A 227,345-nucleotide genomic window follows, 5' to 3' on the forward strand; every position below is an offset into this window, starting at 1 on the left:
GCGGCATCTCCTCGGATACCGCCCTCCGGCCGAAAAATAGAGCTGTAAGTCGTCACCTCGAGTAAGCTAGCTTACGCTACGTTCAGCACGCTTTCCGGCGCGAAGGCCTCGTAGCCAAGTGCTTCGGCGACCGGTTTGCTGGTGATGCGGCCCTTGTGGACGTTGAGGCCGTTCCTCAGATGCTTGTCTTCGGCGATGGCGCGCAGACCGCGATCGGCAAGCGCCAGGCCATGCACCAATGTGGCATTGTTCAGCGCGTGCGCCGAAGTGACCGGTACGGCGCCCGGCATGTTGGCAACGCAATAATGCACGACGCCGTCGACTTCATAGGTCGGATCGGAATGGGTGGTCGCATGCGAGGTCTCGAAGCAGCCGCCCTGGTCGATGGCGACGTCGACGATGACAGAGCCCTTCTTCATGCCGGACAGCATCTCGCGGGTAACGAGCTTCGGAGCAGCAGCGCCCGGGATCAGCACGGCGCCGATAATGAGATCGGCCGAGAAGACTTCCTCCTCCAACGCCTGGATGCTGGAATAACGGGTGTGGATGCGGCCTGCGAAGATATCGTCAAGCTGGCGCAGGCGCGGCAGCGACTTGTCGAGGATGCTGACATCGGCGCCAAGGCCGACGGCCATCCTGGCCGCATGCAGGCCGACGACGCCGCCGCCGATGACCGCGACCTTGGCCGGCAACACGCCGGGTACACCGCCGAGCAGGACGCCGAGGCCACCATTGGCCTTCTGCAGCGCGGTCGCTCCCGCCTGGATCGACAGGCGTCCGGCGACCTCCGACATCGGCGCCAGCAGCGGCAGGCCGCCGCGCTCGTCGGTCACCGTCTCATAGGCGATCGCGGTGACGCCCGAGGCGATGAGACCCTTGGTCTGTTCGGGATCCGGCGCCAGATGCAGATAGGTGTAGAGAAGCTGACCGTCGCGGAGCTGCGCCCATTCGGCGGGCTGAGGCTCCTTCACCTTGACGATCATGTCGCACTTTTCGAAGATATCCTTGGCGGAGGCGGCGATCTTGGCGCCAGCCGCGGCATAGGCGGCATCATCAGCGCCGATACCGACGCCCGCTTTGGTCTCCACCCAGACCTCGTGGCCGTGGGCAACATATTCGCGCACCGAAGCCGGCGTCAGGCCGACGCGATATTCATGATTCTTGATTTCCTTCGGGCAACCGACACGCATGCGCGTTCCTCTCATTTTATCTCCGCGGCCGCGGATTTTTTCAGATGAGGAATCCAACCATCAAGGCCGCGAAATGTCCTTGCAAAGACGATTTGCGAAGACGCGATTTTTCGGTGATTATTGCGCCTCGCCTATCTTTCTTCGAAAGTTCTTCGAATGGCCGATCTTGATACCATCGATCTTGCGATTCTCCGGGCATTGCAGGCAAACGCCCGCATCACCAATGCCGAGCTTGCCGAAAGGATCGGATTGTCGCCTTCGGCCTGTTCGCGCCGGCTCGACATCCTGGAAAGAAGCGGCGTCATCGGCGGCTACCATGCGCGGCTTTCACACAAGGCGCTCGACTACAAGATGATCGCCATCGTGCATATCTCGCTCTCCGGCCAGTTCGCCAAGACGCTGGCGGAATTCGAGGCAGCGGTGAAGCTCTGCCCGAACGTGCTCGTCTGCTACCTGATGTCGGGCGAATACGACTATATCCTCAGGGTCGCCGCCCGCGACCTCGAGGACTATGAGCGCATCCACCGCGACTGGCTGTCGGCCCTGCCCCACGTCGTCAAGATCAATTCGAGCTTCGCGCTCAGAGAAATCATCGACAAGCCGAATGTCGGCCTTTGAGGCCTTGCATCTTTGCCGAAAGCCTGCCCAGACTTTCGATGCGCGCAGGCGTTCCCCACTACAGCGCCGCGCGTCTTTTCAGACGCGCCGAGGACGCTGTAACACTTTGGACTTCTGCATAATTTCACCCTTAAATCGCAATCGATTTAAGGGTGAAATTATGCAGTAATGGCAAATCATGACATCGAAGACCCAAGGCTATATTTTCGCGCTGCTGGCGATCACCATCTTCTCCCTGCAGGATGCCATCTCGAAACATCTGGCGACGGCCTATCCGCCAATCTTCGTGACGATGATCCGCTACTGGGCCTTTGCGCTTTTCACGATCATCCTCGCCTCGAAGATGCGCGGCGGCATCAAGGCGACGGCCCGCACAAAACGCCCTCTCCTGCAGGTGACCCGCGGCGTGCTGCTTGCCGTCCAGGTGGTACTGGCCATCACCTGCTTTGCGATGATCGGCCTTGCCCGTTCACAGGCGATCTTTTCCGCGACGCCGATCCTGATCGCACTGCTGGCGATGCCGATCCTCGGCGAGCGGGTCGGCTGGCGGCGGTGGGCAGCGATCGGCGCCGGACTTTTCGGGGTGCTGCTGATCCTGAAGCCGGAAGGCGAATTTTTCGACCTGAAGCTGCTTCTCGCCGTCATTTCCTGCTTCAATTTCGCCTTCTACGTCATCGCCACCCGTCTGGTCAGCCGCGACGATTCGTCGATGACCAGCTTTTTCTATACCGGCGTCGTCGGCGGCGTCACGATGACGCTCATCGGACCGTTCTACTGGAGCTGGATGTCGCCGGGTGACTGGGGTTGGATGGCGCTTGTCTGCGTCACCAGCATTTCCAGCCATTATTTCCTGATCCGCGCCTATGATATTCTCGATGCCGCCGCCGTGCAGCCGCTGACCTATCTGTCACTTGTCTACGCCTCGGTCATCGGCATGGCGGTTTATGACGAAACGCTCAGTCTCAACACGATCATCGGCTCGATCATCGTGGTTGCCGCCGGGATCTTCACGGTCTGGCGCGAGCATGTGGTCGGAAGCAGGGCCACTGCCGCCAATTGATGTTTCACTGCAATTTTAGCCAAGCCCCTAAAACCATTTCAATTTTCCGGCGCTATGCTCCCTCGCTATACCAAGGGAGACAGTATGACCCGCAACTTGAAAATCACGGCCCGGAAGACTGATCGGAAAAACTGCCGCGTTTTCGGCCATGTCAAATATCTGAACAGCCAGGTGGATGCCCGCATCCTCGATCTATCGCCGACTGGTGCCGCCCTGGAGATGAAGGGGCCGCTCCATGCCGCCTCAGGCAGCAAGGTGCGCATCGAGGCCGAAAACCTCGGGCTGCTCGAAGGCATCATCCGCTGGAAGCATAATGGCCGCGTCGGCATCCAGTTCGACGTGAATTCGAATGCGCGGGCGCAGATCTCCTCCTATTTCCGCTTTTTCCATAAGGAGGTGCGGCCGGTGCTGGCGGTACGCCAGCTGGCCAAAGCCAGCGCCAATAGCGACCAGATGCCTCATTTGCCAACGTCGACGCTGAAATCGTAAGGCTGCACGGCCTTGGCGCCGAATGACCGGCTGAGATCGTTCCAGTAGCTGCGGTTGACATTGACGTCGAGGGTGACCGAGCCTTGTGTCTGCGGCAGGCGAGCGCCGAGGTTTCTGACATCGATGGCAGCGCTATTGGCGTTGGCGCCAGACAGCAGGATCGTCTCCGTGCCGAGGGGAACGTTGACCGCACCGGGTGCTGGGCTCGCCGAAAGCGGCTCGCTTGATATGATCTGGCCATCGCCGCCGAGGAACTTGATATCGCAGGTCTGGCATTCGCCCTGCGTCCAGCCTGGATTGACCTTCAGTTCGACACGGGGCGGCAGCGAGCGATCGCCATCCTGGGCATAAGCGACGCCGACGATGGAAAACAGGCTGGCTGACGGCCTGACCTCGATCGGCTTCGGGCTGCCCGAACTGCCTTGCGCGGCGGCCATGATCAGAGCCGGGGCGCCGATGCCGAGAAGAAGCGCCTTCTGCAACTGCTGCTCCCGGTAGATCAGGGCGATCGCGGCGCCGATGACGAAGAAAACCACGATGGCGGCAATCGCGCAGGCAACGGAGATCCACGGATTTGCCGTCGTCGTCAGCCATTTCTCCACGTCGCCGCTGTAAAGCGCCTGCGCCTTGTCGACCAAGCTCGGTGCAGTGCCTCCGAAACCTCCCACGATAGCGATAACGACCCTGCTCATGATCCTGTCCCCCGATGGATTTCAGCCGGATGACTGTACCATAAATTGCATTTCGGAGCCATGACGCTTTTCCGGCGGATTGTTTTGACGTGCTGTCATTTTCGCAGTGTACTGCTCGTCAAATCGTCCTAATTCTGACGGGCCGGACGATGCATGATCTTTGAAGGAGAGTTTCCATGTCTTCCATTTTCGATGTTGGTGTAATGAGCCGCCGTTCCCTGCTCGGCGGCCTCGCCGCCACTTCCGCCCTGGTGCTGCTGCACCCTTTCAGCGCCCGCGCCAGCGCCAACCAGGCGCATTTGAGGCTGATGGAAACGACCGACATTCATGTCAATGTCTTCCCCTATGACTATTATGCCGACAAGCCGAACGACACGATGGGCCTGTCGCGTACCGGGACGATCATCGACGCGATCCGCGCCGAGGCTATCAACTCACTGCTGATCGACAATGGTGACGTGCTGCAGGGCAATCCGATGGGCGATTACATGGCCTATCAGCACGGCATGAAGGACGGCGACGTCCATCCGGTGATCAAGGCGATGAACACGCTCGGCTATACGGTCGGCACGCTCGGCAATCACGAGTTCAACTACGGCCTCGACTTCATGTTCAAGGTCCTGTCAGGCGCGAACTTCCCCTTCGTCTGCGCCAACCTGACCAAGGGCCAGCTCGCCTCGGACCCGAAGCAGGACGATCTCTTCTTCAAGCCCTACATCATCGTCGAAAAGCAGATCAAGGATGGCGCCGGCAATGAGAGCCCCGTCAAGATCGGCTTCATCGGCTTCGTACCGCCGCAGATCATGCTCTGGGACATCAAGAACCTCGAAGGCAAGGCGCAGACGCGCGACATCGTCGAGGCCGCCAAGGCCTGGGTTCCCGCCATGAAGGAAGCCGGCGCCGATATCGTCATTGCGCTCTCGCATTCCGGCATCGACGGCAGCGCACCGTCCGAAAAGATGGAGAACGCCTCGCTGCATCTCGCCGCCGTCGACGGGATCGACGCGATCTTCACCGGCCACCAGCACCTCGTCTTCCCCGGCCCGAAGAGCTGGGACGGTGTGGCCAATGCCGACCCCGTCAAGGGCACGCTGCACGGCAAGCCCGCCGTGATGGCCGGCTTCTGGGGCTCGCATCTCGGCCTTATCGACCTGCTGCTCGAAAAGGACGGCAATAGCTGGAAGATCGTCGATTTCACCTCGGAAGCACGGCCGATCTTCCATCGCGACGACAAGAAGAAGGTGGTTGCCGACTACGCCGACAAGAAGGACGTGGTCGAGGCCGCCAAAGCCGAGCATGAGGCAACGCTTGCCTATGTCCGCACCCCGGTCGGCAAGACCTCCGCACCGCTCTATTCCTACTTCGCACTGGTCGCCGACGATCCCTCCGTTCAGGTCGTCAGCCAAGCTCAGACCTGGTACATCAAGCAGATGCTCGCCGACACCGAGTTCAAGGACCTGCCGGTTCTTTCGGCGGCGGCCCCCTTCAAGGCCGGCGGTCGCGGCGGCGCCGATTACTACACCGATGTTCCGGCCGGCGATATCGCCATCAAGAACGTCGCCGACCTCTATCTCTATCCGAACACGGTGCAGGCTGTGGCTATCACCGGCGCCCAGGTGAAGAATTGGCTCGAAATGTCAGCCGGCATGTTCAATCACATCGAGGCCGGCTCGAAGGATGCAGCGTTGCTCAACAACGACTTCCCGTCCTACAATTTCGACGTCATCGACGGTGTCACCTACCAGATCGACCTGTCGCAGCCGCCGAAATATGATTCGTCCGGCAAGCCGGTCAATCCGGACGCCAACCGCATCCAGAACCTCGCCTTCAACGGCAAGCCGATCGATCCGGCTCAAAAGTTCGTCGTCGTCTCGAACAACTACCGCGCCGGCGGCGGCGGCAATTTCCCTGAGATCACTGCGGACAAGGTGATCTTCCAGGCGCCGGATACCAACCGTGACGTCATCGTGCGCTATATCCATGATCAGGGTACGATCAATCCGTCGGCCGACGCAAACTGGAGCTTCAAGCCGCTCCCGGGCACGACCGCGACCTTCGAAAGCGGCCCGAAGGCGAAACAGTTCCTCGCCGAGGTCAAGAGCGTCAAGATCGAGGATGCCGGCGAAGGGGCCGACGGTTTCTCGAAATTCAGGCTGGTTCTTTAGGCGGAAGACAATACCAGCGAAGGCGCGGCACCCGCGCCTTCGTCATTCGGCTGCGAGCGGTGTACCAGCTTCTTGGAGTTCCGCTATCTGAGCATGGAAATCGGCTTGGCTCGGGCAGGCGGAAAGCCGCGAGCGGAACGCGTCGATCATCCAGGTGGCGGCAGGTCCGGGCGGGTTGGCGAGCTGACGCACCGAATATATCGGATACTCCCCCTGTTCGTAGGCATCCAGATCGAGATGAACGAGCCTGCCGCTCGTCAGATCGTCATGAATCACGGAAGCCGGGAGGCCGCCCCAGCCAAGGCCGGCCTTGAGGAGCTGGTGCTTCGTCGCAATATCGCTGACACGCCATGTCTTGTAGGAGAGAACGTTGAAATCGCGCCCCTTCGTTCGTCCCGACGCATCGGTGACGACGAGTTGCACTTCCTCGCGCACGTCGCCGAGCGTCAGCGGCCGGCCGATTCCGGCAAGCGGGTGGTTATGCGCGGCAACCGGCAACATGAAGGAATGACCGATACGCTCCGTGACAATCGAATCGTCCTGCTTGACGACTGCGCCGCCAATCCCGATCGTCGCCTTGCCGCTGAGGACGAGATCCATGACCATTCCGAGCTCACCGACATTGAGGCTTAACGAAACGGATGGAAACATCTCCCGGAATTCGCGGAGGACGTCCACCAGGGCTCGCGAAGGCACCATGACACTGATGGCGACGGAAACCTCCGCTTCGAGCCCTTCCCTCAGGCTCTTGACGCGCGCCCGCATGACTTGCAGATCGCCCAGAATGCGCCGCGCATCCTCCAGCATCGCCTTGCCCGCCTCCGTCAGCTTCGGCTGACGTGCGCCGGAACGCTCGAAAAGCGGCACTTCGAGCTGCGCCTCCAGATTGGCGATCGTATAGCTGACGACCGACTGTGCACGGTTCAACACCCGCGAAGCGGCCGAAAAGCTGCCGGTCTCGGCAACGGTCAGAAACACCTGCAATTGGTCCAGAGTCGGGTTCGGCAGCATCTTCTATCCATTCCATCGATAGTTTCGATCGACATTATCACCGTTTTTTCGATAGCAGGCCAGACCTATTTTCCTCATCGAGACTGCGGCTCACCTCCCAGCAACGGGCCGTCAATTCCCATTCGAAAGGAAATGCACCATGTCGTCCATCCTTCTTCTGACGTCCAGCCCGCGTGCCGAATCGCTGTCGACGCCGATCGCCGTCGATCTCGCCGAAAAGCTGAAGAGCCAGAACCCGGGCAGCGTCATCGTTCGCCGCGACCTTGCCGCCAAGCCGCTGCCGCATATCGATGACCTCTTCACCGGCGCGATCCGCAAGCCGGCCGAGGCCCGCACCGCTGAGGAAGCCGCAGCTGTCGAGACTTCCGACGAACTCGTCAACGAACTGCTCGCTGCCGATACGATCGTCATCAGCACCGGCCTCATCAACTTCAATATCTATTCGTCGCTGAAGACCTGGATCGACAACGTTGCCCGTGCCGGCCTGACCTTCAAGTACACGGAAAGCGGCCCGGTCGGCCTCGCAACCGGCAAGAAGGTCTACGTGGTGCTCGCCTCGGGTGGCGTCTACTCGCAGGGCCCGGCCGCCCCCTTGAACCATGCCGTGCCGTACCTGAAGTCGGTTCTCGGCTTCCTCGGCATCAGCGACATCGAGACCATCTATGTCGAAGGCCTGGCCTTCGGTCCGGAAGCTGCCGAAAAGGCGATCGACGCCGCCAAGTCGCGCGTCCAGGAAATCGCACTGGCCGCCTGATCGGCTCTTCAACGCTCCCATGGAACGGTCGGCCTTTGCCGGCCGTTTTTCATTTGTCGATATCGGCGACAAAATCCCGGACCGTCGCCAGGATTTCAGCCGAGAGCTTTTCATCGGACGAAATCCGGGCAAGGCCGACGCCACCGGCCATCATCGCGAAGGCCATGATTGCCTTGCGCCGTCTTTCTCCTTCGTCCGCTCCCGCAGCCTTGCTCGCCAGTGACGCGAAATTCCGCCTGAGCCCGTCCGTCGCAATCCCCCGCGCCTTCTCGCCGCTGCGTGATATATCGGAGATCAGCGCGGCAAAAGGGCAGCCCTCACCGGGATTGTCGCGATGATAGGCGCTCACATAACGATCGGCGACATCGGCGGCCGTCATCTCCGCCGGGTTCACCCCCTCGGCCTCCAGCTTGCGTCCCCATGAATCGAAAGCGGACTGGATCGCCTCGGCGACCAGATCGTCGCGGGAGGCGAAATGCTTGTAGAAGCCGCCGACGGTCAATCCGGCTTCCTTCATCAGGTCGGCGACGCCAATACCTTCGAGCCCCTCCTCGCGCAGCCGCTTCGACGCGGTCTCGACAATCTTCTCGTGCGTCTTCTGTTTTTCCATCTGCGAACGGCCCATCGGAAATCTCCCCGGCACTGCCTCTTGACTCATGTAGATTATAATCATAATCCTTATAGATAACGATCATAATCTAGATCGTTGCCAATTCCAAGAGGAGCATGAATCATGCGTCTAAGAAACAAGGTCGCCCTGATTACGGGCGGAAACAGCGGCATCGGTCTTGCGACCGCCAGGGTCTTCATCGACGAAGGTGCCAAGGTGGTGATCACCGGCCGCAACCCGGAAACGCTAGCGGCTGCCGAAAAGGCGCTTGGCGCCGGCGTGCTGGCGCTGAAGGTCGATGTCACCGATGCCGCTGCCACCGAGAGGGCGTTTGCGGAAGCCGCCGGAAAGGTCGGCAAGTTCGACATCGTCTTCGCCAATGCCGGCATCGGCGGCGCGACGCCGCTCGGCGAGACATCACCGGCGCAGTTCAACCAGATCATCAGCACCAATCTCACGGCGGTTTTCTTCACGGTGCAATCAGCCCTGCCGCATCTCAATGACGGCGCTTCGGTGATCCTCAACGGTTCGGTGCATGCCGTGCTCGGCGCTCCCGGCTGGTCGGCCTATGCGGCGACCAAGGCGGCAGTCCGGGCAATGACGCGCAATATGGCATCCGAACTCGCGCCGCGCGGCATCCGCGTCAATCAGGTAACGCCCGGCGGCACCAGGACGCCGATCTGGTCGCCGATGGCCCAGACGGAAGACGCCATGTCGGCGCTTGAGGCCCGCATCGGCGGGATGAGCCCGCTCGGCCGCATGAGCGAAGCCGACGAAATCGCCAAGGCGGCGCTCTATCTGGCCTCGGATGATTCGGCCAATGTCACCGGCATCGAGATCACCGTCGACGGCGGCATGACGAGCGCGCCATCCGGCGCCAAGATCTTCCGCGCTGCCTGAATGAGTTTCAGCTGAGCTTGACCACGCCGGAGCGGCCGACGACGCAGTTGCGGCCGCTCTTCTTTGCCGCGTAGAGCCTGCCGTCGGCAGCCGTCAGCACGGCAGTGAAATCGACGCCGTCCTCATCGGCAGTCGCAACGCCGATGCTGACCGTGATCGGCCTGTCATCCGGCGTCTTGACGCTGGTTGCGATCGTCCAGCGCAGGCGCTCGGCAAGCAGCAGACCTTCCTCGTGGTCGGTGCCCGGACAGACGGCAACGAATTCCTCGCCGCCGAAGCGGAAGACGCGGTCGCTGGAACGCAGCGTTGTACCGAGCCGAGCGGCGATCGCTTTCAGCACCTCGTCGCCCTGGAGATGACCGTAGCCGTCATTGACATCCTTGAAGTGATCGGCGTCGATAATGAGGACGGTGGCGAATGACCCCTGCTTCATTGCCTCGAGCAGCATCAGCGGCGCTTCCATTTCCATGCGCGTCCGATCGTAGACACCGGTGAGCATGTCGCGGCCGGTGCGCTCCAGCAGATCGTTGTAGCGCTCGCGGAACGTCAGGTCACCGAATACGTCGCTGATCGAACGTGCGGACCCGGCTGCGCCGATACGGCGAATACGATATTCATAGAATGCGAACATCGCCGCGTAGAGGCAGACGGCAAGCATTTTCGCCTTCCATCCACCCCAGAATGCGGCGATCGGCACATCCAGGAAGTAATGCAGCGCGGCGAAGAAGCCGATCTGGTCGAAGGTCAGCAGCACGAAGCCCGAAATCAGGAAACGCAGGACGACGCGGCGGCGGAAGAAATCGCCGAGTTTTTCATAAAGCAGGATGATGCCGAGCGAATCGACATAGAGCAGCGCCGTGCCCCAGACCATCAGCCAGCCCATCTCCTTGAGGAAATCAACGTCGGGTGTGTGGTTGGTCGATATCTGCAGTGGCTGGTGCAACTGCAGGACCCAGGCAATACCGACGGTGAGCAGGTTGCCGAGGAAGAGGCCATAGATCGGCTGGCGAACCGTAGCGGCATCTTCCTGCAGGTAAAGCATCAGGATCATCATCAGCTTGCCGGAGAAGAAGACGGATGAGCCCGGCGACACATCCCCGAACGGCAGCGAGACATAGAAGACCGCCGCCAGATAGGTCTCCATGAAATGCATGACGCCGAGCGCCGTCAGGAAAACCCCGAGACCGAGCCGGTGACGGAAATGCAGAAGCGTCACCATCAGCACGAAATAGGCGATGGCTTCGACGACGAAGAGAGCGAGGTTGAGTGTCTCCATCATGAGACCTCAGCTCCGGACGTTCGACCTCCTGCTAGCGCGGCGATCGCGACAGCGAATCCTTTGATCAATCGTCCGAAACAGTCAAACACGAGGGTTTCCTGCAAATCCTGCAGGCGATACCTTTCACCGCAATCCTTTAAGATTGCGTGAGTGAGATTGCGCCCGTCGGAGGGCAACCGGGTCACACACAGGAATGGTTGCAGCCGGCATCAAGGACCTATGCCCGGATCCCGATTCAAACCTGACGGAGCTTCTCGCCGTCGCCAAAGAGCGACGAACCATGCTGATCGATGATCTGCTGCGCCTTGCGTACCGTGCATTCGAGCGCGTCATCGGAGGAGGAAAACAGATCGGCGCGGATGAAATTGCGCACCAGCACCTCGTCGCCGACCTTCTTTTCGATGCGGCCGGCAAGGCGATACTGACCGCCTTCCTTGCGTGGCTCGGCATAGATCGTGCAATCGCCGTAAAGCTGCGGCTCGCCGGAAGGGCCTGCCGCCTCCGAAGCCGGTTTGCCGCCGCCGGAGAACATCGAAAAGATATTTGAAATGAACGAAGCCATGCTCCGCCTTTAGCACGACCGTATCGCTGTCGCCAAGTCAAATGATCAGATTGGCGAGGATCTCGTTTTCGGTGATATCCTCGTAACCCATGCCGGCTGCTTCGAAATTTCCGATCAGCCGGGCGAAATTCTCCGGCGCCTTGGTTTCGATGCCAATCAGGATCGAGCCGAAGTTGCGCGCCGATTTCTTCAGATATTCGAAGCGGGCGATATCGTCGTCAGGGCCGAGCAGATTGAGGAAATCCCGGAGCGCACCGGGGCGCTGGGCGAGCCGCAGGATGAAGTATTTCTTCAGCCCTGCGTAACGCATGGCTCTTTCCTTTACGTCAGGCAGACGCTCGAAATCGAAATTTCCGCCGGAGACGACGGCGACGATGGTCTTGCCGCGGATCGCCTGGCGATCCATCGCGGCGATCGCCGTCAGCGACAATGCGCCGGCCGGCTCCAGCACGACGCCCTCGACATTCAGCATCTCCTGAATGGTGACGCAGATGGCGTTCTCCGGCATCAATTGCACTTGGCTTGCCGGGAACTCACGAAGAGCGGCGAAATTGAGGTCGCCGATCCGGGCGACTGCAGCGCCATCGACGAAATTGTCGACCTTGGGAAGCGTCGTCACCTTGCCCGCCTCGATGCTGCGCTTAAGGCTCGGCGCGCCGGCTGGCTCAGTGAAGACGAAAGCCGATTTCGGCACGGTGCCGTTGAGATAACCGGTGATGCCGGCGGCAAGTCCGCCGCCGCCAACCGGCAGGACGACCATGTCCGGCACTGTTCCTTCCGGCAGTTGTTGCATGATTTCGGCGGCGACGGTTGCCTGGCCTTCGATGATGTCGGCATGGTCGAAGGGCGGCACCATGACGCCGCCGACCGCCTCCACATGTTCGCGCGCGGCCTGGTAGCACTGGTCGAAGAAGTCGCCGAACAGCCGGATGGTGATGAATTCAGCGCCGAACATGCGGGTCTTGTCGATCTTCTGCTGCGGTGTCGTTACCGGCATGAAGACGACGCCCGGCACGCCGAAATGACGGCAGACGAAGGCAAAGCCCTGGGCGTGATTACCGGCCGAGGCGCAGACGAAGGTCTTGCCGGCAGCACCCTGCCCGATCGCCTTGCGGAAGAAATTGAAGGCGCCGCGGATCTTGTAGGAGCGCACCGGCGACAGATCCTCGCGCTTCAGCCAGATATCGGCACCGTAGCGGGCCGACAAATGATCGTTGAGCTGCAACGGCGTTGCCGGAAACAGGCTGCGCATTGCCTCTTCGGCGCTTTCGACATCAAGTCTCGTCACGGGCGTGGTCCATTCTCACGTTAGCCACCGCCGCTATGGCATAGGCCGACCGGCAAAAGAAAGCCCGTTTCGGCCATTTCCAGTTCGCTCCCGCATCGGTTTCACTCCGCGGGGGCCGGGTTCGCCGCTGGGGACCGGTTTTGCTCCCGGGGAAGGCCTTTCTTAAGCCAATCGCCAAATTGGCGGCACATGAACTGATTTTAACTGTCAATAAAAAGGACGGCCACTAATATGAAGCTATGATGACATTCAAATTCGCAAGACCGCTCGCCTGGCTACTGCTGGCCTTCATCATCTTCGTCACCGTTTCGCCGATCGGAGAGAGGCCGAATACGGTCACGATGGTCGATGTCGACCGCGCGGTCGCCTATCTTCTCCTTGGCTTCGCCTTTGCGCTGGCCTATCCGAAACAGTGGAAGATGGTCGCCATGCTGCTGATCGTCGGCGCATTCGCCATCGAATGGCTGCAATACTTCTCACCGACCCGCCATCCGCGCCTCCATGACGCAGGCGTCAAGGCAATAGGCACCGCCCTCGGGCTGCTGGCCGGCTGGGTGATCAACAGGTGGCGCGAGACCAAGGCGCCAAACCCGATTCCTTTCACAGAACGCTGATTATCCCCGATTAGAAGCCGCGCAACTGCACTGCCCAAATGAACAGTGGTATCGCAGCTATCGCAGTTCCCAGAACAAGCGCGACACTGGTCTTGAAGACTCGGATGCGCCGAGTCCTTGCCCCACTCCAATCGTAAACCATCGTCTTACTCCCACAAGACAACACTTACTCAACCGCCGCGGCGCAATCCTTGCACCGAAAAAGCCCTATGCAAGCAATAGCGCGCTTTTATCCACAATATACAGGCATAATACAAGCATATTCGAACGAGATTATGAAGGTGGTGCAGGCGACGGGGATCGAACCCGTATAGCCAAAGCCGAGGCATTGCCGATGAGACCCGGTACACTTGACCGGCACCGGAACGGCTATGATCACGGTCAATGCAACGCCTGCTCGACGGCGAGCAGGTCAGCTCCCCACTCGCCGTCGTCGCGCAACAGCATCAAAATTATCCGCGTTTAGCCATCATAATGGCCCGAGAGCGCCGCCTCCACAGACTTAACTGTCACAGCCAAATTCACGCCCTTCGTCACCGTCGAGCCGGTCGCTCGAAGATCGGTCACCACTTTCAGCCCGCCCGACTTGGGAAGCGGGAGCGGCACTACAGTGCCGGCGGTCAGATCAGCAACCCAGAGTCCATCTTCACCTTCAACACTAATAATAACAACTGTAGCCATGTCTTCTTTCCCTCTTCTAATGATTGGTGTTTAAAATCCAGCTTTCTTCAGGCCCTCACGATAAAGGTCTTTATGCCATTGCTCTTTACTTGGAACCGCGGACAACCATTTGTCCACGTCGAAGTCGGGGTTGCCTTCGCGAAATCTCCGTACGAAGACCCGCGCCTTGTCCTGACGATCCAGCATCGCCCAGCTCGCGGCTGATAACCTGTCCGCCAGACTAGGGTCGGCCATCTGCCCAATGCAGTCCAGCGAAGCCTCGAATTCGCCGAGGGCATAGTTTGCTCCCGCGGCGGTCCAAAAATAGGTATCAGGACCGAGCGGATTCAACTCGATAGCCCGCTCGATCTTTCGCAAGGCCATGGCGGGGAGCGAACAATGAACCAACGTGTCCGCGTAGTCGGCAATCACGTCGGCGTAGTGCGGAGCAAGGCTCTCCGCCACTTCCATTGCCTCGGCGCTTTCGTCAAACGCCCCCTGCAACAGTTTGGCGACTCCGAACTCGCGATACCCATCGGCGAAGTCCGGACGCGTCTCGGTGGCCTGCTTTGCTAAGGTCTCCGCCGTTTGCAAAAGCTCGATATCACCTCGGGCTGTTAGCAACCATTCCTTCGAGTAGGTCCGCGCCATCGAACTCTGCGCCGGTGCGAAATCGGGGCTTACGCTGAGGGCGGCTTTCATTTCCTTGCGCGCACGCCGCAGGTTCGGAAGCGTCAACCGCGCCAGGTGCCGCCTGCCGACAAGATATCGATGGTAAGCGACCGGGTTCAGATCTTCGCGCAACGCCTCGTGGCGCTCGATTTCACCGGATACGGACAGCGCGATCCGTCGGGCGACGGTTCTCCGGTCTTTGACGAGATCCATATGATCAAGGCTGAATCTTTCGGCCCAAACAATTTGATTTTGGTCGAAAAAGATCAGTTGGGCGAACAGGGTGACTTCATCGCCCGTATTGCTGATCCGGGTATCGAGGATGTAATTGACGCGATGCCGTTCAAAGAAGGCCTTCTGCGTCTCCGTGTGATGGCCGATCTGAACCGCTGAATACGGGGCTATGACCTCCAGGCTGTTGAAAGCACAAAATCCGATCGTGATATCTTCGACCAAAGATGCGGCGAGAAAACCGGCTTGAGGGCGGACGGATTGGTTCTTGGGCGGAAGCAGCACCAGGCGGGGAATTGCAATGCGGATATCCTGGGGCTCAAGGGGAAGAGCGGTCTCGAGTTTCGCCTGTGAAGGCGCTGATGTCGGACGGAGGGATATGGCGTCACTGTCGGATCTGGTGTGCGCTGCGATCCCTCGCAAAATCGCATTCCGCCGCTGTTCAAAATGGTTGCGAAGGGACGCAACCTCTTCTTCCGCCTGGAATATCTCTATGAGCATTTGCAGCGTATCGGGATCCTTCGGCTCCGCGCGAAAGAGGATAACTGCAGCCTTCCTCAGGAGTTCGGATTCTTTCGGCGACTGCGCCAGTCGGGACGCCGTTCTCAATGTATTTCCGAGAAGCGCGATATGGCAAATTTCGCGCTCGGCGAGCCACCGTTGAAACGGACGGCTATGACTGTGAACCGACCCCAGAAAAGGCTGGTCCATCAGCTTCACGAGCTGCTTAAGCCGGGAGAACGGTTCAAGCTCTTCCTCCGTCTCTGATAGCAGGATGTCGGAAGACAGAGAGTCGCGGTCGAGAGTGACCATGTTGCCGCGGGACGAAAGCATGTTTATCCCGAGTTCAATTTGACGGGCCTTCATTCTCGAAATCAACTTACGCAAGGTCGCAAGCGAATCGTCCCTGTCGGCGTCGCCCCAGAGAAAGCTCGCCAACGTCGTTCGATCCGCGGAACCCCGATCGGCCGTAAACAAATATGCGAGAAGCAGCAGGCCCTTCTCGGGAAACGCGACAAGGCTCCCATCCCCATCAATGAGCTGCAACCTACCAAAGGTCTTCAGAACAAAAGCCATTTGCCCTTTAGCCACCAGACGTCCCGGCGTTCACAATGAAAAGTGACGTGCGCGTATTGCAACAGTATAAGTCGCAAACTCTCCCCTACCGGCACTTTGTCCCAATGTCCGGCGAAATTCAATAAGCTTTCTGTCGCAAGAGTTGTGTTATGTATCCTATGCCAACTGGCATGATTTTTCGCAATCGACTGTCCCCAACCTTGCAGCAATCAGCATGCCGGATTGCCGCTTTGAATTCAGCTGGACGTTCGAAGCGACCCTTTGGAACGCCATGTTCCCGACGCCTGATATCCGGCACTGGGCTCTCCAGCCGATATCAGATTGTTGTGGAGGGTGATAGGCTTCCAAACTTCGAAACGGAATCGTTTCCCAGCCATTGAATATCGGTTGAGAATACCGCCTCTCTTTGTTAGCAGGGAGAACCACGCGGACGTGGTGGAATCGGTAGACACAAGGGACTTAAGGTAAAATTGAGTGCACTGGCGGAAACGCCGGCTGTAGAACTGCTCAAAGTCGGGGAAACCTGTCAGATGGCAATCCCGAGCCAAGCCCCGCCAGGGGAAGGTGTAGAGACTAGACGGGCAGCACCTAAGGCAAAGCTAGGGTGAAGGTATAGTCCAGACCACAAACGCCGAAAGGCGGCGGTGAAAGCCGTAGCGGTAAGAAAATCCCTCGGCCTAGGCTATGCGGGTTCGACCCCCGCCGTCCGCACCAGCCTTCGCTCTGTGAGCTTCGGCTCGGCGAGCCAAAGCTCACAGAGCGAAGGCTGTCGCGCCGTAGTTCCGTCAGGAACGAAGGCGGACTGGCTCGACAATGTTCGGGTTAGCTGCACCGTTTTTCGAATGTACTAAAAGGCGCGGCGAGCCTCACGCCCGCCGCACCTCTTCATTCCGGCGTCAAAGATCAGGCGAGCTTGGCAGCAAGCTTGGCGACATAAGCGCCCTGGTATTTTGCGCCTTCCAGCTCGATCTCGGAAGGCTGGCGCGAGCCGTCGCCGTTGGTGATGGTGGAAGCGCCGTAAGGCGAGCCGCCCTTGACTTCCTCGGTGCCCATCTGGCCCTGGAAGGCATAAGGCAGGCCGGCCACGACCATGCCCTGGTGCAGGAAGGTCGGGATGAAGCCAAGGATGGTCGATTCCTGGCCGCCGTGCTGGGTGGCCGAAGAGGTGAAGACCGAACCGAGCTTGCCGACGAGCTTGCCGGCGAACCAGAGGCCGCCCGTCTGATCCCAGAAATTGCGCATCTGCGAGGCGACCGTGCCGAAGCGGGTGCCGGCGCCGACGATGATCGCGTCATAGTCCGCCAGTTCGTCGACGGTGGCGATCGGAGCCGCCTGATCGACCTTGTAATAGGAAGCCTTGGCGACGTCTTCGGGAACCAGTTCCGGAACGCGCTTGACGGTGACCTCGGCACCGGCCGACTTCGCGCCTTCGGCGACGGCATAGGCCATGGTTTCGATATGGCCGTAAGCCGAATAATAAAGGACGAGAACCTTCGCCATCTTCTATCTTCCTTGAAACATCGGGTTGAATTTCGTGCCCGACGCGATTTCTATCAGCGCGCATAGTTGAACAAAGCCCCGCTATGAAGAACTCAGTGTTCACCACCCGGAGACGAAAATTCGCTTGCGGTTTTCATTTCGGCAAAAATGACGCATCGCCCGAATTAAAGAGTTAGCGCATGATGTCGTCCGAAAACCGCCTGCACTTTTCGGCATCATGCTCTGGGTTTGCAAAGCGACCGAACGGCGCTACCTATTTCCCAGCCTCACATCACGGAACATCCCATGAGCCAAGACATCGTCGTCACCGCCGCCATGCTCGCCATTGGCGACGAACTTCTCTCCGGCCGTACCAAGGATAAAAATATCGGCCATCTCGCCGATTTGCTGACACTTTCCGGCATCGACCTCAAGGAAGTGCGCATCGTCGCCGACGACGAGGAGGCGATCGTCGAGGCGCTCAACGCGCTTCGCGGCAAATATGATTATGTCTTCACCTCGGGCGGCATCGGGCCGACGCATGACGACATCACCGCCGATGCCATCTCCAAGGCTTTCGGCGTGCCCTGCGAATACGACGAAACAGCAATGACACTGCTTGCCGAGATGTACCGGCGCCGAGAGATGGAATTCACCGAGGCGCGCCAGCGCATGGCGCGCATGCCGCGCGGGGCTGTGCATATCGCCAATCCGGTCTCGACGGCGCCCGGCTTCATCATCGGCAACGTCCATGTCATGGCCGGCGTGCCGCAGGTCTTTCAGGCGATGGTCGACAATGTGCTGCCGACGCTTCGAACCGGCACGCCGGTGCTCTCGCTCGCCATCGCCTGCCCTTACGGCGAAGGCGAGATCGGCACACCCTTGACCGCGATCCAGAAAGCACATCCGGAAACCAGCATCGGTTCCTACCCGCGTTATATCGGCCAGAAATTTTCGACCGAGATTGTCGTGCGTGGCCGCTCGCAGACGGCAATCGATGCGGCCGGCGCCGAGGTGCGTGCGATGATCGACGCCATCCGCCAAAGGAAGGACATCGCCGAAAACCATTCCGCCGAGGCTTGAGGGCAAAGCCGGACCTGGAGGCCATCCTTGATCCCTATCAAGGAACAGGAGAACGGTCCGAAGCATTCCTTCCCTCGCGCAAGCCATTTCAGCGCAAGGAGAATTGATATGTCTTACAAAACCATTCTCGCCATTCTCGATACATCAGACAATAGTACCGCGGTTGCCGATTTCGCCTTTGCCATCGCTGCTGAAAGCGGCGCCCATGTGATCGGCCTGCATGCCGAAATCATCTCTGCCGTGCCGCTGGTGGCGCCGATGGAAATCCCCGATCCCGTTGCCGTGCAGGCGCTGCAGGATATGGCGCATAGCGAAACGATTGCCGTCGAGCGCATTTTTCGCGCGAAGGCGGAGGCATCAGGCGCCTCCTCCGAATGGCGCAGCTTTGCCACATCCACTGGCTATGGCTCCGCACCGCTGATCGAAAGTGCCCGCAGCGCCGACCTCCTGATCGCATCGCAGGCTGACCCGGCCAGACCTTCCGACAGCCACGTCGACGTCGACAGTTTCCTTTTCGAAACCGGTCGGCCGGTACTGATGATCCCCTATATCATTCGCCAGCCGAAGCCGATCAAGCGCGTGCTGATCGCCTGGAACGGCTCGAAGGAGGCGGCGCGCGCGACCTTCGACGCGCTGCCGATCCTCAAAGCCGCCGACGAGGTGGAGATCTTTTCGGTCGATCCGGCCGACACGGCGCTGCAATCGCCGCTGACCGCTGGTGCCGACATCGCCGCGACGCTTGCACGTCATGGCGTGAAGACGACGCTTTCGACGGCGCAAAGTGTGGACAAGAGCGCATCGCATGTCATCGAAAACCGGCTTTCGGACAGCAGCATCGATCTTCTCGTCATGGGCGCCTATACGCATTCCTGGCTCTGGCAGATGATCTTCGGCGGCACGACGAAGACCTTGCTGCAATCGATGACGGCGCTGACCCTGTTATCGCGTTGATTGGCTGCTCTTGCCTTTTGCCGGCAAATCCCGCTAATTGCGGCGACCGATGACAGCTTCGAGCCTCGGCCCCATCTCGCGCAGTTCCGGCTGCGCGATTTGCGTTTTGCCAGTCGCCGCTTCAAGCCCGTCCGGTCGCCGGCAAACGGCGTGTCGTTTTTTATGCCGCGGAGCAGCCCTATGTCCCTTCCCGATAAAGCCTTTCCCGTTTCCTGGGATCAGTTCCACCGCGACGCACGCGCCCTTGCCTGGCGGCTTGCCGGCCTTGATCAGACGTTCAAGGCGATCGTCTGCATCACCCGCGGCGGCCTCGTTCCGGCTGCGATCATTTCGCGCGAACTGAACATCCGGCTGATCGAGACCGTCTGCGTCGCTTCCTATCATGACTATGTGAACCAGGGCGACATGGTGCTGCTCAAGGGAATAGCGCCCGAACTTCAAGAAAATGGCGGCGAAGGCGTGCTCGTCGTCGACGATCTGACGGATACCGGCAAGACCGCCGCACAGGTGCGCACCATGCTGCCGAAGGCACATTTCGCCTGCGTCTATGCCAAGCCGAAGGGTGTGCCGACCGTCGACACTTTCATCACCGAGGTGAGCCAGGATACCTGGATCTACTTCCCCTGGGACATGGGCTTCACCTATCAGGAGCCGATCGCCAAGGGCGCGCGTTGATCGCCACCGATCTCAACGCGCAACCACCGTATTTACCACTTGAAATTGTTCCAGATTTTGTCAGCGAGGCTTCCTGAATCCGCTATCGGGATCTGCACATCTATTTTATCTTTCGCTCATAAACTCGACAGATGCGAATCGTGTCAGGTTGCGCCTAAAGCGTGCAGCGAACAATGCGGGTATAGGGAACAAGATGGCGCGGTGGGGGCATATAGGAGCGGTTGTGACCGTCGGGCTGGCAACCTTTCTGTTTCCGCTGATGCCCGTCCACGCTGAGCCTGCCTATATTCCCCTCGTGCGCGACTACGTCGAGAAACAGGTCCGGCCAATCGTGGAAACGCGATTGGTGCTGAACGCCATTGCCGAACAGAACGCGAAATTCGGCAACGTCAGCGAAATGGATATGCGGGTGCTCGACGAGACCTACCGGTCGGAACTTGATCAGCACCACCTGCATATGGTCAAGCTGCTGCTCGACAAATCCGTGTCGCACTACCTGAAAGCCAGGCAGGACGCCTCGCAAGGGGTCATCCTCGAATTTTTCGTCACCGACAGCCACGGGCTGAATGTCGGGCAGAGCACCATCACCGCCGACTATTGGCAGGGCGACGAGGAGAAATATCTCAGAACCTTCGCCAACAGCTCCCGGGAGATCTTCATCGACCGGGCCGAACGCAACGAATCCACCCAGAATCTCGAAACGCAGGCCAGCTTCGTCGTCATGGACGAAGAGAACAGACCGATTGGCGTCGCCATCGTCACCATCGCCATCGATGCGCTCTGACAGGCACTTGCACCCGTGCGAATCGCCATGCCCATTTGCGCCGGAAATGCCATCACAAGATTTGCCATAGGACGCTTTTTTGCCGTTCCGACGTTTTCCTTAGCCGGCAACACCTGCAAGCCATTGTAATTTCAGCGCTCCCCGGCTTTCCCCAATCTCCACAGGCGCATCCACAACATGTTGTGGTTAGCAATCAATTAAAAGCCAGCCCTTGACGGAATCAGCTGTTTCAAACTTTACTACTTCTGATGTTGCGGCGGCGACAGGACCGGAGGTAACGAGCCCGGTTCCCTTTTGAAAATTAGGACGCGGAATCAGGGCAATGGACCGGGAACGGGTCAAGCCTGAGGGTTTTTGCGCGGTTTTCAGCCTCCAAAAAAAGTGACATTGGGACTGGCGATAATAAGCTGTTAATACTATATTTAGTGTTTGCAGCCACCATCACCACAAGATACAGGAAGGTCATCTCCGGATGACACCCCTGTCACGATACGGAAACGAGACTGGCTGCACGACGACAAAGTGCCGCCGGATAGGAATTTTGCGCCTCGGTCGCGGGGACCGGGCGCCAACACGAGGTCAAGACCATGCGCATCGAACGTCGTTTCACAAAGGCCGGCCAAGGCGCCTATGCGGATATCGAATTCCGCAAGGCGACGAGCGAGATCAAGAACCCCGATGGTTCGGTCGTGTTCCGCCTTGAGAACATCGACGTTCCCGCGCAGTTCTCCCAGGTCGCGACCGACGTTCTGGCGCAGAAGTATTTCCGTAAGGCCGGCGTTCCCACCCGGTTGAAGAAGGTCGAGGAAAACGACGTTCCTTCCTTCCTGTGGCGCTCCGTTCCCGACGATGCTGCGCTGAAGACCCTGTCCAAGGACGAGCAGACCGGCTCCGAAATCGATGCGCGCCAGGTCTTCGACCGTCTTGCCGGCACCTGGACCTATTGGGGCTGGAAGGGCGGCTATTTCTCCTCCGAGGAAGATGCCTCGGCCTTCAAGGACGAGCTTGCCTATATGCTCGCCACCCAGCGCGTCGCCCCGAACTCGCCGCAGTGGTTCAACACCGGGCTGCATTGGGCCTACGGCATCGACGGCCCCGGCCAGGGCCATTTCTATGTCGATCCCTTCACCGGCAAGCTGACCAAGTCCAAGTCGGCCTATGAACACCCGCAGCCGCATGCCTGCTTCATTCAGTCTGTCGAGGACGATCTCGTCAACGAAGGCGGCATCATGGACCTCTGGGTGCGTGAGGCGCGCCTGTTCAAATACGGCTCCGGTACCGGCTCGAACTTCTCGATGCTGCGCGGCGAAGGCGAAAAGCTTTCCGGCGGCGGCCGCTCCTCCGGCTTGATGAGCTTCCTGAAGATCGGCGACCGCGCCGCCGGCGCCATCAAATCGGGCGGCACGACGCGCCGCGCCGCCAAGATGGTGGTCGTCGACATCGACCATCCGGATATCGAGGAATACATCAACTGGAAGGTCAAGGAAGAGCAGAAGGTCGCAGCTCTTGTGACCGGGTCGAAGGTCGTCGCCAAGCATCTGAAGGCGATCATGAAGGCCTGCTTCAACTGCGAAGGCGGTGACAACGGCGACTGCTACGATCCCAACAAGAACCCTGCCCTGAAGCGCGAAATCCGCGCCGCCAAGAAGGACCAGGTTCCTGAGAACTACGTCCAGCGCGTCATCCAGTTCGCCCGCCAGGGCTATAAGGATCTCCAATTCAAGACCTACGACACGGATTGGGACTCGGAAGCCTACCTCACGGTATCCGGCCAGAACTCCAACAACTCCGTCTCGATCAAGGACGACTTCCTGCGTGCCGTCGAGAATGATGGCGACTGGAACCTGACCGCCCGCAAGGATGGCCGGGTGATGAAGACGCTGAAGGCCCGCGATCTCTGGGAAACCATTTCCTACGCTGCCTGGGCCTCGGCCGATCCGGGCATCCACTTCAATACGACGATGAACGACTGGCACACCTCGCCGGCCGGCGGCCCGATCCGCGGCTCGAACCCGTGCTCGGAATACATGTTCCTCGACGACACGGCCTGCAACCTTGCCTCGCTGAACCTGCTGCAGTTCAAGGACAAGGCCACCAAGCGCATCAACATCGCCGATTACGAACACGCGGTTCGCCTGTGGACCGTCGTGCTCGAAGTTTCGGTGATGATGGCGCAGTTCCCGTCGAAGCGCATTGCCGAACTCTCCTACGAATACCGCACGCTCGGCCTTGGATACGCCAATATCGGCGGCCTGCTGATGTCGTCGGGCATTCCCTATGACTCCACTGAGGCCCGCGCCATCGCTGGCTCGCTGACCGCGATCATGACTGGCATCTGCTATGCGACCTCGGCCGAAATGGCCGCCGAGCTCGGCCCGTTCCCGAATTTTGCGCCAAACCGCGAGAGCATGCTCAAGGTCATTCGCAACCATCGCCGTGCCGCCCATGGCGAGAGCTCCGGCTATGAAGCCCTGTCGATCAACCCGGTCGCGCTGATCCATTCGGAAAACCCGGATCAGGATCTCGTCGCCCACGCCAAATCGGCCTGGGACAAGGCGCTCGAGCTCGGTGAACAGCATGGCTACCGCAATGCCCAGGTCTCGGTCATTGCCCCCACAGGCACGATCGGTCTCGTCATGGATTGCGATACCACCGGCATCGAGCCCGACTTTGCCCTCGTCAAGTTCAAGAAGCTCGCCGGCGGCGGCTACTTCAAGATCATCAACCGCGCCGTTCCCGACGCACTGCGCACGCTCGGCTATTCGGAAAGCCAGATCGCCGAGATCGAGGCCTATGCCGTCGGCCACGGCAACCTGAACCAGGCGCCGGCGGTCAATCCGTCGACGCTGAAGACCAAGGGTTTCACCGACGAGAAGGTGGAAGCCGTCAACGCCGCGCTGAAGAGCGCCTTCGACATCAAGTTCGTCTTCAACCAGTGGACGCTCGGCGCCGACTTCCTGAAGGACACGCTGAAGGTTTCCGACGAACAGCTCGCCGACATGAGCTTCAGCCTGCTCGACCATATCGGCTTCTCGAAGAAGGACATCGAAGCCGCCAACATCCATGTCTGCGGTGCGATGACGCTGGAAGGCGCGCCCTTCCTCAAGAATGAACATCTGCCGGTCTTCGATTGCGCCAATCCCTGCGGCAAGATCGGCAAGCGTTACCTCTCGGTGGAAAGCCATATCCGCATGATGGCGGCTGCCCAGCCGTTCATCTCGGGCGCGATTTCCAAGACGATCAACATGCCGAACGAGGCGACCGTCGAGGATTGCAAGAACGCCTACATGCTCTCCTGGAAGCTTGGCCTCAAGGCCAACGCGCTCTATCGCGACGGCTCGAAGCTGTCGCAGCCGCTCAACTCCTCGCTGATCGAGGACGAGGACGACGAGGATGCGCTGGAGGAACTGCTGCAGTCGCCCCTCGCCGCCCAGGCCGTCACCGTCACCGAGAAGATCATCGAGCGGGTGGTCGAACGAGTTTCGCGCGAACGCGAGAAGCTTCCGAACCGCCGCCAGGGCTATACCCAGAAGGCCGCCGTCGGCGGACATAAGGTCTATCTCCGGACCGGCGAATTCGGCGACGGCCGCATCGGCGAGATCTTCATCGACATGCACAAGGAAGGTGCTGCCTTCCGTGCGATGATGAACAATTTCGCCATCGCCATCTCGCTCGGCCTGCAATATGGCGTGCCGCTCGAGGAATATGTCGAGGCCTTCACCTTCACCAAGTTCGAGCCGGCCGGCATGGTCATCGGCAATGATGCGATCAAGAACGCCACCTCGATCCTCGACTATGTCTTCCGTGAGCTTGCCGTCTCCTATCTCGGCCGCCACGACCTGGCCCATGTCGATACCTCGGACTTCTCGAACACGGCACTCGGCAAGGGCATCCAGGAAGGCAAGACCAACCTGCTCTCCACCGGCTGGACCCGCGGCTACAAGCCGACGCTGGTGTCCGGCACCGGCGGCGAACGCCAGGCAGGCGAACCCAAGGGTGCGGCCACCGCCGCCCCTGCCCGCGCCACTTCCACCGGCACAGTGACCGCCTTTGCCGGCGCCGCTGCCCGCAAGCTGGAGACGACGATTGCCGTCTCCACCTCCGAAATCGTTGCCTTCAAGCGCGACTACGAGGAGCGCGCCAAGGAGTTGGCGGAAGAGATCGCCGAAGAGGTGACCGAGGAAATCACCAGCGACGCGACAGCCCTCTTCTCCGACAAGGCGGCGGCCGACGCGGCAACGGCGAAATCCGAAGCCAAGAAGCGGGAAGCAGAACGCCGCCAGCGCTCGATCATGCAGGGCTATACCGGCAACATGTGCTCGGAGTGCCAGAATTTTACGATGGTGCGGAATGGCACCTGCGAGAAGTGCGATACGTGTGGTGCTACGAGCGGGTGCAGCTGAGTAGGCTCTTCCTACTCTTCGCTTCGGTTCTAAAAATATCGTGGGAGGTCCGGGCAACCGGGCCTCTCATACTTTCATAAACAATATTGAAGTTGGAACTCTGAGGCCCCTTCAAATTTGCGGCCGAAGGGAGCCAGAAACAACCGATCATCGTACCGGTCGATACGTTCGTTCTTCCTCAGGCTTAATGTAGGGGCAATCTCGCCGGATCCCGCTGGCCCCGCTTTAACCGGCCCCCGGCTTTCGTTTAAAAGGGATGAAGTCGAACAGCCGCTTGCTGGCCCTCGCCGCCAAAGCCGGCTTCACGGTTCCGGCAACCAATGGCGGGCCGGACGATGGAGCCAAGGGCGATTGATAGAACCGGTTGAGCATCGCGTCGCACACGTAGTGCCCCCAGTTCGTCAGATACTCCGTCTCCTTCGCGCCCAGAAAATGGAGATAGGTGCCGACCTCCGAGGGAACGACCGACGACGGCGGCAGCGTGTAGGACGCGTAGGGCTTGAGCTCGACGTCCTTGCTGTCGATCGACCAATAGACGCCGCGGGTTCTCGCGCGCAGAGCCGATTTCGCGAGATCGTCGAGGCCAAGCCTATCAGCCTGTTTTGCGGCCTTGAAGCCACCGATCAGGTCTCGGCGCCTCAACGACCGCACCTGATTGTCGGTCGTATCGAGAACGCGCTTGAGCTGGGAGAGATAGTTCCAGTATCCGCGGGTAGAGGATCGCCAAGGCGCTCCGGCATCGCTGACAAACAAGCAATCGCAGCGTTTCAGCGCCGGCTCGATGCCGTGATTGTCATAGATGCCACCGTCGCTCAATATTGCCCTGCCCGGAGCAACCGGTTCACCAACACTGTCGTCGAGCTTTTCCCTTTTCCAGGAAAACTGGGACAGGTCCAATCGCAGCGGCGACAGCACGGGCGGGAATGCCGCCGAAGCGGCAACCGCGGTGGCGAGCGAAAGTGTCGGATGGAACGATACCCCGATCCTGTAATCCGCGAGATAGCGGTTCGACATCCGGAAGAGTGAACCGGTGCTGAGATTGCTGGAGCAAAATACGAACCAGGGCGATTTCGGAAGATCGCACAGGCTTTGTGATTTTCCGTCGAAGAGATGCCGCTCGTAGAGTTTCGCGGCTTCCTCCGCCGCACTCGAGAAGGGGTTGAACACGCCCTTCAAGAAGCTCGGCCCATCCGCGAACACCTGACTGAAGGCCAGAATGCGATTGAGGTATTCAGTCTTGAAGTTGACGGCGACCTCGTTCTCGAAGATCAGCCGTGGCCACACATAGGCCAGCAGGCCGGATGCGATAGATCCGCCCGAGACCGACGAGATCATATCGAGTTTCGCCAGAAGACCGGCCCCGTTGAGTCTCGCAAGCGATCCCGCATGGAAAAGCATGGCCCGATAGCCGCCGCCCGAAAGGCAAAGTCCGAGTTGATAGCGCTCCGCAGGCTTCTCGGGTTCGCCGGGTCCCGACAAGACCGTGTTTTCGACGGGTTGATCGTCTTCTGACATGCTCGGCCTCACTCATAAATATGAATTTCCCACCGATCCCTTCCTTCAGACTGCCGCATCTCGCCGGTGGATCGGCGATGCTTAATCTCCATACCTACGGGAATTGGCATCGCATTTGTGCCATTGCATATCCATTCCGGCTTCATCCTCATGGCCATAGCACCAGTCGACGCGATTGAGCAGTGGACCGATCTGATCGCGCCGTTTGCAGGCCCGCTCCGTCTCGATGCCGTAGCGATCGGTGCTGCCGCGGCAGATGTCGTCCAGTCCTATCCACTGATGGATCAACCGATCCGGCGCTTTGGCTCCTTTGTCCGTGGCGATCACCTTTCCGATCTCGGACTCGATCTGCAGGGAGGCCGTGTTCCAGACGAAAGAGAATTCCGCCATCCCGGAGGAAGTCCTACCCGTATCCCGGCTTTGGGCAAACCACTCGACAATTCCTGACATTTCGCATTTTCCGGCGCAGCCGGCAGTCAGGGAGCCGGGTTTGACGCTGTATATGCGCTCCGGCCAGCGTTGGGCGAAGGCCGCCTTGTCCTTCAAGATGACGTCTTTGTCGACCAAAGTCCCGAAGAAGGAGACCTGGTCGGCATAGACGCTTTTCATGAAGGCCAGCGCCGAGGCGCTGTCTTTCGACCATTCGTCATTGTATCGGTTGGCGAAATCAAGCGCCTCCGTGGTCAGGTCGCCCGGTGCGGATGCGGTGGCCTCCTCTGAAGCGTTTGGGTCTGATGGCATGACGGCAGGTGTTGCGCTCAGTTCTGGCGCGGCCTCCGGCGGTGGCGGCGCGCTTGCCGGTGGCGAGGGCATGTTCTCGGGCGTGATGATGTTCCAGTCTCGCATTTCCGCAGAGGTCAGATACCTTATATCGTCGCTGTCGATCGACAGGCTGAGCTGCAGCAGATTGGGGCTTACCCCCATGTCGGTGAGATATCCGATAATCTCGCCGGTCAGCGATTGAACCGACGAGACTGCCGTTTTGTTGTCCATGCCGGCATCGTCGGATAGGGAAACCCGATGCACGCCGATGGACCCCGGCTCGGCAAACCTATGAACGCCACCGGCGAAGGCGAAGGCGCAAGCCGACGCGCATTCCATGGCTCTGATCTGGATCGTTCTTGCATTCAGCGCGCGAATGGTGCGGCCGAACTCGATCGCGACGATCACGTTTCCGCCGGGCGAGTCAAACGTAATATAGGCCGGCTGGAACTGCGTGTATTCGTCGACAAGCATCTTCGGATCGTCGGAGATTTCGAACGCACCCTTTATCGCAAGGCCGCGCTTCCCCGGCGCGCCGTCCAGACGTTGGTAGGAAATTGCCGCATGCACCTCTCCGGCCAGGGCGACGAACGGCAACAGCATCGATATGAACGAGACGGATTTCCGCATTCTTCTCCAGCCTTCGAGCACGTGTACTTCTCCTGTCGTCACTCTCAGCATATCTTGCGCACCTATTGCCGGGCGATCATCGAATCCTGGCGATGAGACCGTCAGCTTTCAATGCGACCAAGCCCGTGGCAATCACGGGTGCGACGATCGACAGCTTTGACGAGAACATTTCACCCGTACCCCGGCAGCATCCAATCAATGCACAAGGGACAATCTTCTGACAAGCGGCACAATCAGAAGTGTTGATACAAGGTAAACGCGGGTTCCTCACCGCGATCGGGAGATCCCAGTCCACGCGATCCGGTGTGTGCCGGCCATTGATGCGAGAGCCGCAGGAAGAAGGGGGCGCTTCTTCGAATTTCGTCCCGGGCCTCGCTCTGCCGTTACGGTTTCACACGGTCGGGATGCGCCGCCTGGAAGGCCGGCAGGGCTGCGCATCTGGCGTCGATGGCGACGATGCGCTTGAAAGCGGTCATATCCACGCCCCAGCGGCTGGCGTTGTAGACCTGGGGAACGAGACAGAGGTCCGCCATCGTCGGCGCATCCCCAACGCTGAACGCGCCATCGCCTTCGCCGATCATCGCTTCCAGTTTGCCCAGCCCGTCGCTGATGAAATGCTTCATCCATTCCTCGCGGCCATCGGGCTTATCCGTCATGGTCATCAGATGCGACACGACATGCAAGTTGCAGATCGGATGGATGTCCATGGCGACCGCATAGGCAAGGGCGCGGACTTTCTGGCGATCGGCAATGTCCGATGGCAGTAATCCGCATTCCGGCCGAAGCTCAGCCAGATATTCGATGATTGCCAGCGACTGGGTCAGCGTTTTCCCGTTGATCACCAATGTCGGCACCAGTCCCTGCGGGTTGAGGGCCAGATATTCCGGGGTCTTGTGCGCTCCTTCCAACAGGTTGATGGACACTGTCTGATAATCGACGCCCAAGAGATTGAGCGCGATGCGGACGCGATAGCTCGCCGATGATCTCCAGTAGTCGTAGAGAACGACCTCGTTCATCGCGGGTCGGCCCGTTGGTATTTTTCGACCGTCTGCTCGATCGCACCGAAGATCGAATGGCCAGCCCGATCCTTCATCTCGATGCGGACCTGATCGCCGAACTGCATGAAGGGGGTCTTCGGCGATCCGGTCTCGATCGTCTCGATCATTCTGATTTCGGCGATGCAGGAGTAACCGCTTCCGCCGCCTTCCACTGGTCTGCCCGGGCCGCCGTCCAGCTTGTTGGACACCGTGCCCGAGCCGATGATCGTTCCGGCCAGGAGGTTACGAGTCTTGGCGGCATGGGCGATCAGTTGGCCAAAATCGAAGGTCATGTCGATACCGGCGTTGGCTTTGCCGAATGGCTTGCCGTTCAAGCTCACCAGCAGCGGAAGATGCAGCTTGCCGCCGTCCCAGGCATCTCCGAGCTCGTCCGGCGTCACCGCGACCGGAGAAAATGCCGATGCCGGCTTCGACTGGAAGAAACCGAAACCCTTTGCCAGTTCGCCCGGGATCAGACCGCGCAGCGACACATCGTTGACGAGCATCAGCAGACGGATGGCGCCGCGTGCGGCCTCCGGGCTGGAACCCATGGCAACGTCGCCGGTGATGACGGCGACCTCGCCTTCCATGTCGATCCCGTAGGCCTCGTCGGCCATCACGATCGGATCGCGCGGTGCGAGGAACGCGTCCGAACCGCCTTGATAGATCAGCGGATCGGCCCAGAAGCTTGCCGGCATCTCGGCGCCGCGCGCCTTGCGCACCAGTTCGACATGGTTGACGTAAGCGGAACCGTCGGCCCATTGGTAGGCTCGCGGCAAAGGTGACGTAGCGTCATGTTCGTGAAACCGGATCGTCGGCTGGGCGCCAGTCTCGACGCCTTCAGCAATGAGCGCGAGCCTCGGAGCCACATGCTCCCAGTCATCGAGTGCTGCCTGCAATGTGCGGGCGATGTGACCGACTTCGGAACAGCGGGTCAGGTCGCGGGAAACAACGACCAGCCGGCCGTCCCGCGTGGAGTCTTTTAACGTCGCAAGTTTCATGTCCGAATTCCGTGCAGGAGGATGACTTCACTTGATGCATCACTTGATGCATCATTTGATACCAGGGGTTCCGTCGAACTTGCGTTCCAGGCCATCCCAGCATTCCAGGTAATTATCCTGCAGCGTTTCAAGCTCGGCTGCGTATTTCGTCAGTTGCTGCGGGTACCGGGTCTCGAACATGAAGGCCATGGTATGATCGAGCTTCACCGGTTTGAGCTCGGTATTGGATGCCTTTTCGAAGGCGACCGCGTCCGGCCCGTGGGGAAGCATCATATTGTGCAGGCTCATGCCGCCCGGCACGAAGCCCTCCTCCTTGGCGTCATACTGGCCATGGATCAGCCCCATGAACTCGCTCATGATGTTGCGGTGGTACCAGGGCGGTCGGAACGTGTGTTCGGCGACCAGCCAGCGCGGCGGAAAGATCACGAAATCGACATTCGCGGTGCCCGCATCTTCGGTGGGCGCGGTCAGCACCGAAAAGATCGACGGATCGGGATGATCGAAGCGGATCGCACCGACCGGAGAAAACGTCCGCAGATCGTATTTGAACGGGGCGTAATTGCCGTGCCAGGCCACCACATCCAGCGGCGAATGGCCGATGTCGGTGACATAGAATTTTCCGCACCACTTCACATGGACGCGGCACGGTGTTTCCTTGTCCTCGAAAGCGGCCACCGGCGTTTTGAAGTCGCGCGGATTTGCCAGGCAGTTGGCCCCGATCGGTCCGCGGTCCGGCAGGGTGAATTTCGCGCCGTAGTTCTCGCAGATATATCCACGCCAGACGGTCTGCTCACCGCCCCTGAGAACCTTGAACATCATGCCGCGCGGGATGAGGCATATTTCCAGGGGCTCGACATCCATGATGCCCATTTCGGTGAACACTCTGATGGCGCCGAGCTGCGGCACGATCAGCAATTCACCATCGGCATTGAAGAAGTAGTCGTCGACCATGTCCTCATTGAAGACGTAGGCATGGGCTGACATCCCCACCTGGGTGGTGGCATCGCCCGCCGTGGTGATGGTCCGCACCCCTTCAAGGAATGTCAGCCTCTCCGCGGGCGCGGGGATGGGGTCCCAGCGAAGCTGGCCGAGAGGAAGCGAATGTTCGTCGAGGCACGGCGCGGTTTTCCAGAGCGGATAGGACGCGTTGGAGAAGCGGCGGGTGTGGCGCACGCTCGGGCGGATGCGGTAAAGCCAGGACCTTTCGTTGGTCCCGCGCGGCGCGGTGAACGGCGAGCCGGAAAGCTGCTCCGCATAGAGACCATAGTTGCACTTCTGCGGGCTGTTCTGGCCCTGCGGCAAGGCACCGGGGAGCGACTCGGTTTCGAAGTCATTGCCGAACCCCGGCATATATTTCAGCGTGTTTGCCGTCGCGGCTTCACCATCCGACGTCTGGATCGATGTCTGGTCCATGCTCACTCCTCCCCGAACACTCCAGCGCCGCGCGTCTGGAAGATGCGCGGCGCTATAGAGTTTACTCCGCTGCAGTCCCGATGACACCACGCTTGATCTGATCGGCCTCGATCGACTCGAAAAGAGCCCGGAAGTTGCCTTCGCCGAAGCCTTCGTCGCCCTTGCGCTGGATGAATTCGAAGAAGATCGGGCCGATGACGGTTTTGGAGAAGATCTGCAGCAGGATTTTCGTCATGCCGCCATTCACCACTCCTTCGCCATCGATGAGGATGCCGTGCTTCTTCATGCGCTCGATCGGTTCGCTATGGCCGTTCACGCGTTCATAGGACATGTCGTAATAGGTCTCCGGCGGACCCGGCATGAAGCGCAGGCCGTTGTCGGCCAACCTGTCGGTGGCGTCGTAAATATCCTCCGTTCCAACGGCGATGTGCTGAATGCCCTCGCCCTTGTACTTCTTCAGATATTCCTCGATCTGGCTGGTGTCGTCCTTCGATTCATTCAGCGGTATGCGGATTTTGCCGCAGGGCGAGGTGATGGCGCGGCTCACCAGACCGGTGATGCGCCCATCGATATCGAAGAAGTGGATCTGCTTGAAATTGAACAGGTTGCGGTAAAAATCCCACCATTTGTCCATGCTGCCTCGAAAGACGTTGTGGGTGAGATGGTCGAGATAATAGAAGCCGATCCCCTGGGGATGCGGGTCGCGCTCGCCGAGCCAGTCGAACTCGGCTTCGTAGGCCGATCCCTTTGCCCCATAGGTCTCGACGAAATAGAGCAGCGAGCCACCGATGCCGACAATCGCCGGGACATCGAGCATCTTGTCGTTCCCTTCATAGGGAACAGCGCCTTTCGACACCGCGTGGTCAAAGGCGTGCCTGGCGTCGACGACGCGCCATGCCATCGATGGCGCACAGGGGCCATGGTTTGCGACGAAACGCGCGGCATGGCTGCCGGGCTCGGCGTTGAGCACATAGTTGATGTCACCCTGGCGCCAGACGGTGATGTCTTTCGTCTTGTGCCTGGCGACCGCAACATAGCCCATGCGTGTGAAGAGCTCGCGCAGCGTCTCGGGCTCAGGGTGGGCGAATTCGACGAATTCGAAGCCGTCGGTGCCGGCCGGATTGTCGGCGGTGATTTCCGAGGGCGGCGCGTCATGTGGGAAGGGACCCATTTTCTTTCCTCCAGAGGAGACTGCATTTGATATGCAAAGTGTGGCCCAAAACACGCGCAAAGTTCTTGCATTCTTTATGCTCCAGGAAGAGAATATGCACGATCCGTGAGTGTTTTGGAGATTTCGCGCAATGGATGAACCCCTCGACAAATTGGATCTGCGCCTGCTTCAGGAACTTCAAAAGGACGGCAGGTTGACGAACAACGAGTTGGGGGAGCGGATCGCGCTTTCACCGTCGCAATGCTCTCGCCGGCGGACGAGACTGGAGGCTGAAGGATATATCCGCAGCTACCGCGCGTACCTCGATCGGCAGAAGCTGGGTCTGGATATGCTGGTGGTCATTTCCGTGACGCTTGCCACGCACAACAGAGACAATGCCCGGCGATTTTCGCAACTGATCAACGGGTTGCCGGAAGTTCTCGAGGCCTATGCCTTGACCGGTGAAATGGACTACCACCTGACGGTCGCGACCCGCGGACTCGCCGACCTTTCGAAATTCGTCAACGACGTTCTGCTGCCCCACGAGTCGGTGCAGCACGTGAAGACATCAATTGTCCTCGACACGCTGAAGACATTCGAGGGCTTTCCGGTGCTCATGCCTGGCCATTGACATGGCGACAGCACGACAATGATGCCGACGGCATCGCCCTGCGCAGATATCTTAATCAGATCGGCAGTTCGGTCGAGAATTTCAGCTCGCGCAGCACAAAGCTCGAGACCACCGTGCGCACATGTGGGTTGCGCATGAGATAGCGGGTCATGAAGGCCTCGTAGCTTTCCACGTCGCTTGCCCTTATCTTCAGCATGTAGTCGAAGGCGCCTGACAGGGCGTAGCACTCCATGATCTCAGGCCGCTCCAGCACCATCGAAGCGAACGACGCGACCGCCTCTTCGTGGTGATCTTCCAGTGTCACATGCGCGATGACGCAGAGCTTGAGATCGAGTTTTCCAGGATCGAGCAATGTCACACGCTTGCGGATGACGCCATCGGCTTCCAACTCCTGGATCTTCCGCCAGGCCGAACTCTGCGACATGCCGGCCTTTTCCGCCAGATCTGCCAGCGAAAGGCTGCCGTCGGCCTGGACGAGTTGCAGAAGCTTGCGGCGAAAATTCCCAGGTTCTTTCATTTCTCGCATCACATTCGGGAATATTTGCCACCATTATGGCAATAGCCAGCATGAAAGAAAAGAAAATCCTCCAAACCCGGATCATAATGGCAGGAATAGCGCCGTGCCTGGGAGGATCAGCCTATGACCAAGGAAAGCAGCTACACCGCCAAACTGCCCGGCCCGGACGGTTTGTATGACTACGCCCCTGACGAAGATGCGATATGGGGTGAACTCTACCGGCGTCAGATGAAGCTGCTCGCCGATACGGCCTGCCGCGAATATCTGGACGGCGTCAAAATGCTGGGGCTGAAGCCCGATAAGGTGCCTCAGCTTCTCGACGTCAACAGGCGCCTGAACGAGACCACCGGCTTCGGCGTCGAAGGCGTGCCGGCGCTCATTCCGCCGTCGCGCTTTTATGAACTTCTGTCGCAAGGCAAATTCCCGCTCGCAACCTTCCTGCGCCGTCGCGAGCATATCGACTACATCGAGGAACCGGATCTGTTCCACGAGGTGTTCGGCCACTGCCCCATGCTCACCAACCAGAGCTATGCCAATTTCGTCCGGCATTTCGGCGAAACGGCTGTCCGCCTCGGCAAAGGCTATTCATGGCACCTGTTTCGTATCTTCTGGTTCACCGTGGAATTCGGCCTGATCAATACGCCGCAGGGACGCCGCTGCTTCGGCGCGGGCATCGTCTCATCGCCAAGCGAAGCGAAGGCGGCAATGGAAGGCAAGGCGTGCGAATTCCGGCCGTTCGATTTACTGAGCGTGCTCCGGACACCCTACCGGATCGATATCCTTCAGCCGATCTACTATGTCATCGACAGCTTCGCCGATCTTGAAGCGATCGTGGAGCAGGATATCGAGGCCACGATCCTCAAGGCAAAATCACTGGGTGATTTCGCCCCCGCTTTCGAAGCCAAGGCTTCGTGAATCGCGGATGACAGGGCGGCTTGCCTCGCCGCGGTGCGGCGAGGCAACAGTCTTACGAACACTACTGCATGACCGCCGCGAACCGCATCCACTTGGCGATCGAGTCGATCGGCGAGTTGTCCGGCATCTTGAGAGGGCTCTGATTGGGCGTGAACCCACGCGAAAGAGCCGAGTCCGGATCCGCAAGCAGCACGCCCACGAAGGTCGACGCCACGAGACAGCTCCCGACTTCGCCCAATCGATTTCCGCCTGCCGCCTCGGCTTCAGCCAGAACGTAGAACCAGAGCGGTGTACGTTCGTGGAAACGCGATGCGGTGCCGGCGAGGAAGTTCTTCAGATCGGGCTTCGCGGCGAACAATGCTGAGACATCCTGGATCGGCGAGGACTGCACCGCGCCGATTTGCTTGAGATGCTTGTGTAGAGCCTGCCCCGTCGGGAGCCTGAGATTGTAGCCCCGACGAAGGTTCCTTCTTGCCAGGTTCTTGAACAACGCCTTGAGCTGTTGGTCGGCCTGGTCTTCACCCTCCTTGAACAGCGTATGCAAGGGCGGAGCAAGTTCCGTATCGATCCTCCTGGCAAGACGGGCGGGCTCTCCATCGAGCGCATCATGGGGATCGGCTCCCGTAAAGCGTGTCCAGTCGATTATCCAGTTCTTGGGCAGCTTCTTGTCGTCATCCAGCCTGCCGCCGCCGCCGGTGAATTCGAAAAGCAACTGCAAGGTGGCGCGCGGTAGAAAACCAGTGCCCGGCCGCCCAAAGTTCTTGTTGTAGTCATAGAAGGCTCTGACCATGGAATGACCGAACCGATAAGCCGCCGTGGAGAACTCCAACGGCAGAGCATTGCCGAGCCGGGTATTCTGTCTCCGGGCATCGAACTCGGCTCTGAATTTGAAGAAATGAGATGCCCGATCGTTGACGACGCGGTCCACCACAACCGGATCACAAACGCCCTTGAGATATCCTTCGACAATCAACCACTGGTAATGAAGTCTTGTCAGAGCCTGCGCTGAGCTGAAATCGGCGATCCAGCCCGTGTCATGCGATGCAAGATAGTCGACTGCCTTGTTATGAAACCGGAGAAAGCTCAGATGGAACTGCGCGACGACGAGATTTTCATCGTTGCGATTATCCCCGATTATCGCGCGCTGGGGCAAGGTATCGGAGAATTTCTGAAAGGCCTCGGGAGTCATCGCGGCCTGAGCCAGACGTAAAGCCGCCTCGCGGACAGAAGACTGGACCTGGCCATAGCGAGGAAGGTCACGATGTTCGTCGAGGTTATCTGGAAGTGGTCCTGGATCGACGGCTGTCCCGACACGCATTTTGTTTGTCAGTGTGGGGTGACGGAGGCCGGAGATCACTTTGACAACATCTGCATCGATCCCCTCGCCGACGGCAGATCCGCCGTAGACACTATCCAGATCGAAACGGGGCGAGCGAGCATTCCTGAACTGGCTCTCCACTGTCGACGAGGCGACAGGTGGGTGGGCGTTGACCATGCTCGAGATCGCCCCTTCGCGATCGGTTCTGGCCGTCAGCTCGTGATCCAGGAATTGTCCCCAATATGTGAACACAGGCGGGAGCGTGGAATCTTCCGTCGGATCCTCGCTCGTCGGCGTCGCGACAACATCGATCATCATTTCGCCGAGCTCATCGAGCTCCCCAAGCGTTTCCGCCGTGTTGGGAAGGTAATTCTCTGGCGCATCTAATGGCGGTACGAAATAACCGAAGTCAGCTTCTTCATCGACCGCGACGTCGCCCGTCGCTGGCCGCCCGGCCCGAACGCTCGGGCCTGGAACTGCGCGCTCTTTCTCCGCACCCCCGTGCGATTGAAAAACGATTGCCATTGGCAACACCCTCCGTTTTCCAGCCCGCGGGATAATTCATACACCTAGAACGCGAAGTCAACTAATCATATTGGGCTATTATTCATCTTAAAGTTGGTAAATTACCGGTAAAGCTCAGTCGATGTCTGTGCGGATTTAGCGCACTCGTTTTGTGCGCATCGTACCGCCTGCCCCGCGGTTGGCCCCTCGCTGTAAGCAGTGCCACAGCCGGCATCGCTGGCGCTTTTCGCGGCAAGTCCGTTATTGCACGGCAGTATGGATAATCGGAGAGAGCCTCCTCAGGCACAAAAATAACGAGGAAATCCAATGGGAAGGAGATGTTGAAGTATAGGTTACCTGAAAAGCAATGAAACGCCGGCGAACGACCGCTAGAATTTTCATTTGCCAACTCAACAATAAGATGTATATTTGCCGCCGAGATTTCGGCCAGGGGAAGTACATCCCGAAATCGACCTACAAGGTACAATTTATTATGCTTGCTTGCCGAACGCTCCAATTTTCGGTTGGCGAAGCTTTGTGTTCTCGCGGCAAGTCAGCGGAAAAAACATCCAATCAATCCGCGTCGATCTACCTTCAGGTCCGCCGCTGTCCCGAACGCGAGGTTCGGCTCGATTAACGGGTATGCCGCGCCTAGCTTGCGGCTTCTGTATTGCTTTGAAACCGTGAAAGATGGGGGAGTTGGTATCATGGCGAAATCAACACGAGGCAGGGTCAACGCACCGGGCGACGGCACATCGGGTCTTGGCATGGTGGTGCGATTTACACCCAAAGCAAGGAGCGAGGGTGTACAGCAACTCGAAAAAGGCGGCTTCCGTGTCGCGTCGTCCAAAGATTTTCGCAGCGCCGTGGCGGTGCCAAATGATTTCGATGGCGCTGATGTTCAGTACTTCGAACGTTTCGGAATCGCAATTGTGCGCCGGGATGGCGAGAGACTGAAACCCATGTTGCAAAATGCCATGCAGCGGAAGGTCATCAGCGCGGCGCGGCCGGAGCGATCCTATCGTGCTCTCGGCGGCCCGCTGACGAAGCGGCTCGACCTCGCACAGGGAACGGTGGGCGGCGTTGCAACCTCTTTGGACCGTGACTACCTGCTCGGCTATCGTGACGCTGTGAACGAACTGGTCGATCGCTTATTGGGCAAAAAAGGGCCAGAGGGGCTTGTGGCCCGGGCTGCCTTTGACGAGACCAGCAACACTTGGGGACTGCAGGCTATCAGGGCAATCGAAGGTGACCTGACCGGGGTCGGCATCAAGGTAGCAATACTGGATACCGGATTTGACGAAACTCATCAGGATTTTGTCGGCCGTTCCGTCACCAAGAAGCTCTTTGCAACACGCAGTTCCGAAGGCGATGTTCACGGTCACGGAACGCATTGCATCGGTACGGCATGCGGTCCATTGCGACCGACCAGCGGCCCACGTTACGGCATCGCCTATGAGGCGGAAATCTATGCTGGAAAGGTGCTGGGCGACGATGGCTTCGGCACCGACCGGTCGATCATTGCCGGCATGGAATGGGCGCTGGATGAAGGTTGTCATGTTATTTCGATGTCGCTAGGCGCTGCAACGCAAATTGGAGATGCGCCGAGTGACGACTACGAACAAATTGGGCAGGTATGTTTAGACGCGGGAACTTTAGTTGTTGCCGCCGCCGGGAACGAAAGTTCTCGGCCTCAACAGATTGCGCCAGTTGGTTCTCCGGCGAATGCGTCCACGATCCTGGGAGTTGGCGCCGTGGATCGCTCCTTCGTGCCGGCGTCGTTCTCATGCGGCGGTTTGAATCCTGGTCAGGAAGTGGACATTGCCGCTCCTGGCGTCGACATATTTTCGAGCTTGCCCGATGACAAGTATGACCGGTGGGATGGCACCAGCATGGCGACCCCACATGTTGCGGGCGTTGCGGCTCTTATTGCTCAGTCTGATCCGAAGTTTCGCGGATGGGCGCTATGGGCGCGCTTGATTCAGCTTACAAAGCCTCTATCTTCCTCTGCTAGGGATGTTGGCAAGGGCCTGCTCCAAGCCAGAGGAAGCGGCGAGGTATGACGACCGATAAGATTGAAGTTACCATTCGGATCGACAAAAACGAGGCCCGCAGTTTGGCAGAGGTCGTCGGCGACCTGAAATCGCAAGGCCTCGAACAGGTGCAAAGCCACGAGCGCCTCATGATTGTCAACGGTAGTGTCAATCCTGACGCGCTCGATGCGCTTCGCGCGGTAAAGGGCGTCGCTTCGGTTCGGAAAGATGTCGAATACAAGACTCAATCGAACTGATCATGCGGGCGGCACGGCGCAGGCGCTGAGCCGGAGGACGTCAGTGACAAGCCGAGAAGCTTGGGATTTTCAATATACTCCCCTCACTTCCGCGTGGCGGAACTGCCTTTGACGAAGTCCACCACGACCCCTGGTTTGACCATGGCCGCCAACTCTTCGGCATCCCAGTTCGTCAGCCGCACGCAGCCATGCGATCCCACCTTGTCGATGAGCTTCGGTTCCGGTGTCCCATGTATCCCATAGGTCGGCTCGGTCAGGTCGATCCAGACCGTACCAACAGGACCGTTCGGCCCCTTCGGGATTGTCAGGACCTTGTCGTTCTTTCCCTGCTTGAAGTTGCGCTTCGGGTCATATCTGTAGACCGGCATCCTCGCGACGCCCTTGACCTTGTGTTTTCCTGATGGCGCTGGATTGTCTTCGCTTCCGATCGTTGCGGGATAGACTGCAAGCAGCGATCCATCCGCCGCATAGGCGAGCACCTGCCCCGTCTTCCTGTCAGCCTCGATCCTCTTGACCTTTCCTTCCCTTGGAGGACCCGGGTTCACGACCCACACCGTATCGCCAGCAGCAAACTGCGAAGCCGGGTTGAGCGCATGCACGAGATCGATACCCATGTGGAACCGCTCGGACAGTTTCTCGGCAACGCTCGTATATCCCAAGCTCTGCATCTTTGCCTTCTCGCCATAGTCTTCAGGGATCTTGTCAACGAGACCCACGGCATCCTCTGCCGAGACGACATAACTCTCGACGAGAGGGGCATTGCTTTCCAGGCGGGAGGCGACTTCTGGATCCAGCCTCCCATCGACAGGTAAATTGTTCATCGCCTCGAAGCCGGCCACGGCCTTGTCGACGTTTTCGCCGGAGAGGCCATCGATCACGCCTGGAGATGAGCCTGCACGGTCGAGCAGGACCTGAAGGCGGACGATCGCCGGGTCTGGATCTCCCGGCGCCGGCTTGTCAGTCCCAATGGACGCAATCGACGCAGTATTGATTTCTTCAGGTCGGAGTTCCCGCGCGGCGGCGCCGCCAACGGAGAAGGCCAGAGCGAGCAGCGACATCGGCAGGGCTGTTTTCATAAACGACAAATGGCCAGCGCCGCAACTTGTTCCAGTGCGAACCCCGCCAGGCAGGTGTTCACGATGATTTCAATGTCCAGTCTCTGCAAATTCAGTACAACCGCCATTTGATCCGATGGAGGTCGTGAATGCCGCGCGAGAGCGTCAATGACCTGAAGGCCTTTCTGGCGGTTGCCCGAGAGAAGAGTTTTACGCGGGCGGCTGCGAAGCTGGGCGTGTCTCAATCGGCGCTCAGCCACATTGTCCGCCAACTCGAGATGCGGCTTGGCATCCGGCTTCTGACCCGTACCACGCGGGCCGTTTCGCTCACCGACGCTGGAGAGCGGTTGTTGCGAGGCGTGGGACCTCATTTCGACGAGATCGACGCGCAACTCGAGGTCCTCACCGCGTTCAGGGAAAAACCGGCCGGGAACATCCGCATCACAGCATCCGACCATGCGATCAACTGGATCATCTGGCCGAAGCTCCAGCACTTCCTGCCCAACAACCCTGACATCAAGGTGGAGCTGATACGCGAAAACGGGCTGTCTGACATCGTGACCGAGCGCTTCGACGGCGGCGTCCGGATGGGTGAGCAGGTGGCGAAAGACATGATCTCGACACGCATCGGGCCTGATTTCCCTTTTGCCGTCGTGGGAGCGCCGTCATATTTCGACGGCAAGGGGGTTCCCGAGCATCCGCAGGACCTCGTTCGCCACAACTGCATCAACGAGCGCCTGCCCACATATGGCGGCTTCTGGGCATGGGAATTCGAAGACAACGGGAAAGAGATCAGGATGAGGGTCGAGGGACAGCTTGCCTTCAATAACTCCTATCAGAGTGTGGAAGCGGCGCTGGAAGGGCTTGGCCTGGCATACGTACCGGAAGATGTCGCTCTTCCTCATATCGCGGAGGGCCGTCTGAGACGCGTACTGGAGGCCTTTTCGCCACACTGGGATGGCTACCATCTCTACTATCCCAGCAGAAGGCAGTCCTCTCCGGCTTTCGTGGCGCTCGTCGACGCCCTGCGCCATCGAGCCTGACGATAGTCATCCTCTTTTTTACGCCGCCCTTTGAATGGCTGCATATTCGATTTGACGCATCATGGAAGGAAAACGCTGATGCGCAGGGATCGCTTCCCGTGAGGCGCTAATTTGGCCGCCCGCAGGTGACCCTCTCAGTGAATTGTCTTCGACCGCTTCTGGGCATGCGAAATGTCATCGAGCGTCGCCATAAGCTTTTCGAATTCGTTCAAGACGCGATTGAACTCGGCGTCCTGCATGTTGGCGATTTCGGATATCGTCGAGGACACGGACGCGATCAGCTTGTCGATCCAAACGCAGCGCTCGGCCGGCACATCTCCGAGAACCTCCCGCCGATGCGTCTTCAGTTCGCGGAGGATGCGAACGATAAGGGCTCCCCGGTCCGCCCGGCTCAAGAGCGGAAGCCTTGTCTGTGCCTGCTGGATTTCCGTTATCAGCGTCGTCGCCATCCCCGATCTCCAACCCTCATGCAACCAGGTATCACAACCGTAGCGTTTGCAACACGGACTTTAGTCCGGTTGGCCAGGCCGTGCAATCGGGTACGCACCGCGCGACCACGTCAGTTGCTCGCCGCTACGAGATCCGACACGTCGCAGCTGCGCCGCGGTCCGTCCCATGGTTGATAGGTATTGTCCTGCGGTCGATACGACTTGTAGCGAGCGGCGCACCGGGCTGCCGCCTGCGCAGTTACTTTCGTGCCAACGCCTTCATCGGCCTCGGCGACGATCCGCTGGAACGGCGAAGCGCACTCGCGGGTCTCGCCGCTATAGGATCGATAGCTGTTGGTCGCGGGATCGAAAGAGCGGTAGCGGTCCGCACACCAGGCAAGATGCTCGACCGAAAATTCTGGCTGGGGTGTCTGACGTTCGGCCGTCGGGCGAGCGGAATCCTGCCTCGCCCTTGCGGTGATGACGGCCGATGCCTCGGTGACATAGCTGGAATAGAGAGGCGGAATTCGTTCATAGCGCTGCTGCCGAGGATCGACTTTCACCGGCGTCGTCGTCCAGAGATCGCGCGCTGCAAGGTCATTGAATGTGTGGGGCTCGGAATCCGCCACGACGTGGGACGCAACAGATGCAGCAGCCATGCAAGCCCCGACCGAGCTTAAGATTCCAAAGGCAACGGATGCGATGGCTTTCATTGCCCGGCCCCCCGCTGGTGGGCCTGTGGAACCCAGACACGGCCGGTGGTGCTGCTATCTCGGCCGCCGGTGGCGACAAGCACGGCGAGAATACCGGCCATTGCCAGCAGGATGACGATCAGCGGCAAGGCAAGACCACCAGATTTCTCTTCGGAATAGATCATGTTCCTCTCCTCGCTGGCGCTCCGGCGGCGGAGGTCGCCGCCGGAGGCATGGGCTGTTTTTAGCCGCACTACGACGCTTCCGTCGGTCGTGTGGCGGTCCCGGACTTTGAGCGATGATTTCCGGATAGAGGACACGGCGGAGGCCGCGTGTAGGATCAGATCACTTGATAACCTGGATCACCTTGCGGGACGACGGCTCGACGATGACACGTTCATCGTTGACCACTGCATAAGCATAGGTCGGGTCATCCGGAATAGGCGTCACCACGACCGTCTCCGGCAGGGGCTGGCCGACGACGACCTTCTCCTTGACGACTACGCGCGCCGATGGTGCCGGAGCCTCTTGGACATAGGTGATGACCTTTTGCGGCGGCGGATCGATCGCCGTGCCGACAACTGCACCGGCAACGCCGCCGACGGCAGCGCCGACGGGGCCGCCGACGATCGCGCCGGTGACGGCGCCACCGGCGGCACCGTTGACGGTCGAGGACTGGGCGAATGCGACGCCCGACATGAGGGTCGCGGCAGTTGCCGCACCGACGATAAGCCTGGAGAGCATTTTCTCCTCCTTCTGTTCGAGGCGGCCTTCGTGACCGCTGGCAGACAAACTAGTTGGAGGCAGGGTCGTTCCACGGCCCGGACCTCAGTCCGGTAGACCCCGGCCTTTGGTCCTAAAACCCATTTCAATATCAGCCGCCGGCGCTAATTGCGGATCGGAAGGCCCTGCTGTGGCGGGCCTGCAGGAGACTGAAGGAGATGGCACGATCCAACCGCCGGGAAGCGGGACGCAGGCGCCTGGCGATGCGTTTGCCGCAGATGCGCAAGCTGATCATGGCAGCCTGCGACCCGTTGCAGCTCGAGCTCTTCGAAGCCTACCAGATGGCTGTCGAAGCCCGCGACGCAGTGCAACGGCAACGGTGCAATCCGAATCTGGTGCGGGAATACGACGAGACCTGCTTCGAGATCGAGCAGCACGTCATCCGCGCAATACGAGAACCTGCCTTCGCGTAGCGCACTCGCTGAGGTCCGGTGAGCCGTCATAGTCGATGTACAACTTTTGGGAATCGGATCGTTAGGGAGCCCGGCCGGCGACGATGAGCGCGCTCATGCCGCCGCAAGATCTCCGTTGCCGGATCAAGCGTCGCCCGCAGAGCGCGGGTCAAGGCGCCGGTCCCCGCAGCGACCTCGAGAACGCTGCCTGGTTTCGACCGGTCGGCGACGACTGCCATCTCCGAGGCATAGGGTTCGAAAAGGATCGGCACGAGAAGGGTCTCGTAAAGGTCGGCGACGCCTTCCTCGAAAGGCGCGATAGAAGAGGCCGATGCGGCGCGGGTGCCGCCTTCGATATCCATGGAAATCGCCACTCACAAGCCTCCGAACCTCAGCTTCGTCAGTCAGGAAATATGCTTGAATACGCTGATGTCTACGGGGTCAGACCTTAGTCCCAACCCTGTCGGACCGAAGTCCCTGGGGTGGAACGCGCGTCGGACTCGCGCCGTTTCGAACGATACTGAAGGAGATCCGAACATGAACCAGAGTCATAGATCCCGAGTGAATGACGCCTGTAACGCGTCCGTCTTCGCACTTGTTATCGTTCTGGCCGCCCTTCTCTACATCTTCGGTGCAGCCATGTCCGGCGATACCGCAGCGTTGACCCAGAGCGTAACGGGCGCCGAGGTGTTCGATACCAGGAATGTGCCCTGATGCTGTTTGGAAAACTCTAAAGACGCGTTAGGTTAATCGGGCAGTCTCTTACCGGTATCAAAATGAATTGGCTTCGCCGCTGGAATGCCCGCTCACTCGCCTCCCAGTTCTTCATCGCGGGTGGGCTCATCTCGATCGCCGCCATGTTCGTGGTGGGCTTTTTTGTGAGCCACCTGATAGAGGAGACCGTCATCCACAATTCGGGGGCGGCGACGGCGCTCTATGTGGACAGCGTGATCGCGCCGCTACTTCCCAATATGCAAACAGAGTCGCTGCTGGACGACGTAAGTGCTCAGGCTCTGGACGAAACACTCGGTCAAGGTGCCCTCGGCAAGCGTCTTGTTTCTTTCAAGTTGTGGCGAAGCGACGGCACCATCCTCTATTCCAACGAGAAGGAGCTGGTGGGCAAAACGTTTGCGGTCAGCGACAAGCTGCAGAGGGCATTCGCAGGATCTCTTGTCGCCCGCTACGAAATCGCCAGCGATCCGGAAAGCGACAAGGAGCGCGCGCTCGGCAAGCCGCTGATGGAAATCTATAACCCGGTGCTCCAGCCATGGTCCGGACAGGCGGTCGCCGTCCTTGAGTTCTACGAGACAGCAGAAGGACTGGGCGATAGTCTGGCGCATGCCAGGCTCCGGAGCTGGGGTGCCGTCGCCGCCCTCACGGCGACCTTTTTCCTTGTTCTCTCCGTTCTCGTGTTCCGGGGTAGCCGCACGATAGAGGCGCAACGCAAGGATCTCAAAGAACGAGTCACCGAACTGTCTGCGCTGCTGGCGGAAAACCGCGGACTCCAGCGGCGCTTGCAGCGCGCCTCCCAGCGGGCGGCGGCGCTGAACGAAACATATTTGCGCGGCATCGGTGCCGATCTGCACGACGGTCCGGCCCAGCACATTGCCTATGCCTCATTGCGCCTGGACAGCGACGTGTTGATCAATGCGTCCACCCAGCCAGAAGCGCGCGAAAAGGAACTTGCCTGGATACGCTCGAGCCTTGCAGAAGCGATGACAGAGATCCGCAGTATCTGCAGCGGACTGGTGCTTCCGCAGATCGAGAAATCCTCAATCACCGAGATCGTCACGCGGGTCATCGACGCGCATCAACACAAGACCGAAAGCCATGTCGAAACGATTGTCGACGAGGATGGGCCGGAACTTCCCCCCGCCGTGAAGATCTGTATCTATCGCTTCGTTCAAGAAGCCTTGAACAACGCCTATCGCCACGGCGGCGGCGTTCAGCAGACGGTCAGGGCCGTCTCGCATAAGGGTCATGTCCGTGTCGAGGTCAGCGATCGCGGCGACGGCTTCGATCCGACCGAGGTGAGGCCAACGAGCCTCGGCCTCGTGGGGTTGCGGGAGCGCATCGACAGTCTGGGAGGATCTTTCGACATCAGGACAGGCGAAGGAGGAACGACCGTGACCATGATCTTCGAGCCAATGGAAGTGGGAGAGTAAGGATGACAGCAATCACCATCGGCGTCGTGGACGATCATCCGCTTTTTCGCGAGGGTGTAACGCGTAGCCTCTCTGAGATCAGCGGCTTTATCGTCGTTGGCGAGGGGGCCAGCAGCGATGACGCCGCGATGATCGCTTCGGACAACCACCCCGACATCATGCTCCTTGACGTCTCGATGCCCGGCGGCGGACTGTCGGCGATCAGTGACGTCCTGGCGCGGAGCCCGACAACGAAAGTGCTGATGTTGACGGTATCCGAGGAGGTGGACACTTTACTAGGAGCTCTGCAACGGGGCGCGATGGGTTATGTTCTGAAAGGTGTCGGTTCGCGTGGCCTCGCCGAAGCAATCCAAACCGTCCTGCGTGGCTCGCGATATATCTCGCCGACGATGTCGGCGAAAGTCATGGAAAATTCCTTGAATGGCGGAGCCTCCGACAAAAGCAGCCTGACGCCACGGGAACGCGAGGTGATGGATCTTGTCGCTCAAGGCCTGTCAAACAAGCATATCGGCTTGCGTCTCAGCCTGCAGGAAAAGACTGTGAAGCACCATATGACCCAGATTCTGAGCAAGCTCGGCGCCTCAAACAGGACTGAAGCGGCTCTACAATGGCGCGAACGCCGCTGAAAAGGACATCGCCCGATTATCACGCTTCAGCGAAGAAAGCGGCTCAGCCGGCGGGCATCGTTGGCCGTTGCCTGTCTATTTATGATCGTCCGGCCCTTCGAGTCCTTCATAATGTAGCGGCCGCGCTGCAGGACTTCCGTGATGCCATTCGAATGACGGACGTCGATCGAGCCATCGGACGCTGCCGTCGCTTTCGCTTCCGATCCTGCTGACGATCCCGTGCTAGAGGTAGAAGATCCCCTACCGGAGGAATTTCCGCCGGAAGAATTGCCACCATTGCCATTCCCGGAACCGCTGTTGCCATTCCCTCCCCCGTTGCCATTGCCGTTACCGCCGCCGTTGCCATTCCCTCCACCATTGCCGTTGCCATTCCCGTTGTTGCCGTCCTTTGCCTGCGCAAAGTCCACCGCCAGAACAGGAAGGGAACCGCCGAAATTCAAACTGGCTGGTGATGCGGCAGCGACGAGGGCGACCGCGGCGCCGCCGCCCAATCTTAGAAAATCGCGTTTCCGGATATTCATGCCATAGCCTCGTTCGTCCGTTCCTCGCGGTTTCCCATAAAATATATGACGTATGCTTTCTCGCTGTTCCGAATAAATAATGCAACCGACCTAGGTAGTAGCGTCGGCAAGACTTTGGTCCGGCTTGCCCCCCGATTGCAATGCTCGTCATCGGAAAAGGGCCGTGCGATGTCATCGTAAGCGCGAGTTTGCTGACCTCTGTTCAATCCTTTCGGTGTTAAACGCGGAAGCATTTCTATGGAACTTCTTTCCCTGTCGTCGCTTTGATTATCGAAGTGCAACAGAGGAAAAATCCCAATGGCAAATCCGAACGACTCCCCGGCAGTGCAGTCGATGCAAAAAGAGCAGGCAGAGCAGCGGAAGCTGGCGCGAAAAGGCGAACTCGACAAAGCAATCGAGGATACCTTTCCGGCGTCCGACCCGGTGTCAGCCACCCACACCTCCATTCCCGCCGGCCGCAGCGACGTCGAGGCGGCTGAGCGTGTGAAGCGGGAGCCAGATCCCACCAGGCTGGACGAGGAGTTTCCACTCGTGGATCAAGCCCTACGTTCAAGCGGTGAAACCGCCCGCTCCTCCGAAGGATCTCATGTGGATCGCGAAGAAATGCGCGCGCTTCAGAAGGAAGCCGGTCGGATGGCGGAATCTGCTTCGGAGCTGGCTTCTGGAACAGCCCGCCTGGCAAAGGCGGAAGCACGCACATTCGTCCATGACCTCGAGGATCGCATACGCCGGCAGCCGCTGACAGCCGCAGCGATCGTCGCCGGCATCGCCTTCGTCTTCGGCGCGACGCGTTGAGGAGCCAAGTGACAGTCGGCTCGCTCGATCACCCCGAGGGGAATCGACCCGCGGGACATTACGGTGTGGAGAGCCGCCACCATTAGGACGATTGCGGGCGGTCTCCTGAGGACGAAACTCAGGAGCTCTTCTAGAGTCCCGTGCGTGCTTCGACTTCCGAGGGCATCGTGAAAATCGCAACCTACAATGTCAACGGGATCAATGGGCGGCTAGACATCCTGCTTCGCTGGCTCAAGGAGGACGCCCCTGATGTGGTTTGCCTCCAGGAACTGAAGACAGACGATGCCAGGTTTCCGCGAAAGGAGATCGAACGAGCCGGGTACGGCGCCATCTGGCATGGGCAGAGATCCTGGAACGGGGTTGCGATCCTGGCAAAAGGCAAGATACCGATCCTGACGCGGCGCGGTCTCCCCGGTGATCCTGACGACACTCACAGCCGGTATATCGAAGCTGCCGTCGACGGCATGCTGATCGGATGCCTGTATCTTCCCAACGGCAATCCGTTTCCAGGAGTAAAATTCGATTACAAGCTGCGCTGGTTCCGCCGCCTACAGGTGTACGCCGCCGAACTCCTCGAGCTCGAGGTGCCTTCGATCCTGGCCGGTGATTTCAACGTCATGCCGACGGAGATCGACGTCTACAAGCCGGAACGCTGGCTGGACGACGCCCTCTTCAGGCCGGAAGTGCGCAGGGTCTATGCTGATCTTGTCGCTGAGGGCTGGACCGATGCCGTCAGACATCTGCATCCAGAGGAGCGCATCTACACCTTCTGGAAATACTGGCGGAACAGCTTCGAACGTGATGCAGGGCTCCGGATCGACCACTTCCTGCTCAGTCCGGCAGTCGCCCCGCTGCTTCGATCGGCAACAGTCAGGAGAAAGCCGCGCAGCTGGGAGCATACGAGCGACCACGCGCCCGTCATGATCGAGCTCGACGTTTCCGAAGCTGGAGCCGATCTATAAGCCGCGATGTCGATCGCGAGCGAGGGAACCTGTGACGCCGCCGAGAGTTAGCCCAAAGCGCGGGATGGCATTCCTGCCCCGCATTTTCCAACCGGAAGTAACCGCTATGGACGAAAGCAAGAACTACCTGAACACCGACGAGATCCAGGCCGACGACCAATTGTCGCCGAAGCCGGTCGAAGGCAAGGATCCACCAAGGCGGGTGCGCAGAAGCGAGGAAGCTATCGCCGAAGGCTCTGACGACACCGAGCGCGTCCGGGTTCCGCCCCCCGTTCCGAATCCCGATTGATCTGTCGCAGGGCTCCATCTCGAAGTGGCTCCGATTACCGGCATAACCTCATTTGTCGGCACCAAGATCATAGATGCGGCCTGTCAGCCAGGCTGGCCAGTCTCGCTCGAAGAAGGACCTGGCGCTTTCATCGAATGTGCGGTTCGCACGCGTTGAAAGCCTGATCTCATCCCCATCAAGACGAACAATAATCTGCTCTTTGCGATGCGCTTCGCGTTCCTTCCGGAAGCGATAATCCTGCAACGGCCCTGAGCGCGCCAGCGGAAGCGATTCGCCCTCCGCATCGCATATCGCCCGCGCACCACGGCTGCCGCCTCCATTGCGAATGAAGAAATCAAGCGCGCTGAGCACGGCTTCCGACGCAAGTGCCATATGCCGCCATTGCACGCATCGAACCGCCTCCGCTGCGCGACCGTAGGCAATGCCGTCGGCGCGAATTTCAGCGTTCAGTTTCCGCGCTTCGACCAAGGCTCTGCCTACGCTCTCCTGATCGCAGATGATGCCAGCCTTCTCGCTCATTCGTGCCTGCACTGCCAAGCGGATTGATTTGACGGTGAGCGGGCTGTCCTTGCGAAGGCCGGCAAGGAGGTCGGCGATGCCCGCCTCTGCGATATCGGTTATATCCCCCGTGGGGTGCCGCTTTGCCCTGCCGCTGGCGCTGATGTGCTCTGCCGCGCGCGTACCGAAGACTTGCCCGGCATTGAGCGCTGCTCCACCCGGCCTCGTCACGCCGTGTGTGCCCGCTGCTTCTCCGACAGCGTAACAGCCGCCGAGACTGCTGCGGCCCCAGGTATCGACCATGATGCCGCCGTTCATGTGCTGATTGTTGACCGCAAATTCCAGCGGCTCCTCGGCGATATCGATCTTGTAGCGGCGGTAGAGCTCGATCGCGAGCGGGTTCATATGCTTCAAGCGATCGATCGGCATGTCCTGGTCGGCGCCGGCCTTGCCGAGATAGTCGCGGACGTCTTCGTCCAGTCTTTCCAGGCTGAACGGCAGGTCGCCCGGCATGGATAGGGGATTGCGATTGAAATCCATAAAGACGCGCCGCCCTGCGGCGGTTTCTCGGGAGATGGCAAGGTCTACCAGGCTCGAGCCGAAATCGAGCATGCGCGTCGCGTGAAATGGCCACTGATAGCCCTTGCGAAAGACGTTCGAAGCCAGCTCCTGCGTGCTGCGGTAGTATTCTGCCAGGAAATGGTGTTCGGCGCCGTCTGAATCGAGCGAGTAGATATGCGGGATCGCCTGGACGTAGGTGCCCGACAGATTCCACGGGAATCCTTCCCTGCGCGTTCCGATGCCGAACTGGCTTTCGGTCAGGTTGACGAATTCGGCGCCTGCCTCGAGCGCCAATCCGAAAGAGCCGAAGCAGCCGTTGGGATAAACGCTGTCGCGATAGAGTTCGCCCGGCCCGCCGGCGGCGAGCACGATCAAGCCACTGACGAACAGCGCTATGCCCAGCGGGTTCTCCTCCCTGCGGTCGCTGGCGCGCATGGCGACTATCCCGACCACATGGCGGTCATCGCCATCGCCCCCGATGAGGATCCTTACCGCGGTGGTCTGGTTATAGAACGGCACTCCGAGCCGGAGCGCCTCCTCGGCCAGCACCTTGACCATCAGGCGCGAGGTGCGTGGACCGCAACTGGTAGCGCGGCCGACTTCGTCATGGTCGGTCTGATATCTGAGCGTTCCGCCCAGCGGATCCTGCGGCAGCGGCAGGCCTAAGAACTGGAGCGATGCCATCATTCTGGACGAGCCCACAGCCTCGACATAGGCCGTGTCCTCGTCCATTGCGCCGCCGCTGCGGATGGCGCGGGCCATCGCCTTGTAATTGTCGCCTTGATCCGCCGTATTTGCAGTGTGAAGGGTCTGCTTGTCGGATCCCGAACAAGCCGAGGTTCCCCCCCATGCGCTTTGGCTGATAATGACGACGTCATCGCCGCGCCGCTTCATTTCCATCGCGGCTCGCAGACCTGCCGCGCCGGATCCGACGACGACGCAACCGGCCCGATAGATCGGCACCTCGAGGCCGGCGAGCCGGATCACTTCCGAAGGGGCGGGCTCGGTTGGGAGCCGCGGCATGTCGACATCGGTCAGTGCGTCAAGAATGTCCTGCGGAACGTCTATGGTCATCCGCGTTCAGCCAACGGGATGTCGACCCAGCGCCTCTCGCGGGAGGACTCCATGCATGCGTCGACGATCTGGCAGATGTGATGGCCGGTATCGAATGTCGGCCACATCGGCCGGTTTGCAACGATCGAGCGGATCACCTCGGCCACCTCGATGATCTTGCTTTCATTGTAGCCTAGGCCGAAATTGGGCAGAGGAAGGAAAGCCCTGAAGGTGGGGTTCTCCGGACCCACGTCGATCTCCCTGAAGCCGCGCCGTCCCGTCCGGTCGTCGTTGGAATAGAAGCGCAGCCGGTTTATCTCGTCGTAGCTATAGGCGATGCTGCCCTTCGTTCCATAGATTTCGTAGGTCTGCATGAACTTGCGGCCGGTCGCGACTCGGCTGAAATCGACGATCCCGCCGGCGCCGTTCTCGAACCGACACAGCAGGTTCGTTGCATCGGGATTGGTGATATCAGCCCAGGATTCGTTACCTGACAGTTTCACCTCTTCGCCATAGGCAAGGCCCTCGACGACAGGCCGGCGCGTCGTCACGATGAGATTGTCGGCAATCAGCGAACTGACGCGGCCGACCAGGAAATCCATGAAGCTGAAGATGTGCGAACCGGTATCACCGACGATCCCGGTCGGCGCAAGCTTTCCATCGGCGCGCCACATGAAGGGCGCGCTCGGATCGCCATACATGTCGACGTGCTGGCAGCCGCGGAACAGCTTGATCTCGCCGATTTCGCCGGATTGAATAATGTCTTTCGCCAGATCATGGACGGGATTGCGAGGAAAAGCATGTCCAACGCGGGTAATGACGCCCTTCGCCCGGGCGATGTCGGCCAGTTCCCGCGCTTCAGCGGCGGTGTTTGCCAACGGCTTCTCGCAATAGACATGTTTGCCGGCCAGCAAGGCCGCCTTGGCCACCGGGTAGTGAAGGTGGTCGGGCAGGCAGATATCGATCAGATCGACATCAGGATCAGCGACCGCGAGATTCCAATCCTGAAGAATTCTTGCACCCGGCGCCCTGTGGGAGAGATCCCCGGCTGCCTTCGAGGGACCTTCGACGAGAGCCACGATCCGTGCCGTTCCCTCCGACACTCCGAAGAAATGCGGAAAGGTCTGATAGGCCATCGTATGGACCTTTCCCATCCAGCCCGAGGCGCCAAGCACTGCAACTCTGACTTCAGACATTGTCGTCTCTCCTCTCGAGATGGCTTTAACGGATTTCGGCACGGGACCGAGGCCGCGCATCGTTGCGTTCGTAGGCGAAGATGGTGGGGGAAAGTGCCGGCAAGCCCCGGATGAGGTCCGATCCCTTTTCGCCGACCATGATCGTCGGCGCGTTGGTATTGCATGACGGCACGCGCGGCATGACGGATGAATCGCAGACCCTGAGGCCTTCCAGGCCATGGACCTTGAGATCAAGCCCGACAACCGCTTCAGGCCCTGTCCCCATCTTGCAGGTACCGACCGGATGATGGTCGGTCTTTGCGTTGGCGCAGCCGTAGTCGAAAAGCTGCTCGTCGGTCATCACCTTCGGCCCAGGAAGCCTTTCGGCCATGACATAGGGCTTCAGCGCCGCCTGTTGCATGATCTCGCGCGCGATCTTGAGCCCCTCCAGGGACATCGTCCTGTCGTGGGAATCGGACCAGTAGTTGGGATCGATCAATGGAGAGGCGGCCGGGTCGGATGATGACAGACGCACCGTCCCCCGCGAGCGCGGATGCAGATAGGCGGAATTAAGTGTCACGCCCGCATTCTTGAGCCGCTCGACACCGGCTTCGATGCCCGAACCCAGGCCGAGATGGAACTGGATATCAGGAGAACGGGCTTGCGGATCGGCATACCAGAAGCCGCCGGTCTCGAAGAGCGACGAGGCGACCGGACCGGTGCGGAACAGGACGTATTGAATACCGGCCCAAAGTGTCCGGTGGAGTTTTGCAACGCCATCATAGGTGTGATCGCCCGTGCATTCAGCAATGACGAAAAGATCCAGGTGATCCTGCAGGTTTTCGCCGACACCCGGCAGATCGTGGAGCACCTTGACGCCCACCGACCGCAGGTGGTCGGCCGGTCCTATGCCAGACTGCAAAAGCAGCTTCGGCGATCCGATCGCGCCCGATGACACCAGCACTTCGCGTTCGGCGCGCACGATCTCCAAGCCGCGCGAGGTCACGATCTCGACGCCCGTCGCGCGACCTCCCTCCACGATAATACGCGCGACACGCGCGCCCGTCCGGACCGTCAGGTTCTTCCGATCCTTGATCGGGGAGAGATAAGCGAGCGAAGCCGACGACCGGCGGCGGTTGCGCTGCGTGAGCTGATAAAATCCCACTCCCGCCTGCTGGCGTCCGTTGAAGTCGTGATTATAGGGAATGCCGAGCTCCTGGCCTGCACGGATATAGGCGTCGCAGATCGGCAACGGCGCAGCCGGCATCGAGACGCCCAGCGGACCGCCATAGGAGTGATAATCGTCAGCGAAGCGCTGATTGTCCTCCGCGCGTTTGAAATAGGGAAGGATCGAGCGGTAGTCCCAGCCCTCGCAACCGTCTTCACGAGCCCAGAGATCATAATCCGCCGCGTTTCCGCGTGTATAGAGCTGGGCGTTGATGGACGAGCCGCCGCCGATGACTTTCGCCTGCGTATAGCGAAGCACCCGGCCTTTCATGTGCTTCTGGGGAACGGTTTCCCATCCCCAGCTTGCGACACCTTTGGTCATCTTGGCGAAGCCCGCCGGCATGTGAAAGAGCGGATTCCAGTCGCCTCCGCCCGCTTCGAGCAGGAGGACGCTGACATCGGGATCTTCGCTCAGCCGGCTTGCAAGAACGCATCCTGCCGGACCGGCGCCAGTGATGATGTAATCGAATCCCATTTTACTGTCCTGTTGCATCCGGCCTGGTGACCGCCAGCGCCTGTGTCATGCCTGCAAAGTCCTTCGACGCGATGTGATCTGCCACTCTCAGCGCCTGAGCGGCGATGGTGAGCGCGGGATTCACCGCAGCCGATGTGGGGAGGAAACTGGCGTCGACGACGAAGAGATTTTCGTGATCATACGAACGGCAATAGGTGTTCAGCGGCGCAGTCGCGGGATCGTTTCCGATGCGGATCGTTCCGCACTGATGGGAGGGCGTGCGCTTGTCGAAGGGTCTCGACAGGACAATCGGAAATCCGATCGATTTCAGGATCGTTTTCAACTTGGCGACAAGGGCAAGGTGAGCGTCCCAGTTGGTTCGCTGCCATTGGAGAATAATCCGATCTCCATCCACCATCACGCGGCTTTCGGGATTGGGAACGTCCTCGCTCATCGCATAGAAGTCGATGGCATGGCCTGTTATGAAGCGCAGAAGCCATTCCGGTGCCTGCGGCAGAGAGCCCTTGAGAACCTTTTCAGAGATGCGACCGAGGAGCTGCACGTTGCCGAGGGGCGGCCCTCCCTCCCCGTCGGAAAGATAGAAGTCGTTGAAGGCAAATGTCTTCTGGTAGATGGAGGTATTCCTAAACCGCGGCGAGACCCCGATGACGGCGGACGCGTTGTGATTCATGAAGTTGCGGCCGACCTGGTCGGAAGAGTTCGCCAGACCCTTTGGGAAGCGGTCGTTTTTCGAACGCAGCAAAAGCACTGATGATTGGACCGCCCCGGCGGAGAGGATCACGATCTTCGCCGAAACCGTTACCGTCTGCCTGTTCTTGACATACGTCACCCGGTCGATCCGGCTCCCCGCTTCCGTGTCGAGCCGCGTCACACGCGCATTGGTTTCGAGCCGCACGTTCTCGTGTCTCAGCGCCACTGTGAGGGCTGCGGTCTCGGCATCCATCTTGCCGTCGCGTGCGTTTGGATGCGCATCCCATGGCGTGCGTGCTTTGGAGAGCCAGGCGTCAAGATCCAGGCCGAGCGGTAGGGAAAACGGATGCAAGCCTTTCTGCTTGAGGCGCGCCCTGATATCGGCGATCGGCGCCTCGTCCGGGACGGGCGAGTACTCGTAGGCCGTCGAGTGGTGCGGTTCTGTGGGATCTTCGCCCAGACTGCCGCGGACCTGGTACATGCGTTCGGCCTGGCAATACCACGGCTCCAGCGCTTCATACGGAAACGGCCAGGCCGGCGACACACCCTCGCGGTGCTCGATGACGTCGAAATCTTGCTCGCGATAGCGCGACAGCACGGCGCCGTAGAACTTCGAATTCCCGCCGACATTGTAATAATTGCCGGGATTGAAACCCTTGCCGTTCGCCTCGTACCAGGTTTCCTTCGGTCGAAAATGTCCCCGCTGGAAGATCGCGCGTTGGTCGCGGTTAACAGGAAGGTCGGCGATATGATCGCCGGCTTCGAGGATCAATATCTGCGCGCCGGTCGCGGCCAGGCCGGCCGCGACCGTGGCGCCGCCGACGCCTGAACCGATGATGACGATATCAGGTGAACTGCTCATGTTAACACCTGGCCATCACCCGATCCGCGCCTGTGTTTCCGGATCGAAGAACACGGCCTTGTCGAGATTGAATGCCAGGCGGGTGTTTTGTCCTGGAGCGATGCCGGTATCGGCGCGCAGGCGGGCGACGACGGATTTGCCGCCGAGCTTGGTGACGGCGAAGGTGTCGGAGCCGGCCGGTTCGACCACCTCGATCAGGCAATCACCCTCGGTCAGCGAGCGCGCCTTGCGGTCGGCGCCATCGGGATCGGTCAAGGCCTCCGGCCGGATGCCGAAGATCACCTGTCTGCCGGTATAGGCGGTCAGGCCATTGTTGCCTGCGATGACGGGGAGCTTCAGCGGGGCGGCATTCGGCCGCTCCAGCGAGACTTCGAGCCCGCCGGCGCCGTTCTCGACGGTGGCGTTGAGCAGGTTCATCGCCGGCGAGCCCATGAAGTCGGCGACGAAGATATTGGACGGGCTGTTATAGATCTCGGCCGGTGTGCCGAACTGCTGCAGCACGCCGTCCTTCAGCACGGCGATCTTGGTCGCCAGCGTCATCGCCTCGATCTGGTCATGGGTGACATAGACGAAGGTGGTGCCCATGCGCTGATGCAGCCGCTTGATCTCGGTGCGCATGTCGACCCGCAGCTTGGCGTCGAGATTGGACAGCGGCTCGTCGAACAGGAAGACCTGCGGATTGCGCACCAGTGCCCGCCCCATGGCGACACGCTGGCGCTGGCCGCCGGAGAGCTGGCTCGGCTTGCGGTCGAGCAGATGGCCGATCTGCAGCATGTCGGAGACTTGGGCGATCGCCTTGACACGCTCCTCCTTCGGCACGCCGCGGATCTCCATGCCGAAGGCGATGTTGCCCGCCACCGTCATGTTCGGATAGAGCGCATAGGACTGGAACACCATGGCGATGTCGCGCTTGGAGGGATGCAGGCCGCTGATGTCGCGCCCGTCGATCTTGATATCGCCAGAGGTGATCGTCTCCAGCCCGGCAATGGTGTTGAGCAGCGTCGACTTGCCGCAGCCGGACGGGCCGACCAGCACGAGAAAGCCGCCCTTTTCGAGTTCGAGGTCGATCCCCTTGAGAATGTCGACGGCGCCGAAGCGTTTTCTGAGACCGGAGATTTCGAGGAAGGCCATGGATTACCCTTTGACAGCGCCCGCCATCAGACCGCGCACGAAGTAGCGGCCGGCGAGGATATAGACGATGAGCGTCGGCACGGCGGCGATCATCGCCGCCGCCATGTTGACATTGTATTCGACGACGCCCGTCGAGGTGTTGACGACATTGTTCAGCGCCACCGTCATCGGCATGGATTCACCAGTGCCGGCATAGGCAGACGCAAACAGGAAGTCGTTCCAGATATTGGTGAACTGGTAGATCACCGTGACGACGATGATCGGCAGCGAGTTCGGCAGCATGATGCGGCGGAAGATCTGGAAGAAGCTGGCGCCATCGACCTGGGCGGCCCGCACCAGTTCGGTCGGAAAGGCCTCATAGAAATTGCGGAAGAACAGCGTCGTGAAGCCGAGGCCATAGACGACATGCACGAAGACCAGATTGACGGTCGGATTGCCGAAGCCGAAGTTCCAGCCCGTGGTATTCTGCAGCGTCATGCCGAAGCGGCCGAGCGAGCCGAGGATCGTTGCCATCGGCAACAGCACCGACTGGAACGGGATGAAGCAGGCAAACAGCATCAGCCCGAACACCAGCGTGTGGCCGGGGAAACGCCATTTGGTGAGCACATAGCCGTTCAGCGCCCCCATGATGGTGGAGATTGCCACAGCCGGCACGACCATCTTGATCGAGTTCCAGAAGTAGCCCTTGATGCCGGCGCAGGTGAGCCCGACGCAGGTCTCGCCCCAGGCCTTGACCCAGGGGTCGAAGGTCGGCGATTGCGGCAGCGCCAGCATGTTGCCGTTCTGGATCTCGTCCATGGTCTTGAATGAGGTGGTCAGCATGACGAAGAGCGGCATCAGATAGAGGACGGCAAAGATCAGCAGCAGGCCGTAGATGACAGTGCGGCCGATCCAGCGGGTGTTGTTGCTGTTCTTGCTGTCGTTCCTGTGATCGCTGCCCTGCGGCAGCGTTGCGGTCGAGGTTGCTATCGGAGAGGTCACGCTGCTCATCGCGCCTTCTCCTTCAGTTCGGAATAGAGATAGGGCACGATGATTGCCGAGATGGTCATCAGCATGATGATGGCGCTGGCCGAGCCGACGGCCATCTCGTTGCGCTTGAAGGTGTATTCATACATGAAGTTCGACGGCAGCCAGGCCGAGCCGCCGGGGCCGCCCGAGGTCAGCGCCACCACCAGGTCGTAGGACTTGATCGCCATATGGGCGAGCACGATGAAGGCCGACAGGAAGATCGGCCGCAGCAGCGGAATGACGATGCGCCGATAGAGCTGGAAGGCGGAAGCGCCATCGATCTGCGCTGCCTTCATGATCTCGCCGTCGATGCCGCGCAAGCCGGCCAGGAACATCGCCATGACGAAGCCCGACGCCTGCCAGACGCCGGCGATGACGACGGTGTAGATGACGAAGTCCTTGTTCTTGATCCAGTCGAAGTGGAAGCTCGTCCAGCCAAAATGGTGCAGCGTCTGTTCCAGCCCGAGGCCGGGATCGAGGAACCATTTCCAGGCAACGCCTGTCACAATGAAGGAGAGCGCCATCGGATAGAGGAAGATCGGCCGCAACACGCTCTCGCCGCGGATCTTCTGGTCGAGCAGGATGGCGAGGAAGAGACCGAGCGCCAGGCAGATGCCGACATAGAGGAAGCCGAAGATCGCCATGTTGGTGATCGAGGTGTACCAGGAGGACGGCGGATCGCTCTCGAAGGTCCAGCGCCACAGCCGCTGATAGGCGCGTGGCCCCGTCAGCGCATAGGAGGGGAATGTCTTGGAATTGGTAAAGGACAGATAGGCCGTCCAGACGATGAAGCCATAGACGAAGATGATGGTGATGACGAAGCTCGGCGCCAGCACGATCTTCGGCAGCGCATCCTGCAGCCGGCCCCTCAACGAGATCCCCGTCGATTGCCTCGGCGTCAAAACCGGATCGGTGGTCGCAACGGTGCTCATGGAATGTCATCTCCTGCCTGCATGATCGTCCGGGCAATCGGCCCCGCATGATCATCCCGTATGATCGGCGCGGAGCCTGAAGCTTCCCCGCCAGCAGGCGGGGAAGCATTTGTCATCACACGTGGCCTCAGCGGGCGTCGTCGATCGCCTGGACGAGCTGCTTGACGGCTTCGTCGGAGGTCTTGATCTGGCCGTGGACGAACTTCGAGACGACATCCTTATAGGCATTGGCGATCGCCGGCGGAGCGCCGTAGCCTTGCGCCAGCGAGCCGAACAGCGTGCCGCCTTCGTTGGCTGCCTTCAGGTCGGCGATGCCCTTCTTGCCGCAAGCGTCGAAGTCGGTATCGGGAACGTCGGTACGAGCCGGCACCGAACCCTTGACGACGTTGAAGGCCGACTGGAAGCTCTTCGACAGCGTTGCCGTTGCCAGCGCCACCTGGGCCGCCTTGCGGTCGTCTGGAACGTTGAACATGCCGAACATGTCGGAGTTGTAGACCACGCTGCCGTCGGTGCCGGGGAAGCGGTAGCACAGGAAGTCGGTATCCGGCGTCTTCTTGGCGGCAACGAATTCGCCCTTGGCCCAGTCGCCCATCACCTGCACCAGCGCGTCACCCTTGATGACCATGGCGGTCGCCAGGTTCCAGTCGCGGCCCGAGAAGTTCGGGTCGACATATTTGATGATCGTCGCCAGATTGTCGAAGGACTTCTTCATCGTGTCGGACTTCAGCGATTCCTCGTCGAGGTCGTTGAAGGCCTTCTTGTAGAATTCCGGCCCACCGGTCGACAGCACGATGGAATCGAACATCGTCGCTTCCTGCCAGTTCTGACCGCCAAGGGCGAGCGGGATGACACCTGCGGCCTTGGCCTTGTCGAGCAGCGCGATCAGCTCGTCGAAGGTCTTCGGCTGGGTGCCGCCGATCTTGTCCATCACAGCCTTGTTGATCCACAGCCAGTTGACCGAGTGGACGTTAACAGGGGCAGCAACCCACTTGCCGTCATAGACCGAGAACTTCTGCAGTGCGGCCGGAACCGACTTGTCCCAGCCTTCCTTCTTCGCCGTCTCCGTCAGGTCGCCCATGACGCCGGCCTCGGCATAATCGAGCACGGTATAACCCAGCATCTGCGAGGCTGTCGGATAGGTGCCGGCCGCCACCATCGCCTTCAGCGCCGTCATCGCCGCATCGCCGCCACCGCCGGCAACCGGAACGTCCTTCCAGGCAAAACCTTCCTTCGAAAGATCCTGCTTCAATACGTTCAGTGCCGCCGCCTCGCCGCCAGACGTCCACCAGTGCAGCATCTGCACTTCCTTGACGTCGGCGGCGCGTACGGACACGCTAGCGCTGGCCAGAGCCAATGCGATCATTGCGGTCGTGGTCAAAAACCTGTTCATCGAAGAACCTCCCAGTTCCAGTTTGGAAGATGCGGGACCCATTCCCGCACCAATCACCCGCCCTCCCCGGGCGTAGTTTGGCCGCCGGCTAAGCCAGCTTTTCCGTCTGCGGCATCCACCAGCTGGTGCGTTTGCCGATATGCATGTTGAGCGTCTTGGTCTCGGTGTAATCTTCGACCGCATGGCGGCCGAGCTCACGGCCGAGGCCGCTTTGCTTGTAACCGCCGAAGGGAAGTTCCGAGGCGCCGTCCATGAAGGTGTTCATCCAGATCGTCCCTGCCCGCACCGACCGGCCGATCGTCAGGCACGTGTCGAAATCGCGGCTCCAGACACCGGCCGACAGGCCGTAGTCGATGGAATTCGCAATCCTGATGGCTTCGGCGGATGTCTCGAATGTCAGGACCGAAAGCACCGGACCAAAGACTTCCTCGCGCGCCACGGCCATATCGGGGGTGACCTCTTCGAGGATCGTTGGCGACATGAACTGCCCCATGCCGAGATCAAGTGTCTCGCCGCCATGCGCGACCCGGGCACCGCTGCTCCTCGCGCCGGCGACGTATCCTGATATCTTCTCCAGATGCTCAGGCGTGATGATGGCGCCGACCTGCGTCGAAGGATCGAGCGGGTCGCCGACCTTCACCGCCTTCGACAGCTCGGCGATCCGCTTGACGACATCGGAAGCGATTGATTTGTGAAGGATCAGCCGCGAGCCGGCATTGCAGCACTCGCCGGCATTGAAGTAGGCGCCGAAGACCGCGGCATCGATGAAGGCATCGAGATCGGCATCCGGAGAGACGATCTGCGGGTTCTTCCCGCCCAGTTCCAACGAGACCTTCTTCAACGTCTGCGCGGCATTCGACATGGTCAGCTTTCCGACGCCGGTCGAGCCGGTGAAGGACACCATGTCGACGTCTGGATGGGACGTCATGACCGCTCCGACCTCGGGTCCCGTACCGGTGACAATGTTCACCACGCCATCCGGAACGCCTGCCTCCTGCAGGATTTCTCCCAGCACCAGCGTCGATCCTGAGGTCAATTCCGAGGGCTTGACGACGGTCGTGCAGCCAGCGGCCAAGGCGAACGGCAGCTTCTGGCCGACGATCAGGAACGGAAAGTTCCAAGGCGTGATGATCGACACCACGCCGATCGCTTCGCGCAAGACGACGCCGAGCGTGCCGTCGCCGAGCGTGTTGTAGCTCTCTCCATGGAGGTCGCGGGCAAGCGCCGCCGCGTAGCGCCATATGTCAACGGAGCCTGCAATTTCTCCACGCACCTGGCTGATCGGCTTTCCTGCCTCGATAGCATCGAGAAATGCCAGCTCCTCCGCACGCGCGGCGATCAGATCGGCAGCCTTGAGCAGGATGGCGGAACGTTCGGAAGCGGTCATCCGAGGCCACGGTCCGAGGTCGAAGGCCTTGCGTGCCGCGGCGATAGCACGTTCGGCGTCCTTCCTGCTGCCGGTCGGAAACCGGCTGACCACGACGCCATGGCTCGGCGCGACACGCTCGATCGGATCGAAGGCACCAGCCTCCCATTTGCCATCGATGAGCATCTTGAAATCACGCGCTTTGTGGTCGCTGAGCGCGGTGGGGTTGACGAGAACCGTCATTACCATTCTCCCTTGAACGTTGCCGGGCGCTTCTCGCTGAATGATGCGACGCCCTCCTTCAGATCGCCGGTCTTCGCAGCGAGGATCGAGCCCAGGGCTTCGACCGCGGTTCCGTTGTCTTCGCCGTTTGCCGATGCGATCATCAACTTCGCGATCTCGGTCGCAGCCGGCCCCCTTGCGGCGATCCGCTGCGCATATTCCCGGGCGGCCGCGAGCGCGTTTCCTGTGGGAACAACCGCGTCTACGATCCCGAGCAGGCGTGCCTCCTCGGCGGTGAATATCTCGCCGCCCAAGGCCATACGCCGGACGGCCTGCGCCCCGAACCGGCGCACCAGACGCTGGGTCCCGGACCAGCCCGGCACCATGCCAAGGCCGGTCTCGGGCAGGCCGATCTTGATCTGTTCCTCGGCGAGGCGAATGTCGGCAACCCCTGCAAGTTCAAGCCCTCCCCCGAGGGCGTGGCCATTTAGAGCCGCGACCAGCGGTATCCTGAGCGTCGCCAGTCTTTCGAAGATGCGATGGCCGTGCCGAACCCAGAGATGACCGAACTCCTGAGGCAACATTCCGCCCCAGGCCTTGATATCGCCTCCGGCGGAAAAGCCCTTTCCTTCGCCCGTGAGAATGGCAGCGCGCACATTGGCGTTAGCCTCCACCTCGTCGGCCGCATCCGCCAACGCCTTGAGCATGTCGAGGTCGAGCGCGTTCAGCTTCTCCGGACGAGAAATCGTCAGTGTCGCAACATGTCCATCGACATCAATTCTGACTGTTCCGCTAGCCATGGAAGCTGCCCTTCAGCGTCCGTGCCCCTTTGACCGGAAGCGACAGGCCGATGTTCGCTTCCCTAAAGAGCTCGGCATCCATCACTTTCAGGTCGGGCGCGACGATCAGCGGAAATTCCGACTGATCGAGGATCTGAGACTGGAGATCGACGCCGGGCGCAATCTCGGTGAGGACGATACCACCAGGCGTCAGCTTCATCACGCACCGCTCGGTGACATAGGTGATATCCTGCCCCTGCTCGATCGCGCGCCTGCCGCTGAAAGTGACATGTTCGACCTCGTTCACGAGCTTCTTCAACTTGCCTTCCTTCTCGATGAGAAGAGCCCCATCGGCGATCGAAAGTTTCGCTCCGGCATTGAACATGCCGGAGAAGACGATCTTCTTTGCCCGCGCGGTAATGTCGACGAAGCCTCCGGCGCCAGCCGTCACATGCGGCCGGAACGAGAGCTTCGAGACGTTGACCGAACCGTCTTTGCCGATCTCGAGGAAGGACAGCAGCGAGGCATCGAAGCCTGCGCCCTGGAAATAGGTGAACTGATAGGGAGACGGCATGTAGGCGTCGGCATTGGAGGCGCAGCCAAAGGCAAAGTCGAGCAACGGCACCCCACCGACCGCGCCTTGCTCGATGACCCAGGTGACGGCGCCGTGGAGCCCTTCCTCCAGCAGGATGCGCGGCACGTTGGCCGAGATGCCGAAGCCGAGATTGACGCAGCTCCCCGCCTGAAGTTCCTGCGCGACGCGACGCGCGATGACTTTCTGAACATTGAACTCCGGAACGCTGAAGCTATCGAGCGGGCGGAAGATCTCCCCGGAAATTGCCGGATCGTATTGCGTCTGCGTCGTCTGCTTCTGCTCCGGATCGACGATCACATAGTCGACCAGCATTCCAGGCACCCGAACGTCATGGGGTTTCAGCGAGCCTTCCTTGGTGATCCGCTTGACCTGCGCGATGACGATGCCGCCGTTGTTGCGTGCGGCAAGCGCCTGATCGAGGCCGCCGAGATAGGCGCCTTCATGTTCATATGTCAGGTTGCCGCGCTCGTCGGCGGTGGTGGCGCGGATGATCGCGACCTCAGGGACGATCGAGGGAAAGAACAACCAGTCGTCGCCCTCGAAGCGCACACGCTTGACCACCGGATGCTCCGAAGCCAGGCCGTTCATCGCGCAACCCTGCCGCTCTGGATCGACGAATGTATCGATGCCGATCTTGGTCAGGACACCCGGCCGCTTCGCGGCGGCCTCGCGATGGATGTCGAAGAGGATACCCGAGGGAATGTTGTAGGCGGGGATTTCGTTGTTGGTGATCATTTGCCAGATCAGCGGCGGCTCGGATGACGACGGGCCGGACGGATAGGAGCCACCGATGATGCGCTTGAGCAGCCCCTTCTTGGCGATATGGTCGACGCCCTTGATGCCGCTCATGTCGCCGGCAGCGATGGGGTGAATGGTCGTGATATCACGGGGATGACCGGTCGCATCGAAACGTTCGCCAATCGCCTTCAGCATGAGGTCCGGGCAACCGAGACCGCTTGAGGAAGACACCGTTACAACAGCGCCATCCGGGATAAGCGCGGCCGCTTCGGTCGGGGTGAGATACTTCTTCATGGGCGTTACTCAGAGTCCTGTTTCGATTTTTACGCTCTTGCGGGCTCCGCAGCTCTCGCGAACAACCAGCCGAACCGCTGTTGTCACCGTCTCCGCCTCGGCCTTGCCCGCATTGATCTGCTTGAGAAGCAGTTGCGCGCCGCGGCGCCCAATGCCCTGCGGATGGACCGAGACCGTCGTGAGCGCGGGAACTGCCGCCTGAGCCTCGATGACGTCGTCGAAACCCACGACCGCGAAGTCGGAGCCGGGCTCCAGACGGCGCGCACGCAATCCGTCGCAAACACCGAAGGCTACGGCATCGTTGAAGCAGACGGCTGCTGTGGGTTTGTCGGCAAGAACGATTGCTTTTCCGATCGCCTCCACCCCGCCAGCTCGCGAAGGCGCCGACGAGATGACAAGGTCTTGGTGATAGTCGAGCCCGGCGGCTTCCATGCCGCTTCGGTAACCGGCAAGGCGGTCGTCGAAGACAGCGGTGTCGGTAAAGCCGCCGAGAAAAGCGATGCGCTTGTGACCAAGCTCTGCCAAGTGCTTGACCGCAGACACCATGCCAGCCCGGTTGTCGGAGACGACGGACGAGACCTTGGCACCAGGCAGGTTTCTGACGACGACCACCACCGGAATCCCTGCGGCGACGAGCGGCTTGAAGTCTGCGGCATCGGTGGCGCGAGCCGGCGACACGATGAGCCCCGAAATGCCATGTTCCCGCATCGATGCGACAACCTCACGCTGCCTGTCGATGCTCTCGCTGGTGTTCGACAGGAATTGCACAAACCCGGCCGACTGAACGACCATATCGACGCCGACCGCCAGCTCAGCGAAGAAGCTGTTCGTCAGGTCGTTCACGACGACCCCGATGATCCTCGATTTGGCGCCGGCCTGCCGAAGATTGGCTGCGCCGCGATTGTAGACGTAGCCCAGCTCGCGCATCACCGCATTGACCTTGGCACGCGTCCCCTCGTTGACCAGGGAGGAGCCCTGAAGCACCAGCGAAACCGTCGATTTCGAGACGCCTGCGGCTTTCGCAATGTCGATGACGGTTACCCGCGCCTTTGTCACATTTTCCTCCCGGCGCCAACGTCAACCGATCGCCTTAAATATTTGGAACGTTCCAATTCTGTCAAGTAAAATTTATACCCGCCGTTATCCATGGAGAGCATATGCGGCAAATTTCCGGCTCCTCGATTGCCGGAATCTCATCCAAAAAATTGGAACGATCTAATAGATGACCATGACTGAGAGGCATATGTCGATATTTTTCGACCTGCAAAATCGTACGTGGCGCACTACCGCCCGATGCGTTGGCGGCAAAAATGTGGAAGATTCAGGCTCGCCCGGTATTTCCGTCGAAGCGATCAATGCGGCGCAATCGGCGGACCTTCCGGTAAAAGCAGGAAGGGCTTCCATTAGCGAAACTTTATCGTTTCTGACCAATGCTACGGATACGTGCAACGCGCCAGATCTGAAGCAGGGCCGGATGATGTCACACTCGTTTGAATCCATTCTGGAGAGCCTGCCTCAGGGCATTGTTCTGCTTGATCCTGCCGGTATGGTGACGGCTTTCAATTCACGCACGCTTGATATTCTCGGCCTTCCGCAAGGAGCCATTCGCAAAGGTATGAATATCGACGGATTGCCGGGCACTGCAGACTGCCGTGCGGTGGCATCCCGGCGATCGATGGCCGGTGGACCGCCGACGTCTCAGTTTGCCCTTTCCGACGGAGGGATGGTCTCATTGACCTGCGCCCCATCGCGGGATGGAGGTTGGATCCTCAGTTACGAAGACATCTCGACTCTCATTCGCGTCGAAGACAGCCTGACCGAACAACATCGCCGTTTCGACGCAGCCCTCAGCAACATGCCGCATGGGCTGTGCATGTTCGATTCGACCAAGAATCTGATATTGTGCAACGCCTCCTACGCACGGATGTACAATCTACCGGACCTGCTGACGAAACCGGGGACGCCACTTGTGGATATCCTGGCCTATCGCAGCCGGGAGGGAAATGGCCCGGCCGATACCACGACCTATTTCGACGTGGTCTTTGAAGCAACAGCCCGCGGTGCGCCGGCCAGCCAGAACATCGTCCTGGCCGATGGGCGCATTATCAAGATCACCCATAATCCGATGCAAAGCGGTGGATACGTGGCCACCCATGAGGACGTCACCAAGACCGTTCGACTTGCGGAAGAACTGCGCCGGCATCACGATCAACTCGAAGCGACAGTGCAGAGCCGCACGGCGGAAGTCGAGCGGCAGGCGCGGGAACTCGAGCGCATGCTGGCGCAGGAGCGGAACATCAACGAATTGCAGCGGCAGTTCGTGGCGATGGCATCCCATGAATTCAGGACCCCGCTGGCCATCATCGACGCTGCTGCCCAGCGGCTGCTGCGAAAAAGGGGGACGGTCGAGCCCGAATTTCTCAGCGACAAGGTCGATCAAATCCGCGCATCGGTGACCCGGATTGTCGATCTCATGGAGAGCATCCTGTCAGCCGGACGCCTTGATACCGGCAAGATCGATATCAATTACGACGCCTGCGCATTGAAATCATTGATAAAAACCTGTTGCGAGCGGCAGTCGACGATCGCAAAGTCGCACAGCTTCGTGCTGGATATCGATGGGCTGCCGGAGTTCATAGATGCCGATCCCCGCACTTTGGCACAGGTCTTTACCAACCTGCTTTCCAATGCCGTCAAATACGCGCCTGGAACCTCCGAAATTCGCGTCACCGCATGGGCGGAGACAGGAAACATCAAAGTTTCGGTTAGCGATGACGGGGTGGGCATCGACCCGGAAGACGTGCCCCGGCTGTTCCAGCGCTATTTTCGGGCCCGGACGTCGACCGGGATTGCCGGAACCGGTATCGGCCTCAATCTGGTGAAGCAGATCATCGAACTGCACAACGGCTCGATAGAGGTTCGAAGCGCAAGAGGATGCGGATCGACATTCACCGTAACTCTTCCCATCAAGAGAAACGGCAAAGCTTCCGCGGCCAATAACGCTGCCTGACAGGATTGCTGTCCTGCATATCTACCCTATCCTTCTCACAATAGAGGAGGATCATGCCATGGCTTTCATTCACACCCCCAATGCATCCGCCAGCGAGAAGACGACGTCGATGTATGCGTCGGCCGAGGCGAATTATGGTTATCTGCCGAACATGTATCGGGCCTTCGGCCATCGGCCGGAGGTGATGGAGAGCTGGGCGGCGCTGCTTTCGAGCATTCGCGGCCATATGAGCTTGCGGCGCTACGAACTGGTGACGCTGGCGGCGGCCAAGGAGCTCAAATCCTCGTATTGCATGCTGGCGCACGGCTCGGTGCTGCTGCGCGAGGGTTTCACCAGCGACGGGCTGACGGCTGTTGTCAACGAGACGGAGAAGGCGCCGATCGATGCCGGCGAACGCGCGATCATGGCCTTTGCCGCCAAGGTGGCACGCGATGCAACGTCGGTGACGCAGCAGGACATCGACGGGCTGAAGAAACACGGGCTGAGCGATGCCGATGTCTTCGACGTCACGGCTGCGGCAGCGGCCCGGTGTTTCTTCTCGAAAATGTTGGATGCGCTGGGCGCTGCACCCGACCATGCCTATATCGAGCGGCTGGAGCCGAATGTGCGAAAGACGCTCAGCGTCGGCCGAGAGGTCGAGCGGCCTCTGGCGCCGTCACCGTCTCGCGCGCAATGATGCGAGGACGGAGGTGCCAGGACGCCTGGTCCTGCGGCCCCTACTCCTGCGGCTTGTCCGCAAAATGCCGGATCGCGAACTCGGCGATATTCTGGCTCGACCGATCGGCATCGTCGAGCAGCGAGGGAAACAGCTGCCACTGATGCGGCATGCCGGGCCAGACCTCGGTGGTGACGTCCACTCCCGCCTGGCGCGCCTTGTCGGCGAGCCGCAGCGTATCGTCCAGCAGAACTTCGCCGGAGCCGACCTGCAGCAGTAGCGGTGGAAAGCCGGTCATGTCGGCGTAAAGCGGCGATGCCTGGGGATCGGTCGGAGACCGGCTGCGGAGATAGGTCTTGCGCAAGGTCTCGATCCAGTCCTTGCCGACCAGCGGATCGCTTCCGGCATTTGATGTCATAGATCCGCCCGTCGCGGCAAGATCGGTGATGGGGCTGAGCGCAATCACAGCCGCCGGCAACGGCTTTGCCGCCTGCATCTGCCTCAGCACCGTCTCGATCGCGATATTGCCGCCGGCGCCGTCTCCGGCGACGATGACATTCTCGCTCCGATAGCCGTTGTCGAGAAGCCAGCGATAGGCGGTCAGCGCGTCGTTGATCTGCGCGGGATAGGCATATTCGGGCATCAGCCGATAATCAATGAGAAGGATGTCGCTGGATGCGGCTTTGGCGAGCGAGCCGGCAAGCAGGCTATGCGTGCGAATGGAGCCGCTGGAAAAGCCGCCGCCGTGAACATAGAGGATCACCCTTTGGCCGATCGGGTGATGAAGACGGGCAGGCCACATCAGCTCGGCGTCGACGCCGTCGGCATCGACCTGCCGAACCTGGATGCGCGTCGGCCCCGGCGTCGTCTCCATCAGCGTCCTGAAGGCTGTCCGCCGCTGCTGCAGGCTATCGGCGCCGGCAAAGTGATCTTTCCAGAGGCCGACGAGCTTTTCGACCTGTTCGCGCGAGGCCGGGCTTTGCGGCCCAATGTCCCGCCCGACCGCCGCCGAGGCGAGCAGCATCAGCGCAGCCAAAGTGGGGAACAGACATTTGAGCCGCTTGGGGGCTCTTCGAATACCAGCTGGCAAAATCCGACCGTTCATCAACCTCTCCTGACGATGCTGGCCATGGCGGCATCTTTGGCCGGTTCGTCCACCGGAGTCAAAAGGGTGACAGGCGCGAACCCCAAGCTTTTTCATTCCGCCTGCATCGCCTCGCCGCCTGAAGCCCGCCGGTATCAGGCGGCGACTCGATGATGGAGATAGGGCGGCTCCTCCGGACGTCGCTCCGCTGTGTCGGGAATGAAGTCGACCGTTGCCCGTCCACTGCCGGCGAATCAGGCTGCTAGTAAAATAAATTGGACAATGCCTGCCGGCATGGCTTGCCATTTGCCGCGCTTCCGTCGGAAAAAGACGACGTGCTTGGCAGTCCCCTAACCCCGGCGCCTCATCCTGCGTGTGCGTGAAGGATACCGATGACCACCATTTACCTTGCCGGCCCGGAAGTCTTTCTTCTGGATGCCATGCCCATCATGGCCGAAAAGCGCCGAATGGCGCGCCAGTTCGGCTTCGAGCCGACCGGTCCCGGCAGCGACGAAAACCAGACGCCGGTGAAGCGGACGGCCGCAGAGATCTACGCACGCAACGACGATGCCATGCGTCGAGCCGAGATCTGCCTTGCCAACATCACTCCCTTTCGAGGCGTCAGCGCCGATCCGGGTACGGTCTACGAGATCGGCTTTATGATTGCGCTGGGAAAAGCGGTCTTCGCCTATACCAATCACCCCGACGACTACGGTCTGCGTGTTCGCTCGATCTGGTATGCGGGACTCGATATCGATGAGACGAGCGGGCGCCCACGCGGACCGGATGGCATTGCGATCGAAAATCACGGCATGGCCGACAACCTGATGATCGACGGAGGGGTCGAGGCGACGGGAGGCAAGGTGTTTCGTGCGGCGGCGCTCCCGGCGGATCCTGCCCGCGACCTTACGGTTTACTTCGAGGCGCTTCAGACCATCGCCGGCATTCTGGCCTCTTCTACTCCGCCTTCATCGCGTCGATGAGCGCCCTGAAGCCCGCCGACATGTGGCGGCGGCTCGGATAGTAGAGATAGAGCGGTTCCTCCGGCTGGCACCAATCGTCCAGCACCTGGATCAACTCGCCGCTGGCGATCGCCTTCTCCACGCGCGGCTCCCAGACATAGGCAAGGCCGACGCCGCCGAGCGCTGCCTGCATCATCAACTCGTGATCGTCGAGCGACAGCGGTCCGGTCGGCTGAAAGCTCACCGCCTGGCCGTCCTTCTCGAATTCCCAGGCGTAACGCGCGCCTGAAGGAAACATGTTCTGGATGCAGAGATGGCGCTTGAGTTCGTGCGGCGTCGCCGGTTTCGGCCGAGTCTCGAAATAGGCGGGCGAGCCGACGACGACCAAGCGGATGCGCGGCTTGATACGCAACGCGATCATGCCCTCGGTGACGCGTTCGCCGAAGCGGATGCCGGCATCGAAGCCCTCTTCGACGATATCGACCAGCCTGTCCGTGGCGTTGATCTCCAGCTGCAAATTGGGATTCTTTCTGAGCAACGGGCCGATGACACGACCGATGACGAAGGGGCCGATCGAGTTCGGAACGTTGATCCGCACCTTGCCGAATGGCGTGTCGCGGTAGCGGTTCAGCGCATCCAGCGCTGCAGCCATTTCGCCGAAGGCCGGGTCGAGATGCGAGATCAACAGTTCGCCGGCCTCGGTCAGCGAAACGCTGCGCGTCGTGCGGTTGAGCAGGCGGATGCCGATCCGATCTTCGAGATTGAGCACGGCGTGGCTGACCGCGGAGGCGGTGACACCCCTCTCTTCGCCCGCCTTGCGGAAGCTTTTGTGCCGGGCGACGGCCGCGAAGGCTGCGAGTTCGGAAAGTTCAGTGGCGCGCATTCCTGAATGTCACTCATCATAGTTTCAAGAATAACAAATCTTATACAGCAACGGATTTTCGGTCAAATTCAACCGGTCAGCACAGAGATGCGACGCCAACCGAATAGCTCTCGAAAGGAATTCGTCATGAAAGTATGGTTCATCACTGGTGCATCCCGCGGCTTCGGCGCGCTGATGACCAAGGAAGCCCTTGCGTCAGGCGATGCCGTTATCGCCACTGCCCGCAACCCGAAGACCATCACCGAGCAGTTCGGCGAGCATCCGAACCTGCTGGCCGTTGCCCTCGACGTCACCAACGAGGCGCAGGCCAAGGAGGCAGCGGCTGCCGGCATCGCCCGCTTCGGCCGCATCGACGTCCTCGCCAACAATGCCGGCTACGGCTTGCTCGGCGCTGTCGAGGAAGCCACGGCCGAAGAGGTCGAAAAGCTCTATGCCACGAACGTCTTCGGCCTCTTGAAAGTGACGCGCGCCGTGCTGCCCTATATGCGCCGCCAGCGCTCCGGCCACATCCTGAACTTCTCGTCGATCGGCGGTTATTTCGGCTATCCCGGCTGGGGCGTCTACGGCTCGACGAAGTTCGCCGTCGAGGGCCTGTCCGAATCGATGGCCGCCGAACTCGAACCTTTCGGCATCAAGGTGACGATCGTCGAGCCGGGCTTCTTCCGCACCGACTTCCTCGCTGACACGTCGCTAGCGATCAGCCCGGCCTCCATCGCGGACTACGAGGGTACGCCGGCCGGCAAGATGCGCAGTTTCGCCGCCGACGCAAACCATGCCCAGCCCGGCAATCCCGCCAAGCTTGCCGCCGGCATCATGACGATGGTCAACTCGGCCAATCCGCCGCTGCGCATGCCGTTCGGCAGCGACACGGTGGCCGTGATCGAGGAGCAGCATGCCAGCGTCGAACAGGAACTTGCCGTCTGGCGCCCGCTCGCGCTGTCCACGGATTTTCCAAGCGATGCAACGGCCTTGGCCTGAAGGGCACTGCCAGCAGGAAAACGCATGATGCGGCAAATTAGCATTCGCCTCACTTCTGGAATGACCTAGATCTAGGTTCGATCACCACCATGAAGAGGCGAGCATGTCCATCAAGTCCATCTGCATCTATGGCGCCGGCGCACTCGGCGGCGCTATCGCCGTCAAGCTTGCAAGCCAAGCCGGAAACGACGCCATCATCTCCGTCGTCGCGCGTGGGGCCCATCTCGACGCCATCCGCGACAACGGTCTCAGCCTGCACGAAGCCGATGCGGAAAGGCCGCTCAATATCCGGCTTGCCGCGACCGACGATCCCGGGACATTGCCGCCGCAGGATCTCGTCGTCACCGGCCTGAAGGGGCATCAGCTGGCACCCGCTGCCGAAGGCATTGCCGGCCTCCTCAAGGAGGGCACCCGCGTCGTCATGATCCTCAACGGCATCCCGTGGTGGTATTTTCACCGCGATACCCAGAGCGGGCATGCCGAGCTGCAGTTCGACGAACTCGATCCCGGCGGCAGGCTGTGGCGGCTGATCGGACCGGAACGCGTCATCGGCTGCGTCGCTTATCAAGGTGCCGAGGTGATCAACCCCGGCGAGATCCAGCTCTCCCACAACGGCCGCTTCGTGCTCGGCGAGCCCTCCGGCGACATCTCGCCCAATCTCGAAGCGATCGCCGCCGTACTGACCGGCGCCGGCCTCAACATTACGACGACACCTGATATCCGCGGCGAGATCTGGAGCAAGTTGATGGGCAACGCCGCCTTCAACCCGATCAGCGCGCTGACCAAGGCGCTGATGACCGACATCATGGCGGATCCCGCCCTTTCGGCTACGGTCGGCAAGGTGATGAGTGAGGTCCGCGCCGTCGGCGAGGCCCTGGGTGCGCGGTTCAGCATGACCGTCGAGCAGCGGCTGGAACAATCGCGCCATATAGGCGGCGTGCGCACATCGATGCTGCAGGATCTGATCGGCGGCAAGGCGCTCGAAATAACGCCGCTGGTCGGCATGGTGGTGGCGCTCGGACGCCTGAGCGCCGTGCCGACGCCGGTATCGGAAACGATCCTGGCGCTGGTGACCCAATTGGATCGGGAAAACCAGCGCGGCGGCTGATTGCGGAGGAAGGGCGGCGGCGAAAATCCGGCCGTCTTCGCTTACTTTCCAACCTGCTCGGCCCAGTTCGGCGCCTTGCCGCCGCCATCGAGAAAGGTCATCGCCATATTCGCCATGAGGGGCGAGGCGAAGGTCTCGTAGTGGGTGAGATCGGGCAGGATCGCCAGCCGGTTCTTCGACATGTTTTCCCGCATCCAGCCCGCATCGCGCAGACCGCCGCCGAGCTTGTGGTAGAAGTCGATCATATGCTCGGGCCGGATCATGTCGGCATCGCCATAGATCAGCATAACCGGCATGGTGAGCTTGGCGACGGCATCACTATAGTCGATGGGTTCGCGCATCAGCGCGCCCATGGCGTCGAGCAGCTTCGGAAATTCTGAAACGTCAGGCGCCACCGCCTTGTAGGAGAGGAACATCGGCGTGTCCTTCATCATATCAGCCATACCGGCGCCGACGGCCGCCTGCTGCGGCAGCATCTCCGGGAAGAAGCCGTTCTGCGCATAGGGTGCCGAGAGGATCACCAGCCGGCGCACTTGGTCGGGCGCGTTCGCCGCCATGTTCAACGCCACCCCGCCGCCGAAGGAATAGCCGAAGACATCGAGCTTGTCGTAACCGAGCTGCTTCATCAGCATTGCGAGATCGGCGCCGATGGCCGGAAGCTCGATCGGCCGCTTGCCGAGGGGCGTGCGGCCATGGCCCTGCAGATCGACGGCGATCACCTGCCGGTGGTCGGTGAAAACAGGCATGACCGGCGCGAACATCTCGATCTGCCCGAGGCCGCCGTGAAGCAGCAGCAGCGGCTCGCCCTCGCCGCGGATCTCGTAATAATAATCGATGCCGTTGACCGGCAGACTTCCCTTCCTGACGATCGGCGCTGCAGCCTTCTTCTCCTCGATAACAGGCGCGGCACTTTCGGCGCTAGCCATGTTGGGCGCAGCAACGAATGCAGCAGCCGTTGCGATCATCGAAATCACCGTCATTTTCGACATTTCCATGCTCCTTTTCGGTATCGATACCGCAAGGACGGTGGCGGTTATCCCTTTCCGACACCACGCGCCGAAATTTCTCGCATCGGCCTTTATGTCATTCCTATATTTTCGCCCCTCGGCTCGAATGGATTTCCTATCGCAGGCGGCAGTAGGTTTTCGCCATCACTGCAAAGGTCAAATGCCATGCGAGATGTCATGTCCTCCGATTTCCGGCCCCTTCGCCCGCACAGGATCACGCGCGGCAGCCGGCAGATGCGCGAGAAGCGCACCGCCCGGGCGCTGATGGTTTTTGGCGTCGTGCTCGCCTGCGTCGAACTCTATGTCGTTCTCGGCGTGCTCTGAGGTCACTATGGAAACGGCGAGAATGCCGCGCCTTGCCGGCGCGATCACCGCCCTCGTGACGCCGTTCTTGAATGGCGACCCCGACAGGGCGGCGCTTCGGGCGCTTGTGGAATGGCAGATCCTCAGTGGCGTCGAGGGGCTTGCCATCTGCTCGACGACGGGGGAAGGCCCGACGCTTTCGCCGCAGGAGCGCGCCGAGGTGATCGACCTCAGCATCCGGTCTGCGGCGGGCCGCGTGCCCGTCATCGCCGCCACCGGCACCAATTCCACCGAAAGCACGATCGTGCTCACCCGAGAGGCGCAAGCGCTCGGCGCCGCCGCCGCACTCGTGACCGTGCCCTATTATTCCAAGCCCGGGCAGAAGGGCATCATCCACCACTTCGAGGAGTTGGCGGCGGCAAGCGGCCTGCCTCTTATCATCGACAACGCGCCGGCGCAGACGGCGAGTGATCTTTCGACCGAAACGCTCGGCAGGCTGGCGGCCATACCAGGGATTTTTGGCATCCGCGACGCCACGGGCGATATCGCCCGCTTTGCCGGCCTCTCGCCGTCCCTGCGGCAGCGCTTCCGCTTCTTTTCCGGGCATGATCCTTCTGCACTCGCTTTCACCATCGCCGGTGGCGACGGCATGATCTCGTCGGGCGCCAATGTGCTGCCGCGGCTCTTCACTTCGATGCAGCAGGCGGCTCGGGCCGGAAACCTTTCAGCGGCACTCTCGTTGCAGGATCGGCTGCTGCCACTGATTACAGCGCTTGGGCCGGAAGGCGATCCCGCTAAGATCAAGCACGCGCTCCGGCTGATCCGCGGGCTGGAGACCGAGCTTCGCCTTCCGCTTGTCGTCGCCGAGCCGGAGATGCGTTTCGCAATCGGCAAGGCGCTTGCGCCCTTCCTCGACGAAATCAGCCCCAGGTTGGCGCTATCCCTATGAGATTTTTATATTTTTGTCTCCGGCGCCAAATGGAAAGCCTATCCACCCGAGCCTATCTTTGAAGCGTGACACCGCCGCACCATCAAGCGGCGGTTGAGTGAGACTTCGAAAGGACAAACCGATGTCACGCCTGACTGAACCGAGTGCCGAAATCGACCCGCTGCAACGCAGCCACATCAGAGCACTCGCCGCCGACCCTTTCCATCCGATGCTCTCCGGTCTTGCCGCCATTGCACCCCGCCTTTTAGTGGCGATGGCCTCTGCCGGACTGGTGCAGATGACCTTCAACCTCATCTCCCGCTGAAGCATCAGGACCGAAGGATCACCAAAATGGCAAACGCACAGCAACGCCGCATTCTTCCCACTGCAACGCCCTCGCCTTCCGCCCGCTTCACCGTCGGCCGCGACAGAAGCGGCCGCTGGATCGTCCACGACCGCGAGGGCCTCGTCGGCGGGCTCTTCATCAATGAGGCGGCCGCCCTTCACTTCGCCGCAGGGGAATGCAACTGCCCCTCCGCCGACATCCACAGGGCCGCCGCGGGCATGGTGCTCGAATTCGCGCCCTTTGCGCGCGGCAATGCAAACATCCACTAAATGCAGCCGTGCTCTCGCCGCTTTCACGCGGCGGGAGCACGAAGACATGGGTTGAAGGCCAATTTCCAACTTTTCCTTAACCGGCATGCTGGTAAAATCCTGGCGCACAGACTTCAGACGCCGCGAGACCGATGCCGAAACCGAATTTCCGCTTCACCCATTACGATCTTAGGGAACAACGCGCCGGAACGATCATCGAGGTGTCGTTGAATGCGGTGAACAATGTCCGCCTGATGACGGCCCCGAATTTCCAGCGATTCACCGAGGTTCTCGATTTCAAATATATCGGTGGCGTGGCGCGCAAATCGCCGATCAAGATCGCCGTTCCGGAAAGCGGTCACTGGCATGTCATCGTCGATATGGAAGGTCATCACGGTCTTGCGGAATCGTCCGTCAAGGTGATCGCCGCGCCGGCAAAACAGAAGACGCCGCGCGCCTCCTGACGTTCGACAGGTTTCAGCGCGGATTGCGCTCCTTGCGAAGCTTCGCCCACCATTCCAGCCGCTTGCGGATATCGCGCTCGAAGCCGCGTTCCGGCGGATCGTAGAAGATCTGGCGGCCCATCTTCTCCGGGAAATAATCCTGGCCGGAAAAGGCATCCGGCTCGTCGTGGTCGTAGCGATAGCCGTCGCCGTAACCCTCGCCCTTCATCAGCTTGGTCGGCGCATTGAGGATATGCTTCGGCGGCAGCAACGAGCCGTTCTGCTTTGCCGCCTGGCTTGCCGCCTTGAAGGCGGTGTAGACGGCATTCGATTTCGGGGCGGTGGCGAGATAGACGCAGGCCTGTGCCAGCGCCAGTTCGCCTTCCGGCGAGCCGAGATACTCATAGGCATCCTTGGCCGCGTTGCAGATCACCAGCGCCTGCGGATCGGCAAGACCGATATCCTCCACCGCCATGCGCACCAGCCGCCGGCCGAGATAAAGCGGATCCTCGCCGGCATCGAACATGCGGGCGAGATAGTAGAGCGCGGCATCGGGATCCGAACCCCTTACGGATTTATGCAGCGCCGAGATCAGATTGTAGTGGCCATCCTGCGCCTTATCGTAGACCGGGGCACGGCGCTGGACGATGCGCGTCAGGCCTTCCGTGTCGAAGCTCTCGCCTTCGCGCGCCGCGCGCCAGACTTCTTCGGCGAGCGTCAGCACCGCGCGGCCGTCGCCGTCGGCCATGCGGATCAGGCTGACGCGGGCATCCTCCGTCAACGGCAGCGGCTTCTGCTCGATCGCCTCGGCGCGCTTCAGCAGCTCCTCGAGGCTCTCCTCGTCATGCGACTTGAAGGTGAGCACACGGGCCCGCGACAGCAGAGCGGCGTTGAGCTCGAAGGATGGGTTTTCGGTGGTGGCGCCGACGAGGATGACGGTGCCATCCTCCATGACGGGCAGGAAACTGTCCTGCTGGGCGCGGTTGAAACGATGGATCTCATCGACGAAGAGCAGCGTCTGACGGCCGTCCATACGCCGCAAACGAGCTGTTTCGAACACCTTCTTCAGGTCGGCCACGCCGGAGAAGATCGCCGATATCTGCTCGAAGGCCAGGCCCGCCTCGCCCGAAAGCAGCCGTGCCACAGTCGTCTTGCCGGTGCCGGGCGGACCCCAGAAGATCATCGAGCCGAGCGAGCCGCTTTCGATCATCCTTTTCAGCACGCCATCCTCACCGGTCAGGTGTTCCTGACCGGTGACATCGGCAAGCGTCTTCGGCCGCAGCCGGTCGGCAAGCGGCCGCCTGGCGGCGACCTCCTCCGGAACGCGCGGCGCGAAGAGATCGTTGCTCATCGGAAAAATTGCCGGATGCGCTGGCCGTCGCGCTCGATCTCGACCCGCCAGAGGCCGGGGTCGCTATCGGCGATCTCGGACAGTTCGCTGGTCGACTTCACATCCGTGCCGTTGATCGAGACGATGATATCCTTCGGTTCGAAACCGAGACGGGCAGCAGGCGAATCCTCTTTCACCTCGGAGACGACGACGCCTGCCGATTCCGGCGGCATGCGCAACTCGTCGGCGACCCGCGGCGACAGGTTCTCGACGACGGCACCGGTAAATGGCGTGTGTCCGCCGATGGTGCGCTGGTCGCGCGGCGAGGTTTCCGGGGCGCGGGCAAGCGTCAGCGGCAGTTGCTCCTCGCGGCCGTTCTCGATGACGGTGAGCTTGACCGAATTACCGAGACCCGCCGTCGTCAGCCGGTAGAGCAGCGCATCCGGATGCTCGACGGAAATTCCGTCGACGGCGGTGACGATTTCGCCGGCCTTCAGCCCGGCCTTGGCGGCTGGCCCACCTTCCGAAACCTTGACGACGAGCGCGCCGCGGGCCTTGTTAAGCCCCAGCGCCTCGGCCACTTCCGAGGTTACGGCATCGAAGCTTGCGCCGACATAGGGCCGCTCGAAGGATTTGACGCCGGCATCGGCCGACGCGAGGAAGACCTTGACTAGGTTGGCGGGAATGGCAAAGCCAATGCCGTTCGAGCCGCCGCCGCGCGAGAAGATCGCCGTGTTGATGCCGATCAGTTCGCCCTTCATGTTCATCAAGGCGCCGCCGGAATTGCCGGGATTGATCGAGGCATCGGTCTGGATGAAGAAGCCGAACTCGTTCTTGATCACCTGGTTGCGGGCAAGGGCCGAGACGATACCGCTCGTCACCGTCTGGCCGACACCGAAGGGATTGCCGATCGCCAGGACGAGATCACCGACCTCGACCGTATCGGAATTGGCGATCGGCAATGTCGGAAAGCTTTCCTTAGTCTCGATCTTCAGCACGGCAAGATCGACACGGTCGTCGCGCAGCACCACCTTGCAGGGAAATTCGCGGCCGTCCGAGAGCGCCACCTTTATATCGTCGGCGCCCTCGATGACGTGATTGTTGGTCACGACAGTGCCGTTCGCCTCGACGATGACGCCGGAGCCGAGCGAAGACTGCTTCTCCGAACGGTTCGGCATCTGCTGGCCGAAAAATTGCTCGAAGAAAGGGTCGCCGGCAAAAGGCGACTGCCGCTGGACGGTCTTTTCCGCGTAAACGTTGACGACGGCGCCTGACGTCTGTTTGACGAGCGGCGCGAAGGAGAGCTGCATCTGCATCTGGCTCTCGGGTACGGTCTTTGCCGTCTGCGCATGGGCTGCGGCCGGCAGAACGAGCATGAGAGCGAATAGTGAGACGGAGGCGCGCTTGAACATGCCTTGCATGGGTATCCCTTGTGAATCCTCTTGAGGAACGTTTTAGAGCATGACGCCGAAAAGTGTGAGCGGTTTTCGGACGACATCATGCTCTAACTATCTAATGGCGAACAGGATTCAGATTTTAGGCCGACCCGGCCTAAAATCATCCTGTTCTGCTGCCCGACGCTAGAAAGGAAAGAGGGCGGAAGCATGGAGGAATAAGCCAAGAGGGCATCTTGGAAACCGGTTGAAGCCTATGCGAATTTGATTCAGAAAGATCGGCCATGCAACTGATATCAAAAGCCAAAATCTGGGCGAAGTCACTGAAGCGTGACATCGTGGCCCTATGGCTTGCCGCCCGTGACGCCCGCGTGCCTTGGCATGCCAAAGCGGTGGCCGGCGCCGTTGCCGCCTATGCGCTTTCGCCCATCGACCTGATCCCCGATTTCATCCCCATCCTGGGCTATCTCGACGATCTCCTGATCGTGCCGCTCGGTATCATGCTGGCGATCCGGCTCGTGCCGGTGGAGGTGATGAACGAGCTTCGTACGGAGGCGACAAGGCGCATCGAGCGTCCCTCCAGTCGGGCCGGACTGATCTTCATCCTTGCCGTCTGGCTCATCTGCATCATCTTCCTGGCTCTGGCACTGCGGAAGCTAGCCTGATCGGCAGCAATAGGAACATATGAATGATCACGACAAGAACGACGACAGCGGCCCTCGGCTTTGCGATCCTGCTCCTTGCATCGAACCTGGCACAGGCAGCAAGCTTCGATTGCGATGCGAAAGAATTGAAGGCGGATGAAAAAGCGATCTGCGACAACCGCGCGCTCAACGACGCCGACGTGAAGATGGCAACCACGTTCGAACTGCTCTCCGGCCTGCTGGCGATGGGCTCGCGCGGAACATTGCAGGACGAGCAGACGGCCTGGCTGAAGAAACGGCAGGAATGCGGGGCGGATGTGGCCTGTATCAAGGCTGTCTATGACGAGCGGCTGAAGCAGCTCGGCGAGACCTATAAAAACATCAACCGGCCGCTTTGAAAGCGACCGGTCGGTAGCGCAGCTGACTCTTAGTCAGCGGGTCTTAGGTGCGATGACCTACCGCGCGTTCAGATCCCGCACGGCGCCGCGGTCCGCACTCGTTGCGAAGGCGGCGTAGGCCTTCAGCGCGGTCGTGACGTTGCGCTTGCGCACTTCTGTGGGATACCAGCCCTTGGCGTCCTGCTCGGTGCGGCGGGCGGCTAGTTCGGCTTCGCTGACACGCAGGCTGATCGTGCGGTTCGGGATGTCGATGTCGATCATGTCACCTTCGCACACCAGGCCGATCGTGCCGCCATTTGCCGCTTCCGGCGAGGCATGGCCGATCGAGAGGCCGGAGGTGCCACCGGAGAAGCGGCCGTCGGTGATCAGCGCGCAGGCCTTGCCGAGGCCCTTCGACTTCAGATAGCTCGTCGGATAGAGCATTTCCTGCATGCCCGGGCCGCCCTTCGGGCCTTCGTAGCGGATGACGACGACGTCGCCGGCCTTGACCTCGTTGGCAAGGATCGCCTTGACGGAGGCATCCTGGCTTTCGAAGACGCGGGCGGGGCCGGAGAATTTCAGGATCGATTCATCGACGCCGGCGGTCTTGACGATGCAGCCGTCGACCGCGAGGTTGCCCTTGAGCACGGCAAGGCCACCATCCTTGGAGAAGGGATGTTCGACCGAGCGGATGACGCCGTTTTCGCGGTCGGTGTCGAGTTCGTCCCAGCGGGCCTCCTGGCTGAAGGCGACCTGGGTGGGAATGCCACCCGGAGCGGCACGATAGAATTTACGGACAGTTTCGCTGTTGGTGCGGGTGATATCCCAACGATCAATCGCGTCGCCCAGCGTCTCGGCATGCACGGTCGGGCAATCGCGGTTCAAGAGACCGCCCTTGTCGAGTTCGCCGAGGATCGACATGATGCCGCCGGCGCGGTGGACATCCTCCATGTGAACATCGCTCTTGGCGGGGGCGACCTTCGACAGGCACGGCACCCGGCGCGACAGCGCATCGATATCGGCCATGGTGAAATCGACCTCGCCTTCATGGGCGGCAGCAAGGATGTGCAGCACCGTATTGGTCGAGCCGCCCATGGCGATATCGAGCGTCATGGCATTCTCAAACGCCTGTTTGGAAGCGATGATGCGCGGCAGCGCCTTGACGTCGTCCTGCTCGTAATAGCGGCGGGCGAGATCGACGATCAGGTGGCCGGCCTCGACGAAGAGGCGCTTGCGGTCGGCGTGGGTGGCAAGCGTCGAGCCATTGCCGGGCAGCGACAGGCCGAGCGCTTCGGTCAGGCAGTTCATCGAATTGGCGGTGAACATGCCGGAGCACGAGCCGCAGGTCGGACAGGCCGAGCGTTCGATGGTCTGGACGTCCTCGTCGCTGATCTTGTCATCGGCTGCGGCGACCATGGCATCGACGAGGTCGAGCGCATGCGTCTTGCCGTGCAGCACGACCTTGCCGGCTTCCATTGGACCGCCCGAGACGAAGACGGTCGGGATATTGAGCCGCAGCGACGCCATCAGCATGCCGGGGGTGATCTTGTCGCAGTTGGAAATGCAGACCATGGCGTCAGCGCAATGGGCATTGACCATGTATTCGACGCTGTCGGCGATGAGTTCGCGTGAGGGCAGCGAATAGAGCATGCCGTCATGGCCCATGGCGATGCCGTCATCGACGGCGATCGTGTTGAATTCCTTGGCGACACCGCCAGCCGCCTCGATCTCGCGGGCAACGAGCTGGCCAAGGTCCTTCAGGTGTACGTGGCCGGGCACGAACTGGGTGAAGGAATTCACCACCGCGATGATCGGCTTGCCGAAATCCGAATCCTTCATGCCCGTGGCGCGCCAAAGGCCGCGGGCGCCCGCCATGTTGCGGCCATGGGTCGTGGTTCTGGAACGGTAAACTGGCATCGGTGTCTTCCTCAACGTGGCGGAATTATCAGGCGAAGCTGGGCGGCATGGAGCCTGCGGGCCGGGCAAACGCTGCTTTTTGGAATTGTCCTAATCCAATCGACGGGGGCTGTCACTACCGTCAAGGCCAAATCCGGTACGCCATGGGCCGAGCGCCATAAGGCCCATCGATCATATACGGTACGGCGCGACGTTTCGTTACAGCCTATTCCATCACGGCCGAACACAAAAAATTGGCTTCCCGTCGGTAATATTCAAGGCTTAGACACTCATCCGAATATGCGGGCGGTTCGTTTAAGGACTATATTGCAGAAATCCGCCAAGGAGATTTCGACATGCCAACCTATCGCCCGCCGAAGATCGCGTCATCGGAGATCACGCCGCGTCAGGTCTATGTGCGCCGCCGCGAATTCCTCGGCGCGGCAGCGCTTGGCGCCATGGCGCTCTACAGCGGCGGCAAGGCGAGTGCTGCGGCCCTCTCCGCCGTCGAGAGCAAGTACAAGGTCGACGAGAAACCGACGCCGATCAAGGATGTCACGACCTACAATAATTTCTATGAGTTCGGCCTCGATAAGGGCGATCCTGCAGCTCTTTCCGGCGATTTCAAGCCGCTGCCCTGGACGATCAAGGTCGACGGCATGGTCAACAAGCCAGGCACCTTCGACCTCGAGGCGCTGATGAAGGAATTCCCGATCGAGGAGCGCACCTATCGGATGCGCTGCGTCGAGGCCTGGTCGATGGTCATCCCCTGGGACGGCTTTCCGCTGGCTTCGCTGCTCGACAAGGTGGAGCCGCTCGGCAGCGCCAAATACGTCGCCTTCGAAACCGTCGTGCGGCCAGAGGAGATGCCTGGGCAGAAGGGTTTCTTCCAGTCGCTCGACTGGCCCTATGTCGAGGGTCTGCGCCTGGATGAGGCGCGCCATCCGCTGACGCTGCTGGCCGTCGGGCTCTATGGCGAAACGCTACCGAACCAGAACGGTGCGCCGATCCGCCTCGTCGTGCCGTGGAAATACGGCTTCAAGGGCATCAAGTCGATCGTCAGGATCACGCTCACCGACCAGCAACCTAAGAACACCTGGCAGGTCACCAACTCGCAGGAGTATGGCTTCTACGCCAACGTCAATCCAGCGGTCGACCATCCGCGCTGGAGCCAGGCCAGCGAACGGCGCATCGGTGAGAGCGGCTTCTTCGGCGCGAGCCGCCATCCCACCCTGCCCTTCAACGGCTATGCCGACGAAGTGGCAAGCCTTTATGCCGGCATGGACCTGAAGGCGAATTTCTGATGGCGGAACTGTCGCTCGCCATCCCGAAGCGCTGGCAGCCCGCCTCCGTCTGGCTGCTTTATGTCGTCGGGCTCGTGCCTGCGGCCTGGACTTTCTATCTCGGCGCGACCGATCAGCTCGGCGCCGATCCGGTCAAGACCTTCGAGCTTTTCCTCGGCATCTGGACGATCCGTTTTCTGATCCTGACCCTTGCCGTTTCCCCTGCCCGCGAGCTCTTCGGCTGGAACTATCTGCGCTATCGCCGCGCCCTCGGCCTGTTGACCTTCTATTACGCGCTGATGCATTTCACCGTCTACATGGTGCTCGACCAGGCGATGGATATTGCCGCCGTCATCAACGACGTGCTGAAGCGCCCCTTCATCATGTTCGGCATGGCCGGGCTTGCGATGCTCATTCCGCTGGCGCTGACATCCAACAATCTCTCGATCCGCCGCCTCGGCAAGAACTGGATCTGGCTGCATCGCCTCGTCTATATCATCGCCGCCTGCGGGGCGTTGCACTTCGCGCTCTCGACCAAGATCCTCGACCTCGAGCAATATATCTATGTCGGGCTGATCATCGCGCTGATCCTCTACCGCTCCTACCGGCCGATCGCACGCAACAGGCAGAAGGGCAAAGGGCGGACGCGCAATCGCGCCGTGGCGTCTGTTTCGTGAGACGGCAGGTTTAGCGGCGAGGACGCAACTCAGTCCGGTGTGCCGGATCGAGGGCGCAGGCCGCGGCTATGCCGATTGCATAAGCCAGCATGTTCCAAAGCGAAAATACGCGGCCAAGCAGCAGCGCGCCTGTCGTGGTCAGCCGAAACGCGTCGAGCCAAGGCGTGTGATAGAGCCGGAACAATTCCACTGAGATCGCTATGAACAGCGCTGTGACAGCAATTGCTGCCGGCCGTGACCTTGCGACAAAGAGCGCCACGAGGAGATAGACCATCGCTCCCCAGAGTGCCGATCCACCATATTTGACGACGGTGAAAGGCGGATCGGCCGCATAACCAAACCGTCTGAGCGTCAGCCCGAGCGCAATAACCGCAAGCAGGGCTGCGAGACGGAGGAACTGCGCTCGAGAGCGAGTTTCAAAGATTTCACGCAAATGACCCTGCCCTATCTGCACCTCAGCCAGTTGAACGGCTGATCTGAAACGACGCGCGGCGCTGTCGTGTACAAACAAAAACAGCCGGGCTTCGCAGCCCGGCTGTTCTGTTTCCGCCGGAGCGGAAGACCTAAGCGGCGACGGCCTGCTCTTCGGCAGCGACGCGGGCCTTGTCGGCTGCACCCTTTGCATAGGCATCGCGATCCACAAATTCGATCACAGCCATGGCGGCATTGTCGCCCTGGCGGAAGCCGGCCTTCATGATGCGCAGGTAGCCGCCGTTGCGGGTGGCGTAGCGCGTTGCGATCGTGTCGAACAGCTTCGAGACGACAGCCGCATCGCGGATCTGCGAGATCGCCTGACGGCGAGCATGCAGGTCGCCGCGCTTGCCGAGCGTGACGAGCTTCTCGACGATCGGACGGATTTCCTTGGCCTTCGGCAGGGTCGTGACGATCTGCTCGTGGGTAATCAGCGAAGCCGCCATGTTGGCGAACATCGCCTTGCGGTGGCTTGCAGTTCTATTCAGCTTGCGGCCGGCTTTACCATGGCGCATTGCTATTCTCCTTTAATGCAGGTGCCCTTACGCTAAGTGGGCCTGCCGTTTCCTGGCACATGCAGGCGATCGGCCTGCTGTTTGACGGGGAAAGGCAGCCGAAAGAGCCTGCCTTTTGTTTTTTCAGTATTGGTCTTCGTAACGCTTGGCGAGATCTTCGATGTTCTCGGGCGGCCATGCCGGCACTTCCATGCCGAGGTGCAGGCCCATGGAAGCGAGAACTTCCTTGATTTCGTTCAGCGACTTGCGACCAAAATTCGGTGTGCGGAGCATTTCTGCTTCGGTCTTCTGAATGAGGTCGCCGATGTAGACGATGTTGTCGTTCTTCAGGCAGTTTGCCGAACGGACCGACAGTTCGAGTTCGTCCACCTTCTTCAGGAGAGCCGGGTTGAAAGCGAGTTCGGTGACTGCTTCCTCTTCGGTTTCCTTCTGCGGCTCGTCGAAGTTGACGAAGACGCCAAGCTGATCCTGGAGGATGCGCGCCGCAAAAGCGACGGCGTCTTCGCCGGTGATCGAGCCATCGGTTTCGATGGTCATGTTCAGCTTGTCGTAGTCGAGAACCTGTCCTTCGCGGGTATTTTCAACCTTGTAGGACACCTTCTTGACCGGCGAATAGAGGCTGTCGACCGGGATAAGACCGATCGGAGCATCTTCCGCACGATTGCGTTCGGCCGGAACGTACCCCTTGCCGTTGTTGACGGTGAATTCCATGCGGATCTCGGCGCCCTCGTCGAGCGTGCAGATGACATGCTCGGGGTTGAGGATTTCGATATCGCCGACCGTCTGAATGTCGCCAGCCGTGACAACGCCCGGGCCCTGCTTACGCACGACCATGCGCTTTGCATCATCGCCATCCATCTTGATGGCGATTTCCTTGATATTGAGCACGATGTCCGTCACGTCTTCGCGGACGCCCGGAATCGAGGAGAATTCATGCAGCACGCCATCGATCTGCACCGCCGTGACGGCAGCACCGCGCAGCGAGGAGAGCAGAACGCGGCGAAGCGCGTTGCCGAGGGTGAGGCCGAAGCCGCGCTCCAGCGGTTCGGCAACAAGCGTCGCCCTGGTGCGCGAGCTCGAAGAGAACTCCACCTTGTTCGGCTTGATCAGTTCCTGCCAGTTCTTCTGAATCATGAGTTTGCCTTCCGTTCGTTGCCACCATCCAATCGTGGCAACCGAGCTTGAAAACCACCGGGAGCGCGCAGGCGCTCACCGGTGACGAGAGCGATGATCAGACGCGGCGCTTCTTGCGCGGACGGCAGCCATTGTGCGGGATCGGGGTCACGTCGCGGATGGACGTGATCATGAAACCTGCAGCCTGGAGCGCGCGCAGAGCCGATTCACGACCCGAACCCGGACCGCAAACTTCGACTTCCAGCGACTTCATGCCGTGCTCCTGGGCCTTCTTGGCGCAGTCTTCGGCAGCGATCTGGGCAGCGAACGGGGTCGACTTGCGCGAGCCCTTGAAGCCCTTGGCGCCAGCCGACGACCAGGCGATCGCATTGCCCTGCGCATCGGTGATGGTGATCATCGTGTTGTTGAAGGTCGAGTTGACGTGAGCGACACCCGACGAGATGTTCTTGCGCTCGCGACGGCGAACGCGGACGGCTTCCTTAGCCATGGTATTCCTTTCGTTGATCTCTTCACCGCCGTAATGCCAGCGGCTACACCGGAACGGCGCCTATATGGTCCCGCTCCAAACTCAAAAGAGGCCGGCGCAGACCGCCAGCCTCCCCACCCCGGTTTCCCGGAAATTACTTCTTCTTGCCAGCGATTGCCTTTGCCGGACCCTTGCGGGTGCGGGCATTGGTGTGCGTGCGCTGACCGCGAACCGGAAGGCCGCGGCGATGACGCAGGCCGCGGTAGCAGCCGAGGTCCATCAGCCGCTTGATGTTCATCGCGGTATCGCGACGAAGATCGCCTTCGACCTGATAGTCACGGTCGATGGCTTCGCGGATCTGAAGGACTTCTGCGTCCGTCAGCTGATGCACACGACGTTCGGCCGGGATACCGACCTTTTCGACGATTTCCCGTGCGAATTTCGGACCGATCCCGTGAATGTAGGTCAACGCGATAACAACGCGCTTCGCAGTCGGGATGTTGACGCCAGCGATACGTGCCACGCCTGTTCTCCTTGCATTCCAGTTGCCATCCGGCAAGTGGGCTTCGTTATGCGGCTCTTGAGAACCGCCCGTTCAGATTTACGTCCGTAACATGTCAAAACGACCGCACCCGGACTTCCCTGGGAAATCCGCGCCGATCGCATGGAATGTCGCGAGTTGGCGCGGTGTTTAGCGGAATCACTGCTGAAAAGCAACCGTTCCGCCAAGTTTATTTTCAAAGCCTTAAAGCTTGGAAAGAATGCTTTCGACCTCGGCCGTCACCTGATCGATTTCTGCCATGCCGTCCACGGACTTGAGTTTGCCCTTGGCATGGTAATAGCCGATCAGCGGCGAGGTTTCCTTGTAGTAGACCTGCAGCCGAGCCGTCATGGTCTCCGGGGTGTCATCGGGCCGGCGCTTGAAGTGCGTCGAACCGCACTTGTCGCACACGCCCTCTGCAGCCGGAACCTTGTCGGTATCGTGATAGACGCTGCCACACTGTGCACAGGAGTAGCGACCGGCAACACGTCGGATCAATTCGTCATCATCGACACGGAATTCAATGACGACGGAGAGGCCGAGACCCTTTGCCTTGAGCATTGCCTCGGTGGCATCAGCCTGGACGAGCGTCCTGGGGAAGCCGTCGAGAATGAAGCCATTGGCGCAATCGGGTTGATCGATGCGCTCGGAAACGATGGCGATAACGATCTCATCCGAGACGAGCTTGCCGGCGTCCATGACCGCCTTCGCGCGCTTGCCGACATCGGTGCCGGCGTTAACCGCTGCACGCAGCATGTCCCCCGTGGAAAGCTGCGGAATGCCGTGCTTTTCCACGATCCGCTGGGCCTGGGTTCCCTTACCCGCGCCCGGCGGCCCCAAAAGGATAAGTCTCATCGCCCCCTCTTTCCTCCACGCAACTTCGATTTCTTGATCAGGCCTTCGTATTGCTGCGCGATCAGGTGACCCTGGATCTGTGCAACCGTATCAAGAGTTACGCTAACCACGATCAAAAGCGAAGTCCCACCAAGGGCTAATGGAATGCCGGTTTGCGACACCAATATCTCCGGAAGGATGCAGACGAAGACGAGATAGAGCGCGCCGATCACCGTGATTCGGGTCAGCACGTAGTCGATATATTCGGCGGTGCGCTCGCCCGGACGGATGCCGGGAATGAAGCCGCCATGCTTCTTCAGATTGTCGGCCGTGTCCTTCGGATTGAAGACGATGGCCGTATAGAAGAAGGCGAAGAAGGCGATCAGCGCGCCGTACAGCACCATGTAGAGCGGCTGGCCATGGCCGAGGGCCGCGACGATCGATGTCGCCCAGGAAGGCATTGCCGTGGTGTTGGCGAAACCCGCGACCGTTGCCGGCAGCAGCAGCAGCGACGACGCGAAGATTGCCGGAATGACACCTGAAGTGTTGAGCTTCAGCGGCAGGTGCGAGGTATCGCCCTGGAACATCCGATTACCAACCTGACGCTTCGGATACTGAATCAGCAGCCGGCGCTGGGCTCGCTCGACGAAGACGATGATGCCGATGACGGCGATCGCGACGATGATGACGAGCAGGATGAGGAAGGTCGACAGCGCACCGGTGCGGCCGAGTTCGAGCGTGCCGGCAAGAGCTGTAGGAAGGCCGGCGGCGATGCCGGCGAAAATGATCAGCGAGATGCCGTTGCCGATGCCGCGCGAGGTAATCTGCTCGCCGAGCCACATCAGGAACATCGTGCCGCCCAGCAGCGTCAGAACGGTGGAAACACGGAAGAACCAGCCTGGCTCGACGACGAGGCCTTGGCCGCTTTCAAGGCCGGCGGCAATGCCATAGGCCTGAAGAGCACCGAGGATGACGGTACCATAGCGGGTATACTGATTGATAATCTTACGGCCCTGCTCGCCTTCCTTCTTGAGGTTTTCGAGCGCCGGCACGACCGAGGTCATCAGCTGCACGATGATCGAGGCGGAGATATAGGGCATGATGCCGAGCGCGAAGATCGCCATGCGCTGAACAGCGCCGCCCGAGAACATGTTGAAAAGGCCGAGAATGCCGCCTGACTGGCCGCGGAAAGCCTGGGCATAGGCTTCGGGATTGAGACCCGGAAGCGGAATATGCGTGCCGAGTCGGTAGACGAGGAGAGCTGCCAGTGTGAACCACAAGCGCTTCTTCAAATCCTCGGCTTTGGCGAAGGTCGAAAAATTGAGGTTGGATGCCAATTGTTCCGCTGCAGAAGCCATGCGTTTCTCCGCGCTACCAATTCCGGCGTCTCTGGGGGACAGACCGGACCCGGAATCAGTATGAAATTATTCAAAACCGGGCTCAGGACGGATTGCAACGCAACCCCATGCCTCACCCTTGTTTTCGAGTCTTACCGGCCTGACGCGGGCGCGCCAGCCAAGTTTTTGTGAGGCCCACATATGGGAGCAAAATCGCCCGGTGTGAAGCACCCCGGGCGATATATCATCAGATTATTATTCGGCTGCAGCAGGAGCCGAAAGCAGCGTCACGGTGCCGCCGGCCTTTTCGATCTTCTCGACGGCAGGCTTGGAGGCGCCAGCAACGACGATGGTGATCTTGGCCTTGATCTCGCCGTCGGCGAGAACGCGAACGCCGTCCTTGACGCGGCGGATGACACCAGCAGCCTTGAGGGCAGCTGCATCAACGGTCGTCTTGGCGTCGAGCTTGCCGGCGTCGATCGCCGTCTGGATACGGGCCAGCGACACGACAACAAAATCGGAAGCGAAAATGTTGTTGAAGCCGCGCTTCGGCAAGCGACGATAGATCGGCATCTGGCCGCCTTCGAAGCCGTTGATGGCGACGCCCGAACGGGACTTCTGACCCTTTACGCCGCGACCACCTGTCTTGCCCGAGCCCGAACCGATACCGCGGCCGAGGCGCTTGCGGCTGTGGGTCGAGCCTTCGTTGTCCTTAATTTCATTGAGTTTCATGAGCGTTTCCTCCGTCTCACTTCTCGTCGACGACGCGAACGAGATGCTGGACAGCACGGATCATGCCACGAACCGAAGGAGTATCCTCCAGCGTGCGGCGACGGTGCATCTTGTTCAGTCCGAGACCGATCAGCGTGCGCTGCTGGACGTCCGGACGGCGGATCGGGCTGCCGATCTGTTCGATCGTGACAGTCTTCGCTTCAGCCTTCTTGGTAGCCTTGGCCATCTGTCAAACTCCTCTTATTCTTCAGAGGCGTTGCCGGAGGCGCCACGACGAGCCTGCAGCGTTGCATACTTGATGCCGCGCTGAGCTGCGATGTCCTTCGGGTGAACCTGGTGCTTCAGAGCGTCGAAGGTGGCGCGAACCATGTTGTAGGGGTTCGACGAACCGGTCGACTTGGCGACGACGTCGTGCATGCCGAGTGTTTCGAATACGGCGCGCATCGGACCACCGGCGATGATGCCGGTACCGACCTTGGCCGAGCGCAGCAGAACCTTGCCGGCGCCATGGCGGCCATGAACGTCGTGATGCAGCGTACGGCCGTCACGCAGCGGTACGAAGATCAGCTCGCGCTTGGCGGCTTCGGTTGCCTTGCGGATGGCTTCCGGCACTTCACGTGCCTTGCCATGGCCGAAGCCGACGCGGCCCTTCTGGTCGCCGACGACGACGAGTGCTGCGAAACCGAAACGACGGCCGCCCTTGACGACCTTGGCGACGCGGTTGATCGCGACAAGCTTGTCGACGAATTCGCTATCGCGCTCTTCACGGCTCTGGCGGTCGTCCCGCTGCGGCCTTCTTTCCTGTGCCATTGTCCTCTTCCTTTTTCTTTTCCGGGTGCAATCGGCAAACAAATGTGGACCGCATCAGCCTCCCCTTTCGGAGAGTGCCTGCGGTCCGGCGAAAATCCGGCCGGCGCTTGAGGCGTCCGGCCGGAAACTGATCAGAAGGTGAGACCGCCTTCGCGGGCCGCTTCGGCGAGAGCCTTGATGCGGCCGTGATAGATGAAGGCGCCACGGTCGAACACGACTTCCGTAACACCAGCCTTGGAGGCGCGCTCTGCGAGGAGCTTGCCCACAACGGTTGCGGCGGCGGTATCGGCACCGGTCTTCAGAGAACCGCGCAGATCCTTCTCGAGGGTGGAGGCAGACGCAAGCGTCTTGCCGGCCACGTCATCGATGACCTGGGCGTAGATGTTCTTCGAGGAGCGATGAACCGACAGGCGCGGACGGCCANATGACGGCGCACGCGGTTGGCACGACGTGCAAGTGCTTCTTTCCTGCTAGCCATTTCGCGTGATCCTTACTTCTTCTTGCCTTCTTTGCGGACGATCCGCTCGTCAGCGTACTTGACGCCCTTGCCCTTGTAGGGCTCGGGACCGCGATATTCGCGGATTTCGGCGGCAACCTGACCGACCTGCTGCTTGTTAATGCCGCTGACGACGATTTCCGTCGGCTTCGGAACAACGATCGAGATACCGACCGGCGGCTCGTAGATCACGTCATGGCTGAAACCGAGGGCCAGCTGCAGGTTCTTGCCCTGCATGGCGGCGCGGTAACCAACGCCGTTGATTTCAAGCTTGCGCTCGAAACCGTCCTTGACGCCCTTGAAGATGCCTTCGATCATCGTGCGGGACATGCCCCACTTTGCGCGCGCATCCTTGGTCTGGTTCACCGGCGTCACGACGACGGCGTTATTTTCAAGCTTGAGGCTGATTTCGTCGTTAGCAACGAAAAACAGCTCGCCCTTCGGGCCCTTTGCAGTCACCTTCTGGCCATCGACCGTAGCCGTGATCCCAGCAGGCACCTGAACGGGCTTTTTACCGATACGAGACATGTTTCAATCCTGTCTGTTCGCTATGGAGATCCCTGCCCGATCTTAGAAGACCGAGCAAAGAACCTCGCCACCAACGTTCTGTTCGCGAGCCTGGTGATCGGCCATCACACCCTTCGGAGTCGAAAGGATGGTGATGCCGAGACCGTTCGCGACCTGCGGAATGGACTTGACCGAGACATAGACCCGGCGGCCCGGCTTGGACACACGGCCGATCTCACGGATCACCGACGCGCCTTCATAATATTTCAGCTCGATGCTGAGTTCCGACTTGCCATTGCCGAAATCGACAACGGAATAGCCACGGATGTAGCCTTCGGACTGCAGAACATCGAGAACACGTGCACGGAGCTTCGAAGCAGGCGTCGAGACCGACGACTTGCGGCGGGAAGCGCCGTTACGGATGCGAGTGAGCATATCGCCCAACGGATCAGTCATTGTCATGTAACCTGCTCCTTACCAGCTCGACTTGACGATACCCGGCACCTTGCCGAGATTGCCGAGTTCACGCAGCGCAATACGCGACATGCGCAGTTTGCGGTAATATGCGCGCGGACGCCCCGAAACTTCGCAACGGTTGCGAATACGGGTCTTGGATCCATCACGCGGCAGGGATGCCAGCTTGATCGAGGCCTTGAACCGCTCTTCGATCGGAAGAGCCTGGTTCATGATGATCGCCTTCAACCCAGCCCGCTTAGCGGCCTGGTTAGCGACCGTAGTACGGCGGCGCTTGTTCTTTTCAACTGCGCTTGTCTTCGCCATGTCAGGTTCCTTTTCTACGCTCGTCGTTACGGTTATTGACGGAACGGGAAGCTGAACTCTTTCAGAAGAGCCCGTGCTTCATCGTCGGTCGTCGCCGTCGTGCAAACGATGATGTCCATGCCCCACATCTGATCAACCTTGTCGTAGTTGATCTCAGGGAACACAATGTGCTCCTTGATGCCCATGGCGAAGTTGCCACGGCCGTCAAAGCTTTTCGGGTTCAGGCCGCGGAAGTCACGAACGCGCGGGAGCGCGATGTTCACGAGACGGTCCATGAACTCGTACATGCGGGCGCCGCGCAGGGTGACCTTCGCGCCGATCGGCATCTGTTCGCGGACCTTGAAGCCTGCGATAGAGTTACGTGCGCGGGTGATGACCGGCTTCTGGCCGGCAATCGCTGCGAGGTCGGCGGCAGCTACCGTCGGCTTCTTCGAGTCAGCGGTCGCTTCGCCGACACCCATGTTGATCACGATCTTGTCGAGCTTCGGGATCATCATCTCGTTGGCGTAGGAGAACTGCTCCTGCAACGCCTTGCGGATGCGCTCGACATATTCCTTCTTGAGCCGCGGCTCATATTTTGCCTCAGCCATCGATCACTTCTCCAGAACGCTTGGCCACACGGACCTTCTTGCCGTCAACAACCTTGAAACCGACGCGGGTCGGCTTGCCGTCCTTGTCGATGATTGCAACGTTGGACAGGTGAACCGGGGCTTCCTTGTTGATGATGCCGGCTTCCTGGGTCTGCGTCTGGCGCTGGTGGCGCTTGACGACGTTGACGCCACGAACAACGGCACGATCTTCCTTCGGCATGACCTGGACAACTTCGCCGGTACGGCCCTTGTCCTTGCCAGCGAGCATGACGACCTTGTCGCCCTTACGAATCTTCTGCATCGCTTCGCTCCTTACAGTACTTCGGGAGCCAGCGAGATGATCTTCATGTGGTTCTTGGCGCGAAGTTCGCGCGGAACCGGTCCGAAGATACGGGTGCCGATCGGCTCTTTCTTGTTGTCGATGAGGACTGCTGCGTTGGTGTCGAAGCGGATGACGGAGCCATCCGGACGACGGATGTCCTTGGCGGTGCGAACGACTACCGCCTTCATCACGTCACCCTTCTTCACACGGCCGCGCGGGATCGCTTCCTTGATCGAAACGACGATGACGTCGCCGATCGAGGCATACTTGCGCTTCGAGCCGCCCAGCACCTTGATGCACATGACACGACGTGCGCCGGAATTATCCGCGACGTCGAGGTTTGTTTGCATCTGAATCATATCAGGTCGCCTTCTTGGTTTACCGGAATGGTTGGGCTAGCCCCCTACTCCGGCTTATGAAAATTTTCGCCGGCCGAGCTGCCATGACGGCAGCACAGACGCGGCAATAGCTGAATAGCGCGGGATCGATCGTGCCAGGGTGGTTTCCCGAACGGGACCTTCCGTGCGCTCAAAGCAAAAGAACGCCCGGCATTCGAGCGTTCTGACGCTGCTTCATACAGATATTTCGGCGAGACGCAAGGCCTCGCGCAAAAATCTGTTACTTGCCCTGGGCGGAAATCACCGTCCAGCGCTTGTCCTTGGAGATCGGCGCGCATTCCTCGATGGATACGGTATCGCCAATCTTGTACTGGTTGTTCTCGTCGTGGGCCTTGTACTTCTTGGAACGACGAACGGTCTTCTGGAGCAGCGGGTGAGCGAAACGACGCTCGACACGAACCACTACCGTCTTCTCGTTCTTGTCGCCAACGACGACGCCCTGCAGGATGCGCTTCGGCATATTTTTCTTCCTTTAGGCCTTAACTTCTGCCGCCTTCTGGCGGGCAATGGTTTTCACGCGGGCGATGTCCTTGCGGACTTCGTTGATGCGCGAGGACTTTTCGAGCTGGCCGGTCGCCTTCTGAAAGCGCAGGTTGAACTGCTCCTTCTTCAGCTTGGCAAGCTCGTCCTTGAGTTGGTCGGCGGTAAACGCGCGAACGTCTGAGGCTTTCATGAGCTCAATCCCTTACTCTGCAATGCGCTGAACGAAGCGCGTCTTGACCGAGAGCTTGGCAGAGCCGAGGCGAAGCGCCTCACGGGCGATTTCTTCGCTGACACCGTCGATCTCGAACATCATACGGCCGGGCTTGACCTTGCATGCCCAGTATTCAACGGAGCCCTTACCCTTACCCATACGGACTTCGGTCGGCTTTTTGGTTACCGGAACATCCGGGAACACACGGATCCATACACGGCCGGCGCGCTTCATATAACGCGTGATCGCGCGGCGGGCCGCTTCGATCTCGCGCGCGTTGACGCGATTGGGTTCCTGTGCCTTCAGGCCGAATTCGCCGAATGCCAGGTCAGAACCGCCCTTGGCGACGCCCTTGATGCGGCCCTTGAACTGCTTGCGGTACTTGGTACGCTTTGGCTGCAACATTTTCTTATTCTCCGAACTTCTCTGCCACGCGCGCTATCAAGCGTTGTCGCGGCGACGGTCTCTGTCGCGGTCACGATCACGGCTTGCCGGACCCTGGGCGTCACCTTCCATCGCGCGGCGCTCGGAAGCCATCGGATCATGCTCAAGGATTTCGCCCTTGAAGATCCAGACCTTGATGCCGCAGATGCCGAACGCGGTTTCTGCTTCAGCCGTGCCGTAGTCGATGTCGGCGCGCAGCGTGTGCAACGGCACACGACCTTCGCGGTACCATTCCGTACGGGCGATTTCAGCGCCGCCGAGACGGCCAGCGCAGGTGATCTTGATGCCTTCGGCGCCAAGACGCATCGCGGACTGAACGGCGCGCTTCATTGCGCGGCGGAAAGCCACGCGACGCTCGAGCTGCTGGGCGATCGACTGAGCGACCAGCGTCGCATCTACTTCGGGCTTGCGCACTTCGACGATGTTGAGGTGCGTTTCCGAATTGGTCATCTCCGACAGCTTCTTGCGGAGCTTGTCGATGTCTGCGCCCTTGCGGCCGATGATCAGGCCCGGACGTGCCGAGTGGATCGTGACGCGGCACTTCTTGTGCGGACGCTCGATGACCACCTTGGAGATCCCGGCCTGCTTCAGTTCGCTCATGACGAACTTGCGCATCTTCAGGTCTTCGTGCAGCAGCTGGCCGTACTCGGCATTGTCCGCAAACCAGCGGCTATCCCAGGTACGGTTGATGCCGAGGCGGAAACCGATTGGATTGATTTTCTGACCCATTATGCGGCCTCCTCTGCTGCCTGCACTTCACGAACGACGATCGTCAGGTGCGCGAAGGGCTTTTCAATGCGCGACGCGCGACCGCGGCCACGAGCGTGAAAACGCTTCATGACGATCGACTTGCCGACATAGGCCTCGGCGACGACCAGCGAGTCGACGTCGAGATCGTGGTTGTTCTCAGCGTTGGCGATCGCAGATTCGAGCGTCTTCTTGACGGCGCCTGCGATGCGCTTGCGGGAGAACTCCAGCTCAGCGAGTGCGCGCTCGACCTTCTTGCCGCGGATAGCCGCAGCAACCAGGTTGAGTTTCTGGGGGCTGACGCGGAGCGTGCGGGCGACTGCTTGCGCCTCGTTGTCCTTCAGCCGGCGTTCGGCTTTTGCCTTGCCCATTGTTACTTCCTCTTCGCCTTCTTGTCCGCGCCGTGACCGTAGTAGGTGCGGGTCGGAGAGAATTCACCGAATTTGTGACCGACCATGTCTTCATTGACGCTGACCGGGATATGCTTGCTGCCGTTGTAGACGCCGAAGGTGAGACCGACGAACTGCGGCAGGATCGTGGAGCGACGGCTCCAGATCTTGATCACTTCACTGCGACCGCCTTCACGAACCTTCTCAGCCTTCTTGAGAAGATAGCCGTCAACGAACGGACCTTTCCATACTGAACGAGCCATTGGAGACTTCCTCTCTTACTTCTTACGCTGATGACGCGAGCGCATGATCATCTTGTCGGTCGACTTGTTCGACCGGGTGCGCTTGCCCTTGGTCGGCTTGCCCCACGGTGTCACCGGATGGCGACCACCGGAGGTGCGGCCTTCACCACCGCCGTGCGGATGGTCGACCGGGTTCATGACAACACCGCGGTTATGCGGACGCTTGCCGCGCCAAACGGTACGACCGGCTTTGCCGTCATTGATGTTGGCGTGGTCAGGGTTGGAGACGGCGCCGATCGAAGCAAGGCAGGAGCCATGAACGAGACGCTGTTCACCGGAGTTCAGGCGAAGGATCGCCATGCCCTGGTCGCGGCCGACGAGCTGTGCGTAGCCACCGGCGGAGCGAGCGATCTGGCCACCCTTGCCCGGCTTCATTTCCACGTTGTGGATGATGGAGCCGACCGGGATGAACTGCAGCGGCATGGTGTTGCCGGGCTTGACGTCGACAGCCTTCTCGGAAGCGATAACCTTGTCACCGGCAGCGAGGCGCTGAGGAGCGAGGATATAAGCCTTTTCGCCGTCGGCATAGTTCACCAGCGCGATGAAAGCCGTGCGGTTCGGATCGTATTCGATACGCTCGACAGTGCCTTCGACGTCGAACTTGCGACGCTTGAAGTCGATCAGACGATAGGTGCGCTTGTGACCACCGCCGATGAAGCGGGCAGTGATGCGACCGAGGTTGTTACGACCGCCGCTCTTGGTCAGACCTTCCGTCAGCGCCTTGACCGGCTTGCCCTTGTAGAGGGCCGAACGGTCGACGATGACCAGCTGGCGCTGGCTCGGGGTGATCGGATTGAATGTTTTCAATGCCATTTTCTTATACCTCAGAGACCGGTGGAGACGTCGATCGTCTGGCCTTCAGCCAGCGTCACAACAGCCTTCTTCACGTCCTTCTGCTTGCCGACGAAACCGCGGAACCGCTTGGTCTTGCCCTTGCGCAGCAGAGTGTTGACAGCCGTGACCTTGACGCCGAACAGCGCCTCGACCGCAGCCTTGATTTCCGGCTTAGTCGCCTGCTTGGCGACATTGAAAACAACCTGGTTGTTTTCGGATACCAGCGTGGACTTTTCGGTGATCGCCGGAGAGACGATCACATCGTAGTGGCGAAGATCGGTCACTTGAATCGCTCCTCTAGCGCTTCAACCGCAGCCTTGGAAAGCACGAGCTTGCCGCGGCGCACGATGTCGTAAACGTTGATGCCCTGGATCGGCAGAACATCGATGTTGGGGATGTTCTGAGCTGCGAGCTTGAAGTTGCCGTCAAGCTCTGCGCCGCCGATGAAGAGGGCGTTGGTCAGGCCGAGCGTCTCGAAAACGGACGCGAGCGACTTAGTCTTTGCTTCAGCGGCAACCAGGTTGTCGATGACGATGACGTCATCGGCCTTGATCTTGGCCGAAAGGGCGTGGCGAAGGCCGAGCGCGCGAACCTTCTTGGGAAGGTCATGCTCATGGCTGCGCACGACCGGGCCGTGAGCCTTGCCGCCGCCGCGGAACTGCGGAGCGCGAGCCGAATGGTGGCGGGCGCGGCCCGTACCCTTCTGCTTGTACATCTTGGCGCCGGTGCGCGAAACTTCAGCGCGGCCTTTTGCCTTGTGAGTGCCCTGCTGCTTCTTGGCAAGCTGCCAGCGGATGACGCGGGCGAGAATGTCTTCGCGGGGCTCGAGGCCGAAAATCGCGTCCGAAAGGGAAACCTTCCCGGCGTCTTTTCCCTCGAGGGTCTTGACGTTGAATTCCATTGATCTGGCTCCCTTACTTCGCGGCCGACTTGACGGCGTCGCGCACGATGATCCAGGCACCCTTGGAACCAGGGACAGCACCCTTGATCAGGATCAGACCGCGATCTTCATCGGTCGAAACCACTTCCAGGTTCTGCGTCGTGACGCGCGTCTGGCCCATGTGACCAGCCATCTTCTTGTTCTTGAAAACCTTGCCCGGATCCTGGCGCGAGCCAGTCGAACCGTGCGAGCGGTGCGAAACCGACACACCGTGCGTAGCGCGCAAACCGCCGAAGCCGTGACGCTTCATGGCGCCGGCAAAACCCTTGCCGATCGTCGTACCCGTCACGTCGACCAACTGGCCAGCTGCGAAGTGACCCGCCTTGATCTCCGTGCCGATCTCCAGCAGGTTGTCTTCCGAAACGCGGAATTCCGTGACCTTGGCCTTCGGCTCGACGTTGGCAATGGCAAAGTTGCCGCGCATCGCCTTCGACGTGTTCTTTACCTTCGCCTGGCCGGCACCGAGCTGAACTGCGGTATAGCCATTCTTTTCGACAGTGCGCGTGGCAACGACCTGGACGGCCTCCATACGCAGTACCGTTACCGGGACATGCTCGCCGGCGTCGTTATAGACGCGGGTCATTCCCACCTTCTGTGCAATCACACCTGAACGCATCGGTTCAATCCTTCTCACTCAGCCCGAAGACCCGAGGTCTCAGAGCTTGATCTCAACATCGACACCGGCGGCGAGATCGAGCTTCATCAGCGCGTCTACCGTCTGCGGGGTCGGGTCAACGATATCGAGAAGGCGCTTATGCGTGCGCATCTCGAACTGTTCGCGGCTCTTCTTGTCGATATGCGGGGACCGGTTGACCGTAAACTTCTCGATGCGGGTCGGAAGCGGAACGGGGCCCCGGACGCTTGCACCGGTGCGCTTAGCCGTCGATACGATCTCACGCGTGGAGGCGTCGAGAATCCGGTGATCGAACGCCTTCAGGCGGATGCGGATATTCTGGCCGTTCATTCGACTTTATCCTTGTGTCTGTTATCCGCGTGTCACCATTCAGGGACACGGCTTACCTTCAGTTACGTTAGCGGGCCACCGGTTTCAAAGATCGAGAGGGACACCGAGATCGATGTCCCTATCCTTTCCTTGGGCCTGGTGGCCCAGCCGCTAATTACTCGACGATCGACGCGACGATACCGGCACCGACGGTGCGGCCGCCTTCGCGGATCGCGAAGCGCAGCTTTTCTTCCATCGCGATCGGAACGATCAGCTCGACCGATACCGTGACGTTGTCGCCCGGCATGACCATCTCGGTGCCCTCAGGCAGCGTTACGATGCCGGTCACGTCGGTCGTGCGGAAGTAGAACTGCGGACGGTAGTTTGTGAAGAACGGCGTATGACGGCCACCCTCTTCCTTCGTCAGGATGTAGGCTTCTGCCATGAACTTCTTGTGCGGCTTGACCGAACCCGGCTTGCACAGAATCTGGCCACGCTCAACGCCGTCACGGGTGACGCCGCGGATCAGCGCGCCGATGTTGTCGCCAGCCTGGCCCTGATCGAGCAGCTTGCGGAACATTTCAACGCCGGTCACCGTCGTCTTCGTCGTCGGGCGGATGCCGACGATCTCGACTTCTTCGCCAACCTTGACAATGCCACGCTCGACACGGCCGGTCACAACCGTGCCGCGGCCCGAGATCGAGAACACGTCTTCGATCGGCAGCAAGAACGGCAGGTTGATCGGACGCTCAGGCGTCGGGATGTAGGCGTCGACAGCAGCCATCAGCTCGCGGATCGAATCCTCGCCGATCTTCTTGTCCGAATCTTCAAGGGCAGCAAGTGCGGAACCCTTGATGATCGGGATATCGTCGCCCGGGAAGTCGTAGGACGACAGCAGTTCACGTACTTCGAGCTCGACCAGTTCGAGAAGCTCGGCGTCGTCAACCTGGTCGACCTTGTTCAGGAACACCACGATTGCCGGAACGCCAACCTGGCGGGCCAGCAGGATGTGTTCGCGCGTCTGCGGCATCGGGCCGTCAGCGGCCGAGCACACCAGGATCGCGCCGTCCATCTGGGCAGCACCGGTGATCATGTTCTTGACGTAGTCGGCGTGGCCGGGGCAGTCGACGTGGGCATAGTGGCGGGCCGGCGTCTCATACTCAACGTGGGCCGTCGAAATCGTGATGCCACGCGCCTTTTCTTCCGGAGCCGCGTCGATCTGATCGTACGCCTTGTACTCACCGAAGTACTTCGTGATCGCTGCCGTCAGAGACGTCTTACCGTGGTCAACGTGGCCAATCGTGCCAATGTTGACGTGCGGCTTGTTGCGCTCAAACTTACTCTTTCCCATTTTCGGGTCTCCGTTTTGCTAGTCCCCGAAGGGATCTAATTCTTGTTATCGGTCAATTGGTATTCCGGTCACTTCTGACCGGAATACTTTGCCTGGATTTCAGTTGCGACGTTCGACGGGACCGGCGAATAGTGATCGAAGGTCATCGTGTACTGGGCGCGGCCCTGGGACATAGAGCGCAGGTTGTCGACGTACTTGAACATGTTCGCGAGCGGGACGTTCGCGTTGATGACGACGGCGATACCACGGCTTTCCTGGCCCTGGATCTGACCGCGACGGGAGTTCAGGTCGCCGATAACGTCGCCGACGTAATCTTCCGGGGTGACGACTTCGACCTTCATCATCGGCTCGAGCAGCTGAGCGCCGGCCTTCTTGGCTGCTTCACGGAAGCAGGCACGCGATGCGATTTCGAAGGCGAGAACCGAAGAGTCGACGTCGTGGAAAGCGCCGTCGATGAGGGTCGCCTTGACGCCGAGCATCGGGAAGCCTGCGAGCGGACCCGAAGACAGAACGCTTTCGATGCCCTTCTGGACGCCGGGGATGTATTCCTTCGGAACGGAACCGCCGACGATCTTCGATTCGAACTTGAATTCGTCGCCTTCCGGGTTCGGTTCGAAGACGATCTTGACGCGCGCGAACTGGCCGGTACCACCGGACTGCTTCTTGTGCGTGTAGTCTTCTTCATGCGTCCGGGTGATGGTTTCGCGGTAGGCAACCTGCGGCGCGCCGACGGTTGCTTCAACCTTGAACTCACGACGCATGCGGTCGACGATGATGTCAAGATGCAGTTCGCCCATGCCGGCGATGATGGTCTGGCCGGATTCCTGGTCGGTCTTGACGCGGAAGGACGGATCTTCAGCAGCCAGGCGGTTAAGCGCGAGGCCCATCTTTTCCTGGTCGCCCTTGGTCTTCGGCTCGATGGCGATCTGGATGACCGGCTCCGGGAATTCCATGCGCTCGAGGATAACCGGCTTCAGCGGATCGCAGAGCGTGTCGCCCGTCGTGGTTTCCTTGAGGCCGGCGAGAGCGACGATGTCACCTGCGAAGGCTTCTTCGATGTCTTCACGCGAGTTGGAGTGCATCTGCAGCATACGGCCGACGCGTTCGCGCTTGTCCTTGACCGTGTTGATGACCGACGCGCCCTTTTCGAGCTTGCCGGAGTAGATGCGGGCGAAGGTCAGCGAACCGACGAAGGGGTCGTTCATGATCTTGAAGGCGAGCATGGAAAGCGGCTCGCTGTCATCGGCATGACGCTCGATTTCGGCTTCCGTCTTGAAGTCGATGCCCTTGATCGCCGGGATGTCCATCGGCGACGGGAGGTAGTCGACAACGGCGTCGAGCAGCGGCTGCACGCCCTTGTTCTTGAAGGCGGTGCCGCAGAACATCGGGTGGAACTTGACGTCGATCGTGCCGCGGCGAACCAGTGCACGGATCTGCTCGTTGTCGGGCAGAATGCCTTCGAGGTAAGCTTCGGTGGCGGCTTCGTCGATGTCGACGACCGTCTCGATCAGCTTTTCGCGATATTCTTCAGCCTTGGCCTTCATGTCCTCGGGGATCTCGACGACATCCCACTGGGCGCCGAGCGACTCGTCGCGCCAGATGAGTGCGTTCATCTCGACCAGGTCGATGACGCCCTTGAATTCTGTTTCCGCACCGATCGGCAGCTGCATGACGACAGCCGTTGCACCGAGACGGGTCTTGATCATCTCGACGGAGCGGTAGAAGTCGGCACCGGTCTTGTCCATCTTGTTGCAGAAGATCATCCGCGGGACATTGTACTTCTCAGCCTGACGCCAGACGGTTTCCGTCTGCGGCTCAACACCGGCGTTGGCGTCGAGCAGCGCGATGGCGCCGTCGAGAACGCGCAGCGAACGCTCGACTTCGATGGTGAAGTCGACGTGGCCGGGGGTGTCGATGATGTTGAAGCGGCGCATTTTGCCGTCACGGCCCTTCCAGAAGGTCGTGGTGGCAGCGGAGGTGATCGTGATGCCACGCTCCTGCTCCTGCTCCATCCAGTCCATCGTGGCTGCGCCGTCGTGGACTTCGCCGATCTTGTGCGACTTGCCGGTGTAATAAAGAATACGCTCGGTGGTCGTGGTCTTGCCGGCGTCGATATGCGCCATGATACCGAAATTGCGGTAGTCTTCGATCTTATATTCGCGAGCCATTGTGGACTGCCTTTCGATACCGTTCGGAATTACCAGCGATAGTGCGAGAACGCGCGGTTGGCATCAGCCATCTTGTGCGTGTCTTCGCGCTTCTTGACGGCGGAGCCGCGGTTGTTGGACGCATCGAGCAGTTCGCCGGAAAGGCGGTCAACCATTGTCGTTTCATTGCGCTTGCGGGCAGCAGCGATCAGCCAGCGAATAGCAAGAGCCTGGCGGCGCTCCGGACGAACATCGACGGGAACCTGATAGGTCGCACCACCGACACGACGCGAGCGGACTTCAACGTGCGGGGCAATGTTCTCAAGCGCAGAATGGAAAACCGTGAGCGGCTCCTGCTTGGACTTGCCGTGAACTACGTCGAACGCACCGTAGACGATGTTTTCAGCAACGGACTTCTTGCCGTCGAGCATGATGGCATTCATGAACTTGGTGACAACGAGATCGCCGAACTTCGGGTCCGGATTGATCTCGCGCTTTTCTGCTTTATGACGTCTGGACATACTTTTGTCTCTTCAACCGTTAAGGCGCTTCATGACGCGGAGGACCTCGCGCAGCGCCGGATTATTCAAAACCCGAATTACTTCGGACGCTTCGCGCCGTACTTGGAGCGGCGCTGCTTGCGGTTCTTGACACCCTGGGTATCGAGAACGCCGCGGATGATGTGATAACGGACACCCGGAAGGTCCTTGACGCGGCCGCCACGGATCATGACGACGGAGTGTTCCTGAAGGTTGTGACCTTCGCCGGGGATGTAACCAATGACTTCGAAGCCGTTGGTCAGGCGGATCTTTGCGACCTTACGCAGCGCCGAGTTCGGCTTCTTCGGCGTCGTCGTGTAGACGCGCGTGCAAACGCCGCGCTTCTGCGGGTTCTCCTGGAGTGCAGGAACCTTGTTACGCTTTACGTTCGCCTGGCGAGGCTTGCGGATCAGCTGGTTTACGGTAGGCATTCAACCATCCCTTACGTTTTATCTCAGTACCCTTGCGGGCTTGAACTCGCGCCGTCTCCGGCAGTGACGTACGCTTTCCGTCAATGCGCAAAATATGGCCCGATCCGCTTCCGCAGATGGACCACAAGGAGCAGAGGACGCATAAAACATGCGTCGTGCGTGCAGCATCATGACTTCAACGTGCGTTTAGAACCTTGTTTGAGGTGAACTTCAGGGCGCGTCGCCCCGAACAGCCAAGCCTCACATGGGATCTGATGGCCGGGGTACTACTGGTTTCCACCCGACTCGTCAAGGCCGGTTAAGAAATAAACTCGCCGTATCGCCTTGATATGCCGGCCGAACGCCCTGTTTCATTCTTCTAGACGAATTCACGGCTGTGCACCAAGATAAAAACTTGGGCATTGCAGCAAAAGCAGTTAAGGAATCAGCAATTGCGGCGTTCGGCCCTCACAGCAGGATTCGAGCGACCGAATCGTCAAAGAGCCGAAGGACAGGCGATGATCACGACACCTGATAACGACAATAATTTCGACGGCCCGATGATCTTCATCATCATCGGCAAGGGCTACGAGTCCGACGCCAGCGAAGGCATCGACCTGCACATCATGCTGAAGGCACCTGACGACGATACTGCCGTACGCGAGGCCTTGAACGCCCTTGCCGAGGAAGGCTTCATCGAGGCAGATCTCGACCAGATCGGCATGCTGACCGAGGTCCCGGCTGACGAGCCACACGCATCTGCCTACCAGGGCGCCGTCGAAGGCGAAGTCGCGATCATCCGGTTCAACTGAAGGGAGCTGCCGTTCACGCTGCCAACGCAGCATAAGCGGAAGCAGCCTCCCTCCCCGCCCGCCCAATCAGAGCAACCTAAATATGAAAAACCGCCCGGATCGCTCCGGGCGGTTTTTCAATTCGTCGACTTCAACCGCGGATTATTCCGCAGCCGGAGCCTTTTCGGCCATGTCCTGCAGCATCGGTGTGGCGACGGCAGCACCCGTGCCCTTGCGGCGCTCTTCGAGGATCATCTCGTCGCGCGACGTGGCGATGCGGCGGATCTGGGTCATGGTGCCGCCGGTACCGGCCGGGATGAGGCGGCCGACGATGACGTTTTCCTTCAGACCCTGCAGGCCGTCGGTCTTGCCGGCGATCGCAGCTTCCGTCAGCACCTTGGTCGTTTCCTGGAAGGACGCGGCCGAGATGAAGGACGGGGTCTGCAGCGACGCCTTGGTGATGCCGAGAAGAACCGGATCGCCGTAGGCTGGCTTCTTGCCCTGCTCGATCAGGTGATCGTTGACGTCTTCGAGCTCGATCCGGTCGACATTGTCGCCGACGATATAGGTCGAGTCGCCCGCATCGGTGATTTCCACCTTCTGCAGCATCTGACGGACAATCACCTCGATGTGCTTGTCGTTGATAACGACGCCCTGCAGGCGGTAGACTTCCTGGATCTCGTTGACGAGGTAGGAGGCCAGAGCCTCCACGCCCTTGATTGCCAGGATGTCGTGCGGAGCCGGGTTACCGTCGAGGATGTAGTCACCCTTTTCGATATAGTCGCCTTCCTGAAGGTGGAAGGGCTTGCCCTTCGGGATCAGGTATTCGACAGGCTCGACACCGTCTTCCGCCGGCTCGATGATGACGCGACGCTTGTTCTTGTAGTCGCGGCCGAGGCGGATCGTACCATCGATCTCTGCGATGATGGCGTGGTCCTTCGGACGGCGGGCTTCGAACAGCTCGGCAACACGCGGCAGACCGCCGGTGATGTCCTTGGTCTTGGCGCTTTCGAGCGGCGAACGGGCGAGAACGTCACCCTGGGAGACCTTCGTGCCCGGCTCGACCGACAGGATCGCATCGACCGAGAGGAAGAAACGGGCGTCACCACCACGGGAGAGCTTCGCGATATTGCCGCTGGCATCCTTGATGACGATCGCCGGCTTGAGGTCCGAGCCGCGCGGGGTCGAACGCCAGTCGATAACCTGACGCTTGGTGATGCCAGTCGATTCGTCGGTCGCTTCCAGAACGGAGAGACCGTCGACCAGATCTTCAAACTGAACGGTACCGGCCACTTCCGTCATCATCGGACGGGTGTAGGGGTCCCACTCTGCCAGGCGCTGGCCGCGCTTGACCTTGTCGCCTTCGTCGACATGCAGCTTCGAACCGTAGGCCACACGCTGCGACGACCGCTCGACACCACGTTCGTCCAGGATCTGGACGGTCATGTTGCGGCCCATGGCAACGAGGTTGCCATCGGAGTTGCGCAGGATGTTGCGGTTCTTGATCTGCACCGTACCTTCGTACGAGGCTTCGAGGAACGACTGGTCGACCACGGTTGCCGTACCGCCAAGGTGGAAGGTACGCATGGTGAGCTGGGTGCCCGGCTCGCCGATCGACTGAGCAGCGATGACGCCGACGGCTTCGCCCATATTGACCGGCGTACCGCGCGCGAGGTCGCGGCCGTAGCAGACCGAGCAGACGCCCGTCTGGATTTCGCAGGTCAGTGCCGAGCGGATGCGGATCGACTGGATGCCGGCCTTCTCGATTTCGACGACGTCGGGCTCGAGAATCATCTTGCCGGCATCGACGATGCGCTCACCCGTGACCGGATGATCGATGTCGTCGAGCGCCGTGCGGCCGAGGATACGGGCGCCGATCGAAGCAACCACCTGACCGGCATCGACGATGGCGGTCATGGTGAGGCCCGTCTGCGTTCCGCAATCGACATGCGTGACGATGCAATCCTGCGCGACGTCGACGAGACGGCGGGTCAGGTAGCCGGAGTTGGCGGTCTTCAGGGCGGTGTCTGCCAGACCCTTACGGGCGCCGTGCGTCGAGTTGAAGTACTCGTTGACGGTCAGGCCTTCCTTGAAGTTCGAGATGATCGGGGTCTCGATGATTTCGCCCGACGGCTTGGCCATGAGGCCACGCATGCCGCCCAGCTGGCGCATCTGGTTCGGAGAACCGCGGGCACCGGAGTGGCTCATCATGTAGATCGAGTTCATCGGCTTCTGGCGACCGGTCTTCTCGTCGAATTCGACCGCCTTAATGCGGGCCATCATCTCTTCGGCGACCTTTTCGGTCGCCTTGCCCCAGGCGTCGACAACCTTGTTGTACTTCTCGCCCTGGGTGATGAGGCCGTCATTGTACTGCTGCTCGTATTCCTTCACCAGGTTTTCGGTGTCGGCAACGATCTTGGCCTTGGCATCCGGAATGACCATGTCGTCCTTGCCGAACGAAATGCCGGCGCGGCAGGCGTGGGCGAAGCCGAGCTGCATGATGCGGTCGCAGAAAATGACCGTGTCCTTCTGGCCGCAATGGCGATAGACCGTGTCGATCATCTTCGAGATGTTCTTCTTGGTCATTTCCTGGTTGCAGATATCGAAGGGCACCTTGCCGTTCTTCGGCAGCAGTTCGCCGATGAGCAGACGGCCAGGCGTCGTCTCATAGATCTTCGAGTAAGGCTTGCCATCCTCGTCGACCGACTTGAAGCGGCCGCGGATCTTGGTGTGCAGCGTCACGACCTTGCTTTCGAGGGCGTGATGCAGCTCGCCGAGATCGGAGAAGGCCATGCCTTCGCCCGGCTCGTTCTGGTTGAGGATCGACAGATAGTAGAGGCCGAGAACCATGTCCTGCGAGGGAACGATGATCGGCGCGCCGTTGGCCGGATGCAGGATGTTGTTGGTCGACATCATCAGCACGCGGGCTTCGAGCTGAGCTTCGAGCGACAGCGGCACGTGAACGGCCATCTGGTCACCGTCGAAGTCGGCGTTGAAGGCCGTGCAGACGAGCGGATGCAGCTGGATCGCCTTGCCTTCGACCAGGATAGGTTCAAAGGCCTGGATGCCCAGGCGGTGCAACGTCGGTGCGCGGTTCAAGAGAACCGGGTGCTCGCGGATGACCTCGTCGAGGATATCCCAGACTTCCGGCTTTTCCTTCTCGACCAGCTTCTTGGCCTGCTTGACGGTCGAGGAGTAACCCTTGGCGTCGAGGCGAGCATAGATGAACGGCTTGAAGAGCTCGAGCGCCATCTTCTTCGGCAGGCCGCACTGGTGCAGCTTCAGTTCCGGACCGGTGACGATGACCGAACGGCCGGAATAGTCGACGCGCTTGCCGAGCAGGTTCTGGCGGAAGCGGCCCTGCTTGCCCTTCAGCATGTCGGAGAGCGACTTCAGCGGACGCTTGTTGGCGCCGGTGATGACGCGGCCGCGACGGCCGTTGTCGAACAACGCGTCAACAGATTCCTGCAGCATGCGCTTTTCGTTGCGAATGATGATGCCAGGCGCACGAAGCTCGATCAGGCGCTTCAGACGGTTGTTACGGTTGATGACGCGGCGGTAGAGATCGTTCAGATCCGACGTCGCGAAACGGCCGCCGTCGAGCGGAACCAGTGGACGCAGATCCGGCGGAATGACCGGAACGACCTTCATGATCATCCATTCCGGACGGTTGCCCGACTCCATGAAGTTCTCGACGATCTTCAGGCGCTTCATCAGCTTCTTCTGCTTGAGATCCGACGTGGTGTCGGCAAGCTCTGCGCGCAGGTCGCCAGCGATCTTTTCGAGGTTCATCGAGGCCAGCATCTCGTAGATCGCCTCGGCGCCGATCATCGCGGTAAACTGGTCTTCGCCGTATTCGTCGACGGCGAGCATGTACTCTTCTTCCGAGAGGAGCTGGTGCTCCTTCAGGGCAGTCAGGCCCGGCTCGGTGACGATATAGTTTTCAAAGTAGAGGACGCGCTCGACATCCTTCAGCGTCATGTCGAGCAGCGTCGAAATGCGTGATGGCAGCGACTTCAGGAACCAGATGTGGGCAACGGGAGCGGCGAGCTCGATATGGCCCATGCGCTCACGGCGAACGCGCGACAGCGTGACTTCGACGCCGCACTTTTCGCAGATGATGCCCTTGTACTTCATGCGCTTGTACTTGCCGCACAGGCATTCGTAGTCCTTGATCGGCCCGAAGATGCGCGCGCAGAACAGACCGTCACGTTCCGGCTTGAACGTACGGTAGTTGATGGTTTCCGGCTTCTTGATCTCACCGTAAGACCAGGAGAGGATCTTCTCCGGAGACGCGATCGAAATCCGAATGGAATCGAAATTCTGTGCAGGCACCTGCGGATTGAAAAGATTCATGACCTCTTGGTTCATGCCTGTCTCCTTCATGGGCTAAAGCGCCCTCAAAATGCGATGGTCGGCGGCAAATTCCCGGGAGCCGCCTCCCTCGCTTAAACGAGAATAACCGCTGGATGCGGCGAAACTTCCCTTCCGGGCCGACACGGATACGGCGCCCGGCGGGACCGGCGTGCGCCGCATTGGCAGCGCACGCCCTATCAAGTGCTTACTCGGCCGCGTCGGGCAGCTGAGCTGCCTGCGCCTCGTCAAGCTTGGTGTTCTCGAGCTCGACGCTGAGGCCCAGTGAGCGCATTTCCTTGACGAGAACGTTGAAGCTTTCCGGAATACCGGCTTCGAACGTGTCGTCTCCGCGGACGATGGCTTCGTAGACCTTGGTGCGGCCGGCGACGTCGTCCGACTTCACCGTTAGCATTTCCTGCAGCGTGTAGGCAGCGCCGTATGCTTCGAGCGCCCAGACTTCCATTTCGCCGAAGCGCTGGCCGCCGAACTGCGCCTTGCCGCCCAGCGGCTGCTGGGTCACGAGCGAGTAAGGTCCGATCGAACGAGCATGGATCTTGTCGTCGACCAGGTGGTTGAGCTTCAGCATGTAGATGTAGCCCACGGTCACCTGGCGGTCGAACTGCTCACCGGTACGGCCGTCATAGAGCGTCGACTGACCGCTATCCTTGAGACCTGCCAGACGCAGCATGTCGTTGACGTCGGCTTCGTTCGCGCCGTCGAAAACAGGCGTCGCGATCGAAACGCCGCGCTTCCACTGGTCAGCGAGACGCAGAACCGAGTCGTCATCGAACTCATGGACCTGTTCGGCCTTCGGGCCGTCTCCGACGACATCGCCGATGGTCTTGCGCAGCGGCTCAATGTTGCCATTGGCCTTGTACGCTTCGATCAGTTCGCCGATCTGGCGACCCATGCCGGCGCAAGCCCAACCCAGATGGGTTTCCAGGATCTGGCCGACGTTCATGCGCGAAGGCACGCCGAGCGGGTTCAGAACGACGTCGACATGCGTGCCGTCTTCGAGGAACGGCATGTCCTCCACCGGCACAATGCGCGAAACGACGCCCTTGTTCCCGTGACGGCCGGCCATCTTGTCGCCCGGCTGGATCTTGCGCTTTACGGCGACGAAGACCTTGACCATCTTCATGACGCCAGGAGGCATTTCATCGCCGCGCTGGACCTTTTCGACCTTGTCCATGAAGCGCTGTTCGAGGCGCGACTTGGATTCGTCGTACTGGCCGCGGAGCGCTTCGAGCTCGCTCTGGACCTTTTCGTCTTCGACCGCGAACATCCACCACTGCGAGCGGGGATATTCGGAGACGACGGCGTTCGAAAGCTCGCTGCCCTTCTTGAAGCCCTTCGGGCCGGCAATGGAGGCCTGGCCGCGCAGCATCTCGATCAGACGGCCGTAGACGTTACGGTCGAGGATCGCCTGCTCGTCGTCACGGTCCTTTGCCAGACGCTCGATCTCTTCGCGCTCGATCGCCATCGCACGCTCGTCCTTTTCAACGCCGTGGCGGTTGAAGACGCGGACTTCGACGATCGTGCCGTAGGTGCCGGGCGGCATACGCATGGAGGTGTCGCGCACGTCGGAGGCCTTTTCGCCGAAGATGGCGCGCAGAAGCTTTTCTTCCGGCGTCATCGGGCTTTCGCCCTTCGGCGTGATCTTGCCGACGAGGATATCGCCCGGCTGAACTTCGGCGCCGATATAGACGATTCCGGCTTCGTCGAGGTTCTTCAGCGCTTCTTCCGAAACGTTCGGAATATCGCGGGTGATTTCCTCAGGACCAAGCTTGGTGTCGCGCGCCATCACTTCGAATTCTTCGATGTGAATGGAGGTGAACACGTCGTCTGCCACGATGCGCTCGGAGAGCAGGATCGAGTCTTCGTAGTTGTAGCCGTTCCAGGGCATGAACGCGACGAGCGCGTTGCGGCCGAGCGCCAGGTCGCCGAGATCGGTCGACGGGCCGTCGGCGAGGATGTCGCCGCGGTTGACCTCGTCACCAACGGTGACCAGCGGGCGCTGGTTGACGCAGGTGTTCTGGTTCGAACGCTGGAACTTCTGCAGGCGGTAGATATCGACGCCGGACTTGCCGGCTTCGAGGTCTTCCGTGGCGCGGATAACGATACGCGTCGCGTCGACCTGGTCGACCACGCCGCCGCGGCGGGCGCCGATGGCGGCGCCAGAGTCACGGGCAACGACCGGCTCCATGCCGGTACCGACGAACGGAGCTTCGGCACGCAGCAGCGGCACTGCCTGACGCTGCATGTTCGAGCCCATGAGCGCGCGGTTGGCGTCGTCGTTTTCCAGGAACGGGATGAGCGCGGCTGCGACCGAAACGACCTGCTTCGGCGAGACGTCCATCAGGTTCATGCTGTCGCGCGGGGCGAGCATGACTTCGCCGGCATGACGGCAGACGACGAATTCGTCGACGAAGGAACCGTCAGCGTTCATCTCGGCGTTGGCCTGGGCGACGTAGTACTTCGCCTCTTCCATGGCGGAGAGGTAGAGCACGTCGCTCGTCACCTTGCCGTCGACGATGCGGCGGTACGGGCTTTCGATGAAGCCGTACTTGTTGACGCGGGCAAAGGTCGCAAGCGAGTTGATCAGACCGATGTTCGGGCCTTCCGGCGTTTCGATCGGGCAGATGCGGCCATAGTGGGTCGGATGCACGTCGCGGACTTCGAAGCCGGCGCGCTCACGGGTCAGACCGCCCGGGCCAAGAGCCGAAAGACGGCGCTTGTGGGTGATTTCCGAGAGCGGGTTGACCTGGTCCATGAACTGCGAGAGCTGCGAGGAACCGAAGAATTCGCGCACGGCAGCAGCTGCCGGCTTGGCATTGATCAGATCCTGCGGCATGACCGTGTCGATCTCGATCGAGGACATGCGTTCCTTGATCGCGCGCTCCATGCGCAGCAGGCCGAGACGGTACTGGTTTTCCATCAGCTCGCCGACCGAACGGACGCGGCGGTTGCCGAGGTTGTCGATGTCGTCGATCTCGCCCTTGCCGTCGCGCAGTTCGACCAGCATCCTGACCACGGCCAGGATGTCGTCCTTGCGCAGGATGCGGACGGTGTCTTCGACGGTCAAGTCGAGGCGCATGTTCATCTTGACGCGGCCGACGGCGGAGAGGTCGTAACGCTCCGCATCGAAGAACAGCGAGTTGAACATGGCTTCGGCCGATTCCATCGTCGGCGGCTCACCCGGGCGCATGACGCGGTAGATGTCGAACAGAGCGTCCTGACGGTTCTCGTTCTTGTCGGCTGTCAGCGTGTTGCGGATATAGGCGCCGACATTGATGTGGTCGATGCCGAGAACCGGGATCTCGTCGAAGCCGTTCGCCAGGATGATGCCAAGCGTCTTCTCGTCGATTTCGTCGCCGGCCTCAAGGTAAATTTCACCCGTCGAGTAGTTGACGATATCGCCGGCAAGGTAATTGCCATACAGATCGTCGTCGGCGGCCTTGAGGGCCTTCAGACCCTTGTCGGACAGCGTGCGCAGCAAGCGCGGGGTCAGCTTCTTGCCGGCCTCGACGACGACTTCGCCGGTATCGGCGTCGACCATCTCGGTGATCGCCTTGGCACCCTTCAGCGTTTCCGGCTTGAAGGGAATGCGCCAGCCTTCGCCGTCGCGCTTGTAGAGCGACTTCGTGTAGAAGGTGTCGAGGATTTCCTCGCCGTCCATGCCGAGCGCCATCAGCAGCGACGTGACAGGGATCTTACGGCGGCGGTCGATACGAGCATAGACGATGTCCTTGGCGTCGAATTCGATATCGAGCCAGGAACCGCGATAGGGGATGACGCGTGCAGCAAAGAGCAGCTTGCCGGACGAATGGCTCTTGCCCTTGTCGTGGTCGAAGAAGACGCCCGGCGAACGGTGCATCTGGGAGACGATGACGCGCTCGGTGCCGTTGACAATGAACGTACCGTTGTTGGTCATGAGCGGCATGTCGCCCATGTAAACGGACTGTTCCTTGATGTCCTTGATCGACTTCGCGCCGGTATCCTCGTCAATATCGAACACGATGAGGCGCAGCGTCACCTTCAGGGGTGCAGCATAGGTCAGGTCGCGCTGACGGCATTCGTCAACGTCGAACTTCGGCGGTTCGAACTCGTAGGACACGAACTCCAGCATCGATGCGCCGGAGAAATCGGTGATCGGGAAAACCGACTTGAAAACGGCCTGAAGACCTTCGTCGGGTCGGCCGCCCTTCGGCTCTTCAACCATTAGAAACTGGTCGTAGGACGCCTTCTGAACCTCGATGAGGTTCGGCATTTCTGCGACTTCGGGGATCTTACCAAAAAACTTGCGTACGCGCCTGCGACCGTTGAACGAAAGGGTCTGAGCCATCGTCGCTCCTTCAAAATCTTGCACCCGGGCCTGCAACGGACGGGAACCGATGGCCAGTCGATCCCGTCAATCAATGAGTAGTTCAATCTCGTCCGACCCCAGAAAACGCTCAGCTCGGATTGCTGTGCTGCCCTCGGTGCGAGACCATCCTTTTGAAGAACCCATTACCCAAAAGCCGTTTCGACGCGGCTTTTGGGTAATTCGTTCAGAAAAACGGCAAATGGGAGGCAGTAGAAATACTGCCTCCCAAAAGCAGTTCAAGATTACTTGACGTCGGCCTTGGCGCCAGCGTCTTCAAGCTTCTTCTTGATGTCAGCGGCTTCAGCCTTGTTGACGCCTTCCTTGACAGCCTTCGGAGCGGCTTCAACGAGATCCTTGGCTTCCTTGAGGCCCAGACCAGTGATGGCGCGGACTTCCTTGATGACGTTGATCTTATTGGCACCAGCTTCGACGAGGATGACGTCGAATTCGGTCTTTTCTTCTTCAACGACAGCAGCAGCAGCACCGCCGGCAGCGGCAGCAACAGCTACCGGAGCAGCAGCGGAAACGCCCCACTTTTCTTCGAGAAGCTTCGACAGTTCTGCAGCTTCCAGAACGGTCAGCGAGGAGAGGTCGTCAACGATCTTTGCGAGATCAGCCATTTTACTAGTTCCTTTTGTTCGGTTCGAACCGGTTGATTATAAACAGCGAAAAACCGCCTTACGCGGCTTCGTCCTTCTTGGCGTAGGCCGCAAACACGCGGACAAGCTGGCTTGCCGGTGCTGCAACAACCCCAGCGATGCGGGTAGCCGGTGTCTGGATCATGCCCAGCAGCTTCGCGCGCAGCTCATCGAGCGAAGGCAGGGTCGCAAGCGACTTGACTGCATCGGCGTTGAGCGTGGTTGTTCCCATGGCGCCGCCCAGAACAATGATCTTGTCATTGGTCTTGGCGAAATCCATGACGACCTTCGGAGCGGTGATCGGATCGGTGCTGTATGCAATCAGCGTCTGACCCTTGAAGAGATTGGACATCCCTTCCGCTTCCGTACCCTGAAGGGCAATCTTGGCCAGGCGGTTCTTCGCGACTTTGACGGTGCCGCCAGCTGCGCGCATCTTCGAACGAAAATCGTTCATCTGCGCGACTGTGGCACCAGCATAGTGGGCCACGACAACTGAGCCCGAAGCCTTGAAGACTTCGTTCAGTTCCGTGACGAATTCGCGTTTTTCCGCTCTTTCCACTGCTTATCTCCAGTTGGCGGGACCGAAAATGGGCCCGCCGGTTGCCTTTTGCCTCCTGGGATCATGAGAGATCCCAAGCGACGCTTGAGGATCCTGTCCCCCCGCGCTCTCGCGCCAATCAAGGCTAAAGAGGCACAAGGCATCCAAGGCTCGAACCGAGTTCCTAGAAGCGAACTTCTTGCAATTCGGGTCTTACCCGTCTCATGCAGGCTAAGTGATTAAGGGAAAACCACCTGCAATCTCGGACAGGATTCCGGATTTCTCCGGAATATTCCGGCCCCTTGCGAGGCCGGAAATTCAGTCACCGGACTTAAAGCCCGGCCATAAACTTACGCAGCCGGAGCACCGGTGACCGAGCCGGGCTCGATCTTGACGCCCGGGCCCATGGTCGAGGAAATCGCCACGCGCTTGACGTAGTTGCCCTTGGCGCCAGCCGGCTTCGCCTTGATGACGGCGTCAGCAAAGGCGCGGATGTTTTCTTCCAGAGCCTTGGCGTCGAACGAGGCCTTGCCGATACCGGCATGGACGATGCCTGCCTTCTCGACGCGGAACTCGACAGCGCCGCCCTTGGAAGCCTTGACGGCTCCGGCGACATCCATGGTGACGGTGCCGACCTTCGGGTTCGGCATCATGCCGCGCGGACCGAGAACCTTACCGAGACGGCCGACGAGCGGCATCATGTCGGGGGTGGCGATGCAGCGATCGAATTCGATCTTGCCGCCCTGGACGATTTCGACGAGGTCTTCGGCGCCGACGATATCGGCACCGGCGGCCTTGGCTTCGTCAGCCTTGGCGCCACGAGCGAAGACGGCGACGCGAACCGTGCGGCCCGTGCCGTTCGGCAGGTTGACGACGCCGCGAACCATCTGGTCCGCATGGCGCGGGTCGACGCCGAGGTTCATCGAGACTTCGATGGTTTCGTCGAACTTGGCGACAGCCCGTTCCTTGACCATGCCGATGGCCAGGGTCAGAGCGTAGAGCTTGGTGGGATCAACACCTTCGTTGATCTTCTGCGTGCGCTTACCAGCCATGATCTTAACCCACCACTTCCAGACCCATGGCGCGGGCAGAGCCCTCGATCATCGCCATTGCACCTTCGATATCCGCTGCGTTCAGATCCTTCATCTTGGCTTCTGCGATCGACTTGATCTGAGCCTTGGTGAGGGAGCCGGCCTTGGCGCCCTTGCCGGGCGTCTTGGAACCGGACGCGATCTTCGCTTCCTTCTTCAGCCAGTAGCTGACCGGCGGCTGCTTCATCGCGAAGGTGAAGGACTTGTCCTGGTAATAGGTGATGACGACCGGAATCGGCATGCCCTTTTCCATTTCCTGCGTGGCGGCATTGAACGCCTTGCAGAATTCCATGATGTTAATGCCACGCTGACCAAGCGCCGGACCAATCGGCGGGGACGGGTTTGCCGATCCTGCCTTGACCTGAAGCTTGAGCTGGCCTGCAACTTTCTTAGCCATATCTCTCTGCCTTTCATGAACGGCCGGTCGCCCGGCCCGTGATGCCGGATCTCTCCGGCGGCTGCGGTTGCGTGGTGCGGATCCTTAGGGTCCGGCTAAGACCCCTCACCTTCCACGCGGGTGCGGACAAGGTCCGCAGGAAACAGGCCGCAAGGGCCAGCTTCCAGTTTCTGCAATCAGACCTTCTCGACCTGAGCGTATTCCAGCTCGACCGGCGTTGCGCGGCCGAAGATCGACACTTCCACTTTCAGGCGCGAACGTTCCTCGTCCACATCCTGAACCGTGCCGTTGAACGACGCGAACGGGCCGTCGGAAACGCGGACCTGCTCGCCGATCTCGAAGGTAATGGAGGCCTTCGGCCGCTCGACACCTTCCTGGACCTGACCGAGAATGCGCTCGGCTTCATAATCCGGAATCGGAACGGGCTTATTGTCGGAGCCGAGGAAACCTGTGACCTTCGGCGTATTCTTGATCAGGTGGTAGGCTTCGTCCGTCAGATTGGCACGAACCATGACATAGCCCGGGAAAAACTTGCGCTCGGAATCGACCTTGCGGCCGCGACGCACTTCCACCACCTTTTCAGTCGGCACGAGGATCTTCTCGAACAGGTGCTCAAGCCCCTTCTGGCGAGCCTTGTTCTCGATGTCTTCAGCCACCTTCTTTTCAAAATTTGAATATGCGTGGACGATGTACCAACGTGCCGCCATTTTCATCTCCACCCGTATCAGTTGCCGGTATTCAGCACGAAGCTCAGAGCCCAGCCAATCAGCTGGTCAGCGGCAAAGAAAAACAGCGCGGCGAAAACCACCATCACCAGCACCATGACCGTCGAGATCATGGTCTCGCGGCGCGACGGCCATGTAACTTTCGACGTCTCGGAGCGAACCTGCTGCAGAAACGCAAACGGATTGGATTTGGATGCCATCGACTGCCCACGCAATTACGGCGCGTAAAGCTGAAACTATCAGCCCCACGCACCGCGTGTCTGTTGAACCCTAAATAAACACCGATTTCCGAATACACAAGGGGGAAACCGAAGTTTAACGAAATTACTTACCACCAATCAATCCCCGACCGGAAATGCCGCGAGCATGTCCGCGCTGTCCCGCATCCAGGAAAATGGCAGGGGCAGTAGGGCTCGAACCTACGACCTGCGGTTTTGGAGACCGCCGCTCTACCAACTGAGCTATACCCCTTCATACCGATCATTCAGCGCCAGAGCCAAGGCCCGCAAATCGCTGCTGAAAAGCATGGCGCTCCCTTTAAGACGACGGCACGGGATTGGCAAGCACGATTTTCGATTTTCAAAGCCATTCTCCTGATATGCGAGCGATCGGCCTTTCAATCGCGGAACCACGGTCCGTTCACACCTTCACATATTTCCGCCAATCGTGTTCTTCTTTAAAACCCAGCACTTCGCGGATCTTGCGGTTGGAGAGCAGGCCCTCATATTCGCCGATCTCGCGGGTGAAGGGCACGTTCGGAAAGAATCGCTTCGCAAGCTCTTTCGACGGCGTATTCGCCGAGACCGTGTCATTGGCGGCGTTGAAGACCTGGTAGCCGAGGCCGTCCTTCTCGATGCAGAGGTGGCAGATCTGCCCGAGGTCGCGGGCGTCGATATAGCTCCAGGCGATGCGCTTGCGCATCTCGGGATTGGCGAAAAAGGTCGGAAACTTCTCGTATTCGTCAGGCTCGATGACGTTGCCGATGCGCAGCGCATAGATGTCGAAGCCCGAACGTTCGGCAAAGGCGCGCGCCGTCTTTTCGTTGACCACCTTGGAAAGGCCGTAGGAATCCATCGGATTGACGTCGTAGTCCTCCTCCAGCGGGAACTGGTGGAAATCGCGATGGCCTTCGGCGAAGCAGACGCCGTAGGTCGTCTCGCTCGATGCGACGATGATCTTCCGGATGCCGAGCTTCACCGCCGCCTCGATGACATTATAGGTGCCCATCGTGTTGATGCGGAAGGTTTCGTTGTCGGGCTTGATCAGGATGCGCGGGATGGCCGCGAAATGCACGACGGCATCGAACGGCTGCACGCCCCTGCCCGCGTCGAGATCGGGAAAATCGCGATGCATCGAAAGCGCGTTGAACACCTGACCGCTATCGGTGATGTCGGCGATGAGATTGGTGACGCCGGGGCTATCCAGCGGCACGAGATCGAGGTTGTGAACCTCGTAGCCGGCATTGACGAGCCATGGCACAGCATGGCGACCTGCCTTGCCCGAACCGCCCGTGAACAGAATACGTCTTTTCATGGAATATCCTCCGCGTCATGAAATCGGAGGCATAGATAGACGCTTCCGCGCGAAGAGCAAGCGAGCGTCATGCAAGGGTTCACCCCCGCGTCGCCAGGAGCATCCTATCCGGGAGCACCTGGCCGATCATTTCCGATCATCGCAGAACCCTGCGATACTCGGCAAAGGTCGTCACTTGACGACACTTACCTCGCCAATCTGCACGACGGCAGACTGAACAACTTCTTGCGGTATTGCAGCGATGAAAAACATCGTGAAAACATACATCGCGAATATCGTCGCAGCGAATGTGGCCTTTGGAATCATCCGGGCTCTCCTCTTTGCAAGAAGGAGTCTGGACCACAATGGTCCAATCACAAACCGGTTTCTGAACGTGAGATGAACAAAATACTGTGACAGGCCAATTTAACGATATTTTTACAACACCTGTTAAACCTACAGGAAGCCATGAAAATGAAAAACCCCGCTGTTTCCAGCGGGGTCTTCATAATTGCGGATAACTCGAAAGTTACTCGACGATCGACGCGACGATACCGGCGCCGACGGTGCGGCCGCCTTCGCGGATCGCGAAGCGCAGCTTTTCTTCCATCGCGATCGGAACGATCAACTCGACGGCAACCGTGACGTTGTCGCCCGGCATAACCATCTCCGTGCCTTCCGGCAGCGTCACAATGCCCGTCACGTCGGTCGTGCGGAAGTAGAACTGCGGACGGTAGTTGGTGAAGAACGGCGTATGACGGCCACCCTCTTCCTTCGTCAGGATGTAGGCTTCTGCCATGAACTTCTTGTGCGGCTTGACAGAGCCGGGCTTCGCCAGGATCTGGCCACGCTCGACGCCGTCACGGTTCACACCGCGGATCAGCGCACCGATGTTGTCGCCAGCCTGGCCCTGATCGAGCAGCTTGCGGAACATTTCAACGCCGGTCACCGTCGTCTTCGTCGTCGGGCGGATGCCGACGATCTCGACTTCTTCGCCAACCTTGACAATGCCACGCTCGACGCGGCCGGTCACAACCGTGCCGCGGCCCGAGATCGAGAACACGTCTTCGATCGGCATCAGGAACGGCTGGTCGATCGGACGCTCAGGCGTCGGGATGTAGGCGTCGACAGCGGCCATCAGTTCGCGGATCGCGTCTTCGCCGATCTTCTTGTCCGAATCTTCGAGAGCAGCAAGTGCCGAACCCTTGACGACCGGGATATCGTCGCCCGGGAAGTCGTAGGACGACAGCAGTTCGCGAACTTCGAGCTCGACCAGTTCGAGAAGCTCGGCGTCGTCAACCTGGTCGACCTTGTTCAGGAACACAACGATTGCCGGAACGCCGACCTGGCGGGCGAGCAGAATGTGTTCGCGCGTCTGCGGCATCGGGCCGTCAGCGGCCGAGCACACCAGGATCGCGCCGTCCATCTGGGCAGCACCGGTGATCATGTTCTTGACGTAGTCGGCGTGGCCGGGGCAGTCGACGTGGGCATAGTGGCGGGCCGGCGTCTCATACTCAACGTGGGCCGTCGAAATCGTGATGCCACGCGCCTTTTCTTCCGGAGCCGCGTCGATCTGATCGTACGCCTTGTACTCACCGAAGTACTTCGTGATCGCTGCCGTCAGAGACGTCTTGCCGTGGTCAACGTGGCCAATCGTGCCAATGTTGACGTGCGGCTTGTTGCGCTCAAACTTACTCTTTCCCATTTGAATGCTTCCTGTGAACGAAAATGGTGGCCCCGGCGAACCGGTTTAGTGCCGCCGTTTAAGGCTTTCGGCGGCATTGCGCAAGACTTAATTGCAGACGCCAAACTTGGCCTGACAGCGCATATGGGAGACAATTCGCCGCCTGCAAGGCAATTCGCCAAAGCCCCCTCGAAAATCGCTGAAATCTTAGAGAAAATCGCATTGACCGCCGGAGAGGCGCCATAGACGTTCGGCGTCGAGCGCCCTTCCCTGCCAGCCGATAACCGCAATCGTCAGCTTCTCCGGCAGCGCCGGAAACATTTCGGGACGACCGATGCCGCGGTCATATGAACTAGCGTAACGGAAACTGGAGCGGGTAGCGGGAATCGAACCCGCGTATTCAGCTTGGAAGGCTGCTGCTCTACCATTGAGCTATACCCGCGGGGTGGTCCGATCCGATGACGAATGGTGGAGAGAGTTGGATTTGAACCAACGTAGGCTGAGCCAACGGATTTACAGTCCGTCCCCTTTAACCACTCGGGCATCTCTCCAGTTTCGTCCGGATCGCAAGACCAAGTTCGTCAGACTTCGAAGCGTTGCCGCCCGTCGTCTGCGCCGCGTATATGACCGGAGCATTTCAGTCTGTCAACACGATGACAACGGAAAAAACACGAAAAATTTCATTCGCCGCCGAAAGCCGGCATATGAAAGAAAGCCTATGCGGCAGCGAGCGCCATAGCTATAAAGCTGCATGAGCAAAGACAACAAATCCGGCGGTAAGACCGCGACAGACCCATCCGCCAAGGATACGCATTACGCCACTCTGCGGCGCGCCCACCGTGACGCCAAGCGCGAACGCGGCGAGATTCCGACGCCTCAGCCGCAGAAACGAAAGCGCGGTGGCGACGATTGGAAGCCGCCGGCGCTTGCGCCCGACCAGGTGCATCTCTATGGCCTGCATACGGTGCGCGCAGCGCTCGACAATCCCGAGCGCAAGAAGATCAAGCTGTTCGCGACTCAGAACGCACTTGCGCGCCTCGAAGTCGACGTCGAGGCGCTCGGCATTCCTTTCGAGATCGTTTCGCCGCAGGAGATCGACAAGGTGCTCGGCCCGGAGGCGATCCATCAGGGCGTCATGCTGGAAACACGGCCGCTTCCGGTACGCCGGCTCGAAGCGCTGAAGGAAAGCCCTCTCCTGCTCGTCCTCGATCAGGTGACCGACCCGCACAATGTCGGCGCGATCATGCGCTCGGCCGTCGCCTTCAATGCCGGCGCTGTGATCACCACGCAGCGACACAGCCCGACCGAATCGGGCGTGCTCGCCAAGTCCGCCTCCGGCGCGCTGGAACTGATACCTTATATACAGGTCACCAATCTCGCCGATGCGCTCGGTGAATTGCACAAGCTCGGCTTCTCCACCATCGGCCTCGATTCGGAAGGGCCAGCGCCACTCGAAGGCACCTTGTCGGGCGAGAAGGTGGCGCTCGTGCTCGGCTCCGAGGGCAAGGGACTTCGGCAGAAGACACGGGAAACCGTAAACGCACTTGCCCGTCTCGACATGCCGGGTGCGATCAAATCGCTCAACGTCTCGAATGCAGCGGCGATCGCACTTTACGCGGCGCGGCTTCACCTGAAGGCATAGGCCGGCCGTGGCAAGGGCAGCCGGTCGATCCGTCCATCTGCCTGCGCGCCGTATCGCCTGCATAGGCCACTTCGACGGGATAGACGATCATCCGTGACATACAGCGCGGCGTGTCTTTTCAGACGCGCAATCGATTCGGATCTAAGGAATTATGCGGGAGTTCGATCCGGCGCGATAAATGGAAACGGACACGGACAACGCTCGTGCAACGCCCCACCGATGCCGGAAAAATCCACTTTTACCTTGGAATGACGCCCTGGAGCATTATGATCGGGCGATGACCGGTTGTTGCGACCGGCTCAGAAGCAAGAAGGAACGATCCCTATCATGGCCATTCGACCGCTGATTTTCGGTATCCTCTTCATCGCGGTCTTCGTCGTGATTATCATCAGCATCATTTGGGTGGACACGTCGCACCCCATCCACCAGCCCGATCCTCTGTCGCCGACGGCGCCAGGCCCCGCGACGCCGGGCCAGGTTCAATAATACTGGCAGGAACGCGGACGGAGATCATGCGTTAATCCCGGAATCGAACGAGGATTGAACGCTTATGCGCATAATGATCGCCGTCGTCGCCTTTATGGTCGCCTCCGTGCTTAGCATCGCAATGATGTCGCCCTCCGGCGCCGGACCGACCGGCAATGGCGACAGGATCGAAGCCAGCGTCAACGAACCCGTCACTCATTAAAGTAACGGCCCGGATGATCCGGGCCGTTATCATCAGCTGCGGTAGAGCCAGAACGGCATGCCGCGATCGCGATGGCGCCAGTCGCGGCGTTCCTGCCAACGCTCGGCACGCCACCGCCGCCCGTGACGGCGATCATCGCGCCAATCGGACCGGCGCCAATCGCGCCCATCGCGCCAGCCACGGTCGTCACGGTCGCCATCACCTCGCCAGCCACGGTCGTCGCGGTCGCGATCACGTCGCCAGCCATCACGAATTTGAACGATATCGCCCTGCGCCGTTACCGCCGGCCGCTCGGCCGGCATGGCGGCCGCCGGTGCGACGGACGCGAAAGCCGCACCGACGGAAATGGTTGCGGCGAGAAAGAGATGTGCGAGCTTCATGGCTGTTTCCTCATTGATGATGAGGTGAAGATAGGCGGACGCGGCTGAATTGGCGGTGAAGCAGCCCTTCACGCGCGGTTCATCAAGCGATAGTGCTCTTTGAAAATCGACTGGGCGAGATTGATCGAAGCCAGGCTATGAGTTGGCAGGCCGTATCGCGCGGAAAAGAATGGTGCCCCCGCCAGGGTTCGAACCCGGGACCCCCTGATTACAAATCAGGTGCTCTACCAACTGAGCTACAAGGGCGATAATTGCCCCAACTAACAGATTCTGTGATTCTGTAAAGGGAAAATCCGTGGCTGCGTCGACAGGTCGGCTGCAGCTCAAAACGCTTCGCGACAGAAAACGTCCTTGTCGCACAAGCCCTTTATCCTTTAGCTAGGGCAGCATCATAAAGGGCATTGCATGGGCCGTTCATTTCAGACGCTTTCCTTTCTCGCCTCACCAACGACGGAGGCGCTTGCCGCGCGCGAGGAGTTGATTGGCCTCTATGGTGACGTACCGGCTGACGAAGCCGACGTCATCGTTGCGCTCGGCGGCGACGGTTTCATGCTGCAGACGCTGCACAACACCATGAACTCCGGCAAGCTGGTTTACGGCATGAATCGCGGCTCGGTCGGCTTCCTGATGAACGATTATCGTACCGACCGGCTTCAAGAGCGCATCTGCGTCGCCGTCGAAAACGTCTTCCGGCCATTGCAGATGACAACGGCCAACGCCGACGGCACCAACTCGACGGCGCTCGCCATCAACGAGGTCTATCTTTTCCGCCAGTCCTATCAAGCCGCGAATCTGAGGGTCATGGTGGACGGGCGCGTCCGTCTGGAGGAGTTGATCTGCGACGGGCTGATGGTCGCGACACCTGCCGGATCGACGGCTTATAATCTTTCCGCCCATGGCCCGATCCTGCCGCTCGAGGCGCCGCTGCTCGCCATGACGCCGGTCAGCGCTTTCAGGCCGCGGCGCTGGAGGGGCGCTCTGCTGCCGAACAAGGTGACCGTCGATATCGACATTCTCGAGCCGGAGAAGCGGCCGGTGAACGCTGTGGCCGACAATACCGAGGTCAAGTCGGTGCTGCATATCCGCATCGCCCAGTCGGAGCATGTGACGGCGCGAATTCTTTCTGATCCCGACCGCTCCTGGTCCGACCGTATTCTCGCCGAGCAGTTCAAGGATTGAGACGATGGTAATGCGACGGATATTGATGACCAGCCTCCTGCTTGCGGGATGGAGCATGGCAGCGGAGGCCGCGCCGGCGCAGGATGCCCTCCTGCCGGCATCGGTGATTTTCGCGACCAGCACCGGCTATTGGGAGGACGACGGCAACGCACCTGATGTCGAGCGGGCGCCGACGGGCGCCGATAGCGTTGCCAACTCCGAAGAAGAAGGGACGCAGCGTCACGGCTACTACAAGCTCTTTGCCGTGCGCCAGTCGGACAGGACTTCAAAGGTCTATTTGCAGCAGATTGCCCAGACCGAGGCCGGTCCGGCGATCGCCTCGACCATCGAGCTGCAGGAGTTCAGTGACCTGAAGCCTTACGTGACCGATATCCGCCCCGAGAATTCGAACGGCATCATCAAGCAGCCGGGGCTCTTCGCCACGGTCTATCTGAAGACCGACCCTGCTGCGGAGCCGGATGGCTGGACCGTGCTGATCGACGAATTGGGTGACATCACCGTCGAGAAGGCGACGAATTGAACGGCTCGGAATTGTTCAAAGGGCATTCAAGAGATGAATCTGGGCTTTCGCGACGGCGTCCTCTACGACGAGAAAAGGTCGAACTGGGACGCCGCCGGCCCCAGACCGATCAGTTGGTCCCTCTGGTACCCCGCCGCCGATGACGCGCAAAGCGACGTCCCGGAAAGAAGCTGGTTCCAGAGGGCGGCCGTCGCCCGCGATGCACCGATCCGGCCGGAGGCCGGGCCCTATCCCCTCGTGCTGTTGTCGCATGGCACCGGCGGATCCGCGGCCGGACTGGAGTGGCTGGCGCGACGCCTGGTCGATCGCGGGTTTGCAGCGCTCGGCGTCAGCCACCACGGCAATACCGGCGTCGAGCCCTATCGCGCTGAAGGCTTTGCCTGCCTTTGGGAGCGGGCGCCCGACCTAAGCTACATGCTCGACCACCGCGACGAGTGGCTCAGCGATCTCTCTGGCCATATCGATACGAACAGTGTCTTCGCAGCCGGATTTTCGGCCGGAGCCTATAGCGTGATGCTGCTTCTTGGCGCTGTCGCCCAGTTCTCGCAGTTCGAACCATCGAGGATGAAGCCGGGTGGCGCGCGCGGACCAAGGGAGTTTCCCGACCTTGCCGACCATATCCCGGCATTGCTGCGCACCAGCGAGGTGTTTCGCGATTCGTGGTCCCGGATGTCGAACTCCTACCGAGACGACAGAATCAAGGCCGCACTCATCTGCGCGCCGGGCCGGTCGGTTCTCGGCTTCAGCGAGGAAAGCCTGAAAGCTGTCGATGCGCCTGCCCTTATCCTGGTCGGTGACGCCGACAGGGCGGCACCGGCCGAAGAATGTTCGTCGTGGCTACATGCGCGGCTCCGGCGCAGCGCTCTTAAAATCTTCGGCGGCGGCCTTGGGCATTATGTCTTCGTGCCAGAGGGTACGGCGCTCGGCCTCGCCTTTGCGGCAGAACTCTTTACCGATCCCCCGGGCATCGAGCGCGCAGCCGTTCATGACGAGATTGCCGATCTGTCGGCAGCGCTGTTTCAAGACAGCGGCATCATCGCGGAAAGCGCCACGAATTGAGGATGCCCTCGGGGAGCGAAGACGCATTTGCTCCGCGCAGGTGACCTGCGTGCGAATTCTGCCGCCGCTCCTACTCTTTCACCCTGTCGCCGGCGAAGGTTTCCTTCATCGCGCGCAAGATGATGACTGCCGAGGCCGCGCCTGGATCGATGTGTCCGAGCGACCTCTCGCCGAGCCGGGCCGCTCTTCCCCGGGTTGCGACCATGGAACGGGTCGAATTCGCGCCGGTTTCGGCCGCCTCCAGTATGCTGGTCCACATTTCGAGGCTCCCGGCCGCCCGCGCCTGTGCAGTGACGGCGGCTTCGGTCGCGGGAATCCAGGCATCGAGCATCGTCTTGTCGCCGCGCTGGCCCTTTCCGCGCTCCCTGATGCCGGCTGTCATCGCCTCAACAATCGCCGCCTGATCGGCAGTTGAAAGGTGTTCGTCCTGTTTCAGGACCTGGGCGGCCCTGCGAAATGCCGTGGCGTAGAGCGGTCCGGTGGACGCACCGACGGCATTCAGAAAGGCTGCCGCCGCCGACGTGAACACCTCCGACGGAAGCATGTGGTCGAGGTCGAGTTTCGCGAGTTCCCCGTTCACCGCCGTGAAGCCGAGCACCATGGTGATTCCATGATCGGCGTCGCCGATAGCCCCGTCCAAATCCGAGAGACGGTCCTTCTCCGCCGCGATGGCAACGGAGATGCGATGAAACATCCGGCTAAGGTGGCGCGCCGCGCTTTCCGACATCATGATCCTCCCAGTTCGAGCAGGATGCGGCCCGTGTCAGCCGGGCGCATCTCTTATACCTTCAGTTCGCGACCCGCAGGAACGCGGTATCGCAAGGATGATGCAACAATTCCGTCAATTCCTGATCGAGGTGCAAGATGGATATGGATGCACCGACCATGTCGAGCGAGGTGCAATAGTGTCCCACCCAATTCGCCTCTATCGCGATACCTTTCGCACTCAGCCGCTGCTCGACACGCCGGAAGAGAATATAGAGCTCCATCAGTGGCGTTGCGCCGAAGGAATTGACCAATACTGCGACGCGGTCGCCCGATGCCGGCTTCATTTCCGCGAATATGCGATCCATCACCCGATCGGTGATTTCATCGGCGGTCATCATCTTTTCGCGAATGACGCCGGGTTCACCATGGATACCCATGCCGATCTCAATGTCATCGGGGCCAATTTCAAAGTTGTGGCGACGGGTCTGGGGCAGCGAGCACGGTTCCAATGCAACGCCCATCGTAAATGTCCTTGCATTGGCCTTGCGCGTCGCCGTTTCGCAGGCAGCAAGCGACAAGCCGCGGTCGCAGGCCGCTCCGGCGACCTTGAAGATGAAGAAATTGCCGGCGACGCCGCGCCGACCCTCTCTGTCTTCCAGCGGCGATGAGGCGATGTCGTCCGTCGTCACGACCGTGCGGACCGCGATGTTTTCCTCCGCCGCCATCTCGGCTGCCATCTCGAAATTCATGACGTCGCCGGCATAGTTGCCGTAGACGAAAAGCACACCCTCTCCGCCGGACGCCGCCCTGGTGCATTGAAGGATCGGGCCGGGAGGCGGCGACGAGAAGATATTTCCGACAGCAACGGCATCGGCAAGACCCTTCCCGACATAGCCGAAGAACGCAGGCTCGTGTCCCGTGCCGCCGCCGATCACAAGACCGACCTTGCCGGCGCGCGGTCCCGTCCGGGCAACGAGCGCACGGCGAGAACTGTCGACCGGCTCGAGATAGGCAGCATGTGCCTTCACTGCCCCATAGAGCATTTCCTCGACGACCTCGTCGGGATTGTTCAGAAATTTCTTGATGTGAGTGCGGAAACCGGTCGCTGGCGGCGGCGTGCCAATTTCGACCCTCGGGCGCTGCAAAAGCTTCTGGTCGACCTCCGTCACACCGTCCGCATGCAGGATGCCACGGCCCGTCGCGGCGTCGGTGATTAGCACGTTGACGTAGCCGCCACGAAGGGCTGCGAGGATTGCCGGCACCTTGTCGAAACCGCCGGCGACAGCGATACGCAGACCGATCTTCTTCAGCATATCGAGTGATATTCCGATCGTGCGGTCGTCAAGCGGCCCCGCGACCGGGCGTCCCTGCCCGTCGATGAAACGTCCGGCGACGATGCCTGCGGCATCCTTCGCCAGATATTGCTGCAACGATACCGACTCGAAGAATCCGCTGGTATGGATGGTCGAATTCGGGCGCATGGAGGCGATGCCGAAAATCACCTTGTTGGCGTGTGAAAGCGCCTCGAACTGACTTTCGATCAATGGCTCGCGCAACAGGATATTACGGACATCAGGAGCGGATACGATCGCCGGAGCTGCGATATTGATTAGCCGCGCGTCCACGGCATCGGCAAAGGCGGCGGCGCAAAGTTCGGGTGTATAGGCGAATGTCGCACTGGTTCCGCCGGTTGCCTGGACCACGGTGACGTCCTGCAGGCCGGTTATCGAGGTCTGCTCACCGACCGCCATGACCGTGCGGCCCCACACTACGGCCAGCGTATCACCGGATTTCACAAGCCTCTGCAGCGCCTGAGCGCCTGCGCGCCCGAGACGGTCGATGAGCGGGCGGGTATTGTCGTCGCTCGGAACGACGAGACAGTCCTGCAGACCGAAATGCCGTTTCAACTCCTGAGCAATTGTCAGCGAACTCAGGCGCGACGGCTCGATGGAGATATTGACGATACCGCGGGCGCGCGCATCGGCGAGATAACTGTTCACCGTTGCCCGCGAAATTCCCATGGTTTCGGCAATGTCGCCCTGCGTCATGCCGTCCTCATAATAGAGCCAGCAGGCCCAGACATAGGGATCATCACCAAACCGCAGCGGGATGGGTTCCGACGCATCGTCAGCGCTGTTCCGCACGCTACCGTTCTTCCGCGCTGATGATGTCTTGACGGTCATGCTTCCTGGTTTCCCTGCGAGGTTCAAATCGCCCGCGAAGATGAGCGTAAAGGCTCCGGTTTTCAACATTCTCCCGCACAATGATTTCCGGCCGCCAAAGCGGCCGGAAAGGTGATGCTCGGGAGGATCGCTGGCTCTCGCCAAAGGCCGCTGTTTTTCATGCGGATGGCCGAAGCTTTGCCTCGACGCCAAGTGCGAGCGACTGGAGGATCAGCGCGCAGGAAGTGGCGCCGGCATCCAGAACGCCAAGCGAACGTTCGCCGAGCCTGCTTGCCCGGCCGATCCTGGCCACCAGATCGCGGGTGCTGTCCCGGCCGGCCTCCGCGGCCGAAACGAGGATATTCAGCGATTCCGCAAACGACTTTCCATCACTATTGGCCAGATCGAACGCCTCTATGGCAGGCACGAGCGTATCGAGAAGGGTCTTGTCGCCGACTTTTGCGGATCCGATCGCCTGAATGCCTTCAAGACCATTGTGCAGCATTGCGCTGAACATCCCCGCATCGATCTGCGCAGCCTTTTCGATCGTTTCCGCGAACTGAATGAACATGACGCCATAGAGCGGTCCCATGGACCCGCCGATTTCCGTCATCAGCACCGTGCCGAGCGTGTCGAGAGCTTCTGCGAGCGACATGTCTGCGCCCTTGATCCGTTCGGCTGCCATGCCAAATCCCTTGGCCATGTTAACCCCGTGATCGCCATCGCCGATCTTGCCGTCGATCTCGCTGAGATAGGCGCGATTCTCGATGATCCGGTCCGCGAGCGAGAAAACGATGTCACCCGAGGAAGCGTTGTCAAATTGCTGCATTCGCCTGTCTCCCATCAAGGCATTGCCGGGCAGTGGACATCGACGTCGAGTAGCGTCTTCAACTCGTCGTCAAGCGCCATGACGGTCAGCGTCGCCCCGACCATTTCCAACGAAGTGAAGTAATTTCCGATATAGGTCTTGTAGATCTTCAGTCCGCGCCCGGTAATCTCGGTTTCGATCGTGTCGTGAAGGATATAAAGCTCGTTCAAAGGCGTCGCGCCGAGGCCGGAGACGATGACGGCCACCTCGGTTCCGGATGCCAGGCCGTGATCGTCCAGAACGATCTTGGCCATTTCGCGTGCGACCTCGGCGGCAGGCTGCAACGGCTCGACCCGAACCCCCGGCTCGCCATGATGGCCAATGCCGACCTCCATCGTGCCCGGCGCAATCTGGAAGTTGGGATGCCCGACGGCGGGCAGCGTGCAGGGACCGAGGCCGATGCCGATGGAGCGGCAGTTGTCGATCGCCCTTTGCGCTGTCGCCTGCACTTCCTCGAGGCTCGCCCCCTGCTCCGCTTTGGCGCCTGCGCATTTCCACATGAATATCTCGCCGGCGACGCCACGTCGCTTCTCGCGTTCGTCCGGCCCGGCCGAACATACATCGTCATTGGCGACGACGGTCGCGATCGTGATGCCTTCCTTGGCGGCGAGCTTGATCGCCATTTTCACGTTCATATTGTCACCGGCATAATTGCCGTAAAGGCAGACGACGCCGTTGCCGCCATTGGCTTCGCGCGCGGCATCGAGAAAACTCTTGGCCGTCGGCGACGAAAACAGCTCACCCACCGCGACGGCATCCAGCATGTTGCGTCCGGTATAGCCGATAAAGGCGGGCTCATGGCCGGAACCGCCACCGGTGATGACGCCGACCTTGCCCGCGACGGGCGCACGGCGCGCAACGATGACGCGCGGATTGCCGTTGCCGAGCCTGACCATATCGGCATGCGCCTTGACGAAGCCCTTGACCGTATCCTCGACGACCTCGTCCGGATTGTTGATAAACCGCTGCATGCTTCCTCCTGTTTTCCGCGTGTCAGACAATGGTATAGCCGCCATCGACCAGAAGATCCGCGCCGTTGATCATCTCGGCGCCGCTCGATGCCAGAAACACCGCCGCCGCAGCAATCTCCTCGGGATAGGCGAAGCGTCCCGTCGGGATGCGCTTCTTCAGCTCCTCTCCGCGCGGGTTATCCCAGGCCTTTCTTCCGAGCTCGGTCAGAACCACTGTCGGCGAAATCGTATTGACGGTTATGCCGTGTTTGCCCCACTCGGCGGCGAGCGTCTTGGAAAGGCCGATGACGCCGAATTTGGAGGCGCAATAAGCCACGTGCTGATCGATAGCGACCGTGCCGGCCTGCGAGGCGATATTGATGATCCTGCCGCCCTTGCCGGCCTTGAGCATGACCCGGCCTACAGCCTGAGAGACGAGGAACGTTCCCTTGAGATTGATGTCGATGGTTCTGTCCCAGGCCTCCAGGGTGAGATCCTCGGCAGGGGCGAGCATGGCGACACCGGCGCTGTTGACGACGATGTCGATATGGGCGAAGGCCGCCTGCGCCGCAGCGATGACGGCTTCCACCGATTGCGGGTTAGAAACGTCGCAGACGAAGGATTTCGCGCCATTTCCGAGGGCGTCGGCCTTGGATTTCGCGACCGTTTCATTGATGTCGATCACGCCGACGACCGCACCCTTGGCGGCAAATGCCGATGCGATGGCATCGCCGATGCCGGAGGCGCCGCCCGTTACCAGGGCGACCTTGCCGCCCAGCGAAAAATTCAGATCAATCTGTTTTGAATCGGTCATAGATCTTTTCCCGGCTTGTCTGAGAAATGGGGCGGGCGAACCCGCCCCACACAATGGATTATTTACGTGTCGCGAGCAGCTTGTCGACGTTGTCGGCCGTCACCGGCGTCCACGGCACATTGTAGTTCTTGTCCTTGCCGTCGTTCCACGGCATGTCCTTGTAGGTCGCCGCCCAGATATCGGACTGCGGCTTGTAGTTGCCCTTCCTGGCGTGGAAGATGGCAAGGTCGAGAGCGCCCTGAGCCTGTGCACGTGCGTCCTGCAGGATCGACGTCATCTCGCCGGCCTTGACGGCGCGAAGAGCGTCGGTGATGCCGTCGATGCCGGCGATCGCAAAACTCTTCTCGTCGAGCCCCGCAGCCTTGATCGCCTCGATGGCGCCGAGCGCCATCTCGTCGTTCTGGCCGATCACGCCGTTGATCTGCTTCGGATGCGCGGTCAGCCAGTTCTCCATCAGCGTCTGCGCTTCGGCCCGTGACCAGTTCGCCGTCTGGTCTTCGAGGACCTTCACATCAGGGCATTCGGCGAGCGCCTTCTTATTGCCTTCCAGGCGCGAGATCTGTGCGGACTGACCGACCGGGCCTTCGAGAATGACGACATTGCCCTTGCAGCCGAGCTTGTCGAGGACGGTCTTGGCTTCCATGTAGCCCGAGATGGTGTCGTCGGATCCGACATAGGAGGTCAGCAGGTCGGAATTGACGCGGGTGTTCGAACCGATCACCGGAATGCCGGCATCCACCGCCGACTGTACGGCTGCTGCGCCTGCATCGACGTCGATTGGTGCAAAGATGATCGCATTGTATTTCTGCGTGACCATCGTCTTGAACTGATCCTGCTGAACCAGCGCGTCATAGCGACCGTCGAAAACAGTCAGCTCGACCTCGCCGCTCTTGACGGCCGGGTGCTCCTGCATCGCCGCCGCCCAGATCTGCATGAACTCCGCATTGAGGCCGTAAGGGGCTGCCCCGATCTTGATCTTTTCCTGGGCCACGGCCGACGAGGCCAGCAAGGCAGTTGCCGAAGCAAGCGCAATCATAAGCTTTCTCATTTCAATCTCCTCCACTTTAAGTTTTAGCGGCCGGCATGGCTCGCCTCTGCAACGGGCCGGCAAGGGCCGGCACGGTTTCCGATGGGGCTCAGGCCCCGTAAGTTCGCTTCTGGTCGAGCATCACGGCGCCGACGATCAGGGCACCTTTCAGGACCTGCTGGTAGTAGGATTGGATCCCCATCAGATCGAGGCCGTTGTTCATGACGCCGATGATGAGCGCGCCAATCAGCGTGCCCGTCACCCGGCCGACACCGCCCGACAGACTTGTGCCGCCGATGACGACCGCCGCAATCGCGTCCAGCTCATAGGCAATGCCCGCCTGCGGCAAGGCCGATCCCGTACGGGCGCTGAGCAGCATGCCGGCAAGACCGGCAAGACCGCCGGAAATGACATAGACAATGAAACGGATGCGGCCGATGTCGATACCGGAGGTCTTCGCCGCATGCGGGTTACCTCCGACGGCATAGATGTAGCGGCCGAAGCGCGTCCGGCTGAGGATCCACCACGAAGCCGCGAAAACGACGGCGAGAATGATGACGGGGGCCGGAATGCCGAAGACGTCGCCGGTGCCGATCCACCGGAAGGCCGGCGTCAGCGCGGGAACCGGGCGACCGCCGCCATATATCAGCGTCAAGCCGCGCGCGGCCGAAAGCATGCCAAGAGTGGCGACGAAGGCCGGAACGGAAAATCGCGAGACGATCGCCCCCGATATCGCGCCGCAGGCAACGCCGACCAGAATGCCGACCGCAAGTCCGATGGCCACCGGATAGGGCGCACCGGCGATCGCCGCCGTGGCGGAGGTCGTCGAGAAGCTGGCGCTGACAATGCCGGCGAGCGCCACGACGGAACCGACCGAAAGATCGATGCCGCGGGTCAGGATCACGAAAGTCATGCCGATGGCAAGCACGCCGTTGATCGAAGTCTGCAGCAGCACATTGGAAATATTGCCGCCGGTCAGGAAGAACTCGTTCGAGAACGAAAGGACCACGACCAGAAGCAGAAAGGCGAGAAAGATACCGTATTCCTGAATCAACAGCCGCCGCCGATCCGAACTGAACCAGCCGCCGGCATTGCTATCGTCGCTCTCTGACACTCTTGCTCGCTCCTCTGGCGCCGTACGGATGACCTGATCCTGATCAGGTCGATAGGTGGACGAGTGATTGGGCATCCGTTTCCTCCCGGCTGTATATTCCCGCGCTCCTGCCGGCGCGCATCACCATGATACGGTCCGACATGCCCAGAACTTCGTCGATCTCCGATGAGATCATCACGACCGTTCCGCCGGCCGCGGCAAAGTCACAGATGATGCGGTAGATTTCGCGCTTGGCGCCAACATCGACGCCACGTGTCGGCTCATCGAGAAGCAGCACCTTCGGATTGCGCAGAAACCATTTTCCGAGCACCACCTTCTGCTGATTGCCGCCTGACAGGCCCGAGACCGGCATGGTGTCACGGGCGGCCTTGATCTGAAATTGCGCCTGTATCCGGCGGCTGGCCTCGGCCTCGCGACGGCGGCTCATGGCAAAGGAAGGGCTCATCTCCGGTAAGCTTGCCATACAGATGTTGGCACGAACGGAGTCGGAGAGATTGAGCCCCGTGAGCTTGCGATCCTCCGTCACCAGAGCCAGGCCACTTGCCATAGCATCCGCCGGCTTCGACACGGAGATGCGGGCACCGTCGACGACGATCCTGCCGTCGGAAGATTTTTCCAGGCCAAAAAGGCAATTGAAGATCTCGGTTCGCCCCGAGCCCATCAGCCCGTAGATGCCGAAGATCTCGCCCTTGCGGGCGGAGAAGGAAATGTCCTCGATCTTGTTCGGGCAACTCAGCGCCGTAACCTCGAGGCCGGTTTCGGATGTCGGCGTGTTGGTCTTGACATATTCCTCGGCCAGTTCCCGGCCAACGATCATCCGGATGAGATCAGGACGGCTGATCTGCTTGAGATCTCCGCTGCCGACATAGGCGCCGTCGCGAAACACGGTATAGGAATCGGCGATCTGGAAGATTTCCGAAAGCCGGTGCGAGACATAGACGATGCCGCGTCCCTGCGCCTTTAGGCGCCGGATGGCCGCGAAGAGCTGCTGAGCCTCTTTCTCACCGATTGCAGAGGTTGGCTCATCCATGAAGATGACCTCGGCATCGTGGCTTAGAGCCTTGGCGATCTCGACGAGCTGCATCTGCGCAACGGAGAGGTTCATCATGTATTGGGTGGCGCGGATATCGAATTCGAGATCGTCGAGAAGCCCTTGGGCGGAGCGGTTCATCGTCCGGAAATCGATACCGCCGAAACGTGTCGAAGGCTCGCGGCCGAGATAGATGTTTTCCGCCACCGTCATGTGCGGAACCGGGCTCAGCTCCTGCTCGATGATGGCAATGCCGGAGGCGAGCGCGTCGGCGGGACCGGCAAAGTCTACGTCCTTGCCACGACGGCGGATCGAGCCAGCATCGCGATTATGGATACCCATGAGGATCTTGAGAAAGGTCGACTTGCCTGCGCCGTTACCGCCGCAAAGCGCGTGGACCGAGCCGGCGCGAAGCTCGAAGCGGCCGTCACGCAATGCCGCGACACCACCAAAGGACTTCTTCAGCCCTTCCACATCCAGCAAAAGCTCCACCCTCTTCTCCTCCACACAGGCACCGGCAACCGATTGGCGGGAGCCGATCGATATCGGTGACCTCCAGCCCCGATATCAATGGTGACATTATTCGCCACTGACTCGACAAATGTCAAGTCAGTGTCGAATATATAAATGCGAGGGCGTCTCAGCGGACCTTCCGCCGAAAACGTCAAGGCGGTCGATCGTCCCGATGAAGCGGGCCGGACTGCCAGCCTTCCAAAACAAAAAAAGCCCCGTCTCCGGGGCTTTGTTACTTCAATCCATCGTCAATCCGCTCAGTCGACATCCTCGACGACCGCGTCGGCGGCGCCGCTGATGCGGTGAGCAAGTGCTGCTTCCATGAACTCGTTCAGGTCGCCGTCGAGTACGTCGTCCGGCGCGCTGCTGGCAACGCCGGTGCGCAGGTCTTTGACCATCTGATAGGGCTGCAGCACGTAGGAGCGGATCTGGTGGCCCCAGCCGATCTCGGTCTTGGAAGCGGCTTCGGCGCTGGCGGCGTCCTCACGCTTCTTCAGTTCGGCTTCATACATGCGGGCACGGAGCATGTCCCAGGCCTTGGCGCGGTTCTTGTGCTGCGAACGCTCCTGCTGGCACTGCACGACGATACCGGTCGGGATATGCGTGATGCGTACGGCCGAGTCGGTGGTGTTGACGTGCTGGCCACCGGCGCCTGACGAACGATAGGTATCGATGCGGCAGTCGCTTTCATTGATCTCGATCTGGATCGAGTCGTCGACAACCGGATAGACCCAGATCGACGAGAAGGAGGTGTGGCGACGCGCATTGCTGTCGTAAGGCGAGATGCGCACCAGCCGGTGCACGCCCGATTCCGTCTTCAGCCAGCCATAGGCATTGTGGCCTTTGACGAGCAGGGTCGCGGACTTGATGCCCGCCTCTTCGCCATCATGGACTTCGAGAAGCTCGACCTTGAAGCGCTGGCGTTCGGCCCAGCGGGTGTACATGCGCAAAAGCATGTTCGCCCAGTCCTGGCTTTCGGTGCCGCCGGCGCCGGAATGGACTTCGAGATAGGTGTCGTTGCCATCGGCTTCGCCGGAGAGCATGGCTTCCACCTGGCGGCGCCCGGCCTCGGCCTTCAAGGCCTTCAGCGCGTCTTCGGCTTCCTTGACGACGCTCTGGTCGCCCTCTTCCTCGCCAAGCTCGATCAGCTCGATATTGTCGTTCAGCTGCTGTTCGAGCTGTTTGACGCCGTTGATGCCGTCATCGAGCTGCTGGCGTTCGCGCATCAGCTTCTGCGCTTCGGAAGCGTCGTTCCAGAGGTTCGGATCCTCTGCCTTGTTGTTCAACCAGTCCAGCCGTCTTATCGCCTGGTCCCAGTCAAAGATGCCTCCTCAGCAGGGTGATAGCCTGCTTGGTTTCATCGACCACGTTTTCGATTTCCGCTCGCATTTTCCTGCTTCTCTGTCTCGGTCTTCTTCAGGTGCTGGTGACATAGAGACGCCCGCCGCGGATGTAAAGGGCCGCGGCGGGCGTGCTAAATTCAGGCCTCGGTCAGAACAGGCCGGGCGTGCCGGTCTGGACGGCCTGGTTCGCCTGCGGCGAGGTCTTCAGTATCTCTTCCGGCGCCATGGTGCTGTCCATGCCGATGACGGAGAAGCTGTCGGCCGGGCCGGTGCCGGGCTTGAAGGCCTCGACGATGGTGTTGGGATTGCCGTCGGCAGCTGCCATGCCGGTTTTGCGGTCGATCGAAATCAGGTTCATGCCTGATGGAATGACGAACTTCGATTCCGGCATGTCCTTGACGGCAGCCTGCATGAATTCGTTGAAGATCGGGGCGGACAAGACGCCACCGGTGCCGCCGCGGCCGAGCGGGGCCGGCGTATCGAAGCCCAGATAGAGGCCGGCGACCAGATCCGGCGTGAAGCCGACGAACCAGGCATCCTTCTCGTCATTGGTGGTGCCGGTCTTTCCGGCAACGTCGCGGCCGCCGAGATCGATCTTGCCGGCAGCGGTGCCGCGCTGGATGACGCCCTGCATCATCGAGGTGATCTGGTAGGCCGTCATCGGGTCGAGAACGGTTTCGCGATTGTCGACGACATTCGGCTCTTCCTGGTTCTGCCAGTCGCCGGCATTGCAGCCCTCGCACAGACGCTCCTCATGCTTGAAGATCGTCTTGCCGTAGCGGTCCTGGATGCGGTCGATCAATGTCGGCTTGATCTGCTTGCCGCCATTGGCGATGACCGAATAGGCCGAGACCATGCGCAATACCGTCGTGTCGCCGGCGCCGAGCGACATGGAGAGAACTGGCAGCATGTGATCATAGATGCCGAAGCGCTCGGCATATTCGGCGACGATGTTCATGCCGAGATCGTTGGCGAGGCGCACCGTCATCAGATTGCGCGAATGCTCGATGCCCGAACGCAGCGTCGACGGGCCGCCGGATTCGCCGCCGTAGTTTTCCGGCCTCCAGACCTGGCCGCCCGAGACGATTTCGATCGGCGCGTCCATGATGACCGAAGCCGGCGTATAACCATTGTCCATCGCCGCCGCGTAGACGAAAGGCTTGAACGAGGACCCCGGCTGGCGCATCGCCTGGGTGGCGCGGTTGAATTCGGACTGGGCGTAGGAGAAGCCACCGACCATGGCGAGCACGCGGCCGGTCTTCGGATCCATGGCGACCAGGCCACCTTGTACCTTCGGCGGCTGTTGCAGGCGATAGGAGGTCGACGCGTCGTCACCGAGCTTTGCGACATAGACAACGTCACCGGGGGACACGGCGCCGACCGGCGATTTCGTGGTCTTGCGGGCGCCATCGGCCGAACGGAAGGCCCACTGCATGTCCTTGGCGTCGATCGTACCGCGTTGACGATCGGCCGCAACCTTGCCGCTGCCATCCTTGGCCGGCTGCAGGCCGATGTCGACGGTGCTGTCTGACACGGCGAGTACCACGGCAAGTCGCCATTCCGGCACGTCGGACAGTGTGGGAATATCGGCAAGCGCTTTGCCCCAATCACCGCTCGCATCGATCTGCTTGATCGGGCCGTGGAAACCGCGGCGCTCGTCGTAAGTGACCAGACCGTCCTGCAGCGCCTTGCGGGCAGCGAGCTGCATCTGCGGATCGAGCGACGTGCGCACCGAAAGGCCGCCCTCATAGAGGACCTTTTCGCCGTACTGGTCGATCAGTTGGCGGCGCACGGCTTCGGCGAAATAATCCGAAGCAAAGAGCGAGGGGCCAGTGGTGCGGGCGGTGACGCCGAGCGGCTGCTTCTTGGCTTCCTCGCCGTCAGGCTGGCTGACATAGCCGTTCTCGACCATGCGGTCGATCACCCAGTTGCGACGCTCGAGTGCAGCTTCCGGATGGCGGAACGGATGATAATTGGCAGGACCCTTCGGCAGCGATGCCAGATAGGCGGCCTCGGCGACGGTCAGTTCGGTGACGGATTTGTTGAAATAAGTGAGTGCTGCGCCGGCGATGCCATAGGAATTCAGACCGAAGAAGATCTCGTTCAGGTAGAGTTCGAGGATCTTGTCCTTGCTGTAGGCCTGCTCGATACGGAAGGAGAGGATCGCTTCCTTGATCTTGCGGTCGATCGTCTGGTCCGAGCTCAAAAGGAAGTTCTTGGCCACCTGCTGGGTGATTGTGGAGGCACCGACCGGGCGGCGGCCGGAACCGAAATTCTGCAGGTTGACGAGGATTGCGCGGCCAAGGCCGGTCAGATCGACGCCCGGATGATTGTAGAAATTCTTATCTTCGGCCGACAGGAAAGCGGCCTTCACGCGGTCGGGAATGGCCTGGATCGGCAGGAAGAGGCGCTTTTCCTTGGCGTATTCGGCCATCAAGGCGCCGTTGCCGGCATGGACGCGGGTCGTCACCGGCGGCGCATAGCTGTTCAGAACGGCATAGTCCGGGAGATCCTTCGCGACATTGGCGAGATAGATGGCAATACCCGCCGCCGCGACCAGAAACAGGACGCAGGCCATTCCGAAGAAATATCCAAAAAGTCTAACCATATTTCAGCTACCGGTCTTTTCGATCTTCAATCGCCGCAGCCGCAACGATTGCACAGATCAAGGCAATTTGCACGTTGCGCGACTTACTCTATGAGCGCTACCGCCACAAGCCGATTCCGCGCCTCAGGCTGCGAAACATAAGCCGGAGTAACGGCGCGAATGTGAGCAAAATAGGGCTGTCTGCGCCGCATTCACCGCTGCGGCTGCGTTTCATTAGAACTGTCACATCCAAGCAACGCCGGTCGTCGCCGCCAAACTGAGGTATCTTCCTCAGAATTTGATTCATGCGGCGCACTTAAATCTTTGTTTTTATGAATCTTAGTTTTTATGCAGGCCGCCGTGCCGCAACCGCTACAGATTTTTGGGCGGCACCCGTCAGCCGCCATTCGCCATGACGGCGGCGCGGTATCGCTTGACTGCGTCGGTCAAGAGGCCGGCGATCTTGCCGCGCCAGGCCTCGTCGAGCAGCAGTTTCTCGTCCTCGGCGTTCGAGAGGAACCCGATCTCGAGAAGGATCGACGGTACGTCGGGGGCCTGCAGCACGCGGAAGCCGGCATGACGGTGCGGATTGTTGATAGTGCCGACCTGATCCTTGAAAGAATTCAGCACGCTCTCGGCCAGCGAGATCGAGAAGGCCTGGGTCTCGCGCCGCGTCAGATCTAGCAGGATGTCGGCAACCTCGGGCGGCTCGGCGACCGTCTCCTTGCCGGCGATCTGGTCAGAGAGGTTTTCACGTTCGGCAAGGTCGGCGGCGAGCTTGTCGGATGCCTTGTCGGAGATCGTGTAGACTGTCGCGCCGCGGATATCCTTCTGCTTCAGCGTATCGGCATGCAGCGAAATGAAGAGGCCGGCATGGTTCTGGCGGGCGATCAGCACACGCTGCGAAAGCGACAGGAACTCGTCGTCCTCACGCGTCAGGAAAGCCTTGATGCCCGGCTCCTTGTTCAAGCGGTCGGTCAAGGCCTTCGCGAAGGCAAGCGTCACCTGCTTTTCCTCGGTCTTGGTGTCGACGCCGATCGCGCCGGTGTCGATGCCGCCATGGCCGGCGTCGACGGCGATGACGAAATCGCCGGGCGCAGCCTTTTGCGGTGCCGGAATGGCGTTCGTCGTCTGAGCCGCCTCAGTCCGATCGCTCCAGGATTGCGTCTTCACCAGTTCGGCAAAGGCCTTCTTGTCGATCATCTCCGCATCGAGCACGAGGCGATGGCCGTTGCCCGTCTCATCGGCCTGCACCTTGGCAAGCGCCAGCTTCACCGGCCCTGCCGTCGTCAGCACGATGCGGGCGCTCTCTTCGTCCATCTTGCCGTAGCGGATATCCTTGAACAGGCCCCGGGCGGCAAGATCCTTCGCCGGAAAACCGAAGGCGGTCGCCGGCAAGTCAACGACGATGCGTTCCGGATTGGCGATATAGTGGACGGAGAAATGCGGCTCGCGATCGAAATCGATGACGATGCGGGTCCTTGCGTCGTCACCGACGATGCGCGCGCCATAGGCAAGCAGCGGATCCCTGGCCTCGACAGAGCTGGCAACGGCCGGCAGCAGACTAGCGGCCAAAAGCGCCGCCAGAACCCGCCTTGCGAATGTCGATCGCCGCGCTGCGGATTTCGCCGCGATCCGAGCCCTCTTAAACAATAAACCGCCACACCCTATCTGTATTGCGATGGACCCGACGCGGCTACGGCCAACGTCCTGTGACGAAACACCCGCTGCAGCCTGCCGAATCGCGATCACTTTATCCCCAGCTTGTATGCGTTGCGAAATCCATCAATATTATGGCACATTTGGCTTTTCCCTTGCTATTGTGACACAGAAAACATACAACGAATTTCAGGGTAAAGTGTTGACGGGATAGAGTCGCCGCGAAGGCTGCCAGCCAGATCAGGACCTGGCGCCACACCGGTCATCGTCCGCCGTCTCATGCGCTTAATCCCTAGAACTGGATCCTGATTTTCCGGCTTATTGTCGGAATTCATTGGTGGATCAGCCACCACGCTCTCAGGGAGCAAACTCATCGGACCCGAACGGGTCTTCGTATTTGTCGATCACGCTTGGTTGTTGATGGTTTCGCAGCAGGTTTTATCTGAAGTGTACAGGCCCCGGACCGAAATGGTTCCGGCTGCGGTCTGGCTGCTGCCCTCCCCCTCGCATCAGGCGCGACTTTCATTATCCGGCGCGGCCACAGTGGACCGCATTCTTTCTGTCTCAACAGCAGTCGGGAATGCGCTCTCGCGGCCACGCCGAGGAGCACAGCTTACATGGCAGACAAAATGCTTATCGATGCGTCTCACGAGGAAGAGACGCGCGTCGTTGTCGTTCGCGGGAACCGCATAGAAGAATTTGACTTCGAGTCCCAGCACAAGAAGCAGATCCGCGGCAACATCTATCTTGCAAAGGTAACGAGGGTCGAACCCTCGCTGCAGGCCGCCTTCGTCGATTACGGCGGCAACCGGCACGGCTTCCTGGCCTTCGCCGAAATTCATCCCGACTATTATCAGATACCGCTTGCCGACCGTCAGGCACTGCTTCGGGCCGAAGCCGAGGAGCATCGCCGCGACGAAGATGTCGAGCATGTCGAAACCGCGCCGATGGTCGATCTTTCCAAGCAGGATCAGCCGGATGTCGGCATCGTTCAGGCAGAGGCGCCGGAAACGGCTGCCGTAACGGAAGAGACCGCAGCGGTAGAGACCGCGGCATCGCCCGAGGCCGCCGAGGAAGCGCCGGCCAAGAAGGCAAGGCCGCGCCGCAGCCGCAAGAAGGTCGTCGAACCGGTTGCCGAAACGACCGCGACCGAGGACGCCGTTCCCACAGACGTCGAAGCCGAAGGCGCTTCGAACGTCGACAATGAGGATGACGGTTCGACCGGCGGCGCGATGGCCGCGATGGTGGAAACCGACTCGATCTCCGAGGACGTCGATACCAGCAAGCGTCGCCACGATGACGACGACGACGATGACGATCACGGTGAAGAGGAAGTCATCGAATCCGTCGGCGCCGAAGACGCGATGGAAGAAGTACCGGACCGAGTGCAGCGCAAGCCGCGCAAGCAGTACCGCATCCAGGAAGTCATCAAGCGCCGCCAGATCCTGCTCGTGCAGGTCGCCAAGGAAGAGCGCGGCAACAAGGGTGCAGCCCTTACAACCTATCTTTCGCTCGCCGGCCGCTATTCGGTGCTGATGCCGAACACGGCGCGTGGCGGCGGCATTTCCCGCAAGATCACCAATCCTGCCGACCGCAAGCGCCTGAAGGAAATTGCGCGCCTGCTCGAGGTGCCGCAGGGTATGGGCGTCATCCTTCGCACCGCCGGTGCCAACCGTACCAAGGTCGAGGTCAAGCGCGACTTCGAATATCTGATGCGCCTCTGGGAAAATGTGCGCACGCTGACGCTGGCGTCCACCGCTCCCTGCCTCGTCTATGAGGAGGGCTCGCTGATCAAGCGTTCGATCCGCGACCTCTATAACAAGGATATCAGCGAAGTCATCGTTTCCGGCGAAGAAGGCTATCGTGAAGCGAAAGACTTCATGAAGATGCTGATGCCGAGCCATGCCAAGGTGGTTCAGCCCTACCGCGACATCCATCCGATCTTTTCGCGTTCCGGCATCGAGGCTCAGCTCGACCGCATGCTGCAGCCGCAGGTGACGCTGAAGTCCGGCGGCTACCTGATCATGAACCAGACCGAAGCGCTGGTCTCGATCGACGTCAACTCCGGCCGCTCGACCCGCGAACATTCGATCGAGGACACTGCGCTGCAGACGAATCTCGAGGCTGCAGACGAAGTCGCCCGTCAGCTTCGCCTTCGCGACCTTGCCGGCCTGATCGTCATCGACTTCATCGACATGGAAGAGAAGCGCAACAACCGCGCCGTCGAGAAGAAGCTGAAGGAATGCCTGAAGAACGACCGCGCCCGCATCCAGGTCGGCCGGATCTCGCATTTCGGCCTGCTCGAAATGTCGCGCCAGCGCATCCGCGCTTCGGTTCTCGAATCGACCACGCAGGTGTGCTCGCATTGCGGCGGCAGCGGCCATGTGCGTTCGCAGTCCTCCGTCGCTCTGCATGTCCTGCGCGGCATCGAGGAATATCTGCTCAAGAACACCACGCACAACATCACCGTGCGCACCACGCCTGACATCGCGCTCTACCTGCTCAACCACAAGCGCCAGACGATTGTCGATTATGAGAGCCGCTTCGGCGTTGCGATCATCATCGATGCGGACGGCTCGGTCGGCGCGCAACATTTCGCGATCGACCGCGGCGAGCCGGTGGAAAACCCGGTCAAGATCGAAACGCTCTTCAACTTCGCAGCCATTCCTGAGGATGACGACGACGATATCGTCATCGAAGTGGATGAGGACGAAGACGAGGAACTCGAGGAAAAGCCGGCCGTTGCCGAACGGCCCGTCGCAGCACGCTCGGAAGGCGAAGCTGACGGCAACCGTAAGCGCAAGCGCCGCAGGCGCCGCCGCGGCCGCAACGGCAATGCCGAGCAGCCGGTATCGGCTGGCGAAGCCGGCGACGAGGATGAGGACGGCGACGACGAGGGCAGCGAAGGTGATGAAAACACCGAGGCCACGCCCGAGACACGCGCCGAAAGCGAGGAATCGCAGCGCCGCAAGCGCCGCCGCCGCGGCAAGCGTGGCGGCCGTCGCAATCGCGCCGAGGATGGTTCCGAACTGACGGCTGGCGAAGCCGGTGAAGACAATGGCGGCGACGAGGACGAAGGCGACGACGTTTCGAACGACGGCGCTCCGGGCGAAGCCGTAGCGGTCGAAGCGATTGCCGAACAGGCCGACGAAGGCCAGGCCGCGATGGCAGCCGTCGAGAGCGCGCCTGTCATAACCGAAGAGGTGAAGCCCGCCCGTGCCCGCGGCCGCCGCAAACCGGCCGCAGCGCCGGTCGAGGAACCGGTTGCAGAGACGGCCCCTGCGGTCGAGGCCGAACCGGAATTGGTGGAAGCCTCCGCCGATCTCGAAACATCCGTTCAGGAAGAGGCAAAGCCGGTTCGCGCCAACCGCGAATCCAACATCTCCTCGTCCGAGCCGACGGTGAAATCCACCACCCGCGTCGAGAATGGCGAAGGCGATGACGGCAAGCCGAAGAAAGCTGGCTGGTGGCAGCGCCGTGGCTTCTTCTGAACGCTGATTTTTGGACGTAAACACTGAAATCCGGCCGCGGCAACGCGGCCGGATTTTCGTTTATGGCGATGATATCGTCGCCGAGCTTGAACCGCCGTGACGTGGATCTGCATCTTGATGACAATCGATGATGCCTTGCTCGACGCGGCAATGACCGCCGCGGGATTGGCGACGAAAAAGGCCACTGTCGAGCAGGCTTTTCGAAACCTTGTCGAGAAGCACCGGCGGAAAAATGCGATCGCAGATCTCGCGGGGATAGGCTGGGAAGGCGACATCGACGCGATACGTCGCGACCGGTCGGACGATACAAGGTGATCAGGGTCGGCAGTTCGATCCGATAGCCGAGCGTCTCGGCCTCAGGATCGCCTGACCCTGCGTGCGATCAGGCGGCCGGGGGATAGAGCAGGTCGACGATGTAGCTGGCGTCGAACCGGGAATCGAGCATGCCGTAGGTGGAGCGCCAGCCGCCGGCAAGACGCGTCTCGATGAAGGCATCGGCGATGCGCCCTGCCCCCAGCCGATAGAGCTCGGCGGCACCGGCGGCGAGCGCCAGTTGCTCGACGAGCAGGCGCGCGGCGCCCTCGTCCTGTTCGCACAGCGCGATTGCGGCGCGCAGCACGTCGATCGTCTTCTTACCGGCAGGGCCGAGATCGCGGGCAAGGCCGGCAAAGACCGTTTCGAACAGATCCTTGCCGCGGTTGAGCACGCGCAGCACGTCGAGCGCCATGACGTTGCCGGAGCCTTCCCAGATGGCGTTGACCGGAGCCTCGCGGTAATGGCGGGCGATCGGGCGCTCTTCGATGTAGCCGTTGCCGCCGATGCATTCCATCGCCTCGTAGATCAGCGCGGGCGCGATCTTGCAGCACCAGTACTTGGCGACCGGCGTCATGACACGGGCATAGGCCGCTTCCTCGGCATTGCCGCGCGCCTTGTCGAAGGCGTCGGCAAGACGGAAGGACAGTGCCGTTGCGGCGGCGACATCGAGCGCCATGTCGGCGAGCACGCGCGTCATGATCGGCTGGTTGACGAGCATCTTGCCGAAGACGCTGCGGCCGCGGGTGTGATGCACGGCTTCGGCGAGAGAGGCGCGCATCATGCCTGACGAGGCCAGCGCGCAATCGAGCCGGGTCAGCGTCACCATGTCGAGGATGGTGCGGATGCCGGCGTCCGGCCCACCGAGCAGGAAACCGAACGTGTCTGTAAATTCGACCTCGGAAGAGGCGTTGGAGCGGTTGCCGACCTTGTCCTTCAGCCGCTGGAATTGCAGCCCGTTGGCGGAACCATCCTCCAGAAGGCGCGGCACCAGAAAGCAGCCCATGCCCTCCTTCGTCTGCGCCAGCATAATGAAGGCATCGCTCATCGGCGCAGACATGAACCATTTATGGCCGGACAGCCGGTAGATGCCCTCGCTGACCTTTTCGGCAGCGCTCCTGTTGGCGCGCACATCCGTGCCGCCCTGCTTTTCCGTCATGCCCATGCCGATGGTCACGGCGGATTTCTGCATGGCGGGCTTGTTCGACGAATCATATTTGCGCGAGAGGATTTTCGGCGCCCAGTCCTTCTGGACCGCGGGCGAGGCCGAGAGCGCCGCAACGGAGGCGCTCGTCATCGTCAGCGGGCAGAGATGGCCGGATTCCAACTGCGACGTCAGATAAAACCGCGCGGCACGAACCTTGTGGGCCTCGTCCTTGGCTTCGGTATCGGCCTGGGGATCCCAGACGGAGGAATGCAGGCCGACCGACATGGAGCGGCGCATCAATGCATGCCAGGCAGGATGGAATTCGACGACGTCGAGGCGCTCGCCACGCGGGCCGTGGGTGCGCAGCTGCGGCGCGCCCTGGTTTGCCATGCGCGCCATCTCCTGCGCCTCCGGCGAGGTGACGTAGCGGCCCATGTTTTCCAGGTCTTCGCGGATGCCGCGCGGCAAAGCCGCTGTCAGATCGACGATCAGCGGATCGGATCGATACGCATTGATGCCGGACCACAGGCTCGGCTGGTTGAGTTCTGCGAGTTTGTCGTCAGTCCGGTTGGCGGAGGTCATAATTCGCTTCTAGTGTAAGAACCCGGCAAAGGGAAACCGGAAGTTATGATTCGGTTCATTCTGCTCTATCGGAATTCGGGCGAAAATGCATGGGGACATAAGCCTTTGCCCACAGCGCATGCTTGCCCCGGCGGGCAGCACTCTTTATAGACCCGCCAGAGACAGCAAGAGGCAGGTTCATGGTCTTTTTCCCCCACCGCCACCTCATCGGCATCAAGGGCCTCACCGAGCAGGATATCACCTATCTTCTCGACAAGGCCGATGAGGCCGTCAAGATCAGCCGCCAGAGAGAAAAGAAAACGTCGACGCTGCGCGGGCTGACGCAGATCAACCTCTTCTTCGAGGCATCGACCCGTACGCAGGCCTCCTTCGAGCTTGCCGGCAAGCGGCTCGGCGCCGACGTCATGAACATGTCTGTCGGCAATTCCTCGGTGAAGAAAGGCGAAACGCTGATCGATACGGCGATGACGCTGAATGCGATGCGCCCGGACGTGCTGGTGATCCGCCATTCGAGCGCCGGTGCGGCCGCCCTTCTCGCCCAGAAGGTTTCCTGCTCGGTCGTTAATGCCGGTGATGGGCAGCATGAACATCCGACCCAGGCGCTGCTCGACGCGCTGACGATCCGCCGCGCCAAGGGCAAGCTGTCGCGCATCATCGTAGCGATCTGCGGCGACGTGCTGCATTCGCGGGTGGCGCGCTCCAATATCCTGCTGCTCAACGCGATGGGCGCCCGCGTCCGTGTCGTTGCGCCTGCAACCCTCCTGCCCGCCGGCATCGCCGAGATGGGCGTCGAGGTCTTCCATTCGATGCAGGAAGGGCTGAAGGACGCCGACGTGGTGATGATGCTGCGGCTGCAGCGCGAGCGCATGTCCGGCGCCTTCGTACCTTCGGTGCGCGAATACTATCACTTCTACGGGCTCGACGCCGAAACGCTGAAAGCGGCGAAGGACGACGCGCTGGTCATGCATCCCGGCCCGATGAACCGCGGCGTCGAGATCGCTTCGGAAGTAGCGGACGGGCCGCAAAGCGTGATCGCCGAACAGGTGGAGATGGGGGTCGCGGTGCGCATGGCCGTCATGGAGACGCTGCTCGTCTCACAGAACCAGGGTCCCCGAAGCGATGGAATGATGGCATGAGCAACCCGATCGTCCTCAAGAACGTCCGCATCATCGACCCGTCGCGCAATCTCGACGAGGTCGGGACGATCATTGCCGAAAACGGCGTGATTCTCGCGGCCAGCCACAAGGCGCAGAACCAGGGGGCCCCGGAAGGCGCCGTCATCCGCGACTGCACGGGCCTCGTCGCGACGCCGGGCCTCGTCGATGCGCGCGTCCATGTCGGCGAACCCGGCGGCGAACACCGCGAGACGATTGCCTCGGCGAGCCGGGCGGCAGCCGCCGGCGGCGTCACCTCGATCATCATGATGCCGGACACCGATCCTATCATCGACGACATCGCGCTCGTCGAATTCGTCAAGAAGACGGCGCGGGATACGGCCGCCGTCAACGTCTATCCGGCAGCCGCCATCACCAAGGGCCTTGCCGGCGAGGAGATGACGGAGATCGGCCTGTTGATGCAGGCGGGCGCCGTTGCCTTCACCGATGCCCATTCCAGCGTCCATGACACACAGGTGCTGCGCCGGATCATGACCTATGCGCGCGAATTCGGCGCCGTCGTCTCCTGCGAGACGCGCGACAAATATCTCGGCGCCAACGGCGTCATGCATGAGGGGCTTTTTGCCAGCTGGCTCGGGCTTTCCGGCATTCCAAAAGAAGCCGAGCTCATCCCGCTCGAACGCGATCTGAGGATCGCGCAGCTGACGCGCGGTCGTTATCACGCCGCGATGATCTCGGTGCCGGAATCGGTCGAGGCAATCGAGCGCGCCCGCAGCCGCGGCGCCAAGGTGACCTGCGGCATCTCAATCAACAATCTGGCGCTCAACGAAAACGACATCGGCGAATACCGCACGTTCTTCAAGCTTTATCCGCCGCTGCGCCCGGAAGACGACCGGGTGGCGATGGCCGACGCCGTTGCGGGCGGCGCGATCGATATCATCGTGTCCTCGCACGACCCACAGGACGTCGATACGAAGCGCCTGCCCTTCGGCGAGGCCGAGGATGGCGCGATCGGCCTCGAAACCATGTTGGCGGCAGCGCTCAGGCTTCACCATGGCGGCCAAGTGAGCCTGATGCGCCTGATCGACGCCATGTCGACCCGCCCCGCTCAGATTTTCGGCCTGAATGCCGGCACGCTGAAGCCGGGCGCTGCGGCCGATATCGCGCTGATCGATCTCGATGAGCCTTGGCTTGTCGCCAAAGACATGCTTCTCTCCCGCTCGAAGAATACGCCGTTCGAGGATGCGCGCTTCAGTGGGCGGGCGGTCGCGACATACGTCTCGGGAAAGCTTGTCCACGCAATTTAGAACCGACACTATCGCCGTCCATCCCCCAGCGGGAGAAGGCTGACTCGAGGATAGGCCACGGAGAGGCTGAGGGGCATATGTTATCCAATCTCATGTCATGGCAGATCACGCTGCCGATCGCGCTTGCCGCCGCCATTATCGGTTATCTCTTCGGCTCGATCCCGTTCGGCCTGATCCTGACGCGCGCCGCCGGCCTCGGCGACGTCCGCAGCATCGGCTCCGGCAATATCGGCGCGACCAATGTGCTGAGAACAGGAAACCGGACGCTCGCCGCGGCGACGCTGTTGCTCGATGCGCTGAAGGCATCGGCCGCGGCCTGGGTCGTCGGCTATTTCCTCGGTGAGGAGGCGGCGATCATCGCCGGCTTCTTCGCCTTCATCGGCCATCTCTTCCCGGTCTGGATCGGCTTCAAGGGTGGCAAGGGAGTCGCCACCTATATCGGCACCCTGCTCGGCGTCGCGCCGATCATGATCGTGCTCTTCGCGGCCGTCTGGCTGGCGGTCGCCTTCACCACCCGCTACTCCTCACTGTCGGCGCTGGTTGCCATGCTTGCCATTCCAGTTGCGCTATGGATATTGGGCAACGAAAAGGTTGCTGCTGTCATGGCGATCATGACCCTCATCTCCTACTGGAAGCACAAGGCGAATATTTCTCGCCTGATGAGCGGGACGGAAAGCAAGATCGGGGCAAAGGGATAATGGATGCGCTGAGCGCCGGACCAAAAGGCGTCGTGCTGACCGAACGGCAAAGAATTGCCTGGCTGCGTCTCATCCGTTCCGACAATATCGGCCCTGCCACCTTTCGCGACCTCATCAATCATTTCGGTTCGGCCGAGGCAGCACTTGCCGCACTGCCGGAGCTTTCGGCGCGTGGCGGTGCCACACGGGCAATCCGCATCGCCAGCGAGGCCGACGCGCATCGGGAGCTGGAGGCGGCGCGTCGCTTCGGCGCCCGCTTCGTCGGCATCGGTGAGCCGGACTATCCGCAAGCGCTGAAGCAGATCGACGGTGCGCCGCCGCTTCTGGCCGTCAAGGGCGCGCTTGCCGCTGCAAAACGACCGGCCGTCGGCATCGTCGGCTCACGCAACGCCTCGATCGCAGGCGCGAAATTCGCAGCGATGGTGGCGCGTGACTGCGGCCGGGCGGGTTACACCGCGGTCTCCGGCCTGGCACGCGGCATCGACACATCGGCCCACCGGGCAAGCCTCGACACAGGCACGATCGCAGCACTCGCCGGCGGCCTCGACCAGCCCTACCCGCCGGAGAATATCGGCCTGCTCGAAGAGATAACCGGTGGCAATGGCCTGGCGGTGAGCGAGATGCCCTTCGGCTGGGAGCCGCGCGCCCGCGACTTCCCACGCCGCAACCGGCTGATCGCCGGCATCGGGCTCGGCCTCGTCGTCATCGAAGCGGCGGCGCGTTCGGGCTCGTTGATCACGGCGCGGCTTGCCGGCGAGTTCGGCCGCCTGGTTTTTGCCGTGCCCGGCTCACCGCTCGATCCGCGCTGCCATGGCACCAACGGCCTGCTGAAGGACGGTGCTTCGATCGTCACCGCTCCCGCCGATGTCATCGAGGCCCTGGCACCGCTTGCGCAATTCGACCTGTTCCCGTCATCGATGGCGGAGGAACCCGCGCCTGACGGCAAGGCCATGTCGGTGCCACCAGGCGATTCCGATCGAAACCGCATCATCGATGCGCTCGGGCCGACGCCGGTCGAGATTGACGACGTCATCCGCCATACCGGCCTGTCGGCATCTGCGGTCTATCTCATCCTTCTGGAACTCGATATATCAGGCAGGCTGCACCGGCATCAGGGTGGCCTCGTCTCGCTTTCCGATTGAACCTGGTACGACATCAGGCGGCGGCTTCGCGAATTGCCGAACGCTCGGTCGAAAACCCTGAATAACATATCTGTAGTTGTATTTTGTCGATATTCCCCCAATGGCTGCAGCAGGCGCAAGAGGTAAAATTGTAGCAAACCCCTTGACCGCGGCGATTTCCCTGTCCATGTCGGAGGGCCGATATCCATGTTGCGGTGTGTGTCGCGCTGGCTTCAACGCTGGCGTCGTTTCCTTTTTAGAGAATCATCATGAATGTTGTAGTGGTGGAATCGCCTGCCAAGGCCAAGACGATCAATAAGTATCTGGGTCCGGGATACAAAGTGCTCGCCTCCTTCGGCCATGTGCGCGATCTGCCTGCCAAGGACGGCTCAGTTCTTCCTGATCAGGATTTCGAAATGCTTTGGGAGGTCGATAGCGCCTCCGCCAAGCGGATGAAGGACATTGCCGACGCGGTGAAGTCCGCCGATGGCCTGTTTCTCGCAACCGACCCGGATCGCGAAGGCGAAGCGATTTCCTGGCACGTTCTCGACATGCTGAACAAGAAGCGCGTGCTGAACGGTAAACCGGTCAAGCGCGTCGTCTTCAATGCGATCACCAAGAAGGCGGTGCTCGACGCCATGGCCGATCCGCGCGACATCGACGTGCCGCTGGTCGATGCCTATCTTGCGCGTCGCGCGCTCGATTATCTCGTCGGCTTCAATCTTTCGCCGGTGCTGTGGCGCAAGCTGCCCGGCGCACGTTCGGCCGGCCGCGTCCAGTCGGTGGCGCTTCGCCTGGTCTGCGACCGCGAATCCGAGATCGAGCGCTTCATTTCCGAAGAATACTGGAACATCTCGGCGCTGCTGAAGACGCCGCGCGGCGACGAGTTCGAGGCAAGACTGGTTTCGGCGAACGGCAAACGGCTGCAGCCGCGCGCAATCGGCAATGGCGAGGATGCCGGCCGGCTGAAGGCCTTGCTCGAAGGCGCGAGCTATGTCGTCGACACGGTCGAGGCGAAACCGGTCAAGCGCAACCCGGGACCGCCGTTTACGACCTCGACGCTGCAGCAGGCCGCCTCCTCCAATCTCGGCTTCTCCGCCTCGCGCACGATGCAGATCGCCCAGCGGCTCTATGAGGGTGTCGATATCGGCGGCGAGACGGTCGGTCTCATCACCTATATGCGAACCGACGGCGTGCAGATGGCGCCCGAGGCGATCGACGCGGCGCGCAGCGCCATCGTCGACCAGTTCGGCGAGCGCTACATGCCGGAAAAACCGCGCTTCTACTCGACCAAGGCGAAGAACGCCCAGGAGGCGCACGAGGCGATCCGTCCGACCGATTTCTACCGGTCGCCCGACCGTGTGCGCAAATTCCTCGATGCCGACCAGATCCGGCTCTACGAGCTGATCTGGAAGCGCGGCATCGCCAGCCAGATGGCGTCGGCCGAGATCGAGCGCACGACGGCTGAAATCACCGCCGACAACAAGGGCGAGAAAGCCGGTCTGCGCGCCGTCGGTTCGGTCATCCGCTTCGATGGTTTCATCGCCGCCTATACCGACCAGAAGGAAGATGGCGAGCAGAGCGACGACGGCGACGAGGATGGCCGCCTGCCGGAGATCAATGCGCGCGAGGCGCTCGCCAAGCAGAAGATCAATTCGACGCAGCATTTCACCGAACCGCCGCCGCGCTATTCGGAAGCCTCGCTGATCAAGAAGATGGAAGAGCTCGGCATCGGCCGCCCCTCCACCTATGCCGCGACGCTCGCGACACTGCGCGACCGCGACTATGTGACGATCGACAAGCGCAAGCTGATCCCGCAGGCTAAAGGCCGGCTGGTGACCGCTTTCCTCGAGAGCTTCTTCACCAAATATGTCGAATACGACTTCACCGCCGATCTCGAAGAGAAGCTTGACCGGATTTCCGCCGGCGAACTGAACTGGAAGCAGGTGCTGCGCGATTTCTGGAAGGATTTCTTCGCCCAGATCGAGGACACCAAGGAACTGCGCGTCACCAACGTGCTCGATTCGTTGAACGAGGCGCTGGCACCCCTCGTCTTCCCGAAACGGGAGGACGGTAGCGATCCGCGCATCTGTCAGGTCTGCGGCACCGGCAACCTGTCGCTGAAGCTCGGCAAATACGGCGCCTTCGTCGGGTGCTCGAACTATCCGGAGTGTAACTACACCCGCCAGCTCTCCTCCGAAAACGGCGGAGAAGCGGACGGTGCTGCGCTCAACGAGCCGAAGAACCTCGGTACCGATCCGACGACCGGCGAGGAGCTAACGCTGCGTTCCGGTCGCTTCGGCCCCTATATCCAGCGCGGCGACGGCAAGGAAGCCAAACGCGCTTCGCTGCCGAAAGGCTGGAAGCCCGAGGACATCGATTATGAAAAGGCGATGGCGCTGATCTCGCTGCCGCGCGATATCGGCAAACACCCTGAAACGGGCAAGATGATCTCGTCAGGCATCGGCCGCTACGGGCCGTTCCTCCTGCATGACGGTTCCTACGCCAATCTGGAAACCATCGAGGACGTGTTCTCGGTCGGCCTCAACCGCGCCGTGACTGTCATCGCCGAAAAGGCGAACCAGGCACCCGGCCGGGGTTCGCGCGGTACGCCGGCAGCGCTGAAAGCGCTTGGCGATCATCCCGATGGCGGCGCCATCACCGTTCGTGACGGCAAGTACGGCCCTTACGTCAACTGGGGCAAGGTCAATGCGACATTGCCGAAGGGCAAGGATCCGCAGGCGATCACCGTCGAGGAGGCACTTGCGCTGATCGTCGAAAAGGCTGGCAAGGCACCGGTCGGCAAGGCGGCCAAGGCGAAAGCCAAGCCGAAGGCGGCAGCCGCCGAAGCCAAGGCCACCAAAACGGCCGCCAAGCCGAAGGCAACGAAGGCGAAAGCGCCCGCGAAATCGAAAAAGAGCTGACGTGAGCAGGATACCGCGCGACAGAACGAACCCTGCGGGCAAGCGTCCGGGCAAGATCGGCCGTGCCGGCAAGGATGCTCCCGCCGTCGAGCCGCTGAACATCGTCCACGGCGCGCTGCCTTCGCGCGAGGTGATCCTGCGCTTCATCGCCGATCATCCGCAAAAAGCGTCCAAACGCGAACTCGCCAAGGCTTTCGGCCTGAAGGGCGACAACCGCGTCGAACTCAAGCACATGCTGCAAGAGCTCGAGCAGGAAGGCATGCTGCAGAAGAACCGCAAGTCGCTGATCCGTCCCGGTGCGCTGCCGCCTGTCACCGTTCTCGATATCACCACGCGCGACAAGGATGGTGATTTGATCGGCCGGCCGGCGGAATGGCCGGAGGACCAAGGCGTAGCACCCGCCGTCGCCATCCGCCAGCAATCGCCGGCAGGCCGCCAGGGCAAAGGCAGGGCGCCTGTCGCCGGGCTCGGCGACCGCATCCTGGCGAAGATCTTCCCGGCTGTCGATCGCGGCGGGCCGGCCTATACGGCGCGGATCATCAAGGTGATCGACAGACGCCGCGGCGCCTCGATGGGCGTTTTCCGCACAGCACCCGGCGGCGGCGGCCGGCTGCTGCCGATCGAGCGGCGCGGCGAGGAGATGGTGATCGATCCCGACTTCACCGGCGGCGCCACGGACGGCGATCTGGTCGAAGTCGAAATCGCCCGTCTCGGCCGTTTCGGCCTGCCGCGCGCCAAGGTGCTTTCCGTCGTCGGTTCCGTCGGTTCGGAAAAGGCGATCTCGATGATCGCGATCCATGCGCACGGCATTCCGCATGTCTTCCCGCCGGCCGTCATCACCGAGGCGGAGGCCGCAAGGCCCGCCAGCATGTCGCATCGCGAGGATTGGCGCGACGTGCCGCTGATCACCATCGACCCGGCCGACGCCAAGGACCATGACGACGCCGTCTATGCCGAGCTCGACCCCTCGCCCGACAATCCCGGCGGCGTCCTCGTCACCGTCGCGATCGCCGACGTCTCCTGGTATGTCCGACCCAATTCGCCGCTCGACCGCGAGGCGCTGAAGCGCGGCAACTCGGTCTATTTCCCTGATCGTGTCGTGCCGATGCTGCCGGAGCGCATCTCAAACGATCTCTGCTCGCTGAAAGAAGGCGTCGACCGCCCGGCGCTTGCCGTGCGCATGAGCTTTTCCGGCGAAGGCCGCAAGATCGGCCACACTTTCCATCGCATCATGATGAAGAGTGCCGCCAAGCTCTCCTACCAGCAGGCGCAGGCGGCGGTCGACGGAAAGCCCGACGATCAGACCGGACCGATGCTCGAGCCGATCCTGAAGCCGCTCTGGCACGCCTATGAGGTGATGAAGCGCGGACGCGACCGGCGCCAGCCGCTGGAACTCGATATGCCGGAGCGCAAGATCCTGCTGAAGCCCGACGGCACGGTCGACCGGGTCGTCGTGCCGCCACGGCTCGATGCGCATAAACTGATCGAAGAGATGATGATCCAGGCGAACGTCTGCGCCGCCGAGACGCTAGAAAAGAAACGACAGCCGCTGATCTACCGCATCCATGACGGCCCGACGCTTGCCAAGCAGGAGATCCTGCGCGAGTTCCTGGCCACGCTCGGCATCTCGCTTGCCAAGGGCGGCAACATGCGCGCCAACAACTTCAACGGCATCCTGGCGAAGGCGGACGGCACGCCGCATCAGACCATGGTGAGCGAAATGGTGCTGCGTTCGCAGAGCCAGGCGATCTACGGCCCGGAGAATATCGGCCATTTCGGCCTCAACCTGATGAAATACGCCCACTTCACCTCGCCGATCCGTCGCTATGCCGACCTCATCGTGCATCGCGCCCTCGTCGGCTCGCTCGGCTTCGGCGAAGGCGGCATCACGCCCGAAGAAGAGGCGGCGCTCGACGATATCGCCGCCGAAATCTCGACCTTCGAGCGCCGGGCCATGGCAGCCGAGCGCGAGACTGTCGACCGGCTGATCGCGCATCACCTCAGCGGCCGTGTCGGCGAGGAATTTGCCGGGCGGGTCTCGGGCGTGACAAAATCGGGACTTTTTGTTTCCCTGCCGGACTATGGCGCCGACGGTTTCGTCCCTATATCTACGCTCGGCAGCGATTATTTCATCTATGACGAGGCGCATCAGGCACTCTCAGGTGAACGAACAGGGCTCGGTTATCGCCTGGGTGACAGTGTCACCGTGAAACTTGCCGAAGCGATACCGCTTGCCGGCGCGTTGCGTTTCGAGATGATCAGCGAGGGCCGCGAAATGCCGGCGGCGGTGCGTTCCTTCCACAAGGCGGGGCGCCGCGACAGGGGCCAGGTTCGCAAGAAGCCCGGAACGAGGCCGCCGCGCGGACGGCACTAAAGCGCGTCGCAATTTTTCAGATTGGCTCCCCGCGCTGTAGGTCCTTGTTTTCGTGTCGTTATCGCGAAACCGCTGCACAGTTTCGCGCGACGTGTTTTAGATCCGAAGAGGAACATGCGATGAGCACACCGACCGATCCGGCCGTCCGCTACGGCGATACGCCCGAGGTCGAGCGCCCGCTTGGGCGCTCCATCATGCGCGGGCTGATGAACCGCTGCCCGGCCTGCGGCAACGGTAAGCTCTTTCGCGCGTTCCTGAAGCCGGTCGATCATTGCGCGGCCTGCGGCGAGGCTATGCATCACCAACGCGCCGACGACCTGCCGCCCTATATCGTTATCCTCGTCCTCGGTCACGTCGTGGTCGGCGGCTATATGCTGACCGACCTGACTTTCGTGCTGCCGGTCTGGGTGCATCTCGCCATCTGGGCGCCGATCACCGTCATCACCGCGCTTGCCTCGATCCAGCCGATCAAGGGCGGGGTCATCGGCCTGCAATGGGCGCTGCGCATGCACGGCTTCGGTGGCGAGAGTGACGGTCCTGATGATTATGACATCCCCGGCCGGCCGAATTAGAGCATGTCGCGCAAAAGTGTGCAGCGGTTTTGCGAAAACGACATGCGTAAAAACAAAGACCTAAAGCGCGAAGAGCGAATCTGAAAGATCGCGGCGCGCTTTGGCGCCTTCACCTTCCAGACATATTTCACGTGTAGTGCCACCCCTCCACCGACCACCACCCCAAATGCGGGAGCCAAAGATCCTCAAGACCTGACATGGTAAGCATTTCTTGCCCCAACGGGCTTTACATTCCGCAGATGGTCACTCACATCGGAAATACTGCGAAGCGGCATCCGTCACCTGGATTTGGCACGTCCGTGTCTATCTATCTGACGGGATCGGCCGATTCGTTCGCGCACCTCTCTAAGGATGGATAAATGTCTCAGCCGAGAACCGGCACACCGGGCGATGTCGAAGAAATCCATTGGCCTTCTCTGGTGGCAGCCATCTCGTCCATATCAGCCGTTGGCATAGCAATCGGCCTCGGTCTGCCCCTCCTCAGTATCATCCTCGAAAAACGCGGTATCTCGTCCACCCTGATCGGGCTCAACACGGCGATGGCCGGGGTCGCGGCGATGGCCGCCGCACCTGTTACCACCAAGCTCGCCCATAAATACGGCGTGGCGCCGACAATGATCTGGGCCGTGGTGATTTCGGCGCTGAGCGCGCTCGGTTTCTATTACGCCCAGGATTTCTGGATGTGGTTTCCGCTGCGTTTCGCCTTCCACGGCGCGACGACGACGCTGTTCATCCTCTCCGAATTCTGGATCAACGCCGCGTCGCCGCCTTCCAAGCGCGGCTTCGTGCTCGGCATCTATGCGACGGTGCTTTCCCTTGGCTTCGCGGCCGGACCGCTGCTGTTTTCGATCCTCGGCAGCGACGGCATCTTCCCCTTCCTGATCGGCGCCGGCGCCATCCTGCTTGCCGCCATCCCGATCTTCATCGCCCGCGACGAAAGCCCGGTGCTCGAGGAAAAACCGGAGCTGCATTTCATGCGCTACGTTTTCCTGGTGCCGACGGCGACGGCAGCGGTCTTCATTTTCGGCGCGGTCGAAGCGGGCGGGCTGTCGCTTTTCCCGATTTTTGCGGTGCGCGCCCATTTCACCGAATCGCAGGCCGCACTGCTGCTCACCATGATGGGCGTCGGCAACGTCATCTTTCAGATCCCGCTCGGCCTGCTTTCCGACCGCATCGCCGACAAGCGGCCGCTTCTGGCCGGCATGGCGCTGATGGGCTTCATCGGCTCGATGATGTTGCCGCTGTTGCTCAACAACTGGCTGCTGATGGCCGGGCTCCTGCTTTTCTGGGGCGGCTGCGTCTCAGGCCTCTATACGGTCGGCCTCAGCCATCTCGGCTCGCGGCTGACGGGCTCCGATCTTGCTGCGGCCAATGCTGCCTTTGTCTTCTGTTATGCGATGGGAACCGTGGCCGGACCGCAGGCGATAGGCGCGGCGATCGATGTCGCGGGAAATAACGGGTTTGCCTGGGCGATTGCCGCTTTCTTCGGTCTTTACGCCCTACTTTCCGGCATCAGACTGATGTTCATTCGAAAACGGGCTTGACTTTTCGGGCGGGATTCGTAGTTTCGCGCCAGGATTTGCCGTGGAGCCCATCCGGCTTCCACGGCTTTCATTTTCTTAAAGGCAGGACGACCATGGCCAAGGCTACAACAATCAAGATCAAGCTGCTGTCGACAGCCGACACCGGTTTCTTCTACGTCACCACGAAGAACAGCCGTACGATGACGGACAAGATGACGAAGACGAAGTACGACCCGGTTGCGAAGAAGCATGTCGAGTTCAAGGAAACCAAGATCAAGTAATCACTTGGCCTGACGGATTTCACAAAAGCGCGCGCCTTCGGGTTGCGCGTTTTTTGTTGTCCGGCGTTGTGGTTGTCAAGATGATAGCGCAAACAGACAAAACGCCGCCCTTCCATCTTCGGGAAGTGGCGGCGTTTTCTTGAAAGGGGGTCGGCCAGCATGCAAAACGGCACGAGGAACCGCTATAACTTGCCTACTAGCCGACCGACCCCACGACCCAGGAGATGCGGCGGACCTGAGCATCATGGGGTATCGACAACTCCTCAACGGGAGCGCTTCTCTTATGAGCGATAATTTGCGCAAAAATGAAAGAAAATCAACAAATTCTTAATGATGAATTTTCTCATCTTGATTCTATGGTTAAAAGTCCAGATTTGGGACATACAAAGATTTGTCGCCTCTGCTTTGGATCGAAGCGTAGCGCCTGCTCTTTTCAAGAAATTCGACAATATAACTTAATAACTTACGCCACCCCTCCCCTTACGTGAGGTGACGCCGCCGCAATCTATTTGACCCTGTCGGCGATAGGCATTTTTTATAGTCTTCATTTCATTTTGAGCTATGGCCTGACACTCTCAAGACTATCGCGCGGCAACACATCCGCGGCAACGCGGCGAGTCCATTTTTGGGCTATTGGGCTGCAATTTTTTCGCCCCGCAGTGCACAAGCGGAGATTAAAAATCGGTAACAATTCGCTTACGGCAGTGGAAAACCCGCAAATGGCGCCTAACGGCGGCAAATGATTCGTCACGCCGCCGCGGCGACCACGCGGTTGCGGCCGGTATTCTTGGCCTCGTAAAGGGCCAGATCCGCCTGTTTCATCAGTTGGTCCGGGGTCAGCACCGACGTAATGCGCGATGCGATGCCGAAGGAAGCAGTGACGTTCAGCGCTTCCCCGGCGTGTTTCAGCATGAAGGGAGCGTTTTCGATCGCCGCACGCAGGCGCTCGGCGACGGCGGCGGCAATTTCCGGCGAGGTGTCGGGCATCACGACAACGAATTCCTCTCCGCCGTAGCGGCAGGCGAGATCGGCACCGCGGATGGTCGAACGGACGCGATTTGAAAATTCCCGCAGCACTTCGTCGCCCCCGTCATGGCCGTAGGTGTCGTTCACATGCTTGAAGCGGTCGATATCGGTGATCAGCACAGAAAGTGGTCGGCCGCGCGCCATCGAACGGTTGAAGAGCACGTTCAGGTGATTGTCGAGATAGCGCCGGTTATAAAGGCCGGTCAGCGGATCGGTTACGGCAAGCTCGATCGTCTGCTTGACGCTGGCGCGCAGGCGGTCGTTATAGCGCTTGCGGCGGATCTGCGTCAGGCTGCGGGCAACCAGTTCGTTGGGATCGACCGGACGGATGATGTAGTCGTTGACGCCGAGATCGAGCGCGCGCACGACCATTTCGTCAGCGCCCTGCTCGGTGATGATCAGGATCGGCAGGAAGCGGGTGCGCTCCAGCGAGCGCAGCTGCGAGCAGAGGCGAAGCGGATCGTAATCGTCGAAGTTGGCGTTGACGATGACGAGATCGAACGCGCTTTCGGCCGCCTCGAAGAGGGCGGCCTGCGGATCGGAGAGGGCAAGCACATCGGCGACGGGCTTCAGCGCCTTGATGATGCGCTCCTGCGAATTGGCGCGGCCGTCGACGAGCAGGACTTGAGCGGTCTCGTCGGCGCGGCCCTCGCCTGCCCGTGTGAGGTCATCGATGCCCATCGTATGAGCGGTGTCGGCGCGGATGCGCAGCTCATCGCTCAACGTCTTCAGCCGCAGCAGGCTCTTCACCCGGGAGATCAGCTGCAGATCGTTGACCGGCTTGGTGAGAAAATCGTCAGCGCCAGCCTTCAGGCCGCGTACGCGGTCGGTCGGCTGGTCGAGCGCGGTGACCATGATGACTGGAATATGGGCAGTCTTCTGGCTGGCCTTCAGCCGCTCGCAGACCTCGAAACCGTCTATGCCGGGCATCATGATGTCGAGCAGGATGAGATCGACCTGGTTGCGCTCGCAGATCGCCAGTGCCGTGTAGCCGTCGGCTGCGGTCATTACGTCGAAATACTCCGCAAGCAGCCGCGCTTCGAGCAGCTTCACGTTGGCCGGAATATCGTCAACCACCAGTATTCGCGCAGTCATAAGCGTCTTTCCGATGCGTCAGGCATCGCCCAGATAGGTCTTGATCGTCTCGATGAATTTCGGAACCGAGATCGGCTTGGAAACATAGGCCTCGCAACCGCCCTGGCGGATCCGCTCCTCGTCGCCCTTCATCGCGAAAGCCGTAACGGCGATGACGGGAATCACGTGCAGCTCGTCGTCTTCCTTCAGCCATTTGGTGACTTCGAGGCCGGAGACCTCGGGAAGCTGAATATCCATCAGGATGAGGTCGGGGCGATGCTTGCGTGCCAGATCGAGCGCCTCCATACCGTTTCTGGTCTGGATCGTCGTATAACCGGACGCCTCGATGAGGTCGCGAAAGAGCTTCATGTTGAGCTCGTTATCTTCTACAATCATCACCTGTTTGGGCATGACAAGCTGTCCCTACGTCCGTTCGCGCAGCGGTTCGTCCCATGAGAAAGGCACATGCGGACAAAAGCTGCGTGAAACCGATAGTGCACGCTACCGGTATTTGGTTGAAGAAAAGGTAACTTACCCAGCGAAATGCAAAGCAACTTCAAGACTTCGAAACAACTGGCTGCCGACCCGCACGAGACGGCGATCGCCGTGCTCGGCTGGCTTGCCGACGATCCCGACATGTTCGGCCGCTTTCTCGCCCTGACGGGTGTGGCGCCCGGCCAGGTGCGCAACGCCGTCAACGATCCCGGCTTCCTCGCCGGCCTGATGGATTTCCTGATGAACCACGAACCGACGGCGATGGCCTTCTGCGCGGCGAGCGGGATCCGCCCAGAGACGGTGACGGCGGCCTGGCAGCATTTCTCTTCGCCCGGCCTCGATTCCGGAGAATACTGATCGTGGCCTCCGAAGAATTCGATATCTCGCATATCCGCCTCGGCGAACGGCCGTTGATCGTCTGTGACGTCGACGACGTCGTGTTGCAGTTCATCGGTCCCTTCCAGCTTTTCCTTCAGAGCCAGGGGCACGCGTTTCTGCCGCGATCGTTCCGGCTTCATGGCAATATCGTCTCGCAAGCGGATGGCGTGGAGATCGAGGATCAAGAGGTCAGCCGGCTGATCGAGGAATTCTTCGAGGCCCAAGAGCTGTGGCAGACGCCGCTCGACCACGTCGTCGAAACGCTCGACCGGCTTTCGGAAGAGGCCGATGTGCTTTTCCTCACAGCCATGAGGCCGCGGTTCCAGGACCAGCGCCGACGCCTGCTGGACAGGATGGGCCTGCTCTTTCCACTGCTTGCCACCGAACAACCCAAGGGGCCGATCGTTCACGCATTGCATGCCAGCCGCTCCCTTCCCGTCGTCTTCATTGATGATATGGCGCGCAATCTGCATTCCGTTAGGGAACACGTCGCCGATTGCCTGCTGATTCACCTGATGCCGAACTCGCCCGTCCATCGTTTCGCACCGGCGGCGGCCGACGACATCACCCGCGCCACCGACTGGACGCATGCGGCCGAGCTCATCGAGGCGCATTTTGTTTCCAGCAGCTTCACGCACGCAGTTCCAGCCGCATGAGCGGACGGCCGTCCTTGCGCCGTGCTACCGTCTCAAAACCGGCAGCATCGAAGATCGCCGTCGCACCGATGCAGAGCGTCACTGATTTCGACTGCTTCACATGATCGATCGGACAGGCTTCGAGCAACCGCGCTCCCTGGCGCCGCGCATGGTCGATCGCGCCGGCGAGCAGGCGATGGCTCATTCCCTTGCCGCGCAGCTTGGGCAGCAGGAAGAAGCAACTGACGGCCCAGATGGATGGATCATGCGCATCGCCTTCCTCCAGCGGCCGCGAGACGGTGCGCGGCGAATTGAACTGCGGCACGTCATGGCGCGGCCCGACCTGCACCCAGGCGACCGGCGCATCCTCGGCATAACAGAGGATGCCAGGCGGCGGACCTGCGTTGATCCGTCCGCGCATATGGGCTTTGCGTTCGTCGGCCGCCATCTTCGTCCTCACCCATGCGGCAAGCGCAGCGCGACGCACCAGCAGTTATAGAAGGCACCCTGCGGCCCGAACACGATTTCGAAATCGTCCCAGCGTTCTGGCGTTACCGGCTCGAAACGAAGATCGTTATCCAAAGGCAAAGCTCCCGCCCTCTCTTGAGACTCGGAAGCTTAAGGCGTAACCTCGCCACGTTCAATCTTTGTTCTCATCATGACACCCGCCCCTGACAAGACACCCGGCTTCTGTCGCGACTGCCTTGCCGAGCAGAAGGGCGAGGTGCGCCGTTGTATTTCCTGCGGCAGCCCCCGTCTCGTGCGCCACCGAGAACTCTACGCATTGACGCTTGCGCATATCGATTGCGACGCTTTCTATGCGGCCGTCGAGAAACGCGACAATCCGGAGCTTACCGACAAGCCTGTCATCATCGGCGGCGGCAAACGCGGTGTGGTTTCCACCGCCTGCTATATCGCCCGTATCCACGGCGTGCGTTCGGCCATGCCGATGTTCAAGGCGCTGGAGGCCTGCCCTCAAGCGATCGTCATCCGCCCCGACATGGAGAAATATGTCCGGGTCGGACGGCAGGTGCGCGCCATGATGCAGGATCTGACGCCACTGGTGCAGCCGCTATCGATCGACGAGGCCTTCCTGGAGCTTGGCGGCACCGAGAGGCTGCATCACGATCCGCCGGCGCGCACGCTGGCCAAATTCGCCCGTCGCATCGAAAGGGAGATCGGCATCACCGTTTCGGTCGGGCTTTCCTATTGCAAGTTCCTCGCCAAGGTCGCTTCCGACCTGCAGAAGCCGCGCGGCTTTTCGGTCATCGGCCGCGAGGAAGCGGTCGAGTTTCTGGCGCCGCGTCCCGTCACCACCATCTGGGGCGTCGGCAAGGCCTTTGCGGCGACGCTGGAGGCGGACGGCATCCGCACCATCAGCCAATTGCAGCAGATGGAGGAAAACGACCTGATGCGCCGCTACGGCAGCATCGGCCAGCGGCTCGCACGGCTGTCGCGCGGCATCGACGACCGCGAAGTGCATCTCAATGATGCCGCCAAGAGCGTTTCGTCAGAGACCACCTTCTTCGATGACATCTCGCGCTATGACGATCTGGTGCCGATCCTGCGCAACCTCTCCGAAAAGGTCTCCTGGCGGCTGAAAAAAAACGGCATTGCCGGCCAGACCGTGGTTCTGAAGATGAAGAGCGCCGATTTCAAATCGCGCACCCGCAACCGTAGGCTCGAGGACCCGACCCAGCTTGCCGACAAGATCTTCCGCACCGGGCTCGAGCTTCTCGAAAAAGAGACCGACGGTACGAAGTTCCGCCTGATCGGCATCGGCGTCACCGATCTTGGCGATGCCGCCCGCGCCGACCCGCCGGATCTCATCGACCAGCAATCGGGCCGGCGAGCGGCGGCCGAAGCGGCGATGGACAAGCTGCGTGACAAGTTCGGCAAGAAGACGGTCGAGACCGGCTACACCTTCGGCAGCAAGCGTGATCACTAAGGCGTGAAGCTCACCGGCGATCCGGCCTATAAAATCTTCGTTAAACTTCGTCCCATAATGTGCCGGGCAAGTATTGCGTATGGTTGGGTATCATGTTCTCGCGTCTCGTCTTCGGCCTCGGCTTGCTGTCGGCCACCGCACTCGTGCACCCCGCTCTTGCCGCGGATGCGCGCACGCTGCAGATCTTCGTCTCGAAGGATAAGCAGTCGCTTGCGGTTTATGACGGCACCGAGGTCGTCGCGACCTCGAAGGTCTCGACCGGCAAGGACGGCCACACGACGCCGAGCGGCATCTTCTCGGTGCTCGAAAAGCAGAAATACCACGAATCCAATCTCTACTCGGCAGCGCCGATGCCGTTCATGCAAAGGCTGACCTGGTCCGGCATAGCGCTCCATGAATCCAATTCCGTGCCGCGTTATCCAGCCTCGCATGGCTGCGTGCGCATGCCCGGCGCCTTCGCAAAAATGCTCTATGGCATGACCGACCTCAGTGTCCCCGTCATCATCAGCGACGGTGAGCTGGTGCCGCGGCCAATCGACCATCCGACCCTTTTCCGTCCAGATACGCCGACGCCGATGCAGCTGCTTTCGGATGTCGAACTGCGGCCCTCGATGCCCGACAGCCCCGAGAAACCGGTGCAGGTGGCGATGAACGACACGGCTGCGATGCCGATGCCGACCGTGACGCCGATTGCAGCGCCCGAACCCGAGCCGCCGTCGGAGCCGATCAGTATGCTCGTCACGCGCCGGACGTTGCGCGAGACGGTGATCGACATCCAGACCCTGCTCAACCAGCTCGGCTTTTCCGCCGGCAATCCGGACGGCTTGCTCGGTCCGTCGACTGTGCAGGCGATCAAGACTTTCAAGACGCTGCGGCCGGCGGAATTTGCCGGCGACAGGAGCCTGGTCTCCGACACGCTCCTCAGAGAAGTCTATGCCGCGGCTGGCAAGGGCGAGCCGCCGAACGGCGTCATCATGGTGCGGCAGGCCTTCAAGCCGATCTTCGAAGCGCCGGTGACGATCGCCGATCCGGGACTGGCGCTCGGCACACATTTCTTCACGCTGCACGCGGTCGATGAAAGGGCCGGCACGGCGGACTGGCTCGGCATCACGCTCGAGAACAATCTCTCCCGCGAAACGATGAAGCGGCTCGGCATCACCAATCAGGAAAGCTCAATCATCACAGGCAAGCCGATCGCCCGTTCGCTCAGCCGGATTACCATCCCTGACGAGACCCGCCGCAAGATCGACGCCCTCATCGCGCCGGGCTCGACGCTGACGATCTCCGATACCGGCCTCGGCACGGAAACGGGCCAAGGCACGGATTTCATCACAATCACGCGTAGCTGACGGCCGTCACACGCCGTGGATCAGACGAGCTCCACGTCGACGACACCGGGGGCAGCGCGAAGAGCAGCGGCAATCTCCGGCGTGATGCGGTATTTCTCAGACAGCGCCACTTCCACCTCGCGTTTGCCATCCTCCTTGATGACGATGAAGGAGACAAGGCCGTCGCCCTTGGCGTTCAGATGGCCGGCGACCATCCGCAACGGTCCGGAATCGCGGACATAGACACGCAACGCCTTCTGCATCTGCAGTGACTTCTCCTCCAGCGACTGGATCGTCTGGATGCGCAGGCCGATGCCCTCCGGCCGCTCCTCGCCCGTCGCAGTCAGCACGAAGGATTTTCCCGACTCGAGCACATCGCGATACTGGTTCAGCATTTCCGAAAACAGCACCGCTTCGAACTGACCCGAAGAATCCGAAAAGACGATAATGCCCATCTTGTTGCCGGTGCGGGTCTTGCGCTCCTGCTTCGAGATGACGGTACCGGCAAGCCGCGCATTGGCCGCGCCCTGTTTGATGGCGGCGGAAAACTCGGCAAAGGTCTGCACCCGCATCTTCTGCAGGATGTTGTTGTAGGAATCGAGCGGGTGGGCTGTCAGATAAAAGCCCAGCACCTGGAATTCCTTGAGCAGCCGCTCGGAGGGCAGCCAGGGCGAGAACGGCGGCAGGGAGATCTTCTCGGGCCCCGACGTCATCGTGCTGCCGAAAATGTCCGACTGGCCGCTCAGCTTGTTCTCCTGGGCGCGCTGGGCATAACCGAGAACACGGTCGAGGCCTGCTGCCAGTTGGGCGCGGTCCATGTCGAAACAATCGAAGGCGCCGGCATAGATCAGGCTTTCGAGCACGCGACGATTGACCTGACGCGGATCGATGCGCAGGCAGAAATCCTCAATGCTGGCAAAGGGCTTGTCGCCGCGCACCTCGACGATATGGTCGACGGCGGATTCGCCGACACCCTTGAGGGCGGCGAGCGCGTAATAGATGCGGTTGTCGCCGGTCTCGAAATGGCGGAAGGATGTCTGCACCGAGGGTGCGATCACCTCGATGCCGAGGCGCTTGGCATCCTGGCGGAAATCATTGACCTTTTCCGTGTTGGACATGTCGAGCGTCATCGAAGCGGCGAGGAATTCCACCGGGTAATGCGCCTTCATGTAGGCCGTCTGGTAGGAGACGATGGCATAGGCGGCCGCATGCGACTTGTTGAAGCCGTAATTGGCGAACTTCGCCAGCAATTCGAAGATATTGTCGGCCTGCGGTTTCGAAACGCCGTTCTTGACCGCGCCAACGACGAAGCGTTCGCGCTGCTGGTCCATCTCGGCCTTGATCTTCTTACCCATGGCGCGGCGCAGAAGGTCGGCTTCGCCCAGCGAATAGCCTGATAGTACCTGGGCGATCTGCATCACCTGTTCCTGATAGACGATGACGCCTTGCGTTTCCTTGAGCAGGTGGTCGATCATCGGATGGATCGATTCCAGCTCTTCGTCGCCGTGCTTGCGGGCATTGTAGGTCGGGATATTCTCCATAGGGCCCGGACGATAGAGCGCCACCAGCGCGATGATGTCCTCGATGCAGTCCGGCTTCATGCCGATCAGCGCCTTGCGCATGCCGGCACTTTCCACCTGGAACACGCCGACCGTCTCGCCGCGCGACAGCATCTCGTAGGTCTTCTTATCGTCGAGAGGAATGGCTGCCAGATCGACCTTGATACCGAGCTTAGCGACGAAATCGACCGCAACCTTCAGCACGGTCAGCGTCTTCAGGCCGAGGAAGTCGAACTTGACCAAGCCCGCCTGCTCGACCCATTTCATGTTGAACTGGGTGACCGGCATATCGGAGCGCGGATCGCGATACATCGGCACCAGCTTGGAAAGCGGCCGGTCGCCGATGACGATGCCGGCGGCGTGAGTCGAGGCGTGGCGGTAAAGCCCCTCGATCTTCTGGGCGATATCGAGCAGGCGCGCGACAACCGGTTCCTTTGCCGCCTCCTCCTGCAGCTTCGGCTCCTCCTCGATCGCCTTGGACAGCGGCGTCGGATTGGCCGGGTTGTTCGGCACGAGTTTGCAGATCTTGTCGACCTGACCGTAGGGCATTTCCAGCACGCGGCCGACATCGCGAAGGGCGGCGCGTGCCTGCAGCGAACCGAAGGTGATGATCTGCGCCACCTGCTCGCGGCCATACTTGGCCTGGACATAGCGGATCACCTCTTCGCGGCGGTCCTGGCAGAAGTCGATGTCGAAGTCCGGCATCGAGACGCGTTCCGGATTGAGGAAGCGCTCGAAGAGCAGCGAAAAACGCAAGGGATCGACGTCGGTGATCGTCAAGGCATAGGCGACCAGCGAACCGGCGCCCGAACCACGGCCGGGACCTACCGGAATGTCATGCTGCTTGGCCCATTTGATGAAGTCGGCAACGATCAGAAAGTAGCCGGGGAAACGCATGCGCTCGATGACGCTGAGCTCGAAATCCAGCCGTTCGCGATAATCCTTTTCCTCGTAACCCGGCGACATGCCGAGCGTTGCAAGCCGCATGTCCAGCCCCTCGACCGCCTGGCGGCGCAGCTCGCTCGCCTCGGCGCGTTCGGCCTCCTCGGCATCGTCCGTCGCACCGGTGAAGCGCGGCAGGATCGGCTTTCGCGTCTTCAGCACGAAGGAGCAGCGCGTGGCGATCTCGATCGTATTTTCCAGCGCTTCCGGCAGGTCGGCGAAGAGCTTGACCATCTCGGCCCGGCTCTTCAGATAGTGATCCGGCGTCAGGCGAAAGCGGCTGTCGTCCGAGACGATGGCGTTGTGCGCGACCGCCATTAGCGCATCATGGGCGTCGTAATCGTCGCGGGTCGGAAAGAAGGCCTCGTTGGTCGCAACCAGCGGTAGGTCGTGGGCATAGGCAAGCCCGATAATCTTCTGCTCGTGCCGCTTGTCGTAGGTGCCGTGCCGCTGCAGTTCGACATAGAGCCTGTCGCCGAAGAGGCCCTTCAGCGTGAGCAGCCGGGCTTCCGCCTGAGCGGGATGGCCTTCCTTGATGGCCACGTCGACCGGCCCGGTCAAGGCACCGCTCAATGCGATCAGCCCTTCCGTGCCTGCCTCCTCCAGCCAGGAGGCGCTGATATGAACGGCCTGGTTGCTTTCGCCGCCGAGATAGGCCCGGCTGACGAGATCGACCAGCCGTTCGTAACCGGCATCCGTCGCGGCGAGAAGAACGATCGACGGCAGCTTGACCAGGGCCTGCTGGCCACCGCGCTTTTCCGTTTCCAACCCGTCTCCCATATCGATCGAGACCTGACAGCCGATGATCGGCTGCAGGCCGTCTTCCATCGCTTTCTGGGAGAATTCGAGGGCGACGAACAGATTGTTGGTGTCGGTAATCGCAATCGCCGGCTGGCTGTCGCCGGTCGCCTTGTAGAGGATCTTCTTCAGCGGCAGTGCGCCCTCGAGAAGCGAATAGGCGGAATGGACCCTCAGGTGGATGAAGCCTGGCGTGCCGCCGGTCGCCTCACCCGTTGAACCCTTTGCCGTATCCGCCATGACATGCCTTCCCAATCACCCGAATGAATCGGACGCATTGTCGGCATAGAGGGCGATGATGTCCAGAAGAAGTCCCGCGTCCGGACCGTATGATTGCCATGCGGTCCCCTGAAAACTTTAGAGCGCCATGACGATGAGCGAAAAGCTGGCAACGAACATTGCGATGGAGGTGAATGCTGCGATATCACGGATCATGTCAGTCATCGGGCTCTCCTTTACTCGTTATGTTTTCAATTTGTTCCATGTATGTTCTGTTGTCAACAGGAATCTTTTCCTTCTTTGTTGTGTTCAAAAAATGCCGGGATGTGCCCCTGCGAATCGCTGGGAGCCAGCACCTGATGAGATGGGCGGCAGCTTTCCCTTCTGGCCTGCCACAGATCGGTCATGGCGCCTAGACGGCCAGCCTCCTCGAGGCGACCCGTTTATTTCAGATCTTTGTTCCTCTTTTGTTCTTTACATATCGCAGCATATTTGCCAGCGTAGGGCTGAGAGGAGAACGAGATGTTCGATATTGCGATGCTGAACGAATTCGTCGTGGAAGCGAAGGCTGCGACCTATGTCGGCGGCGGCCTGGTGCGCACGCCCTGCCGGCCGAGCTCCCACGATATCGGTTACGAACGCGGCAACTGGCGCTATCTCGACAGCTATTTCGGCGGGACCGATTTCGCCGGCCAGGAAGTGGTGTGGCTTGCCGACGAGCCCATCTGGGCGATGAATTATTTCGGCTGCATCATTGCGCCTGAGCTCATCGACGGCACAGCAGCGGGAACGGTGATCAAGACGGCACTTTCTGCGATGTATCGCGAGGACCGGTTTCTTGGCGGGATGGAATTCGACCATCCGTTCGGCCGCTATATCGACAGCAGCGAAGGCGGCTGCGAGCGGTTCATCGGCCACGAATGCATCATGGTCGATGGCCAGAAGGCCTATATGCTCGACTATCGAGGCGGGCTGATCGTTCCCTGATCGCGGCATCAAAGCGCATCGCGTCAATCTGGATTCATGCGACGCGCTTTAGGTCTTTGATTTATACATGTCGTTATCCCAAAACCGCTGCACACTTTTGGGCGATATGCATTCAGAAATCGACGATCTTGCCGTCGGAGATCGTCACGCGTCGATCCATGCGGCGGGCGAGTTCGTGATTGTGGGTGGCGATGAGGGCAGCGAGGCCGGACTGGCGCACCAGCGCTTCCAGCGCGTCGAAGACGTAGCTTGCCGTTTCGGGATCGAGATTGCCGGTCGGCTCGTCGGCAAGAAGCAGCGTCGGGGCATTGGCGACGGCGCGGGCAATTGCAACACGCTGCTGCTCGCCGCCGGAAAGCTCGCCCGGGCGATGCGAGCCACGATGGCCGATGCGCATATAATCGAGAAGCTGGCCTGCCCGTTCGCCGGCTTCTTTCCAGGAAAGCCCGGCGATCAGCTGCGGCATCATGATATTTTCGAGCGCCGAGAATTCCGGCAGCAGGTGGTGGAACTGGTAGACGAAGCCGATTTCGCTGCGGCGAATAGCGGTGCGTTTCTCGTCGCTGAGGCCGTCACAGGCATGGCCGTTGATGTTGACTTCACCGCCGTCAGGATGCTCCAGCAAGCCGGCGATATGCAGCAGTGTCGACTTGCCGGTGCCGGAAGGGGCGACGAGAGCGACAGTCTCCCCCTTCGATATCGAAAAGTCTGCGCCCTTCAGGATCGAGAGCAGCGTATCGCCCTGCCCGTAATGGCGCTCGACGCCGGTAAGCTTGAGAACGACGTTGCGTTTCATGAAGGCGGCATTCCTTATTCGTAGCGCAGGGCCTGCACCGGATCGAGCTTTGAGGCACGCCAGGCGGGGAAAATGGTCGCAATGAAGGAGAGCGTCAGCGCCATGACGACGATCGAGATCGTTTCGCTGAGATCCATTTCGGCCGGCAGCTGGCTGAGGAAATAGACCTGCGGATTGAAGAGCACGGTGCCCGATATCCAGGAAAAGAACTGGCGGACGGATTCGATGTTGACGCAGACGAGAACGCCGAGCAGAACGCCGGCAACGGTGCCGACAATGCCGATCGCTGCCCCGGTCATGAAGAAGATGCGCATGATTGCGCCGGCGCTGGCACCCATGGTGCGCAGAATGGCGATATCGCTGCCCTTGTCCTTCACCAGCATGATGAGGCCGGAGATGATGTTCAGCGCCGCGACAAGCACGATCAGCGTCAGGATCATGAACATGACGTTGCGCTCGACCTGCAGCGCCGAGAAGAAGGTCTGGTTGCGCTGGCGCCAGTCTGTGATGGCGATCTGGCGGCCGGCCGCTTCCTCCACCTTGGGCCTCAGATCGTCGATATCGTCGGGATTATCGACGAAGAGTTCGATCGACTGCACCAGTCCCTCGGCATTGAAATAGAGCTGCGCTTCCTCCAGCGGCATGAAGATGATCGAGGAGTCATATTCAGACATGCCGATCTCGAAGAGGCCGGAAATCTTGTAGGACTTGATACGCGGGCTGACGCCCATAGGCGTAATGTCACCATCCGGTGATGTCAGCGTAATGAGGTCGCCGACACGCAGACCGAGTTGGTCGGCCATGCGGGTGCCGATCAGCACGCCGTCGCCGGAGGCATACCCCACCATATCGCCTGATTTGATGTTGTCGGAGACCGTCTTGAGCTTGGTCAGATCCTCGGCGCGGGCGCCGCGCACCAGAGCGCCGGTGCTGCCGCCGGCCTGAGCGGAGGCGAGCACCTGGCCTTCCACGAGCGGTAGCGCCATCTTAACGCCAGGTACGGCGGCGAGTTTGCTGCTGAGGACAGGATAATCGGTGAAGGGGCCGTCGACCGGCTGGACGATCATGTGGCCGTTGATGCCGAGGATGCGCGAGACGAGCTCGGTGCGAAAGCCGTTCATCACGGCCATGACGATGATCAGCGTTGCAACGCCAAGCATGATGCCGACAAAGGAGAAGCCGGCGATGACCGATATGAAGGCTTCCTTGCGGCGGGCGCGTAGATAACGCCACGCCACGAGGCGTTCAAAGGTGGAAAATGGCTTGCCAGCCGGACCCAAGCCGGATTTCGAACTCCGGTCCACTGCTGCTTCTGCCATTTCGCCTCCGTTTCCTTAAGCCACGAACCGATTGATCGCCGCTTCGATGGTCATCGTTTCGCGGGCGCCGGTCTTGCGGTCCTTCACTTCCACTTCGCCGTTTGCGACCGCGCGCGGGCCGGCGATGATCTGGACGGGTACACCGATCAGGTCGGCGGTCGCGAATTTCGTGCCCGCCCGGTCGTCGGTATCGTCATAGAGCACATCTTTGCCGGCCTTGCTCAGCGCGGCATAGATCAGCTCGCAGGTATCGTCACAGGCCTGATCGCCCGCCTTCATGTTGATCACAACGATATCGAAGGGCGCGACCGATGCCGGCCAGATGATTCCGTTATCATCATGCGATGCTTCGATGATGGCGGGAACAAGGCGTGTCGGGCCGATACCGTAGGAACCCATATGAACGAAATGTTCCTTGCCGTCAGGTCCCTGCACTTTCGCGCCCATCGGCTCGGAATATTTCGTGCCGAAATAGAAGATGTGGCCGACCTCGATGCCGCGCGCCGACAGGCGGTCGCCTTCGGGAACGGCGTTGAAAGCCGCCTCGTCGTGCATTTCCGAGGTCGCCGCATAGAGCGATGTCCACTTGTCGAAGATCGCCTGCAGGCCCTCGACACTGTCGAAATCGGTGTGTTCGCCAGGAATATCGAAGTCGACGAAATCCTTGTGGCAGAAGACTTCGGATTCGCCGGTATCGGCGAGGATGATGAATTCATGGCTGAGCTTGCCGCCGATCGGGCCGGTGTCGGCGCGCATCGGAATGGCGCGCAGGCCGAGCCGATCGAAGGTGCGCAGGTAGGCGGCGAACATCTTGTTATAGGAATGCTCCGCCCCTTCGCGCGTCAGGTCGAAGGAATAGGCATCCTTCATCATGAATTCGCGCGAACGCATGGTGCCGAAGCGCGGACGGATCTCATCACGGAACTTCAGCTGGATATGATAGAGATTGAGCGGCAGGTCCTTGTAGGACTTGACGGAGGAGCGGAAAATATCCGTCACCATCTCTTCGTTGGTGGGGCCGTAGAGCATCGGCCGATCCTGACGGTCCTTGATGCGCAGCATCTCCTTGCCGTAGGCGTCGTAGCGGCCGCTTTCCTGCCAGAGTTCGGCCGATTGCAGGGTCGGCATCGACAGCTCGATGGCGCCGGCGCGGTTCTGCTCGTCGCGAATAATGGCGTTGACCTTGTCGAGCACGCGCTTGCCGAGCGGCAGCCACGAATAGATGCCCTGCGACTGCTGGCGGATCATGCCGGCGCGCAGCATCAGCCGGTGGGAGACGATTTCCGCCTCTTTGGGGTTTTCCTTGAGGATGGGCATGAAATAGCGGGACAGACGCATGGCGGATTCCGGAGCAGTTGAGATCCCGCTGCAGGCGGAATCGAAGGCAATTGTTGATGTGGGAGCGTTCATAGCCGCTTCGCGGCAGGAAGGAAACCCGCAACGGATGCCGGCAACCTCCCGGAAGCGCATGTTCGCACCCGCAAAATGGAACGGCGTGAAAAAGCGCGTGTTTATAAGGACTTGAACGAAAATCTTGTCAACAGAAAAATTTTGCTAGAGTGTAGCAAAAATGCAAAAAAAGCTGATGACAAAGCCCAATGTTTGAGCTAGTTTTAGCTCACAAAACAGGCAGGAAGTTAAATTCTTGCCGAATTCGCGGTCAAGTCTTGGGAGGATCAGATCTTAGGCGCGCTCGTCGCAGCCCCGGCAACGGTTACAGATCACGCGATACTTAAAACAAGGCTTTTAGCCTTGTTTTTTTTTGGCTTTTCAGCCTCCACCCATCCAAAGAACCAGCCGACTTGCGTAAGGGAATGACCGTCATTCCGTTACGAGAGCTGTTTGCCGCAACAGTATGACGCTGGTATGACGAAGTTCGCTCTCAATAAGCTTACATCTGCTCAAAGTTTGAGCAAAAGCCACACTTAGTAGAAGCTGGGGCCGAGTTGCGGCAGGGCGTCGAAGCCCCAGCCGAAATAGGTGTCGCAGAGGTACCAGAGGCCGTAGACCAGAGCCGAAATCAGCGTCGTCAGCGAAAACACGAAGACGGCGCGAAACCGGGTGGGCGCGCTCGGAACCGTGCCGAGCACGACGTCGTTGTCGTCTGCCTGGGTGCGCAGGCCGATCGGCAGGACGGCGAAAAGCGTCATCCACCAGATGATGAAGTAGACGGCAAATCCCTGAAGAAAGATCTGGAGCATTCTGGTTCCCGTTGGTGTCGCGCTACTGCATTCCTTAAATCGGAATCGATTTAAGGAATGCAGTAATTTAAATTGTTACAGCGTCCTTTGCGCGTCTTAGACGACGCGCGGCGCTGTAATATCGCGTCCTTATACGGTGGAATGGCGACCAACTCAAAGCGGACGAAAAGGTTTAGCGGTCCTCGGGTCACTCTGCCGCAGCAGGGCTCAGGCTTGTTCGAGTTCGATCAGTGTGCCGAAGAAATCCTTGGGGTGCAGAAAGAGCACCGGCTTGCCGTGCGCGCCGGTCTTCGGCTGGCCATCGCCAAGTACCCTTGCGCCCGCCTCGACCAGCCGGTCGCGGGCGAGAAGGATATCGTCCACCTCGTAGCAGATATGGTGCATGCCGCCGGACGGGTTCTTTTCGAGGAAGGCTGCGATCGGTGAGGTAGTTCCGAGCGGCTGCAGCAATTCGACCTTGGTGTTCGGCAATTCGACGAAAACGACGGTGACGCCATGCTCCGGCAGAGCCTGCGGCTGCGATACGGCAGCACCCAGCCTATCGCGATAGGCCGCCGTCGCCGCGGCCAGATCCGGCACGGCGATGGCGATATGGTTGACCCGGCCGAGCATGGTCAGACCTTGGTGACGAAGGCGGTGACAAGAGGTTTCTTGCCCCAGGTGTTGTTCGCGGCCGAGCGGATGGCGCGGCGCACGGCCTCCTGCAGCATGTCGATATCCTTGCGGCGGGCGCGCGGAATGCTCTCGATGGCGCTGACCGCCGCATCGAAGAGCGTGTCTTCCATATCCTCGCCCTCATCATCGTAGGTCGGCAGGCCGATCGAAACGAGGTCGGGTTCGCCAACGATGTCATAGCGGGCGTCGAGCACGACGTTGACCGCGACATGGCCGACATAGGAAAGCTTCTTGCGCTCGCCGATACCCATCTCGTCGAAATCGCCGATCAGCGTGCCGTCCTTATAAATCCGGCCATGCGGCGCCTCGCCGATCACCTCGACGGGACCCGGCGCCAGCCGCAGGATATCGCCGTTGCGCACCCGCGGCACCAGTGCGATGCCGGATTGCTCGGCAAGTTCCTTATGCGCCGTCAGATGTGTCGCCTCGCCATGCACCGGCACGACGATCTTAGGCCGTGTCCACTCATACATCCGCTGCAACTCGTTGCGGCGCGGATGGCCGGAAACGTGGACCAGCGCCTCGGTATCCGTGATGATGTGCACACCCTGTTCGACGAGGCCGTTCTTGATGTCCTGGATCGCCTTCTCGTTGCCGGGAATGGCGCGCGAGGAAAAGACGACGATATCGCCGGCCGCAAACGCTACATTGCGCATCTCGTCGCGGGAAAGCTTGGCAAGGGCTGCCCGCGCCTCGCCCTGGCTGCCGGTCAGGATGACGACGACCTTGTCGCGCGGGATATAACCGTATTCGTCCTCGGAGATGAAGGGCTTCACGCCTTCCATCAGGCCGATATCCTGGGCGACGTCGACGACGCGCTTCAGCGAACTGCCGAGCAGCAGCACTTCGCGGCCTGCCGCCTCGGCAGCTTCGGCAACGGTGCGGATACGCCCGACATTCGACGAGAAGGTGGTGATCGCCACCCTGCCCTCGGCATTCTCGATGATCTTGCGCAGGCTTTCGGACACATCCTTCTCGGAGGGCGAAACACCGTCGCGCAGCGCATTGGTGGAATCGCACATCAGCGCCAGCACGCCCTCGTCGCCGAGCTGGCGGAAACGTGTCTCGTCGGTCAGGGGCCCGAGCGAAGGCTCGTGGTCGATCTTCCAGTCGCCGGTATGGATGACATTGCCGACCGGCGTGCGGATCATCAGCGACATCGGCTCGGGGATCGAATGGTTGACGGCGACGCCTTCGATGCTGAAGGGGCCGACATTGATCGTATCGCCGGCCTTGAACGGCGTCACCGGCACTTCGCCGATCTTAGCCTTCTCGTAATTTCGCTTGGCTTCGAGCAGACCTGATGTAAAGCCCGAGGCATAGACCGGCACGTTGAGGCCTGGCCAGAGATCGGCGAGCGCACCATAATGGTCTTCATGCGCATGGGTGATGATGATCGCCTTGAGGTTCTTTCGTTCGCTGGCGAGGAAGCGGATATCGGGCAATACGAGATCGACACCCGGCAGGTCAGGCCCCGGAAAAGTGACGCCACAATCGACCATGATCCACTGGCGATGCTCGGGCGGGCCGTAGCCGTAGAGAGCGAGATTCATGCCAATCTCACCGACACCGCCCAGAGGCAGGAATACCAGTTCGTCCTGTTTCGCCATAATTTTCGTTTTTTCCGCTATCCAAAAAACACATCACCGGCAGCAATGGGCATTATCCTGCCAGCGCCAGTATCGAGCATCAACAAGCCATTATCATCAATTCCGGCGAATTGTCCGGAAATCGATCGGTCCGGCAAATTGACCGTAATCTTTTCGCCGATGCCGCAGGCAATCCCGCGCCAGAGCGCCGTGATCTCGCTGATGCCGTGGCCCTGGTCCCATATTTCAAGCACTTCCGCCGTGGCGGCGAAGAGATGCGCGAAGAGTTCCTCCGGCGACGCCGCACTTCCCTGCTGACGCAGGCAGGTGACGGGGTAGAGCGGATTGTCCGGCATGACAGAGATATTGATGCCGATGCCGACGATCAGCGCGTAACGTCCGTCCGGCAGCCCCTCGCCTTCGACGAGAATGCCACAGGTCTTCTTTCGACCGATGAGGATATCGTTCGGCCATTTGACCTCGAGCGGTTCGGCGCCCAGTGGCAGCACCCTGCGGATTGCCTGGTGCACGGCAACGGCGATCGCCAGCGGCAGAGAACCAAGGCGCTCCATCGGCGCCGGGTCGATCAAGAGTAGAGAAGCGTAGAGATTGCCGCGCTCGGAAACCCAGAGCCTGCCGCGGCGGCCACGGCCGCCGGTCTGCCTCTCGGCGGTCACCCAGAGATTGCCGCCATCGCCCGCCCGAGCCCGGGCGAGGCATTCGCTGTTGGTAGACGATGTTTCCGACAGAGCCTCGTGCCTGAAATCGCCGAGCGATATCCGGCGCCGTCCGTCGGAAGACATCAAAAGAGCGTCGCGGCGGCAAGCTCTGCAGCGCCCCCGATCGGGCCGCCGATGAGGACATAGGCGGTGACGAAGAGACCGGAGAGACCGAAGACCAGACGCAGCGCTCCGGAGACACGGGCGAATTCGCCGGTCGCCTCATCGAACCACATCAGCTTGATGACACGCAGATAGTAGTAGGCGCCGACGACCGAGGCGAGAACGCCGATGATGGCGAGCGCATAGAGCTTGGCTTCGATGGCGGCAACGAAGACGAAGTACTTCGCGAAGAAGCCGGCGAGCGGCGGGATGCCGGCAAGCGAGAACATCAGCGCCGTCAGCACCACGGCCATGAACGGGTTCGTTGTGGAGAGGCCGGCGAGATCGTTGACCTCCTCGACGACGGTGCCGTCCTTGCGGCGCATCGACATGATGATCGCAAAGCTGCCGAGCGTCATGACCATGTAGATGACCATGTAAAGCATGACGCCGGTGACGCCGGTCTGGTTGCCGGCGGCAAGGCCGACCAGCGCATAACCCATGTGACCGATCGAGGAATAGGCCATCAGCCGCTTGATGTTCTTCTGGCCGATCGCGGCAAACGAGCCGAGCAGCATCGAGGCGATGGAGATGAAGACGACGACCTGCTGCCAGTCCGCCAGAACCGGCTGGAAAGCGGTGATGACGATGCGGGTCATCATCGCCATGGCAGCAACCTTGGGTGCTGCGGCAAGGAATGCGGTGACCGGTGTCGGCGCACCTTCGTAAACATCAGGCGTCCACATGTGGAAGGGAACGGCGGAGATCTTGAAGGCGATGCCGGCGAGGATGAAGACCAGGCCGAAGATCAGGCCGAGCGAACGTGCACCCTCAACGGACAGCGCCTGGGCGATCTCGGAGAAGTGGGTGTGGCCGGTGAAGCCGTAGACCAGCGACATGCCATAGAGCAGCATGCCGGAGGAAAGCGCGCCGAGGACGAAATATTTCAGGCCGGCTTCGGTCGATTTCAGGCTGTCACGGTTGATCGCGGCGACGACGTAGAGCGCCAGCGACTGCAGTTCCAGCGCCAGATACAGCGAGATCAGGTCGTTGGCCGAGATCATCAGCAGGATGCCGAGGGTCGCGAGCACCAGGAGAACCGGGAACTCGAACTTGTCGAGCTGGTTTTCGCGGGCGTGGCCGATCGACATGAATATGGCGACCAGCGAACCGATCAGCGCCACCAGCTTCATGAAGCGCGAGAAGCCGTCCGCCATGTAGACCCCGCCATAGGCAAGGCCTTCTGCCGGCACGAAGAGCAGCCACAGGCCGGAGGCCAGGAGCAGGACGATGGCGAGGCCGGTGACGAGAAGGCCCGACCGCTCGCCGGAGAAGACGCCGACCATCAACAGGACAAGGGCGCCGACCGCGAGGATGAGCTCCGGCGCGGAAAGATGCAGACTGAGGAGAATTGTTTCAGCGGTCATGTCCAATAAGTCCCGTCATCATTTCATAGACAGCGCAACATTCTGCGCTGCGTGCACGGCGGCCGTGTAGTTGTTGACCAACAGATCCACCGAGGCGGCTGTCGCATCGAAGACCGGAGCCGGATAAACGCCGAAGAAGATAGTCAGCGCGACCAGCGGGTAGAGGATCAGCTGCTCGCGTCTGGAAAGATCGAGCAGTGCCTTCAGCTTTTCCTTTTCCAGCGCACCGAAGATCACCCGGCGATAAAGCCAGAGCGCGTAGGCTGCCGAGAGGATGACGCCGGTGGCGGCAAAAAGCGCTACCCAGGTGTTGACCCGGAAGACACCGATCAGCGTCAGGAATTCGCCGACGAAGCCCGACGTGCCGGGAAGCCCGACATTGGCCATGGTGAAGACCATCATCGCCACGGCATATTTCGGCATGTTGTTGACGAGCCCGCCATAGGCGTTGATCTCGCGGGTGTGGGTGCGATCGTAGACGACGCCGACGCAGAGGAAGAGCGCGCCGGAGACGATGCCGTGCGAGAGCATCTGGAAGATCGAGCCCTGAACGCCCTGCATGTTGGCGGCAAAGATGCCCATGGTCACGTAGCCCATGTGCGCCACGGAGGAATAGGCGATCAGCTTCTTGATATCGTCCTGCATCATCGCCACCAGAGAGGTGTAGATGATGGCAATAACGGACATGGCAAAGACGAGCGGCGCGAAATAATCGGACGCGACCGGGAACATGCCGAGCGAGAAACGGATGAGACCGTAGCCGCCGAGCTTCAGCAGCACGCCGGCCAGGATCACCGAGCCAGCCGTCGGCGCCTGAACGTGGGCATCGGGAAGCCAGGTGTGGACCGGCCACATCGGCATCTTCACCGCGAACGAGGCGAAGAAGGCAAGCCATAACCAGGTCTGCAGCGCCGGCGGGAACTTGTATGCGAGCAGCGCGGTGATGTCGGTCGTGCCGGCCTGCCAGTACATCGCCATGATGGCGAGCAGCATCAGCACCGAGCCGAGCAGCGTATAGAGGAAGAACTTGTAGCTCGCATAGACGCGGTCCTTGCCGCCCCAGACACCGATGATCAGGAACATCGGAATGAGGCCCGCCTCGAAGAAGACGTAGAAGAGCACGATATCGAGCGAGACGAAAACGCCGATCATCATCGTTTCGAGGATGAGGAAGGCGATCATGTATTCCTTCAGGCGCTTCTCGATCGAGAGCCAGCTCGCCAGCACACAGAAGGGCATGAGGAAGGTCGACAGGATGACGAACAGCATCGAGATGCCGTCGACGCCGACGTGGTAGCCGATGCCGGTGCCGAGCCAGTTATGCTTCTCGATCATCTGGAAGCCCGGATTGGCATTGTCGAAGCCGATCCAGATGAAGAGCGAGACGACGAAGGTGAAGACGGTGGTGATCAGCGAGATCCACAGCACGTTCTTCCGGCCGGTTTCGCTTTCGCCGTTCATCAATAGCAGGAGCACCACGCCAACGAGCGGCAGGAAGGTGACCGTTGAAAGAATAGGCCAATCGGTCATCAGAAGGAACTCCCGAGCATCATCCAGGTAACGAGCGCCGCAATGCCGATCAGCATGGCGAAGGCGTAGTGATAGAGGTAACCGGTCTGCAGGCGCACCACCCGATCGGTGACGGCGACGACGCGAGCGGCGACACCGTTCGGGCCGTAGGTGTCGATGACGCCGACATCACCCTTCTTCCACAGGAAGCGGCCGAGCGCCTTGGCGGAGCGAACGAAGAGGAAGTCGTAAAGTTCGTCGAAATACCACTTGTTCAACAAGAACTGATAGAGCACGCGGTGCTGCTGCGCCAGGATGCGCGGCGTCTGCGGCGAGCGGATATACATGTACCAGGCGGTAACGAAGCCGAGCACCATGGCGATGAAGGGGCTCAAAGCCACGAGCGCCGGCACGTGGTGGAACTCTTCGACCAGTTCGTTTTCGGCGCCGGTGAAGAGCGCACCCTTCCAGAACTCGGCATATTCCTCGCCATAGAACCGGCCTTCGAAGAAGTAGCCGGCAAGCACCGCGCCGATCGCCAGCAGATAGAGCGGCACCAGCATGACCTGCGGCGACTCGTGGACATGGTGCATCACCTCGTGCGAAGCGCGCGGCTTGCCGAAGAAGGTCATGAAGATAAGGCGCCAGGAATAGAAGCTGGTGAACAGAGCCGCGATGACCAGCAGCGCGAAGGCGAAGCCGGAGACCGGCGAATGCGAGGCATAGGTCGCCTCGATGATTACGTCCTTGGAGAAGAAGCCGGCAAAGCCGATCGGCGTGAAGGGAATGCCGACGCCGGTGATCGCCAGCGTGCCGACAATCATCATACGGAACGTCCATTTAATATGCGGTCGCAGGCCGCCCATGTAGCGCATGTCCTGCTCGCCATCGACGGCATGAATGACCGAGCCGGCGCAGAGGAAGAGCAGCGCCTTGAAGAAGGCGTGGGTGAAGAGATGGAAGATCGCCGCACCATAGGCTCCGACCCCGAGCGCCACGAACATGTAGCCGAGCTGCGAACAGGTGGAATAGGCGATGACCCGCTTGATGTCGTTCTGCACCAGGCCGACGGTTGCCGCGAAGAAGGCAGTGATCGCGCCGATCACGGTGACGACGACAAGCGCATCGTGCGACAGTTCGAAGAGCGGCGACATGCGGGCGACGAGGAAGACGCCGGCGGTGACCATGGTGGCGGCGTGGATCAGGGCCGAGACCGGGGTCGGGCCTTCCATGGCGTCCGGCAGCCAGGTGTGCAGCAGGAACTGTGCCGACTTGCCCATCGCGCCCATGAACAGCAGCAGGCAGATGCCGGTCAGCGCATGCGCCTTGTCGAGCTGCATGCCGAAGAGGTTGAGGATCACTTCGCTCGCCTCGCCGCCGCCTTCATGCGGGGCGAAATTCGAGGCATTGGCGAAGATCGTGTCGAAGTTGATCGAGCCGAACAGCACGAAGACGCCGGCAATGCCGAGCACGAAGCCGAAGTCGCCGACGCGGTTGACGATGAAGGCCTTCATCGCCGCGGCCGTCGCCGACGGCTTCTTGAACCAGAAGCCGATCAGCAGATAGGAAGCGAGACCGACACCTTCCCAGCCGAAGAACATCTGGGCAAGGTTGTCTGCCGTCACCAGCATCAGCATGGCGAAAGTGAAGAGCGAGAGATAGGCGAAGAAGCGCGGACGATGCGGATCGGTGTGCATGTAGCCGATCGAATAGACATGCACCAGCGTCGAGACCGTGTTGACGACGATCAGCATCACTGATGTCAGCGTATCCACACGCAGCGACCAGGAGACGTCGATGCCGCCGGACTGGATCCAGCGCAGCACCTCGACCTTGATCGGGCCACCTTCGGTATGGCCCATGCCGACGGTGAAGAAGACGACCCAGGACAGGATGGCGGCGATGATCATCAGGCCGCTGGTGACATATTCCGAAGCCTTGGCGCCGATGGCGCGGCCGAAAAGGCCGGCGGCGATCGCACCGATCAAGGGAAGAAAGACGATAGCCTTATAGAGGAACATGAGCCACTCAGCCCTTCATCATATTGACGTCTTCGACCGCGATCGAGCCGCGGTTGCGGTAGAAGACAACGAGAATTGCAAGACCGATCGCCGCTTCGGCAGCCGCGACAGTCAGGATGAACAGCGCGAAGACCTGGCCGACGATGTCGTTCAGGAAGGAGGAGAAGGCGACCATGTTGATGTTGACGGCAAGCAGGATCAGTTCGATCGACATCAGGATGACGATGACGTTCTTCCGGTTCAGGAAGATGCCGAAGACGCCGAGCGTGAAGAGGATGGCGCTGACCGTCAGGTAGTGGGAAAGTCCGATGACCATGTTCTTTGTTCCTTGACCTGCCTTTAGACGCCCTGCCCGGGCTTGACCGAAACCACCTCGACGGCGGTGGCGGGCGTGCGGGCAACTTGCCTCGGAATATTCTGCCGCTTGATGTTGGTGCGATGCCGCAGCGTCAGCACGATCGCGCCGATCATGGCGACCAGCAGCACCAGACCGGCGATCTGGAAGAAATAGACGTAGTTGGTGTAGAGCACGTCGCCGAGAGCGGCGGTATTGGTGCGCTCGCTCAGCGCCGGGATCGGCATGGCGACTGATTTGGCGATCTCCGGCGAGATGACGCTGCCGCCGATGACGACGATCAGTTCGGCTGCGAGGATCACCCCGATCAGCCCGCCGATCGGCGCATATTCTAGAACGCCGGCCCTCAGTTCGGTGAAGTCGATATCGAGCATCATCACCACGAAGAGGAAGAGGACGGCGACGGCGCCGACATAGACGACAAGCAGGATCATCGCCAGGAATTCGGCACCGAGCAGCAGGAAGAGGCCGGCCGCATTGAAGAACACCAGGATCAGAAACAGAACCGAGTGAACCGGGTTCTTCGCCCAGATGACCATGAACGCCGACGCCACCGCGACAAAGGCGAAAAGATAGAAAAATAGAGCCTGCAGACCCATGTTGGTGCCTTTTTCATCTTCCCCCGGGCAGCCGGGAGTTTCCCTGCCCGATGGAGCTCTCCCTGGCGTTAACCGGAAAAGCTCCTGTGCATATTGACCGCGACAGGAGCAACTGCGCTCCACCGCGGCATTTCAAAATCTCAATCAGCGGTACGGCGAGTCGATCGCGATGTTGCGGGCGATTTCGCGCTCCCACCGGTCTCCGTTATCCAGAAGCCGCGCCTTGTCGAAGTAGAGCTCTTCGCGGGTTTCCGTCGCAAATTCGAAATTCGGGCCTTCGACGATCGCGTCGACCGGGCAGGCTTCCTGGCAGAAGCCGCAATAGATGCACTTCACCATGTCGATGTCGTAGCGCACCGTGCGGCGCGTGCCGTCGTTGCGGCGCGGGCCGGCCTCGATGGTGATCGCCTGAGCAGGACAGATCGCCTCGCAGAGCTTGCAGGCGATGCAGCGTTCCTCGCCATTCGGATAACGGCGCAAAGCATGCTCGCCGCGGAAACGCGGGGAGACCGGACCCTTTTCGAAGGGATAGTTGATCGTCGCCTTCTGGCGGAAGAAATAGCGCATCGACAGAAAGAACGCGCCGACGAATTCCTTGAGAAACAGCGAGCTGATGGAGCCGGATAAGCTTGCCATCTTCAACCTCCAATTTTGCCGAAAACGAGAGTGGGCACCATCATGCCCAACCCATCAGTTTCAGCACGAATGCAACGATGACGACCATGGCGAGCGACAGCGGCAGGAAGACCTTCCAGCCGAGGCGCATGAGCTGGTCGTAGCGGTAGCGCGGAACGAAGGCCTTGACCATCGCGAACATGAAGAACACCAGGCAGGCCTTCAGTGTAAACCAGATGATGCCTGGGACCCAGCTGAGGATCCAGATATCGACCGGGGGCAGCCAGCCGCCGAGGAAGAGGATCGTCGTCAGCGCGCACATCAGGCAGACGGCCGCATATTCGCCGAGCATGAACATCATGTATGGCGACGAGCCGTATTCGACCATGAAGCCGGCGACGAGTTCCGATTCGGCTTCCGGAAGGTCGAAGGGCGGGCGGTTCGTTTCGGCGAGCGCCGAAATGAAGAAGATGATGAACATCGGGAACAGCGACAGCCAGTGCCAGTCGAGGAACGACGCCGGCAGGCCGAGCATGGTGCCGAGGCCGGTATGCTGCGCATTGACGATATCGGTCAGATTCAGCGAGCCGACGCAGAGAAGCACGGTGACGATGACAAAGCCGATCGAGACTTCATAGGACACCATCTGCGCCGCCGAGCGCAGCGCGCCGAGGAACGGATACTTCGAGTTCGAAGCCCAGCCGCCCATGATGATGCCGTAAACCTCGAGCGAGGAAATCGCGAAAATATAAAGGATGCCGACATTGATGTTGGCGATCACCCATCCGTCGGCCAGCGGCACGACCGCCCAGGTCGACAGCGCAAGAAGCACCGTCACCAGCGGGGCAAGCAGGAACACCGCCTTGTTGGCGCCGGCCGGAATAATCGGCTCCTTGAAGACGAACTTCAAAAGATCGGCGAAGGACTGGAACAGGCCGAAGGGACCGACGACGTTCGGGCCGCGGCGCAGCTGCACGGCCGCCCAGATCTTGCGGTCGGCCAGCAGCACGTAGGCGATGAAGACGAGCAGGCAGACGAGAAGCAGCAGCGACTGACCGATCATGATGATCGCCGGCCAGACATAGGTCGAAAAGAAAGAATCCATAGTCCCCTGCCCTTACTCTGCCGCGACTTTGAAGTTGTTGCGGGCCAATGCCGAGCACTCCGCCATGACAGCCGAGGCACGCGCTATCGGGTTCGTCAAATAGAAGTCTTTCACCGGCGACGCAAACCCGGATTTGTTCATCTTGCCGGCTTTTTTCGCAACTGCGGCAATTTGGGCGCTATCGCTTTCGGCGATCTCGTCGATGGCAGCGAAATGCGGGAAAGCGGCATAGAGCCGGACACGCAATTCGCTGAGCGAATCGAAGGGAAGCTTCTTGCCGAGCACGTCGGAAAGGGCGCGGATGATCGCCCAGTCCTCGCGGGCATCACCCGGCGCAAAGCCTGCGCGGTTGCCCATCTGAACGCGGCCTTCGGTGTTGACCCAGGTGCCGGACTTTTCGGTATAGGCTGCGGCCGGCAGGATGACGTCGGCATGGTGCGCGCCGTTATCGCCATGCGAGCCGATATAGACGGTGAGCTTGGCCTTCTTGGTGGTGAAGTCGAGTTCGTCTGCACCGAGCAGGAAGAGCACGTCCATCGCCGTCAGCATCTCGGCAGCATTGACGCCCTTGGCGCCCGGCACGAAGCCGAGGTCGAGGCCGCCGACGCGCGACGCTGCGGTATGGAGGACGGCGAAGCCGTTCCAGCCTTCGGCGACAGCACCAACCGAACCGGCGAGCTTTGCAGCACTGGCGAGAACGCCGGCGCCGTCGGTGCGCGACAGGGCGCCCTGGCCAATGATGATCATCGGCTTGGCGGCATTCTTCAGCACGTCCGCAAAGGCGTGGGTGCCGTCGACCAGATCCTTCAGTGTGTCGGGACCGCCGCCGAGATAGTCATAGCTGTAGCGCAGTTCACCCGGCTCGCCGATCACGCCGATCGGGAACTTGCCGCGGCGCCAGCGCTTGCGGATGCGGGCGTTGAGGATGGCTGCCTCGAAGCGCGGATTGGCGCCGATGATCAGCAGCGCGTCGGCCTGGTCGATGCCCGCAATGGTCGGGTTGAAGAGATAGCTTGCACGGCCCAGCGACGGATCGAGTGCCGCCCCATCCTGGCGACAGTCGAGATTGGTTGAGCCCAACGACTTCACCAGTTCGGAGAGCGCATACATTTCCTCGACGGAAGCGAGGTCGCCAGCGATCGCGCCGATCTTGTCGCCCGAGGTGGCGCCGACGGCGGCCTTGATGGCGCCAAAGGCTTCGGCCCAGGTAGCGGGCTGCAGGCGGCCGTCGCGGCGAACATAAGGCCGGTCGAGGCGCTGGGTCTTCAGACCGTCCCAGATGAAGCGGCTCTTGTCGGAAATCCACTCCTCATTGATCGTCTCATTGACGCGCGGCAGGATGCGCATGACTTCGCGGCCGCGGGTGTCGACGCGGATCGCCGAACCGACGGCATCCATGACGTCGATCGATTCGGTCTTGTTCAGCTCCCATGGGCGCGCGGTGAAGGCGAAGGGCTTCGAGGTGAGCGCACCGACCGGGCAAAGGTCGACGACGTTGCCCTGCAGCTCGGAGGTCATCGCCTGCTCGAGATAGGTGGTGATCTCGGCATCCTCACCGCGGCCGATCAGGCCGAGTTCGGAAATGCCGGCGACCTCGGTGGTGAAGCGGACGCAGCGCGTGCAGTGGATGCAGCGGTTCATCACCGTCTTGACGAGCGGGCCAATATACTTGTCCTCGACGGCGCGCTTGTCTTCCTGATAGCGCGAGGTGTCGATGCCGAAGGCCATCGCCTGGTCCTGCAGGTCGCATTCGCCGCCCTGGTCGCAGATCGGGCAATCGAGCGGATGGTTGATCAGCAGGAATTCCATCACGCCTTCGCGGGCCTTCTTGACCATCGGCGTGTTGGTGAAGACCTCAGGCAGTTCGCCGTTCGGGCCGCCGCGGATGTCGCGCACGCTCATGGCGCAGGAAGCCTGCGGCTTCGGCGGGCCGCCCTTCACCTCGACGAGGCACATGCGGCAATTGCCGGCAACCGACAGGCGCTCGTGGAAGCAGAAGCGCGGAACCTCGGCACCGGCATCCTCGCACGCCTGCAATAGCGTGAAATGATCCGGAACTTCGATCTCGTTGCCGTCAATCCTCAGTTTTGCCATCGTCGCTCAGTCCTGTTTCCCGTTTGCCTGATGACGGCAAACAAACCTATTTTTTGCAGCACTCTCATTGCCAAGCCGGATCTTTCGTCCTGCCGACATCTGATGTCGCCCAAATTCTCTATCGCGCGTCCCAGACCCGGAACCCGCACCGGCATCTCGAGGCCCCCGCCCGTCCGCCGATCTGCCCATCTTTCCGGCCGATTGACACAGCCGGACAGTTCATTTCCTTCTGCGGCCCCGCCCTGCCAGAACTTTGGCCTGACCGGTCCAGTCGTCACGGCCGATGCGGCCGCTGAAGCCGAGCTCGGCGTCGAACCGGGCGATCTCCTCGTCGGTCCAGGCGGCGATCTCGGCGAAGCTGCGAATGCCCTTGGCATTCAGCACCTGCTCCAGCTTCGGGCCGATGCCGGTGATCAGCTTGAGATCGTCGGTCTTCCCCCGCGCAACCGATTTTGCCTTCACGGTCGGTTTTGGCAGGCTGGCCTTCGTTTGGCTGGCTAGCGTCGGCTCGCTGACCGGCTTGACGACCGTCAGTCTCGGTCCTGCCTTCTTTTCGGCCGGCGGCTTGGTGAACGCCTTCACGATCGGGCCAATATTCTCCGGCCGGATATCGACATCGGGCTTCAGTTCGTCCGGCGGCGTGTCATCGAGGGCGGCAGCGACCTTGCCGGTCGTTTCCAGGGCGCTCTGCCAGGCGCCGAAGAAAGCACCAGCCATTTGAGTCGAGAAACCGAAGCCAATCGCCGTTGCGGCGGCAAAGGCTGCAGCGGGATGCGCCATCAGCGGATGCACGGGCATCGCCTGTGCATTTTCAAGCATCTCGGCAGCAAGACGGCCGAAACCAGCCGCGAAATCGGCGACTTCTTCGTTTTTCCTACCCTTGGATGCATTGTTCGCCATGATTATTCAGCCGCCTCCAGAACCGCGCCGTGATCAAGCGCGCTCGCCGTATACTGGTCGATGCGCTTTTCGATCTCCGGACGGAAATTACGGATCAGACCCTGCACCGGCCATGCGGCGGCGTCGCCGAGCGCGCAGATGGTGTGGCCTTCGATCTGCTTCGTCACCTGGAACAGCATGTCGATTTCGCGCTTCTGGGCATTGCCCTTTGCCATGCGCTCCATCACGCGCCACATCCAGCCCGTGCCTTCGCGGCAGGGCGTGCACTGGCCGCAGCTCTCATGCTTGAAGAAGGCGGAGATACGGGCGATCGCCTTGATGACGTCGGTGGACTTGTCCATGACGATCGCGGCAGCCGTGCCGAAGGACGAGCCGACGCCGCGAAGGCCGTCGAAATCCATCGGGCAGTCGATGATGTCCTTGGCCGGAACGATCGGGCAGGATGCGCCGCCCGGAATGACGGCAAGCAGGTTGTCCCAGCCGCCGCGAATGCCGCCGGCATGGCGGTCGACCAGTTCGCGGAAGGTGATGCCCATTTCCTCTTCGACCGTGCACGGCTTGTTGACGTGGCCGGAGAGCATGAACAGCTTGGTGCCAACATTGTTCGGACGGCCGATGGCCGAGAACCAGCCGGCGCCGCGGCGCAGGATCGTCGGCGCCACAGCGATCGATTCAACATTGTTGACCGTCGTCGGGCAGCCATAGAGGCCCATGTTGGCCGGGAATGGCGGCTTCAGGCGCGGCTGGCCCTTCTTGCCTTCGAGGCTTTCGAGCAGCGCGGTTTCTTCACCGCAAATATAGGCGCCGGCGCCGTGATGGACGAAGATGTCCATGTCCCAGCCGAGCTTGTTGTTCTTGCCGAGCAGGCCATAATCATAGCATTCGTCGATCGCCGCCTGCAGCGCTTCGCGCTCGCGAATATATTCGCCGCGCACATAAATGTAGGCCGCATTGGCGCCCATCGCGAAGCTCGCAACGACGCAGCCTTCAATCAGCGTATGCGGATCGTGGCGCATGATGTCGCGGTCTTTGCAGGTGCCCGGCTCCGATTCGTCGGCGTTGACGACGAGGTAGTGCGGACGGCCGTCGCTTTCCTTCGGCATGAAGGACCATTTGAGGCCCGTGGGGAAGCCGGCGCCGCCGCGACCACGGAGGCCAGACGCCTTCATCTCGTTGATGATCCAGTCGCGGCCCTTTTCGAGGATCTGCTTGGTGCCGTCCCAGTGGCCGCGGCTCATCGCGCCCTTCAGGGACTTGTCCTTGAGGCCGTAGATGTTGGTAAAGATGCGGTCTTTATCTTGTAACATGCTTCACCTCTTACCGCGGCTTCTTGCCGAAGACCTTGATATATTCCGCTTCCCCGCCCTTGGCGAGCGCCTTGGCCTGCTTGACCCAGTCATCGCGCTCGATGCGGCCGCGGAAGTTCAGATAGCCGTCGACCCATTCGCGTTCGGCCTTCTTCCAGCCTGCGACCTGCGCGAAGGTGAAGATGCCGATTTCGTTCAATGTCGCCTCGATCTTCGGGCCGACACCCGAGATCATCTTCAGATCATCCGGTGCGGCGGGCTTTTCGACGCCGGCCGGACGGTTCTTGTCGGTCAGGGCAGGCTTTGCCGCCGGGGCAGCTTCAGCCTTGACGGCAGCCTTCGGCGCCGGTTCGGCGGCCGCAGTGCCTGATATCGGCTGCTGCTCGGCAGCCTTGGCGTTTTTCGCAGCCGCCTTCGGCGCCGTTGCCGGCGTCTTCAGGGCAGCATTGGTCTCGGCATCGGTGCTCTTCGGGCGGGCGGCCTCGGAGGGCGGAACCGGCGCGGCGTCGACTGGAGCCGACACGGCTTCGGCATCGGCCTTCTTGGCGCGCGTCCTTGCCTTCGGCTCTTCGGTCGTGAGCGAGGTCGGGCCGCCTTCAGGCGCCGAAAACACCCGGTCGATCTGGGTGCCGGGCTTGATGCTGGCGCCATTGCCGGCGGCAAAAACGTCGATAATCTCTTCGAGACGCTGGGGCGTCAGATCCTCATAGGTGTCCTTGCCGATCATCACCATCGGCGCATTGACGCAGGCCCCGAGACATTCGACCTCTTCCCAGGACAGCGTGCCTTCGGCATTGCGCTCGAGGGCATGGGCATGGATCTTGCTCTTGCAGACCGACATCAGCGCTTCCGAGCCGCGCAGCATGCAGGGCGTCGTGCCGCAGACCTGGACATGGGCGCGGGTACCAACCGGATGCAGCTGGAACTGCGTATAGAAGGTCGCGACCTCGAGCACGCGGATATAGGCCATATCAAGCATGTCGGCGATCTTTTCGATCGCCGCGCGCGTGACCCAGCCGTCCTGCTCCTGCGCCCGCATCAACAGCGGGATGACCGCCGATTGCTGGCGGCCGGCGGGGTATTTCTGGATCGTCTTGTCCGCCCAGATCGCATTGTCATCGCTGAAGGCGAATGCGGCAGGCTGGAATTGATCTTCGGCTAATCGACGAACGGACATTCTTTCTCACGCCTTGTCAGTTTAGGGTTCCACACCGCGAAGCGGTCAAAGACTGCATTTCGCAGGCATAGGCCGACTGGTCTTTTTGCATAAACACTACGAATTTGCTGCCGTTCGGAATGGCAGCCTTGATCTGATAGCCCTTGGACAAAAGCTCGCCCATGGACGATTGCTGCGTCGGCGGCGTCTCTTCCTTATGGCCCAGCGGCGTGCCGAGGCTATCGGACTCCTGAGCCAAAACCCCGGATGCCGAAAGAAGGATTGCAACGGCCAGCGGCAGAAGCTGCATCAGCGGTCCACCTCGCCGAAGACGATGTCGAGCGAGCCGAGCACTGCCGCGACGTCGGCAAGCTGGTGGCCGCGGCACATGAAGTCCATCGCCTGCAGATGGGCATAACCCGGGGCGCGGATCTTACAGCGATAGGGCTTGTTGGTGCCGTCGGAGACCAGATAGACGCCGAACTCACCCTTCGGCGCCTCGACGGCGGCGTAAACCTCGCCGGCCGGCACGTGGTAGCCTTCGGTATAGAGCTTGAAGTGGTGGATCAGCGCTTCCATCGAGCGCTTCATTTCGCCGCGCTTCGGCGGCACGACCTTGCCGTCGATCGACGAGAAGGGACCGGTCTTCGCATCCGAGAGCAGGCGGTTGACGCATTGCTTCATGATGCGGACCGACTCGCGCATCTCGATCATGCGGATCAGATAGCGGTCGTAGTTGTCGCCATTCTTGCCGATCGGAATGTCGAATTCTAGATCGGAATAACATTCATAGGGCTGGGCGCGACGCAAATCCCAGGCCGCACCCGAACCGCGCACCATGACGCCGGAGAAGCCCCAAGCCCAGCATTCCTCCAGCGAGACGACGCCGATATCGACGTTGCGCTGCTTGAAGATACGGTTGCCGGTCAACAGGTTGTCGATGTCGTCCAGCGCCTTCAGGAACGGGTCGCACCAGGCGCCGATATCCTGCACGAGCTGTTCGGGCAGGTCCTGGTGGACGCCACCCGGACGGAAATAGGCGGCGTGCATGCGTGAGCCGCTGGCGCGCTCGTAGAACACCATCAGCTTTTCACGCTCTTCGAAGCCCCAGAGCGGCGGCGTCAGCGCGCCGACGTCCATGGCCTGCGTCGTGACGTTCAGAAGGTGCGAGAGGATACGGCCGATTTCCGAATAGAGAACGCGGATCAGCTGGCCGCGAATCGGGATCTCGATACCGAGCAGCCTTTCGACGGCCATCGCATAGGCATGTTCCTGGTTCATCGGCGCGACGTAGTCGAGACGATCGAAATAGGGCACGGCCTGAAGATAGGTCTTGGTCTCGATCAGCTTCTCGGTGCCGCGATGCAAAAGGCCGATATGCGGATCGACCCGCTCCACAATTTCGCCGTCAAGCTCCAGGACAAGACGAAGAACGCCGTGCGCCGCCGGATGCTGCGGTCCGAAGTTGATGTTGAAGTTGCGGACGTTATGTTCGGTCATTTGCAACGCGCTCCGCTATTGCAGGCATAAGCCAATGGGCAATAGGCAATAGTGTAGTTTTCAGTTCTCATGTTCGTTCCGTCCATCTTGCAGGCGACGAATGAGCGACCACAGCATCTTTCCCACTTCTGCGATCAAGGAAAGCGCCAACTGGGTTTGTGACACCGTGACAATTCCTACTCGTGCCGAGAGTATCAGATGCGTTTCCAACTCCTTCAGAGACCCTTGGGCAATTTTCAAGTGGTGCACGTAGGCACCCGTTGACTCGCGTCCGTAACCTTCCGCGATGTTTGCTGCAATGGATGCTGCCGAACGTCTTACCTGGGAGGCAAGGCCATAAATTTCCTCTTTTGGAAATTCCTTTGTGAGGCCGTAACATTCAACCGCAAGATCCATGGAGCGCTGCCACACCTTAAGATCCTGATAGGAATTAATCGCCGTTGCCATTCTCCCTTGTCACTACTGCCTGCTGGCTTCTGCCTGATGCCTAAGACTACTGCTTCGCCTTCTCATCCCCAGGCAGAACATATTCAGTCCCCTCCCAGGGCGACATAAAGTCGAAGTTGCGGAATTCCTGCTTCAGCTCGACCGGCTCGTAGACGACTCGCTTTGCCGCGTCGTCGTAACGCACTTCGACAAAACCGGTGGTCGGGAAGTCCTTGCGCAGCGGATGGCCTTCGAAGCCGTAGTCGGTCAGGATGCGGCGCAGGTCCGGATGGCCGGTGAAGAGCACGCCGTACATGTCCCAGGTCTCGCGCTCGAACCAGTCGGCGCCGGGATAGACGGGGCAGGCCGACGGGACCGGCGTATCTTCATCCGTTGCGACCTTGACGCGGATGCGCAGGTTCTTCTTCGGCGACAGCAGGTGGTAGACGACGTCGAAACGCAGCTCACGCTGCGGCCAGTCGACCCCGCAAATATCGATCAGGTTGACGAAAACGCATTTGGCGTCGTCGCGCAGGAAGGTCAGAAGCGCGACCAGGTTTTCACCCGTCGTCGTCAGCGTCAGCTCGCCATACTTCATCTGCGATGCGGCGATCAGGTTGCCGCGCGCTTCGCCAAGGTAGGACGCAAGCTCAGTCAGGGCTTCACTCATATGCCTTGTCCTTAACCCTTAGCGTTCGATCGTGCCGGTACGCCGGATCTTCTTCTGCAGCAAAAGCACGCCGTAAAGCAGCGCCTCTGCCGTGGGGGGACAGCCCGGCACGTAGATGTCGATCGGCACGATGCGGTCACAGCCGCGCACTACCGAATAGGAATAGTGATAATAGCCGCCGCCATTGGCGCAGGAGCCCATCGAGATGACATAACGCGGCTCGGGCATCTGGTCGTAGACCTTGCGCAGCGCCGGCGCCATCTTGTTGGTCAGCGTGCCGGCGACGATCATCACGTCGGACTGGCGCGGCGAGGCGCGTGGCGCAAAGCCGAAGCGCTCGACGTCATAACGCGGCATGGACAGCTGCATCATTTCGACAGCGCAGCAGGCAAGACCGAAGGTCATCCACATCAGTGAGCCGGTGCGGGCCCAGTTGATCAGTTCGTCGGTCGAGGTAACGAGGAAACCCTTGTCGGCAAGCTCATTGTTGATCTCGCCGAAAAATGGGTCGTTGCTGCCGATGGGCTTGCCGGTCGAGGGATCGATAATCCCCTTCGGCTGCTGGGCAACAAGCGGCTGATTGCTCACAGGGGCTACTCCCATTCCAGGGCTCCCTTCTTCCATTCATAGATAAAGCCGATGGTCAGCACGAGAAGGAAGACCATCATGGACCAGAAGCCGAACCAGCCGATGGCGCCGAAGGAGACGGCCCAGGGGAAGAGGAAGGCGACTTCGAGGTCGAAGATGATGAAGAGGATCGACACGAGGTAGAAACGGATGTCGAACTTCATGCGGGCGTCGTCGAAAGCGTTGAAGCCGCATTCGTAAGCCGAGAGCTTTTCCGAATCAGGCGCTTTGAAAGCCACGGCGAACGGCGCAATGAGCAGCGCCAAGCCGATAACGAGCGCAATAGCAATGAAGATAGCGATCGGAATATAAGAACTGAGTAGTTCAGTCATCATGTTCATCCCTGCTTGCCGGAGACGCCAGGCGGCGCATTTGGGCAAATGCCCGGCAAGCGAACGTGCGTTGCAACAAGCCGTGGTTAGCGCAGCCGAGGCCCCGGCGCAAGACTTTTACAGAGGCAATTCGACGCGTGTCGGGCGGACATTATCAAGCAGATGCAACGATGTCGCGACAAATCCGTGCAAGCCGTTTGAACCTGCATGGCTGACCACTGGAAACTGCATGGCTTTTGGAAGAAATGGCGCGAGTGACGGGGCTCGAACCCGCGACCTCCGGCGTGACAGGCCGGCACTCTAACCGACTGAGCTACACCCGCGCATTGATCGGCCACTTTGCGGCCGCGAGGATGAAAAGAACCGGACAAACGACAAATCGCATTTGCGTTTTACAAAGACTTGAAATGGCGCGAGTGACGGGGCTCGAACCCGCGACCTCCGGCGTGACAGGCCGGCACTCTAACCAACTGAGCTACACCCGCAATTCATTTCAAGCAGTCCGGATGCCTTCGCACCCTCTCCAAAACGGCTGCCCGTTTCGATGAGCGGCTAACTACGGGGTTCGCCTTTTAGTGTCAAGCAGGTTTGGAGACAAAACCATGACAGTCTGCGAATTGTTTCGGCGGGTTGGGCGCCATACGAACAAAAGCCGCCACTTCCGTCTTCCGCAGCCATGGTCAGGCCCAGACACAGCGCCTTCAAAACGGAGATGCTCGCCGCCCTCCCCCTTACTTTTCCACAGCCGAACCGAGCCTGAGCGGCATTGCAAGACAGGGGACCACCAACAAAAAAATCAAAAAATCTTCACAAACACTCTTGCGGTTTTGCCGCGATCCGCATAGATCACGGCCACCAACGCGGCAGGCCGATCCGGCTTCGTTTGCGATGGGCGATTAGCTCAGTTGGTAGAGCGCCTCGTTTACACCGAGGATGTCGGGAGTTCGAGTCTCTCATCGCCCACCATTTGCAACTTTCCTGCAACATGTTCATCAGAGTTAGACTCCCGAATTAGCTCGCTAATCCGGTCAGGATCTGCGCAAGATGTTTTGTCAGGAGACACCTCATGAAAACCGTTGCCATCATCTCTACGCTGCTTCTCGCCAGCGTGGCTGCGCCGCCGTGCATTGCCAGAGAGCCGGCGCAAGAGGTGTTCCTATCTGCCGGGGATCAGACGATCACGACATCGGGAGAAACCCCCGCGCGAGAAGCCAGAACATATCTCCTGCGAATGCGGTCCGATCTGCCGATTAATTTTTCGGTCGATGCAGACAATTCAGCCTGCAGCTTGGAAATCAGCAAAGCCAGCCAGCGCGGCGTCTTAAGCACCATCAGCCGATTCCCCGCGTCTTTCAGAGACAGCGGTCAAAGTGGCGATAAATATACGTTTTCGTTTTTCCAAAACCGCGTTTCATTTATGAGTGGCGCCCGGTGCGCCTTCTCATTTTCTCTTACGCAGATGTGACTGTGTGATTGGGGTGATGGGCATCCCTCGCCGTTTGGAGGACGCTCACCGTCTGCCATTTCACGGCGATTACATCCTGCCCATCGGTTCGTCACGACTCTCCGTATCCGGTGAACCGGCGGACGGATTCCCCGTGCGGCGGCACACCACGGTCCGAGTTCTGGGCAGGACTGCGTTCTCGAGGCAGCATGCGGCAAGACGTTCCGGCGCAGCAAGGCGTACATCCCGGCAGCTTCAGATGCGCGCCGTCCCGCCAGCGCTCCATAAAGCGGACCACTCCCAGCCGGCGCGCCACCTCCTATTGGGCGAATGGATAGGGGTCGGCAAAAGTGGGAGAATTCGCCGCCCGGAAAGTCTCCGCGTTTGAAGGTTCATCACGCCTGGAGGTGTGCCATGACGACCCTGCGCTCAGTATTGACGCTGTGCATCGCGATTGCCCTCGGCGCGCCAAGTGCCACATACGTCACCCTGCCCGGATATGCATTCAAGACGAATCCGACATGCCAGCGCCACGAACCAAAGACGAAATTCGACAAGAGGTGCGACTGGCCGAGAGTGGGCTTCAAGGACTTTACGCCCCCGCTTGTGACCGTGCTTGGGATCTGAGGACCTTGGAATGGCGCCGGATGCGCTTTCTTATTTTCTCCGACTAAGATGTGAGAGCGTGATCGGGGTAATGAGCATCCCGCTGTCTGGTCGGTGCTCATCGCCCACCGTTCATCCCTTCGCCAGTTCTTTATCCACAGCGGAAACAAGTCGCGAATCGTCGGCCGTCACATCGGGGGCGAATCGGGCAGCGACTTTGCCGTCGCGGCCGATCAGGAATTTTTCGAAGTTCCAGAGGATGTCGTCCTCGTCGCCGCCTGTCATGCCGTGGGATTTCAGGCGTTCGCGCATCGGGCCGTCGCCCGTCGTCGCGACACCCGACTTGGTCAGTTGCCGGTAAAGCGGGTGCTGGGCTTCGCCCTTGACCGAGATCTTCGAGAAGATCGGAAAGGTGACGTCATAGGTGCTGGTGCAAAAATCGAGGATCTCGGCGTCGGTGCCCGGCTCCTGGCCCTTGAAATCGTTGGCGGGAAACGCGGCGATGACGAAGCCGCGCTCGCGCTTTTCCCCATAAAGCTTTTCCAACCCCTCATATTGGACCGTCAGCCCACATTTCGAGGCGACATTGACGACCAGGAGCACCCTGCCCTTGTATTCGTTGAGCGTGGTCTCACGACCATCCACAGTCTTGACCGGGATATCCAGCACGTTGCCCGTCACGGGAACCTCCAATTTCGTAAGGATATGGTTCGCCCAAGCTTAGCGATATCGCCGCCGTTGTCATCAGCGTCGAGATCAACTCGGCTTCCACAGGACGCCGGTGCGGCTTCCTGCCGCACCGGGCCCTCAGCACCTCAGGCGGGAGACGTTTCCTTCACGTCGTCGAGCAGGAAGTGCACGACGAGATAATCCGTCTTGTAGTGGCGGCCACTGTCCGACACGGAATCGACGCTGCCGCCGTCCTTCGGGTGCCAGGCGTGGTAATGGGGATTGGTGGTGATCAGCGTGATGGCCTTGCCATCTCTTTCGCCAAGCCGGAAGCGCATCTCGGCGAGCGGCCAGATCCGCTCGTAATCCTGCATGGTGATTCGCGCCTTCAGCGCCTTGCGCTGCAGCGGCGCTTCGCCGGCCTCGGCTGGTGTTTCCAACATCACCTCCTCAGCTCCGCTGATGATGGCGTTGAATTCTTCAGGCCACATGCGTCTCATGAAATCGCTCCTCCCGAGGCTTTTTCGTCAGTTCACAGATGGAACTTAGCGGTTTGTTCGAAAGAAGCAAATTCCTGTCATGCGGTTGTCATCGGTGTCGGCTGCTCCTACCTTCCCCTCGAACCGCATCAGGGCCGTCAGTCGCCCGCAATCCCGAGATCAGAGATGAAGACACGTGAAGACAGGCAGGCGCTCCGGGCGAGCATGCCGCGCACTCCGCTCAGCGCCCATCATATGGAAAACGCCCGGCTACTGCCGGATCGCGGCGAATTGCTTTATCGGATTCCGAACGGCGGCATAGGCGTCGAGGTCGGGGCAGCCTTCGGCCAATATACGGCTGAGATCCTGGAAAAGAATCGCCCGGCGCAGCTCTACCTCATCGATCCCTGGTCGATGGATCGCTACAGCTCCGGGCTCGACTCGATCCACACGAATTTCGCCGCCGAGATCGAGGCTGGCCGGCTGCACCTGATGCAGGGCACATCGCTCGAGAAGCTTGCCGAATTCGAGGACGATTTCCTCGACTGGGCCTATATCGATACCGATCATTCCTTCGAGCTCACCTGGCAGGAGCTCCTGCTCTGCGAAAAGAAGGTCAAGCGGACGGGGCGTATTGCCGGGCATGATTTCTGCACGGGCAATACGGTCAAGCCGATCGTCTATGGTGTCGTCGAGGCGGTCACCAAGTTCTGCAAGGATTACGGCTGGCAATTCGAGTTCCTGACGGTCGAATCGCACGCGCATTTTTCCTATTGCCTGAAGCGGCTCTGATCAGGCCTTGCCGGAATATTGCTCGTCGCTGACCTTTTCCATCCAGTCGACGTGATTGCCGTCCAGCGCCTCATGAATGGCGATGTGCGTCATCGCCGTATCCGGGGCAGCTCCGTGCCAATGTTTTTCGCCCGGCGCGAACCAGACGGTATCGCCGGCGCGGATCTCGCGGATGTCCTCTCCCCAGCTCTGGGCGAGACCCTTGCCTGATGTCACGATCAGCGTCTGGCCGAGCGGATGCGTATGCCAGGCCGTGCGGGCGCCGGGTTCGAAGGTCACGGAGACCGCCCTCGCCCGTGCCGGCGCCGGCGTTTCCATCAGCGGATCCTGGCGAACGGCGCCGGTGAAATAGTCGGCCGGTGGCTTCGTCGAGGGGCGAGAGCCGACGGGTTTGATCTCCATGATCTTTCCTTTTCCATCCATGCGGTTGAAGCCGTGTAGCAGAACGATATTTCATCGGGGCGACCAATCAAAGCCGGATCGACAATTGCCGCAAAGTCACCCGGCTGATAGTGCCAGTGTCTTTCATCAGCGCGTCGCATCTTGCTTGAATCATGCGACGCGCTTTGGCTCTTTGTTTTTATGCATGTCGTTGTCCCCACACACATCCGGGCGACATACAGTAGGGAGGATTTTTCATGAAACACCACGCTTTTGGCCGCATGCCCTTCACCGCCACCAATGTCGGCTTCGGCGCCTGGCAGATCGGCGGCTCCTGGGGTGATATCAGCGAGGCGGACGGACGCGCGGCGTTGAATGCCGCGCTCGATGCCGGCATGACATTCATCGATACGGCGGATGTCTATGGCGACGGCCGCTCCGAAAAGATCATCGCCGACGTGCTGAAGACGCGTGGCGGCGAACGGCCGATGGTTGCCACCAAGGCCGGCCGCCGCCTCAACCCGCATCTCGCCGAAGGCTACACAAAGGCTAATCTCGAAGGCTTCATCGACCGCAGCCTGACGAATCTTGCCGTCGACAGCCTCGACCTCGTGCAGCTCCACTGCCCGCCGCGCGACGTGCTTTACCAGCCTGAGGTCTTCGAGGGCCTGAACGCGCTACAGGAGGCCGGCAAGATCAAGGGTTACGGCGTCAGCGTCGAGAAGGTCGAAGACGGGCTGAAGGCGATCGAATATCCCGGCGTCGTCAGCATCCAGATCATCTACAACATCTTCCGCCAGCGCCCCGACCATCTGTTCTTCCAGGAAGCGCGCCGGAGGAATGTGGCGATCATCGCCCGGGTGCCGCTCGCCAGCGGCCTTCTCTCCGGCAAGATCACCCGGGACACACATTTTGCCAGCGACGACCACCGCAATTTCAACCGCAACGGCGAAGCCTTCGATGTCGGCGAGACCTTTGCCGGCGTGCCCTTCGAGGTCGGTCTGCAGGCGGTGGAAGAGGTGCGCAAGCTGGTGCCCGAGGGCGCCACCATGGCTGCCTTCGCGCTCCGCTGGATCCTGATGAGCGATGCCATCACCGTCGTCATCCCCGGTGCACGCAATGCCGAGCAGGCCAAGGCCAACGCGGCCGCCTCCGAACTTGCGCCGCTTTCGGGCGATGTCATGGCGGCAACGCGCGAGATCTACGAGCGGCTGATCGCGCCGCATGTGCATCAGCGCTGGTAGGCCGTCCGACACTCCAAAATGCAAATGGCCGGGTTTTCGCCCGGCCATTTGCATATCGTCGATCCGTCAAGTCAGTTGGTGGGCTCAGTTGGTGCCAACCAGGTCAACGGGGAAGAACAGGGTCTCGCCGGAGGAGTCGCTGACGCCGTCATTGTCGGTAACCGCGTAGGGCTTGCCCGACGCGTCGAAGGTGAAGCCTTCGAGCTTGTCCAGCACATAGCCATTGGTCGCGGTCTTCAGTTCACCGAGGAAGTCATGGGCTTCGGTCTTCTTGACGACCGGCAGCTCGGCCCCGAGCTTGGCGGGCTTCAGGTCTGATATCGCGACCTTGTAGAGCTTCTTCAGCCTGGCGGCATCGCCGACGAGGTTGTCGCGCTCGATGATGTAGACGCTATCGCCCTGAGCGGAAATTTCCGACAGGCCGACCCAGCCGCTTTCCGTCTTGTCGAGCGGATAGCGAACGGCACCCCATTCCTTCTTCTTCGGATTGTAGGAGACGAGCTTGACGAAGCCCTTCTCGTCGTCGCTCCACTCGCGCTGGACCGCCATCCAGAGCGTGGTGTCGTCGCCGGTGCCGACAATGGTCACGCCTTCGAAGCCGTAGCGGATTTCGTTGGCGACGAGTTCCTTCGGCAGGGCGATCTCGGCCTTGATGTCGCCCTTGGCATTGACGTTGTAGAGCGCGTGCGGAACGAGACGCTCACTGTAGCCTTCCGAGGCGAGCCAGAAGGAACCATCGGCGGCAGCCGCGATGCCTTCGATGTCGAGCTTCTGGGCCGGGGTGCCGTCACGCTTGACGACGAGGGCGTCGGTGATGACGGCCGGCTTCTTGCTGGCATCGATCGTGTAGATCGTCGGCTGCGAGCCCAGAACGCTGTCGCTGACGGCGTAGAGCATGCCCGGCTTGCCCGGAACGGCGGCGAGACCCGAAAGGGCTGCGAAGCCGATCGGATTGCCGTCCTTCTCGGCGGAGACGATCTGCGGATAGGCCTTCTCGCCTTCCGAGCGCTCGTAGATCATCACATGCGAGCGCGTGCCGCCGTCCTTGCCGAGATCGACCTCGTTGGCGGTCGCAAAGAGGTTGCGGGCGGGAATGGCGATCGCGCCTTCCGGCGAAATGCCTGATGGCAGCAGCTGGACGAGTTCGGGATCGGCGCCGGTATCCTTATAGACGCCGACGACCGAGGCACGTTCGGCGAGCAGGAAGAAATATTGATCGTCGCCGAACTTGGCGGCTTCGAGGCCTTCCGGCTCGACGCCCTTCGATCCCGAGCGGCTTTCCGGATAGTGGCCGATATGAGCGACGGCGCGTTCGAAGGATGCGCCCGATTCGTAGAGAAGCTTGCCCGTCTTGTCGAAGATGGTGAAGCCGCGCGAGCCGCCCTGGTAGTCTCCTTCATTGGCGACGACTAGGCGGTTGTCGTCCAGCCACTTGACGGCGTCCGGTTCGCGCAGCACGCCTTTGGCTTCGCCTGAGAATTTCAGGGCGCCGTCACGCTTGGTATCGATACCCGTGAGATCGACGCTGCCGGCGGAGAAATGCGTCTTCACTTCAGCCGTGTTGGCGTCGATGATGACGATCTCGTTATTTTCCTGCAGCGTCAGGGCAATCTGGTTCAGGCTGTTGAAGGCGACGAATTCCGGCTCCGGATCCTCCGGCGCGACGCCGGTAAGCCCGGTCAGCGCCACGTGCTTGATAGTGCCGCAATCGACAGTGCCGTTCTTGACCTGGAAGACGACGAGGTCGCCGGCCGGCATCTGCGGGATCTTGCCGTCATTGACGTCTTCGTCGCGCTCGTTTTCGATTGCGATGGTGCCGAGCGTCTTGTCCTTGTTGAGGGCAATCGAATCCGGCTGGCCGCCGAGATCACACGTGTTTTCGATCTTTTTGGTCGCCACGTCGACGATCGCGAGACGGCCCGAGGGCTTCGCCTTGCTTTCGGAGGTGTTGACGGCAACCAACGCCTTGCCGGCGCTCGAGGTGACCGAAGTCGGCTCGCCGTCCATCATCAGCGCGCCGCCGGCCTTTGGGGCCTTGGCATCGGTAATGTCGATGAAGCCGATCGCGCCGAGCGGGCTGTCGCTATAGATCAGCGTGTTGCCGTCGTCAGTCGCGGTGATGATCTCGGCGGAGCTCACCGAAAGCTTGTCCTTGTCGGCCGGCAGGTTCTCTGCGACCGGGAAGGACGCGATGCGGTTGAAAACCGGCTCGGCCGCGGCCGGAAAGGCGACGGATGCGAGAAGCATGGCAGCAAGTGCTGCCTTGCGCGATGAAATTGTCATGAAATCCCCCATGTGTCGAACATTCGAAACATGAGTTTTCTGCGGGAGCGGCATGACAGAGGCATGACAGACGCGGCATTTTGCGTCAGATCATGTCAGGCTGATTTGCGCACCCGGCGCATCTCGTTTCGCATGATGAACAGCGAAGCGGAGAGAATAAGAGCCGCTCCCAGCCAGAGGTAGCCCGCCGGCGCATAGCCGAAGAACAGCCAACCGGCCAGCACATTCAACGGCAGTTTCAGATCGTCGAACGGCTGGACGTAGGCGGCATCGGCTGCAGCATAGGCAAGCGTCAGGAAATACTGCGCTACGGCAGTCAGCAGCCCCGCCAGCAGGAACAGGGCAAGGGTTGCGCCCGTCGGCACTACAAAGCCGGCCGCGAACGCCAGCCCGCCATTTATCGGCGTCAGCAGAACGAGCAGCCAGACGGTGATCGTCTCCGGCCGCTCGATGCCCGTCAGGCTCTTGGTGATCAGAGACGAGGCGCCCCACAGCAGCGCCGAAAGCACAGGCAAGAGAGCCGCCCAGCCAAAGCCGTCCGACCACGGCTGCAGGATGATCATCGCTCCGGTGAAACCCGCCGCCGTCGCAGCCCAGCGGGCCGGGCCGACGCGCTCACCGAGAAAAAGCCGGGCGCCCAGAATGATGAAGAAGGGCGAGGTCATCACCAGCGCGATCGCCTGCCAGATCGGCACGGTGGCAAGGCCGGCGACCCAAGCCTCGACGCCGAGCGCGGCAAGCGCGACGCGTGCGAGGTGACGCCAGGGATAGCGCGTCCGCATCGCCGCAAGGCCGAGCCTCTTCAGGAACGGCAGCGAAAACAGGAAGGCGAAGCCATATTGCCAGAAGGCTGCCGAGGCCGAGGGGAAGGCAAGCTTCATCGTCAGCCATTGGGTGACGACGTTGAGAAGCGAAAAAGCAATGCCGGCAAGGACCATCCAGAGTGCACCGACAACGGCGCGGGACGGCGAGACTGCAAGGGAAGTCTGATTCATGTCTTTCATCCAGAACAGGGACCAACATAAATCAGGACGCATGAACCCCGACCAAGCGACGCAGGGCAACCCCTGCCTTTCGCATGGGCGCGGAAGGAGGCGCTCGCGGGCTCAGGCCGAAACCCTTACCGCCGGTGGGGAGTTTCACCCCGCCCTGAGAACAGAAATGTCGTAGTTCAAAGCCCGCGCGGCGGCAATACCTGCCAAACGCAAAAGGGGTCCGGCAAAGCCGAACCCCTCTCAAATCCTGCGCAACCGGTCTCGTTTCCGGCTGACGGATAATATCAGATCAGCCGTTGACGGCGTCCTTCAGGCCCTTGCCGGGCGTGAATTTCGGCACGTTGCGAGCCGGAATGTCTACTTCAGCGCCCGTCGACGGGTTACGGCCCTTCGTTGCGGCACGATGAGAAACGGTGAAGCTGCCGAAACCCGCGAGGCGAATGTCGCCCTTGTTCTTGAGTTCAGCCTGGACAACGTCGAAAACCGCGTCAACAGCGGAAGCCGCGTCAGACTTCGTCAGTCCTGCCTTTTCGGCTACTGCGGACACGAGTTCATTCTTGTTCATGTTTCCACCCCTTTCTAAATGGTATGAAACGACTCAAAAGTAAGCTAGGCGCAGAATAGGTTTCATCAGGCCCGCCGAAAACCCAAAAGCCCTGCAAATCAAGGAAAAGCAAGCGTCTACATGACGTTTTCACAAAAAAGGCTGGCGTTTCCGCCAGCCTTTTTCCGTGTTTTGCCCCAATGGGGCATAAATGTGGCAAAGGCCACTCAATGCGCTATGGTTGCGCCTGTCTCATCGAGGCCTTCGACCGTTGCGATGACGGGCGTTTCTACCGTGCCGTCCCATTCGATCGGCTCCGGTCGCCGGATCAGCGCATGCTTGATCACCTCGCCCATGCGGGATACCGGGATGATCTCCATGTTGTTCTTCACGTTGTCAGGAATCTCCGCCAAGTCCTTGGCGTTTTCCTCCGGAATCAGCACCTTCTTGATGCCGCCGCGAAGCGCTGCGAGCAGCTTTTCCTTGAGACCGCCGATCGGCAGCACACGGCCGCGAAGGGTGATTTCACCGGTCATGGCCACATGCCTGTCCACCGGGATGCCGGTCATGATCGAGACGATCGCGGTTGCCATGGCGACGCCGGCCGAGGGGCCATCCTTCGGCGTCGCGCCTTCCGGCACGTGCACGTGGATGTCGCTCTTGTCGAAGCGCGGCGGCTCGATGCCGAAATCGACGGCGCGCGAGCGGACATAGGAGGCCGCTGCCGAAATCGATTCCTTCATGACTTCCTTCAGATTGCCGGTGACCGTCATGCGGCCCTTGCCCGGCATCATCACGCCTTCGATGGTCAGCAGCTCGCCACCGACTTCCGTCCAGGCAAGACCGGTCACGACGCCGACCTGATCCTCGCCCTCGGCTTCGCCATGGCGGAAGCGCGGGACGCCCAGATAGTCGGAGATGTTGGCCGCCGTCACATGAACGGCCTTCGTCTTGCCCTTGATGATCTCGGTGACCGCCTTGCGGGCGAGTTTCATCAATTCGCGTTCGAAGTTGCGGACGCCGGCTTCGCGGGTGTACTGCTGGCTGATCGCCATCAGGGCGTCGTCGCTGACCGAGAATTCTTCCGGCTGCAACGCATGTTCCTTGATGGCCTTCGGCAGCAGGTGCCGCTTGGCGATTTCGCGCTTTTCATCCTCGGTGTAGCCGGCGATACGGATGATCTCCATGCGGTCCATCAGAGGCGCAGGAATATTCAGCGTATTCGCCGTCGTAATGAACATCACATCCGACAGGTCGTATTCGACTTCCAGATAGTGGTCCATGAAGGTCATGTTCTGGGCCGGATCGAGCACTTCGAGCAGGGCCGAGGACGGATCGCCGCGATAGTCCTGGCCTAGCTTGTCGATCTCGTCGAGCAGGAAGAGCGGGTTGGACTTCTTCGCCTTCTTCATCGACTGAATGACCTTGCCGGGCATCGAGCCGATATAAGTGCGGCGGTGACCGCGGATTTCGGCTTCGTCACGAACGCCGCCAAGCGCCATACGGACATACTCACGGCCGGTCGCCTTGGCGATCGACTGGGCGAGCGAGGTCTTGCCGACGCCCGGAGGACCGACGAGGCAGAGGATCGGGCCCTTGATCTTGGTGGCACGGGCCTGCACGGCCAGATATTCGACGATGCGCTCCTTGACCTTGTCGAGACCGAAGTGATCGGCTTCGAGGATCTTCTCGGCATTGTTGAGATCGGCCTTGATCTTCGACTTCTTGCCCCAGGGAATGCCGAGCAGCCAGTCCAGATAATTGCGCACAACGGTGGCTTCCGCCGACATCGGGCTCATCTGGCGCAGCTTCTTCAGTTCCGCATCGGCCTTTTCACGGGCTTCCTTGGACAGCTTGGTCTTGGAGATGCGCTCTTCCAGTTCGCTCATCTCGTCGCGGCCTTCCTCGCCGTCGCCGAGTTCCTTCTGGATCGCCTTCATCTGTTCATTGAGGTAATACTCGCGCTGGGTCTTCTCCATCTGGCGCTTGACGCGCGAGCGGATGCGCTTTTCGACCTGCAGAACCGAGATCTCGCCTTCCATGAAGCCGAGGGCCTTTTCGAGGCGCTGCTTGACGCTGGTGGTCTCCAGCATCTCCTGCTTCTCGGTGATCTTGATCGACAGATGCGAAGCGACCGTATCGGCGAGCTTGGAATAGTCGTCGATCTGGCTGGCGGCGCCGACCACTTCGGGCGAAATCTTCTTGTTGAGCTTTACGTAGCTCTCGAATTCGGAGACGACCGAACGCGACAGCGCTTCCAGTTCGACCGGATCGTCATGCGGCTCCTCGAGCACATGGCCGAGCGCCTCATAGAAATCCTCGCGGCTGGTATAGGTGTCGATCTCGGCGCGGGCGCGGCCTTCGACCAGAACCTTCACGGTGCCGTCGGGCAGCTTCAAGAGCTGCAGCACGTTCGCCACGGTGCCGACATTGTGGATCGCGGAAGGATCCGGATCGTCGTCGCTGGCGTTGATCTGCGTCACCAGCATGATCTGCTTGTCGGAACCCATGACCTCTTCGAGCGCACGGATCGACTTTTCCCGTCCGACGAACAGCGGCACGATCATATGCGGGAAAACCACGATGTCGCGCAGGGGCAGAACAGGGTAGGCAGTGCTGCTCGCTACAGACGTTTTCTTCGTCATTTTATGTCCTTTCCATCGTCCCGTTGCCGGGCTCTCTGCACGGCCGCTTGGGACCGGCCGGCACTCACTTGTTGCTACAAGTGGAGGTTCTAACTACGCTTTTCAAGCCACGCTAACGCCCGCGTCCCTCGGATGTGACAGCTTTATTACAACGGAACGCCAACACTATGAAACGCGTGGCTGGACCGGCGCTGACCACTTCCGACCCGGCTAAAATACAAACGCCAGCAATAGGCTTACGGAATCACGGCATCATTGCCAAGCACTACCCCTTGCGCAACATCGGCAAAGGCAACTCCGGTTCCCACGGGCAAATACTAACAGCGCTTGGCATGGTTTTTCAAATAGAAAGGGGCCTGCCTATGGCAAGCCCCCAAAATAATCACACGAAAGCCCAAGCTCACGCCGAAGCGTTGGCCTTTTCTTCCTGCCGGTCGGCATAGATGTAAAGCGGACGGGCCGAACCGCGCACCACTTCCTCGGAGATGACGACCTCGCGCACGCCTTCCAGCGTCGGCAGTTCGAACATGGTGTCGAGCAGGATCTTCTCCATGATCGAGCGAAGGCCGCGAGCGCCGGTCTTGCGTACGATCGCCTTGCGGGCGATTTCGCGCAGAGCGTCCTCGTGGAAGTTCAGTTCCACGTCTTCCATCTCGAACAGCCGCTGATACTGCTTGATCAGCGCGTTCTTCGGCTCGGACAGGATCTGGATCAGCGCGTCCTCATCGAGGTCCTCGAGCGTCGCCAGAACCGGCAGACGGCCGATGAACTCGGGGATAAGGCCGAACTTGACCAGGTCTTCCGGCTCCAGTTCCCGCAGGACCTCGCCGACGCGGCGGTCATCCTGCGATTTGACAGAGGCGCCGAAGCCGATCGAGGTCTTCTCGCCACGAGCAGAGATGATCTTGTCGAGGCCGGCAAAAGCGCCGCCGCAGATGAACAGGATGTTCGTCGTGTCGACCTGCAGGAATTCCTGCTGCGGGTGCTTGCGGCCGCCCTGCGGCGGAACGGAAGCGACCGTGCCTTCCATGATCTTCAGCAGCGCCTGCTGCACGCCCTCGCCCGAGACGTCGCGAGTGATCGACGGATTGTCGGACTTGCGCGAAATCTTGTCGACTTCGTCGATGTAGACGATGCCGCGCTGCGCACGCTCGACGTTGTAGTCGGCCGACTGCAGCAGCTTCAGGATGATGTTTTCGACATCCTCGCCGACATAACCGGCCTCTGTCAGCGTCGTCGCATCAGCCATGGTGAAGGGAACGTCGATGATGCGGGCGAGGGTCTGGGCAAGATAGGTCTTGCCGCAGCCGGTCGGGCCGACGAGCATGATGTTCGACTTCGCCAGCTCGACTTCGCCGTTTTTGGAGGCGTGCGCCAGGCGCTTGTAATGGTTGTGAACGGCAACCGACAGGATCTTCTTCGCCTGCCGCTGGCCGATGACATATTCGTCGAGGACCTTGATGATGTCCTGGGGCGTCGGAACGCCGTCGCGGGACTTGACCATCGAGGACTTGTTCTCCTCGCGGATGATGTCCATGCACAATTCGACGCATTCATCGCAGATGAAGACGGTCGGTCCGGCAATCAGTTTCCGGACTTCGTGCTGGCTCTTTCCGCAGAACGAACAATAGAGAGTGTTCTTGGAGTCGCCGCCGTTGCTGCCGCTGACCTTGCTCATATCATTTTCCTTCCAGCACGCCGCATTTCAAGGCGAAATCGCGGTCCACTCTATCAGCTCCTGGCGGCACTCCGTTTCCGGAGCCTTTGCCGAGAAGGGCTTCAGGGGCTACGAACCGGGGCCAACCAATCATGTCCTGGTCCCGGCGGCAACGAATTCCCCTTCGAATGCCAATGCTATGTCATAAAAATTCAACATAGCATTAATAGCTACTATTAGCGTCTTCGTCGCCGTATGAAAGCCCTTGTTCAATCACAATTGGGATAGAACTGTGGCGACAAAAACACCATCCCTATTAATTACTAGGCCTGTTCGCCTTCCATTTCGAGGCGCGACGTCAGAACCTTGTCGATCACGCCCCAGCTCTGGGCTTCGTCCGCATCCATGAAATGGTCACGATCGAGCGTCTTTTCAACTTCCTCGTAGGTGCGGCCGGTGTGCTTGACATAGACCTCGTTCAGGCGGCGCTTCATTTTGAGGATGTCACGGGCGTGCCGCTCGATGTCCGAAGCCTGGCCCTGGAAGCCGCCCGAGGGCTGGTGCACCATGATGCGGGAATTCGGCGTGGCAAAGCGCATGTCCTTGTGGCCGGCAGCCAGCAGCAGCGAGCCCATGGATGCGGCCTGGCCGATGCAGAGCGTCGAAACCGCAGGCTTGATGAACTGCATCGTATCGTAGATCGCCATGCCGGCGGTGACGACGCCACCGGGCGAATTAATATAGAGGGCGATTTCCTTCTTCGGGTTTTCGGCCTCGAGGAAAAGCAGCTGGGCGCAGACGAGCGTCGCCATATGGTCCTCGACGGCACCTGTCAGGAAGATGATGCGTTCTTTCAACAGGCGCGAATAGATGTCGTAGGAGCGTTCACCGCGGTTGGTCTGTTCCACGACCATCGGAATGAGGGCCATTGCGGTATCGACTGGGTTTCTCATGTGCGTCCTTTGTCAACGTCTCGCCGGCAGGCGCCGGGAATCAAAGAAAAATGTCTTACCCCTACATAGAGTGTCCCGGCCCTCCTCTTCAAGACACGCATGAGGATAACGTTAAGAAGGCGGGCCAAGGCAGCAAAGCCCCTTCTTTTCATGCATGTCGTTATCCCGGAACCGCTGCATTGAGCCTCTTTCCCCCAAACGCCTGTTAACGGCGAGCCCTTGGTACGGTCTCCCCCGGCTTTTCTCCATGACAGGATGAAGGAAGGCTTACTCTATTCGACTGTTCTCATACACGTTTACCCGACGGAAAGCCTACCGGCAGATATCGGCCTAAAACAATACCGCAGCGCAGCGACATTAAGGAAGTGGCGAGCTTCCTCGGCAAGGATGCGAACTGACAGACAAGGGGTTGCTGCCGTGTTCAATTTCGCTACAGGTCTCGCCATCTGGTGTTCCGAGGCCATGACGCTCGCTTTGGTGCTGTTCGTCGCCTGGCGCCACAACGTCAGGAACGAGGCCTATCTCTATTGGGGCTTGGGCTTCCTCCTGACCGGCATCGGCTTTGCAATGGTCGCGCTGCGCGGCGAAATCCCCAGCGTGCTTTCCATAGAGGCGGGCAATGCCATCGCCCTGCTCGGCCAGAGCGCCTGGGTGGCTGGTTTTCTGGCACTCGACCGCAAGAGGATCGAATGGTGGGCACTGCTGCCGCCGGCAATCTGGCTCGCCGGTGTCTTCCTGCCCTGGGTCAACAGCGATTATTCAAACCGGGTGGTGCTCTACAACCTTGCTTCAGCGACGGGTGCGACGGCACTCGCCATGGCGGTCGCCGCCGGCGACATGCGCCGTGAGCGTACCCGCATCAGGCTGATGGGCGTGTTCATCATCCAGGGCTGCCTGTGCTTCGGCTCGGCGCTGACGATGGCGCTGACGATGCCAAGCGATATCGAGGCGACCAATCTCGGCGGCGCCTCCGCCATGGCCAGCGCCTTCCTGCTGACCATCGCCTTCGCGTTCACCTGCCGGCTGATCATGGAGCGCTCCGAACGGCACCTGCGTGCCCTCACCCTGACCGACTCGCTGACCGGCGTGCTCAACCGCCGCGGCCTGCTCGGCTATTTCGACGGCATCCAGGAAAGAGCTCATGACGAGCAGCGCCAGGTTGCGGTGATCCTTTTCGATCTCGACCATTTCAAGCGTGTCAACGACCGTTTCGGCCACCAGTCCGGCGATGCCGTGCTGACCGCCTTCGCGCGCATGGCCCGCCAGTATATTCCGAACAACATCTTCGGCCGCATGGGCGGCGAGGAATTCGCCGCATTCGCCGCCGTCGCGGACCAGACGGAAGCCGAGGCGATCGCCGAAGCGATCCGCACCGAATTCTGCCGCCTTCCCGTCAGCACCGGCGAAGCGATCGTTCCGGTCACCGTCAGCATCGGCATCGCGCTCGCCTCCTCTATCGAAGCCAATATCGACAAGCTGATCTCGGCCGCCGACCGGGCGCTCTATGCAGCGAAGGCCGCCGGCCGCAACTGCACGGTGACCTTCGGCGAAGCGGAGGCCGCAGCCCCTGCACCAGCCACGCCGAGCAGCACTGCCGGCGAACTCGTGCCAACGGTCGACGACCAGGTCGAAGCGCTGCGACGCATGGGTACCCTGTCACGGGCCGGGTAGTCCGGGATCCTCTCCCTACATCTTTCCGAGGTCCGGCAAATCCGCTAAGGCTCGGGTCATGATGATCCCATCCTTTCTCTCGATCGACCGCACCAACCGTCATGTCTCGCTGGACGGCCGCAACCCGGCCTTCTACGGCGACCCGAATGCCGTCTATGCCGCACTTCACGCCCATTGCCCGACCTTCTACTGGAGCGAGCAAAAGCAGTGGTTCTTTACGGGTTACGACTATGTGAACGGACTGCTGCGCGACCGGCGCTTCGGTCGGCAGATCCTGCATATCGCCAGCCGCGAGGAGCTCGGCCTTGCCGAGCCGATGCCGCATCTTGCCAGTTTCGATCTCTCTGAACGTTATTCGCTGCTCGAACTCGAGCCGCCGGAGCACACGCGGCTGCGCACGCTCGTCAACCGCGCCTTCGTCTCCCGCCATGTCGAGAAGATGAAGCCGGAACTTGCCGAACTCGCCAACCGGCTGATCGACGGTTTCGCGGAGAAGCGCGAGGTCGAGTTGCTCTCGGCCTTTGCCGACATCATCCCGGTGACGATGATTGCCCGGATGATCGGCATTCCCGAAGAGATGGGACCGCAACTGCTTGCCTGGTCGCACGCCTATGTCCGCATGTACATGTTCGGCCGCACGCGCGAGCAGGAGGAAGAGGCCGAACAAGCGGCGAAGGAATTTTCCGACTACGTCAAAACGGTCATCAGAGAACGTCGCGCCGAACCACGCGACGACCTGCTGACCCACATGATCCATACCGAGCACAAGGGCCAGTATCTGACCGAGGAGGAGCTCGTGTCGACGACGATCGTGCTGCTCAATGCCGGGCACGAGGCGACCGTGCACCAGATCGGTAATTCCGTGCGCACCATCCTCGACAGCGGCTGCGATCCGGCGGAACTCTTCGGGGACGAGGCGACGACAGAGCGCACCGTCGAGGAAACCCTGCGCATCTGCGCGCCGGTCCACATCTTCCAGCGCTGGGCCCTGGAGCCTGCCGAAATCGACGGCGTCTCCTTCAAGCGCGGCGACAAGGTCAGCCTCATCCTTGCTGCCGCCAATCTAGACCCTGCAAAATTCACCGATCCCCTCACCTTCAAGCCCGACCGCAACGAGGCGGCAAACCTCTCCTTCGGCGCCGGCATCCATTTCTGCATCGGCGCGCCGCTGGCGCGGCTGGAGCTCAACGTCGTGCTGCCGATCCTGTTCGAGCGGCTGGCCGGCCTGAGGCTGGCGAAGACGCCGGTGGTCAAGGATGTCTACCATTTCCACGGGCTGGACCGGCTGGATCTGCAATGGTGATCCACCCCTAAAGCGCGTTGCGCTTCAGGTTTTATGTCAACGCGTGTCGTTATCGCAAAACCGCTGCACACTTTTGCGCGACATGCTTTGGCGGATCAACCGTAACGGCCGGTGATGTAGTCTTCCGTGCGCTTGACCTTCGGCGACTGGAAAATCTCAGCGGTCGGGCCGTATTCCACCAGTTCGCCCAGATACATGAACGCCGTGTTGTCGGAGATGCGACTTGCCTGCTGCATGTTGTGGGTGACGATGACGATGGTGAAATCCGTCTTCAGCCGGGCGACCAGCTCTTCCACCTTGGCAGTCGAGATCGGGTCGAGGGCGGAGGTCGGCTCGTCGAGCAGAAGCACCTCGGGACGAAGTGCTACGGCACGCGCGATGCAGAGACGCTGCTGCTGACCGCCGGAAAGGCCGAGGCCACTGCCCTTCAGCTTGTCCTTGACCTCGTCCCAGAGCGCTGCCGCGCGCAGCGCCTGCTCGACGCGGAGGTCCATCTCGGCCTTGGAGATGCGCTCGTGGTGACGGATACCGTAGGCGATATTGTCGTAGATCGACATCGGGAACGGCACCGGCTTTTGGAAGACCATGCCGACGCGGGCGCGCAGTTCGTTCATCGAATAGCCGGGGTCGAGGATGTTCTGGCCGTCGAGCGTGACGGAGCCGGTGGCACGCATCTTCGGGTAGAGCATGTAGATGCGGTTCAGGATGCGCAGCAGCGTGGACTTGCCGCAGCCGGACGGGCCGATGAGGGCCGAGACCTGACGCTCGGGAAAGCTCAGAGTGACGTCGCGGATCGCGTGGGCATCGCCGTAGTAGAAGTTGACGCCGGTCAGCGCCATCTTGTCGACTCTTGTGGCCAGGTGGGCGGGACGAGGTTCGAAGGCTTTGTTCTCAAGCATCATTTCGCATTCCTGCGGTTGAGGATGGCGCGGGAGCCCACGCTGAGGAGAAGCACGATCGCCGTCATGACGAAGGCGCCGGCCCAGGCAAGATTCTGCCATTGCTCATAGGGGCTCATAGCGAACTGGAAGATGACGACGGGAATATTCGCCATCGGCTGCGACATCTTCAAGCTCCAATACTGGTTGTTCAGAGCCGTAAAAAGGAGTGGCGCGGTTTCGCCCGAAATGCGGGCGATCGCAAGGAGGATACCGGTCAGGATGCCTGTGGAGGCCGCCCGGTAGAGTACGTTGACCGTTACCTTCCAGCGCGGGATGCCGAGCGAAAGTGCTGCCTCACGCATGACGTCTGGAACCAGCCGCAACATTTCGTCGGTCGTGCGCACCACGACCGGCAGGAAGATGAAGGCGAGCGCGATGCCGCCGGCAAAGCCGGAGAAGCGTGACGTCGGGCGGACGACCAGTTCATAGACAAACAAGCCGATGATGATCGACGGCGCCGAAAGCAGGATATCGTTGACGAAGCGGATTGCCTCGCCGATCTTCTTGCCGCGGCTGAACTCCGACAGGAAGGTGCCGGCCAGCACGCCGATCGGCGTTCCGATGATGACCGCCAGAGCGACCATCAGCAGGCTCCCCATGAAGGCGTTGGCGAGACCGCCACCATCTTCGCCGGGCGGCGGCGTCATTTCCGTGATGAGACTGGGGCTGAGCGCAGACAGGCCGTGTATCAGCGTCGTCCAGAGTATCCAAACCAGAAAGACCAGGCCGACCACGGTCGCGATGCCGCAGAGCGAAAGCGCGATCATGCTGCTGATCTGGCGGCGGCGGTAAATGGAACCCGAATAGGTGGCCATGACTACTCTCCCCTCTGTCTTGCCATGCGCACCAGCATGAGCTTGGCGGCCGCCAGAACGATGAAGGTGACGACGAAGAGGATGAGACCGAGCGCCGAGAGCGACGACCTGTAGAGGTCATCCGAAGCTTCGGCGAACTCGTTGGCGAGCGTCGCAGCGATCGACGTGCCGGGCTCCATCAGCGATACCGCGATGTTATGGGTGTTGCCGAGTACGAAGGTGACCGCCATGGTCTCTCCGAGCGCGCGGCCGAGACCAAGGAAGATGCCGCCGACGACAGCGGTGCGGGTGTGCGGGATGACGATATCGCGCACCACTTCCCACTTGGTCGAACCAAGCGCATAGGCCGATTCCTTCAGCGGTGCGGGGACGACCAGGAAGACGTCGCGCATGACCGAGGAGACGAAGGGGATGATCATGATCGCCAGCACGATGCCTGACGTCAGCATTCCGATGCCGAGCGGAGCGCCGGAGAACAATGCGCCGATTACCGGGATCGGGCCCAGCCAGTCGATCAGCATCGGCTGGACATAGTCCGACATGAAGGGAGCAAAAGTGAAGAGACCCCACATGCCGTAAATGATGCTGGGGATACCGGCAAGAAGCTCGATGGCGCCGCCGATCGGGCCGCGAATGGAGCGCGGCGCAACTTCGGTAATGAAAACGGCGATACCGAGGCTCACGGGAACGCCGATGATCATGGCGAGCGCCGAGGTGACCAGCGTGCCGTAAATCGGTACCAGGCCCGAGAACCGCTGGGCAACCGGATCCCATTCCATGCCGGTCAGGAAGCCAAAGCCGAAGGTCCGCAACGCGAAAAACCCGTCCCAGACCATGGAGAACGCCGCTGCGAACAGGGCGACCAAAACAAACAGGCCGCAGCCCAAAACTAGCCAATAAAAAATACGATCGCCTGCCGCGCCGTCGCGGCGCTTCACGCCCGCGGTTGTGGCGGGCAGCGATGCCATTGCTTCGCTCATATCCGTACGCTCTGCTGCTTTGAGGGGGTGTCAAGGCATTCTGGGCGGAAAGCCAAGCTTCCCGCCCCGACCGCAGTTTCGTCAGGATCAGCCCTTGAAGGAGGCTGTCCAGTAATCTTCGATCTGCTTCACCAGGGTCTGCGGAAGCGGAACGTAGTCGAGGGCAGAGGCTTCCTTCTGGCCGTTTTCGAGCGCCCATTTGAAGAAGGCGAAGGCAGCCTTGGAGCGAGCCGCATCCTTCGGCTCCTTATACATGATCGCCCAGGTCGTGGCGGTCACCGGCCAGGCCTTTTCGCCCGGAGCATTGGTCATGATCAGGTAGAAGTCCTGAGCCTTGGTCCATTCGGCACTGGCGGCAGCAGCCGAGAAGCTTTCCGCATTCGGCTTCGGATACTGGCCTGCGGCGTTCTGGATCAGAACATAGGGCAGCTTGTTCTGCAGGGCGTAGGCGTATTCGACGTAGCCAATCGAATCCTTGACGCGGGTGACGTAAGCGGCAACGCCTTCATTGCCCTTGCCGCCGATGCCGACCGGCCAGTTGACGGCGGTCCCTTCGCCGACCTTGCTCTTCCAGTCTTCGTTGACCTTGGAGAAGTAGTTGGTCCAGTTGAAGGAGGTGCCCGAACCGTCCGAACGATGGACGACGGCGATCTGGCTGTCGGGCAGCTTCAGGCCGGGATTCAGATCGGTGATGGCCTTGTCGTTCCACTTGGTGACATTGCCGAGGTAGATGTCGGCGAGAACCTTGCCCGTGAGCTTCAGTTCGCCCGACTTGATGCCCTTGACGTTGATCACGGGCACGATGCCGCCGACGACGAGCGGGAACTGACCGAAGCCGCCCGTCGTCAGGTCTTCCGGCTTCATCGGGGCGTCGGACGCGCCGAAGTCAACCGTTGCAGCCTTGATCTGAGCGATGCCGCCGCCCGAACCGATCGACTGGTAGTTCAGCTTGTCGCCGGTCTGCTTGTTGTAGTCTGCAGACCACTTGGACAGGACGGGATAGACGAAGGTGGAGCCGGCACCGGTGATATCGGCGGCGGACGCCGAGACCGCCAGAGCGGCAACCAGGCCGGCGCCGAGGCAGGCCGAAAGAAGTTTCTTGGTGAGCATATGAAGCGCTTCCCTAATGGATTTGAAAAACAACGAGACCAGCGCCATGGAGGGGGGGTCCATTGTCTGGGGCGCTGAAATTCCCGTTACATCAGGCGGGCTAGGCGCGTTTTATTACAGTTTGATGACGGAATTTGACGGTCGCAGCCGACCACGAGGCCGTGCCGCAAATGCTGCAGTTGCGGTCTTTTGATTGAATCGCGGACTTAACAAAGCCTTAGCAAAAACATTGGGATAGATTGACGCATGGCTGTGGTGGATTGCCGCAGCGATGCCTGGAAATGTCGTTTTCAGGATTTCGAAATACCGTGCGCGACACCGAATTCGTGCGATGGCCTTACGAGATCACGCGGCCGACTCTTCTCGCAGCCTGCTGGATATGTCGCATGCCGACATGGGTTTTCCGAGCATATAGCCTTGAAGCTGGTCGCAGCCGGCGTCTCGCAAGATCGCCGCCTGACGGCTATTCTCAATACCTTCGGCGGTCACGGGAATCTGCAGAGCAGTCGCCAAGGAGATGGTTGCCCGAAGAATATCGGCGCCATTTGCGGTTACATCGAGAGCGGACACGAGCGAGCGGTCGATCTTCATGCGATCAAACCCAAACTGCCGCAATGCACCGATGCTGGCGTAGCCGCAGCCAAAATCATCAAGTGCAAACTTTATGCCGACGCGCTTGAGTTGGTCTATCGACCGACGGGCCTGATCCGGATTTGTCATCAGAACGCCTTCGGTGATTTCCAGTGTCAGGCGGTTTGGATCGAAATCCAACTCCTGCAGGATCGCGATCACCTGGGCAGCAAATTCCGGATTGCAGAGCTGGATCGGCGAAACGTTCACCGACAAAGTCAGACCGGGCCAGCTCTTGGCATGCCCGATCGACGTTCTCAGCATATGGACGCCAAGGGCATCGATGAGGCCGCACCTTTCAGCAAGAGGGATGAATATTTCCGGGCTGACGTTTCCCGTTGGAGTTTTCCAGCGCGCTAATGCTTCAAGACCGGTGACAACGCCGGTCGAAGCAGAGACGAGAGGCTGGAAAACAGCTTCGATTGCCCCGCTGCCGATGGCGTTTTTCAAGAGACCTTCCAGCTCGGCGACCCGTATGCGTTCCCGGTCCAGTTCGGGGTCGTATTCAACCGCCTGACCTTTGCCATTTGCCTTGGCACGATAGAGGGCCATGTCGGCTCTGCGAAGAAGCTCCAAAGGCGATATGTCTCCATCGCGCGCCGCGGCTCCGATGCTTGCGCCAACTTCGATCGTTCGCCCGTCAATTTTAAAGGGCTCGGCAAACAGCGCCAGAATCGCCTCTTCCATCTCTTCGCATGCAGTGGATCCGACGTGCACCAGCGCGAATTCGTCGCCTCCCAGCCGGGCCGCGCCCAGGACTTCGGGATGACTGGTCATCAGCGCGTTCGAGACGATCCGGATCAAATCATCGCCAACCGCATGCCCCCAAGCATCGTTGACCGCCTTGAAGCCGTCGAGATCCACCAAGTAAAGCCGTGGCGACGAAGAATCCGGGCTCTCCAGATCCTCCAGCAGACGGAGAAGACCCTGTCTGTTCAACAAGCCGCTCAAGCTGTCATGGCTCGCTTCGAAGCGAGCTGTTTGCGCCAGCTGGCGCAGGCGCCGCGCCTCGGATGCGCCAACCAACAGCACGCCGATCAAGAACAGCGAAAGGATGACGGTAGAAGCTGCAAGATAAGGATAGACCTGCTGAAACACGGCGCTTCCGGGCGCTTTGCTGGGCCAAACGAGGTAGCCGATCACAGCTCCCTTCATGTCGGTGATCGGCGTGTTCAGGAATCCCGGCTTGGGCGTCGTCTCGAGGCTCAGCCCCTCGAGTTCATGTTCGTTGGAGAGAGCGTCGAGAACCTCCGACGTGAACTCCTTGTAGAAACTCAGCACGCTGAACTGCGGAACCTCGGCGGCCGCCTCGAACGGCTGGATCGCCTGGGAGGCAATCAGCGCTATACCGCTTTCGGTCTTGATGAAATTGACCACCGGCGCCTTGGCCGGAGCTGCAGCCGCATTGATCTGCTGATAAAAGGCTTCTCCAAAAAACGTGCCCGGCTGGAAGGGCTTGCCTTTGGCATAGGCCGAGACGATCGAAGACCCATCAGGGCCGGTCACGATCGCGCCGTCATAAAGCGCATAATCCTCGCTGGTTTTTCCCCAATTCTCATAAGCCCAATCCGCGGCGGCCGGAGATGAGACAGCACTATAGGCATCGTCCCATATGGCATTGTCCGTCGTTGTCCCGCTCAAGCGAGCCACAAAGGCTGCGACCGCCGCGCGGGCGGCGCGACTGGCCCTGGCATCGTCGATCTCGTTCACTGAGCGGGTCATGGTGACGACGACATGCGCCATAAGGCCGGTCAATACGAGGGCGACGACAAGGAAGCAGACGGTTGTCGCAATGATGGAAGACGTCTGGGTCCGAACGTGCCTGGCTGCAAGATTCGACGACATGCAAATTCCGCAAAGATTAATTGCAAGGCCATGTCTGTGAGACGGCAGGAGACATCATGTCCGCAATGCGCTGCAGATAAGGTTTAGCATTTGCCAATGTAGGCACGATTAATGGGAATGGTTAAAAGCATTCAATCCGGGATAAGAGGCCATAAGCACCGTCTTTGCCCGCTTGCCGTTTCGGATCATCGCTGGGCCGCGACGACAAAAGGCAAAACCGAAAACGGGAAGGCCGGTTTCGTCGTGCCCATTTGCTGGCCCGCTCAAACCTTGATCACATAATCCTTGCGAGTCGTTTCAACCACTTCCCACGTTCCCTTGAAGCCGGGTCTGAGGATCATCCGGTCGCCCGCTTTCAGATGAACCGGCTCACCGCCGTCCTCCGTCACGATCGAATGGCCGGCCAGCAGACTGAAATATTCCCATTCCTCGTAAACGATCCGCCACTTGCCCGGCGTCGCCTCCCAGATGCCGGAATAAAGGCCGCCCTCGCCCTCCTCTAGGTTCCAGGTGCGGAAATGCGGATCGCCGGAGATGATCCGGCCGGGATCCGGAGCGCCCAACTCGGGTTCAACGCCGTCGATGCTAAAGGTGATGAAATTTGCCGTGGTCATCATCGATCCTTCTGATCTCAGATCTTCGAGAGCGCCTGTTCGAGATCGGCGATGATGTCCTTGACGTCCTCGATGCCGACGGAAAGGCGCACCACGTCAGGCCCAGCGCCGGCGGCGATCCGCTGCTCGTCGGTCAACTGCCGGTGTGTCGTCGAGGCCGGGTGGATGACGAGCGAACGGGTGTCGCCGATATTGGCAAGATGGGAGAAGAGCTCCAGCCCCTCGACCAGTGTCTTGCCCGCCTCATAGCCGCCCTTGACGCCGAAGGTGAAGACGGAGCCGGCGCCCTTCGGCGAGTAGCGCTGCTGCAGGGCGTGGTTCGGGTCGTCGTCGAGGCCGGCATAGTTCACCCAGGCGATCTTGCTGTGCGCCTTCAGCCACTTCGCGACGGCGATCGCATTGTCGCTGTGGCGCTGCATCCTAAGCGGCAGCGTCTCGATGCCGGTCAGGATCAGGAAGGCGTTGAAGGGCGAGATCGCCGGCCCGAGGTCGCGCAGGCCGAGCACACGGGCAGCGATCGCAAAGGCGAAATTGCCGAAAGTCGCATGCAACACCATGCCGTTATATTCCGGCCGCGGGCTCGACAGCATCGGGTAATTGCCGGATTTCGACCAGTCGAAGGTGCCGCCGTCGACGATGAGGCCGCCCATGGAATTGCCGTGGCCGCCGAGAAACTTCGTCAGTGAATGCACGACGATGTCGGCGCCGTGTTCGATCGGACGGATGAAATAAGGCGTTGCCATCGTATTGTCGACGATCAGCGGCAGGCCGTTGCGATGCGCGACGTCGGCAATGGCGGCGATATCGACGAAGGTGCCGCCGGGATTGGCGAGACTCTCGATGAAGATGCCGCGCGTCTTGTCATCGATCTGGCTTTCGAAGCTTGCCGGATCGGCGGCATCGGCCCAGCGCACCTGCCAGCCGAAATTCTCGAAGGCATGGCCGAATTGGTTGATCGAGCCGCCGTAGAGCTGGCGGGCAGCGATGAAATTCTCGCCAGGACGCATGATATTGTGGAAGACGATCACCTGCGCCGCATGGCCGGAGGCGACGGCAAGGGCTGCGGTGCCGCCCTCGAGCGCTGCGACGCGCTCCTCGAGCACGGCCTGCGTCGGGTTCATGATGCGGGTGTAGATGTTGCCGAAGGCCTGCAGACCGAAGAGGGCGGCAGCATGATCGGAATCATTGAAGACGAAAGCGGTCGTCTGGTAGATCGGTGTTACCCGCGCGCCCGTCGTCGGGTCGGGCTGCGCACCGGCATGGATCGCCAACGTGTTGAATCCCGGATCGTTCTTGGCCATGTCGTCCTCCAGTTGTTGCTAACCTGCAGGATCATAGCCGGTCGCTTGCGAAAGTTAATCGCGATCCATTTCAACCCACGGGCGTTCGGTGGAAAATCCGTCTCAGCGGAGCGCAGCTCAGGCAATAAGACGAGGATACTCGATCGCCGGGCAGCGGTTCATCACCACCTGGATGCCGGCGGCCTCCGCCTTTGCCGCAGCCGCATCGTCGCGCACACCCAGTTGAGACCAGATGATTTTCGGCAGCGGTCTCAGCGCCAGCGCCTCCTCGACGACCCCGTCCAGATATTCGGAGGCGCGGAATACGTCGACCATGTCGATCGGCACGGGAATGTCGGCAAGCCGGGCATAAACGGTGCGGCCCTGGATCAGTTTGCCCGCCTGCCCCGGATTGACAGGAATGACCTCGTAGCCGCGCGACAGCAGATAACCCATGACGCCGTTGCTCGGCCGGGCCGGATTGGGCGAAGCGCCGGTCAGCGCGATGGTCTTTACCGAATGCAGGATGCCGGCGAGGTAATCATCCGTATAGGCGTCGTGATTCATGTCCACTTCTCCACTCCGGCATGCTTTTTTTTGCGTTTCCGTGAAACCGGCTGCGTGTCTTCCCGTATATATGAACTGGCCCGTATATATGAATTGGATACTCCTTGAGGATGATTCGATGAAAAAAATCGCTCTTGCCCTCATGCTCGTGCTCGCCGCATCGCCGGCGCTCGCGATCTCGCGCTACAATCCGCTCACCATGAGCTGTGCCAGCGTGCGCGCCGCCATCCACAATCAAGGCGCCGTCATCTTCCGCTACCAGTCTCCCCGTGGCTTGCCGCTTTACGATCGCTATGTCCGCAATAGCAATTATTGCGACGCGACCGATTATGCGGAATGGACGCATATCCCCTCAAAAGACAATCCGCGCTGCCAGGTGCTGAACTGCCAGAGCATTGACAACCTTGACGGGATGCTCTTCGTTCCGCATCATCAGCTTTGATGTTTTCGCCGTCGTGACCGCCGCCGAAACTGTACGTCTTTCGCGCTTGCGAAAGGTTTGGGCTCAATTCCGCGCTGCGATTTCCTGAACATTACACAATCAGAAGCTTTAATTTTCCCCTATGTCAAAGCTATAGAATAATATCTATATTTCAGCAGCATAGAATAGTCAGCTCTCGAATTCATGAAGCTGCTTTCTCTTTTTGTTCGCGATAGCGCCGCGCTTTGTTCTCGCATCCATTAGAAGCATCTCATAGTTGAAAGCATCGCATGGATTGAACGCATGTCGCGCGCACGTAAAAATTGCTCCAGTGGACCGCCATTGTTCACATACTGAAAGGATGCTATTCGACATATGACCGCATAAGCGACCGCTGCCTTGCAATTTCGTGCAAATCCCAGTTGTCTTTTCGGGAATTTGAAATGCCGAAGGCGAGGCGTGTTCCGCTTCGCCTCATCCCTTCCGGATTACTCCCTTGCCTCTCGACGTTATCCTCCTCGTTCTCTTCGGTGCACTGCTGCACGCGACATGGAACGCCATCATCAAGGCGGGGAGCGATAAGTCCCTCGATGCGGCGCTGATCTCGGCCGGCGGCGCGGTTTCGGCACTGCCGTTCCTGCCATTCCTGCCGTTGCCGCACGCCTCGGCCTGGCCATTCATCGGCGCCTCTGCCATCCTGCAGTTTGCCTATTTCCAACTGGTCGCCGCCGCCTACCGGGCCGGCGATATCGGCCTCGTTTATCCGCTGATGCGTGGCTGCGCGCCACTCTTGATCGCCGCGACAAGCGGTTTCATCCTGAAGGAAAATCTTTCCGCCGGCGCCCTTGCCGGCACGATGACGATTTGCGCCGGCGTCCTCACGCTCGCCCTGGAGGCACGGCGTGGCAGCAGCCGCGCGGTTGTCCTCTCGCTTGTCAATGCCTGCGTCATCGCCAGCTACACCTATGTCGACGGAATCGGCGCGCGCATCTCCGGCAATGCGGTTTCCTACACTTTGTGGATGTCGCTGCTGCCGCCGGTGCTGCTGTTTTCCTGGGCAGCGTCCCAGCGCGGCGCTTTCGCAGTAGTGCGTCACGTTCGCCGCAACTGGTGGCGCGGCCTCATCGGCGGCGCCGGCTCGATCGCGTCCTACGGACTGGCGCTCTGGGCGATGACGAAAGCCCCGGTCGCGACAGTCGCAGCCTTGCGCGAAACCGCGATCCTCTTTGCGCTGGTGATCTCGATCACCGTCTTCAAGGAGAAAGCCAGCATCTGGCGCTACGTCGCCGGCGTCGTCATCGCGATCGGCGGGCTGCTTCTGAGACTGGCGTGATCGCTAGAAGCCTTTCCTGGTCAGCTTGCTGCAATCTGACCAGGAAAGGCTTAACGTGTCCATTCCGGCTTGCGCTTGCCGAGGAAGGCGCCGATTCCTTCCTGCGCATCCTCAGTCAGCATGTTCTCGACCATCACCCTGACGGTATGATCATATGCTGCCTCCATCGGCAGTTCGAGCTGCCGGTTGAAGGCTTCTTTGCCGATCTTCAGCGTCAGCGGCGACTTGCTGGCGATCACAGCCGCATATTTGGAAACCACCTGCGCCAGATACTGCTTCGGCACGATGCGGTTGACGAGGCCGAAATCCTTGGCGGTCGAGGCGTCGATTGTCTCACCGGTCAGCAGCATCTCCATCGCCTGTTTGCGGTGCGCGGCACGGGAAACGGCCACCATCGGCGTCGAACAGAACAAGCCGATGTTAACGCCCGGGGTGCAGAATGTCGAACTGTCCGTGCAGATCGCCAGATCGCAGGAAGCTACGAGCTGGCAGCCCGCAGCCGTTGCAAGCCCGTCGATCTCGGCGATGACAGGCTTCGGCAGATGCGTGATCTTCAGCATCAGATCGGCAGCGAGCCGAAAGGTCTTTTCGAAGAAACCGGCACCCTGATCTTCATCGGCGCGATGGGTCGTCAGTTCCTTGAGATCATGTCCGGCGGAAAAGACATTGCCGGTCGAGGCGATAACGACGACGCGCACATCCGGCTCCGCCTCGGCCGTCTCGAGCTCGCCCATCAGCGCTTCGAGAAGTGCGATCGAAAGCACATTGGCGGGCGGATTGTTGAGCACGAGCCGCAGCACGCCGTCGCGCAGCGCGCGGGTCAGGAAGCCGCCCTCTTCCGCTCCGGCGTCCTTCCGGAAGGATACGATTTCGGCCATGATGCTGCTCCCTGCGCTCGATTCCAGGCAGACGTTTTGCCACAAGGCGCCGGCAATTTCGAGCAGGATCCGCACTCCCGGCAGAGACCGCTGCCGTCAGGACCAGAACCAGGACTTCGATGTCTCGGCGCTTGCCTGCGCACGGGTCAGACCGACATCGCAAAGCTCGTCGTCGGTGAGTTCTAAAAGCGTGCGGCGGCTGCGGCGCTTTTCGAAGTGATGTTCGATCCTCATCAGCAGCCGCAGGCTCCAACGCGCCATCCCGCGAAGTCTCGACCGAACGATATCGCGAGGTGTGTCAAGGATCCCGCTTAATTCCAGAGCCATCTCTTTCTTCCTTTCTTCAACGGATGAAAGATGCGCTGGAAGATGCCGCGAAAGAAGCTTATGGATATTATGATTTGCATAAGGATTTCTTTTGTATGCCTCTCCACCTCGATCAGCTTGCCACCTTCGTCAACGTTGCCGATCTCGGAAGCTTTACGGCTGCGGCCGACAAGGAAGGCCTGACCCAACCGGCCGTCAGTCTGCAGGTGAAGGGGCTCGAACAGCGGCTTGGCGTCCGGCTGATCGAACGTGTCGGGCGGCGGGCGCAGCCGACCGCGGCAGGCCTCGACCTGCTCGTGCATGCAAGGCGGCTGCTTCAGGAATCGGCCGCCGCGGAAGAAGCGATGATGCCGTATAGAGACGGCGCCAGCGGCCGCGTGCGCATCGGCAGCGGCGGCACGGCGTCGATCCATCTGCTGCCTCGCGCCATCGCCGTCGCCAGAAAATCCATGCCCGGCCTCGAAATCACCGTGCGCATCGGCGATGCCGACGACATTTTGCGCGATCTGGAGGCCAACAGCCTCGACATCGCCGTCGTCGCCCTGCCGGCATCCGGACGCAACTTCGAGATCGAGCCGTTCTACGAGGAGGAATTGCTGGCCGTCGCGCCTGCGGGCAGCCTGATGCCCGAAGGCGGACCGGACGCCGCCTTCATGCGCGACAGGACGCTGCTGCTTTATGAGGGCGGCAATACCAGGCGCGCAATCGACGCGTGGCTGGCTGCACCGGATACCAGGATCCGACCTGCGATGGAGTTCGGCAGCATCGAGGCGATCAAGGAGCTGGTAGCCGTGGGACTCGGCTGGTCGATCCTGCCGGGGCTGGCGCTGAAGCGCGACCACGCCGGCCTCGTAACGACATCATCGCTGAACCCGCGACTCACGCGCCGCCTCGGCATGGTTCTGCGCCGGGACAAACATCTGACACGCGGCCTCCGCGAAATGATGAAATGCCTGCGCGCGTTCAAAGGCTGAGAGCTGCTTTCGACCGTCGTAAGCGATTTCAAATCGGCAGAGACGACGTGAAAAACGTCAGGCGCAGCAGTTCGTGACCGCGGAAATATGAGGTATCACAATACCACATATCTAAGTGTTTGTTTTTGCTGAGATTTTTTTCCAAACCTTCGGGAAGTCGATATTGACCCAATGTCATATTCCCTTTATACACCGCGCCAGAACGCAGCCTATCCGGGCTGCTTTCTTTTTGGCATGCCTTGAGCCTGCCAATCCAAGCAACAAGAAACGCCCTTCAAGCCCTCGGGCCAAGGGTCCCAAAAGAGAGTATTCACTATGGCAACCTTCTCCCAGAAGCCTGCAGAGGTGGAGAAGAAGTGGGTGATCATCGACGCCGAAGGGCTGGTCGTTGGCCGTCTCGCTTCCATCATCGCTATGCGCCTGCGCGGCAAGCACAAGGCAACCTTCACGCCACACGTTGACGACGGCGACAACGTCATCGTCATCAATGCCGAAAAGGTCGTTTTCACCGGCAAGAAGTATTCCGACAAGGTCTACTACTGGCACACCGGTTATGCCGGCGGCATCAAGGAACGCAGCGCACGCCAAATCATCGAAGGCCGCTTCCCGGAGCGCGTCCTCGAAAAGGCCGTCGAACGCATGGTTCCGCGTGGCCCGCTCGGCCGTCGCCAGATGAAGAACCTGCGCGTTTACGCCGGCTCCAACCATCCCCATGAAGCCCAGCAGCCGGTCGCCCTCGACGTTGCCGCGCTCAACAAAAAGAATGTAAGGAGCGCCTGATATGGCTGACCTCTCCTCCCTGAAGGATCTCGGCACGGCTTCCGAAGCTGCTGCTCCGGCCCACGTCCGCAAGGTCGATTCGCTTGGCCGCTCCTACGCGACCGGCAAGCGCAAGAACGCTGTCGCCCGCGTCTGGGTCAAGCCGGGCTCCGGCAAGATCATCGTCAACGGCAAGGAATTCGCGGAATATTTCGCTCGTCCGGTGCTGCAGATGATTCTGCGCCAGCCGATCGTTGCCGCTGCCCGTGACGGCCAGTTCGACATCATCGCAACCGTCGCCGGCGGCGGCCTCTCCGGCCAGGCCGGCGCCGTTCGCCACGGCGTGTCCAAGGCGCTCACCTACTTCGAACCGGGCCTTCGCGCGGTGCTGAAGAAGGGCGGCTTCCTGACCCGCGACAGCCGCGTCGTCGAACGCAAGAAGTACGGCAAGGCAAAGGCCCGCCGCTCGTTCCAGTTCTCCAAGCGTTAATCGCTTCGGACAGACGGAATTTTACGAAGGCCGGGGCAACCCGGCCTTTTTGTTTTGCGCTGTTTCAAACCAATCGGAAGCGTGCCGGCACACCATTGTCGCATTCCAGCTCTGCTGGTAGAAACTTGGCAAAGCGCTTCGGAAATGAGCGAAGCCGCAGTCAGGGTCGCATGATGGGAACAACCAAGTCCGCAGACAAATAAGCCGCGACAACTCTGCCCTGTTGTTGCGGCGTCTGTCCGGTCAATCCCGATACTGATGAAGAGACAGATCGCCGCCGAATGAAATCATTTGAGCGGGTTCTTTCCCATGTCTTATCCAAAAATCCAGCACTGGACCTATTCCCTGCCGGCAGCGTTGCTGCTGATGGCACCTTTCGACATCCTGGCCTCGCTCGCCATGGATATCTATCTGCCGATCGTGCCGGTCATGCCGGAGGCGCTCGGCACTTCGCCGGCGGTCATCCAACTGACCCTCAGCCTCTACATGCTCGTGCTCGGTGTCGGCCAGATCGTCTTCGGCCCGGCTTCCGATATTATCGGACGACGGCCTGTCCTGCTTGGAGGTGCTGCACTCTTTGCCGCTTCATCCTTCCTGCTTGCCGGCTCCTCGTCAGCGCCGATCTTCGTGGTCTTGCGATTGCTGCAGGCAGTCGGCGCGTCGGCGACCCTCGTCGCAACTTTCGCAACGGTGCGTGACGTCTACGCCGGGCGTCCCGAAAGCAGTACGATCTACAGCCTTCTCGGCTCCATCCTCTCCTTCGTGCCCGCACTCGGCCCGATCATCGGAGCCTTGATCGCGGATTGCTTCTGCTGGCGCGCCATCTTCCTGGTCATCGGCCTCCTTTCGATTGTCGCCCTTTTCAACGCCGGCATGCGGTGGCACGAAACCCGCCCTGCCGTCACCGCGAAGATTGCTCTCCGCCCGATCCTTACAAGCCTTCCCTTCTGGGTTTATACCGGCGGCTTCAGCACGGCGATGGGCGCCTTCTTCGTCTTCTTCTCGACGGCACCCCGTATCCTAATCGACAAAGCCGGTTTTTCCGGCACCGCCTTCAGCTTCATCTTTGCCACGGTGGCGCTGGTGATGATCGTGACGGCGCGTTTCGCCAAGCGTTTCGTCAGGCGTTGGGGCATTGCAGGCAGCCTTGCCAGAGGCATGGCAATGCTGCTTCTCGGCGCCGTGCTGCTTGCCTTTGGACAGCTGTTTCTGCAGCCTTCCCTCGTCAGCTTCGTCGTGCCGATGTGGATCATCGCGATCGGCATCGTCGTTGCGACGGCGGTCACCGCCAACGGCGCGCTCGACGCCTTTGGCGACACGGCGGGAACGGCGGTCGCGCTCTATTCCTGCATCGCAAGCATCATCGTCGGCTTTGCCGGAACCGTCTTCGTGATTCTACTCGGCGGCGATAGTGCCTGGCCGCTTGTGGGCTATATCTCAGCGACCGCGCTGACGACGCTGGCTGGATTGCGGTGCCTGCCGCAGCCGGCCCGATAGGCAGCGGACAAATGACGGTCGCTCGACGATAACGAGCGGCCGTCGTCCGAACGATTGCTTGAAATCCGTCCGCACCTCGCCTACCCCTTTCTGCGCGCAGGGGATCGGCCAATTCCTTTGCGAGAGAACCGCCGCCCGACACCTCACGTCAACGGCGATCATGCAATGCAGCGTCCGCATCGAACGCGACTATGGTTTGCGACCGAAAAAAGGAGCCTGACTTGGCGAACAGATCGATTGACCACGCCTTCACAGCGACCAGCCTCACCTCCGCCGCCAGCGATCCGACCTTCGCCGGCGCACTGTCTTTCATGCGCCGCCGCTTCACCAAGGAGCTCGCCGGCGTCGACGTCGCCGTCTGGGGCATTCCCTTCGATGCTGCGACATCAAACAGGCCGGGCACACGTTTCGGGCCGCAGGCGATCCGGCGCGCCTCGGCGATCTTCGACAATGATGCGCAATATCCGTTCAACCGCGATCTCTTCGCCGAAATGGCCGTGATCGATTACGGCGATTGCCTGCTCGACTATGGCAATCATCAGGACACGCCAGCCGCTATCGAACGCCAGGCGAATGTCATTCTCGACAGCGGCGCCTTCCTGCTGACGCTCGGCGGCGATCATTACGTCACCTGGCCGCTGCTGAAAGCCCATGTGGCAAAACATGGCCCTCTCGCGCTCGTGCAGTTCGACGCGCACCAGGATACCTGGTTCGACGAGGAACGCCGCATCGACCACGGTTCTTTCGTGGCGCGGGCCGCTCGCGAGGGCATCATCGATCCCGACCGCTCGATCCAGATCGGCATCCGCACCCATGCGCCGGAGGATTGCGGCGTCAACATTCTCTACGGTCATCAGGTCGAGGAGATGAGCGCCAGCGATATCGCCTCGGCAATCATCTCCCACACGCGCGGGGCGCCGGCCTATCTCACTTTCGATATCGATTGCCTCGATCCGGCCTTTGCGCCGGGCACCGGCACGCCGGTTGCCGGCGGGCCGTCGAGCGCCAAGATCCTCTCGGTGCTGCAGCGTCTGCACCAGCTCGATATCCGCGGCGCCGATGTCGTCGAGGTGTCGCCGCCCTACGACCATGCCGATATCACCGCCATTGCGGGGGCAACGGTGGCGATGTATATGCTGGGTCTTCATGCCGAGCGACGCGCCATCGCCGTGTCACAAGGCTGACCTACCATCCTCAAACTGAATCCGGAAACCTTCAGAACCTATTGAAAGCGCAGGTTTAACATGGCACCGAAAATCTTCATCGACGGCGAACACGGCACGACGGGTCTGCAGATCCGCACGCGCATGGCCGGCCGCCGCGATGTCGAGCTTCTGTCCATACCCGAAGCCGAGCGGCGCAACGCCGCGATGCGCGAGGACATGCTGAACAGCGCCGATATCGCCATCCTCTGCCTGCCCGACGATGCGTCGAAGGAAGCGGTGCAGATGGTTTCGGCCAACAACAATGTGCGCGTCATCGACACCTCGACCGCCTTCCGCGTCAATCCTGGCTGGGCCTATGGCTTTGCCGAAATGGACGGTGCGCAGGCCGACAGGATCAAGGCCGCCCGTTTCGTCGCCAACCCCGGCTGCTATCCCACCGGAGCGATCGGCCTCATCCGGCCACTGCGTGCCGCCGGCATCCTGCCGGACGGCTATCCGGTGACAGTCAACGCGGTCTCCGGTTATACCGGCGGCGGCAAACAGATGATCGCGCAGATGGAAAACCCGGATCACCCGGATGCGATCGCCGCGCCGCATTTCCTCTACGGCCTGCCGCTCACCCACAAACACGTGCCCGAGATGACCGTGCACGGCCTGCTCGACCGCGCGCCGATCTTCTCGCCGTCGGTCGGCAAGTTCGCGCAGGGCATGATCGTGCAGGTGCCGCTGCATCTCGACGATCTCGCCGAGGGCACGACGATGGAAAGCATTCATGCCACACTCGTCGCCCATTATGCCGGCCAGGATATCGTCAGTGTCGTGCCGCTGGCCGAAAGCAAGGCCCTGCCCCGCGTCAACGCCGTCGAGCTCGAAGGCAAGGACACGATGAAGCTCTTCGTCTTCGGCACACCAGGCGCTTCGCAGG

General features: G+C 60.6%; 219 protein-coding genes, 8 tRNA genes and 3 pseudogenes (1 of these 230 running past the window's edge). 77 read left to right on the top strand and 153 right to left on the bottom strand.

Going from position 1 to position 227,345, the window contains the following annotated elements; all coding sequences use genetic code 11:
- Positions 1-71: 71 nt before the first annotated feature.
- Positions 72-1,190: an alanine dehydrogenase gene (ald, locus tag A6U98_RS06825; protein WP_064648864.1), complete on the bottom strand. Its 1,119-nt coding sequence runs from the start codon at positions 1,188-1,190 to the stop codon at positions 72-74.
- Positions 1,191-1,346: 156 nt separating this feature from the next.
- Between ald and A6U98_RS06830 the strand changes: the two genes are divergently transcribed.
- From A6U98_RS06830 to A6U98_RS06840, 3 genes are all read left to right on the top strand, one after another.
- Entirely contained in the window at positions 1,347-1,808 is a 462-nt protein-coding gene (locus A6U98_RS06830; protein WP_003538804.1) for an Lrp/AsnC family transcriptional regulator, read from the top strand.
- Positions 1,809-1,986: 178 nt separating this feature from the next.
- Positions 1,987-2,868 carry a DMT family transporter gene (locus tag A6U98_RS06835; RefSeq protein WP_064648867.1) on the top strand — a complete coding sequence of 294 codons (882 nt, stop codon included), beginning with the start codon at positions 1,987-1,989 and terminating at the stop codon, positions 2,866-2,868.
- An 84-nt stretch (positions 2,869-2,952) separates the two neighbouring features.
- Positions 2,953-3,357, top strand: coding sequence for a PilZ domain-containing protein (locus A6U98_RS06840; protein ID WP_064648869.1), 405 nt, complete (start codon positions 2,953-2,955; stop codon positions 3,355-3,357).
- Here the strand turns inward: A6U98_RS06840 and A6U98_RS06845 are convergent.
- Positions 3,327-4,049, bottom strand: a complete 723-nt coding sequence (locus tag A6U98_RS06845; RefSeq protein WP_064648871.1) for a hypothetical protein — start codon at positions 4,047-4,049, stop codon at positions 3,327-3,329. The two genes, A6U98_RS06840 and A6U98_RS06845, sit on opposite strands and share 31 nt — an antisense overlap.
- 176 nt (positions 4,050-4,225) lie before the next feature.
- On the opposite strand from A6U98_RS06845, the gene A6U98_RS06850 reads away from it, so the two are divergent.
- Positions 4,226-6,214, top strand: a complete 1,989-nt coding sequence (locus A6U98_RS06850) for a bifunctional 2',3'-cyclic-nucleotide 2'-phosphodiesterase/3'-nucleotidase (protein ID WP_064648873.1) — start codon at positions 4,226-4,228, stop codon at positions 6,212-6,214.
- A gap of 42 nt (positions 6,215-6,256) precedes the next feature.
- Here the strand turns inward: A6U98_RS06850 and A6U98_RS06855 are convergent, their stop codons facing one another.
- Entirely contained in the window at positions 6,257-7,225 is a 969-nt protein-coding gene (locus tag A6U98_RS06855; protein WP_064648875.1) for a LysR family transcriptional regulator, read from the bottom strand.
- 139 nt (positions 7,226-7,364) lie between these two features.
- Here A6U98_RS06855 and A6U98_RS06860 point away from each other — a divergent pair, with 139 nt between their 5' ends.
- On the top strand, positions 7,365-7,979 hold the full coding sequence (locus tag A6U98_RS06860; RefSeq protein ID WP_064648877.1) for an FMN-dependent NADH-azoreductase: 615 nt from the start codon (positions 7,365-7,367) through the stop codon (positions 7,977-7,979).
- A 49-nt stretch (positions 7,980-8,028) separates the two neighbouring features.
- On the opposite strand, the gene A6U98_RS06865 is transcribed toward A6U98_RS06860, so the two are convergent.
- The gene (locus tag A6U98_RS06865; protein ID WP_064648879.1) at positions 8,029-8,604 is read right to left on the bottom strand and encodes a TetR/AcrR family transcriptional regulator; all 576 of its coding nucleotides are present in this window, start codon (positions 8,602-8,604) and stop codon (positions 8,029-8,031) included.
- 108 nt (positions 8,605-8,712) lie between these two features.
- Between A6U98_RS06865 and A6U98_RS06870 the strand changes: the two genes are divergently transcribed.
- Positions 8,713-9,489 (top strand): SDR family oxidoreductase, encoded by a 777-nt coding sequence (locus tag A6U98_RS06870; RefSeq protein ID WP_064648881.1) that lies wholly within the window; start codon positions 8,713-8,715, stop codon positions 9,487-9,489.
- A 7-nt stretch (positions 9,490-9,496) separates the two neighbouring features.
- Here A6U98_RS06870 and A6U98_RS06875 read toward each other — a convergent pair whose 3' ends face one another.
- The 3 genes from A6U98_RS06875 to ilvA form a co-directional block, all read right to left on the bottom strand.
- Entirely contained in the window at positions 9,497-10,768 is a 1,272-nt protein-coding gene (locus A6U98_RS06875) for a GGDEF domain-containing protein (RefSeq protein ID WP_064648883.1), read from the bottom strand.
- A 235-nt stretch (positions 10,769-11,003) separates the two neighbouring features.
- Positions 11,004-11,330 (bottom strand): HlyU family transcriptional regulator, encoded by a 327-nt coding sequence (locus tag A6U98_RS06880; protein WP_003538786.1) that lies wholly within the window; start codon positions 11,328-11,330, stop codon positions 11,004-11,006.
- Positions 11,331-11,367: 37 nt separating this feature from the next.
- A complete protein-coding gene (gene ilvA / locus A6U98_RS06885) occupies positions 11,368-12,618 on the bottom strand; it encodes a threonine ammonia-lyase (RefSeq protein WP_064648885.1) in 1,251 nt (416 codons plus the stop codon).
- Between the two features lie 239 nt (positions 12,619-12,857).
- Here ilvA and A6U98_RS06890 point away from each other — a divergent pair, with 239 nt between their 5' ends.
- On the top strand, positions 12,858-13,232 hold the full coding sequence (locus A6U98_RS06890) for a VanZ family protein (protein ID WP_064648887.1): 375 nt from the start codon (positions 12,858-12,860) through the stop codon (positions 13,230-13,232).
- Between the two features lie 282 nt (positions 13,233-13,514).
- Here the strand turns inward: A6U98_RS06890 and A6U98_RS36655 are convergent.
- The 4 genes from A6U98_RS36655 to wrbA all read right to left on the bottom strand — a co-directional run bounded on the left by A6U98_RS36655 (position 13,515) and on the right by wrbA (position 17,372).
- Positions 13,515-13,629: transfer RNA gene (locus A6U98_RS36655), tRNA-Ala, on the bottom strand.
- A 65-nt stretch (positions 13,630-13,694) separates the two neighbouring features.
- Positions 13,695-13,913: a hypothetical protein gene (locus tag A6U98_RS06895; RefSeq protein WP_064648889.1), complete on the bottom strand. Its 219-nt coding sequence runs from the start codon at positions 13,911-13,913 to the stop codon at positions 13,695-13,697.
- Between the two features lie 30 nt (positions 13,914-13,943).
- Positions 13,944-15,872, bottom strand: coding sequence for a hypothetical protein (locus tag A6U98_RS06900; RefSeq protein WP_064648892.1), 1,929 nt, complete (start codon positions 15,870-15,872; stop codon positions 13,944-13,946).
- Between the two features lie 903 nt (positions 15,873-16,775).
- Positions 16,776-17,372, bottom strand: coding sequence for an NAD(P)H:quinone oxidoreductase type IV (gene wrbA, locus A6U98_RS06905; RefSeq protein ID WP_064648894.1), 597 nt, complete (start codon positions 17,370-17,372; stop codon positions 16,776-16,778).
- Between the two features lie 285 nt (positions 17,373-17,657).
- On the opposite strand from wrbA, the gene A6U98_RS06910 reads away from it, so the two are divergent.
- The 5 genes from A6U98_RS06910 (at position 17,658) to A6U98_RS06930 (ending at position 25,247) form a co-directional block, all read left to right on the top strand.
- Positions 17,658-18,434, top strand: a complete 777-nt coding sequence (locus tag A6U98_RS06910; RefSeq protein WP_064648896.1) for a competence/damage-inducible protein A — start codon at positions 17,658-17,660, stop codon at positions 18,432-18,434.
- Between the two features lie 108 nt (positions 18,435-18,542).
- Positions 18,543-19,385, top strand: coding sequence for a universal stress protein (locus tag A6U98_RS06915; protein WP_064648899.1), 843 nt, complete (start codon positions 18,543-18,545; stop codon positions 19,383-19,385).
- A gap of 180 nt (positions 19,386-19,565) precedes the next feature.
- Positions 19,566-20,060, top strand: a complete 495-nt coding sequence (gpt, locus tag A6U98_RS06920; protein WP_064648901.1) for a xanthine phosphoribosyltransferase — start codon at positions 19,566-19,568, stop codon at positions 20,058-20,060.
- Between the two features lie 193 nt (positions 20,061-20,253).
- Positions 20,254-20,844 carry a hypothetical protein gene (locus A6U98_RS06925; RefSeq protein ID WP_064648903.1) on the top strand — a complete coding sequence of 197 codons (591 nt, stop codon included), beginning with the start codon at positions 20,254-20,256 and terminating at the stop codon, positions 20,842-20,844.
- Between the two features lie 587 nt (positions 20,845-21,431).
- The gene (locus tag A6U98_RS06930; protein ID WP_064648905.1) at positions 21,432-25,247 is read left to right on the top strand and encodes a vitamin B12-dependent ribonucleotide reductase; all 3,816 of its coding nucleotides are present in this window, start codon (positions 21,432-21,434) and stop codon (positions 25,245-25,247) included.
- Positions 25,248-25,472: 225 nt separating this feature from the next.
- Here the strand turns inward: A6U98_RS06930 and A6U98_RS06935 are convergent, their stop codons facing one another.
- The 6 genes from A6U98_RS06935 to hppD form a co-directional block, all read right to left on the bottom strand.
- Positions 25,473-26,762: a patatin-like phospholipase family protein gene (locus A6U98_RS06935; RefSeq protein ID WP_064648907.1), complete on the bottom strand. Its 1,290-nt coding sequence runs from the start codon at positions 26,760-26,762 to the stop codon at positions 25,473-25,475.
- A gap of 81 nt (positions 26,763-26,843) precedes the next feature.
- Entirely contained in the window at positions 26,844-28,175 is a 1,332-nt protein-coding gene (locus tag A6U98_RS06940) for a hypothetical protein (RefSeq protein WP_064648909.1), read from the bottom strand.
- A 362-nt stretch (positions 28,176-28,537) separates the two neighbouring features.
- Positions 28,538-29,170, bottom strand: coding sequence for a maleylacetoacetate isomerase (gene maiA / locus A6U98_RS06945; protein WP_064648911.1), 633 nt, complete (start codon positions 29,168-29,170; stop codon positions 28,538-28,540).
- Positions 29,167-30,192 (bottom strand): fumarylacetoacetate hydrolase family protein, encoded by a 1,026-nt coding sequence (locus tag A6U98_RS06950; RefSeq protein WP_064648913.1) that lies wholly within the window; start codon positions 30,190-30,192, stop codon positions 29,167-29,169. Before A6U98_RS06950 ends, maiA begins: the two co-directional genes overlap by 4 nt.
- A gap of 51 nt (positions 30,193-30,243) precedes the next feature.
- Positions 30,244-31,605 (bottom strand): homogentisate 1,2-dioxygenase, encoded by a 1,362-nt coding sequence (gene hmgA, locus A6U98_RS06955; protein WP_064648915.1) that lies wholly within the window; start codon positions 31,603-31,605, stop codon positions 30,244-30,246.
- 61 nt (positions 31,606-31,666) lie between these two features.
- On the bottom strand, positions 31,667-32,776 hold the full coding sequence (hppD, locus tag A6U98_RS06960) for a 4-hydroxyphenylpyruvate dioxygenase (RefSeq protein ID WP_064648917.1): 1,110 nt from the start codon (positions 32,774-32,776) through the stop codon (positions 31,667-31,669).
- A gap of 130 nt (positions 32,777-32,906) precedes the next feature.
- On the opposite strand from hppD, the gene A6U98_RS06965 reads away from it, so the two are divergent.
- Positions 32,907-33,386, top strand: a complete 480-nt coding sequence (locus A6U98_RS06965; protein WP_003558671.1) for an Lrp/AsnC family transcriptional regulator — start codon at positions 32,907-32,909, stop codon at positions 33,384-33,386.
- A 55-nt stretch (positions 33,387-33,441) separates the two neighbouring features.
- On the opposite strand, the gene A6U98_RS06970 is transcribed toward A6U98_RS06965, so the two are convergent.
- Complete coding sequence (locus tag A6U98_RS06970) at positions 33,442-33,903, bottom strand: Lrp/AsnC family transcriptional regulator (RefSeq protein ID WP_003558669.1); 462 nt, start codon at positions 33,901-33,903, stop codon at positions 33,442-33,444.
- Positions 33,904-34,026: 123 nt separating this feature from the next.
- Between A6U98_RS06970 and A6U98_RS06975 the strand changes: the two genes are divergently transcribed.
- Positions 34,027-34,818 (top strand): phenylalanine 4-monooxygenase, encoded by a 792-nt coding sequence (locus A6U98_RS06975; RefSeq protein WP_064648919.1) that lies wholly within the window; start codon positions 34,027-34,029, stop codon positions 34,816-34,818.
- Between the two features lie 61 nt (positions 34,819-34,879).
- Here A6U98_RS06975 and A6U98_RS06980 read toward each other — a convergent pair whose 3' ends face one another.
- Positions 34,880-36,661 (bottom strand): heme peroxidase family protein, encoded by a 1,782-nt coding sequence (locus A6U98_RS06980; protein WP_064648921.1) that lies wholly within the window; start codon positions 36,659-36,661, stop codon positions 34,880-34,882.
- Between the two features lie 686 nt (positions 36,662-37,347).
- Between A6U98_RS06980 and A6U98_RS06985 the strand changes: the two genes are divergently transcribed.
- On the top strand, positions 37,348-38,703 hold the full coding sequence (locus A6U98_RS06985) for a S8 family serine peptidase (protein WP_064648923.1): 1,356 nt from the start codon (positions 37,348-37,350) through the stop codon (positions 38,701-38,703).
- Positions 38,700-38,930 (top strand): hypothetical protein, encoded by a 231-nt coding sequence (locus A6U98_RS06990; RefSeq protein ID WP_064648926.1) that lies wholly within the window; start codon positions 38,700-38,702, stop codon positions 38,928-38,930. Before A6U98_RS06985 ends, A6U98_RS06990 begins: the two co-directional genes overlap by 4 nt.
- A gap of 83 nt (positions 38,931-39,013) precedes the next feature.
- Here the strand turns inward: A6U98_RS06990 and A6U98_RS06995 are convergent, their stop codons facing one another.
- Positions 39,014-40,015: a L,D-transpeptidase gene (locus A6U98_RS06995; protein ID WP_082933852.1), complete on the bottom strand. Its 1,002-nt coding sequence runs from the start codon at positions 40,013-40,015 to the stop codon at positions 39,014-39,016.
- 119 nt (positions 40,016-40,134) lie between these two features.
- Between A6U98_RS06995 and A6U98_RS07000 the strand changes: the two genes are divergently transcribed.
- Positions 40,135-41,028: a LysR family transcriptional regulator gene (locus tag A6U98_RS07000; RefSeq protein WP_064648930.1), complete on the top strand. Its 894-nt coding sequence runs from the start codon at positions 40,135-40,137 to the stop codon at positions 41,026-41,028.
- Between the two features lie 134 nt (positions 41,029-41,162).
- On the opposite strand, the gene A6U98_RS07005 is transcribed toward A6U98_RS07000, so the two are convergent.
- The 4 genes from A6U98_RS07005 to A6U98_RS07015 all read right to left on the bottom strand — a co-directional run bounded on the left by A6U98_RS07005 (position 41,163) and on the right by A6U98_RS07015 (position 42,892).
- Positions 41,163-41,477, bottom strand: a complete 315-nt coding sequence (locus tag A6U98_RS07005) for a hypothetical protein (protein ID WP_064648932.1) — start codon at positions 41,475-41,477, stop codon at positions 41,163-41,165.
- A 110-nt stretch (positions 41,478-41,587) separates the two neighbouring features.
- The gene (locus A6U98_RS07010; RefSeq protein WP_064648935.1) at positions 41,588-42,169 is read right to left on the bottom strand and encodes a BA14K family protein; all 582 of its coding nucleotides are present in this window, start codon (positions 42,167-42,169) and stop codon (positions 41,588-41,590) included.
- A complete protein-coding gene (locus tag A6U98_RS37070) occupies positions 42,166-42,333 on the bottom strand; it encodes a hypothetical protein (protein ID WP_197496355.1) in 168 nt (55 codons plus the stop codon). Before A6U98_RS37070 ends, A6U98_RS07010 begins: the two co-directional genes overlap by 4 nt.
- A 160-nt stretch (positions 42,334-42,493) precedes the next feature.
- Positions 42,494-42,892: a DUF1236 domain-containing protein gene (locus A6U98_RS07015; RefSeq protein ID WP_064648937.1), complete on the bottom strand. Its 399-nt coding sequence runs from the start codon at positions 42,890-42,892 to the stop codon at positions 42,494-42,496.
- A 197-nt stretch (positions 42,893-43,089) separates the two neighbouring features.
- Between A6U98_RS07015 and A6U98_RS07020 the strand changes: the two genes are divergently transcribed.
- Positions 43,090-43,344, top strand: coding sequence for a hypothetical protein (locus A6U98_RS07020; protein ID WP_064648939.1), 255 nt, complete (start codon positions 43,090-43,092; stop codon positions 43,342-43,344).
- Between the two features lie 104 nt (positions 43,345-43,448).
- Here A6U98_RS07020 and A6U98_RS07025 read toward each other — a convergent pair.
- Positions 43,449-43,685: pseudogene (locus tag A6U98_RS07025) on the bottom strand (ubiquinone biosynthesis methyltransferase UbiE); the annotation flags it as partial.
- 175 nt (positions 43,686-43,860) lie between these two features.
- On the opposite strand from A6U98_RS07025, the gene A6U98_RS37075 reads away from it, so the two are divergent.
- From A6U98_RS37075 to A6U98_RS07035, 3 genes are all read left to right on the top strand, one after another.
- Complete coding sequence (locus A6U98_RS37075; protein ID WP_184497875.1) at positions 43,861-44,037, top strand: hypothetical protein; 177 nt, start codon at positions 43,861-43,863, stop codon at positions 44,035-44,037.
- Positions 44,038-44,099: 62 nt separating this feature from the next.
- On the top strand, positions 44,100-45,488 hold the full coding sequence (locus A6U98_RS07030) for a sensor histidine kinase (RefSeq protein WP_064648943.1): 1,389 nt from the start codon (positions 44,100-44,102) through the stop codon (positions 45,486-45,488).
- Between the two features lie 2 nt (positions 45,489-45,490).
- The gene (locus A6U98_RS07035; RefSeq protein ID WP_064648945.1) at positions 45,491-46,114 is read left to right on the top strand and encodes a response regulator transcription factor; all 624 of its coding nucleotides are present in this window, start codon (positions 45,491-45,493) and stop codon (positions 46,112-46,114) included.
- 26 nt (positions 46,115-46,140) lie between these two features.
- On the opposite strand, the gene A6U98_RS07040 is transcribed toward A6U98_RS07035, so the two are convergent.
- On the bottom strand, positions 46,141-46,635 hold the full coding sequence (locus A6U98_RS07040; RefSeq protein ID WP_064648948.1) for a hypothetical protein: 495 nt from the start codon (positions 46,633-46,635) through the stop codon (positions 46,141-46,143).
- Between the two features lie 297 nt (positions 46,636-46,932).
- Between A6U98_RS07040 and A6U98_RS07045 the strand changes: the two genes are divergently transcribed.
- The 3 genes from A6U98_RS07045 (at position 46,933) to A6U98_RS07055 (ending at position 48,681) form a co-directional block, all read left to right on the top strand.
- The gene (locus A6U98_RS07045) at positions 46,933-47,430 is read left to right on the top strand and encodes a hypothetical protein (RefSeq protein ID WP_064648950.1); all 498 of its coding nucleotides are present in this window, start codon (positions 46,933-46,935) and stop codon (positions 47,428-47,430) included.
- A 167-nt stretch (positions 47,431-47,597) separates the two neighbouring features.
- Positions 47,598-48,392 (top strand): exodeoxyribonuclease III, encoded by a 795-nt coding sequence (gene xth, locus A6U98_RS07050; protein ID WP_064649201.1) that lies wholly within the window; start codon positions 47,598-47,600, stop codon positions 48,390-48,392.
- Between the two features lie 106 nt (positions 48,393-48,498).
- Positions 48,499-48,681 carry a hypothetical protein gene (locus A6U98_RS07055; protein ID WP_064648952.1) on the top strand — a complete coding sequence of 61 codons (183 nt, stop codon included), beginning with the start codon at positions 48,499-48,501 and terminating at the stop codon, positions 48,679-48,681.
- 48 nt (positions 48,682-48,729) lie between these two features.
- Here the strand turns inward: A6U98_RS07055 and A6U98_RS07060 are convergent, their stop codons facing one another.
- From A6U98_RS07060 to A6U98_RS07115, 12 genes are all read right to left on the bottom strand, one after another.
- On the bottom strand, positions 48,730-50,814 hold the full coding sequence (locus tag A6U98_RS07060; protein WP_064648954.1) for an FAD-binding protein: 2,085 nt from the start codon (positions 50,812-50,814) through the stop codon (positions 48,730-48,732).
- Entirely contained in the window at positions 50,811-51,989 is a 1,179-nt protein-coding gene (locus A6U98_RS07065; RefSeq protein ID WP_064648956.1) for a Gfo/Idh/MocA family oxidoreductase, read from the bottom strand. Before A6U98_RS07065 ends, A6U98_RS07060 begins: the two co-directional genes overlap by 4 nt.
- Before the next feature lie 25 nt (positions 51,990-52,014).
- On the bottom strand, positions 52,015-53,670 hold the full coding sequence (locus A6U98_RS07070) for a GMC family oxidoreductase N-terminal domain-containing protein (RefSeq protein ID WP_029875562.1): 1,656 nt from the start codon (positions 53,668-53,670) through the stop codon (positions 52,015-52,017).
- 1 nt (position 53,671) lies between these two features.
- Positions 53,672-55,222, bottom strand: coding sequence for a GMC family oxidoreductase (locus tag A6U98_RS07075; RefSeq protein ID WP_064648958.1), 1,551 nt, complete (start codon positions 55,220-55,222; stop codon positions 53,672-53,674).
- Between the two features lie 15 nt (positions 55,223-55,237).
- Complete coding sequence (locus A6U98_RS07080) at positions 55,238-56,353, bottom strand: ABC transporter ATP-binding protein (RefSeq protein ID WP_064648960.1); 1,116 nt, start codon at positions 56,351-56,353, stop codon at positions 55,238-55,240.
- Positions 56,354-56,356: 3 nt separating this feature from the next.
- Positions 56,357-57,343: a carbohydrate ABC transporter permease gene (locus A6U98_RS07085; protein ID WP_064648962.1), complete on the bottom strand. Its 987-nt coding sequence runs from the start codon at positions 57,341-57,343 to the stop codon at positions 56,357-56,359.
- Positions 57,340-58,293, bottom strand: coding sequence for a sugar ABC transporter permease (locus A6U98_RS07090; RefSeq protein ID WP_017993669.1), 954 nt, complete (start codon positions 58,291-58,293; stop codon positions 57,340-57,342). Before A6U98_RS07090 ends, A6U98_RS07085 begins: the two co-directional genes overlap by 4 nt.
- A gap of 127 nt (positions 58,294-58,420) precedes the next feature.
- Entirely contained in the window at positions 58,421-59,683 is a 1,263-nt protein-coding gene (locus A6U98_RS07095) for an ABC transporter substrate-binding protein (RefSeq protein ID WP_064648964.1), read from the bottom strand.
- An 88-nt stretch (positions 59,684-59,771) separates the two neighbouring features.
- Positions 59,772-61,292 (bottom strand): aldehyde dehydrogenase family protein, encoded by a 1,521-nt coding sequence (locus A6U98_RS07100; RefSeq protein ID WP_064648967.1) that lies wholly within the window; start codon positions 61,290-61,292, stop codon positions 59,772-59,774.
- The gene (locus A6U98_RS07105; RefSeq protein WP_064648969.1) at positions 61,292-62,071 is read right to left on the bottom strand and encodes an enoyl-CoA hydratase/isomerase family protein; all 780 of its coding nucleotides are present in this window, start codon (positions 62,069-62,071) and stop codon (positions 61,292-61,294) included. Before A6U98_RS07105 ends, A6U98_RS07100 begins: the two co-directional genes overlap by 1 nt.
- Positions 62,064-63,677, bottom strand: coding sequence for an acyl CoA:acetate/3-ketoacid CoA transferase (locus A6U98_RS07110; RefSeq protein ID WP_064648971.1), 1,614 nt, complete (start codon positions 63,675-63,677; stop codon positions 62,064-62,066). The genes A6U98_RS07105 and A6U98_RS07110 overlap by 8 nt, the downstream gene beginning before the upstream one ends.
- 9 nt (positions 63,678-63,686) lie before the next feature.
- Positions 63,687-64,733: a LacI family DNA-binding transcriptional regulator gene (locus A6U98_RS07115; RefSeq protein ID WP_064648973.1), complete on the bottom strand. Its 1,047-nt coding sequence runs from the start codon at positions 64,731-64,733 to the stop codon at positions 63,687-63,689.
- A gap of 418 nt (positions 64,734-65,151) precedes the next feature.
- Between A6U98_RS07115 and A6U98_RS07120 the strand changes: the two genes are divergently transcribed.
- On the top strand, positions 65,152-66,687 hold the full coding sequence (locus A6U98_RS07120) for a PAS-domain containing protein (RefSeq protein WP_064649203.1): 1,536 nt from the start codon (positions 65,152-65,154) through the stop codon (positions 66,685-66,687).
- 58 nt (positions 66,688-66,745) lie between these two features.
- The gene (locus tag A6U98_RS07125) at positions 66,746-67,363 is read left to right on the top strand and encodes a carboxymuconolactone decarboxylase family protein (RefSeq protein WP_018072637.1); all 618 of its coding nucleotides are present in this window, start codon (positions 66,746-66,748) and stop codon (positions 67,361-67,363) included.
- A gap of 40 nt (positions 67,364-67,403) precedes the next feature.
- Here A6U98_RS07125 and A6U98_RS07130 read toward each other — a convergent pair whose 3' ends face one another.
- A complete protein-coding gene (locus A6U98_RS07130; protein ID WP_197496362.1) occupies positions 67,404-68,378 on the bottom strand; it encodes an alpha/beta hydrolase in 975 nt (324 codons plus the stop codon).
- A 440-nt stretch (positions 68,379-68,818) separates the two neighbouring features.
- Between A6U98_RS07130 and A6U98_RS07135 the strand changes: the two genes are divergently transcribed.
- Positions 68,819-69,409: a nucleoside 2-deoxyribosyltransferase gene (locus A6U98_RS07135; protein WP_064648977.1), complete on the top strand. Its 591-nt coding sequence runs from the start codon at positions 68,819-68,821 to the stop codon at positions 69,407-69,409.
- Here A6U98_RS07135 and A6U98_RS07140 read toward each other — a convergent pair.
- Entirely contained in the window at positions 69,384-70,271 is an 888-nt protein-coding gene (locus A6U98_RS07140) for a LysR family transcriptional regulator (RefSeq protein WP_064648979.1), read from the bottom strand. The two genes, A6U98_RS07135 and A6U98_RS07140, sit on opposite strands and share 26 nt — an antisense overlap.
- Before the next feature lie 126 nt (positions 70,272-70,397).
- Here A6U98_RS07140 and A6U98_RS07145 point away from each other — a divergent pair, with 126 nt between their 5' ends.
- Both A6U98_RS07145 and A6U98_RS07150 read left to right on the top strand, forming a co-directional pair.
- A complete protein-coding gene (locus A6U98_RS07145) occupies positions 70,398-71,249 on the top strand; it encodes an oxidoreductase (protein ID WP_064648981.1) in 852 nt (283 codons plus the stop codon).
- 103 nt (positions 71,250-71,352) lie between these two features.
- Positions 71,353-72,357 (top strand): 2-dehydropantoate 2-reductase, encoded by a 1,005-nt coding sequence (locus A6U98_RS07150; protein ID WP_064648983.1) that lies wholly within the window; start codon positions 71,353-71,355, stop codon positions 72,355-72,357.
- Positions 72,358-72,398: 41 nt separating this feature from the next.
- Here A6U98_RS07150 and A6U98_RS07155 read toward each other — a convergent pair whose 3' ends face one another.
- The gene (locus A6U98_RS07155) at positions 72,399-73,346 is read right to left on the bottom strand and encodes an alpha/beta fold hydrolase (protein ID WP_064649205.1); all 948 of its coding nucleotides are present in this window, start codon (positions 73,344-73,346) and stop codon (positions 72,399-72,401) included.
- A gap of 195 nt (positions 73,347-73,541) precedes the next feature.
- Between A6U98_RS07155 and A6U98_RS36660 the strand changes: the two genes are divergently transcribed.
- The 5 genes from A6U98_RS36660 to A6U98_RS07175 all read left to right on the top strand — a co-directional run bounded on the left by A6U98_RS36660 (position 73,542) and on the right by A6U98_RS07175 (position 75,653).
- The gene (locus A6U98_RS36660) at positions 73,542-73,688 is read left to right on the top strand and encodes a hypothetical protein (protein ID WP_156667819.1); all 147 of its coding nucleotides are present in this window, start codon (positions 73,542-73,544) and stop codon (positions 73,686-73,688) included.
- Positions 73,689-73,695: 7 nt separating this feature from the next.
- Positions 73,696-74,616, top strand: a complete 921-nt coding sequence (gene dapA, locus A6U98_RS07160) for a 4-hydroxy-tetrahydrodipicolinate synthase (protein ID WP_064648985.1) — start codon at positions 73,696-73,698, stop codon at positions 74,614-74,616.
- A 121-nt stretch (positions 74,617-74,737) separates the two neighbouring features.
- Positions 74,738-74,920 carry a hypothetical protein gene (locus tag A6U98_RS07165; protein ID WP_042954347.1) on the top strand — a complete coding sequence of 61 codons (183 nt, stop codon included), beginning with the start codon at positions 74,738-74,740 and terminating at the stop codon, positions 74,918-74,920.
- A gap of 26 nt (positions 74,921-74,946) precedes the next feature.
- Complete coding sequence (locus tag A6U98_RS07170) at positions 74,947-75,210, top strand: hypothetical protein (protein WP_064648987.1); 264 nt, start codon at positions 74,947-74,949, stop codon at positions 75,208-75,210.
- A 131-nt stretch (positions 75,211-75,341) separates the two neighbouring features.
- A complete protein-coding gene (locus A6U98_RS07175) occupies positions 75,342-75,653 on the top strand; it encodes a DUF1883 domain-containing protein (RefSeq protein ID WP_064648989.1) in 312 nt (103 codons plus the stop codon).
- A 13-nt stretch (positions 75,654-75,666) separates the two neighbouring features.
- Here A6U98_RS07175 and A6U98_RS07180 read toward each other — a convergent pair whose 3' ends face one another.
- Together A6U98_RS07180 and A6U98_RS07185 are read right to left on the bottom strand one after the other, a co-directional pair.
- The gene (locus tag A6U98_RS07180; RefSeq protein ID WP_017991066.1) at positions 75,667-76,983 is read right to left on the bottom strand and encodes a replication-associated recombination protein A; all 1,317 of its coding nucleotides are present in this window, start codon (positions 76,981-76,983) and stop codon (positions 75,667-75,669) included.
- A complete protein-coding gene (locus tag A6U98_RS07185; protein ID WP_064648991.1) occupies positions 76,980-78,383 on the bottom strand; it encodes a DegQ family serine endoprotease in 1,404 nt (467 codons plus the stop codon). The genes A6U98_RS07180 and A6U98_RS07185 overlap by 4 nt, the downstream gene beginning before the upstream one ends.
- 257 nt (positions 78,384-78,640) lie before the next feature.
- On the opposite strand from A6U98_RS07185, the gene A6U98_RS07190 reads away from it, so the two are divergent.
- Together A6U98_RS07190 and A6U98_RS07195 are read left to right on the top strand one after the other, a co-directional pair.
- Positions 78,641-79,021 carry a DUF1232 domain-containing protein gene (locus tag A6U98_RS07190; RefSeq protein WP_064648993.1) on the top strand — a complete coding sequence of 127 codons (381 nt, stop codon included), beginning with the start codon at positions 78,641-78,643 and terminating at the stop codon, positions 79,019-79,021.
- A 23-nt stretch (positions 79,022-79,044) separates the two neighbouring features.
- Complete coding sequence (locus tag A6U98_RS07195; RefSeq protein WP_064648995.1) at positions 79,045-79,398, top strand: lysozyme inhibitor LprI family protein; 354 nt, start codon at positions 79,045-79,047, stop codon at positions 79,396-79,398.
- Between the two features lie 57 nt (positions 79,399-79,455).
- Here the strand turns inward: A6U98_RS07195 and ilvD are convergent, their stop codons facing one another.
- On the bottom strand, positions 79,456-81,294 hold the full coding sequence (ilvD, locus tag A6U98_RS07200; protein ID WP_064648997.1) for a dihydroxy-acid dehydratase: 1,839 nt from the start codon (positions 81,292-81,294) through the stop codon (positions 79,456-79,458).
- A 335-nt stretch (positions 81,295-81,629) separates the two neighbouring features.
- Here ilvD and msrP point away from each other — a divergent pair, with 335 nt between their 5' ends.
- Positions 81,630-82,577: a protein-methionine-sulfoxide reductase catalytic subunit MsrP gene (msrP, locus tag A6U98_RS07205; RefSeq protein WP_064648999.1), complete on the top strand. Its 948-nt coding sequence runs from the start codon at positions 81,630-81,632 to the stop codon at positions 82,575-82,577.
- The gene (gene msrQ / locus A6U98_RS07210) at positions 82,577-83,233 is read left to right on the top strand and encodes a protein-methionine-sulfoxide reductase heme-binding subunit MsrQ (protein ID WP_064649001.1); all 657 of its coding nucleotides are present in this window, start codon (positions 82,577-82,579) and stop codon (positions 83,231-83,233) included. Before msrP ends, msrQ begins: the two co-directional genes overlap by 1 nt.
- A 10-nt stretch (positions 83,234-83,243) precedes the next feature.
- On the opposite strand, the gene A6U98_RS07215 is transcribed toward msrQ, so the two are convergent.
- The 32 genes and pseudogenes from A6U98_RS07215 to rpsL all read right to left on the bottom strand — a co-directional run bounded on the left by A6U98_RS07215 (position 83,244) and on the right by rpsL (position 102,927).
- Positions 83,244-83,666, bottom strand: a complete 423-nt coding sequence (locus A6U98_RS07215; protein WP_064649003.1) for a DUF2809 domain-containing protein — start codon at positions 83,664-83,666, stop codon at positions 83,244-83,246.
- 130 nt (positions 83,667-83,796) lie between these two features.
- Positions 83,797-84,219 carry a 50S ribosomal protein L17 gene (rplQ, locus tag A6U98_RS07220; protein WP_003558556.1) on the bottom strand — a complete coding sequence of 141 codons (423 nt, stop codon included), beginning with the start codon at positions 84,217-84,219 and terminating at the stop codon, positions 83,797-83,799.
- A 123-nt stretch (positions 84,220-84,342) separates the two neighbouring features.
- The gene (locus A6U98_RS07225) at positions 84,343-85,353 is read right to left on the bottom strand and encodes a DNA-directed RNA polymerase subunit alpha (RefSeq protein ID WP_003547579.1); all 1,011 of its coding nucleotides are present in this window, start codon (positions 85,351-85,353) and stop codon (positions 84,343-84,345) included.
- A gap of 97 nt (positions 85,354-85,450) precedes the next feature.
- Positions 85,451-85,840: a 30S ribosomal protein S11 gene (gene rpsK / locus A6U98_RS07230; protein ID WP_003547577.1), complete on the bottom strand. Its 390-nt coding sequence runs from the start codon at positions 85,838-85,840 to the stop codon at positions 85,451-85,453.
- A 133-nt stretch (positions 85,841-85,973) separates the two neighbouring features.
- The gene (gene rpsM, locus A6U98_RS07235) at positions 85,974-86,342 is read right to left on the bottom strand and encodes a 30S ribosomal protein S13 (protein ID WP_027685037.1); all 369 of its coding nucleotides are present in this window, start codon (positions 86,340-86,342) and stop codon (positions 85,974-85,976) included.
- Between the two features lie 222 nt (positions 86,343-86,564).
- Complete coding sequence (locus A6U98_RS07240; protein WP_017963910.1) at positions 86,565-87,215, bottom strand: adenylate kinase; 651 nt, start codon at positions 87,213-87,215, stop codon at positions 86,565-86,567.
- Positions 87,212-88,552 (bottom strand): preprotein translocase subunit SecY, encoded by a 1,341-nt coding sequence (gene secY, locus A6U98_RS07245; RefSeq protein WP_027685039.1) that lies wholly within the window; start codon positions 88,550-88,552, stop codon positions 87,212-87,214. Before secY ends, A6U98_RS07240 begins: the two co-directional genes overlap by 4 nt.
- Before the next feature lie 234 nt (positions 88,553-88,786).
- Positions 88,787-89,263 (bottom strand): 50S ribosomal protein L15, encoded by a 477-nt coding sequence (gene rplO / locus A6U98_RS07250; protein ID WP_003547567.1) that lies wholly within the window; start codon positions 89,261-89,263, stop codon positions 88,787-88,789.
- Between the two features lie 16 nt (positions 89,264-89,279).
- The gene (gene rpmD / locus A6U98_RS07255) at positions 89,280-89,489 is read right to left on the bottom strand and encodes a 50S ribosomal protein L30 (RefSeq protein ID WP_003547566.1); all 210 of its coding nucleotides are present in this window, start codon (positions 89,487-89,489) and stop codon (positions 89,280-89,282) included.
- A gap of 14 nt (positions 89,490-89,503) precedes the next feature.
- Entirely contained in the window at positions 89,504-90,073 is a 570-nt protein-coding gene (rpsE, locus tag A6U98_RS07260; protein ID WP_017963908.1) for a 30S ribosomal protein S5, read from the bottom strand.
- 131 nt (positions 90,074-90,204) lie between these two features.
- A pseudogene (gene rplR, locus A6U98_RS07265) lies at positions 90,205-90,551 on the bottom strand (50S ribosomal protein L18).
- Positions 90,552-90,563: 12 nt separating this feature from the next.
- A complete protein-coding gene (gene rplF, locus A6U98_RS07270; protein WP_017963907.1) occupies positions 90,564-91,097 on the bottom strand; it encodes a 50S ribosomal protein L6 in 534 nt (177 codons plus the stop codon).
- Between the two features lie 42 nt (positions 91,098-91,139).
- Positions 91,140-91,538, bottom strand: a complete 399-nt coding sequence (gene rpsH, locus A6U98_RS07275) for a 30S ribosomal protein S8 (protein ID WP_003547562.1) — start codon at positions 91,536-91,538, stop codon at positions 91,140-91,142.
- A gap of 12 nt (positions 91,539-91,550) precedes the next feature.
- On the bottom strand, positions 91,551-91,856 hold the full coding sequence (gene rpsN, locus A6U98_RS07280; protein ID WP_003547561.1) for a 30S ribosomal protein S14: 306 nt from the start codon (positions 91,854-91,856) through the stop codon (positions 91,551-91,553).
- 32 nt (positions 91,857-91,888) lie between these two features.
- On the bottom strand, positions 91,889-92,446 hold the full coding sequence (gene rplE, locus A6U98_RS07285; protein ID WP_003547560.1) for a 50S ribosomal protein L5: 558 nt from the start codon (positions 92,444-92,446) through the stop codon (positions 91,889-91,891).
- Positions 92,439-92,747 (bottom strand): 50S ribosomal protein L24, encoded by a 309-nt coding sequence (rplX, locus tag A6U98_RS07290; protein ID WP_003547559.1) that lies wholly within the window; start codon positions 92,745-92,747, stop codon positions 92,439-92,441. Before rplX ends, rplE begins: the two co-directional genes overlap by 8 nt.
- A gap of 11 nt (positions 92,748-92,758) precedes the next feature.
- Positions 92,759-93,127 carry a 50S ribosomal protein L14 gene (rplN, locus tag A6U98_RS07295; protein WP_003573790.1) on the bottom strand — a complete coding sequence of 123 codons (369 nt, stop codon included), beginning with the start codon at positions 93,125-93,127 and terminating at the stop codon, positions 92,759-92,761.
- Between the two features lie 259 nt (positions 93,128-93,386).
- Positions 93,387-93,626 (bottom strand): 30S ribosomal protein S17, encoded by a 240-nt coding sequence (gene rpsQ / locus A6U98_RS07300; protein ID WP_003547557.1) that lies wholly within the window; start codon positions 93,624-93,626, stop codon positions 93,387-93,389.
- A gap of 12 nt (positions 93,627-93,638) precedes the next feature.
- A complete protein-coding gene (rpmC, locus tag A6U98_RS07305; RefSeq protein WP_003558545.1) occupies positions 93,639-93,839 on the bottom strand; it encodes a 50S ribosomal protein L29 in 201 nt (66 codons plus the stop codon).
- 12 nt (positions 93,840-93,851) lie between these two features.
- Positions 93,852-94,265 (bottom strand): 50S ribosomal protein L16, encoded by a 414-nt coding sequence (rplP, locus tag A6U98_RS07310; protein WP_003547555.1) that lies wholly within the window; start codon positions 94,263-94,265, stop codon positions 93,852-93,854.
- A 36-nt stretch (positions 94,266-94,301) separates the two neighbouring features.
- Entirely contained in the window at positions 94,302-95,033 is a 732-nt protein-coding gene (rpsC, locus tag A6U98_RS07315) for a 30S ribosomal protein S3 (protein ID WP_003547554.1), read from the bottom strand.
- Positions 95,033-95,422: a 50S ribosomal protein L22 gene (gene rplV, locus A6U98_RS07320; RefSeq protein WP_003547553.1), complete on the bottom strand. Its 390-nt coding sequence runs from the start codon at positions 95,420-95,422 to the stop codon at positions 95,033-95,035. Before rplV ends, rpsC begins: the two co-directional genes overlap by 1 nt.
- Before the next feature lie 2 nt (positions 95,423-95,424).
- Positions 95,425-95,703, bottom strand: coding sequence for a 30S ribosomal protein S19 (gene rpsS / locus A6U98_RS07325; RefSeq protein ID WP_003547552.1), 279 nt, complete (start codon positions 95,701-95,703; stop codon positions 95,425-95,427).
- Between the two features lie 15 nt (positions 95,704-95,718).
- Positions 95,719-96,555, bottom strand: a complete 837-nt coding sequence (gene rplB, locus A6U98_RS07330; RefSeq protein ID WP_003547551.1) for a 50S ribosomal protein L2 — start codon at positions 96,553-96,555, stop codon at positions 95,719-95,721.
- A gap of 11 nt (positions 96,556-96,566) precedes the next feature.
- The gene (locus A6U98_RS07335) at positions 96,567-96,860 is read right to left on the bottom strand and encodes a 50S ribosomal protein L23 (RefSeq protein WP_003547550.1); all 294 of its coding nucleotides are present in this window, start codon (positions 96,858-96,860) and stop codon (positions 96,567-96,569) included.
- The gene (gene rplD, locus A6U98_RS07340) at positions 96,857-97,477 is read right to left on the bottom strand and encodes a 50S ribosomal protein L4 (protein WP_003547549.1); all 621 of its coding nucleotides are present in this window, start codon (positions 97,475-97,477) and stop codon (positions 96,857-96,859) included. The genes A6U98_RS07335 and rplD overlap by 4 nt, the downstream gene beginning before the upstream one ends.
- 13 nt (positions 97,478-97,490) lie before the next feature.
- Positions 97,491-98,132 (bottom strand): 50S ribosomal protein L3, encoded by a 642-nt coding sequence (rplC, locus tag A6U98_RS07345; protein WP_003558542.1) that lies wholly within the window; start codon positions 98,130-98,132, stop codon positions 97,491-97,493.
- Between the two features lie 39 nt (positions 98,133-98,171).
- The gene (rpsJ, locus tag A6U98_RS07350) at positions 98,172-98,480 is read right to left on the bottom strand and encodes a 30S ribosomal protein S10 (protein WP_003547547.1); all 309 of its coding nucleotides are present in this window, start codon (positions 98,478-98,480) and stop codon (positions 98,172-98,174) included.
- A gap of 154 nt (positions 98,481-98,634) precedes the next feature.
- Positions 98,635-99,810, bottom strand: coding sequence for an elongation factor Tu (gene tuf / locus A6U98_RS07355; RefSeq protein ID WP_027685040.1), 1,176 nt, complete (start codon positions 99,808-99,810; stop codon positions 98,635-98,637).
- Between the two features lie 68 nt (positions 99,811-99,878).
- Positions 99,879-101,978, bottom strand: coding sequence for an elongation factor G (fusA, locus tag A6U98_RS07360; protein WP_011651423.1), 2,100 nt, complete (start codon positions 101,976-101,978; stop codon positions 99,879-99,881).
- A gap of 29 nt (positions 101,979-102,007) precedes the next feature.
- Complete coding sequence (gene rpsG / locus A6U98_RS07365; RefSeq protein WP_003547538.1) at positions 102,008-102,478, bottom strand: 30S ribosomal protein S7; 471 nt, start codon at positions 102,476-102,478, stop codon at positions 102,008-102,010.
- Positions 102,479-102,555: 77 nt separating this feature from the next.
- The gene (gene rpsL / locus A6U98_RS07370; protein ID WP_003547537.1) at positions 102,556-102,927 is read right to left on the bottom strand and encodes a 30S ribosomal protein S12; all 372 of its coding nucleotides are present in this window, start codon (positions 102,925-102,927) and stop codon (positions 102,556-102,558) included.
- Between the two features lie 497 nt (positions 102,928-103,424).
- On the opposite strand from rpsL, the gene A6U98_RS07375 reads away from it, so the two are divergent.
- Positions 103,425-103,718 (top strand): hypothetical protein, encoded by a 294-nt coding sequence (locus A6U98_RS07375; protein ID WP_027669026.1) that lies wholly within the window; start codon positions 103,425-103,427, stop codon positions 103,716-103,718.
- Positions 103,719-103,859: 141 nt separating this feature from the next.
- On the opposite strand, the gene rpoC is transcribed toward A6U98_RS07375, so the two are convergent.
- From rpoC to A6U98_RS07440, 14 genes are all read right to left on the bottom strand, one after another.
- Positions 103,860-108,068 carry a DNA-directed RNA polymerase subunit beta' gene (rpoC, locus tag A6U98_RS07380; RefSeq protein ID WP_011651420.1) on the bottom strand — a complete coding sequence of 1,403 codons (4,209 nt, stop codon included), beginning with the start codon at positions 108,066-108,068 and terminating at the stop codon, positions 103,860-103,862.
- Between the two features lie 190 nt (positions 108,069-108,258).
- Entirely contained in the window at positions 108,259-112,398 is a 4,140-nt protein-coding gene (gene rpoB, locus A6U98_RS07385; protein ID WP_011651419.1) for a DNA-directed RNA polymerase subunit beta, read from the bottom strand.
- A gap of 263 nt (positions 112,399-112,661) precedes the next feature.
- Entirely contained in the window at positions 112,662-113,039 is a 378-nt protein-coding gene (rplL, locus tag A6U98_RS07390) for a 50S ribosomal protein L7/L12 (protein ID WP_003547523.1), read from the bottom strand.
- A 58-nt stretch (positions 113,040-113,097) separates the two neighbouring features.
- The gene (rplJ, locus tag A6U98_RS07395) at positions 113,098-113,616 is read right to left on the bottom strand and encodes a 50S ribosomal protein L10 (protein ID WP_064649007.1); all 519 of its coding nucleotides are present in this window, start codon (positions 113,614-113,616) and stop codon (positions 113,098-113,100) included.
- A 329-nt stretch (positions 113,617-113,945) separates the two neighbouring features.
- Entirely contained in the window at positions 113,946-114,647 is a 702-nt protein-coding gene (rplA, locus tag A6U98_RS07400; protein WP_003547520.1) for a 50S ribosomal protein L1, read from the bottom strand.
- Positions 114,648-114,651: 4 nt separating this feature from the next.
- Entirely contained in the window at positions 114,652-115,083 is a 432-nt protein-coding gene (gene rplK / locus A6U98_RS07405) for a 50S ribosomal protein L11 (RefSeq protein WP_018486176.1), read from the bottom strand.
- Positions 115,084-115,259: 176 nt separating this feature from the next.
- Positions 115,260-115,790 (bottom strand): transcription termination/antitermination protein NusG, encoded by a 531-nt coding sequence (gene nusG / locus A6U98_RS07410; RefSeq protein WP_003547516.1) that lies wholly within the window; start codon positions 115,788-115,790, stop codon positions 115,260-115,262.
- A gap of 17 nt (positions 115,791-115,807) precedes the next feature.
- Complete coding sequence (gene secE, locus A6U98_RS07415) at positions 115,808-116,008, bottom strand: preprotein translocase subunit SecE (protein ID WP_003547514.1); 201 nt, start codon at positions 116,006-116,008, stop codon at positions 115,808-115,810.
- Between the two features lie 195 nt (positions 116,009-116,203).
- Positions 116,204-116,279, bottom strand: a tRNA-Trp gene (locus tag A6U98_RS07420).
- Positions 116,280-116,447: 168 nt separating this feature from the next.
- Positions 116,448-117,341: an NAD(P)-dependent oxidoreductase gene (locus A6U98_RS07425; RefSeq protein ID WP_012757013.1), complete on the bottom strand. Its 894-nt coding sequence runs from the start codon at positions 117,339-117,341 to the stop codon at positions 116,448-116,450.
- A 171-nt stretch (positions 117,342-117,512) separates the two neighbouring features.
- Positions 117,513-117,647, bottom strand: a complete 135-nt coding sequence (locus A6U98_RS37975; protein WP_003547509.1) for a hypothetical protein — start codon at positions 117,645-117,647, stop codon at positions 117,513-117,515.
- Between the two features lie 202 nt (positions 117,648-117,849).
- On the bottom strand, positions 117,850-119,025 hold the full coding sequence (gene tuf, locus A6U98_RS07430; protein ID WP_064649009.1) for an elongation factor Tu: 1,176 nt from the start codon (positions 119,023-119,025) through the stop codon (positions 117,850-117,852).
- A 347-nt stretch (positions 119,026-119,372) separates the two neighbouring features.
- Positions 119,373-119,446: transfer RNA gene (locus A6U98_RS07435), tRNA-Gly, on the bottom strand.
- Between the two features lie 24 nt (positions 119,447-119,470).
- Positions 119,471-119,555 (bottom strand) — tRNA-Tyr (locus tag A6U98_RS07440).
- A 200-nt stretch (positions 119,556-119,755) separates the two neighbouring features.
- On the opposite strand from A6U98_RS07440, the gene rlmB reads away from it, so the two are divergent.
- The 3 genes from rlmB (at position 119,756) to A6U98_RS37085 (ending at position 121,334) form a co-directional block, all read left to right on the top strand.
- Positions 119,756-120,646 (top strand): 23S rRNA (guanosine(2251)-2'-O)-methyltransferase RlmB, encoded by an 891-nt coding sequence (gene rlmB / locus A6U98_RS07445; RefSeq protein WP_064649011.1) that lies wholly within the window; start codon positions 119,756-119,758, stop codon positions 120,644-120,646.
- Between the two features lie 327 nt (positions 120,647-120,973).
- Positions 120,974-121,132 carry a hypothetical protein gene (locus tag A6U98_RS37080; RefSeq protein WP_003558513.1) on the top strand — a complete coding sequence of 53 codons (159 nt, stop codon included), beginning with the start codon at positions 120,974-120,976 and terminating at the stop codon, positions 121,130-121,132.
- 64 nt (positions 121,133-121,196) lie between these two features.
- Positions 121,197-121,334, top strand: a complete 138-nt coding sequence (locus tag A6U98_RS37085) for a hypothetical protein (RefSeq protein WP_184502097.1) — start codon at positions 121,197-121,199, stop codon at positions 121,332-121,334.
- A 32-nt stretch (positions 121,335-121,366) separates the two neighbouring features.
- On the opposite strand, the gene A6U98_RS07450 is transcribed toward A6U98_RS37085, so the two are convergent.
- Both A6U98_RS07450 and A6U98_RS07455 read right to left on the bottom strand, forming a co-directional pair.
- A complete protein-coding gene (locus A6U98_RS07450) occupies positions 121,367-121,786 on the bottom strand; it encodes a hypothetical protein (protein ID WP_197496356.1) in 420 nt (139 codons plus the stop codon).
- 98 nt (positions 121,787-121,884) lie between these two features.
- A tRNA-Thr gene (locus A6U98_RS07455) sits at positions 121,885-121,960 on the bottom strand.
- A 159-nt stretch (positions 121,961-122,119) separates the two neighbouring features.
- Here A6U98_RS07455 and A6U98_RS07460 point away from each other — a divergent pair.
- Genes A6U98_RS07460 through A6U98_RS07470 form a run of 3 tightly spaced genes read left to right on the top strand, consistent with a single transcriptional unit; the run spans position 122,120 to position 124,472 of the window.
- Complete coding sequence (locus tag A6U98_RS07460; protein ID WP_017993642.1) at positions 122,120-122,893, top strand: NAD kinase; 774 nt, start codon at positions 122,120-122,122, stop codon at positions 122,891-122,893.
- Positions 122,894-122,897: 4 nt separating this feature from the next.
- Positions 122,898-123,413, top strand: a complete 516-nt coding sequence (locus A6U98_RS07465; protein ID WP_064649013.1) for a hypothetical protein — start codon at positions 122,898-122,900, stop codon at positions 123,411-123,413.
- A 33-nt stretch (positions 123,414-123,446) separates the two neighbouring features.
- Positions 123,447-124,472, top strand: a complete 1,026-nt coding sequence (locus A6U98_RS07470; protein ID WP_064649015.1) for a hypothetical protein — start codon at positions 123,447-123,449, stop codon at positions 124,470-124,472.
- Positions 124,473-124,542: 70 nt separating this feature from the next.
- On the opposite strand, the gene dhaL (A6U98_RS07475) is transcribed toward A6U98_RS07470, so the two are convergent.
- From dhaL (A6U98_RS07475) to A6U98_RS07530, 11 genes are all read right to left on the bottom strand, one after another.
- A complete protein-coding gene (gene dhaL, locus A6U98_RS07475; protein WP_064649017.1) occupies positions 124,543-125,199 on the bottom strand; it encodes a dihydroxyacetone kinase subunit DhaL in 657 nt (218 codons plus the stop codon).
- Between the two features lie 61 nt (positions 125,200-125,260).
- Positions 125,261-127,363 carry a bifunctional sugar-binding transcriptional regulator/dihydroxyacetone kinase subunit DhaK gene (locus tag A6U98_RS35540; RefSeq protein WP_082933854.1) on the bottom strand — a complete coding sequence of 701 codons (2,103 nt, stop codon included), beginning with the start codon at positions 127,361-127,363 and terminating at the stop codon, positions 125,261-125,263.
- Between the two features lie 157 nt (positions 127,364-127,520).
- Positions 127,521-128,171 (bottom strand): dihydroxyacetone kinase subunit DhaL, encoded by a 651-nt coding sequence (gene dhaL, locus A6U98_RS07490; RefSeq protein ID WP_064649019.1) that lies wholly within the window; start codon positions 128,169-128,171, stop codon positions 127,521-127,523.
- A gap of 14 nt (positions 128,172-128,185) precedes the next feature.
- Positions 128,186-129,181, bottom strand: a complete 996-nt coding sequence (locus tag A6U98_RS07495) for a dihydroxyacetone kinase subunit DhaK (protein ID WP_064649021.1) — start codon at positions 129,179-129,181, stop codon at positions 128,186-128,188.
- Positions 129,182-129,203: 22 nt separating this feature from the next.
- Positions 129,204-129,974: an SDR family oxidoreductase gene (locus tag A6U98_RS07500; RefSeq protein ID WP_011651407.1), complete on the bottom strand. Its 771-nt coding sequence runs from the start codon at positions 129,972-129,974 to the stop codon at positions 129,204-129,206.
- Positions 129,975-130,032: 58 nt separating this feature from the next.
- The gene (locus A6U98_RS07505; RefSeq protein ID WP_064649023.1) at positions 130,033-131,022 is read right to left on the bottom strand and encodes a substrate-binding domain-containing protein; all 990 of its coding nucleotides are present in this window, start codon (positions 131,020-131,022) and stop codon (positions 130,033-130,035) included.
- 88 nt (positions 131,023-131,110) lie between these two features.
- Positions 131,111-132,115, bottom strand: a complete 1,005-nt coding sequence (locus tag A6U98_RS07510) for a sugar ABC transporter permease (RefSeq protein WP_018486279.1) — start codon at positions 132,113-132,115, stop codon at positions 131,111-131,113.
- A gap of 43 nt (positions 132,116-132,158) precedes the next feature.
- Positions 132,159-133,637 carry a sugar ABC transporter ATP-binding protein gene (locus A6U98_RS07515; RefSeq protein ID WP_064649025.1) on the bottom strand — a complete coding sequence of 493 codons (1,479 nt, stop codon included), beginning with the start codon at positions 133,635-133,637 and terminating at the stop codon, positions 132,159-132,161.
- A gap of 278 nt (positions 133,638-133,915) precedes the next feature.
- A protein-coding gene (gene prfB, locus A6U98_RS07520) for a peptide chain release factor 2 (protein WP_003547475.1) occupies positions 133,916-135,047 on the bottom strand; the annotation gives its coding sequence in 2 pieces (ribosomal slippage) (positions 133,916-134,977 and positions 134,979-135,047; 1,131 coding nt in all).
- 102 nt (positions 135,048-135,149) lie between these two features.
- Positions 135,150-137,609: a penicillin-binding protein 1A gene (locus A6U98_RS07525; RefSeq protein WP_064649027.1), complete on the bottom strand. Its 2,460-nt coding sequence runs from the start codon at positions 137,607-137,609 to the stop codon at positions 135,150-135,152.
- Positions 137,610-137,984: 375 nt separating this feature from the next.
- Positions 137,985-139,241 carry an N-acetylmuramoyl-L-alanine amidase gene (locus tag A6U98_RS07530; protein WP_064649029.1) on the bottom strand — a complete coding sequence of 419 codons (1,257 nt, stop codon included), beginning with the start codon at positions 139,239-139,241 and terminating at the stop codon, positions 137,985-137,987.
- A 623-nt stretch (positions 139,242-139,864) separates the two neighbouring features.
- On the opposite strand from A6U98_RS07530, the gene A6U98_RS07535 reads away from it, so the two are divergent.
- Together A6U98_RS07535 and A6U98_RS07540 are read left to right on the top strand one after the other, a co-directional pair.
- Entirely contained in the window at positions 139,865-142,738 is a 2,874-nt protein-coding gene (locus A6U98_RS07535; protein ID WP_064649031.1) for a ribonuclease E/G, read from the top strand.
- A gap of 117 nt (positions 142,739-142,855) precedes the next feature.
- The gene (locus tag A6U98_RS07540; RefSeq protein WP_064649033.1) at positions 142,856-143,053 is read left to right on the top strand and encodes a type II toxin-antitoxin system VapB family antitoxin; all 198 of its coding nucleotides are present in this window, start codon (positions 142,856-142,858) and stop codon (positions 143,051-143,053) included.
- A 67-nt stretch (positions 143,054-143,120) separates the two neighbouring features.
- On the opposite strand, the gene A6U98_RS07545 is transcribed toward A6U98_RS07540, so the two are convergent.
- Positions 143,121-144,779 (bottom strand): acyl-CoA dehydrogenase family protein, encoded by a 1,659-nt coding sequence (locus A6U98_RS07545; RefSeq protein ID WP_029872820.1) that lies wholly within the window; start codon positions 144,777-144,779, stop codon positions 143,121-143,123.
- Between the two features lie 179 nt (positions 144,780-144,958).
- On the opposite strand from A6U98_RS07545, the gene A6U98_RS07550 reads away from it, so the two are divergent.
- From A6U98_RS07550 to rpmG, 9 genes are all read left to right on the top strand, one after another.
- A complete protein-coding gene (locus tag A6U98_RS07550) occupies positions 144,959-145,915 on the top strand; it encodes an aspartate carbamoyltransferase catalytic subunit (RefSeq protein ID WP_018241622.1) in 957 nt (318 codons plus the stop codon).
- Positions 145,912-147,201 carry a dihydroorotase gene (locus A6U98_RS07555; protein ID WP_064649035.1) on the top strand — a complete coding sequence of 430 codons (1,290 nt, stop codon included), beginning with the start codon at positions 145,912-145,914 and terminating at the stop codon, positions 147,199-147,201. The genes A6U98_RS07550 and A6U98_RS07555 overlap by 4 nt, the downstream gene beginning before the upstream one ends.
- A gap of 77 nt (positions 147,202-147,278) precedes the next feature.
- Entirely contained in the window at positions 147,279-147,899 is a 621-nt protein-coding gene (plsY, locus tag A6U98_RS07560) for a glycerol-3-phosphate 1-O-acyltransferase PlsY (protein ID WP_064649037.1), read from the top strand.
- The gene (gene dprA / locus A6U98_RS07565) at positions 147,899-149,041 is read left to right on the top strand and encodes a DNA-processing protein DprA (RefSeq protein ID WP_064649039.1); all 1,143 of its coding nucleotides are present in this window, start codon (positions 147,899-147,901) and stop codon (positions 149,039-149,041) included. Before plsY ends, dprA begins: the two co-directional genes overlap by 1 nt.
- A gap of 248 nt (positions 149,042-149,289) precedes the next feature.
- Entirely contained in the window at positions 149,290-151,944 is a 2,655-nt protein-coding gene (gene topA, locus A6U98_RS07570) for a type I DNA topoisomerase (protein ID WP_064649041.1), read from the top strand.
- Position 151,945: 1 nt separating this feature from the next.
- Positions 151,946-154,318, top strand: coding sequence for a ribonuclease R (gene rnr / locus A6U98_RS07575; RefSeq protein ID WP_064649043.1), 2,373 nt, complete (start codon positions 151,946-151,948; stop codon positions 154,316-154,318).
- A gap of 119 nt (positions 154,319-154,437) precedes the next feature.
- The gene (locus A6U98_RS07580; protein ID WP_064649045.1) at positions 154,438-154,890 is read left to right on the top strand and encodes a DUF983 domain-containing protein; all 453 of its coding nucleotides are present in this window, start codon (positions 154,438-154,440) and stop codon (positions 154,888-154,890) included.
- A 359-nt stretch (positions 154,891-155,249) separates the two neighbouring features.
- Complete coding sequence (locus A6U98_RS07585; protein ID WP_064649047.1) at positions 155,250-156,434, top strand: MFS transporter; 1,185 nt, start codon at positions 155,250-155,252, stop codon at positions 156,432-156,434.
- A 92-nt stretch (positions 156,435-156,526) separates the two neighbouring features.
- Positions 156,527-156,694 carry a 50S ribosomal protein L33 gene (gene rpmG / locus A6U98_RS07590; protein ID WP_003547442.1) on the top strand — a complete coding sequence of 56 codons (168 nt, stop codon included), beginning with the start codon at positions 156,527-156,529 and terminating at the stop codon, positions 156,692-156,694.
- A 747-nt stretch (positions 156,695-157,441) separates the two neighbouring features.
- Here rpmG and A6U98_RS07595 read toward each other — a convergent pair.
- Together A6U98_RS07595 and A6U98_RS07600 are read right to left on the bottom strand one after the other, a co-directional pair.
- Positions 157,442-158,815 (bottom strand): PleD family two-component system response regulator, encoded by a 1,374-nt coding sequence (locus A6U98_RS07595; RefSeq protein WP_064649049.1) that lies wholly within the window; start codon positions 158,813-158,815, stop codon positions 157,442-157,444.
- Between the two features lie 18 nt (positions 158,816-158,833).
- Entirely contained in the window at positions 158,834-159,205 is a 372-nt protein-coding gene (locus A6U98_RS07600; RefSeq protein WP_003547430.1) for a response regulator, read from the bottom strand.
- A 132-nt stretch (positions 159,206-159,337) separates the two neighbouring features.
- Here A6U98_RS07600 and A6U98_RS07605 point away from each other — a divergent pair, with 132 nt between their 5' ends.
- Positions 159,338-159,646 (top strand): DUF3572 domain-containing protein, encoded by a 309-nt coding sequence (locus tag A6U98_RS07605; protein WP_064649050.1) that lies wholly within the window; start codon positions 159,338-159,340, stop codon positions 159,644-159,646.
- Positions 159,647-159,648: 2 nt separating this feature from the next.
- Positions 159,649-160,323, top strand: a complete 675-nt coding sequence (locus tag A6U98_RS07610; protein ID WP_064649052.1) for a hypothetical protein — start codon at positions 159,649-159,651, stop codon at positions 160,321-160,323.
- Here A6U98_RS07610 and A6U98_RS07615 read toward each other — a convergent pair.
- Positions 160,298-160,884 (bottom strand): annotated as a pseudogene (locus tag A6U98_RS07615) (GNAT family N-acetyltransferase). The gene A6U98_RS07610 and the pseudogene A6U98_RS07615 overlap by 26 nt on opposite strands.
- Before the next feature lie 76 nt (positions 160,885-160,960).
- On the opposite strand from A6U98_RS07615, the gene A6U98_RS07620 reads away from it, so the two are divergent.
- Together A6U98_RS07620 and A6U98_RS07625 are read left to right on the top strand one after the other, a co-directional pair.
- Positions 160,961-162,250: a DNA polymerase IV gene (locus A6U98_RS07620; protein ID WP_064649055.1), complete on the top strand. Its 1,290-nt coding sequence runs from the start codon at positions 160,961-160,963 to the stop codon at positions 162,248-162,250.
- A gap of 92 nt (positions 162,251-162,342) precedes the next feature.
- Positions 162,343-163,599 (top strand): L,D-transpeptidase family protein, encoded by a 1,257-nt coding sequence (locus A6U98_RS07625; protein WP_064649057.1) that lies wholly within the window; start codon positions 162,343-162,345, stop codon positions 163,597-163,599.
- A gap of 20 nt (positions 163,600-163,619) precedes the next feature.
- On the opposite strand, the gene dnaE is transcribed toward A6U98_RS07625, so the two are convergent.
- A complete protein-coding gene (dnaE, locus tag A6U98_RS07630) occupies positions 163,620-167,117 on the bottom strand; it encodes a DNA polymerase III subunit alpha (protein WP_064649059.1) in 3,498 nt (1,165 codons plus the stop codon).
- 501 nt (positions 167,118-167,618) lie between these two features.
- Here dnaE and A6U98_RS07635 point away from each other — a divergent pair.
- Positions 167,619-168,083, top strand: a complete 465-nt coding sequence (locus A6U98_RS07635) for a DUF5680 domain-containing protein (RefSeq protein WP_064649061.1) — start codon at positions 167,619-167,621, stop codon at positions 168,081-168,083.
- A 112-nt stretch (positions 168,084-168,195) separates the two neighbouring features.
- On the opposite strand, the gene A6U98_RS07640 is transcribed toward A6U98_RS07635, so the two are convergent.
- The 3 genes from A6U98_RS07640 to proS are packed head-to-tail and all read right to left on the bottom strand — an operon-like array spanning position 168,196 to position 171,536.
- Complete coding sequence (locus tag A6U98_RS07640; protein ID WP_064649063.1) at positions 168,196-168,879, bottom strand: ABC transporter ATP-binding protein; 684 nt, start codon at positions 168,877-168,879, stop codon at positions 168,196-168,198.
- A 14-nt stretch (positions 168,880-168,893) separates the two neighbouring features.
- The gene (locus A6U98_RS07645; protein WP_064649065.1) at positions 168,894-170,198 is read right to left on the bottom strand and encodes a lipoprotein-releasing ABC transporter permease subunit; all 1,305 of its coding nucleotides are present in this window, start codon (positions 170,196-170,198) and stop codon (positions 168,894-168,896) included.
- Between the two features lie 15 nt (positions 170,199-170,213).
- Positions 170,214-171,536, bottom strand: a complete 1,323-nt coding sequence (gene proS, locus A6U98_RS07650) for a proline--tRNA ligase (RefSeq protein WP_064649067.1) — start codon at positions 171,534-171,536, stop codon at positions 170,214-170,216.
- Between proS and A6U98_RS07655 the strand changes: the two genes are divergently transcribed.
- Positions 171,535-171,723 carry a hypothetical protein gene (locus A6U98_RS07655; protein ID WP_064649069.1) on the top strand — a complete coding sequence of 63 codons (189 nt, stop codon included), beginning with the start codon at positions 171,535-171,537 and terminating at the stop codon, positions 171,721-171,723. The genes proS and A6U98_RS07655 overlap by 2 nt on opposite strands.
- Positions 171,724-172,123: 400 nt before the next feature.
- On the opposite strand, the gene A6U98_RS07660 is transcribed toward A6U98_RS07655, so the two are convergent.
- The 23 genes from A6U98_RS07660 to A6U98_RS07770 all read right to left on the bottom strand — a co-directional run bounded on the left by A6U98_RS07660 (position 172,124) and on the right by A6U98_RS07770 (position 192,612).
- On the bottom strand, positions 172,124-172,399 hold the full coding sequence (locus tag A6U98_RS07660; protein ID WP_064649071.1) for a DUF1467 family protein: 276 nt from the start codon (positions 172,397-172,399) through the stop codon (positions 172,124-172,126).
- Positions 172,400-172,606: 207 nt separating this feature from the next.
- Positions 172,607-173,011 carry a methylmalonyl-CoA epimerase gene (gene mce / locus A6U98_RS07665; protein ID WP_064649073.1) on the bottom strand — a complete coding sequence of 135 codons (405 nt, stop codon included), beginning with the start codon at positions 173,009-173,011 and terminating at the stop codon, positions 172,607-172,609.
- Between the two features lie 2 nt (positions 173,012-173,013).
- Positions 173,014-174,684 (bottom strand): ribonuclease J, encoded by a 1,671-nt coding sequence (locus A6U98_RS07670; protein WP_064649075.1) that lies wholly within the window; start codon positions 174,682-174,684, stop codon positions 173,014-173,016.
- Positions 174,685-174,701: 17 nt separating this feature from the next.
- Positions 174,702-175,466: a biotin--[acetyl-CoA-carboxylase] ligase gene (locus A6U98_RS07675; RefSeq protein WP_003558458.1), complete on the bottom strand. Its 765-nt coding sequence runs from the start codon at positions 175,464-175,466 to the stop codon at positions 174,702-174,704.
- On the bottom strand, positions 175,466-176,911 hold the full coding sequence (gene nuoN / locus A6U98_RS07680) for an NADH-quinone oxidoreductase subunit NuoN (protein ID WP_064649077.1): 1,446 nt from the start codon (positions 176,909-176,911) through the stop codon (positions 175,466-175,468). Before nuoN ends, A6U98_RS07675 begins: the two co-directional genes overlap by 1 nt.
- A gap of 18 nt (positions 176,912-176,929) precedes the next feature.
- On the bottom strand, positions 176,930-178,441 hold the full coding sequence (locus A6U98_RS07685; RefSeq protein WP_003558456.1) for an NADH-quinone oxidoreductase subunit M: 1,512 nt from the start codon (positions 178,439-178,441) through the stop codon (positions 176,930-176,932).
- On the bottom strand, positions 178,441-180,441 hold the full coding sequence (gene nuoL / locus A6U98_RS07690) for an NADH-quinone oxidoreductase subunit L (protein WP_003558455.1): 2,001 nt from the start codon (positions 180,439-180,441) through the stop codon (positions 178,441-178,443). The genes A6U98_RS07685 and nuoL overlap by 1 nt, the downstream gene beginning before the upstream one ends.
- 7 nt (positions 180,442-180,448) lie before the next feature.
- Positions 180,449-180,757 (bottom strand): NADH-quinone oxidoreductase subunit NuoK, encoded by a 309-nt coding sequence (nuoK, locus tag A6U98_RS07695; protein ID WP_003547388.1) that lies wholly within the window; start codon positions 180,755-180,757, stop codon positions 180,449-180,451.
- Positions 180,758-180,780: 23 nt separating this feature from the next.
- Complete coding sequence (locus A6U98_RS07700; protein WP_003547387.1) at positions 180,781-181,395, bottom strand: NADH-quinone oxidoreductase subunit J; 615 nt, start codon at positions 181,393-181,395, stop codon at positions 180,781-180,783.
- A 144-nt stretch (positions 181,396-181,539) separates the two neighbouring features.
- The gene (gene nuoI / locus A6U98_RS07705) at positions 181,540-182,031 is read right to left on the bottom strand and encodes an NADH-quinone oxidoreductase subunit NuoI (RefSeq protein WP_003547385.1); all 492 of its coding nucleotides are present in this window, start codon (positions 182,029-182,031) and stop codon (positions 181,540-181,542) included.
- Positions 182,032-182,071: 40 nt separating this feature from the next.
- Complete coding sequence (gene nuoH, locus A6U98_RS07710) at positions 182,072-183,115, bottom strand: NADH-quinone oxidoreductase subunit NuoH (protein WP_003558454.1); 1,044 nt, start codon at positions 183,113-183,115, stop codon at positions 182,072-182,074.
- 12 nt (positions 183,116-183,127) lie between these two features.
- The gene (gene nuoG / locus A6U98_RS07715) at positions 183,128-185,209 is read right to left on the bottom strand and encodes an NADH-quinone oxidoreductase subunit NuoG (RefSeq protein WP_064649079.1); all 2,082 of its coding nucleotides are present in this window, start codon (positions 185,207-185,209) and stop codon (positions 183,128-183,130) included.
- A 219-nt stretch (positions 185,210-185,428) separates the two neighbouring features.
- Complete coding sequence (locus tag A6U98_RS07720) at positions 185,429-186,109, bottom strand: hypothetical protein (protein WP_064649081.1); 681 nt, start codon at positions 186,107-186,109, stop codon at positions 185,429-185,431.
- A gap of 2 nt (positions 186,110-186,111) precedes the next feature.
- On the bottom strand, positions 186,112-187,416 hold the full coding sequence (gene nuoF / locus A6U98_RS07725) for an NADH-quinone oxidoreductase subunit NuoF (RefSeq protein WP_003558451.1): 1,305 nt from the start codon (positions 187,414-187,416) through the stop codon (positions 186,112-186,114).
- A gap of 10 nt (positions 187,417-187,426) precedes the next feature.
- Positions 187,427-188,593 (bottom strand): NADH-quinone oxidoreductase subunit E, encoded by a 1,167-nt coding sequence (locus A6U98_RS07730; RefSeq protein ID WP_064649083.1) that lies wholly within the window; start codon positions 188,591-188,593, stop codon positions 187,427-187,429.
- A 16-nt stretch (positions 188,594-188,609) separates the two neighbouring features.
- Complete coding sequence (locus A6U98_RS07735; protein WP_064649085.1) at positions 188,610-188,882, bottom strand: hypothetical protein; 273 nt, start codon at positions 188,880-188,882, stop codon at positions 188,610-188,612.
- Positions 188,882-190,072 (bottom strand): NADH-quinone oxidoreductase subunit D, encoded by a 1,191-nt coding sequence (locus A6U98_RS07740; protein ID WP_064649087.1) that lies wholly within the window; start codon positions 190,070-190,072, stop codon positions 188,882-188,884. The genes A6U98_RS07735 and A6U98_RS07740 overlap by 1 nt, the downstream gene beginning before the upstream one ends.
- 60 nt (positions 190,073-190,132) lie before the next feature.
- On the bottom strand, positions 190,133-190,519 hold the full coding sequence (locus A6U98_RS07745) for a four helix bundle protein (RefSeq protein ID WP_064649089.1): 387 nt from the start codon (positions 190,517-190,519) through the stop codon (positions 190,133-190,135).
- Between the two features lie 46 nt (positions 190,520-190,565).
- Complete coding sequence (locus tag A6U98_RS07750) at positions 190,566-191,168, bottom strand: NADH-quinone oxidoreductase subunit C (RefSeq protein WP_064649091.1); 603 nt, start codon at positions 191,166-191,168, stop codon at positions 190,566-190,568.
- Between the two features lie 18 nt (positions 191,169-191,186).
- Positions 191,187-191,771 carry an NADH-quinone oxidoreductase subunit B gene (locus tag A6U98_RS07755; protein ID WP_003547368.1) on the bottom strand — a complete coding sequence of 195 codons (585 nt, stop codon included), beginning with the start codon at positions 191,769-191,771 and terminating at the stop codon, positions 191,187-191,189.
- On the bottom strand, positions 191,762-192,127 hold the full coding sequence (locus A6U98_RS07760; RefSeq protein WP_010055493.1) for an NADH-quinone oxidoreductase subunit A: 366 nt from the start codon (positions 192,125-192,127) through the stop codon (positions 191,762-191,764). The genes A6U98_RS07755 and A6U98_RS07760 overlap by 10 nt, the downstream gene beginning before the upstream one ends.
- 246 nt (positions 192,128-192,373) lie before the next feature.
- A tRNA-Asp gene (locus A6U98_RS07765) sits at positions 192,374-192,450 on the bottom strand.
- An 85-nt stretch (positions 192,451-192,535) separates the two neighbouring features.
- A tRNA-Asp gene (locus tag A6U98_RS07770) sits at positions 192,536-192,612 on the bottom strand.
- Between the two features lie 405 nt (positions 192,613-193,017).
- On the opposite strand from A6U98_RS07770, the gene A6U98_RS07775 reads away from it, so the two are divergent.
- The 3 genes from A6U98_RS07775 to A6U98_RS07785 all read left to right on the top strand — a co-directional run bounded on the left by A6U98_RS07775 (position 193,018) and on the right by A6U98_RS07785 (position 194,198).
- A tRNA-Val gene (locus tag A6U98_RS07775) sits at positions 193,018-193,093 on the top strand.
- A 100-nt stretch (positions 193,094-193,193) separates the two neighbouring features.
- Positions 193,194-193,592, top strand: coding sequence for a hypothetical protein (locus tag A6U98_RS07780; protein ID WP_064649093.1), 399 nt, complete (start codon positions 193,194-193,196; stop codon positions 193,590-193,592).
- A 393-nt stretch (positions 193,593-193,985) separates the two neighbouring features.
- The gene (locus tag A6U98_RS07785; RefSeq protein ID WP_064649095.1) at positions 193,986-194,198 is read left to right on the top strand and encodes a hypothetical protein; all 213 of its coding nucleotides are present in this window, start codon (positions 193,986-193,988) and stop codon (positions 194,196-194,198) included.
- A gap of 111 nt (positions 194,199-194,309) precedes the next feature.
- On the opposite strand, the gene A6U98_RS07790 is transcribed toward A6U98_RS07785, so the two are convergent.
- Together A6U98_RS07790 and A6U98_RS07795 are read right to left on the bottom strand one after the other, a co-directional pair.
- Positions 194,310-194,858 (bottom strand): glutathione peroxidase, encoded by a 549-nt coding sequence (locus A6U98_RS07790; RefSeq protein WP_064649098.1) that lies wholly within the window; start codon positions 194,856-194,858, stop codon positions 194,310-194,312.
- A 134-nt stretch (positions 194,859-194,992) separates the two neighbouring features.
- Positions 194,993-195,346, bottom strand: coding sequence for a hypothetical protein (locus A6U98_RS07795; RefSeq protein ID WP_018241586.1), 354 nt, complete (start codon positions 195,344-195,346; stop codon positions 194,993-194,995).
- A gap of 165 nt (positions 195,347-195,511) precedes the next feature.
- Between A6U98_RS07795 and A6U98_RS07800 the strand changes: the two genes are divergently transcribed.
- A complete protein-coding gene (locus A6U98_RS07800; RefSeq protein ID WP_064649099.1) occupies positions 195,512-196,117 on the top strand; it encodes a class I SAM-dependent methyltransferase in 606 nt (201 codons plus the stop codon).
- On the opposite strand, the gene A6U98_RS07805 is transcribed toward A6U98_RS07800, so the two are convergent.
- Positions 196,118-196,519 carry a cupin domain-containing protein gene (locus tag A6U98_RS07805; protein WP_027685153.1) on the bottom strand — a complete coding sequence of 134 codons (402 nt, stop codon included), beginning with the start codon at positions 196,517-196,519 and terminating at the stop codon, positions 196,118-196,120.
- Positions 196,520-196,755: 236 nt separating this feature from the next.
- Between A6U98_RS07805 and A6U98_RS07810 the strand changes: the two genes are divergently transcribed.
- Entirely contained in the window at positions 196,756-197,742 is a 987-nt protein-coding gene (locus tag A6U98_RS07810) for an aldo/keto reductase (RefSeq protein WP_064649102.1), read from the top strand.
- Positions 197,743-197,826: 84 nt separating this feature from the next.
- Here the strand turns inward: A6U98_RS07810 and A6U98_RS07815 are convergent, their stop codons facing one another.
- From A6U98_RS07815 to clpP, 6 genes are all read right to left on the bottom strand, one after another.
- Positions 197,827-200,037, bottom strand: a complete 2,211-nt coding sequence (locus tag A6U98_RS07815; RefSeq protein ID WP_197496357.1) for an esterase-like activity of phytase family protein — start codon at positions 200,035-200,037, stop codon at positions 197,827-197,829.
- Between the two features lie 83 nt (positions 200,038-200,120).
- Positions 200,121-201,020 (bottom strand): DMT family transporter, encoded by a 900-nt coding sequence (locus A6U98_RS07820; RefSeq protein WP_064649104.1) that lies wholly within the window; start codon positions 201,018-201,020, stop codon positions 200,121-200,123.
- Positions 201,021-201,309: 289 nt separating this feature from the next.
- A complete protein-coding gene (gene hupB, locus A6U98_RS07825; RefSeq protein WP_003558438.1) occupies positions 201,310-201,585 on the bottom strand; it encodes a DNA-binding protein HupB in 276 nt (91 codons plus the stop codon).
- A gap of 206 nt (positions 201,586-201,791) precedes the next feature.
- Positions 201,792-204,209, bottom strand: coding sequence for an endopeptidase La (gene lon, locus A6U98_RS07830; protein ID WP_017959927.1), 2,418 nt, complete (start codon positions 204,207-204,209; stop codon positions 201,792-201,794).
- Positions 204,210-204,609: 400 nt separating this feature from the next.
- Positions 204,610-205,887, bottom strand: coding sequence for an ATP-dependent Clp protease ATP-binding subunit ClpX (gene clpX / locus A6U98_RS07835; protein WP_003547337.1), 1,278 nt, complete (start codon positions 205,885-205,887; stop codon positions 204,610-204,612).
- Positions 205,888-206,189: 302 nt separating this feature from the next.
- Complete coding sequence (gene clpP, locus A6U98_RS07840) at positions 206,190-206,819, bottom strand: ATP-dependent Clp endopeptidase proteolytic subunit ClpP (protein ID WP_003558436.1); 630 nt, start codon at positions 206,817-206,819, stop codon at positions 206,190-206,192.
- A 255-nt stretch (positions 206,820-207,074) separates the two neighbouring features.
- On the opposite strand from clpP, the gene A6U98_RS07845 reads away from it, so the two are divergent.
- Both A6U98_RS07845 and A6U98_RS07850 read left to right on the top strand, forming a co-directional pair.
- Positions 207,075-208,490, top strand: coding sequence for a GGDEF domain-containing protein (locus tag A6U98_RS07845; protein WP_197496358.1), 1,416 nt, complete (start codon positions 207,075-207,077; stop codon positions 208,488-208,490).
- 58 nt (positions 208,491-208,548) lie between these two features.
- Positions 208,549-209,793 (top strand): cytochrome P450, encoded by a 1,245-nt coding sequence (locus A6U98_RS07850; protein ID WP_064649108.1) that lies wholly within the window; start codon positions 208,549-208,551, stop codon positions 209,791-209,793.
- A 95-nt stretch (positions 209,794-209,888) separates the two neighbouring features.
- Here A6U98_RS07850 and pstB read toward each other — a convergent pair whose 3' ends face one another.
- The 8 genes from pstB to A6U98_RS07890 form a co-directional block, all read right to left on the bottom strand.
- A complete protein-coding gene (gene pstB, locus A6U98_RS07855) occupies positions 209,889-210,695 on the bottom strand; it encodes a phosphate ABC transporter ATP-binding protein PstB (RefSeq protein ID WP_064649110.1) in 807 nt (268 codons plus the stop codon).
- Positions 210,692-211,549 (bottom strand): phosphate ABC transporter permease PstA, encoded by an 858-nt coding sequence (pstA, locus tag A6U98_RS07860; protein ID WP_064649112.1) that lies wholly within the window; start codon positions 211,547-211,549, stop codon positions 210,692-210,694. Before pstA ends, pstB begins: the two co-directional genes overlap by 4 nt.
- Before the next feature lie 2 nt (positions 211,550-211,551).
- Positions 211,552-212,529 carry a phosphate ABC transporter permease subunit PstC gene (gene pstC / locus A6U98_RS07865; RefSeq protein ID WP_064649114.1) on the bottom strand — a complete coding sequence of 326 codons (978 nt, stop codon included), beginning with the start codon at positions 212,527-212,529 and terminating at the stop codon, positions 211,552-211,554.
- Positions 212,530-212,616: 87 nt separating this feature from the next.
- Positions 212,617-213,639 (bottom strand): phosphate ABC transporter substrate-binding protein PstS, encoded by a 1,023-nt coding sequence (gene pstS / locus A6U98_RS07870; protein WP_064649211.1) that lies wholly within the window; start codon positions 213,637-213,639, stop codon positions 212,617-212,619.
- Between the two features lie 345 nt (positions 213,640-213,984).
- Entirely contained in the window at positions 213,985-216,114 is a 2,130-nt protein-coding gene (locus A6U98_RS07875; RefSeq protein WP_064649116.1) for an EAL domain-containing protein, read from the bottom strand.
- 263 nt (positions 216,115-216,377) lie between these two features.
- The gene (locus tag A6U98_RS07880) at positions 216,378-216,731 is read right to left on the bottom strand and encodes a cupin domain-containing protein (RefSeq protein WP_064649118.1); all 354 of its coding nucleotides are present in this window, start codon (positions 216,729-216,731) and stop codon (positions 216,378-216,380) included.
- 14 nt (positions 216,732-216,745) lie between these two features.
- Entirely contained in the window at positions 216,746-218,029 is a 1,284-nt protein-coding gene (locus A6U98_RS07885; protein ID WP_064649120.1) for an O-acetylhomoserine aminocarboxypropyltransferase, read from the bottom strand.
- Positions 218,030-218,146: 117 nt separating this feature from the next.
- Positions 218,147-218,575 (bottom strand): CoA-binding protein, encoded by a 429-nt coding sequence (locus tag A6U98_RS07890; RefSeq protein WP_025394079.1) that lies wholly within the window; start codon positions 218,573-218,575, stop codon positions 218,147-218,149.
- A gap of 118 nt (positions 218,576-218,693) precedes the next feature.
- Between A6U98_RS07890 and A6U98_RS07895 the strand changes: the two genes are divergently transcribed.
- Both A6U98_RS07895 and A6U98_RS07900 read left to right on the top strand, forming a co-directional pair.
- Positions 218,694-219,017 carry a hypothetical protein gene (locus A6U98_RS07895; protein WP_024321130.1) on the top strand — a complete coding sequence of 108 codons (324 nt, stop codon included), beginning with the start codon at positions 218,694-218,696 and terminating at the stop codon, positions 219,015-219,017.
- Between the two features lie 475 nt (positions 219,018-219,492).
- Positions 219,493-220,329 carry an EamA family transporter gene (locus tag A6U98_RS07900; protein WP_064649122.1) on the top strand — a complete coding sequence of 279 codons (837 nt, stop codon included), beginning with the start codon at positions 219,493-219,495 and terminating at the stop codon, positions 220,327-220,329.
- 50 nt (positions 220,330-220,379) lie between these two features.
- Here the strand turns inward: A6U98_RS07900 and A6U98_RS07905 are convergent, their stop codons facing one another.
- On the bottom strand, positions 220,380-221,207 hold the full coding sequence (locus tag A6U98_RS07905) for an enoyl-CoA hydratase (RefSeq protein ID WP_064649124.1): 828 nt from the start codon (positions 221,205-221,207) through the stop codon (positions 220,380-220,382).
- A 96-nt stretch (positions 221,208-221,303) separates the two neighbouring features.
- Entirely contained in the window at positions 221,304-221,534 is a 231-nt protein-coding gene (locus tag A6U98_RS07910; protein ID WP_064649126.1) for a DUF1127 domain-containing protein, read from the bottom strand.
- Positions 221,535-221,557: 23 nt separating this feature from the next.
- Here A6U98_RS07910 and A6U98_RS07915 point away from each other — a divergent pair, with 23 nt between their 5' ends.
- From A6U98_RS07915 to argC, 6 genes are all read left to right on the top strand, one after another.
- Positions 221,558-222,508 (top strand): LysR family transcriptional regulator, encoded by a 951-nt coding sequence (locus A6U98_RS07915; protein ID WP_197496359.1) that lies wholly within the window; start codon positions 221,558-221,560, stop codon positions 222,506-222,508.
- Between the two features lie 315 nt (positions 222,509-222,823).
- The gene (gene rplM / locus A6U98_RS07920) at positions 222,824-223,288 is read left to right on the top strand and encodes a 50S ribosomal protein L13 (RefSeq protein ID WP_003558420.1); all 465 of its coding nucleotides are present in this window, start codon (positions 222,824-222,826) and stop codon (positions 223,286-223,288) included.
- A gap of 1 nt (position 223,289) precedes the next feature.
- Positions 223,290-223,757: a 30S ribosomal protein S9 gene (rpsI, locus tag A6U98_RS07925; protein ID WP_018241561.1), complete on the top strand. Its 468-nt coding sequence runs from the start codon at positions 223,290-223,292 to the stop codon at positions 223,755-223,757.
- Between the two features lie 309 nt (positions 223,758-224,066).
- Complete coding sequence (cml, locus tag A6U98_RS07930; protein WP_064649128.1) at positions 224,067-225,254, top strand: CmlA/FloR family chloramphenicol efflux MFS transporter; 1,188 nt, start codon at positions 224,067-224,069, stop codon at positions 225,252-225,254.
- A gap of 221 nt (positions 225,255-225,475) precedes the next feature.
- Positions 225,476-226,438 carry an agmatinase gene (speB, locus tag A6U98_RS07935; protein WP_064649130.1) on the top strand — a complete coding sequence of 321 codons (963 nt, stop codon included), beginning with the start codon at positions 225,476-225,478 and terminating at the stop codon, positions 226,436-226,438.
- A 60-nt stretch (positions 226,439-226,498) separates the two neighbouring features.
- Positions 226,499-227,345, top strand: the 5' portion of a protein-coding gene (gene argC / locus A6U98_RS07940) for an N-acetyl-gamma-glutamyl-phosphate reductase (protein ID WP_064649133.1). Its footprint extends 86 nt past the window's final position; only the first 847 of its 933 coding nucleotides appear in the window; its start codon is at positions 226,499-226,501; its stop codon lies off the right edge, out of view.

Origin of the sequence: Rhizobium sp. WYCCWR10014 (assembly GCF_001657485.1) — a bacterium.
Classification (GTDB): domain Bacteria; phylum Pseudomonadota; class Alphaproteobacteria; order Rhizobiales; family Rhizobiaceae; genus Rhizobium.

Coding starts and splice junctions, on each gene's coding strand:
- A6U98_RS07240 (WP_017963910.1), bottom strand. CDS start 87,215: ATGAGACTTATCCTTTTGGGGCCGCCGGGCGCGGGTAAGGGAACCCAG.
- rplK (WP_018486176.1), bottom strand. CDS start 115,083: ATGGCTAAGAAAGTTGCAGGCCAGCTCAAGCTTCAGGTCAAGGCAGGA.
- rplP (WP_003547555.1), bottom strand. CDS start 94,265: ATGTTGCAGCCAAAGCGTACCAAGTACCGCAAGCAGTTCAAGGGCCGC.
- A6U98_RS07545 (WP_029872820.1), bottom strand. CDS start 144,779: ATGACCTCCGCCAACCGGACTGACGACAAACTCGCAGAACTCAACCAG.
- A6U98_RS07070 (WP_029875562.1), bottom strand. CDS start 53,670: ATGGGATTCGATTACATCATCACTGGCGCCGGTCCGGCAGGATGCGTT.
- wrbA (WP_064648894.1), bottom strand. CDS start 17,372: ATGGCGAAGGTTCTCGTCCTTTATTATTCGGCTTACGGCCATATCGAA.
- A6U98_RS07595 (WP_064649049.1), bottom strand. CDS start 158,815: ATGACTGCGCGAATACTGGTGGTTGACGATATTCCGGCCAACGTGAAG.
- rplD (WP_003547549.1), bottom strand. CDS start 97,477: ATGGAATTCAACGTCAAGACCCTCGAGGGAAAAGACGCCGGGAAGGTT.
- A6U98_RS06990 (WP_064648926.1), top strand. CDS start 38,700: ATGACGACCGATAAGATTGAAGTTACCATTCGGATCGACAAAAACGAG.
- A6U98_RS06910 (WP_064648896.1), top strand. CDS start 17,658: ATGAGCCAAGACATCGTCGTCACCGCCGCCATGCTCGCCATTGGCGAC.
- nuoG (WP_064649079.1), bottom strand. CDS start 185,209: ATGGCAAAACTGAGGATTGACGGCAACGAGATCGAAGTTCCGGATCAT.
- A6U98_RS07225 (WP_003547579.1), bottom strand. CDS start 85,353: ATGATTCAGAAGAACTGGCAGGAACTGATCAAGCCGAACAAGGTGGAG.
- dhaL (WP_064649017.1), bottom strand. CDS start 125,199: ATGTCGGAAAGCGCGGCGCGCCACCTTAGCCGGATGTTTCATCGCATC.
- A6U98_RS07730 (WP_064649083.1), bottom strand. CDS start 188,593: ATGTCCGTTCGTCGATTAGCCGAAGATCAATTCCAGCCTGCCGCATTC.
- A6U98_RS07820 (WP_064649104.1), bottom strand. CDS start 201,020: ATGAATCAGACTTCCCTTGCAGTCTCGCCGTCCCGCGCCGTTGTCGGT.
- rpsE (WP_017963908.1), bottom strand. CDS start 90,073: ATGGCACAGGAAAGAAGGCCGCAGCGGGACGACCGCCAGAGCCGTGAA.
- pstB (WP_064649110.1), bottom strand. CDS start 210,695: ATGATGCTTGAGAACAAAGCCTTCGAACCTCGTCCCGCCCACCTGGCC.
- nuoH (WP_003558454.1), bottom strand. CDS start 183,115: ATGGATTCTTTCTTTTCGACCTATGTCTGGCCGGCGATCATCATGATC.
- A6U98_RS07675 (WP_003558458.1), bottom strand. CDS start 175,466: ATGTCTTCCGACGGACGGCGCCGGATATCGCTCGGCGATTTCAGGCAC.
- msrQ (WP_064649001.1), top strand. CDS start 82,577: ATGGCGGAACTGTCGCTCGCCATCCCGAAGCGCTGGCAGCCCGCCTCC.
- A6U98_RS07540 (WP_064649033.1), top strand. CDS start 142,856: ATGACAATCGATGATGCCTTGCTCGACGCGGCAATGACCGCCGCGGGA.
- A6U98_RS06845 (WP_064648871.1), bottom strand. CDS start 4,049: ATGAGCAGGGTCGTTATCGCTATCGTGGGAGGTTTCGGAGGCACTGCA.
- rplE (WP_003547560.1), bottom strand. CDS start 92,446: ATGGCTGAGGCAAAATATGAGCCGCGGCTCAAGAAGGAATATGTCGAG.
- A6U98_RS06950 (WP_064648913.1), bottom strand. CDS start 30,192: ATGAAACTTGCGACGTTAAAAGACTCCACGCGGGACGGCCGGCTGGTC.
- secY (WP_027685039.1), bottom strand. CDS start 88,552: ATGGCTTCTGCAGCGGAACAATTGGCATCCAACCTCAATTTTTCGACC.
- A6U98_RS07905 (WP_064649124.1), bottom strand. CDS start 221,207: ATGGCCGAAATCGTATCCTTCCGGAAGGACGCCGGAGCGGAAGAGGGC.
- A6U98_RS07660 (WP_064649071.1), bottom strand. CDS start 172,399: ATGCTCCAGATCTTTCTTCAGGGATTTGCCGTCTACTTCATCATCTGG.
- A6U98_RS06980 (WP_064648921.1), bottom strand. CDS start 36,661: ATGGCAATCGTTTTTCAATCGCACGGGGGTGCGGAGAAAGAGCGCGCA.
- secE (WP_003547514.1), bottom strand. CDS start 116,008: ATGGCATCCAAATCCAATCCGTTTGCGTTTCTGCAGCAGGTTCGCTCC.
- A6U98_RS06895 (WP_064648889.1), bottom strand. CDS start 13,913: ATGGCTACAGTTGTTATTATTAGTGTTGAAGGTGAAGATGGACTCTGG.
- A6U98_RS06970 (WP_003558669.1), bottom strand. CDS start 33,903: ATGAAAGAACCTGGGAATTTTCGCCGCAAGCTTCTGCAACTCGTCCAG.
- A6U98_RS07090 (WP_017993669.1), bottom strand. CDS start 58,293: ATGAGCACCGTTGCGACCACCGATCCGGTTTTGACGCCGAGGCAATCG.
- rplC (WP_003558542.1), bottom strand. CDS start 98,132: ATGCGTTCAGGTGTGATTGCACAGAAGGTGGGAATGACCCGCGTCTAT.
- A6U98_RS07015 (WP_064648937.1), bottom strand. CDS start 42,892: ATGCTCTCCAGGCTTATCGTCGGTGCGGCAACTGCCGCGACCCTCATG.
- A6U98_RS07100 (WP_064648967.1), bottom strand. CDS start 61,292: ATGACGGTTCTCGTCAACCCCACCGCGCTCAGCGACCACAAAGCGCGT.
- A6U98_RS07525 (WP_064649027.1), bottom strand. CDS start 137,609: ATGGTTAGACTTTTTGGATATTTCTTCGGAATGGCCTGCGTCCTGTTT.
- clpX (WP_003547337.1), bottom strand. CDS start 205,887: ATGAGCAAGGTCAGCGGCAGCAACGGCGGCGACTCCAAGAACACTCTC.
- A6U98_RS07010 (WP_064648935.1), bottom strand. CDS start 42,169: ATGAAAGCCATCGCATCCGTTGCCTTTGGAATCTTAAGCTCGGTCGGG.
- rplB (WP_003547551.1), bottom strand. CDS start 96,555: ATGGCATTGAAAACATTCAATCCGATCACCCCGAGCCAGCGCCAGCTG.
- nuoI (WP_003547385.1), bottom strand. CDS start 182,031: ATGGCAAGCTTATCCGGCTCCATCAGCTCGCTGTTTCTCAAGGAATTC.
- A6U98_RS06975 (WP_064648919.1), top strand. CDS start 34,027: ATGACCAAGGAAAGCAGCTACACCGCCAAACTGCCCGGCCCGGACGGT.
- A6U98_RS06930 (WP_064648905.1), top strand. CDS start 21,432: ATGCGCATCGAACGTCGTTTCACAAAGGCCGGCCAAGGCGCCTATGCG.
- A6U98_RS37080 (WP_003558513.1), top strand. CDS start 120,974: ATGGCCATTCGACCGCTGATTTTCGGTATCCTCTTCATCGCGGTCTTC.
- plsY (WP_064649037.1), top strand. CDS start 147,279: ATGTTATCCAATCTCATGTCATGGCAGATCACGCTGCCGATCGCGCTT.
- A6U98_RS06835 (WP_064648867.1), top strand. CDS start 1,987: ATGACATCGAAGACCCAAGGCTATATTTTCGCGCTGCTGGCGATCACC.
- A6U98_RS07760 (WP_010055493.1), bottom strand. CDS start 192,127: ATGACTGAACTACTCAGTTCTTATATTCCGATCGCTATCTTCATTGCT.
- A6U98_RS06925 (WP_064648903.1), top strand. CDS start 20,254: ATGGCGCGGTGGGGGCATATAGGAGCGGTTGTGACCGTCGGGCTGGCA.
- A6U98_RS07890 (WP_025394079.1), bottom strand. CDS start 218,575: ATGAATCACGACGCCTATACGGATGATTACCTCGCCGGCATCCTGCAT.
- A6U98_RS07915 (WP_197496359.1), top strand. CDS start 221,558: ATGAAAGATGCGCTGGAAGATGCCGCGAAAGAAGCTTATGGATATTAT.
- A6U98_RS07795 (WP_018241586.1), bottom strand. CDS start 195,346: ATGAGACGCATGTGGCCTGAAGAATTCAACGCCATCATCAGCGGAGCT.
- A6U98_RS07600 (WP_003547430.1), bottom strand. CDS start 159,205: ATGCCCAAACAGGTGATGATTGTAGAAGATAACGAGCTCAACATGAAG.
- A6U98_RS07110 (WP_064648971.1), bottom strand. CDS start 63,677: ATGAAGAAGTATCTCACCCCGACCGAAGCGGCCGCGCTTATCCCGGAT.
- A6U98_RS07810 (WP_064649102.1), top strand. CDS start 196,756: ATGAAACACCACGCTTTTGGCCGCATGCCCTTCACCGCCACCAATGTC.
- hppD (WP_064648917.1), bottom strand. CDS start 32,776: ATGGGTCCCTTCCCACATGACGCGCCGCCCTCGGAAATCACCGCCGAC.
- A6U98_RS07005 (WP_064648932.1), bottom strand. CDS start 41,477: ATGGCGACGACGCTGATAACGGAAATCCAGCAGGCACAGACAAGGCTT.
- A6U98_RS07885 (WP_064649120.1), bottom strand. CDS start 218,029: ATGGCCAAGAACGATCCGGGATTCAACACGTTGGCGATCCATGCCGGT.
- A6U98_RS07845 (WP_197496358.1), top strand. CDS start 207,075: ATGAAGGAAGGCTTACTCTATTCGACTGTTCTCATACACGTTTACCCG.
- rpmG (WP_003547442.1), top strand. CDS start 156,527: ATGGCCAAGGCTACAACAATCAAGATCAAGCTGCTGTCGACAGCCGAC.
- pstS (WP_064649211.1), bottom strand. CDS start 213,639: ATGCTCACCAAGAAACTTCTTTCGGCCTGCCTCGGCGCCGGCCTGGTT.
- A6U98_RS07195 (WP_064648995.1), top strand. CDS start 79,045: ATGATCACGACAAGAACGACGACAGCGGCCCTCGGCTTTGCGATCCTG.
- rplF (WP_017963907.1), bottom strand. CDS start 91,097: ATGTCTCGTATCGGTAAAAAGCCCGTTCAGGTGCCTGCTGGGATCACG.
- A6U98_RS06860 (WP_064648877.1), top strand. CDS start 7,365: ATGTCGTCCATCCTTCTTCTGACGTCCAGCCCGCGTGCCGAATCGCTG.
- A6U98_RS07175 (WP_064648989.1), top strand. CDS start 75,342: ATGCCGAAACCGAATTTCCGCTTCACCCATTACGATCTTAGGGAACAA.
- topA (WP_064649041.1), top strand. CDS start 149,290: ATGAATGTTGTAGTGGTGGAATCGCCTGCCAAGGCCAAGACGATCAAT.
- A6U98_RS07585 (WP_064649047.1), top strand. CDS start 155,250: ATGTCTCAGCCGAGAACCGGCACACCGGGCGATGTCGAAGAAATCCAT.
- A6U98_RS06830 (WP_003538804.1), top strand. CDS start 1,347: ATGGCCGATCTTGATACCATCGATCTTGCGATTCTCCGGGCATTGCAG.
- A6U98_RS07635 (WP_064649061.1), top strand. CDS start 167,619: ATGTTCGATATTGCGATGCTGAACGAATTCGTCGTGGAAGCGAAGGCT.
- pstA (WP_064649112.1), bottom strand. CDS start 211,549: ATGGCCACCTATTCGGGTTCCATTTACCGCCGCCGCCAGATCAGCAGC.
- rpoC (WP_011651420.1), bottom strand. CDS start 108,068: ATGAACCAAGAGGTCATGAATCTTTTCAATCCGCAGGTGCCTGCACAG.
- A6U98_RS07040 (WP_064648948.1), bottom strand. CDS start 46,635: ATGAATATCCGGAAACGCGATTTTCTAAGATTGGGCGGCGGCGCCGCG.
- A6U98_RS06840 (WP_064648869.1), top strand. CDS start 2,953: ATGACCCGCAACTTGAAAATCACGGCCCGGAAGACTGATCGGAAAAAC.
- nuoK (WP_003547388.1), bottom strand. CDS start 180,757: ATGGTCATCGGACTTTCCCACTACCTGACGGTCAGCGCCATCCTCTTC.
- A6U98_RS37075 (WP_184497875.1), top strand. CDS start 43,861: ATGAACCAGAGTCATAGATCCCGAGTGAATGACGCCTGTAACGCGTCC.
- A6U98_RS06865 (WP_064648879.1), bottom strand. CDS start 8,604: ATGGGCCGTTCGCAGATGGAAAAACAGAAGACGCACGAGAAGATTGTC.
- A6U98_RS07150 (WP_064648983.1), top strand. CDS start 71,353: ATGTCCATCAAGTCCATCTGCATCTATGGCGCCGGCGCACTCGGCGGC.
- A6U98_RS07035 (WP_064648945.1), top strand. CDS start 45,491: ATGACAGCAATCACCATCGGCGTCGTGGACGATCATCCGCTTTTTCGC.
- A6U98_RS07550 (WP_018241622.1), top strand. CDS start 144,959: ATGGTCTTTTTCCCCCACCGCCACCTCATCGGCATCAAGGGCCTCACC.
- A6U98_RS07065 (WP_064648956.1), bottom strand. CDS start 51,989: ATGTCTGAAGTCAGAGTTGCAGTGCTTGGCGCCTCGGGCTGGATGGGA.
- dnaE (WP_064649059.1), bottom strand. CDS start 167,117: ATGGCGGATACGGCAAAGGGTTCAACGGGTGAGGCGACCGGCGGCACG.
- A6U98_RS07055 (WP_064648952.1), top strand. CDS start 48,499: ATGGACGAAAGCAAGAACTACCTGAACACCGACGAGATCCAGGCCGAC.
- A6U98_RS06965 (WP_003558671.1), top strand. CDS start 32,907: ATGGATGAACCCCTCGACAAATTGGATCTGCGCCTGCTTCAGGAACTT.
- A6U98_RS07000 (WP_064648930.1), top strand. CDS start 40,135: ATGCCGCGCGAGAGCGTCAATGACCTGAAGGCCTTTCTGGCGGTTGCC.
- nuoL (WP_003558455.1), bottom strand. CDS start 180,441: ATGTTCCTCTATAAGGCTATCGTCTTTCTTCCCTTGATCGGTGCGATC.
- A6U98_RS07645 (WP_064649065.1), bottom strand. CDS start 170,198: ATGGCAGAAGCAGCAGTGGACCGGAGTTCGAAATCCGGCTTGGGTCCG.
- A6U98_RS06875 (WP_064648883.1), bottom strand. CDS start 10,768: ATGATGGAGACACTCAACCTCGCTCTCTTCGTCGTCGAAGCCATCGCC.
- tuf (WP_064649009.1), bottom strand. CDS start 119,025: ATGGGAAAGAGTAAGTTTGAGCGCAACAAGCCGCACGTCAACATTGGC.
- A6U98_RS35540 (WP_082933854.1), bottom strand. CDS start 127,363: ATGACCGTCAAGACATCATCAGCGCGGAAGAACGGTAGCGTGCGGAAC.
- A6U98_RS07805 (WP_027685153.1), bottom strand. CDS start 196,519: ATGGAGATCAAACCCGTCGGCTCTCGCCCCTCGACGAAGCCACCGGCC.
- A6U98_RS37975 (WP_003547509.1), bottom strand. CDS start 117,647: ATGATTCCAAAGGCCACATTCGCTGCGACGATATTCGCGATGTATGTT.
- nusG (WP_003547516.1), bottom strand. CDS start 115,790: ATGGCGGCACGTTGGTACATCGTCCACGCATATTCAAATTTTGAAAAG.
- A6U98_RS07500 (WP_011651407.1), bottom strand. CDS start 129,974: ATGACCGATTCAAAACAGATTGATCTGAATTTTTCGCTGGGCGGCAAG.
- dprA (WP_064649039.1), top strand. CDS start 147,899: ATGGATGCGCTGAGCGCCGGACCAAAAGGCGTCGTGCTGACCGAACGG.
- A6U98_RS07030 (WP_064648943.1), top strand. CDS start 44,100: ATGAATTGGCTTCGCCGCTGGAATGCCCGCTCACTCGCCTCCCAGTTC.
- rpsQ (WP_003547557.1), bottom strand. CDS start 93,626: ATGCCGAAGCGCATCCTGCAGGGCGTCGTCGTTGGCGACAAGAACGAG.
- A6U98_RS07910 (WP_064649126.1), bottom strand. CDS start 221,534: ATGGCTCTGGAATTAAGCGGGATCCTTGACACACCTCGCGATATCGTT.
- rplX (WP_003547559.1), bottom strand. CDS start 92,747: ATGCAGAAGATTCGTAAGGGCGACAAGGTCGTCATGCTCGCTGGCAAG.
- nuoF (WP_003558451.1), bottom strand. CDS start 187,416: ATGTTACAAGATAAAGACCGCATCTTTACCAACATCTACGGCCTCAAG.
- A6U98_RS07735 (WP_064649085.1), bottom strand. CDS start 188,882: ATGCAGCTTCTGCCGCTGGCCGTTGCAATCCTTCTTTCGGCATCCGGG.
- A6U98_RS07170 (WP_064648987.1), top strand. CDS start 74,947: ATGGCAAACGCACAGCAACGCCGCATTCTTCCCACTGCAACGCCCTCG.
- A6U98_RS07085 (WP_064648962.1), bottom strand. CDS start 57,343: ATGAGCAGCGTGACCTCTCCGATAGCAACCTCGACCGCAACGCTGCCG.
- A6U98_RS06855 (WP_064648875.1), bottom strand. CDS start 7,225: ATGCTGCCGAACCCGACTCTGGACCAATTGCAGGTGTTTCTGACCGTT.
- lon (WP_017959927.1), bottom strand. CDS start 204,209: ATGACGAAGAAAACGTCTGTAGCGAGCAGCACTGCCTACCCTGTTCTG.
- A6U98_RS07120 (WP_064649203.1), top strand. CDS start 65,152: ATGATGTCACACTCGTTTGAATCCATTCTGGAGAGCCTGCCTCAGGGC.
- dapA (WP_064648985.1), top strand. CDS start 73,696: ATGGAAACGGCGAGAATGCCGCGCCTTGCCGGCGCGATCACCGCCCTC.
- A6U98_RS07190 (WP_064648993.1), top strand. CDS start 78,641: ATGCAACTGATATCAAAAGCCAAAATCTGGGCGAAGTCACTGAAGCGT.
- rpsK (WP_003547577.1), bottom strand. CDS start 85,840: ATGGCTAAGGAAGCCGTCCGCGTTCGCCGTCGCGAGCGCAAGAACATC.
- A6U98_RS07850 (WP_064649108.1), top strand. CDS start 208,549: ATGATGATCCCATCCTTTCTCTCGATCGACCGCACCAACCGTCATGTC.
- rplA (WP_003547520.1), bottom strand. CDS start 114,647: ATGGCTGGTAAGCGCACGCAGAAGATCAACGAAGGTGTTGATCCCACC.
- A6U98_RS07700 (WP_003547387.1), bottom strand. CDS start 181,395: ATGGGTCTGCAGGCTCTATTTTTCTATCTTTTCGCCTTTGTCGCGGTG.
- rpmC (WP_003558545.1), bottom strand. CDS start 93,839: ATGAAAGCCTCAGACGTTCGCGCGTTTACCGCCGACCAACTCAAGGAC.
- msrP (WP_064648999.1), top strand. CDS start 81,630: ATGCCAACCTATCGCCCGCCGAAGATCGCGTCATCGGAGATCACGCCG.
- A6U98_RS07720 (WP_064649081.1), bottom strand. CDS start 186,109: ATGGCGAACAATGCATCCAAGGGTAGGAAAAACGAAGAAGTCGCCGAT.
- A6U98_RS06850 (WP_064648873.1), top strand. CDS start 4,226: ATGTCTTCCATTTTCGATGTTGGTGTAATGAGCCGCCGTTCCCTGCTC.
- A6U98_RS07095 (WP_064648964.1), bottom strand. CDS start 59,683: ATGAACAGGTTTTTGACCACGACCGCAATGATCGCATTGGCTCTGGCC.
- A6U98_RS06880 (WP_003538786.1), bottom strand. CDS start 11,330: ATGGCTTCGTTCATTTCAAATATCTTTTCGATGTTCTCCGGCGGCGGC.
- A6U98_RS07185 (WP_064648991.1), bottom strand. CDS start 78,383: ATGCAAGGCATGTTCAAGCGCGCCTCCGTCTCACTATTCGCTCTCATG.
- rplN (WP_003573790.1), bottom strand. CDS start 93,127: ATGATTCAGATGCAAACAAACCTCGACGTCGCGGATAATTCCGGCGCA.
- clpP (WP_003558436.1), bottom strand. CDS start 206,819: ATGAGAAACCCAGTCGATACCGCAATGGCCCTCATTCCGATGGTCGTG.
- rplO (WP_003547567.1), bottom strand. CDS start 89,263: ATGAAACTCAATGAAATTAAGGACAACGAAGGCTCGACCCACAGCCGC.
- A6U98_RS07460 (WP_017993642.1), top strand. CDS start 122,120: ATGGGCCGTTCATTTCAGACGCTTTCCTTTCTCGCCTCACCAACGACG.
- A6U98_RS07605 (WP_064649050.1), top strand. CDS start 159,338: ATGCAAAGCAACTTCAAGACTTCGAAACAACTGGCTGCCGACCCGCAC.
- rpmD (WP_003547566.1), bottom strand. CDS start 89,489: ATGGCCAAGGCTACCAAGAAGGCTGAAGCGAAGACTGTCACGATCGAA.
- A6U98_RS37070 (WP_197496355.1), bottom strand. CDS start 42,333: ATGATCTATTCCGAAGAGAAATCTGGTGGTCTTGCCTTGCCGCTGATC.
- ald (WP_064648864.1), bottom strand. CDS start 1,190: ATGCGTGTCGGTTGCCCGAAGGAAATCAAGAATCATGAATATCGCGTC.
- A6U98_RS07135 (WP_064648977.1), top strand. CDS start 68,819: ATGACCACCATTTACCTTGCCGGCCCGGAAGTCTTTCTTCTGGATGCC.
- A6U98_RS07815 (WP_197496357.1), bottom strand. CDS start 200,037: ATGGGGGATTTCATGACAATTTCATCGCGCAAGGCAGCACTTGCTGCC.
- A6U98_RS07020 (WP_064648939.1), top strand. CDS start 43,090: ATGGCACGATCCAACCGCCGGGAAGCGGGACGCAGGCGCCTGGCGATG.
- rpsJ (WP_003547547.1), bottom strand. CDS start 98,480: ATGAACGGCCAGAATATCCGCATCCGCCTGAAGGCGTTCGATCACCGG.
- A6U98_RS07140 (WP_064648979.1), bottom strand. CDS start 70,271: ATGCGCGCCACTGAACTTTCCGAACTCGCAGCCTTCGCGGCCGTCGCC.
- proS (WP_064649067.1), bottom strand. CDS start 171,536: ATGCGTCTGTCCCGCTATTTCATGCCCATCCTCAAGGAAAACCCCAAA.
- A6U98_RS07075 (WP_064648958.1), bottom strand. CDS start 55,222: ATGAGCAGTTCACCTGATATCGTCATCATCGGTTCAGGCGTCGGCGGC.
- A6U98_RS07655 (WP_064649069.1), top strand. CDS start 171,535: ATGGCGGATTCCGGAGCAGTTGAGATCCCGCTGCAGGCGGAATCGAAG.
- rpsG (WP_003547538.1), bottom strand. CDS start 102,478: ATGTCCAGACGTCATAAAGCAGAAAAGCGCGAGATCAATCCGGACCCG.
- A6U98_RS06890 (WP_064648887.1), top strand. CDS start 12,858: ATGATGACATTCAAATTCGCAAGACCGCTCGCCTGGCTACTGCTGGCC.
- A6U98_RS07555 (WP_064649035.1), top strand. CDS start 145,912: ATGAGCAACCCGATCGTCCTCAAGAACGTCCGCATCATCGACCCGTCG.
- A6U98_RS07180 (WP_017991066.1), bottom strand. CDS start 76,983: ATGAGCAACGATCTCTTCGCGCCGCGCGTTCCGGAGGAGGTCGCCGCC.
- A6U98_RS07105 (WP_064648969.1), bottom strand. CDS start 62,071: ATGGCTAGCGGAACAGTCAGAATTGATGTCGATGGACATGTTGCGACA.
- rplL (WP_003547523.1), bottom strand. CDS start 113,039: ATGGCTGATCTCGCAAAGATCGTTGACGACCTCTCCTCGCTGACCGTT.
- rplQ (WP_003558556.1), bottom strand. CDS start 84,219: ATGCGCCATGGTAAAGCCGGCCGCAAGCTGAATAGAACTGCAAGCCAC.
- ilvD (WP_064648997.1), bottom strand. CDS start 81,294: ATGCCAGTTTACCGTTCCAGAACCACGACCCATGGCCGCAACATGGCG.
- A6U98_RS07640 (WP_064649063.1), bottom strand. CDS start 168,879: ATGAAACGCAACGTCGTTCTCAAGCTTACCGGCGTCGAGCGCCATTAC.
- A6U98_RS07750 (WP_064649091.1), bottom strand. CDS start 191,168: ATGAGTGAAGCCCTGACTGAGCTTGCGTCCTACCTTGGCGAAGCGCGC.
- A6U98_RS06935 (WP_064648907.1), bottom strand. CDS start 26,762: ATGTCAGAAGACGATCAACCCGTCGAAAACACGGTCTTGTCGGGACCC.
- A6U98_RS07045 (WP_064648950.1), top strand. CDS start 46,933: ATGGCAAATCCGAACGACTCCCCGGCAGTGCAGTCGATGCAAAAAGAG.
- fusA (WP_011651423.1), bottom strand. CDS start 101,978: ATGGCTCGCGAATATAAGATCGAAGACTACCGCAATTTCGGTATCATG.
- A6U98_RS07145 (WP_064648981.1), top strand. CDS start 70,398: ATGAAAGTATGGTTCATCACTGGTGCATCCCGCGGCTTCGGCGCGCTG.
- A6U98_RS07685 (WP_003558456.1), bottom strand. CDS start 178,441: ATGACCGATTGGCCTATTCTTTCAACGGTCACCTTCCTGCCGCTCGTT.
- A6U98_RS06870 (WP_064648881.1), top strand. CDS start 8,713: ATGCGTCTAAGAAACAAGGTCGCCCTGATTACGGGCGGAAACAGCGGC.
- A6U98_RS07780 (WP_064649093.1), top strand. CDS start 193,194: ATGAAAACCGTTGCCATCATCTCTACGCTGCTTCTCGCCAGCGTGGCT.
- rpsS (WP_003547552.1), bottom strand. CDS start 95,703: ATGGCTCGTTCAGTATGGAAAGGTCCGTTCGTTGACGGCTATCTTCTC.
- rpsL (WP_003547537.1), bottom strand. CDS start 102,927: ATGCCTACCGTAAACCAGCTGATCCGCAAGCCTCGCCAGGCGAACGTA.
- rlmB (WP_064649011.1), top strand. CDS start 119,756: ATGAGCAAAGACAACAAATCCGGCGGTAAGACCGCGACAGACCCATCC.
- A6U98_RS07155 (WP_064649205.1), bottom strand. CDS start 73,346: ATGTCGAAAATGACGGTGATTTCGATGATCGCAACGGCTGCTGCATTC.
- A6U98_RS07895 (WP_024321130.1), top strand. CDS start 218,694: ATGAAAAAAATCGCTCTTGCCCTCATGCTCGTGCTCGCCGCATCGCCG.
- A6U98_RS06915 (WP_064648899.1), top strand. CDS start 18,543: ATGTCTTACAAAACCATTCTCGCCATTCTCGATACATCAGACAATAGT.
- A6U98_RS07165 (WP_042954347.1), top strand. CDS start 74,738: ATGTCACGCCTGACTGAACCGAGTGCCGAAATCGACCCGCTGCAACGC.
- tuf (WP_027685040.1), bottom strand. CDS start 99,810: ATGGGAAAGAGTAAGTTTGAGCGCAACAAGCCGCACGTCAACATTGGC.
- A6U98_RS07505 (WP_064649023.1), bottom strand. CDS start 131,022: ATGAGAAAGCTTATGATTGCGCTTGCTTCGGCAACTGCCTTGCTGGCC.
- mce (WP_064649073.1), bottom strand. CDS start 173,011: ATGCTCGGCCGGGTCAACCATATCGCCATCGCCGTGCCGGATCTGGCC.
- A6U98_RS07375 (WP_027669026.1), top strand. CDS start 103,425: ATGATCACGACACCTGATAACGACAATAATTTCGACGGCCCGATGATC.
- A6U98_RS07620 (WP_064649055.1), top strand. CDS start 160,961: ATGACACCCGCCCCTGACAAGACACCCGGCTTCTGTCGCGACTGCCTT.
- pstC (WP_064649114.1), bottom strand. CDS start 212,529: ATGAGCGAAGCAATGGCATCGCTGCCCGCCACAACCGCGGGCGTGAAG.
- A6U98_RS07080 (WP_064648960.1), bottom strand. CDS start 56,353: ATGGCCTTCCTCGAAATCTCCGGTCTCAGAAAACGCTTCGGCGCCGTC.
- hupB (WP_003558438.1), bottom strand. CDS start 201,585: ATGAACAAGAATGAACTCGTGTCCGCAGTAGCCGAAAAGGCAGGACTG.
- hmgA (WP_064648915.1), bottom strand. CDS start 31,605: ATGGACCAGACATCGATCCAGACGTCGGATGGTGAAGCCGCGACGGCA.
- A6U98_RS07670 (WP_064649075.1), bottom strand. CDS start 174,684: ATGGCGAAACAGGACGAACTGGTATTCCTGCCTCTGGGCGGTGTCGGT.
- A6U98_RS07425 (WP_012757013.1), bottom strand. CDS start 117,341: ATGAAAAGACGTATTCTGTTCACGGGCGGTTCGGGCAAGGCAGGTCGC.
- A6U98_RS07470 (WP_064649015.1), top strand. CDS start 123,447: ATGAATCTGGGCTTTCGCGACGGCGTCCTCTACGACGAGAAAAGGTCG.
- A6U98_RS07625 (WP_064649057.1), top strand. CDS start 162,343: ATGTTCTCGCGTCTCGTCTTCGGCCTCGGCTTGCTGTCGGCCACCGCA.
- A6U98_RS36660 (WP_156667819.1), top strand. CDS start 73,542: ATGTCCTCCGATTTCCGGCCCCTTCGCCCGCACAGGATCACGCGCGGC.
- A6U98_RS06985 (WP_064648923.1), top strand. CDS start 37,348: ATGGCGAAATCAACACGAGGCAGGGTCAACGCACCGGGCGACGGCACA.
- nuoN (WP_064649077.1), bottom strand. CDS start 176,911: ATGACCGCTGAAACAATTCTCCTCAGTCTGCATCTTTCCGCGCCGGAG.
- A6U98_RS07060 (WP_064648954.1), bottom strand. CDS start 50,814: ATGACCATAGACGTTCCGCAGGACATTCTTGACGCACTGACCGATGTC.
- A6U98_RS07535 (WP_064649031.1), top strand. CDS start 139,865: ATGGCAGACAAAATGCTTATCGATGCGTCTCACGAGGAAGAGACGCGC.
- dhaL (WP_064649019.1), bottom strand. CDS start 128,171: ATGCAGCAATTTGACAACGCTTCCTCGGGTGACATCGTTTTCTCGCTC.
- rplM (WP_003558420.1), top strand. CDS start 222,824: ATGGCAACCTTCTCCCAGAAGCCTGCAGAGGTGGAGAAGAAGTGGGTG.
- A6U98_RS07755 (WP_003547368.1), bottom strand. CDS start 191,771: ATGGGAGTAGCCCCTGTGAGCAATCAGCCGCTTGTTGCCCAGCAGCCG.
- rpsN (WP_003547561.1), bottom strand. CDS start 91,856: ATGGCGAAGACAAGCGCAGTTGAAAAGAACAAGCGCCGCCGTACTACG.
- A6U98_RS07740 (WP_064649087.1), bottom strand. CDS start 190,072: ATGACCGAACATAACGTCCGCAACTTCAACATCAACTTCGGACCGCAG.
- rpsH (WP_003547562.1), bottom strand. CDS start 91,538: ATGACAATGACTGATCCGTTGGGCGATATGCTCACTCGCATCCGTAAC.
- A6U98_RS07580 (WP_064649045.1), top strand. CDS start 154,438: ATGAGCACACCGACCGATCCGGCCGTCCGCTACGGCGATACGCCCGAG.
- rpoB (WP_011651419.1), bottom strand. CDS start 112,398: ATGGCTCAGACCCTTTCGTTCAACGGTCGCAGGCGCGTACGCAAGTTT.
- A6U98_RS07880 (WP_064649118.1), bottom strand. CDS start 216,731: ATGATGACCACGGCAAATTTCATCACCTTTAGCATCGACGGCGTTGAA.
- A6U98_RS07800 (WP_064649099.1), top strand. CDS start 195,512: ATGAAGACACGTGAAGACAGGCAGGCGCTCCGGGCGAGCATGCCGCGC.
- A6U98_RS07785 (WP_064649095.1), top strand. CDS start 193,986: ATGACGACCCTGCGCTCAGTATTGACGCTGTGCATCGCGATTGCCCTC.
- gpt (WP_064648901.1), top strand. CDS start 19,566: ATGTCCCTTCCCGATAAAGCCTTTCCCGTTTCCTGGGATCAGTTCCAC.
- rpsI (WP_018241561.1), top strand. CDS start 223,290: ATGGCTGACCTCTCCTCCCTGAAGGATCTCGGCACGGCTTCCGAAGCT.
- A6U98_RS07495 (WP_064649021.1), bottom strand. CDS start 129,181: ATGCAGCGGTTTATCAACAATCCGGACGAGGTCGTCGAGGATACGGTC.
- maiA (WP_064648911.1), bottom strand. CDS start 29,170: ATGAACGAGGTCGTTCTCTACGACTACTGGAGATCATCGGCGAGCTAT.
- A6U98_RS07125 (WP_018072637.1), top strand. CDS start 66,746: ATGGCTTTCATTCACACCCCCAATGCATCCGCCAGCGAGAAGACGACG.
- A6U98_RS06900 (WP_064648892.1), bottom strand. CDS start 15,872: ATGGCTTTTGTTCTGAAGACCTTTGGTAGGTTGCAGCTCATTGATGGG.
- A6U98_RS07465 (WP_064649013.1), top strand. CDS start 122,898: ATGGTAATGCGACGGATATTGATGACCAGCCTCCTGCTTGCGGGATGG.
- A6U98_RS37085 (WP_184502097.1), top strand. CDS start 121,197: ATGCGCATAATGATCGCCGTCGTCGCCTTTATGGTCGCCTCCGTGCTT.
- A6U98_RS07745 (WP_064649089.1), bottom strand. CDS start 190,519: ATGGCAACGGCGATTAATTCCTATCAGGATCTTAAGGTGTGGCAGCGC.
- A6U98_RS07875 (WP_064649116.1), bottom strand. CDS start 216,114: ATGTCGTCGAATCTTGCAGCCAGGCACGTTCGGACCCAGACGTCTTCC.
- cml (WP_064649128.1), top strand. CDS start 224,067: ATGTCTTATCCAAAAATCCAGCACTGGACCTATTCCCTGCCGGCAGCG.
- rplV (WP_003547553.1), bottom strand. CDS start 95,422: ATGGGCAAGGCAAAAGCCGAACGCCGGCTGAAGGACAACGAGGCGCAA.
- rpsC (WP_003547554.1), bottom strand. CDS start 95,033: ATGGGTCAGAAAATCAATCCAATCGGTTTCCGCCTCGGCATCAACCGT.